This is a genomic window from Pseudazoarcus sp. NS36, assembly GCF_059703705.1.
The window spans coordinates 164,647-387,302 of record NZ_BAAKJA010000002.1 but is presented as its reverse complement, the minus strand read 5'-3'; the positions used below and the strand labels follow the sequence as shown (position 1 = coordinate 387,302).

The following is a 222,656-nucleotide window of genomic DNA, read 5'->3' as shown; positions in this document are numbered from 1 at the left end:
CTGCATCGCCAGCCTTTTCCCGCTAGCCGCCTCGGCCGCCGACCTGCTCGGTACCTACCAGCAGGCGCTGGCCAACGATGCCCAGTTTGCCGCCGCCCGGGCCGAACTGCTGGCCGGGCAGGAGCGTGTGGTGCAGGGGCGCGCGGGGCTGTTGCCCGACATCGCGCTGACGGCCAATGCCGCGCGCAACGTGGTCGACCCCTCCGGCGGGCCGTCCGACAGTTTCAGCAGCAACTCCTGGCGTGTGCAGCTCACGCAGCCGCTGTTCCGCATGCAGAACTTCATCGCGGCCAAACAGGGCGCATTGCAGACCGATCTGGCCAACGTGCGCTTCGGTCAGGCCCGGCAGGATCTGATCCTGCGCGTGGCGCAAGACTATTTCGGCGTGCTCAACGCTCTCGACGCACTCGATGCGGTCACGCAACTGCGCACCGCGGCTGAGGAACAACTCGAAATTGCCAAGACCAGCTTCGAGGTCGGCACCGTCACCATCACCGACGTGTACGAGGCGCAGTCGCGCTTCGATCTGGCGCAGGCGCAGGTGATTGCCGCCGAGGCCGCGCTTGACGTGGCGCGTGACACGCTGGCACGCACTGTCGGTGGTGAGCCGGGTGAGCTCGCCCGGCTGCGTTCCGGGGTGTCCTTTGCCGCGCCCGAGCCGGCCGACCCGATGAGCTGGGCGGGCGCCGCATCGGACGCCAGCCTGGAGGTGCAGGTGCAATTGCTGTTGCAGGAGATCGCCTCCCGCGAGGTGGCTCGCGCCCGCGCCGGGCATCTGCCCACACTCGATCTGGTGGCCAGCCACGGTGTCGGCACGCGCCAGAACAACGGCCTGTCGCCGCGCACCGAGAGCACCACCATCGGCCTGCAGTTCAACATGCCGCTGTATGCCGGCGGTCGCATCTCGTCGGTGTCGCGTGAGACGGCGGCGCTGAAGGTGCGTGCCGACGCGGATCTGGAGTTCGCCCGCCGAGGTTCGGCGCTGGCTGCGCGTGAAGCCTATCTCGGCGTGTCGAGCGGGCTGGCGCGTATCCGCGCGCTGGAAGCGGCCGAGGTTTCGTCGCTGTCCGCACTGGAGGCCAATCGCCTCGGGTACGAAGTGGGTGTGCGCATCAACATCGACGTGCTGAACTCACTGACCCAATTGGCCCAGACGCGTCAGGACTTGGCCCAGGCGCGCTACGACACGCTGATTGCGCAGCTGCGGCTGAAGGCTGCGTCCGGCATGCTGGCTGAAACCGATCTGGAAACCATCAACGCGCTGCTCGCGCGTTGAATTCAGTGGCGTAGGGCGCAATAAGCGCAGCGCATTGCGCCGCATGGAGTGTTCGCGAGGCGTGCGTTGCCGGAGCTTGGCGAATACGGCGAAATGCCTTTCAGTTATTGCGCCCTACGATCCGCACCTCGATCAGCCGCAGGGTGTGTTCCGTCGCCCCGCGATGGGCGGCGGTGAAGGCCCGTCCGGCCTGTGACGAGCGTTCGCGGGCCGTCGGGTCTGCGATGAGGGTCAGCGCGGCCTGCATGCCGGCTGCCACATCGGCCGCACGTAGCGCTGCGCCGCATTCCACCGCCTGTTCGGCCACCTGCAGGAAGTTGTAGGTGTGCGGGCCGACCAGCGCGGGGGTGCCCACCGCGCTGGCCTCGATCAGGTTCTGTCCGCCGAAGGGCAGCCAGCTGCCGCCGATCAGCGCGGCATCGGCCGCCGCGTAGTACGCAAACATCTCGCCCATTGAATCGCCCAGCCATACGCGCGTATCGGCCGTGATGATCTCGTCACGGCTGCGGCGCGCCAGCTTCAGGCCGCGCGCTTCGACCAGCGCGGCCACTTCGTCAAAGCGCTGCGGGTGACGCGGCACGATGACCAGCAGCGTGTCGGCCGGCGCCTGCCGGGTGAAGGCGTCGAGGATCAGCGCTTCCTCGCCATCGCGCGTGCTGGCGGCGAGCACGGCAGGGCGGTCATTGAATCCCGCCCGGAAGGCCTCGCCCAGGGCGAGTTGTGTGGCCGGCGGGGCGATGTCGAACTTCACGTTGCCGGTGATTTCCACGGCCTGTGCGCCGATGCGGCGCAGACGTTCGGCGTCACCCGCGGTTTGCGCGCCGATGGCATCCAGTGCGCCGACCGTGAGCGCGGCCAGCGTTGGCCAGCGTGCATAGCGTCGCGCAGAGCGCTCGGACAGGCGCGCATTCGCAAGCAGCACCGGCACGCCAGCGCTGCGCGCTGCGAGCAGGGTGTTGGGCCACAGCTCGGTTTCCATGACGATGCCGATGTGCGGTCTGAAATGCGCGAAGAAGCGCTTTGCCAGCATCGGCAGGTCGTAGGGCAGCCACACGATGCGCACGCCGTCGTCACTGCCGAACAGCGCCTGCGCGGTTTCGCGACCGGTCGGCGTCATCTGCGTCAGCACCACGGTGTGGTCGGGCCAGCGTGCGCGCAGCGCACGCACCAGCGGTTCGGCTGCGCGCGTTTCGCCGACGGATACGGCATGCAGCCAGATCGCGCGCTGCGGCGCGGGGCTGTCGAAGCACGCAAAACGCTGACCGATGTCCTGCACATAGCCCGGTTGCCGGCGTGCGCGCCACAGCAGGCGCAGCAGCACGAAGGGCAAGGCGAGAAGCCACAGCAGGGAGTAGGCGAGGCGGGCGGGCATGCAGGGCGGGTGATTGGCGACGGGCGCCCAGTATAGCGAACGGGCCATGCGATAATCGGCCACACCTTATTCATGGATTCATCGCGCATGAAAGTTCTCGTCACCGGCGCCGCCGGCTTCATCGGCATGCATGTGAGCCTGGTCTTGCTTGCGCGGGGCGATGAGGTGGTCGGTCTCGACAATCTCAACGATTACTACGACCCCACGCTGAAAGAAGCGCGGCTGGCTCGCCTCACGCCACACGCAGCTTTCCGTTTCGTGCGCATGGACGTGGCGGACCGCGACGGCATGGCACGCTTGTTTGCTGACGAGCGTTTCGACCGCGTGGTGCATCTGGCCGCCCAGGCTGGCGTGCGCTATTCGCTGGAGAACCCGCACGCCTACGTCGACAGCAACCTTGTCGGTTTCATGAACATCCTCGAAGGTTGCCGCCACGGCGGTGTGCAGCATCTGGTGTATGCCAGCAGCTCCAGCGTGTATGGCGGTAACGAGAAGATGCCGTTCTCCGAGCACGACAGCGTGGATCACCCGGTGAGTATTTACGCCGCCACCAAGAAGGCCAACGAGCTGATGGCCCACACCTACAGCCATCTCTACGGTCTGCCCACCACCGGCCTGCGCTTTTTCACGGTGTATGGCCCGTGGGGCCGGCCCGACATGGCGCTGTTCCTGTTCGCATCAGCCATGCTCGAAGGGCGGCCCATCGACGTCTTCAACCATGGCCGCATGCGGCGCGACTTCACCTACATCGACGACATCGTCGAAGGCGTGGTGCGCACGCTTGATCGCGTGCCGCAGTCCGATCCGGACTACGACGCGGTAGCCGCCGACCCCGCCCGTTCGCGTGCCCCGTATCGAGTGTTCAACATCGGCAACAACGACCCGGTGCCGCTGATGGATTTCATTTCCGCCATCGAGGCCTCGCTGGGTCTTGAGGCGCAGAAGAACTTCCTGCCGCTGCAGGCCGGCGACGTGCCGGCCACTGCTGCCGACACCGCCGAACTGGCCGAGTGGGTGGGCTTTGCGCCGGCCACACCGGTGCGGGACGGCGTGGCGCGCTTTGTTTCCTGGTACCGCGACTACTACGGGCGCTGATGGCTACTTACGCAATCGGAGACATCCAGGGCTGCTACACGCCGTTCTCGCGCCTGCTCGAACGCATCCGCTTCGACCCGTCGGCGGACCGGCTGTGGATTGCCGGCGATCTGGTCAACCGCGGCCCGCATTCGGCCGAGGTCATGCGTGTGGTGCGTGGGTTGGGCAATGCGGCCATCACCGTGCTCGGCAACCATGATCTCTACCTCTTGATGGTGGCCGCCAAGGCCGCGCCGCGGACGCGCGACGACACGCTCGACAACGTGCTCAAGGCCGTTGACCGCGATGAGCTGCTTGACTGGCTGGCGCGGCGGCCGATGGTGCATGTGGAGGGCGATCACCTGCTGGTGCATGCCGGTCTGGTGCCGCAATGGAGCGCCCGTCAGGCGTTGCAACTGGGCGGTGAGGTCGAGGCTGCGTTGCGTGGCACAGACGCGAAGGATTTCCTCAAGCACCTGTTTGGCGACAAGCCCGCCAAGTGGAGCTCCGATCTGAAAGGCTGGGACCGCCTGCGTTTCATCGTCAACACCATGACCCGCATGCGCTTCTGCTCGCCCGAGGGGCGTCTTGCGCTCGATGGCAAGGGGCCGCCGTCCAAGGGGCCGTCCGGCAGCGTGCCGTGGTTCCGCGCAGACAAACCGGCCTGGAAGACGCACACCGTGGTGTGTGGCCATTGGTCAGCGCTGGGCTTTCACCGCGAGCCTGGGTTGATCGCGCTGGACTCGGGTTGCGTGTGGGGCGGCAAGCTCACCGCCGTGCGGCTGGAAGACGGGCAGGTGTTTCAGGAAGACGGCTGAGCCGGCTGCCTCAGGCGGCCGTGACGCGCTCCGCAATGCGCGCTTGCAGCGCGTTGGCGAGCGGGCGACGGTCCAGCTCCGGCGCGTGGGTTTCGGCCGGCATCACCTCCACCTCGGCCACGATGGCCGGTTCCGACACGATGTTGCTGATGCATTCGATCAGCGACATCTCTCCGTAGTAGGCCGCAGCGAGCGTGAACTCACCCTGCGCGTTGCGGTAGCGCAGCGCCAGCGGCTGGATCGGGCTGCTGGTGTCGAGCGCCGGTTGCAGCAGCGCGGCGTGGAAGTGCAGCACGTGGCTGCCGTCGGTGGTCGTGCCTTCGGGAAAGAGCGCCACCGTCGAGCCGGCCTGCAGCGCACGGCCGATCTCGCCGCCGATGATGCGGGCGTGACCGCGGCTGCCGCGCTGCAGGAACACCGTTTCGTTCTTGGCCGCGAGCCAGCCGATGGCCGGCCACTTGCGCACCTCGGCCTTGGAGATGAAGGCCGCCGGTGCCACCGCGTTGATCACGAAGATGTCGATCCACGACACGTGGTTGGCCACCAGCATGGTGCCCGGCGCAATTGCCGCGCCGCCGGTGCGCAATTCGATACCGAGAATGTTCAGAAGCCGCAGCGACCAGCGCTGGCGCAGCTTGCGCCGCGTGGCCAGACTCACGAACGGAAAGACGGTGATGACGGTGGCGAGCCCGGCGAACAGGTGCAGCGTGAGGCGCGTCTTGCGCCAGAAGCGCTTCAGTCCGGACGGCCGGTGTAGTGACGGGCGTAGCGGTCCTGCAACCGGTTCATCGGCAGCAGGATCGGCAGGTCGGCGGTGTTGAAGTCCGGATCCCATGCAGGGTCCCCACAAATCCACGCTCCGGCGCGCAGGTAACCCTTGATCAGCGGCGGGGTGTGCGTTTCGAGATCGCCGCGCAGTCGTTCCAGCGGCAGCGGGTGGCGCGGGAAGACGTGATACTCCAGCGGCGCCAGGTGCTCATTTTTGAGCTGATTGTACAGGCTGGCCGCATTGTGCCCGCCGTCGGCCATGCTCACCGAGGCGCAGCCCATCAGGTACTCGTACTTGTTCTCCAGCATGTAGCGCGCCAGCCCCGACCATAGCAGCGTGATCACCGCGCCGCTGCGGTATTCCGGGTCGATGCACGAGCGGCCGATCTCGACGATGCGCTCGCGCAGGTGCTGCAGGCGGGTGATGTCGAACTCGTTCTCGGAGTAGTAACCGCCCACCTTGCGCGCCGCCGACGGCGACAGGATGCGGTAGGTGCCGACGATGCGGCCGAGGTTCTCGTCGCGCACGATCAGGTGCTCGCAGAACGGGTCATACACGTCGCGATCCACGCCCGGCGTGCGGCTGGAGAGGCGTGCGCCCATCTCGTCGTGGAACACCCGGTAGCGCAGCTTCTGCGCTTCGAGCACTTCGGTCTCGCAGTTGGCCAGGGTCACGTGAAGGCTGCGAGGTTCGCGCAGGAAGGCACGGCGGTCGGTCTGCAACATCGTCATCGTCTTTGTCCTCGTCTGTTTTGCGGCCATTGTGGGAAGGCCGCGTTGCAGTCGAATGACGAGAGAGTTACGCCGCGGTTACGCCGGGGCGCGAGCCGGGACGCCTATAATCAGCGTTTTCGCAAGGAGCGGGACGATGACGATTCTGGTGTGCGGTTCGATGGCCTACGACACGATCATGGTGTTCCATGATCGTTTCAGGAATCACATCCTGCCGGACAAGATCCACGTCCTGAACGTCGCCTTTCTGGTGCCCGACATGCGCCGCGAGTTCGGCGGCTGCGCCGGCAACATTGCCTACAACCTCAAGCTGCTCGGCGCCGACGCCCGCATCATGGCCACCGTCGGGGACGACGCCGCGCCGTACATCAGCCGCCTCGACACGCTCGGCCTGTCGCGCGCCAACCTGCGCCAGGTGCCCGGCACCTTCACCGCCCAGGCCTTCATCACCACTGATCTGGACGACAACCAGATCACCGCCTTCCACCCCGGTGCGATGAGCTTTGCGCACGAGAACGCCGTCACCGACGCCCCCGGCGTGAAGCTCGGCATCGTCGCCCCGGACGGCCGCGACGGCATGGTGCAGCACGCCGAACAGTTCGCCGCCGCCGGCATCCCCTTCATCTTCGATCCGGGTCAGGGGCTGCCGATGTTCAATGGTGAGGAATTGTTGCGCTTCCTGAACCTCGCCACCTGGTGTGCCGTCAACGACTACGAGGGGCAGATGCTGTGCGAGCGCACCGGTCTGTCGCTGGAAGAGGTCGCCACGCGGGTGGAAGCGCTGGTCGTCACGCGCGGTGCCGAAGGCTCGCACATCTACACCGGCGGCGAGCGCATCGACATCCCCTGCGTGGCCGCGGCGTCCATCGAAGACCCCACCGGCTGCGGCGACGCCTACCGCGCCGGCCTGCTGTACGGTCTTGCCAACAATCTCGGCTGGGAGCGCACCGGCCGGCTGGCCTCGGTCATGGGGGCCGTCAAGATTGCCCGGCGCGGCGGGCAGAACCACTGCCCGTCGCGCGACGACATCGCGCGCATCTATCGTGAAGCGTTTGAAGAGGAACTGTGGTCATGAACATCAGCAAACAGTATTCCGGCTGGATCGTCATCGCCCTTGCCGCGTTGCTGCTCGGCGGTTGCGCCTCCGGCCTGGGCGGCGGCACCTATGAGCGCGGCGAAGCCCGTCGCGCCATGGACATCGAAATGGGCACCATCGAATCCGTGCGCGCCGTGCGTCTCGAAGGCACCAAGACCCCCGTCGGCACCATCGCCGGCGGCGCCATAGGCGGTATTGCCGGCAGCAGCGTAGGCGGCGGCAGCGGCCGCAGCATCGCCATGGTGCTCGGCGCCGTCGCCGGCGGCCTCGCCGGCTCCGCAGTCGAAGAAGGCGTCACCCGCAGCAATGGCGTGGAAGTCACCGTCCAGCTCGATAGCGGCCGCCTGATCGCCGTCGTGCAGGAAGACCAAGGTGAGAACTTCGCACCGGGGCAGAGGGTGAGGTTGGTGAAAGATGGGCGGACAACGCGCGTAACGCGCTGAGCTAGACAAGGCGGCCTTCGGGCCGCTTCTGTTTTGTGTGTGGTGTTTCTGTGTGATATCCGTTTATGCTGAAGACGTAGTTGTTATGTTCGGGAGCCATGGGAAGAACGGCGGTTTGGTAGTGGTGCTTTTGCTTTTGTTCTGTCGTTGATTCTGTGGGTTTGTGGGCCTGATGTCAGACAGTTTGCGGCCTAAGCCAAAGTTAGAGGAGGCGGGTAGGTATGGATGCGTCAGGAGTCGAACTTGGTGACGCGGAGCTCCGCGACATTGAGTTAAAAAATTTCTTTCAGGCCGTGGGTGAAGAGGGTGACGCGACGATGCTGATTCTCAGAGGGCACCTGTTTACTGAGAATCTTCTTGAGCGACTAATTCGGCTCTCCCTTCCTCGCGGCGATAAGGTCATCGAGGCGGCCTCTCTGTCTTATGCTCAAAAGTTGGTATTGGTTGAGGCGGTTCAGCACCTTGCTGATTCCGTTGCCTCAAGTCTGCGTGGCCTCAACAAAATAAGAAACCAGTGCGCACATGAACTTGGTAGAGCGATCGCTGACGCCGATGTTGTACGCATCGGTAGCCCTCTCGGGAAAAATTTCACAGAGCTTCATAGGGCGGCTAAGTACGACCCGGTTGAAACTCTAAAGAGCGTTATCAGCTACCTTGCTGGCTACATGACCAGCGCCTGTCATCTGTTGGAAGAAAAGGCGGTTGGCTCGAAAGAGGAGGGGGCTGACGGCACTAGTACAACCACTGCCTATGCATTCCAACGCAGCGTCTAGCCCGCGTAGGGCGCAATAACCGAAGGGCATTGCGCCGCATGAAAGGTCCAATCGTCGCGAAGGTCGCTACAGTGATCCGTGCCTGCATGCTGGCGCTTCTGTGTTTGGCAAGCACCATCGCCGCCTCGCAGCAAGCCGCTGTCCGCTCCTTCAGCGTCGACATGCCACACGGTGGATGCCGGCTGATGGTTCATCAGAATCGTCCTGCGACCATCAGCTACGGTGCTCTGCCGCGCTTGGTGCGCGTGTCGGACGGGGTGTTTGAGTTCGAGCGCTTGCGTGAAGCCTTGATGGTCAGGGCGTTTCCGCAGAGCGAACGTAACGGCAGGCCCGAGGGGCTGCCGATGGGGAGTCTCTGGTTGTCCGACGGGGGTGAGCTGTTGCTGATCGATGACGCGGACTTTGTGCGTGCGCTGCTGGAGCGTGGCTGGGCGGCAAGGCAGCGCCCGGTGAGTGCAGCCGAAGTCGAGGCGCATGGCTGGATTTCGAGTCTGTGTGAGCTGAATCCCTAGCCTTGGGTGTTGCGCTCAGGGATAGAACGCCACCACCCTGAACCCCGTAACCCCTTTCAGCTCACGCGCCGCGAATGGCAGTGTGAATTCCACGCGTGCGCCGGCCGCAATTCCGTCCTCCTGCACGAAACCCTTGGGCAGCCACTCCGCCGGCGTGAGGGCGCGGCGCATCAGCGGTTGGTCGGCGGTGTCGGTGAGGGTGAGTTCGATGTGCGGCACTTGTTGCGGGTGAGCGGCGCGGTTGTGCACGACGGCTTGCAGCTCGTAGTAGGGGCTGCCGGGGGCGTTGAATTCGAGGTTGGAGCGCACGATGGCCAGGTCGCCGATGACGCGCGGCAGCGGCAGGGTGCAGCCGAGGCGGGCGCAGGCTTCGAGGTAGAGCGGGCGCAGTTGCGGGAATTCGCGGGTGATGGGTTCGCGCCAGATGTAGCTGGCCTGTGCGGCAAGGCTGCCCAGCAGGGTGCCGATGCAGAGCGCCCACAGCCAGCGGTGGCGCACGGGTTTGGCGGGCGGGGCGTAGACCTTGGTGCGCCAGTGGTCGACGTCGTCCTCGATGGCCTGGGCGCGCGCTTCGACCGAGGCGGGGGCGGGCGGCGGCAGGCCGTCGTCGGAATCGTCCAGTGCGGGCTCGATGCGGGTTTCGGTGCTGTGCCAGGGGTGACCCATGGCTTCGAGCGTGGTGGCGCGCTCTTCGACCGGCTTCCATTTGAGTTCGGTGCGCGGGTCGATGTCGATCCAGGTGTCCGGCTCGTCCACGTACGGCAGCTCCGGGAGCTGGAAGTCGAGGTCCGGGAGCTCGGACAGCGGGGCGGGTTCTGGCTCACGTTCAGCTTGCGCGGCGGGTGCTGCAGGCGCAGGCGCCGCTGCTTGCGCAGGGGGCGCAGGGGGCGGCGCTGCGGGTGCCGTCGGCGGTGTGACGGGAGAAGGCGGGCGGGCCGGTGTGGGGGTGGCCGCCGGTGTGTGAGCGGATACCCGGCGCGGCTGGATGACCGGCGGAATCTGCGAGGGCGGTTCCGGGGCAGCAAGCGGCTCGTCGGGAATGCGATGCGCCAGCGCGTCGAAGGGGCGGTAGCAGTGGCCGCAGCGCACGCGACCGTTGCGCAGCGCAAGCTGCTCGGGGCTGACCCGGAACGCGGTCGAGCAGGCCGGGCAGCGTGTGATGGTCATGGTGCGGGCGGTTTGTGGCCTTGCAGCCGTGCCCAGCCTTCGTGGGTGGCGCCGACTTCGAGTGCGAGGAAGGGGGCGTAGGCGGCGATAACGTCGTCGGCCTGCTCACTCAGCACGCCGGACAGCGCAATGCGCCCGCCGGGCGCGACACGGGCGGCCAGCAGCGGTGCGAGCACCTTGAGCGGGTTGGTCAGGATGTTGGCTACGACGATGTCGAACTGCTCACCCAGCGGCTGGCCGGAGTGTTGCAGGCGCATTGCCACATGGTTGCGCTGGGCGTTGTCGCGGGCGGCCTCGACGGCTTTCTCGTCGATGTCGATGCCGAGCACGTCACCGGCGCCAAGGCGCACCGCGGCGATGCCGAGAATGCCGGAGCCGCAACCATAGTCGAGCACCGTCGCACCCGGCGTGACGGCCTCGCACAGCCACTCCAGGCACAGCCGGGTGGTGGGGTGCGAGCCGGTGCCGAAGGCCATGCCGGGGTCGAGCTCAATGTTGATCGCGTTGTTGTCAGGCGCGTCGTGCCACGACGGCACGATCCACATGCGGTCGGTGATGCGGATGGGGTCGAACTGGCTCTGCGTGAGCTGCACCCAGTTCTGCTCCGCCACTTCCTCGCAGGTGAAGGGCGGCACCGCAGCGAGGCCCGCGGCGGTGGCGGCCTCGACCAGTGCGCGTTCCAGCGGGGTGGTGGTGTCGAACAGGGCGACGACGCGGCTGTGATCCCACAGCGCGGTGGGCAGGTGCCCCGGTTCGCCGAACTGGGGGGTTTCCGCGTCGGTGCCGGCGTCGGCGTCCTCGATGGACACCGACAGGGCGCCGGCCTCCATCAATGTTTCGGACAGGGTTTCGGCCTGATTCGCCTCAGCCTGCAGCGTGACCGAAATCCACATCCGTGCCTCCGTGGCGTTCAGCCGTGCTTCAGATCGCCGCGTTCAGCGAGACGATGTTCGAGGTAATGGATGCTGGTGCCGCCTTCGACGAAGCGGTTGTCGAACATCAGCTCCTGGTGCAGCGGCACGTTGGTCTTGATGCCTTCGACCACCATCTCGGACAGTGCGATGCGCATGCGGCGGATGGCCTGCTCGCGCGTGTCGCCGTAGCTGATGAGCTTGCCGATCATCGAGTCGTAATGCGGCGGGATGGTGTAGCCGCTGTACACGTGAGAATCCACACGGATGCCGGGGCCGCCCGGCATGTGCCAGTTGGTGACCTTACCGGGGCTGGGCGTGAACTTGAACGGGTCTTCGGCGTTGATGCGGCATTCCACGGCGTGACCACGGAACTCGATATCGTTCTGGCCGAACCACAGCTTCTCGCCGGCAGCGACGCGGATCTGCGCCTGCACGATGTCGATGCCGGTGATCATCTCGGTCACCGGATGTTCGACCTGCACGCGGGTGTTCATCTCGATGAAGTAGAACTCACCGTTTTCGTAAAGGAATTCGAAGGTGCCGGCGCCGCGGTAGCCGATGCGGCGGCAGGCTTCGGCGCAGCGCTCGCCGACCTTGGCGATCAGCTCACGCGGGATGCCGGGGGCCGGCGCTTCTTCGATGACCTTCTGGTGGCGGCGCTGCATGGAGCAGTCGCGCTCGCCCAGATGCACGGCGTTGCCGTGCTGGTCGGCCAGCACCTGGAACTCGACGTGACGCGGGTTCTCGAGGAACTTCTCCATGTACACGGTCGGGTTGCCAAAGGCTGAGCCGGCTTCGGTCTGCGTCATGGTGACGGCGCTGAGCAGTGCGGCTTCGGTATGCACCACGCGCATGCCGCGCCCGCCACCGCCGCCGGCCGCCTTAATGATGACCGGGTAGCCGACATCGCGCCCGATGCGGATGATCTCGGCCGGGTCGTCCGGCAGCGCGCCGTCGGAGCCGGGTACGCAGGGTACGGCAGCGATCTTCATGGCGTCTTTGGCGGAAACCTTGTCGCCCATCAGACGGATGGTTTCGGCGCGCGGGCCGATGAAGGTGAAGCCGGACTGTTCCACTCGTTCGGCAAAGTCGGCGTTTTCCGACAGGAAGCCGTAACCGGGGTGGATGGCTTCGGCGTCGGTCACTTCGGCCGCAGCGATGATGCTCGGAATGTGCAGGTAGCTCTGGCCGGACGGCGCCGGGCCGATGCAAACGGATTCGTCGGCGAGCTTGACGTACTTGGCCTCGGTGTCGGCCTCGGAATGCACGGCGACGGTGCGGATGTCGAGCTCGCGGCAGGCGCGCAGCACGCGGAGGGCAATTTCCCCCCGGTTGGCGATCAGGATCTTTTCAAACATGCGCGCGCTCAGCCGATGATGAACAGCGGCTGGCCGTATTCGACCGGCTGGCCGTTCTCGACAAGGATGGCCTTGACCACGCCGTCGGCGTCGCATTCGATTTCGTTCATCAGCTTCATGGCTTCGATCAGGCACAGACGGGCGCCGGTCGTGACGTTGTCACCCACCTCGACGAAGGCCTTGGCGCCCGGCGACGGTGCGCGATAGAAGGTGCCGACCATCGGCGATTTGACGACATGGCCGCTCGGCAGCGCATCGGGTGCAACGTCGGCAACCGCTGCCGGTCCGGCTGCAACGGCGGCCGGCGCCGGTGCGGCGGTAACGTAGCTGACGGCTTGGGAGGCCGGCAGATGCTTGGCAATGCGGACCTTCTCTTCGCCTTCGGTGACCTCCAGCTCGGAAATGCCCGATTCCTGAACGAGGTCGATGAGTTTCTTCAGCTTGCGCAAATCCATTCTTGTCTCCGTGAGCGGCGGACGCTGCGAGGCGTTGCCAGAGGTGGTTTCAGTCTTGTCCGAGTCGCGCCAGAGCGTAGTCCAGCGCGGCCATGTAGCCGTCTGCACCCAATCCGCAGATCACGCCGACGGCGCGGTCCGAGAAGTACGAATGATGGCGGAAGGCTTCGCGCGCATGGACATTCGACAGGTGCACTTCAATATAGGGAATGCTCACCGCCGCCAGCGCGTCACGCAGGGCGACGCTGGTGTGGGTGTAGGCAGCGGGGTTGATGATGATGAAATCAATGCCCTCGGCAGCGGCGGCCTGCACGCGGTCGACGAGCTGGCCTTCGTGGTTGCTCTGGAACGATTCGACGACCACCCCCTGCGCCTGCGCGCGTGCTTCCATCGCGGCGTGGATGTCGGCGAGCGTAGTGCGACCGTAAACCTCGGGTTCGCGCGTGCCGAGCAGGTTCAGGTTGGGGCCGTGCAGGGCAAGAATGCGGCCGCGAGGAGGCGGTGCTTCCGAGGATTTCTTGCGTTTTGATTGCATCATGTCGGCGAGTTTGCCGTAGATCGATGCATTTTGTCCAGCGCCGGGCGCTACGCAGGATGCATCACGAGCGCAGAAGGGACTCGATTTTGCTCTTGAGTTGGGCCTCGCTCAAGGTGCCCAGTGTGACATCGTGTACTTGTCCGTCAAGGCCGAGAATGACCGTGAAGGGCAGCGCGCGGGCCGTATTGCCGAATTCGGCGGCGAGTCGGAGCGTGTCGGTCGTGCCGACGAGCAGCGGGTAGGGTACGTCGAAACGCTCACGGAAGTCGCGCACATTGTCGGCAGAATCAATCGACAGGCCGACGAACTGTACCGGCTGATCGGCATAGTGGCGGCTCACAGCCGAGAACTCGGGGATTTCCTTGACGCAGGGCGGGCACCAGGTGGCCCAGAAATTGACCACCAGCACCTTGCCTTGCCAGTCCGACAGGGTGTGCGTCACGCCGTCGGCGTCGGGCAGGGCCGTTGCCATGAGGGCCGGTAGTGCGGCCGCGGTGACGCCTTCGGGTGCGCGCGGCTTGTTGACGATCTGCCCGGCGTAGATGCCGGCGGCACCCGCTGCGAGGGCCGCGACGACGATCAACAGGCTGCGCAGGCTTTTCTTCATTCTTCTCCCGATTCCTCTTCTTGCAGCAGCGCCTCGATGGCGGCTACGCGGGCGCGCTCGGCGCCGCGCCGCGGCGCACGTTCGGCGACCTGCTCATGCACGGTCAGTCGCACCGGCACTTCAGCCCATTCAAAGCTGAGGATGACTTCCGGCATGTGGTTGGTCACGCGCCGCGATTCCCGGTGCTCGTAGTGCACGTCCTGGTTGAGCAGGAAGATCTCGACGTCCTTGGCGCTCTCGGGGTAGAGCTCGATCTCGACCTCCGAGTAACGTCCGGCCGTGCCTTCGAGTACGCCGCCGGTGAGGTAGGGGCGGAACTCGTCGAGCAGGTGCATGATTTCGACGGCCGTCTCGCGCATGGCGCGAATGCGGTCTTCCTGCTCGTCGTCCTGGTAGATGGCGTGCCAGGCGCGCAGTTCCGCTTCGATCTCGGCATTGTTGGGAAGTGCTTCGGTTTCGGATACGCCAAGCTGCTTTGCGGCCTTGCGCTTGGCAAATCCGAAGTCGTTGATGCCGTCCTCGGCCATCAGACGGGCAGCCAGCGCGGCGATCTCGCGCCGGATGTAGCTGCCTCGCGGCGGGTTGGGATGGTGGCGCATGCTGGCGGCTCGGGGCTCGTCGGCGTGGATGTAGAATGCCCCGATTCTACACGGCCCTCCTGACTCGGGGCCGCTTCCGGGAGCACGAATGCACATCCACATCCTTGGCATCTGCGGCACCTTCATGGGCGGTGTTGCGCTGCTGGCGCGCGCGGCAGGCCATACCGTGACGGGCTGCGACGCCAACGTCTATCCGCCGATGAGCACGCAGCTCGAAGAGCAGGGCATCCGTCTGGTCGAGGGCTATGACGCGGCGCAGGCCGGCATCGGCGCTGATCTGTTCGTGGTCGGCAACGCGGTGTCGCGCGGCAATCCGCTGCTGGAGGAGATTCTGGACCGCGGTCTGCCGTATGTGTCCGGCCCGCAGTGGCTGGCCGAGCATGTGCTGGCCGGGCGCTGGGTGCTGGCGGTGGCGGGCACTCACGGCAAGACCACGACCAGTTCGATGCTGGCCTGGATGCTCGAATACGGCGGGCTGAAGCCGGGCTTCCTGATTGGCGGTGTGCCGGGCAATTTCGGCATTTCGGCGCGGCTCGGCGAAACGCCGTTCTTCGTGATCGAAGCCGACGAGTACGACACGGCCTTTTGCGACAAGCGTTCGAAGTTCGTGCACTACCGTCCGCGCACGGCGATCCTGAACAACCTCGAGTTCGACCACGCCGACATCTTTGCCGATCTGGCCGCCATCGAGACGCAGTTCCATCACCTGGTGCGCACCGTGCCGCGCAGCGGACGCATCATCGCAAATGCCGCCGAAGCCAGCCTTGATCGTGTGCTGGAGCGCGGCTGCTGGTCGGAGGTGGAGCGCTTTGGCGATGGAGCGGAGTGGAGTGTGTCGGCCCCGGACGAACGGACGGCGGTGTTCGAGCACGCCGGTCGCGAGGCCGGTCGCGCGCTGATGCCGATGTCGGGTAGCCACAACCGCAGCAATGCGCTGGCAGCCGTTGCGGCTGCGCGCCATGTCGGCGTGCCGGCAGCAGTGGCCATCGAGGCGCTGGAGAGCTTCTCCGGCATTCGCCGCCGCATGGAGGTGCGCGGTGTCGAGCGTGGCGTGACCGTGTATGACGACTTCGCCCACCACCCGACCGCCATCGCGCTCACCGTCGAGGGGCTGCGCAAGCGCGAGACCGGCGGGCGCATTCTGGCCGTGCTGGAACCGCGCTCCAACACCATGAAACTCGGCACGATGAAGTCACGCCTTGCCGACAGCCTGTTGCTGGCGGATGAGGTGTATTGCTACGGCAAGGGGCTGGGCTGGGATGCCGCCGAGGCGCTGGCGCCGCTGGGCGGGCGTCTGGGCGGGGTGTTCGAGGAGCTGGACGCACTGGTCGCCGCCGTGGTGCGCGAAGCGCGGGACGGCGACCATGTGCTGGTGATGAGCAACGGCGGATTCGGCGGCGTGCATGGCAAGCTGCTGACCGCTCTGGCGCGCTAGCGCGCGCCGTTGTTCAGTTGCCGTTTTCGGCTTTCTTGCCGGCGTCGAACTTGGCGGCTTGTTCCGCGCTGACGATCTCGAATACACGTACGACCTTCGTCACGCCACGGGTCGTGCGAGCGACTTCGGTGGCGGCCTCGGCTTCAGGCTGGGTCACGATGCCCATCAGGTACACCGTGGCGCCTTCGGTCACGACCTTGATGTGGTTGGCGGCGAGCCGCTTGTCGTCAACCAGGCGGGCCTTGACCATCGAGGTCAGCATGGCGTCGTTGCTGCGCTCGGACAGCGTGCTCAGGCCGGAAACCTGCAGCTCGTTGACCATGCCCTGCACGTTCTCGACCTGCGCGGCGATCTGCTGGGCTTCGTCGCGCATGGTGGCGTAGGGCACCTGGCCGGTCAGCAGCACGGTGCGGTTGTAGGACGTGACGCTGATGTTCACGGCGTTGCCGAAGCGGTCGCGCAGGCGGCGGCGGGTGCGCCACTCGATGCCTTCGTCCTCGACCATGGCGCCGGAGGTGCGGCGGTCGTTGTAGGCCACGACTGCGCCGGCAGCGCCGCCGCCGACGAGCAGCGGGGCGCAGCCCTGAACCAGCGGCAGGCTTGCGCCGGCGGCAAGTCCGAGCAGGATCCGGCGGCGGTTGAGAGCGGGGGTGTGATTCATTCTTCGACTCCTAGCAGAAGACAATCGATTCCGTCGCACAGGCAATGCAGCACCACGAGGTGTACTTCCTGAATGCGGGCCGTGCGATCGGACGGGACACAGATGTGGATGTCGTTCGGGCCGAGCAGTTCGGTCATCTTGCCGCCGCCCTTGCCAGTCAGTGCGACCACACGCACTTCACGTTCGTGTGCAGCATGGATGGCGTCGATGACATTGGGCGAGTTGCCGCTGGTCGAGATCGCCAGCAGCACGTCGCCGGGTTGCCCCAGCGCACGCAGTTGCTTGGAGAAGACCTGCACATAGTCGTAATCGTTCGCGATCGAGGTCAGCGTCGAGCTGTCCGTGGTCAGCGCGATGGCCGCCAGCGGCGGGCGCTCCATCTCGAAACGGTTGAGCAGTTCGGCGGCGAAATGCTGCGCATCGGCGGCCGATCCGCCGTTGCCGCAGGCCATGATCTTGCCGTTGGCGAGCAGGCTCTGGGTCATCGCCTCGACGGCACCGGCAATCGGCGCGGCGAGTTGTGACTGGGCCCGCAGCTTGACGGCGGCACTGTCTTCGAACTGGCGGGATATACGCTTGATGAGATCCATGATGGCGGGGCAGAAAACGCCGTGATCCGGCGGGAGCCGCAGTCTAGCATGCGTGCTGCGGCGCAGAATCGACGGGCAAAGTATGCCCCTCGATGTTCTGCGCATGCGGCGCGTCTTACACGAAGTTACCAAGCGCTCATGTCGAAGGCGCCGCGCAGCCAGCGCGCCGAGTCGGCCTCGAGTTGTCCGAACAGCACCGCGTCAAAACGCATCGGTCGGCGCGCGTGGGCTTGCCCCACACCGGCCAGCCACCACTGGGCTGCGTGGATGATGCGCTGCTGCTTGGTCTGGGTGATGCTGTCTCCGGCGTCACCGAAGCGCCCGGGCGCGCGCAGACGCACTTCGACAAATACCAGCGTGCGGCCATCCAGGCAGATCAGGTCGATCTCGCCACCGCGACAACGCAGGCGTCGTTCGAGGATTTGCAGGCCTTGTCGCGAGAGGAGTTGCTCGGCCAACGCCTCGGCCTGCAGCCCGCGCGCTTGCGCGCGGACGCCGCCGGAGCCGACAATGCCTGCCTTTCCCGATTCGGACTGTCCGCCCATGCGCGACTCCGCGAGTTTTCTTTCCAGTACGCCGTCATTGTATGTGGTGGCCACGCCGATCGGACACCTGTCCGACCTCAGTGCGCGTGCGCTCGGGGTGCTGGGCGAGGTCGATGTGGTGGCGGCCGAGGACACGCGCCACAGTCAGCGATTGCTCGACGCCCATGGCGTGCGTGCCCATCTGCTGGCGCTGCACGAACACAATGAACAGACGGCGGCCACCAAGCTGATCGCGCTGCTTGGTGACGGCAAGCACGTCGCACTGATCAGCGACGCCGGAACGCCCGGCGTGTCGGACCCCGGAGCGCGCGCCGTGGCGCGGGTGCTGGAGGCCGGTTTTCCGGTGGTACCGGTGCCGGGTGCGTGTGCGGCGATTGCAGCCTTGTCGGCCTCAGGCATGGGCGAAGCGGGCTTCCAGTTTGTTGGTTTCCTGCCGCCGAAGTCGGGGGCGCGCCGCACGGCGCTGCAGGCCTTGGCGGACTCGTCGGTGCCGCTGGTGCTGTATGAGTCGCCGCACCGTATCGCCGAGTGTCTGGCCGATCTGGCCGAGGTGCTTGGGACGGAGCGTGAGATCGTGGTTGCACGTGAGCTGACCAAGCGCTTCGAGCAGATCGTGCGCATGCCGCTGGCCGAAGCATCGGCGTGGCTGGCAGCCGATTCGGACCGCGGGCGCGGAGAGTTCGTGCTGGTGGTTTCGGGGTGCCCTCCGGTTGAAGGCATGTCGCCGGAGGTCGAGCGGGTGTTGGGTGTTTTGTTGCGCGAACTGCCGCTGAAATCGGCCGCGCAGCTGGCTGCAGAGATCACCGGAGCGCCGCGCAAGCTGCTGTATGCCCGCGCGCTCGAACTGAAACAGGGATTAGAATGACGTCATCAAGCAAGGCTCAGGAAAACATGCAATCGATCACCCTCGTGCGGCCCGATGACTGGCATCTGCACGTACGCGACGGCGACGCGCTGGCGGCCGTCGTACCTCATACCGCAGAGCGTTTCGGGCGTGCCATCATCATGCCCAACCTGCGTCCGCCGGTGACCACCGCCGAGCAGGCGCTGGCCTACCGCGAGCGCATCCTCGCGGCGGTGCCGGCCGGCTTGAAGTTCGACCCGCTGATGACGCTGTACCTGACCGACAACATGTCGCCCGACGAGATCGACCGCGCCAAGGATTCCGGTGTGGTGGTGGCGCTCAAGCTGTATCCGGCCGGGGCGACGACCAACTCGGATTCCGGTGTGACCGACATCACCAAGGTCTATCCGGTGCTCGAGCGCATGGAGCAGCGTGGCCTGGTGCTGTGCGTACATGGTGAGGTGACGGATGCTGAAATCGACGTGTTCGACCGCGAGCACGTCTTCATCGAACGCATCCTGACGCCGCTCGTCGAGCGCTTCCCCGGCTTGCGCGTGGTGTTCGAGCACATCACCACTTCGGCGGCGGTGGACTTCGTGCGTTCGCGTGAGCGTAACGTCGGCGCCACCATCACCCCGCATCACCTGTTGATGAACCGCAATGCGATCTTCGCGGGCGGTATCCGGCCGCATCACTACTGCCTGCCTGTGCTCAAGCGCGAGCAGCATCGCCGTGCGCTGGTCGAGGCGGCGACCTCCGGTGATGCGCGCTTCTTTCTCGGCACCGATTCGGCCCCGCACGCCAAGGGTGATAAGGAATCGGCCTGCGGTTGCGCGGGTTGCTATGTTGCAAACGCGGGCATCGAACTCTATGCAGAAGTATTCGAGCGTGCGGGCGCGCTCGACAAGCTGGAGGCGTTTGCCAGCCTGAATGGCCCCGCGTTCTACGGACTCGCGCCCAATCGTGAGTCCATCACGCTGGTGAGGGAATCATGGACCGTTCCGCAATCGTATCCGTGGATCAACGGACAAGTCGTGGTGCCGCTGCGCGCAGGCGAGAGCGTAGGCTGGCGTCTGGTCGGGGCATGAAGCGCAGCCTGCGTCTGGCGCTATTGGCGCTGTGTGCGCTGCTGCTGGCGGCGTGCGAGAACAGTGCGACCGCCTACACCCTGGAGAGCAGCCAGCATGCGGTAATCCTGGTGCGTGAGCAGCCGTATTTCTGGGACAAGGAAGTCAATCAGTACATCGTCGTGTCGCGTCTGCCTTCCTGCCAGCGCAAGGTCGCCATCCACGGCGACGCCAAGACCATGACGCCGATTGATGTCTATGAAGCCGGGTATCTGATGTGGGCCATGCAACAGGGCGATCGCTGGTATCTCGCCAGTACCGAGCGCTGTCTGGTACAGGACTGGGCGAATCCCACCGGCGCCCAGCCCGGTCCGGCCGTCGGTCAGTTCCGTGCAGGCTCTGACAAGCCCGTATTCGTCCCGACCCCCGGCTGAGGCCGGCGTATAATCCGCCCCGGAAGTTCGCCAGGCAATCGCTGCGCGCCTTGTCGCGTGTGGAGGAAAGTCCGGGCCCCGTAGAGCAGGATGCCGGCTAACGGCCGGGCGCCGTGAGGCGACGGAAAGTGCAACAGAGAGCAGACCGCCGATGGCTCGGACTTCGCCGCCGCAAGGCGGCAAAGTCCTTTTTGAAGAGTGAACCGCAAGGTTCGCGCTTCGAAATGAAGAGTGGGCCGAAGGGCCCGCTGTTCAGGGCACAGGTAAGGGTGAAACGGTGCGGGGTCGAGCGTGAGCGAGGCCCCGGGCGGTGCGAAAGCGCCGCCAGGTAAGAGCTCACCGCGGGACTGGTAACAGGACCGGCACGGTAAACCCCATCCGGGGCAAGGCCAAATAGGGGAGTAATGGCGTGGCTCGCGTCGCTCCCGGGTAGGCTGCTAGAGGGTCGTGGCAACGCGGCTCCCAGAGGAATGATTGCCCGGGTTCGCCGCTCACGCGGCGGGCCTCGACAGAACCCGGCTTACCGGCGAACTTCCACTTCCTTTCAGCGCCACCGTCGCAATGCGCGACGGTGGCGCTTTTCATTGCGTCGCAGTGTTTCGTCATTTCCTTCGAGATGTTTCCGCGCTCTTCGGGTGCGATCTCAAGACCTGTGTCCGGAGCATTGATTTGTCGGGAAATCCGGGTGTTTTGGCGATCCCGGTAAGTCCTTGTGATGCAAAGAAAATCCCCTTGACGGCGGCTTGACCGTGGAAATTCTTTACTCTAGAGTGGCAACAAGTGGAAAAAAGTGGGGTTCGGTGGTGATTTAAGCCGAATCCGGATCAAAACTCAGGGGGTGCGATGTTCCAGGGTGCAGCCGCGCTCAGTGTCGATGCCAAGGGTCGCCTTGCGGTCCCGGCGCGCCATCGCGACGCACTTGTGCCGGACGGTGCACCGCTGGTCATCACCGCGCACCCCCACCGCTGTCTAGTCGTTTATCCGCAGCACGCCTGGGAGCCGATCAGTCGTCAGATCGCCGCAATGCCCGGGCTGGATCCCCGTACCGCCACCCTCAAACGTCTGTTCATCGGTTACGCCCAGTGTGAAACGCTGGACGGCGCCGGCCGCACGCTGATTGCGCCGTCACTGCGCCAGTGGGCGGGCCTGGACAAGCAGGTCTGGCTGGTCGGGCAGGGTTCGCATTTCGAGCTGTGGTCGGACGCCGGCTGGCAGGCGCAGCAGGAGGCGATGCAGTCGCTCGACGGCGACGGTTTGCCGCCGGGGTTCGAGAGTCTGGCGCTATGAGTGCAGAGCGGACGCATGTCACGGTCCTGCTCGCGGAGGCGGTCGATGCACTGGAGGTCAAACCCGATGGCCTTTACGTCGACGGCACCTTCGGGCGTGGCGGGCATAGCCGGGCGATTCTCGCGCGGCTCGGCGCGCAGGGGCGGCTGGTGGCCTTTGATCGAGATCCCCGTGCCATCGCGGCCGGACGCGAGATCGACGACGCACGTCTGACGCTGGTGCATGCGCCGTTCAGCGATTTGAGCGCATGTCTTGACGAGCTGGGTGTGGAACACGTTGACGGTGTGTTGCTCGATCTGGGGGTTTCGTCCCCGCAACTCGACGAAGCCGAGCGCGGCATGAGTTTCCGTTTTGATGCGCCGCTCGACATGCGCATGGATACGACTCGCGGGCCCACGGTGGCGGACTGGCTGGCGACCGCCAGCGTCGCCGAAATCACGGAGGTGTTGAGGGACTATGGAGAAGAACGGTTTGCTCATGCGATTGCAAAGGCGATTGCAACTGCTCGGACAGGGGGGGCTGTTGCGACCACTGGACAACTTGCCGCGCTCGTGGAAAAGGCGGTCCGCACACGCGAGCCGGGGCAGCACCCGGCGACGCGCAGCTTTCAGGCTTTACGGATTTTCATCAATCAGGAGCTCGAGGAGCTGAGTCACGTGCTGCCCGCTGCAATGGCGCGTCTGGTGCCGGGCGGGCGTCTCGTGGTGATCAGCTTCCACAGCCTCGAGGATCGCATCGTGAAACGCTTCATGCGTGATGAGGCACGTCCCGACAGCGGGCCTGCGCGATTGCCGCTGCGGGCCAGCGAACTGCCGCAGCCGCGGATGCGTCTGGTGGGCAAGGCGGTCAAGCCGTCAGCCGACGAGGTGCGTGCGAATCCGCGTTCGCGCAGCGCGGTCATGCGTGTGGCCGAGCGCACCGAGGTGGCAGCGTGATGCGCCTCGAAATCCCCTTGGTGGCGCTGGTCGTGGCCAGCTCCTTGGGCGTGGTGGCGGCGCAGCACCAGTCGCGCAAGCTGTACTCCGAATATGAACGCGAGCAGGCGCGCGCTCACCAGCTCGAGGTCGAGTGGGGGCAGCTGCAACTGGAAGTGAGTACGGTGGCTGCGCTGAGTCGTATCGAGCCGATCGCGCGCGAACGCCTCGGCTTGTCCGAGCCGGCCGCGGGTCGGGTCATCGTGGTCGGAGAAGGAAGATGAGCAAGCGTCGCACGGCGCGTCCGCACAACCCCTTGCTTGAGAGCAGCTTGCAGACCTGGCGCGCGCGTCTGGTGCTGGTGCTGCTGCTCACGGGTTCGGTTGTGCTGATGGCGCGCGCGGCGTGGCTGCAGGGCTTCAATCACGAGGCCCTGCAGGCCCGTGGTGAGCAGCGCTTTGCTCGAGTGGTGCCGATTCCGGCCTCGCGCGGGCGCATCACCGACCGTCACGGCGACATTCTGGCAGTGAGCACGCCGGTGCGGGCCATCTGGGCCGCGCCGCGTGAGGCGCAGTTCGAACCGGCCGAGGCGCGCAAGCTGGCGGGCCTGCTCGGCATGGATGTCGAGGCGCTGAACCGCCTTCTGAGCACCACGCGCGACCGCATCTACCTGCACCGTCAGGTCGCGCCGGACGTGGCGCGCCGCATTGCCGAACTGCGTCTGCCAGGCATTGGCCAGGATCAGGCCTACAAGCGCTTCTATCCGGGTGGTGAGGTGTGGGCGCATGTGCTGGGCTTCACCAATATCGATGATCGTGGTCAGGAAGGCATGGAGCTAGCCTTCGACAACCGCCTGCGCGGTGAGCCCGGCGCACGTCGCGTGATCCGCGACCGGCGCGGCGAGATCATCGAGGAGGTTGGTTCGATCCGTGCGCCGCGCGACGGCGAGGATGTTGCGCTGTCGATCGACAAGCAGATCCAGTTCATCGCCCATACCGCCCTGCGTCAGGCCATGACCGAGCATCAGGCTGCGGCCGGTGCCGTGGCCGTCCTCGACGTACGCACCGGCGAGCTGTTGGCGCTGGTCAATGCGCCAACCTTCAATCCGAACAACCGCAGCACGCTGTCCGGCGCCCAGTTGCGCAACCGTGCCGTGACCGATCTGTACGAGCCGGGCTCGACGATGAAGCCCTTCATCGGCGCGCTGGCCATGGAAATGCGCCGCGTCACGCCGGATACGCTGATCGACACCGAGGGCGGGCGCATGACCATCGGTCGCGCCACCATCAGCGACGTGCGCAATCACGGACAGCTGACGGTTTCGCAGGTGATCGAGAAGTCGTCCAACATCGGCACCGCCCGCATCGCACTCGACATGGATCCGCAGGACATGTGGAACATGTTCTCCGCGCTGGGGCTGGGCGTGCCGCTGGAACTGGGTTTCCCCGGTGCGGCGGGTGGTCTGCTGCGGCCTGCGAGCAGCTGGCGACCGATCGAGCAGGCCACCATGTCCTACGGCCACGGCTTGTCGACGACCTTGTTGCACATGGCGAGGGCCTACCTCGTCTTCGCGCGCGACGGCGATCTTCTGCCGTTGTCGCTGGTGCGCACGGATACGCCGCCCGAGGGGCGGCGTGTGTTCTCTGTTGCGACCGCGCAAACCATGCGTGCCGTGCTCGAAAAAGCAGCCGGCCCGGGCGGCACGGCACCGCGCGCGCGCGTCACCGGTTACCGCGTGGCCGGCAAGACCGGCACCGCGCACAAGGTCGAAGCCGGTCGCTACACGGACAAATATGTGTCGTCCTTCGTCGGTTTCGCGCCGGCCTCCGATCCGCGCATCGTGGTGGCGGTGATGATTGACGAGCCCACGGCCGGTCAGCACTTCGGTGGAGCGGTTGCCGCGCCGGTGTTCTCGCGCGTGACCGAGGCCAGCCTGCGCGCACTCGGCGTGGCGCCGGATGCGCCGCTGGTGCCGCTGCATCTGGCCGAGAATGAAGTCGCACCGCGGGGAAAGATGTGAGCGCCGCACAACAGGCCCGCGAACTGATCGAGCGTCTGCGCGCAGGCGGCGTGAAGCCGTCCGGCCTGCAGTCGGACTCGCGTCGCGTTGAATCGGGCGACCTGTTCCTGGCTATGCCCGGCGCCCGGGCCGACGGGCGTGACCATATCGCTGCAGCAGTGGCCGGTGGCGCTGTCGCCGTCTTGTGCGAGAGCGCAGACGGCCGCGTTCCGGCCGTTTCTGCCGTGCCGTGCATCGGCGTCAGCGATCTGCGTGCGCTGTCAGGGCATCTCGCGCACGAGTTCCACGGCGCGCCGTCAGAGGACATCTGGGTGGCCGGCGTCACCGGCACCAATGGCAAGACCACGTCCAGTCAGTGGCTGGCGCAGGCGCTTGACGCCATCGGCACACACTGCGGCGTGATCGGCACCCTCGGCTGGGGCGTGCAGGGGCAGCTCGAGCCGCTGGCCAACACCACGCCCGACGCGCTCGCCGTGCACAGCATGCTTGCGCAGTTTCGCGACCAGGGCGTGCGTGCGGTGGCGATGGAAGTGTCCTCCATCGGGCTCGATCAGGGGCGGGTCAACGGTGTGCGCTTCGCGGTGGCCATGTTCACCAACCTGACCCGCGACCACCTCGAATACCACGGCACCATGGAAGCCTACGCCGAGGCCAAGGCCAGGTTGTTCGAGCAGTGCGATGTCGGGCATGCGGTCATCAATATCGACGATGTGTTCGGGCTCGCGCTGGCGCAAGGCCTTGCCGCGCGAGGCGTGCCCGTCATCGCCTGCACGCGCGTCGGCACCGCTGCAAGCTTTGATTCGGTGCTCGAAGCCAGCGCCATCACCAACACCCCGACCGGCTTGCGCTTCAGCGTGCACTGGCAGGGCGCGCGGGCTGATGTGACGCTGGGTATGGTCGGTGAATTCAATGTTTCCAATGCACTTGGCGTGATCGGCGCCTTGCTGACGCGCGGAATCGCTTTTGACGATGCAGTGCGCGCCGTCAGCCGACTGGTGCCGCCCGCGGGCCGCATGCAGCTCTTCGGCGGTGTCGGCGAGCCGCTGGTGCTGGTCGATTACGCGCACACGCCGGATGCCCTTAGCAAGGTGCTTGAAGCTGCGCGCGACACGGCACGTGGACGTGGCGGGCGCGTGGTGTGCGTGTTCGGTTGCGGCGGTGATCGCGATCCGGGCAAGCGCCCGCTCATGGGCGAGGTGGCCGCCCAGTTGGCCGATCACGTGCTGGTGACCAGCGACAACCCGCGCAGTGAAGACCCGACAGCCATTGCCGCCATGGTGCTGGCCGGATGCGGTGCGGCGGCCGAATGCGAGATGGACCGCGCCCGCGCAATCTCCCGCGCAGTGGCCTCAGCCGCTGCCAACGACGTGGTGGTGGTCGCCGGCAAGGGACACGAGCCCTATCAGGAAGTGCGCGGGGAGCGCCTGCCGTTTTCCGATGCTGAACAGGTGGTTGCTGCGCTGCGCGCACGCAACGCAGCAGGAGGCGCGGCGACATGATGCGAGTGGACGAACTGCGTGACGTGCTCGGCGCTGAACTGCGCGGTAGCGGCGACGTGCGCTTCGACGCGGTTGGCAGCGACAGCCGCGCGGTCACCTCGGGCATGTTGTTCGTAGCCTTGCGCGGCGAGCGTTTCGATGCCCACGATTTTGTTGCCGATGCGTTTGCGTCAGGCGCCGCCGCGGCGCTTGTCGAGCGAGCTGCTGCCGAACGTCTGGCCGGTCTGTCCGGCGCCTTGCTGCTGGTCGAGGACACGCGTGAAGCACTCGGTCGCATGGCCGCGCACTGGCGCGCGCGCTTCGACATTCCGTTGATCGGCGTGACCGGCAGCAACGGCAAGACCACCGTCAAGGACATGTGCACGTCCATCCTGCGCGCGGCCTTCGGCGACGATGCGGTGCTGTCCACCCAGGGCAATCTGAACAACGACATCGGTTTGCCGCTGACGCTGTTGCGGCTGCGTGCCGGACACCGCGCAGCCGTGATCGAGATGGGCATGAACCACCCCGGTGAAATCGCCACGCTGGCGGCCATTGCGCGCCCCACCGTGGCCATCGTCACCAATGCGCAGCGCGCGCATCTGCAGGGCATGGGGTCGCTCGACGAAGTGGCGCGCGAGAAGGGCAGCATCTATGTCGCCGGCAGCACCGAGACGGTGGCCGTGATCAATGCCGACGACGCGCATGCCGACTACTGGCGCGGCATCGTGGCCGGGCGCCGCATGCTGGCCTTCGGGCTGGAGCGCGATGCCGACGTGCGCGGGCGTGCCGTGCTGCACGGTCTGGGCGCCCGCCTGGAACTTGAATCCTTCGCCGGGCGCGCCAGCGTGGCGCTTGGCGTACCCGGCGAGCACAACGTGCGCAACGCGCTCGGCGCAGCCGCGGCCTGCCTTGCGGCGGGCGTGGCGCTGCCGGCGGTGGTGGCCGGGCTGGAGGCTTACGGTGGCACCCGCGGGCGTCTGCAGCGCAAGGCAGGCCCGCGCGGCGCCTTGCTCATTGATGACAGCTACAACGCCAACCCGGATTCCGTGCGCGCCGCCATCGACGTGCTGGCCGCCCTGCCGGGCCGGCGCACGCTGGTGTTGGGCGACATGGGCGAAGTCGGCGAAATCAGCGCGCAGGTGCACGACGAGGTCGGTGGTTACGCCAAGAGCAAGGGGGTCGAGTCCCTGTATGCCCTCGGTGAAATGAGTGTGCTGGCGGCGCGCAACTTCGGTGAGGGCGCGCAGCACTTTGCAACGCCGGAGGCGCTGCTTGCGGCCTTGCTGCCCCGTCTGGATGCCGACAGCGTGGTGCTCGTGAAGGGATCGCGCTTCATGCGCATGGAACGTGTGGTCGACGGCGTGCTGGCCGCCGCCAAGGGAGAAGACGATGTTGCTTGAACTCGCGCTGTGGCTCGGGCAGGACATCCGGGCATTCAACGTATTCGGCTACATCACGCTGCGCACGGTGATGGCGGCGATGACCGCACTGGGTATCTCGTTCATCTTCGGGCCGCCGGTGATTCGCTGGCTGGCAGCCAAGAAGATTGGTCAGGCGGTGCGCGACGACGGACCGAAATCCCACCTCACCAAGGCCGGCACGCCGACCATGGGCGGCGCGTTGATCCTGATCGCCATTGCGGTCACGACGCTGCTGTGGGGCGATCTGTCGAATCAGTACGTGTGGGTCACCCTGTTCGTCACGCTGGGCTTCGGTGCAGTCGGCTGGGTGGATGACTGGCGCAAGGTGGTGCACCGCGATCCGCGCGGCCTGCCCAGCCGCTGGAAGTATCTGTGGACTTCGCTGATCGCGCTGGCCGCTGCGCTGTATCTGGGTCTGACTGCCACCGAGCCGGCACAGACCGAACTGATCGTGCCCTTCTTCAAGTCGGTGGCGCTGCCACTGGGTCTGTTCGGCTTCGTGGCTCTGTCCTATTTCGTCATCAACGGCACCAGCCACGCGGTGAACCTCACCGACGGTCTGGATGGCCTGGCCATCATGCCCACCGTGATGGTGGCCGGTGCGCTGGCAATCTTCGCCTATGTGGCGGGTCATGCCGGCTTCTCGAAATACCTTGGCGTGCCGTACATCCCCGGCGCCGGCGAACTGGCCGTGGTGTGTGGCGCGATCTGCGGCGCGGGCCTGGGCTTTCTGTGGTTCAACGCCTATCCGGCCGAAGTGTTCATGGGCGACGTCGGCGCGCTGGCGCTGGGTGCGGCGCTCGGCGTGATTGCCGTGATCGTGCGTCAGGAAATCGTGCTGTTCATCATGGGTGGCCTGTTTGTGGCCGAGACCCTGTCGGTGATGCTGCAGGTGGCCTACTTCCGGATGAGCGGCGGCAAACGCATCTTCCGCATGGCGCCCCTGCACCACCACTACGAACTCAGCGGCTGGAAGGAGACGCAGGTCGTCGTGCGCTTCTGGATCATCACCATCATGCTCGTGCTGTTCGGGCTGTCGACCTTGAAACTCCGATGACAACATTGCGCGACGCTCTCGTGCTGGTTCTGGGGATCGGCGAGTCCGGTCTGGCGATGGCGCGCTGGTGCGCCCGCGCCGGTGCACGCCTGCGCGTGGCCGACAGCCGTGCCGAGCCGCCGATGCGTCGTGCTCTGAGCGAAGCAGTCCCGGCAGCGAAAGTACGTGTCGGTGGCTTCCCGCTGGACCTGCTCGATGGCGTCGATGTGCTTGCGCTGAGCCCGGGCATCGACCTGCGCGACCCGATCGTGCTGGCCGCACGCGAACGCGGCATCGAGGTGGTTGGCGAAATGGCCTTGTTTGCCGATGCGCTCGATGCCCTTGGCGAACGTGGCGCGACGCGCATCGTGGCCATCACCGGCACTAACGGCAAGACCACCACCACGGCGCTGACGGCACATCTGCTGCAGGGCGCCGGGCTGGATGCGGTCGCTGCGGGCAACATCAGTCCGGCCGCGTTGGCAGTGCTGGTCGACCGCCTCGAAGCGCAGCAGGCGCTGCCGCAGTGCTGGGTGATCGAACTGTCGAGCTTCCAGCTCGAAACGGCCGGCGCCTTTGCGGCCGATGCTGCGGTCGTGCTCAACGTGACGGACGATCATCTCGACCGCCATGGCAGCCTTGAGGCCTACGCTGAAATCAAGGCCCGGATCTACGCTGGCGGTGGCGTGCAAGTCATCAATCATGACGACCCGCAGGTGGCCGCCATGGCCAAGGCCGGGCGCCGCTGCACCGGCTTTGGCGCAGGCGCGCCGCGCATCGGCGGATTCGGTCTGGTCGATTACGACGGTGAGACGTGGCTCGCGTATGGCAGCGAACGTCTGCTGCGTCAGTCCGAACTGCCGATGGCCGGCCGTCACAACGCACTCAATGCGATGGCGGCGCTGGCACTGGGCAGTGCAATCGGGGTGCCGATGGCTGCCATGTTGGCGGCCCTGCGCACCTTTCGCGGTCTGCCGCATCGTGTCGAGCCGGTGGCGCGCCGGGCCGACGGCGTCGTGTTCTATGACGATTCCAAAGGCACCAACGTCGGTTCGACGGTGGCCGCACTGGAAGGTCTGGGTTGCCCGGTGGTGTTGATTGCCGGCGGCGACGGCAAGGGCCAGGATTTTCGTCCGCTGGCAGAAGTGGTGGCGCGCCACGCCCGCGCGGTGGTGCTGATCGGGCGTGATGCGCCGCGTATCGAGGCGGCGCTGCAGGCGGCTGGCGCCAGCAGCGAGCGCGCGGCTACGCTGGAATCGGCCGTCGGTCGCGCCAATGCGCTGGCGCAGACGGGCGACGCGGTGCTGTTGTCACCCGCATGTGCCAGTCTCGACATGTTCCGCAACTACGTGCATCGCGCCGAGGTCTTCGTCGCAGCGGTGCGCGCCCTGCCGGAAGTGGAGGCCGCATGAGCATCCTGTCCGGACTCTTCGGTAGCGGTCACAGCGACGCCGGTCGCATTCAGGCCATGCACGCGGTGCGCCGCGTGACGCCGGGCGAGCGGCAGGTCGGTGAATTCGACCCGCTCGTGGTGTGGTCTGCCGCGGCCCTGATCCTGATCGGGCTGATCATGGTCTATTCGGCCTCCATCGCGGTGGCCGAAGGCAGCAGTTTCACCGGCAACCGCGCGCACTTCTTCCTGCAGCGCCATGCCATCTTCCTGTTCATCGGCGTGACCGTTGCCGCCCTTGCTTTCCGCATCCCGATGCGGCGCTGGCAGCAGCTCGCGCCGTGGCTGTTCTTTGGCGGTGTCGTCCTGCTGGTGGTGGTGCTGCTGCCGGGCATCGGCAAGTCGGTCAATGGTGCCCAGCGCTGGATCGGCTTCGGCCCGATCAACCTGCAACCTTCTGAACTGATGAAGGTTTTCGTGGCGCTGTATGCCGCCGACTACACCGTGCGCAAGTTGCCGGTTATGGGCACCGTGCGTCAGGGCTTCCTGCCGATGGCGACCGTGATTCTGCTGGTCGGCAGCCTGCTGCTGCTCGAACCGGACTTCGGCGCCTTCGTAGTGATCTGCGCGGTGGCTTTCGGCGTGCTGTTCCTCGGCGGCATGAACGTGCGCTTCTTTGCACTGCTGCTGGTGGTGGCGCTGGTTGGCTTCATCGTGCTGATCTGGATGTCGCCGTATCGGCGCGACCGCGTGTTCGGCTTCATGGACCCGTGGGAAGACCCGTTCGGTCGTGGCTATCAGTTGTCACACGCGCTGATCGCCTTCGGCCGTGGCGAGTGGTTTGGCGTCGGTCTGGGGGGCAGCGTCGAAAAGCTGTTCTACCTGCCCGAGGCGCATACCGACTTCCTGCTCGCGGTGATTGCCGAGGAGCTCGGCTTCATCGGTGTGCTGACGGTGGTCGTGCTGTTCGCCATCCTGATCCAGCGCGCTTTCGCCATCGGCCGCGAGGCAATCAACCTTGAGCGCTACTTTGCCGGCCTGGTGGCCATGGGTATCGGGCTGTGGCTGGGCGTGCAGTCCTTCATCAACATGGGCGTGAACATGGGCCTGTTGCCGACCAAGGGGCTGACCCTGCCGCTGATGAGTTTCGGCGGCTCGGCCATTGTCGGTGGCCTGCTGTTCGTTGCCATCCTGCTGCGCGTGGATTGGGAGAACCGCCAGATGCGCAAGGGGGTGAGCCCGTGAGCCAGCAACCGACCATCCTGATCATGGCCGGCGGCACCGGCGGGCACATCTACCCGGGTATCGCGGTGGCTGAGGTGCTGCGCGCACGCGGCTGGCGCATCGTGTGGCTGGGCAACCCGGACGGCATGGAAGCGCGCATCGTGCCGGAGCGTGGTTACGAGACCGCATGGATCCGTTTCGGCGCACTGCGCGGCAAGGGAATCGTGCGCAAACTGCTGTTGCCCCTGAATCTGCTCTCCGGCTTCTGGCAGGCGCTGGGCGCACTGCGCCGCGTCAAGCCTGACGTGGTGCTGGGCATGGGCGGCTACATCAGTTTTCCGGCCGGCATGATGGCCGCGCTGATCGGGCGACCGCTGGTGCTGCATGAACAGAACTCCGTGTCCGGGCTGGCCAACAAGGTGCTGGCCGGCGTCGCCGACCGCGTGCTGACCGGTTTCCCGAACGTATTGAAGAAGGGCACTTGGGTGGGCAATCCGGTGCGTGCCGAGATTGCCGCTGTCGAGTCGCCGGCCACCCGGCTGGCCGGTCGCGAAGGCCGTCTGCGCGTGTTGGTGGTCGGTGGCAGCCTGGGCGCGACGGCGCTCAACTCCATCGTGCCGCAGGCGCTGGCGCGCATTCCGGCGGAGGAGCGGCCGGTGGTGACGCATCAGGCCGGTCGCAAGCAGTTCGAGGCCTTGCAGCAGTCCTACGCCAACGCCGGTGTGGAGGGCGAACTGCTGGATTTCATCGAGGACATGGATGTGCGCTACGCCGCCGCCGATCTGGTGATCTGCCGGGCCGGCGCGACCACCGTGGCCGAGCTCGCCGCGGCCGGTGCAGCCAGCCTGCTGGTGCCGTTCCCGCATGCGGTGGACGACCACCAGACCGGCAATGCCCGTTTCCTCGCCGATCGCGGCGCGGCGATGTTGCTGCCGCAAACCGAACTCGAACCCATCAGCCTCGCCGGCATCCTGCGCGGGCTGGAGCGCGACCGCCTCGCCGATATGGCGCAGCGCGCGCGTGAGCTGGCCCGGGCCGATGCGGCCGAGGTCGTCGCAGACGAGTGTGAAGCCCTCGTCAAAGGACGCAAACAATGAAACACAAGGTCAAACGCATTCACTTCGTCGGCGTCGGTGGTGCCGGCATGAGCGGCATTGCCGAGGTGCTGGCCAACCTCGGTTTCGGCGTGACGGGCTCGGACCTGCATGACAGCGCGACGACGCGACGTCTGCGCACGCTGGGGGTCACCGTGCTGATCGGGCACGACGCAGCCAACGTCGAGGGCGCCGATGCGGTGGTGATCTCCACCGCGGTTGCGGCTGACAACCCGGAAGTGATCGCCGCACGTTCGCGCGACATTCCGGTGGTGCCACGCGCACAGATGCTGGCCGAGCTGATGCGCCTGAAGCAGGGCATCGCCATTGCGGGCACGCACGGCAAGACCACGACTACCTCGCTGGTCGCGAGCATCCTGGCCGAAGGCGCGATGGACCCGACCTTCGTCATCGGCGGGCGTCTGACCGCGGCCGGTGCCAACGCACGGCTGGGCAAGGGCGACTTCCTGGTGGCCGAGGCGGACGAATCCGACGCCTCCTTCCTGTTGCTGAATCCGGTCATCTCGGTGGTCACCAACATCGACGCCGACCACATGGAAACCTACGGCCACGACTTCGCGCGGCTCAAGCAGGCCTTCGTGGATTTCCTGCAGCGCCTGCCGTTCTACGGCGTGGCGGTGCTGTGCGAGGACGACCCCAACGTGCGCGAGATCGCGCCGCTGGTATCCAAGCAGATCATGCGTTTCGGCTTCTCCGAAACGGCCAACATCCGCGCCGAGAACGTGCGCGCCGACGGCCGTCGCATGCTCTTTGACGTGGTGCGAGTGAATGGCACGACCACGCGTCTGGCCATCGAGCTGAACCTGCCGGGCCGTCACAACGTGCTCAACGCGCTGGCCGCGATCGCCGTGGCCACCGAGGTGCAGGTGTCGGACGAGGCCATCGTCAAGGCGCTGGCCGAGTTCCGCGGTGTGGGGCGTCGCTTCCAGGATTACGGGGAAATCGCCCTGCCGGCGGGGGGCACTTTCACGTTGATCGACGACTACGGCCATCACCCGGTCGAAATGGCGGCAACCATCGCCGCCGCGCGCGGCGCCTACCCGGATCGCCGGCTGGTGCTGGCCTTTCAGCCGCATCGCTACACCCGCACGCGGGATTGTTTCGAGGATTTCGTGAAAGTGCTGTCGGCGGTCGACGGGCTGGTGCTGGCTGAGGTCTATGCCGCCGGCGAGCCGCCCATCGTGGCGGCTGATGGGCGCAGTCTGGCGCGCGCGCTGCGCGTGGCCGGCAAGGTCGAGCCGGTCTTCGTCGAGGCCATCGACGATCTGCCGGATGCCATTCTGAGCACGGTGCAGGATGGCGATGTGGTGATCACCATGGGTGCGGGCTCGGTCGGCGCGGTGCCGGGCAAGCTCGCCGAATCGAATGGAGTGAAGTCGTGAGTCAGGCGTTCGGCAAGGTCGCAGTGTTGTTCGGTGGCAGCTCGGCAGAGCGCGAGGTCTCGCTGATGTCGGGCCAGGCCGTGCTCGAAGCGCTGCTGCGCTGCGGGGTCGACGCGCATGCCTTCGATCCGGCCGAGCGCGACGTGTGGACGCTGCGCGACGAGGGCTTCGAGCGCGCCTTCATTGCCTTGCATGGCCGTGGCGGCGAGGACGGCACCCTGCAGGGGGCACTCGAGACACTGAACGTTCCCTACACCGGTAGCGGCGTGATGGCTTCCGCGCTGTCGATGGACAAGTGGCGGACCAAGATGGTGTGGGCGGCCTGTGGCCTGCCGACGCCGCGCTATGCGCTGCTTGAAGAGCACACCGATTTCGACGCCGTGGCGCGCGAGCTGGGTCTGCCGATCTTCGTCAAGCCGGCGCATGAAGGCTCCAGCATGGGCGCCACCAAGGTCATGCGCGCCGAAGACCTGCGCGCCGCCTGGGCGCTGGCCGCGCGTTACGACAACCTCGTGCTGGCCGAAGAGTTCATCGACGGTGCCGAGCTGACCGTGCCTTTCCTTGGCGAGCGAGCGCTGCCGGTGATCCGCATCGAAGCGCCGGGCGGCAACTACGACTACCAGAACAAGTATTTCAGCGACGACACGCGCTACCTGTGCCCGGCCGGGCTGGCCGACGCGCAGGAGGCGGAGCTGCGCGCACTGGCGCTGAAGAGCGCTGCCGTGCTGGGCTGCCGTGGCTGGGGCCGCGTCGACATCATGCTCGATCGCAACGGCCGCCCGTGGCTGCTGGAAATGAACACCTCACCGGGCATGACCGGGCATTCGCTGGTGCCGATGTCGGCGCGAGCCCAAGGCGTTGAGTTTGACGAGCTGTGCATGAGCATCCTGGAGGGCGCGCGCCTTGGCTGAACAGCGGACCGTGTCGAAGCATGGCAGACAGAGCGAGGGCGGGCTGTGGCATCGCCCGGTCGCGCTCAATCTGCTGTCCGACATGCTGCTGCTGTTTGCGGCGGCCGCTTTCGGCTGGGCGCTGGTGGCGTGGTTTCTGAGTCGTCCGTTCTTTCCGCTGCGCGAGGTCGTGGTGGTGACGCAGCCGGGGCAGGTGACGCCGGCACAGATCGAGTACGCCGCCCGTTCGGCAATCCGCGGCAACTTCTTCACCGTCGGTCTGGGTGAGGTGCGCGAGAACTTCGAGAAGCTGCCTTGGGTGCGTCGTGCCGAAGTGCGCCGGCGCTGGCCCGACAAGCTTGAGTTGCGCCTGGAAGAGCATCAGCCGGTGGCGTACTGGAATCCGCTCGGCAGCGACGAGGTGCATCTGGTCAATCTGCAGGGCGAGGTCTTTGTGGCCGCGAGCAATGCGCGACTGCCGTCCTACTCCGGCCCGCAGGGCGCTGCCGGTTATCTGCACGCGCGCTATGCCGAGTTCTCGAAAGTGCTCGAGCCGCTGGGCGTGCGCATGACGCGGCTGTGGCTGTCGGCGCGCGAGGCCTGGGCGATCGAGCTGGACAACGGCATGGTCGTGCTGCTCGGACGTGACCGCGAGCGCGCACCGGTGGCCGAACGACTGGCCGGCTTCGTGGCCTCGTGGCCGGCCGCGCAGGCCCAGGTCGGAATCGATATTGCGGTGGCGGACGTGCGCTACCAACGAGGATTTGCATTGACACCGGCGGCCAGGCCGCGGGATGGGAAACAGGCGCGATGAGCAAGGAATACAAGGATCTTGTAGTCGGACTGGATATCGGCACCTCCAAGGTCACCTGCCTGGTGGTCGAGGCGCTGCCGGACGGTCAGTTCGAGGTGATCGGGATCGGCACGCAGCCGATGAGCGGGCTCAAGCGCGGTGTGGTGGTGAACATCGAGGCCACCGTGGATGCGATCTCGCGCGTCGTGCAGGAAGTCGAGCTGATGGCCGAGTGCAAGGTGCACGACGTCTTCACCGGCATCGCGGGCAGCCATATCAAGAGCTTCAACTCCAGCGGCACGGTGGCCATCAAGGACAAGGAAGTCACCGCGATGGACGTCGAGCGCGTCATCGAAGTCGCGCGCGCCATGCCGATTCCGGCCGAGCAGCAGGTGCTCGACATCCTGACGCAGGAATTCATCATCGACGGCCAGGGCGGCGTGCGCGTGCCGGTGGGCATGAGCGGCGTGCGCCTGGAAGTGAAGGTGCATATCGCCACCGGCGCCGTGTCGGCGGCGCAGAACGTCATCAAGTGTGTGCGTCGCTGCGGGCTGGAGGTCGTCGGTCTGATCCTGCAGCCGCTGGCATCCAGCCACGCCGTGCTGACCGAGGACGAGAAGGAACTCGGTGTGTGCCTGATCGACATCGGTGGCGGCACCACTGACATCGCCGTGTTCACGCAAGGTGCGATCCGTCATACGGCGGTACTGCCGGTGGCCGGTGACCAGATCACCAACGACATCGCCATGGCCTTGCGCACGCCGACTTCGGAGGCCGAGGACCTGAAGCGCCAGTACGGCATTGCCATGCACGCCATGGCCGACCCGGAACAGATGATCGAGGTGCCGGGGGTGGGTGATCGTTCGCCGCGTCCGCTGTCGCGCCAGCGTCTGGCCGACGTCATCGAGCCGCGCGTGTCCGAACTGTTCGAGCTGGTGCAGGCCGAATTGCGCCGCAGCGGCTACGAGGAATTGCTGTCTTCCGGCGTGGTGCTGACCGGCGGGGCCTCGGTGATGCCGGGCATGGTCGAGCTGGCTGAGGAAGTCTTCAATCTGCCCGCGCGTGTCGGGGCGCCGCAGTACGACGGTGCTCTCTCGGACGTGGTGTGCAAGCCGCATTTTGCCACCGCAATGGGCTTGGTCATGGAGGGCATGACGCAGCGTCGAAAGGGCATGCTCGGACGCGATGCACGCAATCTGCGGCAGTGGTTCGGGCGGGTGAAATCGTGGTTGGAGCGCAATTTCTGAGCGACCCTCGGAAAACGCGTATTTTTTCGGAAAATTGCCTGTAAAAACAGGCTATTTAGTTATAGACTGCAAAAGGCTTACTAAATGGCGGGGTACGTCATCTGTAAGCGGGTTAAAGGAGGCTGGCAATGACGTTCGAAATCGTTGAGAAGGACCAGGCCAATACCGTGATCAAGGTCATCGGTGTCGGCGGCGCGGGCGGTAACGCGGTGGATCACATGATCCGGGAAGGGGTGCAGGGCGTGGAGTTCGTGGCCGCGAACACCGACGCTCAGGCCCTCAAGCGTTGCTTGGCTCCGCACAAGGTGCAACTCGGCACGACCGGTCTCGGCGCCGGTTCCAAGCCGGAAGCCGGCCGCGTGGCTGCGCAGGAATCGCGCGACGCCATCGCAGCTGCACTCGAAGGCGCCCACATGTGCTTCATCACCGGCGGCATGGGTGGCGGCACCGGTACTGGCGCCGCTCCGGTGGTCGCCGAGATCGCCAAGGAAATGGGCATTCTGTGCGTAGGCGTGGTGACCAAGCCCTTCGACTTCGAGAACCGCCTGCGTGTGGCCGAGAGCGGTGTCGACGAGCTGTCGCGTCATGTCGATTCGCTGATCGTCGTGCTCAACGACAAGCTGCTCGACGTGTTCGGTGACGATGCCGGCTTCGAAGACTGCTTCCGTTCGGCCGACAACGTGCTGAAGAACGCCGTCGGCGGCATTGCCGAGATCATCAACGTGCCGGGTCTGGTCAACGTCGATTTCCAGGACGTGCGCACCGCCATGGGCGAGATGGGCCGCGCGATGATGGGTTCGGCCGAGTCCTCCGGTCTGGATCGCGCCCGCATCGCGGCCGAGCAGGCCGCCGTCAGCCCGCTGCTGGAAGGCACCGAGCTGTCCGGCGCACGCTGCGTGCTGATCAACATCACGGCTGCGCGTGGTTCGCTGAAGATGGCTGAAGTACGCGATGCAGTGAAGACCGTGCAGGCCTTCGCTGCGCCGGAAGCCTTCGTCAAGTACGGCACGGTGTTTGACGATGCGATGGAAGACCGCGTGCGCGTCACCGTCGTCGCGACGGGGCTGGGTTCGCAGGGTGTCGCGCGTCAGCCGGTGATGGAAGTGGTACGCGGTACCGGCACCTACGGCGACGGCGGCTATGCGCAGGATTCCGATGTGCCGGCCGTGATGCGTACCAACCGCCGTACCACGGTTGAGGCCATGAGCACCAACGGCATGGGCACCTACGACATTCCGGCCTTCCTGCGCCGTCAGGCCGACTGAGCCTTCTCGCGCCACAAGGGCGCACGTTGTGCAGACCTCCGCCTCCGGTCTGCGCAACGTGCGCTTTTTCCTTTCGGAACATTGCACTTGCGTGACGTGTCTGAGCACGAAAGGTAAAATCAAGCCATTCCCGAGGAAAGCCCGATGATCCGACAGCGCACGCTCAAATCCATTGTTACCGCCACCGGCGTCGGCCTGCACGGCGGCCGCAAGGTCACGATGACGCTGCGTCCGGCTGCGCCCGATACGGGGATCGCCTTTCACCGCGTAGACCTTGATCCGGTCGTCACGCTGCCGGCTGACCCGTATTCCGTGTGCGACACGCGCATGTGCTCCGGTCTGCAGCAGGGCGAAGCCAAGGTCGGTACGGTGGAGCACTTGATGTCGGCGCTGGCAGGGTTGGGCGTGGACAACGTACACGTCGACATCGACGCGCCCGAGATCCCCATTCTGGATGGCAGCTCCAGCCCCTTCGTTTTCCTGCTGCGCTCGGCCGGTATCGAGGAGCAGGCTGCGGCCAAGCGCTTCATCCGCGTCAAGAAGCCGGTGGAGTTCCGTGACGGCGACAAGTGGGTCAAGCTCGAGCCGCATGACGGCTTCCGGCTGGATTTCTCCATCGTCTTCAATCATCCGGCCATTGACGGCACGGCCACCCAGGTCACCGTCGACTTCGCCGAGCATTCCTACGAGCGTGACGTAGCGCGTGCGCGCACTTTCGGTTTCATGCAGGACGTGGAGTTCATGCGTTCGAACGGTTTGGCGCTGGGCGGCAGTCTGGCCAACGCCATCGTGCTCGACGAGTATCGCGTGCTCAACTCCGAGGGCTTGCGCTACGCAGACGAGTTCGTGAAGCACAAGGTGCTTGACGCCATCGGCGATCTTTACCTTTGCGGTCATCCGCTGCTTGCGGGCTACTCGGCGCACAAGTCCGGCCACGCCATGAACAACGAGGTGCTGCGTGCGCTGCTCGAAGACGAGACGGCGTGGGAGTACGTCAGTTTCGACGCGGCCGAGCGGGCCCCTCAATCGGTGAGCCGCCAGTTCGGCGCCGAGCCGGTCCTCGCCTGAAGTCCGCGTGTTCGCAATCCGACTGATCGCTCTGGCTGCGCTGCTGGCAATCGGTGGCGCCATGCTGGCTTGGTTTCTGACAGGCAATCCACGCTACAAGCGTGTTGCCTGGAATATCACCCTCGGTGGTTTGCTGGCCTTGCTGGCAGTGATGCTGATCTTTGTCGCGGAACGCTTGGCCTGAGTCTTACTCCGGCCGGCTGCGGTCAAGCAGTCGTTGCAGCGATTCGCGCAGTGGTGCGCCTTCAGGGAGGTCCGCAATCAGGCTGGCGAGGCTGTCCCGCCCGCCTTGCCCGAGCACGCGGGCTTCGCGCGGCGGCGGCGCTTCGGCATCGACCACAATGCCGACCTTGACCTGAATGGCGTTGACGATCTGGCCGCGGGCGGCAAAACCGTTGATCAGGCTCGGAACCATCTGGCGCAATCGCGAGGCAACGCTGCCATTGCGCGCAAACACCACCATGCTGCCGTCCCGGATGTTGGCGACCGAACAGGCCTGTCCCAGCGGCTGAGGCAGCATGCCGCGCAAGGATTCCTGCGCGCGCAGAAGAATGCGTGCGTGGTCCTGAAGGCGAGACAGGGACTCGCCAGCGCCTAGAAAGCGGTGAAGTGGATTGCTCATGCTGTGGGCATGGTTGCTGCAGGCCTTCGCGGCAACACGGGAGGGGGATGGCTGCATGCTACACTAGCGCCCTTGCCGAATCGACCCATCACACACTCATGATCTCCGGCCTCATCAAGAAGATTTTCGGTAGTCGCAACGACCGCCTGATCCGCCAGTATTCCAACAAAGTCCGCGCCATCAATGCCCTGGAGCCCGAGATTTCGGCCCTCTCCGACGAGGCTTTGCGTGCCAAGACCGCGGAATTTCGCGATCGCCTGGCTAACGGGGCCAAGCTCGACGATCTGCTCGTCGAGGCTTTTGCCGTCGTGCGCGAGGCGGGCAAGCGTGTGCATGGCATGCGGCACTTCGATACGCAGCTGATCGGCGGCATGGTCCTGCACGACGGGCGCATCGCCGAGATGAAGACCGGTGAGGGCAAGACCCTGGTCGCGACCCTGGCGGCGTATCTGAACGCGCTGGCTGGAAAGGGCGTGCATGTGGTGACGGTAAACGACTACCTCGCCAGCCGTGACGCCGACTGGATGGGCCGCATCTACGGTTTCCTGGGGCTGAGCACCGGCTGCAACCTGTCGCGTATGGCGCATGCCGAGAAGCAGGCGGCCTATAACGCCGATATCACCTACGGCACCAACAACGAATTCGGTTTCGACTACCTGCGTGACAACATGGTGTATTCGACGGCCGAGCGCGTGCAGCGTCCGTTGTCGTTTGCCATCGTCGACGAGGTCGACTCCATCCTGATCGACGAGGCGCGTACGCCACTGATCATCTCCGGTCAGGCCGAGGATCACACCGAGCTGTACCTGCGCCTGAACGACCTGCCGCGCCAGCTCAGCGAGCAGAAGGGCGAGGGCGACGACATCACCCAGCCGGGCGACTACACGCTGGATCTGAAGGCGCGCCAGGTGTTGCTGACCGAGCAGGGCCATGAGAACGCCGAGAACATTCTGGTGAACATGGGGCTGCTCAAGGAGGGTGCGAGCCTCTACGACCCGGCCAACATCATGCTGGTGCATCACCTGTACGCCGCGCTGCGCGCACACACGATGTTCCACAAGGATCAGCACTACGTGGTGCAGGACGGCGAGGTCATCATCGTCGACGAATTCACCGGCCGCCTGATGCCGGGTCGTCGCTGGTCCGATGGCCTGCACCAGGCCGTCGAAGCTAAGGAAGGCGCAAAGATCCAGGCCGAGAACCAGACACTGGCCTCGATCACCTTCCAGAACTACTTCCGCATGTACGGCAAGCTCGCCGGCATGACCGGTACGGCTGACACCGAAGCCTACGAGTTTCACCAGATCTACAGTCTGGAAACCGTGCTGGTGCCGACCAACCGTCCGATGCAGCGCAAGGACGAGAACGACAAGGTCTATCGCACCGCCAAGGAAAAATGGGATGCGGTGATCGCCGACATCCGAGATTGCGTCCAGCGCGGCCAGCCGGTGCTGGTCGGCACCACGTCCATCGAGGTCAACGAGTTCCTGTCGGACGTGCTAAAGCGCGAGAAAGTCCCCCACCAGGTACTCAACGCCAAGCAGCACGACAGCGAAGCCAGCATCGTGGCGCAGGCCGGCCGTCCGGGCGTCGTGACGATTGCCACCAACATGGCCGGCCGCGGTACCGACATCGTGCTTGGGGGCAACATCGAACGCGAACTGGAAGCGGTGCGTACCGACGAAGCCCTGGATGACGCAGCGAAAGAGGCGAAGCTGGCCGCGATGCGCGCCGACTGGCAGCAGGTGCACGACGCCGTGATCGCGGCCGGTGGCCTGCACATCATCGGCACCGAGCGGCATGAATCGCGCCGCATCGACAACCAGCTGCGCGGCCGTTCGGGGCGTCAGGGTGATCCGGGTTCGAGCCGCTTCTACCTGTCGCTCGAAGACCCGCTGATGAAGATCTTCGCTGGTGACCGCCTGAATACCATCATGGTCCGCCTGAAGATGCCCGAAGGTGAGGCTATCGAGCACGGCATGGTCACGCGCTCGCTCGAATCCGCCCAGCGCAAGGTCGAGCAACGCAACTTCGACATCCGCAAGCAACTGCTTGAGTACGACGACGTTGCCAACGACCAGCGCAAGGTGATCTACGAGCAGCGCAACGAACTGCTCGCCAACGAAGACATCTCCGAGACCATTACCGCCATGCGTCACGGTGTGATGGCTGACACGCTGCGCGTTTACGTGCCGGATGAAAGTGTCGAGGAACAGTGGGACATCCCGGCGCTGGAAACGGCGCTGGTTGGCGAGTTCCAGCTCAAGCTGCCGGTTGGCGAGTGGCTCAAGGCCGAGCCCGAGTTGGACGACGAAACCATGCTGTCGCGCATTGTCGAGGCTGCAGACAAGGCTTACGCCGACAAGATCGCCATCGTCGATCCGGCCGCCTGGCATCAGTTCGAGCGTAATGTGATGCTGCAGAGTCTCGATAATCACTGGCGGGATCACCTGTCGGCGCTGGATCAGCTGCGCCAGGGCATTCATCTGCGCGGCTATGCACAGAAGAACCCCAAGCAGGAATACAAGCGCGAGTCCTTCGAGCTGTTCGAGGCGCTGCTCGACACCGTGCGTCTGGATGTCACCAAGATCCTGATGACGGTGCAGGTGCGTACCCGCGAAGCGCTGGAAGAGGCGGAAAAGCCCGCCGAAGTCGAGAATGTGCAGTACCGCCACCCGGGCTCCGATGAGCCTGCTGCCGAGGCAGCTGCAGAGCAGGGCGGTCCGCGCGTCGGTCGCAATGAACCGTGCCCTTGCGGTTCGGGCAAGAAGTACAAGCATTGCCACGGCAAGCTTGCCTGACCGTACACAGCCGTCCGGAAAGAGCCCGCGTCAGCGGGCTTTTTCGTTTGTATCGGCGGCAGCGTGTGGACGCCTTGAAGTAAACTGTGGCGGTCCGCGGCGCCTTGCGCCGTCTTGCTGAATCCCAGGAGTTGCGCTGATGCCCGTGAATCTCGTCCCCATCTCGTCTGACACCCTCAAGCCGATTGCCGGTGTGCAACTCGGTATCGCGCAGGCCGGCATCCGCAAGGCCGGCCGGCGTGACCTTACGCTGATCGAACTGGCCGAGGGTAGCCGCGTTGCCGGCGTATTCACGAAGAACCGTTTCTGCGCTGCGCCGGTACAGTTGTGCCGCGAACATCTGCGCAGTCCCAACGTGCGCGCACTGGTCATCAACACCGGCATCGCCAACGCCGGCACCGGCGAGCAGGGCATGCAGGCCGCCCGCGCCACCTGCGAGGCGGTGGCCCAGGTGCTCGAGATTGCCCCGAGTCAGGTGCTGCCGTTCTCGACCGGCGTGATTCTGGAACAACTGCCGGTCGAGCGTCTGGTCGCCGGTCTGCCGGCAGCACGAGCTGACCTGCGGGCCGACGCCTGGTTTGATGCGGCACACGCCATCATGACCACCGATACGATGGCCAAGGCTGCCTCGCGCACGGTCGATATCGACGGCCGCACGGTCACGCTGACCGGCATGAGCAAAGGCGCCGGCATGATCAAGCCGAACATGGCGACCATGCTTGGCTATGTCGCGACCGACGCCAATGTGTCGCAAGCCCTGCTCGAACAGTTGGTGACCGAGGCGGCCGACGAGTCGTTCAACAGCATCACGATCGACGGCGACACCTCGACCAACGATTCCTTCATCCTGATCGCGACGGGCAAGGCCGAGAATCCGGAAATCACCGATGCGGCATCGCCGGCCTATGCGGCGTTGCGAGAAGCGGTGGTCGGCATTTCGGTCGAGCTGGCGCAGGCCATCGTGCGGGACGGTGAAGGCGCAACCAAGTTCATCGCAGTGGTGGTCGAGGGCGGGCAGGATCGCGACGAGTGCCGCAAGATCGCGTATGCCGTCGGGCATTCGCCGCTGGTCAAGACGGCCTTCTTTGCTTCCGATCCCAACCTGGGCCGTATCCTGGCCGCCATCGGTTATGCCGGCGTCGATGACCTCGACGTGGAGACGCTCAGCGTGCGGCTGGAGAGCGGTGGGGAATCGGTATTGGTCGCCGAGCGCGGTGGCCGCGCTGCGGGCTATCGCGAAGAGGACGGTGCCCGCGTGATGAAGCGCGAGGAGATCACGGTGCGCATTGCGCTTGCGCGAGGCGAGGCCGCCGCAACGGTATGGACCTGCGATTTCTCCTACGACTACGTCAAGATCAACGCCGAATATCGCAGCTGATGCGCTGTTGAAATGAGAACCGCCCGCCAGGTCAGGCGGGCCGTTTTGCGTTGTGCGGCGGGCAGTCTTCAGCGTTCGATCTTGGTCATCTTCGAGCCCTCGAAGGTCAGGTTGTACATCAGCCCCTTGTTCGAGAAGATGAAGCCGATGATCGGCTGTTGTGCGGTTTCGGTGTCGATGGCGCCGCCTGCTCCCAGTGTTGCCAATGCAACGCTGCCGTCCACTCCCGCCTTCCAGCCCTCGCTGTTGCGGAATCCGTCCAGCGCGGCCTGCGTCATGAACAGCACGATCTGCGCACGCTTCTGGGCGCCTAGCTGGAAGCCGATGGAGGCGGACGCCAGGCTGTAATAGTCCACCGTCTGGCCGTTGATCATCAGCGCGCCTTCGCCATACTCGCCGCCGATACCCATGCCGGCCTTGATCACGCTGGGGAAGACCAGCACGCCGACAGCCTTCTGCGACAGTTCGTGTCCGGCACTGGTGGTCTCGCGGAATTCGGTCAGTGCTTCGCGCACTTCCGCGTCGATCTGTTCCTTTGATGCGGCGCCGGCGGTTGCAGTGGCCAGCGCGAGCAGGGTCGCAAGCAGCAGTTTCATGTTGGTGCTCTCCGGTTAGGTCGACTCACAAGTGGATACTAGACCACTGCTCCGAGTTCCGACGTAAGGAAAAACGGCGCCCGTGGGCGCCGTTGGAGAGTGTGCTGCCTGCCTGAGGGTCAGGCGTCGATGCGCTTGTCGCGTTCGATGATGGCGTAGGCCGAATGGTTGTGGATGGACTCGAAGTTCTCCGCTTCCAGTGCATAGGCCACGATGCGCGGTTCGGCATTGAGCTGGCCGGCGACGTCACGCACGAGGTCTTCGACGAACTTGGGATTGTCGTAGGCGCGCTCGGTGACGTACTTCTCGTCCGGGCGCTTGAGCAGCGCATAGACCTCGCACGAGGCCTGTTTCTCGACCAGGTCGACGACTTCCTCGATCCACACGTGGTCGCCCAGCGTAGCGGTGACGGTAATGTGCGAGCGCTGGTTGTGCGCGCCGTAGTCGGAGATCTTCTTTGAGCACGGGCACAGGCTGGTGGCGGCGACCACCACCTTCATCGTGAATTCATACACGCCGCCCTGACGGATCTCGCCGATGAAGGTCACTTCGTAGTCCATCAGGCTCTGCACGCCCGACACCGGTGCGGTCTTGTTGATGAAATACGGGAAGGTCATTTCTACGTGACCGGTCTCCGCCTCCAGGCGCGTCACCATCTCGCGCAGCATGGGCTCGAAGGATTCGACCGAGATCTCGCGTTCGGAGCCGTTAAGCAGCTCGACGAAGCGCGACATGTGGGTGCCCTTGAAGTTGTGCGGCAGCCCCACGTACATGTTGAACATCGCCACCGTGTGCTGCACGCCGCCGCTCCGGTCGCTGACCTTGATCGGGTGGCGGATCGACTTGATGCCGACCTTGTTGATGGCGATCTGCCGGCTGTCCTGCGAACTCTGGACGTCCGGAATGGTTTGGAGATCGTTGGGGTTCATCATGAAACTCTGGTGGGGAGCGAGGCGCGGATCGTAGCAAATCCGACCAAATCGCTCAACTATTGGCTCGATTCGCTTTGTCAATCGCCGCAACGATGCCGGCGGCGTCCAGACCCAGCGGCGCGAGCAGCTGGCCTTGTTCGCCATGGTCCTCGAAACGGTCGGGCAGCCCCAGACGCAGCATGCGCGGACGCTGTGCGAGCGCGTCGAGCACGCGCGAGACTTCGCTGCCGGCACCGCCGATCACGGCGTTCTCCTCGACACTGACGATCAGCTCGTGACTGGCGGCCAGTTCGCGGATGCAGTCTTCGTCGAGCGGCTTGGCAAAGCGCATGTTCACTACCGTGGCGTCGATCTCTTCGCCCGCGGCCAGAGCCGGTGCGAGCATCGAGCCGAATGCCAGGATCGCGACCTTGCTGCCGCTGCGGCGTACTTCGGCCTTGCCGAGCGGGATGGCGGTCATCTGTTCCTGCAGCGGCACGTTCATGCCGCCGCCACGCGGGTAACGCACGGCGCTGGGGCCGTCGTGACAGTAGGCGGTGTACAGCATCTGGCGGCACTCGTTCTCGTCGGCCGGCGTCATCACCACCATGTTGGGGATGCACAGCAGGTAGGACAGATCGAAGGCGCCGTGGTGGGTGGCACCGTCGGCGCCGACCAAGCCGGCACGGTCGATGGCAAACACCACCGGCAGGTTCTGCAGCGCAACGTCGTGGATGAGCTGGTCGTAGGCGCGCTGCAGGAAGGTCGAGTAGATCGCCACGACCGGCTTGAGCCCTTCACAGGCCAGCCCTGCCGCGAAGGTCACGGCGTGTTGTTCGGCGATGCCTACGTCGTGGTAGCGCGACGGATACTCCTGGGCGAAGCGCACCAGGCCGGAGCCTTCGCGCATGGCCGGGGTGATGGCCACCAGCCGCTCGTCCTGCGCGGCCATGTCGCACAGCCAGTCGCCGAAGACCTTGGTGTAGGTCAGCTTGCCGCCGCCCTTGCCGGTGGCGATACCGGCCGAAGGCTCGAACTGCGAAACGCCGTGGTACAGGATGGGGTCGGCCTCAGCGAGCTTGTAGCCCTGGCCCTTGCGGGTGACCACGTGCAGGAACTGCAGGCCCGGCAGCTTCTTGAGGTTCTGCAGCATCGGGATCAGCGCGTTCAGGTCGTGACCGTCGATGGGGCCGTAGTAGTGAAAGCCGAATTCCTCGAACAGCGTGCCCGGCGTCACCAGACCGATCACGTGCTCTTCGACCTTGCGCGCGAATTCCAGCACCGGCGGGGCGATCGACAGCACCTTCTCGCCGGCCTTGCGGGCCGCGTTGTAGGTACGCCCCGACAGCATGCGCGCGAGGATGCGCGTCATCGCGCCGACCGGCGGCGAGATCGACATCTCGTTGTCGTTGAGGATCACCAGCAGGTTGATGCCGTCGAGCTCGCCGGCATTGTTCAGCGCTTCGAAAGCCATGCCGGCGCTCATCGCGCCGTCGCCGATGACGGCGATGCTCTGACGTGACTCACCCTTGTCGCGGGCCGCTACGGCCATGCCCATGGCGGCCGAAATGGAGGTCGACGAGTGCGCGGTGCCGAAGGTGTCGTACTCGCTCTCGCAGCGCCGCGGAAAGCCCGAGATGCCGCCGTAACGGCGCAGGCCGTCCATCTTGCCGCGCCGACCGGTGAGGATCTTGTGACCGTAGGTCTGGTGGCCCACATCCCAAACGATGCGGTCTTCGGGCGTGTCGTAGATGTAGTGCAGGGCGATGGAGAGTTCGACCGTGCCGAGGTTGGACGACAGGTGGCCGCCGGTCTTCGATACCGATTCGATCAGGAAGGCGCGCAGTTCGTCGGCGAGCGCCGGCAGCTCGCTGCGGTCGAGCTTGCGCAGTTCGGCCGGAGAGTCGATGCGTTCAAGCAGGGGATGGTTGGACATGGTGTCGGCCGTGAATCAGGTCAGAACTTGCGATGAACGATGAAGTCGGCGAGCTCGCGCAAACGGCGCGCCGCGTCGCCGAGGGGCGTCAGCGCCTCGTGCGCCTCGTGCAGCAGGCTGTCGGCCAGCGCGCGCGCTTCGGTCATGCCAAGCAGCGAGACATAGGTGGGCTTGTCGTGCTCGGCATCCTTGCCGGCCGTCTTGCCCAGCGTGGCGGTGTCGGATTCCGCGTCGAGGAGGTCATCCACCACCTGGAACAACAAACCGATCAGCTTGCCATAGCGGTCGAGACGATCAAGTGCGTCGGGCGTGGAGGTGCCGCACATCGCGCCAAGCATGACCGAGGCCCGAATCAGTGCCCCGGTCTTGTGGATGTGCATGTATTCGAGCTCTTCGCGCGTCAGCTCCTTGCCCACCGCTGCGAGGTCAATGGCCTGCCCGCCGGCCATGCCGCGCGAGCCTGAGGCACAGGCGAGTTGGGCCAGCATGTCGATGCGGGTGGTGGCGTCCACGCCCGGCAGCGCTTCGGTCAGGCACTGGAAGGCCAGCGTCTGCAGCGCATCGCCGGTAAGCAGCGCGGTGGCTTCGCCGAATTCGACGTGCACGGTGGGTTTGCCGCGGCGCAGTACGTCGTTGTCCATGCACGGCAGATCGTCATGTACGAGCGAATAGGCGTGGATCAGCTCCACCGCACAGGCGGCTGCGTCGGCCGCTTCGGCCTGGGCGCCGGCCAACTCGCCAGCAGCGTGGGCTAGCAGCGCACGCACGCGCTTGCCGCCACCGAGTACCGCGTAGCGCATGGCGGCATGCAACTCGCCGGGTGCCAGTTCGGCCGCCGGCAACCGGGCATCCAGTGCGTGCTCAGTGCGGCACTGGATGTCCGCCATCCAGTTGGCGAAATCGTGCGTGTTCAAGCCTTGCTCTCCGGCGCGATGTCGGTCAGTTGTTCGCCTTCCAGCTGCCGCACACGCTGTTCGGCATCGCGAAGCGTGCCCTGACAGTAGCGCAGCAGGCCCACGCCGCGCTGATAGTGATTGAGTGCCTGTTCGAGGCTGATCTGCCCGGTTTCCATGGCGCGCACGATGTCCTCCAGCTCGGTGACGGCGGATTCGAAGGACTTGGGGGCGGCGGCGGTTTTGGTCATGGGTGCGCAGATGGGGAAAAGTCCCTGAAAATAACCGATGGCACAACTGGCGGTCAAACGCCTTTTTGCCTAGAATTGCCGGTCCTTTTCCGCCGAATTTCTTTGGTTCTCGCTTTGGGGGGTTCGGGCATGTCCGACATCGCTTCCAGGACGCTGCTGGCGCCGGGAGTTTCGCAACTTCCGGTTTCGACGTATTTCGATGAGCAGGTTTTCGAGCAGGAGTTGAAGCTTCTCTTCGATGCCGGACCGGGCTATGTCGGCCACGAGTTGATGGTACCCGAAGTCGGAAACTACCGTTCCCTCGAATGGCTGGATCACTCCGCCTTGCTGTTCAATACGGCAGACGGCATCCATCGCATGTCCAACGTGTGCCGCCACCGCCAGGCCATCATGCTCGAAGGCAGCGGCTCGGCCGAGCGCGTGGTGTGTCCGGTGCATCGCTGGACCTACGACAACACCGGCGTGCTGCAGGGCGCACCGCATTTCCCCGAGAATCCGTGCCTGAACCTGCGTCGTGATCCGCTGGAGCGCTGGAACGGCCTGTTGTTCAAGGGACCGCGTTCCGTCTCGGCCGATCTGGCCGGCATGAAGGTGGCACCGGAGTTCGATTTCTCCGGTTACAAGCTCGACCGGGTCGAGATTCACGAGTGCAATTACAACTGGAAAACCTTCATCGAGGTCTATCTCGAGGATTACCACGTTGCGCCCTTCCATCCAGGGCTGGGCAACTTCGTTTCCTGCGATGACCTGACGTGGCAGTTCGGCGACTGGTATTCGGTGCAGCGCGTGGGCATCACCTCGCTGGCCAAGCCGGGCTCGGCCACCTATGCGCGCTGGCACGAAGCCGTGCAGATGATCTACGGTGACCAGCAACCTCCGCATGGCGCGCTGTGGCTGACCTACTTCCCGAGCGTGATGGTCGAGTGGTATCCGCACGTGCTGGTGGTCAGTTCGCTGATTCCGCGGGACGTGAACAAGACCACCAACGTGGTCGAGTTCTACTACCCGGAAGAGATCATGGAGTTCGAGCGCGACTTCGTCGAAGCCGAGCAGGCGGCTTACATGGAGACCGCCATCGAGGACGACGAGATCGCCGAGCGCATGGATCGCGGTCGTCTGGCGCTGTACCGCGAGGGGCGCAACGAGGTCGGCCCCTATCAATCGCCGATGGAAGACGGCATGCAGCACTTCCATGAGTTCTATCGACGCGTGATGGGAATGCAGGGCTGAAGCGCGTCAGTCGGAATAAAAAAGGGCCGCAATTCGCGGCCCTTTTCGTTTTGGTGCGCTTCTTTCAGGGCGTCTGCTGCAATTCCTTGGGCAGCGCGAACACCACCTTTTCCTGTACGCCGTCGAGCGTGCGTACGGTTGCAGCGCCCAGTGCGCGCACGCGCTCGATGACCGACTTGACCAGCACTTCCGGCGCCGAGGCGCCAGCCGTGATGCCGATGCGGCGCTTGCCTTCGAGCCAGCTCGGGTCGATGGCCTCGGCGTTCTCCACCAGCCAGGCCGGCACGCCGCGCAGTGCGGCGACCTCACGCAGACGGTTGGAGTTGGAACTGTTCGGCGAACCGACGACCAGCACCGCATCGACCTGCGGTGTCATGAACTTCACCGCGTCCTGGCGGTTCTGCGTGGCGTAGCAGATGTCGTCCTTGCGTGGCCCCTGGATGGCCGGGAAGCGCGCGCGCAGGGCGTCCACGATGCTGGCTGCGTCGTCCATTGACAGCGTGGTCTGGGTGACGAAGGCGAGCTGCGCGGGGTCGGCTACCTGCAGCGTGGCGACGTCCTCGGCCGATTCCACGAGGTGGATGCCGCCGGCGATCTGGCCCATCGTGCCTTCCACCTCGGGATGTCCGCGGTGACCGATCATGATGATCTCGCGCCCCAAGCCGTGCATGCGCATGACCTCGTTGTGCACTTTGGTGACCAGCGGGCAGGTGGCGTCGAACACCTTCAGTCCGCGGCGTTCGGCCTCGTCGCGTACGGCCTGGGGTACGCCGTGTGCACTGAAGATCACCGTGTTGCCCGCCGGGACCTCGTCGAGCTCTTCGACGAAGATCGCGCCCTTGGCGCGCAGGTCATCGACGACGAACTTGTTGTGCACCACTTCATGGCGCACGTAGATCGGTGCGCCGAGTTGCTCGAGCGCGCGCTCGACGATCTCGATGGCGCGCTCGACTCCGGCACAGAAGCCGCGTGGGCTGGCGAGGAGGATTTCGCGGTCGTTCATGAGCAGGCTCGCAATGCGTTAGAGCACACCGACAATGCGCACATCCACACGGATCTGCTTGCCGGCGAGCGGGTGGTTGAAGTCGATCAGGATCGCGTCGTCGTCGACCTGGGTGATCAGGCCCGAGTAACGCGAACCGTCCGGTGCGCTGAACTCCATGATGCTCATGGCTTCGACCACTTCGGTCGCCGGAAGGTGCTCGCGTTTGACGCGCTCGATCAGGTCGTCGCGGCGTACGCCGAAGGCCTGCTCCGGCTCAAGATCGAAGCTGTGCTCGGAGCCGGATTCCAGCCCGTCGAGCAGGCGCTCGATCTGCGGCAGCAGTTCGCCCGCGCCCAGCTGCAGGGTGGCCGGGTTGCCGTCGAAGGTGCTGATCAACGGCTGGCCGCCGGGCAGGGCGATGCGGTAGTGGAGGGTGACGAGGCTGTCAGGCGAGACTTGCTGGTTCATTTTGCAGTTTCCTTGGTGGAGCGGTGAGGCCGGAACTGCGACCACAGCATGAGCACGACACCGATGGTGATGGCCGAATCGGCCAGATTGAACGCCGGCCAGCCGTACTTGCCAACGTGAAAGTAGAGGAAGTCTACGACTGCGCCGTGCGCAATTCGATCGTAGATGTTGCCGACCGCGCCGCCAATGATGAGGCTGAAGGCCAGCGGCAGGGCGCGTTCGGCGCGGTGCTGCCACATCAGTGCGAGCAGCCAGCCGCAGATCACGACGCCGAGCACGACAAAGAACCAGCGCTGCCAGCCGGACTGGTCGGCCAGGAAGCTGAAGGCGGCGCCGGGGTTGTGCACCAGGATGAGCTTGAAGAAGTCGGTCACGGTGACCATCGAGCCCGAGCCCAGCCACTGCGTCATGGTCCACTTGGAGGCCTGGTCGGCGATGGCGACGAGCACGGCGAGCGCCATCCAGGCGGCAAAGCGGAGCTTCAAGCGCTGGCCGTCAGGCATGCGTGCGCACCTCGGGGGTGTCGGTCAGGTTGCCGTGGCAGCGGCCGCACAGCTCCGGGTGGTCGGCGATGGAGCCCACGTCTTCGCGATAGTGCCAGCAGCGTTCGCACTTGGTGTGGGCTGACGGCGTTGCGACGATGGACTGTTCGGCCTCGGCAGCCACACGTTCCAGCGTGGCGCCGGAGGTGATCATGACAAAGCGCAGGTCGTCGCCAAGGCCGTGCAGCGCATCGAAGCGCTCGCCGGCTGCGCGGATGTGAATGGTGGCCTGCAGCGAGGCACCGATGCTGCCGGCGGTACGCAGGTCTTCCAGCACCTTCTGCGCTTCGGCGCGCGCCTCGCGGATCAGTGTCCAGCGTGCGGTCAGGGCCTCGGCGTCGTCGATGGCAGGGATGTCGTGCCAGGTGTGGAACATCACGCTGTCGTCCGGGCCGTCACCGATCAGGGCGTGAATCTCTTCCGCCGTGAAGGACAGGATCGGTGCCATCAGGCGCGTCACGGCCTGCGTGATGTGCCACAGGGCGGTCTGTGCCGAGCGGCGCGCCAACGAATCGGGCTGCGTGGTGTACAGCCGGTCCTTGAGCACGTCGAGGTAGAAGGCGCCAAGGTCTTCGGATGCGTAGTTCTGCAGCGCCTGCACGATGCGGTGGAACTCGTAGCGCGCGTAGTCGCCGGTGATCTGCTGCTGCAGGCCCGCGAGATGGGCCAGCGCGTAGCGGTCGATGTCGAGCAGCTGATCCGGCGCCACGCCGTCTTTCGCAAAGTCGAAGTCCGAGGTGTTGGCGAGCAGGAAGCGCAGCGTGTTGCGCAGACGGCGGTAGGTCTCGACCACGCGGTCGAGGATTTCCTTGGAGATCGACAGTTCGCCCGAATAGTCCGTTGCGGCCAGCCACAGGCGCAGGATCTCGATGCCCAGCTTGTTGCCGATTTCCTGCGGCTCGATGCCGTTGCCGAGCGACTTGGACATCTTGCGGCCCTGCGCGTCGACAGTGAAGCCGTGCGTCAGCAGCGCGCGGTAGGGCGCTTGGCCGTCGATGGCGCAGCCGGTCAGTAGCGAGGAATGGAACCAGCCGCGATGCTGGTCCGAGCCTTCCAGGTACAGATCGGCCACCGGGCCGCCGTCGGTGCGGGCGAGTTCGGCGTGCGAGCCGCGCAGCACGTGCCAGTGCGTGGTGCCCGAGTCGAACCACACGTCCAGCGTGTCGCTGATCTTCTCGTACTGCGCTGCGTCCGCGCCGAGCAACTCGGCGGCGTCGAGATCGAACCAGGCGTCGATGCCCGATTGCTCGACGCGTTTGGCGACTTCCTCGATCAGCTCGACCGTGCGCGGGTGCAGTTCGCCGGTGGCGCGATGGATGAAGAACGGAATCGGCACGCCCCAGTTGCGCTGGCGCGAGATGCACCAGTCCGGGCGGTTGGCGATCATCGACGCCAGGCGAGCCTTGCCCCAGTCCGGGTAGAAGTCGGTGTTCTCGATGGCGGCCAGCGCGGACTCGCGCAGGCTCGGGCTACCGTCGGGCTTCAGATCCATGCCGACGAACCACTGCGCGGTGGCGCGGTAGATCACCGGGGTCTTGTGGCGCCAGCAGTGCATGTAGCTGTGCTGCACCTTGGCGTGCGAGAACAGTGCGCCGGCCTCATCAAGTTTTTCAGTGATGACCGGATTGGCCTTCCAGATGTGCAGGCCGCCGAACAATGGAAGGTCTTCGGCATATACCCCGTTGCTCTGAACCGGGTTGAGCACGTCTTCGACGGAGAAGCCGTTCTTCATGCAGGTCTGGAAGTCATCCACGCCATAGGCCGGCGCGCAATGCACGATGCCGGTGCCCGCATCGATGCCGACATACTCGGCTAACAGCACCGGGGAGGAGCGCTCATACAGCGGGTGGCGGAAGGCGATGCCGGCCAGGGCTGCACCAGCGCAGCTATGGTCGAAGTTACTGGTCGAGTCTTTGCGTGCGATTCCGAAGCGTTGCAGGCATTCTTCCTTCAGTTCGCTTGCAACCAGCACGCAGCCGCGGTCACGGGTTTCGACCAGCGAGTACAGATGTTCCGGGTGGACGTTCAGCGCTTGGTTGGCGGGGATGGTCCACGGCGTCGTGGTCCAGATGATCGCGTGAATCGGGCCGTCGGGCAGGTTCTCCATCCCCAGCGCAAGACGCAGGTTCTCGCGCTCGGAGTCGGGCAGTGGGAAACCGACGTCCACCGTCGGGCTGGTGCGATCCTGATATTCAACTTCCGCCTCGGCCAGTGCCGAGCCGCAGTCGAAACACCAGTTCACCGGCTTGAGGCCGCGATACACCCAGCCCTTCTTGACCATCTCGGCCAGCGCGCGGATTTCGCCGGCCTCGTTGCCGAAGTCCATGGTGCGGTAGGGACGGTTCCAGTCGCCGAGCACGCCGAGACGGATGAAACCCTGCTTCTGCGTTTCGACCTGGGTGGCGGCGAAGGCGCGCGAGAGCTTGCGCACTTCGGGGGCGGGCAGGTTCTTGCCGTGCTTTTTCTCGATCTGATGTTCGATCGGCAGGCCGTGGCAGTCCCAGCCCGGCACGTAGGGCGCGTCGAAGCCGGCCAGCGTCTTGGAGCGGACGATGATGTCCTTGAGGATCTTGTTCACCGCGTGGCCTAGGTGGATGTCACCGTTGGCATACGGCGGGCCGTCGTGCAGGACGAACTTGGGCCGGCCCTGTGCTTTCTCGCGGATGCGCTGATACAGGCGACGCGCCTGCCAGTCGGCGATCCACGCGGGCTCGCGCTGCGCGAGGTTGCCGCGCATCGGGAAGGGCGTATCCGTGAGGTTGAGCGTCTTGCGGTAGTCGGCCATGTTCTTTTTGCTGTGTCAGTCTTGAATGGGGTTGCGCGTAAACCATGTACGCGCGGCGTCTTCGTCGCGCCGGATCTGTTGTGTCAGTGCTTCGAGCGAATCGTAGCGTGCCTCATCGCGCAGCTTGTGCAGAAACTGCACGCGCAGATGAGCGCCGTAGCAGTCGCCCTGCCAGTCGAGCAGATGCACCTCGAGATTGGGCCTGTCGCCGCCCACCGTCGGCCGCGAACCGAGGTTGGCAATGCCGGCAGTACAGCCGGCACCCAGCCCTTCTACCCGTACTGCAAACACGCCCGACAGCGCAGGCTTGCTCATGCGCAACACGATGTTGGCGGTCGGGTAACCGATGCTGCGACCCAGCCGGCGACCCGAAACCACACGCCCGGAAATGCTGTAGGGCCTGCCGAGCAGTTCGGTCGCACGCTTCATCGCGCCACTGGCGAGTGCTTCGCGTACCGCCGAGCTCGATACGCGCACGGGCCCGTCGGCCAGCGTAGGCATGGCTTCGACCGCGAAGCCGAGCCGCGCGCCTTCGCGCTGCAGCAGCGCGAAATCGCCCTGGCGTTTTGCCCCGAAGCGGAAGTCGTCGCCGATGATCAGGTGGCGCACGCCCAGGCCACGTACCAGCACGTCCTCAATGAAGCGATCGGCATGCAGCGCGGCGAAACCGGCATTGAAACGGCACACATGCACGCGGTCGACGCCGTTTTGCGAGAGTTGCAGCAGCTTGTCGCGCAAGGAGGCCAGGCGAGCAGGGGCGGTCTGCGGCGAGAAGTACTCGCGCGGGTGCGGCTCGAAGGTCAGCACGGTAGCCGCAGCGCCGCATGCACGGGCGCTCGCGACGAGCATTTCGAGCAGGGCCTGGTGTCCGCGGTGAACGCCGTCGAAGTTGCCGATGGTGAGCACCGAGGGTTGCGCGGCGCGCTCCGGAATCCCTCGAAGAACCTGCATAAGCGCCTGAAAAAAGCCGCAATTATACGGCATCGGGGCGGCTTGCGCGCCCCGTCGGCGGGCTTACTCTGCGCGCGCTACGGTGGTGCGGCGGACTGGCGGATTGCTGGCGAAGTACTGGCGGATGCCGGACACGATGGCGTCGGCCATCTTGTCCTGATAGGCCTTGTCGTTGAGGCGGCGCTCTTCGTCCGGATTGCTGATGAAGGCGGTCTCCACCAGAATGGACGGCACGTCCGGCGAGCGCAGCACGGCAAAGCCGGCTTGTTCGACCTGAGGTTTGTGCAGACGGTTGATGCCGCCGATCTGCGACAGCACGGCCGAGGCCAGTTTGAGGCTGTCGTTGATCGTGGCGGTCTGCGACAGGTCGAGCAGGGTGCGTGCGAGATGGCCTTCCTGGCGTGCGATGTTCACGCCACCGATCAGGTCGGCCTCGTTTTCCTTCTGCGCGAGCCAGCGGGCGGCGGTGCTGCTGGCGCCGCGTTCGGACAGCACATACACCGAGCTGCCGTTGGCCTCCGGACGCGTGAAAGCGTCGGCATGCACCGAGACGAACAGATCGGCCTGCGCGCGCCGCGCGATGGATACGCGCTTGTACAACGGCACGAAGTAGTCGCCGTTGCGCGTCAGTACGGCCTGCATGTTGGGTTCTGCGTCGATCTTGCTCTTGAGGCGACGTGCGATCGACAGCGTCACGTTCTTCTCGTGCGAGCCGCGCCGGCCGATGGCGCCCGGGTCCTCGCCGCCATGGCCGGGATCGATGACGATGGTGAGGATGCGGTTTTCCACGGCGGCAGCGGTCTGTCCGCCATCGCCCGCCGTGACCGCTTCACCACCGCTCTCGCCGGAAGCGGCAGCGAGCGGAGAGCGCTTGTGGATCAGTGCAAGAATCGGGTCGACCGGCGATTCCGGGTACAGATCGACCACCAGGCGATGGCCGTAGCTCGCGATGGGGTTGAGCGCAAAGATCTGTGGCTTGATGCCGGTCTTGAGTTCGACCACCACGCGGACCACGCCCGGCCGGTTGACCGCGGCGCGGATGCGCGAGATCAGCGGGTCGGATTCGAGGACTTTCTCTGGCAGTGACTGCAGCACGCTGTTGAATTCGACGCCCTGGAGGTCGATCACCAGGCGCGCCGGATCGCTCAGCATCATCTGGCTGAACTCGATGCCGGCGGGGCCTTCAAGCGTGATGCGGGTGTATTCGGTGCCGGGCCATACGCGCACCGCGACGAGGCTGGAGGCGGCGGCAAAGCCGACCGGGCTGACCAGCAACGCCAGCGATGCGCCGGCGAAGCGCAGCAGCTCGCGCCGGCTGATGCCGGCCGGTGCCGTTACGGCAGGCGGGCTTGCAGGCTCGATAGCATGGTCTGGGCGCATCGTTGTCCGTTTTCCGTCAGTGCTACGACTTCAATGTCGCGGCCGGTATCGCGGACCGCGAGGCGCACTTCGATGTCTGCGCCGGCGACATGGGGGGCGGCCTTGTCGGGCCACTCCACGAGACAGGCACCCTGTCCCGCAAAATACTCGTCCAGCCCCGCTTCGAGAAATTCATCTGGCGTGCTGAAGCGATAAAAATCAAAGTGATATAAGTTTAATCTAGAAACAGTATAAGGTTCAATCAAGGTGTATGTAGGACTTTTTACCTTTCCGGCATGTCCCAGCGCCCGCAGGCAGCCGCGCACCAGGGTGGTCTTGCCTGCGCCGAGGTCGCCGATCAGGTACACCGCCAGTCCGGCCACGAGTCCTGTCGCCAATGCCGCGCCGGCTTGCTCGGTGTCCGCTTCGTCGCCCAGATGTGCGGCAAAGCGCGCGCCGCTATCATTCAGGACGTGAATATTTCCGATCATTCTGAAGCCTCCATGGAGTCTGGCGCTGCCGCAAATGCTGCGCTGGTGAAGCGCATCCGTGCGTGGGGCGGTGAGCTGGGTTTCGATTCCGTCGCCGTGACCGGCGTCGATCTGTCGGACGCCGAGCCGGGATTGGCCGCGTGGTTGGCCGCCGGTTTTCACGGCGAGATGGATTATATGGTCCGCCATGGCATGAAGCGGGCGCGGCCGGCCGAACTGCATCCGGGCACCGTTCGCGTGATCAGCGTGCGCATGAACTACTGGCCCGACGCGGCGGAGGCCGAGACGGCCCTTGCGGACCCGCAGCGTGCCTACGTTTCGCGGTACGCCCTGGGGCGGGACTACCACAAGCTGATGCGCGCACGTTTGCAGAAGCTGGCAGACCGTATTTCCGAAGCCGTGCCCCACGGATATCGGGTTTTCGTTGATTCGGCTCCGGTGCTGGAAGTCGAGCTGGCCACTCGCGCAGGGCTTGGCTGGCGCGGCAAGCACACGCTGCTGCTGAACCGCGAGGCGGGCTCCGCCTTCTTTCTCGGCGAGATCTTCACCGATCTTGCGTTGCCGGTCGATACGCCACAAACCGGTCACTGCGGCGACTGCACGGCCTGTATCACGGCCTGTCCGACCGGTGCCATCGTGGCGCCGTATCAGGTGGATGCACGGCGCTGCATTTCCTATCTGACCATCGAGTTGAAAGGGGCGATTCCCGAGCCGCTCAGGCCGATGATCGGCAATCGCATCTATGGCTGTGACGACTGCCAGCTGGTGTGTCCGTGGAACCGCTTCGCGCGCATCACCGATGAAGCCGATTTCGCGCCGCGCAACCGTCTTGACGAGGCCTCGCTGGTTGAACTGTTTGCGTGGTCGGAGGCGGATTTTCGTGAGCGCACGGCCGGCAGTGCCATCCACCGTATCGGCTTCGAGCGCTGGTCGCGCAATCTTGCCGTCGGTCTGGGCAATGCGCCGACCACGCCAGAGGTGCTGGCGGCCCTGCAGTCTCGCGCCGGAGACGCTTCGGCGCTGGTGCGCGAGCACGTCGCCTGGGCGCTGGCCTGTCACGCCGCCTGAATCAGTCGGCCAGGTCCAGCCCCATCTGCCAGAAATCCGCTTCCAGCCGGGTGGCCTCGCGGAAGATCGTTACCAGCTCTTCGAAGCGGCGCGCATCAATGCCGGCAAGACGTTCGTCCAGCCATTCGAGCTCGGCTTGCGCCGCCTGCTGGAATTCCGCGCCGGCATACATCTCGATCCATGATGCATAGGGGTTGCCGTTAACCACGGTGAAAGGCTGGGCTTTCAGCCAGGTGGCGATTTCAGCGTAGCCCAGCATGCACGGCGCGAGCGCGACATGCAGGTCGAGCACGTCGCCGCGGCTGCCGGCGTCCAGCACATACCGCGTGTAGGCCATGGTCGCACGGGCTTCCGGCAGGTCTGCCAGCGCACTTTCGGAAATGCCCCATTCGCGGCAATACGCAATGTGCAGGTCCAATTCGACATCAAGGATGGCCTTGAGCCCGTCTGCGCCGCGCCGCAGGTCGGCCAGGTCGCGGCTCTTGTAGGCGGCCAGCGCAAAGGCGCGGGCGAAGTGCAGCAGGAACAGGTAGTCCTGTTGCAGATAGTGACGGAAGGCGGGCGCCGGCAGTGTGCCGTCACCGAGACCGAGCACGAAGTCATGCTGGCAATAGGCGCGCCATTCTTCCGCGCAGCGTTTTCTAAGATCGTCGAATCCGAACGCCATGACCATTTCCTCCGCCACAAAGAAAAAAACCGCCGGGTAGGCGGTTTTCATAAAAGGGAATTTCGGGCATTCCCTCGGATGTAGTGGTCGGGGAAAGAGGATTCGAACCTCCGGCCCCTGCGTCCCGAACGCAGTGCTCTACCAGGCTGAGCTATTCCCCGACGTATCCGGCTTGCAGTCAATAATTTCGCTGAACTGCAAAGGAGGGCAATTCTAGCAGCGCTTTTGTGAAAACGGAAGCCGGTAGAGTGCGGATATTTTCGACGGCCAATTGTGCTTCCACACGCGCTGCTTCGCGCGCCGCATCGAGCGCTCCACAGGCGGTGATTGCGGTGAGCACATCCCCGAAGGCGTCGCGATTTCCGTGCTCGATGGCGTTGCGAACCAGGGCGGCCTGCTCGGGCGTGCCGCGCTCCATGGCGAGGATCAGCGGCAGCGTGGGTTTGCCTTCGGCCAGATCGTCGCCCAGATGCTTGCCGGTGGTGGCTTCCTCGGAAGAGTAGTCGAGCACGTCGTCGATGATCTGGAAGGCCGTGCCCAGATGCATGCCGTAGTCGCCAAGCGCGCGCTCGGTGGCTTCGTCTGCGCCGCCCAGAATGGCACCGAGTCGGGCCGAGGCTTCGAACAGCTTGGCGGTCTTGTAGCGGATGACCTTGAGGTAGGCGGCAACATCGACGTCGGCGTTGCCGCAGTTCATCAGTTGCAGGACCTCGCCTTCGGCAATGATGTTGGTGGCTTCCGACAGCACTTCCATCACATGCATGTTGCCGACGCCGACCATCATCTGGAAGGCGCGTGAGTAGAGAAAGTCGCCTACCAGCACCGAAGCGGCGTTGCCGAATTCGGCGTTGGCGGTGTTGCGCCCGCGACGCAGCTCGGACTCGTCCACGACGTCGTCGTGCAGCAGCGTGGCGGTGTGGATGAACTCGACCACCGCCGCGAGTTCGTGGTGGGCGGTGCCGCGGTAGCCGAAGGCGCCCGCCACCATCAACACCAGGGCTGGACGCAGCCGCTTGCCGCCGCTGCCGATGATGTATTCCGCGACCTGGCGCACGAGCACGACTTCCGAATGCAGGCGCTGGCGAATGACCTCGTCCACAGCGCGCATGTCAGCAGCGATCGGGTCGAGGAGTTGCTGGATGCTCACGGTGGCGGCCTGCGCGGAGAAAGGATGCGATGGTATTGGGCGGCGTCGTATGGCGTCAAGAACGCCCGCCGGGGGCTTGAATCAGGTCCGGGCGGTCCGTCACGACGGCGTTGGCGCCCCAGGCAAACAGTTGTGCAGCGCGTTGTGGATCGTTTTCGGTGTACAACACCAGCCACAGCCCGGCGCGGCGTACATTGGCCGCCTCGGTCTGCGAGATGTGGCGAGCGTTGGCGTGCAGTGATACGGCACCCAGGCGTGCGCAGCGTTGCTGCCAGTCGGCCGGTATGGCGTCGACCAGCAGGCCACGCGGCAGCTCGGGGGCAACGTCGCGCGCGGCGGCGAGGGCGAGCTCGGAAAACGATGAAATCAGCGGCGGCGGGTTTGTGCCCTGCCAGCAGTGCCGGGCTATTGCTGCAACGCGTGCGCCGCTGTGGCTGTCGCAGCCTCGCGGAGCCTTGATCTCGAGGTTGGCGGCCAGCCCCAGCGCGCGACATCGTTGCGCTGCGTCGAGCAGGCGGGGAATTCTGGCGTGGCGGAAGTGTTCGAAGCCCATTGAGGCGTCCAGCGTCGCCAGGCGTGCGTCGCTGATTTTGGCCATGCGGCCGCGGCCGTTGGTCGTGCGCTCAAGGGTTTCGTCATGCAGGAGGTGTGGCGTGTCGTCACCACTGAGCATCACGTCGAATTCGACTCCTGTGCCGAAGCGGACGGCGATTTCCAATGCCTCCAGCGTGTTCTCCGGGGCCAGACTGCCGCCGCAGCGGTGTGCGAACACCTGCGGCCAGGGCCACTTTGCCGTGCTCATGTGAGCAGCCTGCACAAGAATGTGCAAACTGGCTTCAAGATTGCGCAGCCGCGGCCGTAAATGCCTTCAGGAGCCAAGACGATTTTCCCCATGTCACTGCGAACCCGACTGATCCTGTTGCTGTGCATGCCGCTACTTTCAAGTTGCGACATGCTTTATGACGTTCTAGACATCCCCGATCCGCAGGCGCGTGCTGCCGCGGCGGAGGCCGAAGGGCGCGCGATCGGCGGCGGTTGCCGTCATTCGGGGCGTTCACTCGAAGACTGCTACGCCATGAACCCGCAGATGTCCAAGTCTGCCGTGTTTGCCGGCTGGCGCGAGATGAACGACTACATGATCGCAAACAACCTCCCCGAAGTGCCGTCCCAGATCGTGCCGCCGGGCATGCGCGCGATGCCCACGTTGCCGCAGGCGACCCTGCCGCAGACGCCTCCGCCCTGATTCTCAGGGTGCCGGGTTGGGGTGGTGGCGGTGAATGGCGTCGATCGCGGCCTGCAGGTCCGGATCGGGACAGTATTTCCACGCCGCCAGGTTTTCCTCCAGCTGTCGCAGCGAAGTGGCACCGATGACGGTGCTGGTCACGCACCAGCGGTGATACACGAAGGACAGCGCCAGCGTTGCCGGCGAGATGCCGCGGCTGCGCGCCAGTTCGGCATACGCTTCGACCGCCGGTCGAACGCCCTCGCCCGCATAGCGCCGGCCGAAGCTCGGAAAGCGCGCTATACGCGAACCGGCCGGCGGCAGATTCAGATATTTGCCCGAAAGATGCCCGAACCCCAAGGGTGAGTAGGCCAGCAGGCCGACATGCTCACGGTGGCACAGCTCGGCCAGACCGTAGTCGTACACGCGGCTGATCAGGTTGTAGACGTTCTGCACCGATGCAATGCGCGGCAGGCCGTGCATTTCGGCCAGGCGCAGGAACTGCATGACGCCCCAGGGGTGTTCGTTGGAGAGCCCGATGTGACGCACGAGGCCTTCCTCGACCAGCGCGGCGAGCGCGTCAAGCTGTTCACGAATCGGCGTGGCGTCGTGTTCGGCCATCGGGTCGTACTGCCAGCCACCGAACATCGGCTGGTTGCGCGCAGGCCAATGGAGTTGATAGAGGTCGATGTAGTCGGTGCCGAGGCGTTCCAGGCTGCCCTCGACGGCGGCGCGGATGTTCTCGCCATCGAGCGATAGCGGCCCACCACGAATCCAGCCCAGACCCCGGTTGGGGCCGGCCGCCTTGGTCGAGATCACCAGCAGCTCGCGTTTCTGGCGCGCCAGCCACTGGCCGAGAATGCGTTCGGACTGTCCGCTGGTTTCGCGGCGTGACGGCACCGGATACATCTCCGCCGTATCGAAGAAGTTGATGCCGGCGGCCAGCGCGCGGTCGAGCTGGTCGTGGGCTTCGGCAGCGCTGTTCTGTTCGCCGAAGGTCATCGTGCCGAGGCACAGGGCCGACACTTCAAGCGGGCTGTCGCCGAGGCGGCGATACTCCATGCGGGGCTCCTTTCAAACGGCGGCGGATCAACGCCGATTTGGCCGGGCTTCGGCCGCAACGTATCATCCGCGAACTTCGGGTGTGTTCTCGAAACACGCCCCCGGATCATACACATCACCCCGAGCCCCTCCGATGAAGCAAGACGATCAGCCCGATAGCCCGCAGCAAGCCCTCGCCTGGGGGCTGATCGCGCTGTGCCGCGCCGGCTTCGAGAAGGAGCTGGCTGCCGAGCTGGACGCCTTTGCGCGCGAGCTGGGCATGGATGGCTTCGTCCGGGCGAAGGATGGCGCGGGTTTCGTTGTCTTCGAGAATCACGAAGGTGTGCCGCTCGAAGATCTGCTGCCGCACTGTGAATGGCAGTCGCTGGTGTTTGCGCGCAATCTCATGCCGTGGCTCGCGCGTGTCGATGATCTGCCCGAATCAGACCGTGCGACGCCCATCGTCGACGCCGTGAAGCAGGCCGGCCAGCGCTTTTCGACGGTACTGCTGGAGCATCCGGACAGCGACGAGGCGCGTCCGCTATCGGGCTTCTGTCGCCGTTTTGCCGAGCCGCTGATCAAGCGCCTGTCCACCAAGGGGGCGATCCGCAGCAGCCGCAAGCACCTGCCCGAACTGCATGTGCTGTTCACCGACGCCACCACCGCCTGGGTCGGCGCGTCTGCGCCGGGCAAGGCTGCGCCGTGGCCGATGGGGATTGCCCGCCTGCGCATGCCGCACGAGGCCGGCAGCCGCTCGACGCTGAAACTGGCCGAAGCCATCCTCGGCATGCTCACCGAAGAAGAGCGCACGGTCGCCATGCGCGCCGGCATGCGTGCCGTCGACCTCGGTGCGGCGCCCGGCGGCTGGACCTGGCAACTGGCCTATCGTGGCTTGCGCGTGACGGCCATCGACAACGGTGCGATGGCGCCGTCGGTAATGGCCACCGAGATGGTCGAGCATCTGCGCGCCGACGGCTTTACCTGGCGTCCGCAGCGTGCGGTCGACTGGCTGGTGTGCGACATGGTTGAGCAGCCCTCACGCATTGCCTCGCTGATGGCCGAGTGGATCGCCATGGGGCGTGCACGCCACGCCATCTTCAACCTCAAATTGCCGATGAAACGGCGTCTGGATGCGGTCGAGCAGTGCCGCACGCTGATCCATAAACGCCTGGCCACCGTGGGTTCCTACGACCTGCGCATCAAGCACCTGTATCACGATCGCGAAGAGGTTACGGCCTACCTGACGCTGGTGCGCTGAGCCGCTTCGCACCGTTCGGAAGGGCTTGAGGCGAAAAGGAAAGCGCTTGTCCGAGCGTGTATAATCGCGCTTTTGTTGCGCATTCGCGCTCACGCGGCTTTCGCCGACAGGACAACCACCAACCATGAGCTTCGCCGATCTCGGGCTTTCGCCCGAGCTGCAACGCGCCGTCGCCGAAACCGGCTACACCGAACCCACGCCGATCCAGCAACAGGCCATTCCCATCGTCCTGCAGGGCTTGGACGTCATGGGCGCGGCCCAGACCGGTACCGGCAAGACCGCCGGCTTCACGCTGCCGCTGATCCAGCGCTTGTCCCGCCACGCCAGCACTTCGACCAGCCCCGCACGCCACCCCGTGCGTGCGCTGGTCCTCGCGCCGACGCGCGAACTGGCCGTGCAGGTGCACGAGTCGGTGCAGACCTACGGCAAGTACATTGCGCTGCGTTCCATCTGCATTTACGGCGGCGTGGACATGCGCGCCCAGGTCGAAGAGCTGCGCAAGGGCGTCGAGATTGTCGTCGCCACGCCGGGCCGCCTGCTGGATCACGTGCAGCAGAAAACCATCCAGCTCGGTCAGGTCGAGATGCTGGTGCTCGACGAAGCTGACCGCATGCTCGACATGGGCTTCATTCCCGACATCCGGCGCATTCTCGATCTGCTGCCCGAGGCGCGGCAGAGCCTGCTGTTCTCCGCGACCTTCTCGGACGAGATCAAGAAGCTCGCCGACCGCATGCTGAAAAACCCGCAGCTGGTCGAAGTGGCACGCCGCAACATGGTGTCCGACACAATCACCCACCGTGTGCATCCGGTGTCGTCCGGGCTCAAGCGCAACCTGTTGGCTCACCTGCTGCGCCATGCGCCGGATGAGCAGGCGCTGATCTTCGTCGACACCAAGATGCTGTGCGGCCGTCTGGCCCACTATCTGGCGCGCCAGGGCATCTCGGCCGATGCCATTCACGGCGACAAGAGCCAGGGTCAGCGCACCGAGACGCTGGAAGCCTTCAAGGCCGGCACGCTGCGTGTACTGGTGGCCACTGACGTCGCCGCGCGCGGGCTGGATGTCGATGACCTGCCGCTGGTCATCAACTTCGAACTGCCGCATACCGCCGAAGACTACGTGCACCGCATCGGCCGTACCGGCCGCGCCGGCCGCCAGGGCAACGCCATTTCGCTGGTGTGTGCCGAAGAGAAGGGGCGTCTGGCCGAGATTCAGAAGCTGATCAAGCTCGATATTCCACAAGAAGTCGTGGCGGGCTTTGATCCCGAGCCGGATTACGACGAAGCCGGCACCCACCGACGCAAGCACCGTGAAACCGCGGGTGACAAGCGCCCGGCCGCGCCAGCCCCCGTAGCTCAGGCAGCCCCTGCGGCCGCGCAGGCGCCGAAGCGCGAGAACAACGAGAAGCGCTCGAGCGGCAATCGTCGCGGTGGCAGCAAGATTGCCGCGGACGGTTTTGATTTCAGCAAGCCCTACGCAGCTCCTGCGTCGGCTGCCGACGGCAGCGCGGCGAACAAGGCGGGTGAGTCGCCGCGTCGCGACAAGCGCCCGGTAGCGGTGCTGTTGGGCGGTCTCGGCCGCAAATAAGGCCTCTTTCGGCGCTTTTTCGGCCGAAGGGCTGCGCTGGCGGCGCGTATTCTGGGCATCTTGAGCGGCATCCGCCGCAGCCCGGAGAACACGGCTACCGCCATGCCACCGATTGCTCCCCAGCCCCCGCGGCCCGATGTGCCGCGCGAGCCCTTCGTTGCTGATTTTTCCGAGGGGCTTGAAACCGGTCTGTATCTGGCCCTGCTCGAACTCATCGACGAGGGCCTGATCATTACCGGCGATGAAACCATGATCGACGCCAACAGCGCCGCCTGCCGGCTGCTGGAGCGTGATTATCGGCAGATCGTCGGCAAGCCCCTGTCCGAACTCTTTCCGAACGAACGCGCCTTTCTGGAGGCGCGCGACCGTCTGCTCATCCAGGGCGAGATGCGCGGCAGCATCCAGGTTGCGCTGCCGGGCGGGCGTCGTCGTGACATGCGCTTCATTGCCGCAGCGCGTCTGCGCCCGGGCATGCATGCGCTGATCCTGAGTCCCGATATCGTTGCCGAAGCCTATGGCCGGGAGCATGCCGGCGGCGAAGACCGCGTATGGCCGCGTCTGGCTGCCGCGATCTCGCAGGTGCTGGTGGTGGTCGACGAGGGAGATCGCATTCAGGCCTTGAACGCGCTGGCCCGCAGCGAACTGGGCACCGGCGGCGGTGACGTTGTTGGCCGTCGCATCGACGAAGTCATCGAGGTGCACTGGCCCGAGTCACATGAGGCGCCGGTCGCGCTGCTTGCCGGCCGGCGCGCGCGCGTGCTGCCCGGGCCGCGCAGCGGCTGGAAGCTGTTGCTGGTCGAGGTGGATCAGGCAGGGGAGGCGGTGGCGTCCGTAACGGCGCCCGCAGTCATCGAGCCGGCCTACGAGTCCGTGGTGGACGTGCGCAGCGGAGAGCGGCTGGCCACCGCGCTCGTGCTGCCTTCGGTCGAGCGGCGGCTGGATGCCGAGGCGGCCGTATCGCTGGATGGGCGGGTTCTGCAAAGCGCGCTCGAACAGCTCGCCCAGGCGCGCGCCGCGCGCGCGTGCGTAACCATGCGGAGTGCGCCGGATGCCGCCATGGTGGCGCGGGTGCGCGCCGAGTTGATGCGCAGTGCAGTGCCGGCCACGGCGCTGGAACTGGGCTTTGACGCGGTCTCTCTCGCGCTGGCAGGCGAAGAGGGTGATGTCGCACTCGATGCCTTGCGCGCGCTGGGTGTGCGCATCGCGCTGGATGACGTCGGCGCCGGGCCGTTGGCGCTCGCGCAACTGGCGGCGGGGCGCATCGATGTTGTGAGGATCTCATCGGAACTGGTACGCGCGCTCGCGCATGACGAGCACGCCGAAACGCTGATCGAGACGGTTGCCGGTCTGGCAGCCGGTTTTCGTGCAGACGTTCGGGTGTGTGGCATCCGCAGTGCCGCCGAGAGTGATTTTCTCGCCGCGCTGGGCTGCTCGCTGCAACAAGGCCCGCTGTTCGATCAGTAGTCCAGCAGTGTCCTGCAGTCTTCCGGGCGGCCGGTCTGGCGGCTGAACAGAGCCAGTCGCTCGTTCACGAACTGGTCCGGAATCTTCTCGTCGGCACAGTATTCGCGCAGCAGCATGGCCTGCGTTGCGTACTGCACTTCGCGCACCGTCTGGGCAATGGCCGGCATCGGGTAGCTATAGGGTTTGCCGCCGGCCTTGCGGGCATCTGGCAGTGGTTCGTCTGGCGCGGCCGGATCCGGCGTCTGTGCCCCGAGGGCGGTCGCGAAGAACGCAAGCGCGAGCAGCAGGATGGTGCGTGGGGTGTTCATGCAGGGATTAACGGCAGCATTGGGCATGTCCTGAATCATCGACCACGCTGCCCCCAAAAACAAACGGCGCACCCTCGGGTGCGCCGTTTGGCGTTTCAGGCAAAGGCTGCTATCAGCCCAGGGCCTTGATCTGCGTCGTGATCTCGGCCACGGCTTCCTGCGCGCTGCCGTAGAGCATGTTGCAGTTCTCCTTGAAGAACAGCGCGTTCTCGATGCCCGAGTAGCCTGCGCCGCGACCACGCTTGATGACGATCACGTCGCGCGCCATGTCGGCGTTGAGGATCGGCATGCCGTAGATCGGGCTGGTCTTGTCGGTGCGCGCGACGGGGTTGACCACGTCGTTGGCGCCGATCACCAGGGCCACGTCGGCTTGGGCGAACTCATCGTTGATCTCGTCCAGATCGAAGATCTTGTCGTACGGCACACCGGCCTCGGCCAGCAGCACGTTCATGTGGCCCGGCATGCGGCCCGCCACCGGGTGGATGGCGAACTTCACTTCGATGCCGGCTTCTTCGAGCAGCTTGGACATCTCCCAGACCTTGTGCTGCGCGCCGGCCACGGCCATGCCGTAACCCGGCACGATGATGACCTTGTTGCCGTAGCGCATCAGCGAGGCAGCGTCCATGGCGGACACTTCGCGCATCGTGCCCTGCGGGCCTTCCGCGCCCTCGGCGGCAGCGCCGGTGATCGGGGAGAAGATGATGTTGCGGATCGGGCGGTTCATGGCCTTGGCCATCAGCTGCGTCAGCAGCATGCCCGAGGCGCCCACCACGATACCCGCGACGATCAGCGCCGGAATGCCCAGCACGAAGCCCTTGAAGCCCACGGCCAGACCGGTGAAGGCGTTCAGCAGCGAGATCACCACCGGCATGTCGGCGCCGCCGATCGGCAGCACCAGCACCACGCCCAGCGCTAGCGCCAGCACGAAGAACAGGAACACGCCGAACAGCGAGGGCTCTTCCGAGTAGCCCACCGTCAGGCCGAGGCCGAAGGTGAACAGCGTCAGGAAGAAGTTGATGGTGTTCTGCTGCGGCAGGCGGATGGCCTTGTTCATCAGACCCTGCAGCTTGGCAAACGCCACGCAGGAACCGGAGAAGGCTACCGAGCCGATGATGGCGCCGAGCACCATCAGCGTGGACACCATGGCCGTGTGGTCGGCGCCGCGGATCAGTTCGATGGCCGCGATGCCGGCGGCTGCGCCGCCGCCCATGCCGTTGTAGATGGCAACCATCTGCGGCATGTCGGTCATCTTGACGATCTTGCCCGACCACCAGGCCGCGCTACCGCCGATGACGATGGCGAGCACCATCAGGCCGATGTTCTGCAGGCCCGGGACGAAGAAGGTGACGACGGTGGCCGCGATCATCGCGAAGCCGGCCCAGACGATGCCACGGCGCGCCGTGACCGGCGAACTCATGGCCTTCAGGCCGATGATGAAGACCACCGCGACGACGAAGTAGGCAGTGCTGACAAGCCAGTTGGAAGTCATTTGGCGCCCCCTTCTTTCTTCTTCTCGCCGACCTTGAACATGGCAAGCATGCGCTCGGTGACGATGTAGCCGCCGGCCGCGTTGGCCGCACCGAGCAGCACCGCGAAGAAGCCGATGGCCAGTTGCAGCGGGTCGCTGGGGTCAGCATGGCCGAGCGCGATCATCGCGCCGACCAGCACCACGCCGTGCACGAAGTTCGAGCCCGACATCAGGGGGGTGTGCAGGATCACCGGCACACGCGAGATCACCTCGTAGCCCGTGAAGGCCGCGAGCATGAAGACATACAGAGCGGTAAAGCCGTCCATTCCGTTGCTTCCTTATTCTGCGTTCTGGATGCCGAGCGCGTCGCGCACGCCGGCATGGCGGACCGCGCCCTCATGGACGAGGCAGGCGCCGCTCATGACTTCGTCTTCCCAGTCGAGCGACAGCACGCCGTCCTTGATGAACGGGCTGATGAAGTTGAAGAGGTTCTTGGCGAACATCTCCGACGCATGCACCGGCATGCGGCTGGTGATGTTGGTCGGGCCGACGATGAGCACGCCGCCGACTTTCACTTCCTTGCCGGCTTCGGTGCCCTCGACGTTGCCGCCGCCTTCGGCAGCCAGGTCGACCACGACTGCGCCTTCCTTCATGGCCGCAACCATGGCCTTGGTCACGATCACTGGGGCCTTGCGGCCCGGTACGGCAGCGGTGGTGATCAGCACGTCGCACTGGGCGATGGCGCGGCCGAGTTTCTCGGCTTGCTGCGCCTTTTCCTCGGCGGTCAGTTCGCGCGCGTAGCCGCCTTCACCAACGGCATTGACGCCGGTGTCGACGAACTTGGCACCGAGCGATTCGATCTGCTCACGCGTTTCGGGGCGCACGTCATAGCCTTCGACCATGGCACCCAGACGGCGCGCCGTGGCGATGGCCTGCAGGCCGGCCACCCCGGCACCGATGACGAGCACGCGCGACGGACGGATCGAACCGGCCGCGTAGGTCAGCATCGGGAAGAACTTGGGGCTGTGGTTGGCCGCGATCAGCGCGCATGCGTAGCCGGCCACGGCGGCCTGCGAGGACAGGATGTCCATGCTCTGCGCCCGCGAGATGCGCGGAAGCAGTTCGAGCGCGAAAGCCGTGCCGCCATGCTTGGCATAGGCCTGAACGCGCTTGACGTCCGCCCACGGCGACAGCATGCCGAGCAAGACCGCGCCGGCCTTCATCTTGTTTACCAGCTTGGTGGCCGGCGGTTGTACGCACAGCACCACGTCGGCTTGTGCATAGACTTCTTCCGCGCTGTCGACGAAGTCGACATCGCCCAGGGCTTCATCGGGGTAGTGCGCCTGCACGCCCGCGCCACGCTGGACGAGGACGCGCGCGCCGAGGCCCGCGTATTTTTTGACCACATCAGGCACCACCGGGAGGCGTCGCTCCCCGGAAACTGCCTCTGCAGCCACGCCGATTACCAGTGGCATCCGAGATTCTCCATCAGGTCATTCGTTCGAATTGTGTATCCCGCCGCCGCAAAGCTTGGTGTGGCGGGGCGCCGGACCGAGCCGGGCGGCCGCTGTTGGCGGTGCGCGGGCGAATTCCGGGCAAGACAGGACCCGGCATGATACCGATTACACCCCCGTCGTCACAAGTCGGCAGGTGTCCAGATCGGCGGTTTCACGCGCTCAGTCGTTCGTCCACGTACTCGATCCAGTGGCGCACCGGCACGCTGCTGGCCGGGTCCAGATGCGTCAGACAGCCGATGTTGGCCGAGGCGATGGCGGTGGCGCCATGCTCGGTCAGCGCAGCGAGCTTGTTGTCCCGCAGGCGATGCGACAACTCCGGCTGCAGCAGCGAGTAGGTGCCGGCCGAGCCGCAGCACAGATGGCCGTCGCGCACCGGCACCAGCTCGAAGCCGGCGGCGGTCAGGATGGATTCGATCACGCCGCGGATCTGCTGACCATGCTGCAGTGTGCACGGCGCATGGAAAGCCAGCTTGCCCGCGTTGCTGCGCTTGCCGAGCACCTGCCGCAGCAAATCGTGCTCGGCTGCCACGATTTCACCGATGTCGCGCGTCAGTTCGGAGATGCGGGCTGCCTTGTCGGCATAAGCCGCATCGTCGGCCAGCAGATGGCCGTAATCACGCACCTGCACGCCGCAACCGGAGGCCGTCATCACGATGGCTTCGATCTCGCCGCGCGCCACCGCCGGCCACCAGGCGTCGATGTTGCGGCGCGCATCCGTTTTCGCGCCATCGTGGTCGTCGAGGTGCTGGCGCAGCGCGCCGCAGCAACCCGCGCCGGCCTGTTCGACCATCGAGATGCCGAGCGCGTCGAGCACGCGCGCGGCGGCGGCATTGATGGACGGCGCCATTGCGGGCTGTACGCAGCCCGCCAGCGCGATGACGCGGCGGGTGTGGCGCGGCGCCGGCCAGGCGCCGGCCGGGCGTGCTTCCGGGACTTTCTCCTTGAGCGCAGCCGGCAGCATCCCGCGCACCATGCGTCCGGCTTTCATCGCGGTGCCGAACAGCGCCGTGCGCGGCACAAAGGATTTCAGCGCCCAGCGCAGCAGTCGGTCGCGGCCCGTGCGCGGTACGCGCTGCGACACCACGTGACGGCCGATGTCGACCAGGCGACCGTATTCCACGCCCGAAGGGCAGGTGGTTTCGCAGGCGCGGCAGGTCAGGCAGCGATCCAGATGCAGCTGCGTGCGCGTGGTCGGCTCGGCACCTTCGAGCACCTGCTTGATCAGGTAGATGCGCCCGCGCGGTCCGTCCAGCTCGTCGCCGAGCAGCTGGTAGGTCGGACAGGTTGCGGTACAGAAGCCGCAGTGCACGCATTTGCGCAGGATGGCGTCGGCCTCCTGGCCCTCGCGCGTGTCGCGGATGAAATCGGCAAGCTGGGTCTGCATGGTCAGATTCCGTCGTAGAGGCGGCCGGGGTTGAAGATGCCGGCCGGGTCGAAGCCGGCCTTCAGGCGGCGGTGGATGTCCATCAGCGCGGTGGCGGGCGGTTGGAATACGTCACCGCTACGGTCGCCGCCGCGGAATAGTGTGGCGTGGCCACCCAGCGCGGAGGCTACGGCGCGCAGTGCGGCGGGCTGGGCATCCGAGCGCAGCCAGCGCTGACCGCCGCCCCATTCGATCAGTTGTTCACCGTCCAGCGCCAGCGGCGGCGTGGTGGTCGGTAGCGCGAAGCGCCACAGCGGCACATCGCTGCTGGCGAAGAAGGCGTGATCTTGCTCGCGCAGGGTCTCCCAGAACGGCGTGGCCTCGTTGTCGCTCACGCGCGTGCCGCCCAGGCGTTTGACGGCGGCGCCGACCGCAGCGCGAGCGCCCGAAAGCCGCACATGCAAGGTGTTGTGGTGCCATGCGGTGGCGGACACCGGCAGCGGTTCGGCGCCCCATTCGTTCATCTTCGCCAAGGCCGTGGCCTGATCGCAGTCCATGCGCAGCGTGGTTTCCATCGTTGAGCGGGGCAGGACCTTGAGCGAGACCTCGAGGATCAGCCCAAGCGTGCCAAGACTGCCGGTAACCAGACGCGATGCGTCGTAGCCCGCGACGTTCTTCATGACCTGGCCACCGAAACTCAAGACGTCGCCGCGTCCGTCCATGACCTTCATGCCCAGCACGAAGTCGCGCAAGCTCCCGACGGCCAGCCTGCGTGGGCCTGACAGGCCGCAGGCCACCGCGCCGCCGACGGTTGCGCCTTCGCCGAAGTGCGGAGGCTCGAAAGCCAGCCACTGGTTCTTTTCGGCCAGCGCTGCTTCCAGCTCCGCCAGCTTTGTTCCGGCGCGCACGGTGACTACCAGTTCGGTCGGCTCGTAGCTGACGATGCCGCGGTGGTAGCGCGTGTCGAAGATCTCGCCCTCTGGCGGTCTGCCGTAAAAATCCTTGGTTCCGCCGCCGCGTAGTTGCAGCGGCCGGCGGGCGGTGGTGGCTGCGCGGATGGTGTCGCGCCACTGTTCGATGATGTCGCTCATGGTTTCTTCCTGTCGTTCGGCCGTTTCTTGACGAGGCGCAGCGTGGCCCAGGCGCCGATCAGCGCGAGTACCGGTGCGCCGACCAGCAATAGTTGGAGCAGGCCCTTGTCCATCAGAAGCGGGGGATGTCCGGGTGCGGCAACTGGCCGTTCTGGACGTGCAACTTGCCGTACTCGGCGCAGCGGTTCAGCGTCGGGATGGCCTTGCCGGGGTTGAGCAGGCCGGCCGGGTCAAAGGCTGCCTTGACGCGGAAGAAGGCGTCCAGCGTGGGCCGGTCGAACTGGCTGCACATCTGGTTGATCTTTTCCACGCCGACGCCGTGTTCGCCGGTAACGGTGCCGCCCAGCGCAATCGACAGTTCGAGGATCTCGACGCCGAATTCCTCTGCGCGATGCAGTTCGCCTTCGGTGTTGGCGTCGAACATGATCAGCGGGTGCAGGTTGCCGTCGCCGGCATGGAACACGTTCAGGCACCCCAGACCGTACTTCTTCTCCATCTCCGCAATGGCTTCGAGCATTTCGCCGAGGCGCTTGCGCGGAATGGTGCCGTCCATGCAGTAGTAGTCCGGCGACAGCCGGCCGGCAGCGGGGAAGGCGGCCTTGCGGCCGGCCCAGAAGCGCAGGCGCTCGGCCTCGTCGCGTGACACGCGGATCTCGGTGGCGCCGGCGGCCTGCAGCACCTCGCGCATGCGCTCGATCTCCTCGGCCACTTCTTCCGGCGTGCCGTCGGATTCGCACAGCAGGATGCCCTTGGCGTCGAGGGGATAGTCGGCGTGCACGAAGGCCTCGACGGCGATGGTGGTGGCTTGGTCCATCATCTCCAGCCCGGCCGGGATGATGCCGGCGGCGATGACGGCAGCCACCGCGTCGCCGGCTTTCTTTACGTCATCGAAGGCGGCCAGCACGCACTGCGCAAGCTGCGGCTTGGGCGTGAGCTTGACGGTGACTTCGGTGACCACTGCCAGCATGCCCTCCGAGCCGATCATCGCGGCCAGCAGGTCGTAGCCGGGGGTATCGGGCGCACAGGAGCCGAATTCCACCACCTCGCCGTCCATCGTCACGCCGCGCACGCGCAGCACGTTATGCACCGTCAGGCCGTACTTCAGGCAATGCACGCCCCCGGAGTTCTCGGCCACGTTGCCGCCGATGGAGCAGGCGATTTGCGACGACGGATCGGGCGCGTAATACAGGCCGAATGGTGCCGTGGCTTCGGAGATGGCGAGGTTGCGCACGCCCGGCTGCACCACGGCCGTGCGGGCGAGGCGGTCGATGGCCACGATGCGGTTGAACTTGGCCAGCGACAGCAGCACCCCATGTGCGTGCGGCAAGGCGCCGCCGGACAGCCCCGTGCCGGCGCCACGCGCCACCACCGGCACGCCCAGCGCCTTGCAGCAGCGCAGGATGGCCACGATCTGTTCCTCGGTCGAGGGCAGGGCGACGGCCAGCGGCAGCTGACGGTAGGCCGACAGGCCATCGCATTCGTAGGGGCGGACGTCCTCCGTTTCATACATCAGCGCGTCGCGAGGCAGCACGGCGCTCAGTGCGTCAATCACGCGCGAGCGGTCGATGCCGGAAAAGTCTTGTTCGGCTACCGCCATCGACGGCGCATCCAGCGTGGTGTTCATGTTCTCTCCCCTTCATCAACCGCGCGCCAGCGCGCGGGGTCCAGCCCGAGACGGCGTGCGGCGCCGGTCAGGTGCGCCGCGGCCGCCTGTCTGGCGGCCGCCGGATCTCCAGCGGCAATCGCCAGAAAAATGCGTTCGTGGTCGTCCTGGGCCTCTTTTGCACGCCCCGTGACATGTCCCGCCTCGCTCCAGGTCGGCTTGCGCGAGTGCGAGAACTGTTGCCCCATGAACTGTGCGAAGCGTGCCAGGGCGCGGTTGTGTGTGGCCTCGGCGATGGCAACGTGAAAGGCGTCATCGTCACACGCGGCTTCGGCCTGTGTTTGCAGCGCGCCACGCATGCGTAAAAGTGCCGACTCGATGCGTTGCAGGTCGTGTTCGTTGCGCCGCTCGGCGGCCAGTGCCGCGGCCCCGGTTTCGATCAGATAACGCAGTTCAAACACTTCGTCTGCATCCTGCGCCAGTCCGTCAGGCGGCGGCAGGCGGAACACCTCGGGGCGTTCGGCCACGAAGGCGCCGGAACCTTGGCGCGTGCGCACGCAGCCCTCGGCCTTGAGCCGCGCAATGGCCTCGCGAATGACCGGGCGGCTGACGCCGAAGCGTTGGCACAGAGCCTTTTCGGTCGGTAACTGCGCACCGGGCGGGAGCTGCTGTTCGCGGATCCATGCGTCCAGTCGTCCGGCGATTTCGTCGCCGAGGCGGGCAGGGTGCAGGCCGGAGTCGGGAGCGTTCATGAGTGGGTTGAATTTGTCAGACAACTTGCATCCTAGCAAAGGCCGTCGGCTGCTGTCATCTACCGGTGATCGAGGGATTTGCTACCATCGCCCACCATGCAACGCACCTTTCCCCTGAGCGCCCGCGAATGATGCGTCCTGTCGAGCGCTATCTGCCGTTCCTGGCCTGGCCTGCCCAGTGGCGTGCGCTCGGTCTGCGGGGAGACATCATTGCCGGCATCACCGTCGGTCTGGTGCTGGTGCCTCAGGCGCTGGCCTACGCCCAATTGGCGCAGCTGCCCCCCTACATTGGTCTGTATGCAGCCTTGCTGCCGGCCATCATCGGAGCAATGTTCGGCTCCTGTGGTGCGATTGCCACCGGCCCGGTAGCGCTGACTTCATTGCTGACAGGTGCCAGTGTGATCGCGGTGGCACGCCCCGGAACAGAGGCGTTCATCGAGGCGGCCATTGTGTTGGCGCTGCTCTCCGGCCTGATCCAGCTCGCACTGGGCGGTTTGCGGCTGGGCTGGCTGCTGAAGCTGTTGTCGAGGCCGGTGATGGTCGGCTTCATCAACGCCTCCGCGCTGCTCATTGCGCTGTCGCAGGTGCCGGCACTGCTTGGCCTGCGCATGCCGCGCTCGGATCATTTTCTGGTCGACTTTCTCGCAATGCTCGGCAATCTGGGCAACTTGCACCTGCCGGCGTTGCTGTTCGGTCTGGCGACATTGCTGGCGCTGGTGGTGTTGCGCCGCGCCGCGCCGCGCCTGCCGGGGGTGTTGCTGGTTACGGCGGTGGCCATCGTGGTGGCAGCCATGTCCGGGTACGAAGACGGCGGTGGTCGCGTGGTCGGCCACATTCCACAGGGGCTGCCGGCCTTCGTGTTGCCGACGTTCGACTGGAATCTGATCGTCGTCCTGTTTCCGGCGGCCTTCGTGATTGCGCTGGTGAGCTTCATGGAGGTCACTGCCAGCGCCAGCGTCATCTCGGCGCGTACCGGTGAGCGCTGGCGGCAGAATCGTGAGCTGGTCGGTCAGGGGCTGGCCAAGATTGCGTCCGCACTCCAGGGTGGCATGCCGGTCAGCGGTTCGTTCTCGCGCTCGGCGCTGAACTTCGCCAGTGGCGCACGCACCGGCTTGTCATCGCTGGTGGCGGCGGTGTTCGTGATTGCAACGCTGTTGTATCTGACGCCGCTGCTGTGGCATCTGCCCATTGCGGTGCTGGCGGCGGTGATCGTGCTGGTGGTCTTTAATCTGTTCGATCTCGCCGCGTTCCGACGCTCCTGGCAGGCCGGCCGCGACGACGGTATCGCCGCCACGGCGACTTTCGTTTCGACGCTGGCTTTTGCGCCCAACATCCAGAACGGCATTCTGGTCGGGTTGCTGATCTCGCTGTCCTTGATGCTGTACCGCGACATGCAGCCGCGCGTGGCGCAGCTCGGGCTGCACGAGGATGGCACCTACCGTGATCGCGAGCGCTTCGGTCTGCCGCACCCGCATCCCAATCTGGTGGTCATGCGGTTTGACAGCGCGCTGACCTTCGTTACGTCCGAGCTGTTCGAGGACGCCGCATCGGACGCGCTCAAGGCTCAGTCCGATGTAAGGGTGCTGCTGGTCTCCGCGGCCGGCATCAATGGCATCGACTCGACCGGGCTGGATGCCATCGCCACCGTGCATGGCCGCCTTGTTGCCGAAGGACGCACGCTGGCTTTCTGCGGACTCAAGAAACAGGTCATCGACGCGATGGAACGTACCGGCCTGTGGGAGCGTCTGCAGCCGCATGCGCACTACCGGACGGAGCAGCATGCGCTGGAGGGCTTGCTGGCGGAGTTGCCCGCCGTTGAGGGTGCCTAGCGTCTGACGCCGCAGCCCGGGCGGCGCAGGTCAATCGCGGGCAGTGAGCGTGCGGGGTGTCGAGCGGCGGGTCTGTGGCAGGGCGGGAATCCCCTTGACTATCCGCTACTTGGACGGCAGAATGCGCGATTCTTCGCAACACCCATCCATCTATTGGAGCTTCACCATGTACGCGGTCATAAAAACCGGCGGCAAGCAGTACCGTGTCGTCGTCGGTGAAAAACTTAAAGTAGAACAGATACCGGCTGACGTGGGTTCCGAAATCACTATCGACCAGGTTCTCATGGTCGGCGAGGGCGAGTCCGTGAAAATCGGCACGCCTCTGGTTTCGAGCGCCGCAGTCACGGCCACCGTGGTTTCCCACGGCCGTCACGACAAGATCCGTATCTTCAAGATGCGCCGTCGCAAGCACTACCAGAAGCGTCAGGGCCATCGCCAGAACTACACCGAGCTTCGTATCGAAGCCATCTCGGCCTGAGTCAGGAGGTAATTCGACATGGCACACAAGAAAGCCGGCGGCAGTTCCCGTAACGGTCGCGACTCACATTCCAAGCGCCTCGGTGTGAAGCGCTACGGTGGCCAGGCAGTCATTGCCGGCAACATCCTCATCCGTCAGCGTGGCACCGAGTACCACGCCGGCGACAACGTCGGCATGGGCAAGGATCACACCCTGTTCGCGCTGACCGATGGCACCGTGGAGTTTTCGGTCAAGGGCGCCCAGAAGCGTCGCGTCGTGACGATCGTCCCGACCGCAGCCTGAGCATCCCTGTTGGTTCGAAAAGCCCTATCCTTGCGATAGGGCTTTTTTGTTTTTGCACTGCGGAAAGCAGACATGAAATTCTTTGATGAAGCGCGTATCGAGGTGGTCGCCGGTGACGGTGGCAACGGGTCCGCATCCTTTCGGCGCGAAAAATTCGTGCCGCGCGGTGGTCCCGACGGCGGCGACGGCGGACGCGGGGGCAGCGTGTATGCGCAGGCCGACCGCAACCTCAACACGCTCATCGACTTCCGCTTCACGCGCCACTTCCGCGCCGAACGCGGTGAGAACGGTCGCGGTGCCGACTGCTACGGCAAGGGCGGCGACGACATCGTGCTGCGCATGCCGGTCGGTACTGTGATCACGGATTACGAGACCGGTGACCTGATCGCTGACCTCGACGAAGACGGCAAGCAGGTCATGATTGCCCGCGGCGGCAAGGGTGGCCTGGGCAACATCCACTTCAAGTCGAGCGTGAACCGAGCGCCGCGCAAGCGCACCATGGGCGAAGAGGGCGAGCAGCGCATGCTGCGCCTGGAGCTCAAGGTGCTGGCGGACGTCGGTCTGCTCGGCATGCCGAACGCCGGCAAGTCCACGTTCATCCGCTCGGTCTCCGCGGCCAAGCCCAAGGTGGCGGACTATCCCTTCACGACGCTGCATCCCAATCTGGGCGTGGTGCGCACCGCCAACGAACGCAGCTTCGTCATCGCCGACATTCCCGGCCTGATCGAAGGCGCGGCCGACGGCGCCGGTCTGGGCCACCAGTTCCTGCGCCATCTGCAGCGCACGCGCGTGCTGTTGCATCTGGTCGATCTGGCACCCTTCGATCCCGATGCGGATCCGGTGCACGACGCCAAGGCCATCGTCGAGGAGCTGCGCCGCTACGATCAGGAGCTGTTCGACAAGCCGCGCTGGCTGGTGCTGAACAAGCTCGATCTGATCGCCGAGGAAGAGCGCGCCGAACGCGTCGCCGCTTTTCTCGAAGCCTATGGCCCGGTCGAGCGTCATTTCGAGATCGCGGCGATCAACGGAGAAGGCTGTCGTGGCCTGATCTTTGCGTTGCAGGATTTCCTCGATGCCGAGCGTGCGCGTCTGGAAGCAGAGCGCGTTGCGAATGCGCCGGCCGAGGTGCCGCTGGAAGAGTCCGACACGTCGGCTGTCGCGGATGACCCGGAAGAATCCGGCCCCCAACACTGACTTTCGACGACCGTCATTGTCATGAGAGAAAAAATCCGCTCCTCGCGCCGCTTGATCGTCAAGGTCGGCAGCGCGCTGGTGACCCGCAACGGCGCCGGTCTGGACAAGGCCGCGATGGCCGATTGGGCGCGTCAGATTGCGGCCCTGCGTGCGGCCGGCAAGCAGATCGTGCTGGTGTCTTCAGGCGCCATTGCGGCCGGCATGCAGCGGCTTGGCTGGCATAAGCGTCCGCACGAAATGCACCGTCTGCAGGCTGCGGCAGCAGTCGGTCAGATGGGCTTGGTTGAAGCCTACGAAGAGGCCTTCTCTGCCCACGGCGTGCACACCGCACAGATCCTGCTCACGCACGAGGATCTGGCCGATCGCAAGCGCTACCTCAACGCGCGTTCGACGCTGGCTACGCTGCTTGAGCTCGGCGTGGTGCCGATCATCAACGAGAACGACACCATCGTCACCGACGAGATCAAGTTCGGCGACAACGACACGCTCGGTGCGCTGGTCGCCAACCTCATCGAGGCCGAGGCGCTGATCATCCTGACCGATCAGCAGGGCCTGTACACCGCCGATCCGCGCAAGGATCCGGCCGCCACCCTGATCAGCGAAGGCCGTGCCGAAGACCGCGCCTATGAGGCCATGGCCGGTGGCGCCGGCACCGGCATCAGCAAGGGCGGCATGATCACCAAGATCCGCGCCGCGCAGCGCGCCGCGCGCAGCGGCGCACACACCTGCATCGCCAGCGGCGGGGAGCCTGATGTGCTGATCCGGCTGGCGGCGGCCGAGCCGCTTGGCACCTTGCTGTACGCCACCAGCACACCGCTGGCCGCGCGCAAGCAGTGGATGGCAGATCACCTGCAGCTGGCCGGCAGCCTGGTCGTCGATGACGGCGCTGCCAAGGCCCTTAAAAGCGGGCGCAGCCTGTTGCCGGTTGGTGTGGTGCAGGTCGTTGGCGAGTTCGAGCGCGGCGGCATTGTTGCCTGCCGTACGGCCGGTGGCGAGGAGATCGCACGCGGGCTGGTGAACTACAGCAGCTCGGAATGCCGGCGCATCGCGCGCCAGCCCAGCGACCGCATCGAGGCGCTGCTCGGCTACATCGACGAGCCCGAACTGATCCACCGCGACAACATGATCGCGCGCTGATACAGGGCGGTACACACGCGGCGCCCGGCTTGCGCGATGCTTCGTACATGCATGACCAGGACGGGAACACGATGAGCGCCACAGCCGACCACATTCTTATCGTCGACGACGATCGCGACATCCGCGAGCTGCTCGCCGATTACCTCACCAAACAGGGCCTGCGTTGCACCACGGCCGGCAACGGCCGCGAGATGCGCATGGTGCTCGATCACCACCGCATCGACCTCATCGTGCTCGACATCATGATGCCGGGCGAGGATGGCCTGAGCCTGTGCCGTGGCTTGCGCGCTGGCGGGCCGCATGTCTCGATCCCCGTGCTGATGCTGACCGCGCGCGGCGAAGAGATGGACCGCATCGTCGGCCTGGAAATGGGCGCCGACGACTACCTCCCCAAACCCTTCGTGCCGCGCGAGCTGTACGCCCGCATCCGCGCCATCCTGCGCCGTGCTCGGGCTTTGCCGCCCAATCTTGACGAAGCGGAGACGCCCCGTACGCTGCACTTCGCTGGCTGGTCGCTCGACACCGTTGCGCGCCATCTGGTCGATGGCGAGGGTGTGGTGGTGCCGTTGTCGGGCTCGGAATTCCGGTTGCTCGGCGTCTTCGCGGCGCACCCACAGCGCGTGCTCTCGCGCGACCAGCTGATGGAACTGACGCGCGGGCGGGACGCCGAGGTGTTCGACCGCTCCATCGATCTGGCGGTGAGCCGTCTGCGTCAGCGTCTGCGCGACAACGCGCGCGATCCGGTCATCATCAAGACCGTGCGCAACGGGGGTTATGTGCTCGCCGCCAACGTAGAGGCTGAGGCATGATGATGCCTCGCACCCTGTTTGCCCGCCTGATGTGGATCTGGCTGGTCGGGCTGGCGGTGGTGCTCGGAACCAGTTTCTGGCTGTTCCTTGGCGAGCGCGAGCGCTTCGACCGCGATGTGCTGATCGAAGGCGTCGCCCGCGAGGTTGCTGCAGTGGTGGACGTCATCGACCGCCTGACGCCTGCCGAACGCTCGGCGCAACTCGAATCCATGCGTCACCGTCGCTTGCGCTTCTCACTCGATGGCCCGCCACCGGATGCCATGCCGGCCGCCTGGCGCGGGTCGCTTACCGACGCGCTGGAGCGTGCGCAGCCCGACCGCTCCGTGCGTCTGTACTTCCAGCCGCCGCCACCGCAGGCGCGTGACGGAAAGGGGCCGCCACGCGTGCTTGCGGTCATTGGTTTGTCTGACGGAGCCGAACTGACCGTGCGCCTGCCGAGTATCCAGCAGGGGCCGGACCGGCGCGCGGCTTCGCCCGAGCGCATGCTGGCGGCACTGGCCGCGCTGATTGCCGGTATCGGCTTGCTGTCGTGGCTTGCCGTCCGTGTGGCCACGCGCCCGCTCTCCGAATTGGCGGAAGCTGCGCGCGTGCTGGGTGAGGATCCCGAGCGCGGTGAAGTCACCGCCACCGGCCCGGCAGAGGTTACCCAGGCCGCAGGCGCTTTCCGTCTGATGCAGCAGCGCATTCGCGAACACATCCACGAGCGCACGCGGATTCTGGCGGCGATCTCCCATGATCTGCAGACTCCGATCACTCGCCTGCGCCTGCGCGCCGAGCAGATCGATGACGAGGCGCTGCGTGGCCGCATCCAGTCTGACCTGGGCGACATGCAGGCGCTGGTGCGTGAGGGCTTGGCCTATGCACGCAGCCTGGAAGACCGCGAGCCGGTGCAGCGTATCGATTTGCGAGCGCTGCTTGAAACCATCGCTGAAGACGCGCAGGAACTGGGCTGGCGTGTGACGCTCGCGCCCGGTGAATCCGCGGTATGCACCGCGCGCCCGATGGGGCTGCGGCGTTCGCTGTGGAATCTGATCGAGAACGGTGTGAAGTTCGGCGAGCGCGTGGATATTGCGATCAGCCCGGACTCGGTCGTGGTGATTCGTGACTACGGTCCGGGTCTGCCAGATGAAGAGCTGCAACGTGTATTCGAGCCCTTCTACCGCACCGAATCTTCGCGCAACCGCGACACCGGCGGCACCGGCCTGGGGCTTGCCATCGCGCGAAACCTGCTGCGTGCGCAGGGTGGTGAAGTGTCACTGGCCAACGCGCCCGATGGCGGGCTGATCGCGCGAGTTGAGCTCACTACCGCCCCATAGCTCAGAGTCGGGGCGCGCACTGCGTCAGTCTTCTGCCCACCCGCGGGATCGTTCCACGGCCCGATGCCAACGCTCCAGTATCGTAGTGCGCTCAGCGGATTTCATGCGCGGCTGGAAGCGCGCGGCTTCCTGCCAATGCGCAGCGACTTCGTCTGTCCCCGACCAGACGCCTGCGCCGATGCCGGCCATGTAGGCCGCGCCCAGTGCGGTGGTTTCAAGCATCTGCGGCCGCACGACCGGGACGTCGAGCAGGTCGGCCTGCAACTGCATCAGCAGGTTGTTGGAGGCTGCGCCACCGTCTACGCGCAACTCGTGCAAGGGTGCTGCGCCGTCGCGCTTCATGGCCTCGACCAGGTCGACGGTTTGCAGCGCAATGGCCTCCAGCGCCGCGCGTGCGATGTGGGCGCGTGTCGTGCCACGCGTAAGGCCGATCAGCGTGCCGCGCGCGTAGGCGTCCCACCAGGGGGCGCCGAGCCCGGTAAAGGCGGGCACCAGCACTACGCCGCCGCTGTCCGGCACCGAGGCGGCCAGCGACTCGATCTCGGCTGATGAACGAATGAGGCCGAGCCCGTCGCGCAACCACTGCACCAGCGCGCCGCCGATGAAGATGCTCCCCTCCAGCGCATAGCTCACGTTGTTTTCGTGCCGCCAGGCAATGGTGGTGAGCAGGCGGTTGTGCGATTCGACTGCCTCGCCGCCGGTGTTCATCAGCAGAAAACAACCCGTGCCATAGGTCTGCTTGGCCATGCCCGGTTCAAAGCACGCCTGACCGAAGGTGGCAGCCTGCTGGTCTCCCGCAATGCCGGCAATGGGGATGGCTGCGCCGAGCACGTCGGCGCGGGTATGGCCGCATACGCCGACGCTGTCGACGACCTCGGGCAGCAGCGAGCGCGGGATGTCGAACAGGGCGAGCAGTTCGTCGCTCCACTCGCCGCGACGAATGTCGTACAGCATCGTGCGTGAAGCGTTGCCGGGGTCGGTGGCGTGCAGCGTGCCGCCGCTCAAATGCCAGATCAACCAGGTGTCGATGGTGCCGAAGGCCAGTTCGCCGCGCATCGCGCGCTTGCGTGCGCCCGCCGTCCTGTCCAGCAGCCAGGCGATCTTGGTGGCCGAAAAGTAGGCGTCCAGTTCCAGTCCGGTCAGGCTGCGGATCAGGTCGGTGTGGCCGGCTTCGCGCAGACGGTCGCAATCCGCGGCGGTGCGTCGGTCCTGCCACACGATGGCGGGCGCAATCGCCTGGCCGGTCTTGCGATCCCACAGCACTGTGGTTTCGCGCTGGTTGGTGATGCCCAGGGCTGCGATGGAGGAGGGCGCGATGCCAGCCTCGGCGATGGCTGCGCGGGCGCAATCGAGCTGAGTGGTGAGGATCTCGTGCGCGTCGTGCTCGACCCATCCGGGTTGCGGGTAGTGCTGGACGAACTCGCGCTGCGATGATCCGATCAAGCGGCCATGGGCGTCGAAGATCATCGCGCGCGAACTGGTTGTGCCCTGATCGAGCGCAAGCAGGAAAGTCATGGCATCCCCCGTGGCGGTATCCGCCCTCAGGCTACATCAAGTCGGCATGCTCGACGGGCTTGCGATCCGGCCCTATAGTGGTTTGCACGACAATGCGTGGAGGAGCGCCATGATCACCATCGACCACAGTCCGCAGCGTATTTCGATTGCCGTGTTTGGCGAGTTCACGCTGGCCGACTTCAAGGAATTCGAGGAGCTGTTCACGTACAAGTCGCGCTTTGAGGGGCCGGTGAATCTGTTGGTCGACCTGCGCGAGATGCTCAATTTCACGCTCGACGTGGCCTGGGAAGACCTCCGCTTCTCGCGCGAGCATCGTCACGACTTTCAGCGTGTCGCCGTGCTTACCCAGAATCAGTGGTTTGGCTGGAGCGCATGGATGACGCAGTGGTTTGTTGACGGCGAAGTGCGTGTGTTCGACGAAGAAGGTGATGCCCTGATGTGGCTGGATGAGGCGGCGGAGTCGGCGCAATGAACGACTTCCGCACGCTGATGGCAGCGCCCGTGCTGGCCGGCATGCTGGGTCAGCCGGGGCTGCGTGTCGTCGATTGTCGCCATGATCTGGCGGACGTCGAGGCCGGGCGCCGTTCGTACGCTGAGGGCCATATTCCGGGCGCGATCTTCATGCATCTGGACGAAGACCTGTCCTGCGCGACTACTGGCCGCAATGGCCGGCACCCCCTGCCTGACCCGTCCGCGTTTGCCGCCCGTCTGGGGGCCCTCGGCATTGGCCCGGACGATCAGGTGGTTGCCTGCGATGATGCTGGAGGGGCTATTGCGGCGCGGCTGTGGTGGTTGCTGCGCTGGATCGGTCACGCACGCGCGGCCGTGCTGGACGGCGGCTATCGCGCCTGGCGCAAGGCCGGCTTGCCGCTGGAGGCCACCGTGCCTGCCCCTGCGCCGGTGGAACACCCGGTCGGCGCAGCGGTGGCCGGCTGCATCGACGCTGCCGGCTTGCAGAGGGCGCTCGATGGCGCAGAGGTCTGTCTGATCGACGCGCGCAGCCCGGATCGTTTCGCCGGCGAAAGCGAGACCATCGATCCCGTGGCCGGCCACATTCCAGGCGCGCTTAACCGGTTCTTCCGGAGCAATCTCGCTGACGGTTGCTTCCGCTCCGCAGACGAATTGCGTGCCGAGTTCGAGCGGCTGCTCGAAGGGCGCTTGCCGCAGGACGTCGTGCATCAATGTGGCTCGGGTGTGACGGCCTGCCACAACCTGCTGGCGATGGAAGTCGCCGGTTTACACGGCTCACGCCTGTATGCAGGATCGTGGAGCGAATGGTGCGCCGATCCAGTGCGGCCGATTGCGACGGGCGCTACCTAGCTCGCGTTGAACCGTCGGACGGAATGCGACATCGGCCCTGGGTTGCGGTACGCATGTCGCAACGCGGCGTGCGCATCGCGACTCACTCCCAGCCCACCCTTTCGACCAAACCCAGCGCCCGCCCCAGAAAGCGCTCACCGATGGTCTGGAATCGCAAGGGCACGTCTGTGACATAAAAGCGGTGCGTCGGGGTGCCGCTGCTGCGCGCCAGGCCGAGCGCCTGCAGACGTTGTGCGGCAAGATCGGCTGTGGTGCTGGCCGAGTCGATCAGGCGAACGTTCTTGCCGGCCACCCTTTTCAGCAAGGGCTTGAGCAGTGGGTAGTGCGTGCAGCCCAGTACCAGGCTGTCCACTTCCTCCGCCAGCACCGGTTTCAGGTATTCCCGCGCGGTCATGCGCGTTACCGCATGATCCAGCCAGCCTTCCTCCACTAGCGGCACGAACAGCGGGCAGGCCGACGAATACACCTGCACGCTTGGGTCTAGCGCATGCATGCGTTGCGCGTAGGCGTTGCTGTTGATGGTGGTTGGCGTGCCGATCACGCCGATGCGCCGCGCCAGCGAGTGCGCCAGCGCTGCCTGTGAGCCGGCTTCAATCACATCCAGTACCGGTACGTCCAGCGCCAGCTCGCGCACCACGTCCGTCGCCACGGCCGCCATGGTGTTGCACGCAACGATCAGCATCTTGACGTCGCGCTGCAGCAGAAAGCACGTGATCTCTGCTGTAAAGCGACGAATGGTGGTGACCGACTTGATGCCATAGGGTACGCGGGCCGTGTCGCCGAAGTAGGCGATGTCCTCAAAGGGGAGCCGGTCCATCAGTGCGCGCACCACCGTCAAGCCACCGATGCCCGAGTCGAATACCCCGATGGGGCCGTCGCGCCGCTCCATGAAACCCCCTTCAATCAAAAAATGCAGCCGATTCTAGCTTGTTGCGCAGTGGCCGCTGCCGCCACTGTCACGCGATGTGCGCTAGCCGTGAACGCAAAAAAGCCCGGTTGCCCGGGCTTTTTCGTAGCGGCGAAAGACGATTAGTCGTCGATGCGCTGGATGTTCGCTGCCTGCTTGCCTTTCGGGCCGCTGACGATGTCGAACGAAACTTTCTGGTTTTCGGCCAGCGACTTGAAGCCGTTGCCCTGAATGGCGGAGAAGTGAGCGAAGACGTCTTCGCCACCGTCAGCCGGGGTGATAAAGCCGAAGCCTTTGGCGTCGTTGAACCACTTAACAGTACCTTGTGCCATGAAATGCATTCCTTGCAATGATTGAGATGATGCATGGGCGTGAGCCCGGTAGTACGAGAATCAAGGCGAGGAGCACAAACCGTATACCGCGAGGTACTGCGTAAGAGCTGTCGTACTTTGAAAACCCGCGGACGCAGTATGGGGGTGTGCTTTGGGGAATACAAGCGGTTTTTTCAGGCGGTATGCAGGGAGGTGAGGGCGTGGAGGGTTGACGTAGCGGCCAGCGCAACGAGCGGTGCGGCGCCGCTGTAGTCAGATTGCAACATCAAGCGGGCTTCCAAGGGGGGCTTTTGACGCGCCTGTAGCATTCCATCCGAGTTCTTTGCAAAATGTAAGCACTGCTGCAAGCAAGTATCACAGCGGCACTCGGGGCGGCAATGGGGCCGTCCGATGCCCCCTACAAACGGAAAAACCATGCAAAAGAAACTCATCGCCCTGGCGCTCGCCGGGTTCGCGTCCGCGCCGGTCGCGGCGCAATCCAACGTGCAGATCTACGGCGTCATGGACTTGGGCTTCAGCCGTCTCAGTGGCAGTGAGACGAGCTTGATTGGCGACACGTTCAAGTCACGCAACGCGATCGACTCCGGCAATCAGGCGCCCAGTCGTATCGGTTTTCGCGGAACCGAGGAGCTCGGCAATGGCCTGAAGGCGTTTTTCACCATCGAGCAGGGACTGTCGGCCGATACGTCGGCCAGTGCCACCAGCTCGCGGGCGATCTTCGTCGGCTTGTCCGGTGATTTCGGTAAGGTGTCGCTGGGTCGTCACATGAACAGCGTGCGCGCAGCCGTTGCCGACCTCGATCCGTTCGGTGCGGCTGGCGCGGGTAACATGGAGAACATCCATCGCTCGACGGTCTGGCTCGACAACTCCATCCAGTTCACGTCGCAGAACTACGGTGGTTTTACCTTTGGCGCGAACTACTCCACCAACGTCGGCTTCGAGTTCTTGGGCATCGACGTGGGTCTGTCCGGCGACGAAATCGCCATTCCCAAAGGCGAGCGGAGCATCAATACGCGCTTGTGGAACGTGATGGGCGCCTATGTGGCCGGGCCGTTGCAGGTTGGCCTGTCATATGAGCGTCTGGACAACGATTTCCTCAGTTACCAGGAAAAGCGTTGGAACCTTTTTGGCGCATACGACTTCGGCGCACTCAAGGTCAGCGCAACCTACGGTACCGTCAAGAACGAGTACTTCAGTGTGGGCCCCTTCTCCGGCATTCTCGGTACCAAGGGCAAGCAGTGGATGCTCGCGGCGACCGTCCCGGTATCCGCGGCCGGAACCGTGCTGATGTCGTATAACCGCAGCAAGCGCGACGTGGACATCTTCTCGTTTGATATCGGTAGCCTCAAGGGCAGCCAGTGGGCTGTGGGTTACAACCACGCCCTGTCCAAGCGCACCAACGTGTACGCCACCTACGCCCAGTCCAGCGCCAACGACTTTGCTGAGTTGATTGGTTACTACGACGTGGGCCCGGGCACTAACGGCATCGAGTCGGGCAACTACAGCAAGGGCTTCAACGTGGGTATTCGCCACAATTTCTGAGCACGATTTCCGTGCTTTTATGGCGGGCGCTTCGGCGCCCGTTTTTCGTTTATGGCGGCGCCGCGCAAGGCTGGGGGCGCTCCACGTTGCGCCAGCGCAACATGATTGGCGCGGCAGACACGCAAAAGCCACCGCAAGCTTGCGGCGGGTGGGCCGCCTTCCGCAGAATGCAATCCAGCTTCTCGCACGAGAGGTAAGTGGGGCCGGCAAGCGCTGTCGGTTTTAACTTGAACCTAGAGGGGAATTTCAATGCAAAAGAAACTCATCGCACTGGCAGTCGCCGGTCTGGTGTCGGCTCCGGCCTTCGCTCAGTCGAACGTGCAAATCTACGGCATCATGGACTTGGGTTTTCGTCACCTGAGCGGTGGCGAAGTTGACACGATCGGTGCTCCGAAGCCCAGCAGCAAGAGCGCTATTGACAACGACGGTCAGTCGTCCAGCCGTCTTGGTTTCCGCGGTACTGAAGACCTGGGCAACGGCTTGAAGGCTTTCTTCACCATTGAGCAAGGCCTGAACTCTGACATCTCCGCTGCTAGCGGCAACCGTCAGGTTTTTGTCGGTCTGCAGGGTGATTTCGGTAAGGTGTGGCTGGGTCGTGACTTCAACCCGTCGCGTCAGCTGATCTCCGGTCTGGACCCGTTCGGTGCCACCGGTATCGGTAGCGTGCAGGACATCTTCACGCAGACCTCGCGTTATGATAACGCAGTGATGTACACCACCCCGAACATGAGTGGTTTCACGGTTTCCCTGGCCTACAGCACCAACATCTCGGGTGAAGATGGAGACAACTTCAGCGGCGAGCCAGGCGACGTCGATACGAAGGGCTGGAGCATCACCCCGATGTACAAGAACGGCCCGCTGAAGGTCGGTTTCGGCTACGAGAAGTACTCGGACGTCAGCGGCTCGGTTGATGATCGCAAGCGCTGGAACCTTGGTGGTAGCTACGACTTCGGTATTGTTGATCTGCGTCTGGCTTACGGCCAAACCAAGAATGACTTCATCGGCGGCGGCGACGACAAGCAGAAATCGTGGATGATCGGTGCAGTTGCTCCGGTGAGCGAGCGTGGCCAAGTTCTCGCCCTCTACACCCGCACCAAGGTTGAAGAAAGCGGCTCGTCTGACGCCAAAGCCTCCAAGTTCGCTCTGGGCTACGTCCACAGCCTGTCCAAGCGTACGTCGGTTTATGCTACTTACGCCAAGGTCAGCACCAACGACGAGGCTGAAGGTTCGTTCGGTATCGGCGGTGGTGATACCCGTGAAGATTCCAGTGGTAATTCGTTGTACGATTTCGCCTATACCTCGGGCTTCAACGTTGGCATCACCCACAAGTTCTGATCGTCTCCTGACGGTTTGAGCAAAGAAACGGGCGCTTCGGCGCCCGTTTTTCGTTCACGCCACGGTATTTATGACCGTATCGGGGCAACCGTAAAACGCTCTTGAACTGTGTCCGCTCTGCCAGTTGGCAAAGAGTTCTGCACGGTCTAGTCCAATCGATGCCTGCGCCAGTTCAGACGACGGAAAGCCAGATTGCCGGACAGTGCTTGATCGATGCCACATCCATGCAGGCATGCTGTTCCTGTTAGCGTGCCAACACGATGGGCTTGCCATACTGTCGCCATACTGCCGACTCAGGTTCATGGCAAACGTGATCACGATGCCGTGGAAAGCTGAGATCAAGCTGCTTGCCACGATTCTTGGGGGCGTGAGGGGGTGCCCTTGTAGAGATGATGCGAATCCAGCTCGGGATCAAACCGGTGGATGGCGTCAAACAGGGATTCAAGTGAGTATTGATCGTTGCTGTGCTTGCGTCCAGCGCCTGGTGCAGTGTGTCCAGTCAGGGCGTCATGCACGGCTTTCATCTTGACCTGCCCAGCCGTGCCATTCTTACGCATTTCTGATTCGCGTATGGGCAGTTCAGGCATGCGGTGGATGGTCGCTTCAGATTCAATTCCGAAAATTCGGCGAACTCCTTCACATTCACCCCGTCAAGTGTGTTGGCGCAAAGCTCCTTCCGCGTTCAGCATTGAAATCAAGGGTTTGAGTTGAGCTTCGTAGTTACGCCAGATGCCGATATGCCGGTGCGAAAATCGGGTTGAAAAATCCTCACTGCCGACAGGCCGGCTAAGACCAATGTAATCCGATAGAAGATCACGCATCTCGTTCGGACGGTTGACCATATCCTCGTAGTGGATTTCGAGCATGGGTATTTTGACTGCATCCCGCCAGTGACTGATGAGGCGTTGCTGGTGCAGGTAATAGAACCCAAGATCATCTATCCGATCCGAGTAGCTATGAGATTCGCTGGCGTAGTCTTTGAAAAAGCATGCCAGGCAGTTGTCAAGCGGGTCTCGAACAACGTGGATGATGGGTGCGCTGGGGAACATGCGATGGATGAGGGCGAGATTCCATGTATTTCCCGGCGTGGCTGAAATGAGATGAGTGATCCCACGGCTGATGGAAAGGCCCTCGTCTTCGAGGTACTCCGCGGCAATATCCATGTAGTCTCTGGCTAGCGCAACGAGTTGATCGGGGTTGAGTTTCGCCATTGTCGCATCCCGAGAGTCTCGTTCGGGGCCCAGAGATATGCTGTTTCTCAGTTGGGCAACCGAGTGTTGCTCATCGAGGCCGTAGCAAGCTGGATGAGATTTCAAAAGAGTTTCTGCAATTGATTTCCCGGCTCGAGACATGCCGAAGATGAAGACTGGAGTTGGCGATATTTGACTCACGGTAGTGTGTCGGCTTGTGCCTGCGGTTTGAGGGTAAAGTTCTAACAAACGTTCTACGCGATTCTTCAGTTGGTCGCGATCAAATGGCCTTACGACAATTCGATGCGCCCGTTCCAGAAGATCGAATGCGCCAGAGTAGTTGCCATTGGCGTCCATGATCTCGGCTTTACGCACATATATTCTTCGCAGATGCTTCTCGTCGCCGGTGTGCCTTGCTTCCAGCGTGCAATAGCGCTGGATCGCCTCTTCGAGCTGATGCGTGGCATACGCGAATTCAGCCTCCAGGCGTTCGACTTCTTGTGGTGGTGCCAGAGGAGACTTCTTCAACGCGTCGATGATCTGAAGGGCTTCCTCTGTTTCGCTGTTTTTCAGTAGCGCGTCGGTCAGTCCGATTTGCGCATACAGTGGATTCGGCATAAATTTCGATGCCTTTCTGAAGTGCATGATCGCATTATCTATTTGACCGGCTGCCATAAGATGAACCGCCAAGTTGAAGTAAGCGGTGCCGAGCGTGGGTTTTAATTTGATCGCTTGTCTGAAGGCGGTGCAGGCCATCATGTTTTTACCCAGTCTTGCGAGCACCCGGCCGACACTATCGTGCAGTTCGGCAATGTCTGGCCGGAGCGTTAGCGCAGTCTGAAAGTGTCGGAGAGCCCGGTCCGGATCAGTCTCTTCCAATAAGTTGGCATAGTTGGCGTGTGCTTGAAAGAAATCGGAGCGCAATTCTATGGCTCGAGCATAGTTAGCGATCGCCTCCCTTGTGTTGCCTATGGCGTCTTGGGTGTCCGCTAAGGCTTTGAATGCATCGGCGGTAATGGAAATTTCAGTGGCGCGCAGGAGGTTGCGCTCCGAATCAGGGAGCGAGCCGGCTAGTCTTTGTGAAACTCCCAGCTCAACTAGAATTTTTGCATTATTTGGGTGCGTCTGATTCAGAGATGACAATAGATCCAGTGCGTCCGAGAGCCTCCCCGACCGGGAAAGTGTCTCCGCGCTTTTCAGTGCCTGTTCAATATTCATATCCATTCGCTTCCGCAATGCTGATCCGTGCTCGGAGCCGCTTGCTTCTCCAGCAACAAAGTTTATTTCGCCGCGGTCTGTAATCCGTTGCTGCGTGTTGCGGCTGCAGGTGGGGCACGATACTACACCCGGCTGTCAATTAGCTCAGGCTCAATATGGCGACATATTGAATGGCTTGCCGCCGGTTTCGTTGCTGCTTTTTAAGGTATTGGCCGAGGCAGGAGTGGCAGATGAAGACAAGAAGGCAGTACAGCCGGGAGTTCAAGCAGGAGTTGGTGAGGCTTGTCGTTTCCGGCGGCGTATCGATCCGTTAGGCAGCACGTGGTCTGGATGCTCATGAGAACGTCTTGCGAAAATGAGTTCGCTTGCAACGATAGGGTGGTGCCGAGGGGGCTGGGTCAGTGGCAGATGAAGTCCGCTGACGCTGAAATTGGTCGGCTGCGCAAAGGCAGTGGCTAAGCTCAAGCTGGCACGCGACATTCTGAAAAATGCCCCGGTCTACTTTGCGAAGGAGTCGATGTGAGATTTGGTTTCGTGCCGAAACACCGAGGGGTCTGGGCAGGTGAATCTGATGTGCGAGGCGCTCGTTGTCTCACGTGGTGGCCTTTACGGGCGGCTAATCCGCCCGCGCAGCGAGCGCGGCCGACGCGATGAGCCGCTTGGCGGCCGGACCTGTCAAAGCTTTGTGTTGAGCGACCGTGCCTATGGTGCTCGAGGCGTCTGACACGACGTTCTGGAGCAGGGTCAATCACGTATCGAACGACTCATGCGAGCGTTCGGGCTGCGTTCCCGCCCGCGCAGGCGCGGCCTCTGCCCAAGAACCGTGGGGAGCGCACCGCAGTGGCCGCCAACGTGCTCGACCGTCAGTTCCTGGCGGACGGCCCGACTCAGAAGTGGGTGGCAGACTTCACCAGTATCTTGACCGCTCAGCGCTGGCTATACACTTCGGCCATGCTTGATCTGTACTCGGGGCGGATTGTGGGCTGGTCAATGCGGGCGAGCATGAGCTCGCAGGGGGGCGTCGATGCGACGATGATGGCCGTCTGACGACGGGCAAGCCGGCATTGCTGCTGCATCACGCGGATCAGGGCAGTCAATACACCCGCGCGCACTTCAAGGGTTGCTCAGCGAACGGGGCATCACCTGCAGCATACGCCGAGCGTGCGAGGTCTGGGGCCGCTCCGCGATGGAGAGCTTCTTCAGTTCATTGAAGACCGAGCGGATTGCGCGCAAATGTGTATCGGACCGGCGATGAAGCGCGTACTTACGTGTTCTATTACATTGAGCGTTTCTGCAATCCGTTCAGACGTCACTCAACCCTCGATTACCTCAGCCCGGTACGGTTCGAGATGGCTAAAAAAACTTTGGTGTTCGTGTCAGCCGAACCGGCAGCAGGCCACTTGGAGAGGAGTATTGGTTTCGACGATGCTGGATTCCGCGTTTCCGGTATAGAGACCTTCCTAAGCTGTTGTTGAGGGCGTAACGTGGTCGGCCAATCGCCAAACTGCTAGACTCGTCGCCTGCCCTAACATTGCAAGAGCGTCCCTGACGGCGCTGCCTCCCGATTCCCATGCGCATTCTGATTAGCAACGACGACGGCTATTTCGCTCCTGGACTGGCCGCGCTGGCCGAGGCGCTGGAGGAGCTGGGCGACATCACCGTGGTGGCGCCGGAGCGGGATCGCAGTGGCGCGAGCAATTCGCTGACGCTGGATCGGCCGCTGTCGCTGCGCACCGCGGCCAATGGCTTTCATTTCGTCAATGGCACGCCAACCGACTGCGTGCATCTGGCGGTCACCGGCATGTTCGACCACCTGCCCGACATGGTGGTGTCGGGCATCAATCACGGCGCCAACATGGGCGACGACACCATTTACTCCGGCACCGTGGCGGCGGCGACCGAAGGTTTTTTGCTGGGCGTGCCGGCCATCGCGTTTTCGCTGGCAAGTAAATCGGCCAGCGATTTTCGTGGCGCCGCGCGGGTCGCGCGCGACTTCGTTGCGCGCTTCATCGAGCAGCCGTTCCGGGAGCCGGTGCTGCTGAACGTGAATATTCCGGACATCCCCTTTGAGTCCATCCGCGGTACGCGCGTTACGCGTCTGGGCAAGCGCCACAAGGCCGAGCCGGTGATCCGCGGCAACAATCCGCGGGGAGAGACCGTGTACTGGATCGGGCCTGCCGGCAAGGCGGCCGATGCCGGCGCCGGCACGGATTTCAATGCTGTGGAGGAGGGCTTCGTCTCGGTGACCCCGTTGCGTATGGACCTGACCCACAACGGCCAGATTCCGGCCGTGACCGAATGGTTGGAATCCTGAGTATGGGCATGCAAGGGCATCCGGCCGGCAATCGTGCGCTGGCTCGTATGATCGAACGTCTTCGGCAGCAGGGAATTCGTGACGAGAAGGTGCTGGACGCCATGTTGCGCGTGCCGCGAGCAGCTTTTGTCGACAAAGGGTTGGCGTTCAGTGTGTATGACGATACCCCGCTGCCGATCGGTTATCAGCAGACCATCTCCCAGCCCTATGTGGTTGCGCGAATGATCGAGATGCTGCGCGCAGGTGGCCGCGAACTCGGGCGTACGCTTGAGGTCGGAGCCGGTTGTGGCTATCAGGCGGCCGTGTTGTCCTTCGTTGCGTCCGAGGTGTTTTCGGTAGAGCGCATCCGGCCTCTGCTGGAACGTGCGAAGGAGAATCTTCGACCTCTTCGGCGCGCAAACCTGCGTCTGAAACATGCGGATGGTGTCATGGGCTTGCCAGAGGTTGCGCCGTTCGACACCATCATCGTTGCTGCGGCGGGACGGGACGTGCCGGCAGCACTCAAGGAGCAGCTCGCGCCGGGTGGCCGTCTGTTGGTGCCGGTGGGTACGGGCGCTGAACAGTCACTTGTGATGGTCGAGCGCGGCCGTGACGGATTCAAGCTCAGCCGGCATGAGGCAGTTCGCTTCGTGCCATTGCTGGAAGGACTGGAATGAATATTTTGTGCAAATCGCGTCGTATGACTCGCATGCTGGGGGTGGTGGCTTCGGTCATTCTGTTGACGGGCTGCCTGTCACAGTTGCCGGCGCCGGTGCGTGGAGGCGCCTCCGGGCAGCCCACGCGCGTTATCGCCCAGGATGGCAAGATTCATGAAGTGCGTCCAGGGGATACCTTGCTGGGCATCAGTCGGACGTATAACCGGACGCTGGCGGAGCTGGTGAGCTGGAACGGGCTGACCAATCCTGATCAGATCAAGGTCGGACAACGTCTGCGCGTAGTGGCGCCGGATGGGTTCGTTGCGCCCGCCGACGGCGTGATCATTCAGCCGATCGACCTGAGCGGGGATTCGGTCGGCACCACGCCGGCCTTGCCGCAGTTGCTTGAAGAGCCTGTCGGCGGGGTTGTTCCCTATACCGATCAGGCCTGGGCCGCGGTCAATCCACGGCCACAGTTGATCCCCATGCCATCTCCAGGAGCGCCGTCGACGCCGAGCCCGACACCCGCAGCGCCGCCTGCCCAAGCGCCGCTGGCGAAGCCGGTGCCGTGGCTGTGGCCCGCGAACGGGCCCGTGATCGAGAAGTTCGACGAGAGTGCGAACAAGGGCGTGGATATTGCCGGCAAGCCCGGAGATCCTGTCCTGGCTTCGGCTGCGGGCAGTGTGGCCTACTCCGGCAGCGGCTTGCGCGGGTATGGAAAACTGGTCATCATCAACCACGACGGCGACTACTACACCGCCTACGCGCACAACCAGACGCTACTCGTCAAAGAGGGCGACAAGGTGACGCAAGGGCAGAAGATCGCAGAGATGGGCAGTACCGATACCGATCGCCCGAAGCTTCATTTCGAGATTCGGCGACAGGGGCGGCCGGTGGATCCGATGCAGTATTTGCCGGCGCGCTGACACGACGGAGGGGGCATGTACGATCCGGCCGAGAACGACGAGGAAGACGTTGCGAACGAGCCGGATTTGCCGCCCGAGGTCGAAGCGCTGGGCGAGCCTGCGGCAACGCCGGCGGTTTCATCCGAGAGTGATTTCCTCAGCGACGTCACGCAGATCTATCTCAACGAGATCGGCGCCAATCCGCTGCTGACCGCGCAAGAGGAAGGGGTGCTCACCCGCCGCGTCAAGACGGGTGATTTCGAAGCCCGGCAGACCATGATCGAGCGCAATCTGCGCCTGGTCGTAAACATCGCCAAGCACTATCTCAATCGCGGTATTCCGCTGCTCGATCTGGTCGAGGAAGGCAATCTCGGCCTGATGCACGCACTCGACAAGTTCGATCCCGAGCGCGGTTTCCGTTTTTCGACCTACGCCACCTGGTGGATCCGCCAGAACATCGAGCGCGCGATCATGAACCAGTCGCGCACCATCCGCCTGCCCGTACATGTCGTCAAGGAATTGAATCAGGTCCTGCGGGCGCAGCGCAAGCTGGCGGCGTTGGGCAACGGCGAGTACACGCTCGAGGATGTCTCGGCGGCCACCGGTAAAAGCCTCGACGAGGTGCGTGGCTTGCTGACGCTGGGCGAGCACACCGCCTCGCTCGATGCGCCGCTGGATATCGATCCGAATCTCTCTATTGGCGAGTCACTCGCCGACGATCAAGCCTGTCCGGTGGATATGACCATCCAGAGCCATGAGGTCGAGGACCTCGTGCGCGACTGGATCAGCAAGCTCACCGAGAAGCAGCGCACCGTGATCCGTCACCGCTACGGCATCGACGAGTGCGAAATCATGACGCTCGAAGAGCTGGCTGTGCAGCTTGGCCTGACGCGTGAACGCGTGCGCCAGATCCAGCTTGAAGCGCTGGGCCAGTTGCGTCAGTCGATCAAGCGCCGCGGGATTCCGCCCGAAGTGCTGCTGTAGGTCGCGATGAGCGCAGCGGATTGCGATGCTGCGCTTGATGTTGCCCGAGGGCGCTTTCGCCTTTGGCGCAACGCGACCTGCGTGTCAGCGCAAAGCCACCGGACGCAAATTGCGGTTGAGCGTGGCGCCCTTGCGCGCACGGCGGAAGCGCAGGCCTTCTATCTGAGCCGGCTTGATTTCCAGTTCGGTAGTCTTGCCGCCGCGCCCGGTGCCGGTCACGGTGAGCGAAGCCTCTGGCGCTGGTACGGCGATTGCCGCCAGCGATTCGCCTTCGTCCAGCCCCATCACGATCACCCCGCGCCCGCCCGCCTGTACCTTCATCTCGCTGCGCCCGAACACCAGGATGCGGCCGTTCTCTGACACCGACGCAATCCAGTCGCCCAGCACTGGCGCAGGCTCGAGCACCTTCTCGCCTTTCTCCAGCGTCATGAAGGCTTTGCCAGCGCGTTGGCGGCTGCTGGCGTCGCCAATCGTGCAGATGAAACCGTAGCCGCCCGAGTTGGCAAAGAACCAACTTGTGTCGGGGGCTGCCGAGACTAGGCGCGCCAGCTTGGCGCCGTCCTGGAATTCGACCAGCGTGGTGATGGGCGAGCCGTCGCCACGTCCGCCCGGCAGGTCGGAGACCTTGATGGTGTAGGCGCGGCCCTTGGTGTCGATGACGATCAGCGGCCATACGGTGCGCGTCTCGATGACCGCGAAGGCATGGTCGCCGGCTTTGTACGAGATGCTGTTCGGGTCGATGCCGTGGCCCTGGCGCGAGCGTACCCAGCCGTTGTGCGAAACCACCACGGTGACCGGTTCGTCGGGCACGCTGATCTCGGCCGGTGCGACTGAGGCTACGGCTTCTATGGTCGTGCGGCGGTCGTCGCCGTACTTCTTGGCGTCTTCGCGGATTTCCTTGAGGATCAGCCTGGTCATCGCACTGCGGCTGTCGAGCAGGGTCTGCAGGCCCTCGCGCTCCTCGCGAAGTTCGGCCAGTTCCTTCTCGATACGGATACCTTCGAGCCGTGCGAGCTGACGCAGGCGGATTTCGAGAATGTCCTCGGCCTGCACCTCGGTCAGGCCAAAGGCCTCGATCAGTGCCGGCTTGGGTTCGTCCGACTCGCGGATGACGCGGATCACTTCCTCGATGTTGAGGTAGGCGATCATCCGGCCCTCGAGGATGTGGATGCGGCGGTCGACCTCGCTGAGGCGATGTCGCGTGCGGCGCTCGACCGTGACGTAGCGGAAGTCGATCCACTCACGCAGCACCTGAACCAGATTCTTCTGCTGCGGCCGGCCGTCGCGGCCGATCATGGTCATGTTGATCGACGACGAGGTTTCCAGCGCCGTGTGCGCGAGCAGGATGGCCATGAACTCGTCCCGGCTCTGGCGGCTGGAGCGTGGCTCCAGCACCAGCCGCACCGGCGCCTTGTCGCTGGATTCGTCGCGCACGGATTCGACCGCGCCGAGCACCAGTTGCTTGAGGTTCTTCTGCTCCTGCGAAACGTCCTTCTTGCCCGTGCGCGGTTGCGGATTGGTCAGCGTTTCGATTTCGGACAGCACTTGCGCGGTGGATACCCCTTGCGGCAGCTCGTCGACGATCACGCGCCACTGCCCGCGAGCCAGCTCTTCGAAGTGCCAGCGTGCGCGCAGGCGCAGGCTGCCGCGACCCGAGGCATAGGCTTCTCGGATGGTCTCGGGCGACGAGATGATCTGCCCGCCGCCGGGGTAGTCCGGCCCCGGCAGCAACGGCAGGATGTCGTCCAGCCCGGCGTTCGGGTTGCGGATCAGCTCGCAGGTGGCCTCGGCGACTTCAGTCAGGTTGTGCGGCGGAATCTCCGTGGCCATGCCGACCGCGATACCGGAGGCGCCGTTGAGCAGCGCGAAGGGCAGGCGCGCGGGCAGGAACTGCGGTTCGTGAAAGGCGCCGTCGTAGTTGGGCAGAAAATCCACCGTGCCGCGATCGATTTCGGACAGCAGCAGGTCAGCGATCGGCGTGAGGCGACATTCCGTGTAGCGCATGGCCGCCGCCGAGTCGCCGTCGCGCGAACCGAAGTTGCCCTGGCCGTCGACCAGCGGATAGCGCAGCGAGAAATCCTGCGCCACGCGCACCATGGCGTCGTACACCGAAGAGTCGCCGTGCGGGTGGTACTTGCCGATCACGTCACCCACCACGCGCGCGGACTTCACGTGTTTCGAGGTGGCCGACAGACGCATCTCGTTCATCGCGTACAGGATGCGACGCTGCACGGGCTTCAAGCCGTCCTCCACCTGCGGCAGCGCGCGCGAGCGCACCACGCTCATGGCGTAGGCGAGGTAGGCCTGCTCGGCAAAGCGGTCGAGCGGCAGCGCGTCGTCGCCCAATTCCTGCACAGGCGGCTCAGCGGGTGGGGCGGGGGGTGTCAGGTCGAGGATGTCGTCGGTGTGGTCGGTCATCGAATGTCAGTGTCGGGTTTCGGTTGTCACACGTCGGCTTCGACGCTGTCGCCTTTCTCTTCCATCCACGCGCGGCGGCCGGAGGCTTCGCCCTTGCCCATCAGCAGCGTGAACATCTTCAGCGTGTCGTCGAAGGCGCCTGGGCGCACGTGCACCGGCAGCACGCGGCGGGTGGCCGGATCCATGGTGGTTTCGCGCAACTGCTCGGGGTTCATTTCGCCCAGGCCCTTGAAGCGGCCGACTTCCAGCGCTTCGGGCTTGAAGCCCTCCTGCGTGGCGCGGTCGCGGATGGCCGTGAGTTCGCCGTCGTCGAGCGCGTACAGGCGTCGTGCCGGGCGCTTCTTGCCTTGCGCCGGTACATCTACGCGGTACAGCGGCGGTTGAGCCACATACACGTGGCCGCGTTCGATGAGCTTGGGGAAGTGGCGGAAGAACAGCGTCAGCAGCAAGGTCTGGATGTGAGCGCCGTCGACGTCGGCATCCGACATGATGACGATCTTGCCGTAGCGCAGGCCGGAAAGGTCCGGCGCGCTGTCGGCCGTGTGGGCATCCACGCCGAGCGCCACTGCGATGTCGTGGATCTCGTTGTTGGCGAGCAGGCGGTCGGGGTCGATTTCCCAGGAATTCTGCACCTTGCCGCGCAGCGGCAGGATGGCCTGGGTTTCCTTGTTGCGCGCCATCTTGGCCGAACCGCCGGCCGAGTCGCCCTCTACGAGGAAAAGTTCGTTTTCGGTGATGTCTTCGGATTCGCAGTCAGACAGCTTGCCGGGCAGCACAGCCACGCCGGAGGTCTTCTTTTTCTCGACCTTCTGCGCGTTTTTCTGGCGAGCGAGCGCCTGCTTGATCGACAGCTCGGCAATCGCGCGACCAGCCTCGACGTGGTTGTTGAGCCAGATCTCGAAGGGGTCGCGGATCTGGCTGGAAACCAGCTTCACCGCTTCGCGCGAGTTGAGCTTTTCCTTCACCTGGCCCTGGAACTGGGGGTCGAGCAGGCGGGCGGAGAGCACGAAGCTCATGCGCGAACACACATCTTCCTGCTGCAGCTTGACGCCGCGGGGCAGCAGGGCGTGGTGCTCGATGAAGGTCTTGACCGCCTCGAACACGCCGGCGCGCAGGCCGGATTCATGGGTGCCGCCGGCCACCGTCGGAATCAGGTTTACGTAGGATTCGCTCGGCACGGCGTACTCGAACCAGGCAATCGCCCAGGCCGCGCCTTCACCGGCTGCGTAGCTGGCGTCATCGCGGCCGGCGTAGGACTCGGCGGTGTAGATCGGTGCGACCGGTTCCTGCTCACCGGCGACTTCGCGCATGTAGCCGGCCAGGCCTTCGGGGTAGCTCCAGGTCTTCGACAGCGCCGGTCCGTTGGCCTGTTCGGTGTCGAGGCGTACTGAAACGCCGGGCAGCAGCACCGCTTTGCTGCGCAGCAGACGTTCGAGTTCGTTGAGCGGTACACGCGGCGCTTCGAAGTATTTCGGGTCTGGCCACACGCGCACCCGTGTGCCGCTCTGGCGGCCGCACTCGCCTTCGACGCGGATCTGGCCGATGTGCTCGCCGCCGTCGGCGAAATCAATACGGTGGATCTTGCCCTCGCGCTTGACCTCAAGCTCTACGCGCGTCGACAGCGCATTGGTCACCGCCACACCGACGCCGTGCAGGCCGCCGGAGAAGGCATAGGCGCTGTTGCCCTCGCGCTTGTCGAACTTGCCGCCCGCGTGCAGCCGGGTATAGGCCAGCACCACCACCGGCACGCCTTCCTCGGGGTGCAGGCCGACCGGGATGCCGCGGCCGTCGTCGGCCACCGTAACCGAGCCGTCCAGATGCAGCGTGACGTGGATCTTCTTGGCGAAGCCGCCGAGCGCCTCGTCGGCGGCGTTGTCGATGACTTCCTGGATGATGTGGGCGGGCGAGTCGGTGCGGGTGTACATGCCCGGGCGTTCGCGCACCGGCTCCAGTCCCTTGAGGACGCGGAAGGAGGATTCGTCGTAGGTCTTGCCTGTCATGGATGCTTGCGAGGGTCCGTGGGATGGCGGCGCACAAGCATAACCGCTGCGGGGGCGGGGTGCCTACCGCAAGGCATGAAACGGGATGCGGGAATCAGGCGCTGCCGAGGTGGCGGCCGCGGCCGCTCGGGCGCGGGCTGCCGTCCGCGTCATACAGCGAAGGCTGATCGGCAACAGAGAGCAGGACGGACAGTGCCGCCTGGTTGTTCTGCATGCGCTCCTGGATGAGCTTGCCGTTGAGTTCGTTCAGCGACTTCACTTCGGCGCCGATGTCGAGAATGCTGTCCCAGCGCGTGAGTACGTCGGGCAGGCCTTCGCAGATCTGGCGGATGGATTCGGCGGACGGGGCGATGCCGTGCTGGCCGAGCAGCATGCTCAGCGCGTCGTGCTGGCGCTGCAGTTGCTGATGGAGGGCAGATTTCTTCGGGGTGAGCGAGATCAGCGCTTCGGTGTCGCCGGCGATGAGCAGGGCCTGCTCGCGCTGCAGCAGTTCGCGAAAGCGCTCCAGCGACGCGAGTTCGGCGTCGATGGCTTGAGCGAATCGTACGCGGGCGGTGGCGGGGATCATGCCTTGCCGGCGTTGCCCAGCATTTCGCGGACACTGTTGAGCAGGCCGTCGGCGATACGGTTGGCGTCCATCTTGAAGCGGCCTTCGCTGATGGCCTGACGGATTTCGTCAACGCGCGCCTGATCGACCGCCGGGGTTGCGGCGGCTGCGGCTTCGGCCTTGGCGAGGCTGGACGACAACGGTGACAGTTCAACCGTGCCCGACTGTCCGGCGCCACTGCCTTGCGGCGCGGGGCTGGCGGGTTTGGCGCGATTCTCACCCGCGAGCGGGGAGCTGACGCCTTTGCTGGTTCCTTCGATCTTCACGTGTGTACTCCAGTGAGGGCGGCCCGAATGGGTTCCTGATGTAGTGGACGGCAGCCCTGCAGAAAACTTTAGCGAATTAAATTTTTTGTTTTTTTGCGCATGCGTGGATGCCTTGCGTTCATCCGCGCTGCGACGCCGTCACAACGGCCCCAATGATCGCACACCGGCTTCAGAAACGCAGTTCCACCACGCCGCCTGCCCGTGCGACACCGTTGACGATGCTGCCGTTGGGCAGGCGTACGCGCACGCTTTCGCCGTCGGCGGCGCGGCCGAGGGCACGGCCTTCTCCGCCGATCTCAAAGCCGCTGCCGATACCGACGATCTTCACGGTCTGACCCGATTCCACCGCAGGCGGCAGCCGCAGGTGTTCTTCACGCAGGGGGCTGCCGGCGGCGATGCCGCGGCTGGTGCGTACCCCGATGGCGCGCGATGGATCACTCAGTACCTTGCCGGACTGGGCGGCCAGATCGCCACGCTCCAGGCGCAGATCCTGCGGGCCGATGGTCTGTCCCGGGCGCAGGCCATTGCGCGCCACCACGTAGTCCGCAATGACCTTCACGCGCGCCGGCAGATATACCGTCCAGTTCGCCGGCGAGGTACAGCGCACGCCCACGCTGAGCTGGCCCCAGGCGATTGCTCCGGACGGCAGAAACGCCTCTGGCGCAGCGCAGGGCGGCAGTTGGTTGGCCGGGGCGAGCACACCGACCTCCAGTTCGATCTCGCCGGGCAGGCCATGTGTTTCGCGTTCGAGCAGGGCACGCACGGCGGCTTCCACCGGGGCAGAGGCTTGTTGGGCCGGGGCGCCAACGGGCAGGGCGCAGGCACAGGCGAACAGGAGGCAGGCGAATCGATTCATGGCGGCATTGCATCACGTGGTCGGCACATCGGCAAGGCACGGAGCTTGCAAGTGGCGTGCCGTGCCGGCCCGTGCGGTCTGCGTGTCGGCAGTGGGTGACGACAACCGGCAAAGACTGCCGGCGGAGCGGCAAGGCAGCTGGCGAAAGCGGCGAAATTGGCCGGAAAAGCCGCCTCTTATCGGACGAAGAGCGAGCAGGGCACGGACATACGATGCTGGCACGAAAGCTGCAATAGGGCAGTTGTCCCTGACGGAAACATTTGACGGGACACCGAGATACGAGAGGTGAAGCATGAAAGCCATGCTCGATGACGCACTGCGGTTCCATCAGACCGCGCTGAATGTGCAAGCCCGCCGCCAGGAACTGCTGGCGTCGAACATCGCCAACGCTGACACGCCGAACTACAAGGCCAAGGACATTGATTTTCGCAGCGCACTGGCCGGCGCGATGGGTAAGCAGGGAGCGGCGCTGAACATGAAGACGACTTCTGCGGGACATTTGCCGGTGGCTGGTGCAACGCCCTTCGAGGGCCATATCGGCTTTCGTCAGGAGCTGCAGTCGGCGGTCGATGGCAACACCGTGAATATGGACGTCGAGCGCGCTGCCTATGCCGAGAACTCGCTGCACTACGAGGCCAGCGTGACCTTCATCAACGGCCTGCTGAACGGCATGCGTACCGCCATCACGGGCCAGTGAGCGAGGGAGGCTGAATCATGAGCATGTTCAACGTCTTCAATATCGCCGGCTCGGCGCTCAGTGCGCAGTCGCTGCGGCTGAACACGACGGCCTCCAACCTTGCCAACGCCGACAGCGTGGTCGGTGAGGATGGCCAGCCCTACCGCGCCAAACAGGTGGTTTTCCAGGCCGTGCCGGTTGCAGGGCCTGAGGCTCAGGGCGTGAAGGTGACCGGGGTGGTCGAAAGCGCCGCGCCGATGCGCCTGACGTATGACCCGACCAACCCCGCCGCCAACGGCGAGGGCTATGTCGAAATGCCCAACGTGAATGTGGTCGAGGAGATGGTCAACATGATCTCCGCGTCGCGTTCCTACCAGAACAACGTCGAAGTCATGAACACGGCCAAGACCCTTTTGCAGCGCACGCTGAGCATCGGCCAGTAATTGGCTGAGGCCTTCGGGAGATCGAGATGAGTACTGTCAACGCCACGGGTTACGACTATTCCGCGCTCAACACCGGAACAACGTCGACCGGCAAGAAGGAAGAGGACTCCCAGACCCGCTTCCTGACGCTGCTGACGACCCAGCTGAAGAACCAGGACCCGATGAATCCGATGGAAAACGCGGAGATGACCTCGCAGCTTGCTCAGATGAGCACCGTCGATGGCATCGAGCGTCTCAACACGATGTTCCAGCAGCTGCTGGCCGGGCAGGAATCGGCCGAGGCCATGCAGGCCGCGGCGCTGGTGGGACGCGGCGTGCTGGTCGAGGGCGATGGTCTGGTGCTGACCGAAGCCGGGGCTGTCGGTGGCTTTGAGCTGCCCAATGGTGCCGACAAGGTGACCTTGTCGATCCGCGACAGCTCAGGTCTTGAAGTGGCCAAGGTCGACTTCGAGGACTTCGAGGCCGGCAGCCACAACTACGTGTGGGACGGCACGACCATTGACGGTTCGGCTGCCGCAGGCGGTCTGTACTCGGTGAAGGTCACGGCGACCATCGGCGGCGAGGCGGTGGACGCCAGCGCGCTTGAGTTCGGTCAGGTCACCGGCGTGATCCGCGGGCCCAAGAGCACGGACCTGCAGGTCGGCAATCTCGGCATCTTCCAGTTCAACGACATCAAGCAGATTCTCTGACGGAGCGACACCATGGCATTCCAGCAAGCATTGAGCGGTCTGAGTGCGTCGGCCAAAGCCATTGACGTCACCAGCAACAACATCGCCAACGCCTCGACGGTGGGCTTCAAGGCCGGTAGTGCGCTGTTCTCCGACGTGTTCGCTTCGGCGCTCACGGGCGCTTCGTCCAGCGGTCAGGTCGGTATCGGCGCGGCGTCCAACGTGGTCCGTCAGGCCTTCACGCAGGGCGGTCTGACTTCCACCGGCAACCCGCTGGACATGGCCATCAACGGCAACGGCTTCTTCATCATCGCGCGCTCCGACGGCAGTCAGGCCTTCAGCCGCAATGGGCAGTTCGAGGTGGATGCCGACGGCTTCATCACGACGCCGGTGGGTGACCGGCTGCAGGGTGTGCAGGCGGTCAACGGCGTGGTCAACCCGAACGGAGCGCTGACTTCGCTGATCGTGCCGAGTGAGCCGATCGCAGCCCGCGCCACTGTCGACCTGCCCGGCGCCTTGGGTGTTCGTCTCGTCGCCAACCTGGACGCCGAGCAGGACCCGACGGTGCAGCCGCAGCCGGCATGGCCAGCCTTTGATCCCGCCGATAACACCACCTACGACGCGCAGCTCACCCAAGTCAGCTTCCTTGGCAACGACGGCAACACCAAGACCGTCGATGTGTACCTGCGTCGCCAGGCGACCGGCGGGGATGACTGGGAAGCCTTCTACGTCATCGACGCCGGTGACGGCGTAACGCCGCAGACCGTCAGCGCCGGCAACTTGCTGACCAACGGAACCAGCGCGACCCTGTCTGCGACTGTCACCAATACGTTGCCGGCCCTGGATCAGGCGCTGGACCTGAACTTCAACTGGGATGCCGTCGCCGGCTGGAGCCTCGACACCGATGTCGACGCCGCCAACGTTGCGACCGAAGCGCTGCCCGACGATACCGCAGTGGCATTTCTTGACCCGACCGTAGCCGTCAATCCGGCAGATACCGCCAGCTACAACTCGACCACCTCGCTGACGGTCTTCGACAGCCTGGGTCTGGAGCACACACTTTCGCTGTATTTCGCTCGCGAACCGGGTGGCGTCAATGATTGGCAAGTGTGGGCCTCGCTTGACGGCGGTACGGCCCAGCGTATCAGCAACGGCACGGACGGCACGCTGAGCTTTGATACCTCGGGTATTCCGATCGGAGGCACGGCCGGTACCAGCTTCACCTTCCCGGCCACCGACCTCGGACCGGCGGTTGATCCGCTCGGCTTCACGGTCGACCTGTCGCGCCTGACCCAGTTCGGCGACCCCTTCTCGGTCACCGAGACCGGTCAGAACGGTTTCACCCAAGGCAGTCTGGTCGGCATCTCGGTGGACCGTACCGGCACCATCCAGGGCCGCTACAGCAACAACCGCACCCAGGCCCTCGGTCAGGTGCAGTTGATGACCTTCACCAACCCGAACGGGCTGACCTCGCTGGGTAACAACCTGTGGGAAGCCACCCCGGCCGCCGGCGCCAACCAGCCGCAGCCGCCGGGCGCGGGTCTGAACGGCGTGATCTCGTCGGGCGTGGTGGAAGACTCCAACGTCGACCTCACGCGCGAACTGGTGCAGCTCATCATCATGCAGCGCAACTACCAGGCCAACGCCCAGTCGATCCGTACCCAGGATCAGCTGCTGCAGACGGTCGTCAACCTCAGGTAAGTACAACGCGGCCTGATGGCGGGACGCCGCCGCAGGTCGCCGGGAGAAGGGCATGGATCGCCTGATCTACACCGCCATGACAGGCGCCCGCAGCACGCTGGACCAGCAGGCTGCCGTGTCGAACAACCTCGCCAACGTCAATTCCACCGGCTTCCGTTCGGAAATACACCGGCTGCGTGCGGTCGAGGTACAGACCGATGCGCTGCGCACCCGCGCCTTCGCGGTGGACGCCAGCGTGGCGACCAACTTCACGCCGGGGCCGATGCAGTTCACGGGCCGCAATTTTGACGTCGCCATCAAGGGCAAGGGCTGGTTCGCCGTCTCCATGCCGGACGGCAGTGAGGCCTATACGCGCGACGGCAGCTTCGAGGTCAGCGCCAACGGCATCCTGCAGACCCGCGCCGGGCGTCCGGTGCTGGGGGTTGATGGCCCGGTGACGGTGCCGCCCGACAGCGAAGTCGTGATCGGCAAGGACGGTTCGATCTCGGTGGTGACCGGCGGCAATGCCTCGACCATCAACGTCGTTGCCGACATGAAGCTGGTCAATCCGCCCGAAGCCGGGCTGGAGCGCGGCGAGGACGGCCTGTTCCGCTACACCGGGGATGCCCTGGTGTTGCCCGATGAAAGCATCGAAGTCGCTTCCGGCTACGTCGAGGGCAGCAACGTCAACGTCGTCGACCAACTGGTTTCGATGATCTCGCTGGCGCGTCAGTTCGAGATGCAGACACGCATGCTGCAGACCGCCGAGACCAATGACCGCGCTGCGGCGCAACTGCTCTCCAACCGCTGACGCCTCAGGGAATAGGGGCGCTTTTCCGGCCTTAATCGCCGCATCACGTGGCGCCCGCCGGACGTAATCTGGCACCGTCGGCCCGCTGGCCTTTACGCCGCGGCGCCCCGCCAAAGGAGTACCGACATGATTCGCTCACTGTGGGCCGCGCGTACCGGCCTGGATGCCCAGCAGACTCAGCTGGATGTGATCTCCAACAACCTCGCCAACGTCTCGACCAATGGTTTCAAGCGTCAGCGCGCGGTGTTCGAGGATCTGCTGTATCAGACGCTGCGCCAGCCGGGCGCCCAACAGACCGCCGAGAGCCAGATCTCCAGCGGCCTGCAGGTCGGCACCGGCACGCGCGTGGTGGCCACCGAGCGCATCTTCACGCAGGGCAGCCTGCAGCAGACCGGCAATGCGCTCGACGTCGCCGTGCAGGGCAACGGTTTCATCCCCATCCAGCTGGAAGGCGGAGTCACCGGCTACACCCGTGACGGCTCCTTTCAGCTCGACAACGCGGGCCAGGTCGTGACGGCCAGCGGCTATCTGGTCGGTGGCGGCATCACCATTCCCGAAGACGCGCTGTCGATCACCATCGGCAAGGACGGCACCGTCAGCGTGCTGCAGCCGGGCAACACCATTCAGGAGGTCGGACAGCTGCTGCTGGCCACCTTCATCAACCCGGGCGGCCTGCAGAGCATCGGCGAGAACCTGTATCTGGAAACCGCGTCGAGCGGCGTGGCCAACGAACAGCCTCCCGGCACCAACGGGGTCGGCGTGTTCAACCAGAACTATGTCGAGACTTCCAACGTGAACGTCGCCGAGGAACTGGTGAGCATGATCATCACGCAGCGCGCCTACGAGATCAATTCGCGCGCCATCCAGACTTCCGACCAGATGCTCGGCCGTCTGACGCAGCTCTAAGAGGCACCGGGATGTTTTCGCCGCTCCGTTTCGCACCGCTGGCCTTGCTCTTCCTGGCGGCGTGTTCGCCGATCTACACGACGCCGAGCACGGCCGTGCATCAGCCGATGAGCGTGCGTCCCGAGATGCAGGGCCAGACGGTGCCGACCACCGGCTCGATCTACCAGAACGCCGCCGTGCGCCCGCTGTTCGAGGATCGTCGCGCGCGCCACGTCGGCGACACCATCACCATCAACCTGGTCGAGCGCACCTCGGCGCAGAAGAGCGCAAACGCCACGGCCGACCGTTCTTCGAACATCGCCGGCGGCATCAATGCGCTGGGCGGGGTGTCGATCGGCAAGCTCGGGCAGCTGAGCGTGGATGCCGGAACCGAATCGGCTTTTGCCGGGCAGGGTGCGGCCGGGGCCAACAATGCCTTCACCGGCACCATCACCGTTACCGTGATCGACGTGTACCCCAACGGCAACCTGCTGGTGTCGGGCGAAAAGCAGGTGGCGATCAATCAGGGCAACGAATTCATCCGATTCTCGGGCGTGGTCAATCCCAACAACGTGACCACCCAGAACACCGTGCAATCGACGCAGGTCGCCGATGCGCGCATCGAATACAAGGGCAGCGGATTCATCGACGAATCCACCCGCATGGGCTGGCTGCAACGTTTCTTCCTGGCCCTGTTGCCGTTCTGACGCGGAGCGCATCATGAATCATCGTTTTCTTCTCCGCCTTGCCCTCGCTGCAACGCTGGCGTTGTCGCTGACCGCGCAGGCGGCCGAGCGCATCAAGGATCTGGCCTCCATCGCCGGCGTGCGCAACAACCAGCTGGTCGGATATGGCCTGGTTGTGGGCCTGGACGGCAGCGGCGACCAGACCACGCAGACGCCATTCACGGTGCAGAGCATCATCAACATGCTCAGCAATATGGGCGTCACGCTGCCGCCGGGAACCAACCTGCAGCTCAAGAACGTGGCGGCCGTGATGGTCACCGCCAACCTGCCGCCGTTCTCGCGCCCCGGTCAGCAGATCGACATCACCGTGTCGTCCATGGGTAACGCCAAGAGCCTGCGCGGTGGCACGTTGGTGATGACGCCGCTCAAAGGCGTAGACGGGCAGGTCTATGCGATTGCCCAGGGCAACGTACTGGTCGGTGGCGCGGGGGCTTCGGCCGGCGGTGCTTCGCAAGTCGTCAATCACCTGTCGGCCGGTCGCATCCCCGGTGGCGCCACCGTCGAACGTGCGGTGGCAACCGCTCTGGGGCAGGGCGAGTTCGTCACCTTCGAACTGCATCATGCCGATTTCGGCACCATGCGCCGCCTGGTCGACGCCATCAACATGGTCACCGCGCCGGGTACAGCGCAGGCGCTTGACGGGCGTACCGTCAAGGTACTCGCGCCGCTCGACCCGACCGATCGCGTGGCCTTTCTGGGCCGTCTCGAAAACCTGATGATCACGCCCGAGCAGCAGGTGGCGAAGGTCATCGTCAACTCGCGCACCGGCTCCGTCGTGATGAACCAGCGCGTCACGCTGCAGAACGTGGCCGTGGCACATGGCAACCTCACGGTCACCATCGGTACCGATGTTGGCGTCTCGCAGCCGCCGCCGCTGTCGGGTGGCGATACCGTGGTGGTGCAGCGCGCCAATGTCGATATCGACCAGCAGGAAAGCATCCTGTTCAACGTGCCGGCTTCGGCCACGCTGTCGGACGTGGTCAATGCACTCAACGCAATCGGCGCTTCGCCGATGGACCTCATCAGCATCCTGCAGGCCATGAAGTCGGCTGGCGCGTTGCGGGCCGAGCTTGAAGTGATCTGACCATGAGCGCCATGGCCTCCCTCAACACCCTTGATCCGCGCTCTTTCGGCGACCTGCAGCGGCTCACCGCCAAGGGGGATTCGCCTGAGGCGCTTCGCGCTGCCGCGCAGCAGTTCGAGTCGGTGTTCATGCAGATGGTGCTCAAGGCCATGCGTGAGGCTTCGCCGCAAGGCGGGCTGTTCGATTCAGAGCACACGAAAATGTTCCAGTCCATGCACGATCAGCAGCTGGCGACCGATCTGGCCTCGCGCGGCAAGGGCATGGGGCTGGCCGACGCGATCTTCCGGCAGCTTGGTGGCGAGGCCATGCAGGCGCAGCACGAGAACGGTCATATAGGGCCGGACGGGCGGCGTTATTTCGATCTGTCGAACGTCACCCGCCCGCCGGCGATGCAGGTCATTCCGCGGCCGGCAAATCCTGCCGCTGTCGGGCCGGATGCGGAAAATGCAGCCGAATCAGCGGCGGAAGTTGCCGCCCCGCAGGCCTCCTCGCCCGCGGCATCGAATGTGCCCGAGCATGTCTCCGGGTTCGTGCGCAAACTGCGCGGCGAGGCCGAGCAGGCGGGCCGAGAACTCGGCGTGCCGGCGCACTTTCTGGTGGCCCAGGCCGCGCTGGAAACCGGCTGGGGCCGTGCGGAGCTGCGTCGCGGCGATGGCTCGACCAGCCACAATCTGTTCAACATCAAGGCCGGCGCCAGCTGGAAAGGCGACACCGTGGAGCTGCCGGTGACCGAATACGCCAACGGCCGCGCCTATACCGAGAACGCCCGCTTCCGCGCCTATGGCTCGTATGCCGAGGCCTTCCGCGACTACGTCTCGCTGTTGCGCGACAACCCGCGTTACGCCGAGGCGCTGGGCCAGCAACAGCCGGCCGGCTTCGCGCAGGGCCTGGCGCGTGGCGGTTATGCCACCGATCCGCAGTACGCAGACAAGCTCGTACGCATCATCGGCGGCGATACCCTGGGCCTTGCCTGGCAGGGCGCGACGCAGCTTGCGTCGGGCTTGCGCTGAAACTGGCAAGCTTCTTGCAGCATGGCTGACAGACGCCCCCAGGAGTAAATCATGTCCGGCATCTTCGGAATCGGTCTGTCCGGCCTGAACGTAGCCCAGTCACACCTCAATACGGTCTCGCACAACATCACCAATGCCGGTACCCCAGGGTACTCGCGGCAGTCCGTTGTGCAGGTAGCCATTGACGCCGAATACGGCGGCACCGGCTATTTCGGACGCGGTGTGCAGGTCGCCGACGTGACACGCGCCTACAACCAGTTTCTCGAGCAGCAGGTGCAGAGCTCCACTGCGCGCAAGTCGCAGTACGCCGCGTACAACGCGCAGATCTCGCAGATCAACAACATGCTGGCCGACCCCGAAGTGGGCTTGTCGCCGGTCATGAACGGATTCTTCGCCGCCGTGCAGGACGTGGTGGCCAACCCCACCAACGTGCCGGCGCGCCAGTCGCTGCTGTCCGCGGCTGAAAGCGCGGCAGCGCGCTTCCGTTCGATGGACGCGCGCCTGCAGGAGATCGGCAGCTCGACCAATGGCGAGATCGCCTACAACGTCGGACGCATCAACACGCTGGCTACGCAGATTGCCGAGCTGAACAACCGTATCTCGCTGGCCGAAGCTGCTGGCGGCGGTGCCACGGCCAACGACCTGCAGGACCAGCGCAACCAGGTCATGGTGGAACTCAACACCATCATCTCGGCGCGCGGCGTGCGAGCCGACGACGGTTCGATCAACGTGTTCATCGGCACCGGGCAGGCGCTGGTGCTGGGCACCAGCGTTTCGCGCGTTACCACCGCGGCCGACCCAGACAACCCCGAGCGCCTGCGCGTGGGGATCGAGACCCCGAGCGGGGCGACCGTGCTGGTCCCCGAGGAGACGCTGACGGCTGGCGCGCTCGGCGGCCTGCTCGACTTCCGCCGTGAAGCGCTGGACACCACTCAGCGTCAGATTGACCTGATCGCGCGCAACTTCATCGAGGCGGTCAACGAACTGCATCGCAACGGCGTGGACCTCGACGGCTTGCCGGGTGGCGACCTGTTCGGGGGGAGCATGGTGCGCGGTCTGAATGGCGCAGCCAATCCGCCGGAAGTCGGCATTGCCAACGACGGCCTGCTCACCTACGACAGCTATCGCCTGACCTATGGTGCTGGCGGCACCTACACGCTCACCCGTGAAGGCGATGGCGCGACCATTGCCGATCCGGCCTCAATCGGTCTGAGCATCAACGTGCCCGCCGACGCGCAGGACGGCGAGGAATACCTGATTCGCCCGCTCGCGGGCAGCGCGCGCGACATCTCGATGTTGATCACTGATCCCGCGCGCTTTGCGGCCGGTCTCCCGGAAACGGTCACGACCGTCAATACGGCAACCGTGAACGTGACGCCGCCGGCCGCTACGAGCACGGCGACCTTGTCCCTCGCCGCCTCGTCCTTCGAGTCGAACGGGCCGATGGCGTCCTTCGCCGTGCGCTTTGACGGCAACCTGAACGAGCTGGTCATTGACCCGGCGGCCGGCTACACCATCGCGCCGGATGCCGGCTATGACACCAGTGGTCCGGTGGATCCGCTGGTGGGCAAGACCTTCACGCTGACCACCCCGACCGGCGAGACCTTTGATTTCACGCTGGCGGGTGAGCCGGTCGATGGCGATGAGTTCGTGTTCGACTTTGCCGTGACCAGTCAGAACGTCGATTTCGCCACGCCGACGTCGGTTCCGACACTGGATCTGGCGAGTACAGCCAACCTGTCGTTGCCGGCCGATTTCGAGGCCAACGGGGCCGTGGCGCCGTTCGTGATCCGCTTTGACGGATTGCTGAACGAAGTCGTCATCGATCCGGCGGCGGGCTACACCATCGTGCCGGATGCGGGTTACGACACCAGTGGTCCGGTGGATCCGCTGGTGGGCAAGACCTTCACGCTGACCACCCCGACCGGCGAGACCTTTGATTTCTCACTGGACGGCGAACCGGTTGATGGCGATGAGTTCGCTCTGAGCTTTGTCGTGGCGCCTCAAACGGTCAATACGGCTACGCCCGGCGTGACACCGGACATCGACGGCCCGGGCACCGGGTCCATATCCTTGGCGGCCAGCGAGTTCGAGGCCAACGGGGCGATGGCGCCGTTTGCCGTGCGTTTCGACGGGGTGCTGAACGAGCTGGTTATCGACCCGGCGACGGGCTACACCATCGTGCCGGATGCGGGCTACGACACCAGTGGCCCGGTGGATCCGCTGGTGGGCAAGACCTTCACGCTGACCACGCCGACCGGCGAGACCTTTGACTTCACGCTGAGCGGTGAGCCGGAAGACGGTGATGAATTCGGCTTCGACTTCAGCATTGAAGTGACCGAGACCACCACGGGCACCGGCCCGGGCGACAACCGCAATGCCGTCGCGCTGGGCGCACTGCAGAACCAGCAGATCATGCTCGACAGCGGTTCCGGTACCCCGACGTCGACACTGCAGTCGGCCTATTCGCAGCTGGTGTCCTTCGTGGGCAACAAGACGCGCGAAGTGCAGACCGCCGAGAAGGCGCAGGCTTCGTTGCTGCAGCAGGCGACCGACGCACGCGAATCGTATTCCGGCGTCAATCTGGATGAAGAGGCTGCCAATCTCGTGCGCTACCAGCAGGCCTATCAGGCCGCCGGGCGCGTGCTGACGGTGGCGCAACGTCTGTTCGACGAAGTGCTGAGCTTCGGTCGCTGAGGAGACCCACCATGCGCGTATCGACTAGCATGATGTACAACAAGGGCCTGCAGCAGATGCAGGCCCAGAGTGCGCGGCTGCTGCAGACCCAGCAGCAGATCGCCAGCGGCCGCCGTATCCTGACTCCGGCCGACGATCCGGTGGCCGCGGCGCGGGCGCTGGAAATCCGCCAGTCGCAGTCGAGCAACGAACAGTTCCTGTCCAACCAGGCCGCTGCCAACGACCGCCTGCGCACCACCGAAAACCGTCTTTCCGGCATCGGCGACATCATGCAGTACATGCGTGAGCGCACCGTGCAGGCCGGCAATGCAGCGCTCGGGCCCGAGGAGTTGAGCTACATCGCCACCGACTTGCGTGGCCAGTACGAAGCCTTGCTGGGCCTGGCCAACAGCCGCGATGCTCAGGGTGACTACGTCTTCAGCGGCTATCAGACGCGGCAAGCCCCCTATACGGGGACTTTTGGCAACATCGCCTATCAGGGCGACGACAACCAGATTGCAGTGCAGGTGTCGTCCTCGCGCTACATGCCGGTCTCCTTCACCGGATCCGACGTATTCGGCAGCGGGCGTCTGCCCGATCCGGGCGTGCAGGTGCGCACGGTGCCTGCGGCGGATGATGCCGCGGCCTCTTTCAACGTGTCGTTGTCGACCACGTCGGTAACGCCCGAGGCCGGCATCAGCTACACCATCCGCTACGACGATACGGCCGGTGACTATCTGGTGACGCGCCGGGATGCCGACGGCACGCTGACCGACCTTGGCGCGGCCACACTTGATCTGGGCGCGCAGACCATCAGCTTTGACGGCGGCGTGGTGTTCAACCTCTCCGGCGCGGCTGAAGATGGTGATGCCCTGCAGGTCTTCGTTGGCGCCAACGGCATTTCGGTGGCCAACGGCAGCGGCCAGACCGGTGCCGGCTTTGATCTGGCGCTGTCGGATACGTCTGCCCAGCCCGATCCGGGCGTGCGCTACATCGTCGAGTGGGACGACACCGCGGGCGACTACCTGGTGACGCGCCGCGAGGCCGACGGGATCACCGAGACCGCGCTGGGCGCGGCCACCTATGACGCTGCGGCGGGTACGCTGGCCTTTGACGGCCTGGAGTTCAACCTCACCGGTGCGCCGCTGGAAGGCGACGTTGTGCAGATCGCCATCAGCCCGCTGAACATCACGGTCGATGCCACCGGCGTCGGCGGCACGGCAACCAGCCCGACCCTGGGGCTGGCCTCGGCCACGCCGGACGCCGGCATCAGCTATGTGCTCAGCTGGGACGATGTTGCGGGCGACTACGACGTAATCCGTCTTGAGGCGGATGGCATTACCCAGACGCCCGTCGGCGCCGCAAACTACGACCCGATCGGCGGTACGCTGAGCTTTGACGGTGTCGATTTCGACCTGCCGGGTACCCCGCAGGCCGGCGACGTGCTGCAGATCGACATCGCACCGCTGGACGTTTTCGTGTCCGGCACAGGCACCCCCACGGATGCGGCCAGTGCGCCGCTGACGCTGGCGCTGTCGGCCGATTCCGCCGAGCCCGATCCGGGCGTGCGCTACATCATCGGCTACAACATCGGCGCCGACGGTAGTGGCGAGTTCAGCGTCATCCGCCGTCAGCCCGGCATGGACGACACCGTCGTGGATGCCACCTTCGACCCCGACACCGGCACGCTGAATTTCGAGAACTCCGAGGGCGAGACCGTTTCCTTCGACGTCGGCGGTGTGCCGCGCGATGGGGATCAGGCCGAGATCTTCGTCACGTCGCGCGACATCTTCGCCAACATGGCGGTGCTGATCGACTCGCTCGAGCGCCCTGGTCCCAGCGTGATGGCCGACGGCCCCGTGGCCTTCGGTCTGGATGCCTTCGACATGGGTCTGGAGAGCGTGCTGCGCGTGCGTGCCCAGGTTGGCTCGCAGATGAGCGAGATCGAGAACCTCGGCACGGTCGGCACCGATCAGGGCCTGCAGTACGCCTCCGAGATTTCGCGACTGGAAGACCTTGATTACGCCGAGGCCATTTCCCGTCTGTCGCAACAGCAGGTCTTCCTGGAGGCCGCGCAGCAAACCTATCTGCGCGTCACCGGCCTGTCCCTGTTCAACTTCCTGAGCTGATCGTCATGCGCCTGATCGCCACTGCCTGTGCTGCGCTGTTGCTGACCGCCTGCCTGCATTCGCCCGAACAGCGTTCGAGTGGCGGATCGGACACTTTTGCCATGCCGGCGCAGACGGCCAAGTCGGACGAGACGGATGAAGCACCGCCGCCGGCCGGTAGCCGCAAACCGGTGTGGGCAGCCATTCCCGATCTGATGATTCCCGGTTGGGAGGTCAAGGTCGTGCAGGTGGACGAGCAGCGCTTCCGCCTGCACTTGCGCATGCGTCCGTTGATTACTGGCGGTGATGGTGAAGCGCGCACGGCCTTCCTGCGCAGTGCGCGCGAGATCGTCGATGCCGGTGGCTATGCCCGGTATGACGTGGTGCGTTACGAGGAGACCATCGATTCCGGGATGTTCTTTGCCCGTCGCGGCGCCATTGGCGAGATCCGCGTGGTGCAGTCGCAAAGCTGGGGAATGTAAGGGTGTAGGCAGTTTCCCTACACGCCCGCAAGGGCCCGCAACAGGGCATCCACCGCCTCGAAGCCGTACTCGAACAAGCGCTGCAACATTGGCGCCAGGATGCTCAGGCTGAGCATCAGCACAAAGAAGCCCACCGCCAGCGTCACCGGAAAGCCCACCGCGAAGAGGTTCAGCTGCGGTGCGGCACGCGTCAGGATGCCCAGCCCGATGTTGGCGATCAGCAGCGTGGCGACCATGGGCAGCGCCATCATCACGCCCGCTGCAAACATCACCGAGGCATGACGCACGATCACCAGCCAGCCCTGTGACGAAGTGGATTCGCCGACCGGCAGCCATTCAAAGGTGTGCACCAGCACCTGCACCAGCATCAGGTGGCCGTCCAGCGCGAGAAACACCAGCAGCGTGATGAGACCCAGGAATTCGGCGATGACCGAACTCTGACCGCCGGTGGTCGGGCTGAAGAACACCGCGAAGGACAGACCCATCTGCAGTCCGATCATCTCGCCGGCAAGGTCCACCGCGGCGAAGAACAGCCGCATCATGAAGCCCAGCGCGGCGCCGATGATGAACTGATGCACGAGGATGCCCAGCGCTTCCCAGGAGTCGGTCGGAACTGCCGGCATCGGCGGCAGCGCCGGCAGCACGGCCATGGCCATGGCCAGCCCGGCCGCCAGCCGGATGCGTACCGGAATGCCACGGTTACTCCACAGCGGCGCCGAGGCGAACAGACCAAGCAGCCGCACCAGCGGAAACATCATGGCGGCAAGCCAGGCATCGAGTTGAGCAGCGGTGACGGCGAGCATGGCGGGGCTTCAGCAGGAGCGACCGAGCGTGGGCAGGCGTCCGTCCCTTGTCATGGCGAGAGAAATCACCCGATCGAACTGGGGATGGACGTGAACAGCCGCGTGGCGAAATCGGTGATCAGCGTCATCATCCACGGCCCGGCCAGCACCACGGCGATAAAGATCGCAATCAGCTTCGGCACGAAGGACAGGGTCATTTCGTTGATCTGCGTCGCGGCCTGGAAGATGCTCACGGTCAGGCCGGTGACCAGTGCCGCGAGGAACAGCGGTGCGCTCATCAGCAACGTGATCTCTACGGCCTGGCGGCCGATGTCCATCACCATACCCGGGGTCATAGGTGCATCTCCTTAGACGGCAAAGCTCTGCACGAGCGAGCCGATGAGCAGGGTCCAGCCGTCGATCAGCACGAACAGCATGATCTTGAATGGCAGCGAAACGATGACCGGCGACATCATCATCATGCCCATCGACATCAGCACCGACGCCACCAGCATGTCGATGATGAGGAAGGGGATGAACACGATGAAGCCGATCTGGAAGGCGGTTTTCAGCTCGGACGTGACGAAGGCCGGCACCACCACGCGCATCGGCAGTTCTTCGGCGCTATCCACCGGCGGCGTCTTGGACAGGCGTGCGAACAACGCCAGGTCGTTCTCGCGAACCTGCTTGAGCATGAAGGCCTTGATCGGATCGGCCGCGCGCGTGACGGCTTCGTCGAACTGGATCTGGCCGGCGGTCAGCGGCTGATAGGCCTCGCCGTACACCTTCTCGGCCACGGGCGACATGATGAAAAAGGTCAGGAACAGCGCCAGACCGAGCAACACCTGGTTGGGGGGCGAAGTCTGCGTGCCCATGGCCGAGCGCAACAAGGCGAAGACGATGATGATGCGCGTGAAGCAGGTCATCATCAGCACCACGGCCGGAATGAAGGACAGCGCGGTGAGCAGCAGCAGCGTCTGGATGCTGAGGCTGTAGGTAGTCGAGCCGCCGGGGCCGTCCGAACTGGTGAAGGCCGGCAGGCCCTGGGCGGCGGCGAGCGCCGGCGCCAGCATCAGCAGGACGGCGAGCAGGCGCAGTGTCAGCCGCATCTCAGTTGTCTCCGCGGCGGCGTTCAAGCGCCTGCGAGAACCAGCTCTGGAAGCTGGCGGCGGGCGCTTGTGGCGGCGGGGCTGCATTCTTGCGGAAATCTTCGGCGTCGAGCGTGTGCAGGGTGTTGACGCTGCTCTGCGTGACGCCCAGCACCAGCACCTTGTCCGCCAGTTCGACCAGTACCACGCGTTCGCGCGTGCCGACCGATGCGGCGCCGAGTACCTTGAGCCCGCTGGCCGCGCCGCGCGGACCGGACAGGCGCTTGATCAGCCACAGGCTGCCAAGCAGCAGGGCGACGACGACAGCCAGGCCGCCGACGAGCTGAACCAGGCTGGAGCCCAGATCGGGCGGGGCAATGTCCGTCGCCTGCGCATGGGCCGTTGCGCTGGCGATGAAAAACAGGGGGAGGGCGGTGGTTCGCACGAGGGCAATCCGCAAGGCTTCGACGCCACAAGGATAGGCGCCGAGGCCCTGCGGCCTCGCGTGAAAAAAGCGGAGAAAGGCGCGTCTAATCCGCGCTTGGAACGGGGCGCCCCGTCCGTGCGAGGCACCGGCAGATCGTCAGCCGCGGATCTTCCGCATGCGTTCGGCGGGCGTGATGATGTCGGTCAGGCGGATGCCGAACTTGTCGTTCACCACCACGACTTCGCCTTGGGCGATCAGCGTGCCGTTGACCAGCACGTCCATGGGCTCGCCGGCCAGACCGTCGAGCTCGACTACCGAGCCGTGTGCGAGCTGCAGCAGGTTGCGGATCGACAGCTTGGTGCGACCCAGTTCCACGGTGAGCTGCACCGGGATGTCGAGGATCATGTCGAAGTCGTTCATCGAGCCGGCGCGGGCGCTGCCGGAGCCGAAGTCTTCGAACAGATGACTGGCGGGCTTGGCCTGGTAGGGCGATTCACCGGCCTCGGCGGCGGCAGCGAGTTCATCGGCGACGCGCTGTGCCTCGTCGTCACCGGTGCCGGCCTCGGCGGTGGCCTGTTCGGCCATGGCCGCGGCCCAGTCGTCTTCGCTGATCTGACCTTCTTCGGTTTCGTTCTCAGCCATGGTTCTCTCCGGCTTGCTGGGTGGGGTCGCCTTCGGCCTCTTCTTCGGCCACGAACTTTTCCACCCGGATTGCGTAGTGCCCGTTCTGCGTGCCGAAATGGCCGCGGATCACGGGGACGCCGTCGACTTCCATCGACAGCTGTTCCGGTACATCGACCGGGATGACATCGCCCACGCGCAGATTGACGATGTCACCCAGCGTCACCTGGGCTGAGCCGAAATGCGCCGTGAGCGGCACATCGGCGGTCTGCAGCTGTTTCGACAGCAGCTTGACCCAGCGGTTGTCCTGCGTCAGGTGGTCGCTCTGCATCGTCGAATACAGCACGTCGCGGATGGGCTCGACCATCGAGTACGGTTTGCACATATGCATTTCGGCCTGTGCACCGCCAAACTCAAGGGTAAATGTGGTCGCGATGACGATTTCCGACGGTGTGGCGATGTTCGCGAACTGCGAGTTCATCTCCGAGCGCACGTATTCCAGCTCGATCTTGTACACCGGCGCCCAGGCGCGGGCGTACTCGGTGAACACCACGTCGAGCATGCCCTGGATGATGCGTTGTTCGGTCGGCGTGAAGTCACGCCCTTCGACGCGGGTGTGAAAGCGCCCGTCGCCGCCGAACAGGTTGTCGACCACCAGAAACACCAGATTGGGGTCGAACACGATCAGCCCGGTGCCGCGCAGCGGCTTGACCTGAATCAGGTTCAGGTTGGTTGGTACCACCAGGTTGCGCACGAACTCGCTGTATTTCTGGACCTTGATCGGCCCTACCGAAATCTCGGCGCTGCGGTGCATGTAGTTGAACAGGCCAATGCGCAGGTAGCGGGCGAAGCGCTCGTTGATGAGCTCCATCGTCGGCATGCGGCCGCGGACGATGCGCTCCTGCGTGGCGATGTTGTAGGGGCGGACACCGCCTTCCTCGCCTTCGGCAGCCTCCTGCTCGTCCGGCTCCCCCGTGACGCCGCGGAGCAGGGCATCTACTTCATCCTGGGAGAGAAAGTCGGACATGCAGGGCGCTCCTTACTGGATGATGAAGGAGTTGAACAGCACGGAATGCACGGGGGCATTGGCCCCGCCCGGGAGCGCAGACCCGAGGACGCCATTGATGTCGGAAGCGATCTCGGTGGCCAGCACTTCCTGGCCCTGCGGCGTACTGATCTCGGAGGGCAGCTTGCCGGTCAGGCGCAGATTGATGCGGTGACGGATCTCGGGCATGAAGTTCTTCAGCGCGTCGCCCGTCTTGGCACTGTCGACCCGCACGGCCATGATCACCTGCAGATAGCGTTCGCCGCCTTCAGGCTGGAGATTCACCACGAAGGCATCCAGCGGCACGAAGACCGGCGGGCGGGAAAGATCAACGGTTTGGGCGGCCTGCACTGGTTCGGCTCCCTCTTCACCCGAGCTGAGCTCGTTTTTCTTCTGCAGCAGCAACCACACCACCACGCCACCGCCGATCAGCGCCAATACGACGACGATCAGGATCAGACGCTTGAGCTTGCTGCCCAGGCCTGAGGAGCGTGCAGCAGGCTCTTCGTTCTGCATGCTTTCCATTTCGGGCGGTTTTGCGGTGGCCATTCAGTTCTCCGGTCGATTCTCGATGATTATGCTCGATCCCGGATGGCTGAAACGCCCGAATAAAAGGTGTGGTCGGCTTCAATTCGCGCTTCAGGCAAAGGTGTCGATGACACCGTTGCCGCTCCTTACCCACGAACTCGTTGCCGGTGCAGCGGCTACCCCGGACGTGCCGGCTTCACCACCGGCATGCCGGCCCCAGCCGCCACGTTGCTCGTTGCCGCCGCCGTCATGCGCACGCTGGTCTCCCGAAGTGCTGACATTGGTCTGGCCGAGGTTGATGCCGGCCTGCTGCAAAACTTCACGCAGGCGGGGCATGGCCTGTTCGAGCGCGTCGCGGGCGGCTTGCGTGGCCGCGACGAAGTGGGCAGTGGTCTGTTCGCCATTCACCTGGATCGAAACACCGAGTTTACCGAGACTTGGCGGAGTCAGCACGAGTTCCGCCTTGCTCTCGTTTCGACCGAGCATCCACGACACCTGATTGCCGATCTCGGTGGCCCAGCCGCGCTGGTTCGCCGGGGTGGTGACCTGCAATTGGGTCAGTTGCTGAATCTGCTGGCTCGCTTCGCCGCGCGCGGCAAAGGGCAGGCCGGCGCCCTGTAGTCCGGGGCTGGCTTCACCGCGCAAGCCGGCCAGCACCTGATCGGCAAAACTGCGGCCCGGGGCGGACTGGGTGGCCAGGGTCACGGCTTGCTGAATGGTGTTGTCGCGGCTGGATACGGCAATCGGCAGTTCCCCGCTGTCCTTGCCGGAGGTGCCGGGCAGGCTGAACTGGGGTGTGTTGCCGTGTGCCGCGTTGCCGCCCTTGCCTTTGCCGGCGTCGGCCGTCAGCGGGCCGACCGTGACAGCAGGGGCGTCGCCGTCGATCCGCGCGGCGCTGCGGCCGGTGGCCACGGCAAGTGCGGCAAGGATGGCGGCAATCTCTGCCGGTACGGCGGCAGGGGTTTCCTCTTCGGTGGCCGCTTGCTTGCCGCCTTGTTCGGCCGGCGCATCGCTCTTTGCGGTAGCTTCGGCCTCGCGGTTCGGCGCGGTTTCGGCCGGACGCTCGGCCGTCGTTTCCTGCGGCTGCTCAGCGTTCTGCTGCCGGCCTTCCTGCGGTCGGGCCGACTCGCTGCTGCGCTCGTTCTGGCGTGGCTGCGCGGATCGGGCGGGTTCCTGGCGTTCCGGTTCGCGGACGCGGTCGAGCGTTGCCTCAAAACTGGCATTGCCCGAAGGCTCCGGATTCGGCGTGGCCTGGAATAGCGCCGCCGGGTTCAGATCGGGCCTGGTGGCCCCGGCATGAATGGAAGTGTGTGCCATGTGCTCTGCTTCCTGGTTGATTCGTTCAACCGGATAGAGCAATCGGCGTGCCAGTTCGGGAGTGTGTGCTGCGATCGCGCCTGCTGCGGGCGGATGCCCGCATTACGCGGTCATTGATCGTCGGACGGTTCGCGCCGTGCGTAGCGGTTGGTGGTGTGTTCATCCGAAGCGCGTTGTTCAAGCTTGTTGAACTGCTGCTGTTCGCGTTCGAGGTGACGCTCGTGCAGGGTGTCGAAGGCCTTCAGGCGGTTGCGCTGGTTGACCCAGGCCTCCTTGCCGGCCGTGGTGCGGCGTTGGGACTGGTCGAGCAGGCTGCGCTGGATGTCGATGGCTTCGTCGATGCGTGCCATGAAGGCGCCGTAGTTGCGCAGCGTTTCCACGCCGAGTCCGTCGCTGACGGCATTGCGGAAGCGTTCGATGTATTCGCTGCGGTACTCCTGCAGCAGCTCGAGCTTGCGCGAGCCCTCCTGTTCATGCGCGATCAGTTTCCCGAGCTCGCCGGTAGCGGTCTCGAGGTGGCTGCGCGATTGATCCAGCAGGGGTTGGAGTACGAAGGGTCGGGACATGAGGTGCAATCAGTGCGCCAGCGTTGAAAGTCGTCGGCTACGAGTCAGTCTAATCCGCGCGCTGGCAATGTGCCATCGCCGGTCCTTACACCCCGGCGAGTTCCGGGAACAGGGCGGTGAGGCGGTCGCCGGCGCTCTTGAAGCTGTCCTGCTCGTCGATACGTTGCTGCAGATAGGCTTCCAGTCCGGGGTACATCGCCACGGCCTGGTCCAGCGTCGGATCGGCGCCGGGCTGGTAGGCGCCGACCGCGATCAGGTCGTGCGAGCGCTGATAGCGCGCGAACAGCTGTTTGAAGCGGCGTACGCGTGCCATGTGCGAATCAGGCACGAGGTTATGCATCACGCGCGAGATGGATTGCTCGATATCGATGGCCGGGTAGTGGCCCTGATCGGCCAGCGAGCGCGACAGCACGATGTGACCGTCGAGAATCGCGCGTGCGGAGTCCGCAATCGGGTCCTGCTGATCGTCGCCTTCGGCTAGCACGGTGTAGAAGGCCGTGATCGAACCGCCGCCCTCCGAGCCGTTGCCGGCGCGCTCGACCAGCGCCGGCAGGCGTGCAAACACGCTTGGCGGGTAGCCGCGCGTGACCGGAGGCTCGCCTACTGCCAGCGCGATTTCGCGCTGGGCCATGGCGTAGCGCGTGAGTGAATCCATGATCAGCAGAACCTGCTTGCCCTGATCGCGGAAGTGTTCGGCAATCGAGGTGGCGTAGGCCGCACCCTGCAGCCGCATCAGCGGGCTCGTGTCGGCCGGGGCAGCAACCACCACCGAGCGCGCCAGCCCTTTCTTGCCGAGGTTTTCCTCGATGAATTCCTTGACCTCGCGGCCGCGTTCGCCGATCAGGCCGACCACGATCACGTCGGCCACCGTGTAGCGCGCCATCATGCCGATCAGTACCGACTTGCCGACGCCAGAGCCGGCGAACAGGCCGATACGCTGGCCGCGGCCGACGGTGAGCAGCGAGTTGATGGCGCGGATGCCGACATCCAGCACGTTGCGGATCGGCGCGCGCGACAGCGGGTTGTATGAGCGACCCTGCAGCGAACGGGTGGTGTCGGCAGCAATGGCGCCGAGGCCGTCCAGCGGCCGGCCGGCGCCGTCGACGACGCGGCCGAGCAAGCCGTTGCCCACCGGCAGCCGCTTGGCGCGATCTGCGTTGCGGCGATGCACCGGTGAATTGCCGGTCAGCGAAACCGGCGGTGGCCCGACCTCGACCGGCCGCACCGGGGCGCCCGGGGCCAGACCCTGCACGTCATCGGTCGGCATCATGTACAGCCGGTCACCGTGAAAGCCGACTACCTCGGCTTCAACGGTGCCGCCGCCGAGTGCCTCGATCTCGCAACTGGCGCCGAGCGGCAGCTTGATGCCGGCCGCTTCCATGACCAGACCGTTGATGCGCGTCAGGCGGCCCGAAACGCGGATCGGGTCGATGGCGCCGACGCGGTCGGTGTGTTGTGACAGGAACTTGCGCCAGACGGCGGTGTGGTCACGCATCGTCTTCTGCCGCGCTTTGTTCGCCTCGGCCGATGCCTGCGAGTACGCGCTCCCAGCGCGTCGGCAGGGTGGCGTCGATGTCGCAACCGGTGGCTTCCAGACGGCAGCCGCCGCGCGCCACGGCGGCGTCCTCGATGAGGTGGTGATGGCCGGTTTCGAGCTGGTCGTCGAGGTGCGTGCGCACCAGCTTCACGTCCTCGGGGTTGAGATGGATGCGCACCTTGCCCTGCGGCACCTGTTGCAGCGCTTCGCGAACCACCGCGACCACGGTCTCGGGTGTGGCTTCCAAGGTGTCACCGACCATCTGGCGCGCCAGCGCGATGGCCAGCGTGGCGATTTCCTCGGCGACGTCGCCGCCGAGCTGGTCGAGTGCCCCGTCCATGGCGCGTACCAGCCGCGTGAGCTGGGCGGCTTCCGTCTGGGCTTTCTTCATGCCCTCGTCGAAGCCGGCCTTTTGGCCGTCGCTGCGGGCCTGCTCGTACATGGTTTCGATTTCTTCCGCGGTCGGCAGCTTGACCGGGGGCTCCGTGGGCTCCGGGGGCGCTGGCGTTTCGGCCGCCTTGGCTGCTTCGGGCGGTGCCGCCGTGGCTTCTTCGGCGGGCGGCTCTTCCTCGTTGTCGAAGGAGGGCGGTGTCCAGCGCTGATAGGCGCCAACTGCCTGATGACGTGTCACGCTCATGCGCTTGCCCCGTTATACGAAGGCATCGTCGCTGCCTCGGCCACTCATTGCCAGCTGGCCTTCCTCGACAAGACGACGCACGGTCTTGAGGATTTCCTTCTGCTCGGCCTCGACCTCGGACAGCCGCACCGGGCCGCGTGCCTCGAGATCCTCGCGCATCATCTCGCCGGCGCGTTGCGACATGTTGGTGAAGAACTTCTCGCGCAGCTCCTCGGACGAACCCTTCAGCGCGATGACCAGCGAATCCGACTGCACTTCGCGCAGCAGGGTCTGGATGCCGCGGTTGTCCAGGTCGAGCAGGTTCTCGAAGACGAACATCTCGTCGAGGATCTTCTGGGCCAGCTCGGGATCGTATTCACGCACGTTGTCGAGCACCGCAGTCTCGGAGGCCGCGCCGACGAAGTTGAGGATTTCTGCCGCGTGGCGCACGCCGCCCATCGCCGCCTTCTTGATCGACGACGATGCGCCGGCCAGCAACTGCGTGAGCGCGTCGTTGAGCTCCTTGAGTGCGATCGGCTGCACGCCGTCGAGCGTGGCGATGCGCAGCACTACGTCGTTGCGCAGACGGTCGGTGAACTGCTTGAGAATCTCGCCGGCCTGGTCGTATTCGAGGTGCACCAGGATGGTGGCGATGATCTGCGGGTGTTCGTTGCGGATCAGGTCCGCGGCGGTGGCCGGGTCCATCCATTTGAGGCTTTCGATGCCGGCGGTGTCCGAGCCCTGCATGATGCGCGAGATGATGTGGCCGGCGCGTTCGTCGCCCAGCGCCTTGGTCAGCATGTCGCGGATGTGTTCTTCGTTGGCTTCGAGCGGTGCGCCGGCCTCGAAATGGTCTTCCAGTTCGTTGATGATGGCCTCGACCTTGGGGCGCGACTGCGCCGGCAGCGACGCCATGGCCATGCCGAGCTTCTGTACCTCGCGCGGGCCGAGGTGACGCAGCACCTCGGCGGCCTCGTCGGGGCCGAGGGTGAGCAGCAGCAGGGCACTCTTCTCGATGCCCGGGTCGACCGAACTCATTTCTTCTTCTCCTCGCCCGCGCCGCCGCTGGCCATCCAGCCGCGGATCAGGTTGGCCACTGCCTTGGGATCGCTCTTGGCCATTTCACGCGCGTTGGCGAGCCGGTGGTCGAAAGACTTGTGGGTTTGCTTGTTCGAGAGCTTGACCATGAAGTCCTCGTCTTCATCCTCGTCACTCGGCGGTGGAGGCGGTGGCATCGACGTGATGATCCAGCGCGTGAGCGGCTTGACCACTGCAAAATACGCGAAGGCCAGCGCCGCGACCAGCAGCAGGTACTTGAGTGCGATCATGGCCGGGCCGGTGATGTCCGGATCCTTCCAGAGCGGCAGCGGCACCATGGCCGGATCACCGCTTTCTGCGAACGGTGCGCTCGACACCTGCACGTTGTCGCCGCGTTCGGCGTCGAAACCGATGGCGCCCTGGATCAGGGCTGTCAGACGCGTGATCTCTTCGGGCGTCAGCACGACGTTGCGCTCCTGGCCGTTGGGCATGGTCTCGCTGCGCTGACGCACCACCACGGCGACCGACAGCTTGCGCACCTGGCCCGAGGCGTGGCGGATGTGCTGGATGTTGCGGTCAAGCTCGTAATTCAGTGTAGCCGAGCGATTGCGATTGACCGGTCGATTGTCGCCGGTTGCAGCGTTGCCATCGACACCCCCCGCTTCGCCGGTGACGATGGGGGCCGTAGCGGGGACCGGTGGCTGGTTGGAGAGTGCGCCGGGCACGCCGCCCGGGCCAGGCACGCCGCTGAACTGCTCGGAGGTCTGCTGGCTGCGGATGGCCTGATCCGGCGCCGGGTTCGGACGGTAGGTTTCGGCCGTTTCCTCGATGCGGCTGAAGTCGACATCGGCGGCAACCTGGGCGCGGAAGTTGCCGGGGCCGACGAGCGGCGTCAGCAGGGCTTCGAGGCGGCGCTGGTAGCCCGATTCGAGCTCGCGCACGTAACCGATCTGCGTGGCGTCCAGGCCCGCTTCGCGCATGGAGCCGGGTGCGCGGGTGAGCAGGTTGCCGGTCTGGTCGACGACGCTGACGCCATCGCTGGACATCTGCGGCACGCTCGACGAGACCAGGTGCACGATGCCGGCGATCTGCGCCTGATCCAGCACGCGGCCGGGATACAGGCTCACCATCACGGAGGCCGAAGGCTTCATCTCATCGCGCAGGAAGCCGCTCTGCTTCGGGATGGCCAGATGGACGCGCGCGGCCGCCACGGCCGAAATCGACTGCACGGTGCGCGACAGCTCGCCTTCGAGCGCACGCTGGTAATTCACCTGTTCGAGAAACTGCGACACGCCCAGGCGCTGGTTCTCCATCACCTCGAAGCCCACCAGCCCGCCCTTGGGCAGACCTTCCGCGGCCATGCGCAGACGCACTTCGTGCACCTGGCTGGACGGGATCATGATCGTGCCGCTGCCGGGTCCGACCTTGTAGGGCACGTTCTGCTGCTGCAGGGCGGCAATGATGGCACCGCCGTCGCGCTCTTCGAGATTGGCGAACAGCACGTCGTACTCCGGCGTGCGCGTCCATGACCAGGTGGCGACCAGAAAGGCCACCAGTATGGCGATGATCGCAGCGCCGGCCAGTTTCTGGCGCTGGCTCAGATTGCCCAGGTGCTGCATCACCTGCTGCGGAGAGGGCTGGGGAGCGGTGTCGGCTGTGGCCATGTTCGGATTCCTTCGCACGTCGCTTTGACGGATGGCGGCATTGTGGGCGCGGCATGGCAAGTGCGAAGCATGGATAAGCGGCATTTTTTGCCGCCTGTTTGCCGGTTACCATAGGTCACCCAGCAAGTACTCTGCCAGCCGTGAAAGAGCCCTCTGACCTCACCGTGCCGGAACCCGATCCCGGGCAGCGCCTTGATGCCGCGCAGCTCGCGGAGGCGTTTACGCTGTTCGCGCGCGCGTCCGAAGAGCTCTCCGGTGCCTACAACGCGCTGCAGGCCCAGGTCGCGCAGCTGACCGAACGCATGAACGTGCTGATGGGTGCGCTGCCCGCCGGCGTGGTGGTGCTCGACCGCGAACGTCGTGTCGTGCAGCTCAACCGCGCCGCGCATGACTTGCTTGGCGGGGGTTGCGAGGGTCTGGCCTGGAGCGCCATTGCGGCCTGCTTCCAGGCAACCGACACGCCGGGCGAGGTGGCCGCGGGCGACGGTGCGCGAGCGCGTCGCCTGGCGCTGTCCGAAGCGGCGGTGGAATCGGGTGACGAGCACATTGTCTTGCTGCACGACGTCACCGAAGCCCATCGCATGCGTCTGCATGCCGAACGCAACGAGCGCCTCGCCGCCATGGGCGAGATGGTGGCCGGGCTGGCGCATCAGCTGCGCACGCCGCTCTCCGCCGCCATGCTCTACACATCCAGCCTGCGCAAACCCGAACTGCCTGCAGCCGACCGCGAGCGCGTTGGCGAGCGCGCCATCGAGCGGCTGCGCTATCTCGAACGCCTGATCAGCGACATGCTGCGCTTTGCGCGTGGCGATCAGCTCGGGCGCCAGCGCTTTGCCGTATGCGAACTGGTGCGTGAGCTGGTGCATACGCTGGAACCGGTAGCCCGGGCCCGCCGTGTCGATTTCGGTGCCGAATGCGCCTGCGGCGACAGTGAGATCGTCGGCGACCGCAAGGCGCTGGCAGGCGCGCTCACCAATCTGATGGAAAATGCCATCCAGGCCTGCGGCGAAGACGGCCGCGTGCAGATCGAAGTCTTCGCCCACAAGGATCACATCGTGTTCAGCGTGGCGGACAATGGCCCGGGCATTGCGCCGGCTGAACAGGCACGCATCTTTGAGCCCTTTTTCACCACGCGCGCCGAAGGTACCGGTCTCGGACTGGCCATCGCGCGCGGTGTGGCGCGCGCCCACGGTGGCGAGATCGCGCTCGATTCCGCGGCCGGCAAGGGCGCCACCTTCACGCTGATCCTGCCGGCCACCGCCGCCAATGAACCCAATCAGGAAATCCCCGCGCATGAGTGAATCCGCCATCCGCCTGCTCGTCGTCGAAGACGATGCCGCCCTACGCGACGCCGTGTGCATGACACTGGAGCTTGCCGGTCATCACGTTGTCGGTGTCGATGGTGGCCCGGCTGCGCTGGTGGCCATCGAACGCGAGCCCTTCAACCTCGTCATCAGCGATCTGCGCATGCAGCCGATGGACGGCCTGGAACTGCTCGGCGCCATCCGCGCCCGCCTGCCGCAGATGCCGGTACTGCTGATGACCGCCTACGGTGATGTCGAAAAGGCCGTAGCCGCCATGCGTGGCGGTGCCTGCGATTTCCTGATGAAGCCCTTCGAGCCCGACGCCTTGCTCGGCCACGTCCGTCGGCACGCTGCGCAACCGGCGTCCGGGGATGATGTGGTCACCGGCGACGCGCGCACCCATCAGCTGCTGCAGATGGCCGCACGCGTCGCCGCGTCGGATGCCACGGTCTTGCTCAACGGTGAATCCGGTACCGGCAAGGAAGTGTTCGCGCATTACATCCACGCGCATTCGCCGCGCGCGGCCCAGTCCTTCGTCGCGATCAACTGTGCGGCGATTCCCGAGAACCTGCTCGAAGCCACGCTGTTCGGCTACGAGAAGGGCTCGTTCACCGGCGCGCAGGTTGCGCAGGCCGGCAAGTTCGAGCAGGCCCAGGGCGGCACGCTGCTGCTCGACGAAATTTCCGAGATGCCGCTGGCGTTGCAGGCCAAACTGCTGCGCGTACTGCAGGAGCGCGAGGTCGAGCGCGTCGGCGGCCGCAAGGCGATTGCGCTGGACATCCGCGTGCTCGCCACCAGCAACCGCGACATGGCTGCCGAGGTGGCCGCCGGCCGCTTCCGCGAAGACCTGTTCTACCGCCTCAACGTGTTTCCGCTGCAGATTCCGCCGCTGCGTGAGCGCCCCGGCGACATCCTGCCGCTGGCGCGTCATTTCCTTGCGCGGCATGCCGCCACCATCCGCCGTTCGGGGCGTCTGGATGCCGCGGCCGAAGCCCTGCTGCAGACTCACCCCTGGCCCGGCAACGTGCGTGAGCTGGAGAACACCATGCAGCGCGCCTTGATCCTCGCGCCGGGTGAGGTCATCGACGCCGCCACGTTGTCGCTGTGCCTGCCGGCCGGCGCAGCCGACAGCCTGCCGCCGCCATTGTCTGCCGCCATGCCGGCAAGCTTTGCCGCGACGCCGGCCGCGCGCCCCGACAACATGAAGGATCTCGAGCGCGAACACATTCTCTCGACGCTGCGTGAGGTCAATGGCTCACGCAAGCTGACGGTCGAAAGGCTGGGTATCTCGGAGCGGACCTTGCGCTACAAACTCCAGCAATACCGTGATGAAGGTCACGATGTTTAAGGAACGGGCACGTAGCGCCGTAAGTCATACAAATGCTTCAGGCGTGATCTAGCGCATGTTTTCCGGCCCATTTCGTCTTTTGGCACGCGGATTGCTCTGCTAGACTGTCTTTCGGAATCGTCCCGTTGAGAGGTACGGGCACATGGATACTCGCGGAATCGAACAGCTCATCGGCGAATTGCGCTCCACCGCCAAGACGGCGGGGTCGAATTCCGTCCAGCCGGCCGTCGGCGAGGGCGGCGTTGATTTTGCGCAGGTGCTGCAATCCACGCTGCAGGATGTGAGTTCTGCCCAACGGGAGGCACGTGCCATGGCGCAGGAATTCAGCGCCGGCAATCCTGAGGCCAACCTGCAGGACGTGATGGTCAACCTGCAGAAGGCCAGCCTGTCCTTCCAGCAGATGGTCCAGGTGCGTAACCGACTGGTGTCGGCCTACCAGGACATCATGAACATGCCGATGTAAGTGCATCGGTGGCCCAAACAAAAAAACCGCCTTCGGGCGGTTTTTTGTTGCCTGCCTCGGGCTCCCCGTGGGCGGCTTAGTCGGCCTCCATCAGCCGGCGTTCGCGTTCGACCTTGAAGATGTAGCGCTGGATCAGCTGCGTGAAGCGCGCCGGTACGTCAATCATCTGGCAACCCGCACGTACGCTCTGTCCGCCCTGCGGATTGGTGCTGTGGTGCAGGTTGCGTACCCGCAGGTGCACCTGCGTGCTCTCCGAGTCGGGCAGCGTGAGTTTGCAGTCGGTCAGATCCATGCCCACCGACAGGGGGAGTTCGTTCTCGCCGAGGAGCAGCGCAATGCCGTCCATGCTGATGTCGACCACCCGCGGCTTGGCGATGATCGGCTCGGGCGGGGGGGCGTCGGCAGGGGCGTCGTCGGGCCGTTTCGGGTGGTAGCGAACGACACAGCCGACCGGGCTGTGCAGCGGCACGGAGAGTCGGTAGGTGTCTCGCCGCTGCAGACGGATGAAGCCGCCTGGCAATTGCGCATGCAGTGCCGGCAGCTTCTCGAACAGCACGGCCTGGGCGCCGGGCAGATCGAACTGAACGCGCACGCCGTCGAGTTGCGCCGTGCAGGTGAGCAATTCGGACGCGGCGGCGTGCTTGTTCAGGCGTTCGTCGGCACTGGCGTCGAGTACGATGCCGCGCGGACCGGCATCCAGTACTGCACTGACGAAGCGATGCGGGCCACCGTCGATGAACACGTTGAGCAGCACCCGGCTGTCGCGCATGCGGCGCAGCATCAACATGACCTCGCTGCTGTTGCGAATCATGTAGTCGGCGTAGTGTTCAGCGTTCAGCAGGCCGACGTGGGCGCTGGCTTCGTTCTGTTCGGGCATCCGAGGTGGCTGTGGGCTGGTTCGGTTCAGGGCGCGATTCTATCAGCCCGCCCGCCCGGACTGTGGGCCGGGGGCTGGTGCTTTTGCACGAAGCGGTGTCGGTGTCGTGTTTGTGCCGCGTTCGAAGCTGTACAGCCAGGCCAGCAGTTCGGCTACCGCGACGTAGAGCTGCGGCGGAATGCGTTCATCGAGGTCGACCTGCATCAGCAAACCGACCAGCTCCGGCGATTCATGCACGTACACGCCAGCCTCGCGAGCGCGCTCGATGATCTCCTGGGCAATCAGCCCGCGCCCCTTGGCGACCACGCGCGGGGCGGATTCGCCTGTGGAGTAGGTCAGCGCAACGGCTTCGCCGCGGGGGTTGTCCATGTCTTAGCCCTCCTCCGGGGATAGTCGCTGTTTTTCCCCTTCGGGCAAAACCAGGTCTGTCTCGGCCTCTCGGGCTTCGCTGACGAAGCCGGTCAGCGGCACATCGGCCGCAGCCAGCGCGTTGTCGAGGCGCTCGCGTCCGTCCGAGAGCATGCGGGCGACGACTTCGTCTCCGGCAATCAGGCGGATGGCCACCCCGGACGGGGTCAGGTGCAGGCGCGCTTCCACTTCTCCGAGCTGCGGCATGCTCAGGCGCAGGGTCGAGTTCCAGGCCTCTTCGGGTTCGTCGTCCGGATTGCGTCCTTCTCCGCGTGGGTCGTCGATCTCCCACTCGAAACGCTGGCCCGGCCAGGCCTGGCCCAGCAACAGGTATTGCTGGGTTGCCATGGCGTCGAGCTGTTGGTGCACAACCGGCATCAGACGCTCGGCGACAACCGGCACGCGCACCTGAGCGGCTTCGGCCGCGCGCTCTGCGCGTGTTTCAGCGGTGGCAAGGGGGGAGCCGGTGGAGGCCATCGGGCTCGGGGCTACACGCGGCGCGGCCGCTGTCTCGCTGCCGCCGGCGGCCGTCGGGCGGGACGCCGGCGGATGCTGACCTTGCGGCTCGCGTTGCAAGGCCTCGGTGCTGACTTTGCCGGCCAGCCACTGCATTTGATGGCTTTCGTAGAACAGACCGCTTTGCGCCACGGCTTGACGCAACACGGGGACGAGCTGCGCGCCATTGGCGGGAGGGGCGTTGAGCAGCGGTTTGCCACCGGACAGCGTGGCGGGCTGTGGTGCGGGCTGGCCGGTGAGCAGAAAGCTGATCAGGCGGCCGGTCGGGCTGAGGTTGGAGCGGGCGGCATCGCTGGCTGCGCCGGTCGGTACTTCGCCCGCCAGGCGGGCGAAGACGGCGTTCGGGGCCTGGCGGGTGACGATGAGTTCCAGCGTGTCACCGGCCTTGGCCGCGTGGTTGAGCGACAGCGTGTATTCACGGCCCGCAACGATGGCCTGGAAGGTGTTGTCTGGCAGCGCGCGGGTGATGTGAGCGGTGAATTGCTGCCCGGGCAACAGCTGCGGCAGCCGCGCCTGGATTTCGCGGACGCGCGCAGTGCCCTGGACGGGCGGTTCGCTGTCGAAGAAGCTCGCCTCGGCGAGCATGCGCAGTCTTGAGGCGAGATCGCCGGGGATCACGATGGCGTCTCCGCCTCAGGCCGCGTGCGTGCCGCGTCAGCGCGGCGACACGCCGTAAGCGGCACGTACCGAGCGCTCGCGCTCGCCGCTCTTGAACAGTTTGCGCGCGCTCTGCATCCACGGCTCGACGTGACGGCGAACCTCTCGGTTGTTTTCGAGGATGGTGGTGATCAGGGCGGCGCGGCGCAGCAGCTCGCCATCGTCGAGTCCTGCAGCTTCAGGCTCGCGGGCGAGCGCTTCGCGCGTTGCGGTCATCTCGAGTTCGAGTTCGGCGAGGCGGTCCCAATCGTTGGCGCGTGCGGCTTCGACCATGGTGGCCGAGACCTGGCCGAGGGCTTCGTAGAGATCCTGCGTGGTACTCATTGCGCCTCCCTTAGACAGTGGTGGCCACTTCGGCCTTGTTGGGCGAAATGCTGAGCCAGGCTTCGCGCAGCCCGGTGAGCAGGCCACTTACTTCGTCGATGGCTGCCGGGTTGTCGTGCAGGTTGGCGTACAACAGACGCTCGCACATGTAGTCGTACAGCGCGGCCAGCCGCCCGGCCAGATCTCCGCCGGCGCTCTGGTCGAGACTGGCCTTGAGGCCGGCGTTGATGATCTCGATGGCCTTGGACAGCGAGTTGCCCTTGGCCTCGATGTGACCGGCTGCCATCTCGGCGCGTGCTTTCGACAGCGTGAGAATGGCGCCGTCGAAGAGCATGGTCACGAGCTTGTGCGGATCTGCCGCGCCGACGCCGGTCTCGACCTGCACTGAGGCGTAGGTGGCGGCACGGTTGCGTTGGGTTCCAAACATCGTGAAGTCCTCAGTTGCTGGCGCCTGGCAGGTTGGCCAGTTGCTGTTGCAGGTAGTTGCTGGTCTGCAGCATGTTCGAAAGCATCACGTCGAGCGCGGTGAACTGGGCGCGGTAGCGCTTTTCGACGGTTTCCAGTCGCAGGTTCAAGGCTTCGGAGCGCTGTTGCAGGGTCTTGACCGATTCCTTCAGGCCATCGGTGCGGCCGGTGATCAGCCCGTCGGTGCCGATCAGGCGGCCGAGGGAATCCGCCACCTGCTTGCCGAAGCCGGGCGTCTCGCCGTTGCCGGTGAAGAAGCCGGCAACATCCAGATCGGGGTTCTCGAAGGCCTTATTGAGCTTGGTGTTGTCCACCGACAGCGTACCGTCGAGCTGGAAGGTGATGCCGATGTCGGCCAGCCGGTCGGCACCGCCCAGCCCGCCGAAGGCACCGCCGACGATGCTGCGCAACTGGCTCTGCACTGCACGCGCGGTCGAGTCACCATTGAGCAGGGCGGCTTCGCCCGATTCGGGGTCGTACTTCAGACTGTCGGTGAGACCCTTGGCGAGGCCGTTGTAGGCCGTCACGAAGGCGTCAATGGCTGCGCGCGCGGTGCTGTTGTCAGCGGCGACCTTGAGCGTGTTGGTCGAATCGCTTTGCGCGGTCAGCGTCAGCGTGACACCGTCGATGACGTCGCTGATGGTGTTCGAGGCACGCGTCAGGTTCAGGCCGTCGACCGTGATCGAGGCGTCGCTGGCAGCTTCGAGCTGGTACGCGGCGTCTCCTTCGGCGCCCGGTGCGTCAGGGCCGAAGGCCACGCCGATGCCGTCGATGCTGAAGGCCTGTGCTGCACCGGTTTCGGCGCTGGAGATGATCAGCCGGTCGGTGGTGCCGTCATTGATGATGTTGGCGCTCAGGCCGAGGTCGGCGTCGTTGATCGCATCGCGCAGATCCTGCAGCGAGCCGCCGGCGAAGTCGAGGGTTTCGGACGACACCGGCTCGTCGGCGAGCAGGTTGTCGGCGGTGCCGAAGTTGAACGTGAGCGTGCCGGCGGCGATGTTCTCGCCGTCCTGCGTGAAAGCGTCGGCCGACAGGGCCACACGTTGCGATGCGGCCAGCGTGTTGACCTTGATCGCGTAGCTGCCTGTTGCGGCGCTGGTGGTAGAACTTGCCGTGAAACCGGCATTGCTGCCGCTGACGGTGGCCTTGGTGGCGGCAAACTTTGCCGTACTGTTCAGGCCGTTGGCAGCGGTCTGCAGGTTGGCGACCGCGCTTGCCATGCTGCCAAAAGCGGAAATCTTCGCCTGCACACCGGCTTCGCGAGTCGCCAGTTGGGTCAGCGGCTGGCGCTCGGCGGCCATGAGCTGGGTGACCAGCCCATCGACGTCGAGCCCCGAACCGCCGAGACCGGATACGGTGATGGCCATGATGCTGCCTCCTGTTTACGCCTCCTGCCGCAACAGGAGTCCTTGCAGTTTATCGATCGATCGCGAGATCGCCAGCATCTCTTCCGAAGGGAACTGCTTGATCACTTCGTTGGTGCTGCTGTCGATGATGCGGACCACGGTCTTGCCCGTGTCGTCATCGACCGAGAATTGCAAGTTGCGTGCCACCGGGGCGAGTGCTTCGCGCACACGCTCCAGTGCTTCGTTCAGCTCTGCGGCGCTGGTGGCCTGCCCGCCGCCCGAACCGGATGCGACGACGACCGGTGCCGACTGGCCGGAAGGCGCAGCAGCGGCACTGCTTTCGCTGCTACGCCCGCTTGCCTGCGGAACGATCGTGCCGGTGGCGCCGGCGGGAATTGATGGAATGCTCATGATGCATCTCCCTTATGGGCTTACGGCGCGAACCTCTTTTGGAGGATCGCGCCGCGCATGCAGTGGGGCTTTTAGGCCCTCATCTTAACGGAGCAGGCTCAGCACGTTCTGCGGCAGGGCGTTGGCCTGGGCGAGCATCGCCACGCCGGCCTGCTGCAGAATCTGGGCACGCGTCAGGTTGGCAGTCTCGGCCGCAAAGTCGGCGTCGAGGATGCGGCTGCGCGAGGCGCTGAGGTTTTCCACCGAGCTCGTCAGGTTGGCCGTCACCGATTCAAAGCGGTTCTGGATCGCGCCGAAGGTGCTGCGGAAGGTACTGACCGAGGTCAGCGCGGAGTCGATGCGCTGGATCATCTCATTTGCCGCGGACACCGTGGTGACGTTGCCGCCCGACAGCGAGCCCGAGTCCGCCTCGATCGAGGTGCTGGCGAAGCCCAGCGCACCGGTTGCATCGGCACCACCGAGGGTGATCGCCTGCGAGGAGCTCAGGCTCAGCGCGCCGTTGTTCACCGTGGCAAACACGCCGCTGACCGAGGTGTTGATCGCAGTCGCCAGATCGTCGGCCGAAGCGAAGGAGCCCGTCACGCTGACACCGTTGATCGAGAAGTCGCTCAACGTGACCGAACCCTCGCCGATACCGTCGGTGCCCGTGCTTTCGGTGATGCCCGCTGCCAGTGCATTGGCGTCGGCGTTGGAGATCACCACGCCGGAGGACCCCGGGGTGTTATTGACGATGCTGATCGTGCCGCTGTCGTTGGTAACGGTATAGCCGCTGCCGAGCTGCGTGCCGATGTCCGTGGCCATCGCGTCGTAGTCGGCGTAATCGGTGGCCAAGGTCACCGTAGTGTCATCGACATCGAACGAGGCGTTGGTGGTGACCACGCCCGTGCTTGCTCCGAAGCCCGCACCCGCTGCCCGGCCGTTGGCGCTGTTGATCTGCACCACGCCACCTGCATCACGGGCGATGCTGATCGAGCCGGCATTGTTGGTGACCGTGAAGGTGCCAGCTGCCGCAGCATCGAGTTGGGTCTGGATGGCATCCGCCAGTGCGTCGAAGTCGGCATAGTTCTCGTCGAGGGTGATGTCGATGTCCGTGACGCCGTTCTCGATCTGGAAGGTGCCTTCGGTGGCCGGGTTGGCTTCCGTGGTGCCGGTGGAGTTGACAATGCCCGCAGCGGCGGCGATGTCATTGGCGCCCGAGATCGTGACCGCAGCCGAGCCGGCGTTGTTGTTGCGGATCTCGATGTCGTTGCCGGACAGCTCGACCGTGTAGGTGCCCGGCGCTGCGGCGTTCAGCGCAGTCTGGATGCCGCCGGCGAACGTCGCCACGTCAGCGTCAAGGTCGGTGGTGAGGGAAACCGCGATGCCGTCGATCTGGAACTGGGCGCCGACTGCGCCGCCGGCCTGACCAGCATCATTCACGAAGCCTGCAGCGGTGGCGTTCGCATCGACTGCGGAAATTGCCACTGCTTCGGGGTTGCCGGCGTTCTCGAAGCGGATGTTGCCATCGCCGTCAACAGTGACGGTGGTGGTCGCAAGATCGCCCGCGCCTGCCTGCACTTGGGCCTCAATGGCCGCGGCGAGACCCGTTGCATCGGTGTAGTCCGCATTCAGGGTGATGCCGATGGTGTTGCCGTCGACCGTGACATCGAACTGAGCGAGGTCTGCGCCAGAGTAGTCAAAGTTGGTAACCGTCTGGATGTTGGTGCCGTCTTGCGTGGCGTTGGCGCCGGTCGCAAAGTCGGCATTCGCCGGAACCAGGGTGAGCGTGTCGCTGACGCCAGTGTCGCCGAACAGGCGGTTGGAGGCGGAAACGGTCAGGCTGCCATCGACCGAGCCGGCGGTGCCGAACGTCAGGGAGCTCGGCGCAACCGTGTTGCTGCCACCGGTCGAGGAGGCGCCGATCGCGCCGGCCGTGGTGGTGGTAGCAACCTGGCCGATCGCGGACAGACGGGTGCTGGCGCTGGCGCCGAGGTTCAGGCTGATCGACTGGCCGGCTTCGGCACCGATCTGGAAGGTGGCGCTGCCGAAGCTGCCGTCAAGCAGTTTGCGGCCGTTGAAGGCGGTCTGCGAAGCAACGCGGTCGATTTCGGCCAGGCGCTGTTGAACCTCGAGGTCCAGCGCGGCGCGGTCGGACTCGCTGTTGGTGGCGTTGGCCGACTGGACGGCGAGTTCGCGGATACGCTGCAGGTTGGTAGTGACTTCGGCCAGCGCGCTCTCACCGACCTGGGCCAGGGAGATACCGTCGTTGGCGTTGCGGATGGCCTGGTTGATACCGCGGATCTGGGTGGTGAAACGCTCCGAAATCGCGAGGCCGGCGGCGTCGTCTTTCGCGCTGTTGATGCGAAGACCCGAGGACAGGCGCTGCAGCGAGGTCGCGAGCGAGCTCTGCGACGACTGCAGGTTGCGTTGGGCGTTGAGCGAAGCGACGTTGGTGTTGATTACCTGAGACATTCTTCTTCTCCTTCGAGAAAGAGGGGTTGGTTATCCCGGCCGCTTGATCCGCTGAGGCTCGATCTGCCTGCCGATGATTCAATTAACGGCCGGCGGCGGAAAAACTTTAGGGTGTTGAGGCGGGAAATTTTGATGTTCGCCCTGCGCACCCCGACGGATTGCCGCCGCCGGCGGTCAGCCCGATGTTTCCGGTCTGGCCACGGATGAGTTAACGGCAATTGGCGGGAAGTCTTTAGGTATTCAAACCCCGAATCGCAGGGCGCAGTGGTGCAGTGCATCCGCCTTTGCAGCGGAGCAGGGGGTGAGGCAGGGGGCTAGATCGCGACGAGGACGCGGTTCTTGCCGGCGCGCTTGGCGGCGTACATGGCCTTGTCGGCGCGGTCGATGGCGTCGTGGGCGGTGCTGTCGGGGAGTACGCGGGCAATGCCGGCACTGAAGGTGATCAGGACGCGGCTGTTGTCGGCCAGAAAGATGTGAGTGGTCAGCGCGCGCTGCAGGCGCGTCATGATCTGGGTGGCCTGTTCTTCGTCTGCGTCGGGCAGCAGCACGAGGAACTCCTCGCCGCCGAGGCGGCCGATGATGTCTTCCTGGCGCAGGGCGCCGCGGGCAACGTCGGCGAGGTGGCGCAAGGCCTCGTCGCCGGTACGGTGGCCGAAGGTGTCGTTGAGCTGTTTGAAATTGTCGAGATCCAGCAGGCCGACGCACATCGTCAGGCTTTGGCGGCGCATGCGCGCGATCTCGCGCTCGAGTGCCTCGTCCAGTCCCTTGCGGTTGAGCACGCCGGTGAGCGGGTCGAAGCGCACCAGTTCGCTGGTCTCGTCGAGTTCGCGCTGCAGTCGGGTGATGAGGGAGTTGGCGGCGTCGACCTGTTCGCGCAGGGCGCCGATTTCGGCGCTGGAGCGCTCGGTGGTTTCCTTGACGGCCTGTGTTTCTGCCAGCAGGCGTTCGACGACATCGCTGAGCTGATTGACGTCGTCGGCGCTGCGGATGCGTTCGGCGCATTCGGTGAGGGTCTGCTGGTAGGCGCCGGTGGACTCGTTGAGCCCGGCCAGCCGGTCCACAAAGCCGACGAGCATGCTCTTGAGGCGTTCCTGCGCGTCGGTGAGCTGGCGCTTGAGGTGCTTCTGCTTGTCGATGACGTCACGCAGGCGACGTTCCAGGTCGTCGAGCGCGCGAATGTCGAGCGGCATGTCGAACATGCGGCCAAGCGCTGCGACCTGGCCATGCAGCCACTGGTCGTCGATGACCAGCTCGCCGATGTTGTCCACGATGAGGCGCAGCAGATTGAGCAGGGCCCCGCGGATGGCGCGCTGGTCCTCGCCGGCCCATTCGAGCTGCGCGGCGAAGGTGCGCAGGCGGGCGGCAATGCTCTCGTCGGGTTGGTCCTGTTGCGCGGCCGAGGCAATCGAGGTGGCGAGTTGCAGGGCTTCGGCAATCAGGGCTGCGTTGTCGGCCAGCAGCGGGACGACTCCGCGTTGCAACAGCACCACCAGCCATTGGGCGAACGGGGTGTCGCCCGCAGACGGCGCGGCCTCTTCGGTCGGACGGCTGGCGCGACGTTCGACGACCGGGGTCGGGGTGTCTTCCGTGCCGGCTTCGGCAAATTCTGTGCGCGAGTCGCCCAGTGGTTCTCGCTGCCAACCCTGCACCAGCCCGCGCAGACGAGCAAAGAGCAGGTCTGCGTTATTGGCGTTGGCGCTCAGCACGTGGTCGAGCGAGGCCAGCTTGCGTGCGCGGGTGAGGCGCTGGTGGGGCGTGTCGATCTGGCCCATCAGTTCGCGCAGCAGCGCGCTCCACGCGGGCGGGGCGTCAGGCAAGGCGGCCAGGCTGGCGTGCAGGGCGTTGCCGATGGCAGTCCAGTCAGTACTGTCGATGGCGTCGTCGAACTGGTTGGCCAGGCGCACGCGCTCCTGGGTGTCGCGCGGCAGTGCGGACGCGATGCGGCGCAGTTCCGGAGAGGGGAAGGGCGTATCAGCGAGCGTGCCGGAGATTTCGTGATAGAGCTCGCGAAAATTGTCCGGCGTGGGCGGAATGCGGCGCTGCGCCAGTTGCCTGAGCGTTTCGCGTGCGATGTCCAGAGGTTGTAGCGGGAGCTTGCTCATGTCATTCCATGTGCGTGCTGACGAGAGAAGTATAACCGGCGGCGATCCTGTCTGCGCTGGCGTCTCGGCTATGCTATGGGCTCGATTCAGCCGGATTTGATCTGCGTCATATGCTGCCCGATTCTCCTCTCTCCTTTGAAGCTCGCTGGTTGGCCGAGGCCGTGCGCCTGCACGAACGCGCGCAAGGCAGGGTCGTCGATGCTGCGGTAATGGTGGCGGCGCGCAGCGAGGCGGCGGGATTCGAGCCGCGCATTGTTGCGCGTGCGGTGCGGCTGGGCGGGCGCCTGGGCCTGGCGCAAGCGCTTGAAACGTGGTCGGGGCGCGTTCGCATGGTGGCATTGGTGCTGCTCATGCTTGCGCTGGTTGCCGGGGTGGGGGGCGGTCTGGCGGTGGCGGGCGATGGTTTGCGGCCGATCAACGTGGTGTGGGCGCTGGGCGGATTGCTGGGGCTGCATGTGCTGAGCCTGGTGATATGGCTGGTCGGGTTTGTGTTTGCCGGCGCTGCGCCGCTCGGGTTTGCCGCGGTTTGGAGCGGCCTGTCCGCACGCATGGCGTCGGGTGCTGCCGAGGTGCCGCGCGCATTCGTGTCGTTGCACCGTCACGCAGGGCTGATGAGATGGTGGCTGGGAGCGGCAACGCATGCGGTGTGGAGCATGGCGCTGACCGGCGCGCTGGCCGGTTTGACCGCATCCTTTCTGCTGCGCAGTCATGTCTTTGTGTGGGAGACGACCTTGCTGTCTCCGGCGTTCTTTGTCGATCTGGTTGCGGCGCTGGGTGGTTTGCCCGCCCTGCTCGGTTTTCCGGTGCCGGATGCGGCCACGGTCGTGGCCAGCGGAACGTCGGCCCTGACGGACGAGTCGGCCCGCCGCGCCTGGGCCTGGTGGCTGGTCGGTTGCGTGCTGGTGTATGGCTGGCTGCCGCGGGCGTTGCTGTGGGCGGCGTGCATGGCGCGAGTGCGGTCGGGGCGGGCACGGCTCAGGCTCGATGTCTCCTTGCCGGGATTTGCAGAGCTGGCGACGGAACTCGCGCCGGCCAGCGAGCGCATGGGCGTGACCGATGCCGCGCCGCCCTCGATTGCGCTTGCGCATGTCGGCGACCGCGCCGGGTTCGACGGCCCCCCCACACTGGCCGGTATCGAGCTGCGCGCCGATCGCCCCTGGCCGCCGGACTTGCCGCCGGGCGTGCGCAACATCGGCGTGGCGGACTCGCGGGAGCAGCGTGCGCGTCTGCGCGAGGCGCTGGCGTCCAGCCCGGCGCGGCGTCTGCTGGTGGCATGCGACGGGCGTCTGTCGCCGGATCGCGGCAGTCTCTCGCTGATCACCGACCTGTCACAGCATGCCGGGCGCTGCGCGGTGTGGCTGGTAGGCGCCTCGGGTGAGCGCGCGGAGCGCTGGCTTGAGGCGCTGGAAGGAGTGGGTTTGGGGGCCGATGCCGTCATCTCCGATGAAGCGGTGGCGCTGGGCTGGCTCGTGGGGGAGAGTGCATGACACACGTTGACGGCACCCGGCCGGTACGCCTTGCGGTGGTCGGTCATACCAACACCGGCAAGACTTCGCTGATGCGCACGTTGTCGCGCGACACCGGCTTCGGCGAGGTGTCGAGCCGGCCAAGCACGACGCGCCACGTCGAAGGCGTGCGCCTGATCGCTGACGGCGATGTGCTGGTCGAGTTGTACGACACGCCGGGCATGGAAGACCCGATCGCGCTGCTTGAACTGCTCGAAGGCATCGCAGCGGACGATGGCGGCCGCCTTGACGGCCCAGCGCGCATCGAGCGTTTCCTGCAGGGCGATGCGGCGCGTGCGCGCTTCGAGCAGGAGGCCAAGGTGCTGCGCCAGTTGCTGGCCAGCGACGCTGGATTCTATGTGGTCGATGCGCGTGATCCGGTGTTGGCCAAGCACCGCGACGAACTGGCCATTCTGGGCGCCTGCGCCGTGCCGCTGTTGCCGGTGCTCAACTTCGTACGTAGCGCAGAGGCGGACGAATCCGCCTGGCGTGAGGCGCTGTCGCGTCTCGGGCTGCATGCCGTGGTGCGCTTCGACAGTGTGGCCCCCGAGCGTGATGGCGAGCGCCGCCTGTATGAAAAGCTCGGCACCGTGCTCGATGTCTGGCAGCCGGCTTTGGAGCGACTCATCGCCTGCCGCGAGCGTGAGGCGCAGGAGCGCCACGTGGCCGCGCTGCGCCTGGTTGCCGGCTTGCTGATCGATGTTGCTGCGGCGCGGCTGCGCATTGACGCGGGGGATGAGGCGGCCGAGCGCGTCGCGGTGGAGGAGCTTTCGGGGCGAGTGCGTCGTCATGAACAGGCGTGCGTCGATGCCTTGCTCGCGCTGTATCGCTTCCGCGCCAACGATGTGGATGCCGATGCCTTGCCGCTGGCCGACGGGCGTTGGGAGCATGACCTGTTCCACCCCGAGACGGTGCGAGACATGGGCGTAAAGCTCGGCACCGGCGCGGCGGCTGGCGCGGCGGCTGGCGTCGGCGTGGATCTGATGTTCGGCGGCATGACGCTGGGCGCCGCGGCGGCCATCGGCGCGCTGGCTGGCGGCGGCGTGCAGGCCGTGCGGCATTTTGGTGAGCGGGTGTTTGGCGTTCTCAGCGGCAAGCGCGATCTGGCGGTGGACGATTCCATCCTGCGTTTGCTGGCGCTGCGTGAGTTGTCGCTGGTGGCTGCGCTGGAGGCGCGAGGGCACGCGGCCGTGGAGCCGCTGCGCCAGACGGTCGAGGGTGAGCGCTGGCGCGAGGATGCCCTGCTGCCGACGCTGTCGCGCGCGCGCGGCCATCCGGACTGGTCGGCGCTGCTGGGTGTGGCCGATGAGACTACACGTGAGCGTGCCGTGGAGACCTTGGTGGCGGAGATCGAGGGCCGGAAGGCTGGTGTCTAGCGCGCCACGTTCTTGCGGAAATCCCGCAGGCGGAAGCCCAGCACGAACAGCGTCGCGAAATAGGCCGCCATGCCCCCCGCCACCAGCGCGCTGAGGCGCCACAGGCGCTCGATGGCGGACCACTCTAGCCACGCTGTCTGTTCGCCCATGCTGAACCACAGCACCACACCGAGCACGATCAGGGCGGCCACAAGCTTGAGCACGAACGGCGTCCAGCCCGGCAGCGGCGCATACACACCGTTGAGGCGCAGGCGGCGATACAGCAGGCCGGCGTTCAGCAACGAAGCCAGGCCGATCGACAGCGCCAGGCCGGTGTGTTGCAGCGGCACGATGAAGATCAGGTTCATGACCTGTGTGGCGGCCAGCGTGATCAGGGCGAATTTCACCGGGGTGCGGATGTCCTGTCGCGCGTAGAAGCCGGGGGCGAGGATTTTTACCGCGATCAGGCCGGTCAGGCCGACGCTGTAGGCCACCAGCGCGGTGCGCGTGTGCAGCACGTCCTGCGGCGTGAAGGCGCCATGCTGGAACAGGGTGGAGATCAGCGGCACGGCCAGCACCGCCAGCGCCAGGGCGGCGGGCAGCGTCAGCAGCAGCGTCAGACGCAGGCCCCAGTCGAGCATGGACGAGAATTCCTCGGCCTTGCCGTCGGCGTTGAGTTTGGAAAGCCCCGGCAGCAGGATGGTGCCGAGCGCGGCGCCGAGCAGGCCGGCGGGGAATTCCATCAGTCGGTCGGCGTAATACAGCCACGACACACTGCCGCTTTGCAGAAAGGACGCGAAGATGGTGTTGATGAACAGCGAGATCTGCGCCGCTGACACCGCCAGCATGGCCGGCAGCATCAGCTTCATCACGCGCTGCACGCCGGGGTCGGACAGGTTCAGATCGAAGCGCGGCAGCATGCCGATCCTGGCCAGCGGGCGCAGTTGCAGTGCGAGCTGCAGCACGCCGCCGATGAACACCGCCCAGGCCAGGGCCAGGATCGGCGTGTCGAAATACGGTGCGGCGAACAGCGCCATGGCGATGAAGGACAGGTTCAACAGCACCGGCGTGATGGCCGGAATCGCGAAGCGGCTCCAGGTGTTCAGTACGCCGCCAGCCAGCGCCACCAGCGACATGAACAGGATGTAGGGTGCGGTGATGCGCGTCATTTCGACGGTGAGCGCGAACTTGCCGGGGTCGGCCGCGAATCCCGGTGCCGAGATGTAGACGATGATCGGCGCGGCGACGATGCCAAGCAGCGAGATGGCCGTGACGACCAGCCCGAGCAGGGTGGCGACCCGGTTGACCAGCGTGTGCGCTTCCTCCTCGCCGCGGCGGTTGCGGTACTCGGCGAGGATGGGGACGAAGGCCTGCGAGAAGGCGCCCTCGGCGAACATGCGGCGCAGGATGTTGGGCAGGCGGAAGGCGACAAAGAAGGCGTCGCTCGCCACGCCAGCGCCGAAGGTGCGCGCGATGACGAAGTCGCGCACGAAGCCGAGTACGCGCGAGATCAGCGTCATGCTGCTGACCGTGGCGAGGGCGCGAAGAAGGTTCATGCGGCGGGCTTTGGGGTGAAAGCCGCCATGATACCGGGGAAGAGTGGGCAGGTTTGCGTCGAGCCGCTGCCGCGCGCTGGATCGACAGGGCTCGTGTGGATTTCCGCGCTACCATGTGGCCTGCCTCAATGGCTGCGGCACTTGCCCGAACGAAACCGCGCCTTGCACATTTGCAGATCACCCGGTAGACTGCCGCGTTTCGTAGAACCTATTACCTCGGAAGAACAAACATGGCCAATTCGGCACAAGCCCGCAAGCGCGCCCGCCAGGCCGTCAAGGCCCGCGGTCACAACATCAGCCTCCGTTCGCGCCTGCGTACCGCCATCAAGGCCGTTCGCAAGGCTGTTGAAGGTGGTGACAAGGCTGCCGCGCAGACGGTGTTCAGCACGTCGATGAGCACCATCGACAGCATCGCTGACAAGAAGATCATCCACAAGAACAAGGCCGCTCGTCACAAGAGCCGCCTGTCGGCCGCCGTCAAGGCGATGGCTGCCTGATCCGTTCCGGATGAAGCGAATGCGGCGGCCAAGGCCGCCGTTTTCGTTTGTGCTGCAGGTACTTGTGCGGGCTTGAGCGCCCGCGTTTCCTGTACTTTCGCGGCGCTTTCGCTTAGTATCTTGCGCTTTCCGACCCACGGCGGCGCCTGCCGCCGTGTGCGTTTCTGGATTGATCCGACCGGGGATTACCGATGTCGCACCTGATGAATACCTACGCCAGGTTGCCGGTGGCGTTTACCCATGGCGAAGGTGTCTGGCTCTTCGATGAGACCGGCAAGCGTTATCTCGATGCGCTGTCCGGCATTGCGGTGTCAACGCTGGGCCACAATCACCCGCGTCTCGTGCGTGCGATCGCCCAGCAGGCGGCGTGCGTGCTGCACACCTCCAATCTCTATCGCATCCCGCTGCAGGAAGAGCTCGCCGATCGTCTGGCGGCGCTGTCCGGCATGGACGAGGTGTTTTTCTGCAATTCCGGCTGCGAGGCCAACGAGGCTGCGATCAAGCTCGCGCGCATGCACGGCCACAAGCGCGAGATCAGCAACCCGACCATCATCGTCATGGAGAGCGCCTTCCACGGCCGCACCCTGGCGACGCTGTCTGCCACCGGCAACCGCAAAGCGCAGGCCGGATTCGAGCCACTGGTTTCGGGTTTCCTGCGTGTGCCGTATCGCGACATCGAAGCCATCCGCAAGGTCGCCGAGCACAATTCGAACGTCGTCGCCGTGATGGTGGAAATGATTCAGGGCGAGGGCGGCGTTCACATTGCCGATGAGACCTTCCAGCGCGACCTGCGCCAGATCTGCGACGAGCGCGGCTGGCTGCTGATCTGCGACGAGGTGCAGTGCGGCATGGGCCGTACCGGCAAGTGGTTCGGCTTCCAGCATGCTGACGTCAAGCCCGATGTGATGACGCTGGCCAAAGGCCTTGGCTCGGGTGTGCCGATTGGCGCCTGCCTGACTTCAGGTCGGGCCAAGGGGCTGTTCGGCCCGGGCAACCACGGCTCGACCTTCGGCGGCAATCCGCTGGCCTGCGCCGCAGCGCTCGAGACCGTTGCGACCATTGAAGACGACGGCTTGATGGCCAGCGCGGTGAAGGTGGGTGACGCCATTCGTTCGGGCATTGCCAAGGCGCTCGACGGCGTTCCCGGGCTGGTCGACATCCGCGGCCGCGGTCTGATGGTCGGTATCGAGCTTGATCGGCCGTGTGGCGAGCTGGTTGGCAAGGCGCTCGACGCCGGCGTGCTGATCAACGTCACCTCCGAGCGCGTGGTGCGGCTGCTCCCTCCGCTGACCTTCAGCGAGCAGGACGCGGCGAAGCTGGTCGAGTTGCTGGCCCCCTTGCTCCGCGACTTTCTGGCGCAGTGATTACAGCCTATGACTGCGCCCCGACATTATCTTCAGTTCCGTGATTTCAGCCGCGAAGAGTACGACCACATCTTCGAACGCACTCGCTGGATCAAGGACAAGTTCAAACGCTACGAGCCGTATCACCCGCTGTTCGATCGCACGCTGGTGATGATCTTCGAGAAGGCCAGCACGCGTACGCGGCTGTCCTTCGAAGCGGGCATGCATCAGCTTGGCGGGTCGGCGATCTATCTGAATACGCGCGACTCGCAACTCGGCCGAGGTGAGCCGGTTGAAGACGCTGCGCAGGTCGTCTCGCGCATGTGTGATGCGGTGATGATCCGCACCTTTGAGCAGGAGATCATCGAGCGCTTTGCCGCGAATTCGCGCGTCCCGGTGATCAACGGCCTGACCAACGAATATCACCCGTGCCAGATCCTGGCCGACATCTTCACCTTCATCGAGCACCGCGGCCCCATTCAGGGCAAGACCGTGGCGTGGATCGGCGACTCGAACAACATGTGCAACACCTGGCTACAGGCGGCTGAGGTGCTGGGTTTCAACGTGCACGTGTCAACTCCGCCGGGCTACGAAGTCGAACCGGAACGTGCGGGCCTTTACGGCACCGACCATTTCGAGGAGTTTGCCGACCCGATGGACGCTTGCCGGGGCGCCGATCTGGTGACCACCGATGTGTGGACGTCGATGGGTTTCGAGGCCGAGAACGAAGAACGCATGAAGGCCTTTGCGGATTGGTGCGTGGATGCCGACATGATGGCGGTGGCCAGGTCGGAGGCGTTGTTCATGCACTGCCTTCCGGCGCACCGTGGCGAAGAAGTGACGGCCGACGTGATCGACGGATCGCATTCGGTGGTGTGGGACGAGGCGGAGAACCGCCTGCACGCACAGAAGGCGCTGATGGAGTTCCTGTTGCTCGGCAAGGTAGAAACCTAGCCGCCGCGCGGCTACAAGTGCAGCGCGTCGGACGGAAGTATCGCGCGGGTTCTCGACGTGGGCTGCGTTGAGCGGGAACGACGAATTCAATCACGGCGCCTTGCGCGCCAAACTGACTGGAAACACAGATGAGCGATGTGAACAAAGTCGTGCTCGCTTACTCGGGCGGGCTGGATACCTCGGTGATCCTGAAATGGCTGCAGGATACCTATGCCTGCGAAGTCGTGACCTTCACGGCCGACCTCGGCCAAGGCGAAGAGCTTGAGCCGGCGCGCACCAAGGCGCTGAAGTTCGGCATCAAGCCCGAGAACATCTTCATCGACGATCTGCGCGAAGAGTTCGTGCGCGACTTCGTGTTTCCGATGTTCCGCGCCAACACCGTCTACGAAGGCGAGTACCTGCTCGGTACCTCGATCGCGCGTCCGCTCATCGCCAAGCGCCAGATCGAGATTGCCAAGGCTAGCGGCGCCAATGCCGTGTCGCACGGCGCGACCGGCAAGGGCAACGACCAGGTGCGTTTCGAGCTCGGTTACTACGCGCTGATGCCCAACGTGAAGGTCATTGCGCCGTGGCGCGAGTGGGACCTGCTGTCGCGCGAGAAGCTGCTGGCCTACGCCGAGAAGCACGGCATTCCGATCGAGATGAAGCACAAACAGGGCGGCTCGCCCTACTCGATGGACGCCAACTTGTTGCACATCTCCTACGAAGGCCGTCACCTCGAGGACCCCGCTGCCGAGGCCGAGGAGTCGATGTGGCGCTGGACGGTGTCGCCGGAAGCAGCGCCGGATGCGGCTGAATACGTTGATCTGGAATTCGAGCGCGGCGATCTGGTGGCCATCAACGGCACGCGCATGAAGGCGCACGAACTGCTCGCCAAGCTCAACGAAATGGGCGGCAAGCACGGCATCGGCAGGCTGGATCTGGTCGAGAACCGCTACGTCGGCATGAAGAGCCGCGGCTGCTACGAGACGCCGGGCGGCACCATCCTGCTCAAGGCCCACCGCGCCATCGAGTCGATCACGCTCGACCGCGAAGTCGCGCATCTGAAGGACGACCTGATGCCACGCTACGCCAGCGTGATCTACAACGGCTACTGGTGGAGCCCCGAGCGCCAGGCGATACAGGCGTTGATCGACCAGACGCAGGGCGTGGTCAATGGCTGGGTGCGCCTGAAACTGTACAAGGGCAACGTCATCGTCACCGGCCGTGATTCGAAGAGCGATTCGCTGTTCGATCCGACCATTGCCACGTTTGAGGACGATGCCGGCGCCTACGATCAGCGTGACGCCCACGGCTTCATCCGCCTGAATGCGCTGCGCATGCGCATTGCCGCCAACGCCAAGACCCGGCGCGGCGGCTGACGGGATATGGGGCGGTAGCAAGGCATGCAGACCCCGCCGACCATCTTCGGCCTGACGGTCGCCGAGTTCGAGGCGATCTCGCTGAAGGTGCTGCTCACCGCCCTGATCCTGTACATGATCTTCATCATTGGCAACCTGGCCTGGAAGTCCAAGGCGGGCAAGTACGGCACGATGTGGATGTTCGTCGCGCTTGGCCTGGGTTTCCTCGGGTTCATCTCCAAGCCTCTCATCCAGCGTTATCTGGGCATCGAGTAAAGGGATCTTCATGAGCATCACCGAAAAATATTCCGGCGTTGAACTGCAGACCGCGGCCAACGTGTATTTCGACGGCAAATGCGTCAGCCACAACTTCATCACCGCGGACGGTAATCACAAGTCGGTCGGTGTCGTCCTGCCGGCCAAGCTGACTTTCGGTACCGGCAAGCCCGAAATCATGGAATGCGTGGCGGGTGGTTGCCGTTACCTGCTCAAGGGCGAGAGCGAGTGGAAGAGCTGCTCGGCGGGCGAGATGTTCAGCATTCCGGGCGACTCGAGCTTCGACATCGAAGTGGATGAGGCCTTTCACTACATCTGCCATTACGGCTGATTGCTGCCTGGGGAGAATGCGATGCCTTCGTTCGATATCACTTCCGAAGTCGACCTCGTCGCGCTGAAGAACGCCGTCGACGGCGCCAACCGCAAGATCACCAACCGCTACGACTTCAAGGGCACCAGCGCCACCATTGAGCAGGCCGACAAACTGCTGACGCTGATCGGCGACAGCGATTTCCAGCTTGAACAGATGATGGCCATCCTGCTGCCCGAGATGACCGGCAAGAAGATCGACGTGCGCTGCCTCGAACACGGCGACGTGCAAAAGGTCGGCGGCTTCAAGGTCAAACAGGAGCTCAAGGTGCGCGTCGGCATCGAGCAGGAAGCCTCGAAGAAGATCGTGCGCATCCTCAAGGACAGCAAGCTCAAGGTCCAGGCCGCCATTCAGGGCGAAGCCGTGCGCGTCTCCGGCGCCAAACGCGACGTCCTGCAGGACGCCATCGCACTGGTGAAGAAGGACGTCACCGACATCCCGCTGCAGTTCGGCAACTTTCGGGACTGAATCCGGAATCGGTATTTTTACGCGGCTCTATTGCCGCTAGGCTGGAGCTTCGGTAAAAAGTATCTAAATTGCATGAATGTGAATTCCTTTGGCATGTCCGGAGGTGTCCATGCATGCTTCGATTCGTTTCCGAGCTCGCGCCTTCAGCTTGATCGAGCTTCTGGTCGCTCTGGCAATATCCGCGATTCTCGTCGGACTTGCGGGGCCAGGTTTTGCCGGCATGGTGCGAGACCAGCGCACGTGGGCCGCCGCCAACGACTTGCATGCCGCTTTGATGCTGACCCGTGCCGAGGCAATTCGCAGCCGTGCGCGCGTGACCTTTTGTCCGTCTCCGGATGGCTTCCAGTGTGTTGTCGGTGGCGCTTGGGAAACCGGGTGGATGGTTTTCGAAGATGGCAATGAAAATGCCCAGAGGGACGCCGACGAACGCGTCATTCGTGTCGGGGGTGGCGCCCATACGGGGGTGATCGCCCGTAGTAACGGAACCATGAGCAATTACGTATCCTATCTTCCTACCGGCGCGGCGCGCTCGGTGGGCGGCGCGTTGCAGATCGGGACCTTCCGGGTTTGTGCCGGAGGTGTGCAAAGATCGTTGGTCATCAACATCGGCGGACGCGTACGCGCCTCGGGTAAGGCCGACTGTGAGCTCGTGTGAGCTTGCAGCTCCCGCCAAACCTCCTTTACGCGCCACTCATCCGCCGCGCTCCGCCGCCTGTCGTATGCTGACGGCCACTGGAAATGGCTTCGGATAGCATGCGCTCATGAGAAAACCGTCTGGCTTCACCCTTATCGAAACGATGGTTGCCATTGCGATCTTCGCAATCATTGCGGGCCTCGCGGCGCCTTCCTTCGTCGAGATGTTGCGCCGCAACCGTATTGCGGTGGCAAGCAACGAGCTTCTGGTCGCATTGCAGTTGGCGCGTTCCGAGGCCATCAAGCATCGCCGTCAATTGATTGTCTGCGCGCGGAATGCGGCTGGGACGGCATGCGTCAACAACGGCAATTGGGCGGGCGGTTGGCTGGTTGGTTCGGCGGTGGGGAACAACAACGCGCTTGACGTGAACGATGCAGTAGATGTCATTCGGGTTTGGGATGAGCCGCGTGGCGGCTTGGCTGTTGCGGGGCCCGCAGCCGGAATCGTATTCGAGCCCGATGGCCGCCGGGAGGCCGCCGCGGATGCGGCCATTGCGATCTCGGACGCCGGGGTTATACGCAATGTGACGGTTTCGCCGACAGGGCGGGCCCGTGCTGATAGCGGATATTGAAGTGCGGGAGAAGTGGATGTCAGCTCATACACGGAGCCATGCAGCGTCGGGACGAGTGGGTCGGCAAAAGGGCTCGACCCTGCTCGAAGTGCTTGTATCCATCGTCATCATTGCTTTTGGCCTGCTCGGCTTGGCTGGCTTGCAGACTACGTCGGTCAAGAGCAATCACAGTGCATATCAGCGATCGCAGGCCACTTTGCTGGCCTATGACCTCGCCGACCGCATGCGCGCCTCGCGTGACAACGCCCTGGGTGGAGATTACGACGACGGCAGCGCGGCGATCGAGCGCACTACTTGGGATCAGTCCATCGTCCGCGCGCTGGGCGGCGGAGCTGCCGGGTTGGTGGTGCGCAATGGTGCTTTTGTGACCATCACGATCAGCTGGAACGACAACCGCGGGCGCATCCGGCAGGGCAACGCCGCGGACATCGCCGCTCAGAATTTTGTTTACGAGACGGAGATCTGATGGTGGTCGCCCGTAAATCCTCCCAACTGGGTCTGACCATCATCGAGCTGATGGTGGGCCTTCTCCTCGGGTTGTTCCTGCTCGGGGGCGTGCTGCACATTTATATGGGCAGCAGCCAGACTTACCGCAGTACGGAAGCCTTGTCGCGAATTCAGGAAAGCGGCCGCTTCGCGCTCGACTTCCTGTCCGACGATCTTCGCCGTGCAGGGTCCCAAGGGGACTGTCTGAAGTCGGTCGAAGTCAAGAATCACCTCGATACGGGACACGCCTCCTACAGCGATGAACTGTTTGACTTGAGCGAAGGTTTGATCGGCTGGGAAGGCGTGAGCGGTGGTTTTGCTGGCAATACATACCGCCCGGGCACCGATGTGGTGTTGGTCAAGCATGCTGGCGTGGCTGCAGTTCTGAACGTAAGTGGTACGAGTCAGGCGCAGGCTGGCGCGATCACCGTGGTTGGGAATACAGGTATTCGTCAGGGGCAGATCATCCTGATTTCCGATCCGGAAGGCTGCGATCTGTTCCAGAACGCCGCGAACGAGAACGCCAGTGCTTTGAACCGTGGCAGTGCTGGGGCTTATGAGCCCGGCAACCTGTTGCCCTTCGAAGATCTCAGTCATGCGTACACAAATGATGTACGCATCACGGAAGTGCGCGCCAACGTGTATTACGTGGGCACGGGGGCCGGCGGTGCCCCTTCGCTGTTTCGGGCACCTTACGGCCGACCGGGCCAGCCTGAAGAGCTGGTGGAAGGCATCGTCGACATGCAGCTGTGTTACGGCGTCGACGCCAACATGGACGGCACGGCCGAAAACTACGTGCAGGCCAATGCTGTCGCCAGCTGGATGGAAGTCGTTGCGGTGCGCGTGACGCTGGTGGCGATGAGCCCGGAAGCCCGAGTGGCCACTGAAGTCCCGACCGTGCAGTACGCGGGCTGCGACGGCGCGCTCGTCAATCGCGGCGTCGCCGACTACCCCGAATTCGCACAGCGCCCGCTGACGCGGGTGTTCACCACCACCGTTGCCTTGCGGAACAAGCTGCTATGAAACGTCCGATTGCCCCCGCTCCCGCTCGTCAGACCGGCACCGTTCTGCTGGTCGCGCTGATCATGCTGCTGGTGATGAGCCTGCTCGGGGTGAACAGTTTGCGTGGAACCTCATTGGAAGAACGCATGGCCGGCAACTGGCGTGACCAGAACCTTGCCCTGCAGGCCGCCGAGGCCGCGCTGCGTGCTGGTGAGAATCTGATTGCGCCAGGCGTGGCGCTGCCCGAATTTGACGATTTCCCGTGCGCCATGGGTGAGACCTGCACGGTGTACCAGTTTGATGAGTCCAACCCTTCTGCCAGTTTGCTGACTTCGCGCGTCGCGGCCTCGATGGAGCAATGGGCCGACAACGCCCTGACCTACGATGACGATGTGGCGATCCAGGGGGTGAGCGAGCAGCCGCGGTTCCTTGTGGAGCACCGGCTGCACGTCCGTGACAGCCTCGTGGTGGGTACCGGGGCGGCCAATGAAACCGGCCGGCACGTGTATCTCGTCACCGCTCGTGGGGTTGGGCAGACGGCGGAAACTGTCCGCGTGCTGCAGACGCAGTACGCCAAGCGATACAACTGAGGTCCAGGACATGAACATGCACAAGCTTGCCCAGGGTATCCGGATAGGGTTCGCTGCGTCGGCGCTCGCGGCATCTGCCGCGCATGCCGGTCCGCTGGCGTTATCCGAAGCACCGCTTACGGTTTCTGCCACGATCGATCCCAACGTCATGCTGCTGGTCGACAACTCCGGGAGTATGGAGGCAATCATCTGGCACGATGATTTTGAGCCGGAAGGAAGTTACGGCGCCTGGCAGTATCGCAACGGCAACAACTGGAGCAATTTGGCTAACGCTACCAACTACACGCCCAGCAATCTGGGCCGGGATAGTTGCTCCACCAATTACAGCCGTTTCAGGCGCAATACCGGCGGCAATAATTATGAGTACAAGTGCTTGAGACTTCCCGCCCCCAACGGTACTGGCAGTACCCGGTATATCGGGCGGTATTTGCGTTTTCTGCTGGACCGTTTTGCCAATAACACCGACCTGCGCGGCGGGCAGATCCCGAACGACTACCGGATGAACGTAGCGCGGGAAGTTGCGAAGGATCTTGTGCTGAATACGCCGGGCATGCGCTTTGGGCTAAGCCACTTCAACAACAACGAAGGCGGGCGCATTGCGGCGGTGTGTGGCACCGACAGTGCGACGATCACGAGCTCCATCGATGCGCTGACGGCGGAGACGTGGACGCCGCTGGGCGAGAGCCTGTACGAGATCACGCGGTATTTCCGCGGCATGCAAAGTTATTTCAACAGCGGTACCTACACCAGCCCGATCCAGTACCGCTGCCAGAAGAATTTTACGGTCGTCATCACCGACGGTCTGCCCACCTATGACGGCACTTACCCGAACAATGATCCGGACGATCCGAACGGCTTGTTGCCGAACTGGGACGGCGTCGCCAACGACGGCCCCGGAGGCAATAGCCAAACCGAAGGGGATGCGCTCTATCTGGACGATATTGCCAAATTCGGGTACGACATCGACATGCGCAAGGGCGGCAATGATCTGGCCGGTGAGAGTTTCGATGACCCGCGGCACGCCAAGCAGAACATGTTCACCTACACCATCGGCTTTACGGTGCAGAACGAGATGCTTGAGGATGCGGCGGAGTACGGCGACGGCCTGTATCTGACCGCGAACAACGCCGAAGAACTGAAGGAAAAGCTCGGTGAGGCGCTGGCCAGCATTCAAGCGCGCCTTGGGGCGTCGTCTTCGGCGGCGACCTCTGGCGGTTCTGTTCAGGTTGGCGCCAGCGTCTACCAGGCCCGTCTGAACAGCGGGAATTGGACCGGGCAGTTGCTGTCGTTCGAGGTGGACACTGACCGCAACAGTCCGTCGTTCGGCGATGTGCTGCGTGATGGCACGGGACCGGACGGCTCGAAATGGGACGCCGGCAGCAAGATCCCGAGTTGGAGTTCGCGCTCCATCATCACCAACACCACCGGAGGTGTCGGACGGCCGTTCCGCTGGGCAAACATGACCACAGCAGAACGCACCAGCCACTTCGATTCGACCGAAGCGCTGCTCGAATACCTGCGCGGTCGCTCGGTCACGGGGTATCGCAGCCGTCCCAGTATGCTCGGCGATATCGTCAATTCCGCGCCGCAGTTTGTCGGTCCGCCCAGCGCGCTGTATCCGCCGTCGCTGGAATCGGCCTCTTACCTCGACTTCAAGAAGAACAACGCCAGTCGGACATCGATGGTTTATGTCGGCGCCAACGATGGCATGTTGCACGGCTTCGATGCCCAGACCGGGGTGGAGCGTCTGGCCTACGTTCCGGGCAGTCTTCTCGGCCGGCTGAAGGTGTTGGCTGACCCGGACTACAACGACACCCACCGTTTCTTCGTGGACGGCAGTCCGACGGTGGTCGACGCCTTTATCAACGGCAGTTGGCGCAGCATCCTGGTCGGAGGCTTGAACCGCGGAGGTCAGGCGGTTTATGCGCTGGATGTGACCAATCCGGCTGCGTTCTCGGAGGCCAATGCCTCGTCGGTCTTCCTGTGGGAGTTCACGGACGCAAACGACGCTGACCTCGGCTACACCTACAGTCAGCCGGCCATCGTAAAACTGCAAAATGGCACCTGGGCGGCGGTGTTCGGCAACGGTTACAACAACACCATTAACGACGGTAACGTTAGCTCCTCCGGCAACGCGGTGTTGTACATCGTGAACTTGCAGACCGGGGCCTTGATCAAGAAAATCAGTACCGGCGTTGGCATGGCTCAGGATCCGACCGGGCAAAACCGGCCGAACGGCCTGGCCTCGGTGGCGCCGGTGGATGTTGATGGCGATTACATGGTCGACCACATCTACGCCGGCGATCTCTTCGGCAACATGTGGCGGTTCGATCTTTCCGGTAACAGCATCGGATCGTGGAGCCTGCATTACAAGTTGTTCGAGGCCTGCGCCGGCAACACCTGCACCGCGTCGAACCGTCAGCCCATCACTAGCCGACCGACGGTGATCCGCCATCCGAGCAAATCTGGCGAGATTGTGCTGTTCGGCACTGGCAAGTATCTGGAGCAGACGGACAACATTTCGCTCAATGGTGGCGTGCAGTCCTTCTACGCGATCTGGGATGACGGAAGGAGTACGGGGGGCAGTTCCAAGCCGGTGTCACGCAACACGCTGCAGCAGCAGACCATCGTCTTCCAGGGGCCGGTCAACTTCCAGACGCCCGGGGGCACTGTTACCGAAGAATTGCGTGTGACGAGCACGCAGGCGGTGAACTGGGAGACCCAGGGGGGGTGGTTCCTGAATCTTTTGCCACCGCAGGGATTCGAGGGAGAGCGCCAGATCACCAACCCCCTCGTACGTAACGGCAAGGTCATTTTCACGACAATGATTCCGTCGAACTCCAGCGACCCTTGCGCGCCAGCCGGCACTAGCTGGCTGATGGAGCTGGATGCGGCCAGGGGGGCGCGCCTCGAGTACGCGCCCTTTGATCTGACGGGTGACGGCAAATTCACCACCGATGACTTCGTGACGATCATCGTGGACGGCCAGCCGGTGCGTGTGCCGCCCAGTGGTCGCAAGTTTGAGGGCGGCAATGCCCAGACTCCCGCCGTGATGGGGGATCCGCGTGGTACGACGGAGTTCAAGTACGTGTCGACGTCCGAAGGACTCGAAGTGATTGTCGAGAACCAGGGACGCTTTGCGACCGGTCGCCAGAGCTGGATCGAGCTCTACTGATGGACGGAGGACGGAGCATGAAGAAGTACATCCGCGGAGTGTTGGCGGTCCTGTGTTGTGCCTTAACTCTGGGTTCTGGGACTGCGCTGGGGCAGACGAGCGAGGCTCGTGCGCGTGTCGCGGTGACGGACATGCCTGTTGTTATCGGACAGGTCGATCCGGTGCTGCGGGAGGTGATCATAGACGGCCATCGCTTCAGGATGTCCGCCGGTGTGGCCGTGCGTTACCCGCTCGGGGAGGTTCGCTATGGCCCCGAGGCGCTGCAATCCGGTATGCAGGTACGGCTCAATGGCGTGCTGCCGGTGTCTGCTCGGGATGTGGGTGAAATCCGCGGTTTGACGGTTGTTCCCCACTGAGCAGAGAGGATGCACGAGATGATGAACAGTCTGTGCAGTGCGCGTATTGTGAAACAGTGGGGTTTTACGCTGGTCGAGTTGATGATCGTGGTAGTTATCGTCGGCATCCTGGCGGGTATTGCCTACCCTTCCTACTTAGAGCACATCCGCAACAGTCGCCGTGCCGACGCACAATCGGTTTTGATGGAGTTGGCGCAGTTCATGGAGCGTCGTTTCACCACCACCGGCAGCTACAGTGCGGCCGCTTGCGGCGATGTTGTGCTGCCTTTCACTCAAGCGCCACGGGACGGTGCAGAGGTGTTCTACAACGTCAACGTGGTATGCACTCCGACGACTTTCACGTTGACGGCCGTCCCTGCGGGCGCGATGCTCGGAGATGGCTGCGGCAACTTCACGCTGACAAGTACCGGGGCTCGGGCACGCACCGGTACCTTGCCGGTCGATCGTTGCTGGCGGCGCTGAAGGTGTCGTAACAGCTTCTCAGGCTGGGTGTCTTCATGCGCCCGGCTTTTGTCTGATGATTTTTGGTCATGAAAGCGTATCGGAGGGCGTCATGACTGACGTGAAGGCTTTTCGCGCGATGCGTCGGTGCATGTGGAGCGTGTTGGTCGCTCTGATGCTAGCGCTACCTGTTTGCGCAGCCGATGTCGCTCTCGCGGGGGTTATTGGCAAGAAGGCGATTCTGGTGGTCAACGGCGGTCAGCCGCAGATGCTGGCGCTCGGGCAGACGTCCCGTGACGGCGTGCGCCTGCTAGAGATCGAACCCACGAGAGATGTGGCCATCGTCGAAATCGATGGTGTCCGGCAGCGTCTGGAACTGGGGCGAGGAGCCGTTCGGGTGGCCGGAACGACGCCCAGTCAGGTCGTACTGACGCTGTTTTCTGACAGCAAGGGGCATTATTTCTCCGAGGGCAGCATCAATGGTGCCGGCGTGCGCTTCCTCGTCGATACCGGAGCAACCTCCATTGCTATCGGTATGGCGGATGCGCGGCGTGCGCGGATCGATTTTGCCAAGGCTCCGCGCATCACGGTACAGACCGCCAGCGGGTCAAGCGTGGCCTGGCGTGTGCGCTTAGATGAGGTCAAGGTCGGCCCGCTCGTGATGTACGGCGTAGACGGGTTGGTAATGGCGAATGATTTGCCGGTTGCCTTGCTCGGCATGAGTTTTCTATCGCGCACTGAGCTGCAGCGTGATGGTGACCGCATGTTGTTGCGCAAGCGATACTGAGCGTAGCTCTGATTGTCGCCCGCACTATACTGTTTGGCGTCTCAGTTCTGCATTGAGTTTTCGGATGAAAGTTGTAGTTGGTGAGCGCGACCACGTCTTAAGACGCTTGCGCGAGGGCTTCGGTCGTTCGTATGTGACTGAGTCCATCGTCGAGCTCGGCGCTGAGCCGTCCCCTTCCCACATTGCTGCAGCCGTACTCGTTCCTCTGATCGTGCGTGAAGAAGGGCTGTCGGTGTTGCTGACGCGGCGTTCTGAGCGACTCCATCATCATCCCGGCCAGGTCTGCTTTCCGGGCGGGCGCATTGAGGCGAGCGACGCGTCGCCGACGATGGCGGCAATCCGCGAGACGGAGGAGGAGGTCGGGCTGGGCGCCGACCGGCTGGAGATTCTGGGGCAGCTGCCCGAGTATTTCTCGCGTACCGGTTTCCGGGTGACGCCGGTGGTGGCGCTGGTGCATCCGCCGTTCGAGCTCACACTGGATGCCTTCGAGGTGGCTGAGTCCTTTGAGGTGCCGTTCGGGTTTCTGATGGATGAGTCGAATCATCTTGAGATGGATACCGAATATCAGGGGCGTCCACGTCGCGTGGTTGCAATGCCATATGGCGACTACAACATCTGGGGCACGACGGCGGCGATCCTCGTTTCGTTGCACCGCTTCCTGCGCCAGACGTGACGGAGCGCGCGGGCTAGTGTAGTGCTTTTGTGTTATGTTGCCTGCCGTAGCTGCACTGCAACAATGGCACTGCAATGACCCTTTTTGCGCTGATCCTGGCCCTGATTCTCGAGCAGGTGCGACCGCTGCAGCAGCATGCGGCGGTAGACGACTTGCTGGGGCGCGTGTGTGTCCGCGCCGGGGAGTTGTACGACGATGGTAGCTATGCCAACGGTCGTCTTGCGTGGTTGCTGGTGGTTGTTCTGAGTGGTGTGTTCACGCTGCTTGCGCATTTCCTTTTGCTTGCCCTCCATCCGGTTCTGGCCTTCGTGTTTGGCGCGGGCTTGCTGTACCTCGCGTTGGGATTTCGGCGCGAGGAGGGCATGTTTACCGATATTCAACGTGCGCTCGTCGATGACGACCTCTCGACGGCGGTACGCCGTCTGGGCGACTGGACCGGGCGAGACCATTCCGGCGCAGGCCCCGAGGAGCTCGCCCGTGTTGCGTCGGAGCACGCGTTGCTCACGGCCCATCAGGGCCTCTACGGTGTGCTGTTCTGGTTTGTCGTGCTGCCCGGGCCTGCCGGTGTGGTGGTGTACCGACTTGCACGCCTTTTCCGGGAGCGCTGCAACGGACGGCAGCATGAAACGGATTCGGCCTTCGGTGCTTTCGGCCGACAGGCCTGGGAGGTGCTGGATGCGGTCCCGGCGCGCATCACGGCGGTGGCTTTTTCAGTGATCGGAAATTTCGAGGATGCGCTGTTTTGCTGGCGCACTCAGGCGGGGCTGTGGACGGATCGTGCTGCCGGCATCGTGCTGTCCGCAGGGGGCGGAGCATTGGGGCTGCGTTTGGGAATGCCGGCCAATGAGGACGGGCGCGTGGTGGATCGGCCTGAACTGGGGCTCGGGGTTGCGGTCGATGTTGACCAGATGCCGCGGGTGGCACGCATGGTCTGGCGGGTGCTGGTGCTGTATGTGTTGGTTCTGGCCTTGCTGGCAATCGCCGGCTGGGTTGGGCATTGAACGAACTGGGGGTGTGAGATGGCGATTCGCGATGTAGTGGTACTGAGTGCCGTGCGGTCTGCAATCGGAACGTTCGGCGGGGGTTTGAGTTCAATCGAGCCGGCGGAGCTGGCCGGGATGGTGATGAAGGAGGCGATCGCCCGTTCCGGGGCTGATCCGCAGCTGATCAACTACGTCACGGTCGGCAACTGCATCCCCACTGAAACGCGCTATGCCTACGTGGCGCGCGTGGCCGCGATCCAGGCCGGCCTGCCGGCGGATTCGGTGGCGATGGCGGTCAATCGCTTGTGTTCGTCGGGGCTGCAGGGCATCGTGTCGACATCCCAGGCGATCATGCTTGGAGATTGTGATTACGGCGTGGGTGGTGGCGTCGAGGTGATGTCGCGCGGCGCCTATCTGGCCCCGGCGATGCGCAGTGGCGCACGCATGGGCGACACCAGCATGGTGGACGCCATGGTGTCGGTGCTGACCGATCCGTTCGGGGTCGGTCACATGGGCATCACGGCCGAGAATCTGGCCGAGAAGTGGGGCATTGCGCGCGAAGAGCAGGATGCCTTTGCAGCCGAGTCGCACCGTCGCGCCGGTCAGGCGATTGCCGAGGGGCGCTTCAAGGACCAGATCGTGCCGATCGTGCTCAAGTCGCGCAAGGGCGAAACGGTGTTCGACTCCGACGAGCACTGCAAGCCCGAAACGACCGTCGATACCCTTGCCAGAATGCGCCCGGCCTTCAAGAAGGATGGCACGGTCACCGCCGGTAACGCCTCCGGCATCAATGATGGCGCAGCCTTTCTGGTGCTGGCCGCGGCCGATGCCGCGGCGAAAGCGGGCTACAAGCCCATGGCGCGCGTAGTGGCCTATGCCGTGGCCGGCGTGCCGAACGAGATCATGGGTGAGGGGCCGATTCCGGCGACCAAAATCGTGTTGCAGCGAGCGGGTCTGTCACTCGATCAGATAGATGTCATCGAATCCAACGAGGCTTTTGCGGTGCAGGCACTGACCGTGATCAAGGGGCTGGGCCTCGATCCGGCCAAGACCAACCCCAATGGTGGCGCTGTGGCGCTGGGTCATCCGGTTGGCGCCACCGGCGCGGCCATTGCCACCAAGGCCATTCACGAACTGCATCGCGTCCAGGGTCGCTATGCGCTGGTTACGCTGTGCATCGGTGGTGGTCAGGGTCTGTCGGTGATTTTCGAGCGGATGTAATACGGACGAAGCACCAGATAGGGCCCGCAGATGCGGGCCTTTTTACGTTTACCAGCCGCGCGCCTGACGCCCGGCGCTTTCGATTTCGGCGCGGATGGTATGGAAGTGCTCGAAGCGCAGGCGGTCGATATGGCCGCGCTCCACCGCTGCGATCAGGGCACAGCCGGGTTCCTGGTCGTGCCGGCAGTCGCGGAAGCGGCAGTTACCCAGATGCGGCCGGAACTCGACGAAGGCTTCGAGCAACTCCTCTGCGCCGACGTGGGCCAGCCCGAAGGCCTGCATGCCCGGGCTGTCGATCAGCCAGCCGCCTTCGAACGGGTAGGCGCGCGCGAAGGTCGTGGTGTGCTTGCCCGAGTCGAGCACGGTGGATATTTCAGCCGTTGCAGCCTGCGCCTCGGGAATCAATGCGTTGGTGATGGTGGATTTGCCCATGCCGGACTGTCCGACGAGGATGCTGCGCTGGTCCGCAAGATGCGCTGCCAGCGGGGCAACGCCTGACAGGGCATTGAGTTCTACGATCGGATAGCCCAGGCGAGCGAACGGCGACAGCATGTCGCGTGCCGGTGCCAGCTTATCGGTCAGGTCGCACTTGTTGAGCACGATCAGCGTGCCCATGCCCTGGGTTTCCGCCGCGACGATACAGCGCGACACCAGCAGCGGCGAGAAGCCCGGTTCGGTGGCCACCACCACGGCGATCTGCGTGAGGTTGGCGGCGATGAGCTTTTCGCGAAAAGCGTCCGAACGCCACAGCAGGTTGTGGCGCTCATGCAGCTCGGCAATCACGCCCTGGCCGGGTGAGGTCTGTTCGATATCGACTTCGTCGCCGCAAGCATAGACGCTCTTCTTGCCGCGCGGCACGCACTTGAAGGTGGCGCCATCCTCACCCAAAACCTCGTAGTTACGTCCAAAGGACGCGACCACCATGCCCGCGAATCGGGCGCCGTCGCCGCGACTCACTCGAACCTGTAGTAAAGCTTGTTGAGGTAGGCGGCGATGTCGCGCTCGTCCTCCGGGAACAGGCCAAGATTCAGCATCGTGGTACAGGCGGTGAGTTGTTGCAGCAGGCTGTCGGGGCTGGTGACGCGGCGGTCGGCGCGGGTGTAGATGTCCGAGCCATCCTTTCCGCCGAACTTGCTGGCGTGACAGGCGACGCACTGGTCGGCATGGATTTCCGAGCCGGCTTCGATGTTGGCGCCCTGAAACGGATCGGCAAGGGCAGGGCCGGCGGCAAACAGGCCGGCGAAGACGAGATTGCGGATGTTCATGTGACCTCCCGAGGGCGGTGGACGGGCCGCGATGTGTGACACAATCCGGGCCTCGTCATTGCGGATGGAGCGCGTCGATTATGGCACAGGACAACAATCGCCTGATCTGGCTGGATATGGAAATGACCGGTCTGGAGCCGGATCGCGACCGCATCCTTGAAATTGCCGTGGTGATTACCGATGCCAACCTCGAAACCGTGGTCGAGGCGCCGGTGATGGTGGTGCATCAGCCCGATGCCGTGCTGGATGGAATGGACGAGTGGAACACTCGCACGCACGGGCAATCAGGGCTCACCGCGCGAGTGCGCGCTGCGACTGGAAGTGAGGCCGAGGTCGAGGCGCGCATGCTCGATTTCATCCGTCAGCACGTGCCGGAGCGCGCCTCACCGATGTGCGGCAACTCGATCTGCCAGGATCGCCGCTTCATGGCACGCTACATGCCGACGCTCGAAGCGTGGTTTCACTACCGCAACCTCGATGTGTCCACGCTCAAGGAGCTGGCACGCCGCTGGCGGCCGGACGTCATCGAGAGCTTCACCAAGAGTGGCAAGCACGAAGCGCTGTCAGACATCTACGAGTCGATTGCCGAGCTGCGTCACTACCGCGAGCACTTCCTGCGCATGCAGGCCTGAAAACGCTCAATCCGCGTCGCGCATGCCTGCGATCACCGCCAGCAGCGAGGCGGTGGACGGGTGTGCTACACCGCCGTCGGGCGCCGAAAGCTTGCGCGCCATCTCCTTGCCCAGCTCCACGCCGTACTGGTCGAAGCTGTTGATACCCCAGATCCAGCCCTGCACGAAAGTCTTGTGCTCATACAGCGCCAGCAACTGGCCCAGGCTGTGCGGCGTGAGCCCCGGCAGCAGCAAGGTGGTCGAGGGCTGATTGCCAGGACAGAAAAGGTGCGGGGCGAGCCGATCTGCCTCGGCCGGGGTGTGGCCGCTGGCGAGCAGATGCGCCCGCGCCGTGGGTATGTCACGCCCGGCCATGAGCGCTTCGGACTGCGCCAGCGCGTTTTCGTACAGGGCGCGTGAGCGCTCGTCATGCGCCATGATCGGGACGATGAAATCAGCTGCGACCGGCCGCGTGCCCTGGTATAGCAACTGATGGAAGGCGTGCTGGCCCACGGTGCCGGCATGCCCGAACACGACAGCCGAAGTCTGAATGTCCGTGGTCGTGCCGTCACAGCGGCATTGCTTGCCGTTGCTCTCCATTTCCAGTTGCTGCAGCCACGCAGGGAAACTGCGCAGGCCGTGTGCGTAGGGCAGCGCCGCAAAATCTCCCGTAGCGAGGAAGTTGCTGTTCCAGATGCCGGTCAGCCCGAGCATGACCGGCAGATTGTGCGCCAGGGGGGCGTTGTGGAAATGCTCGTCGATCGAGCGTGCGCCGGCCAGCATGGCGTCAAAACCAGCCTCGCCGATGGCGATCAATACCGGCAGGCCGACGGCCGACCACACCGAGAAGCGACCACCGACCCAGGCCGGCACCGAGAATACGCGCTCAGCCGCAATGCCAAATTCGGTGGCAAGGTCTGCGCGGTTGCTGACCGCGGCAAAGTGCGGAACGGTATCCGTGTCGGCACCGAGGCCGGCGCGTAGCCAGGCCCTCGCTGCGCGCGCATTGGCCAGTGTTTCGAGTGTCGAGAAGCTCTTCGACGAGACGATGAACAGCGTCGTGGCCGGATCGGCGTCGCACAGCGCGGCATCAAGTTCCAGCGGGTCGATGTTGGCGACGAAGCTGACCCGGAGAGATGCGCTGCCGGCCTGGGCAAGCGCCTCGCAGACCATGCGCGGGCCCAGGTCTGAGCCGCCGATGCCGAGGTTGATGACGTGGCGTATGCGCTCTCCGCTGCTGCCGCGTGCGTGGCCTTCGCGGATGGCGTTGGCGAAGGCGCGCAGACGCTGATTGCTCTCCTGCAGCGCAGGCAGGTCCGCTTCCGGTGTGCGGGCGCCGCCGCGCAAGGCCATGTGCAGGGCGGCACGATCTTCCGTGAAATTCACGTGCTCGCCACCGAACAGGGCGGCGATGCCGCGCGGCAGCGAGGCCTGTTCGGCCAGTTCAAGCAGGCTGCGGAGGGCGGCCGCATCGATGCGTTGTTTCGAGAGATCGACGAACAGACCGTCGTGCTCGAGACTGAACACTTCGGGGCGTTGCGGGTCGGCCTCGAACAGCGTGGCGATGCGCGCTCCGGCCAGGCGGCCCGCATGCGATTGCAGCGTGGCCCAGGCGGGCAGGGTAGACGGAGTGGCGTGGCGTTCAGTCACGGCGATAGAGGGTAAAGACTTCGAGTCGTTTGCCGCCAGCGTGACGATGACGCCAGACCGGCAGCCATTCCGGTGATGGAGCGGCAATCACCTCGTCGTCGTGCACAAGCAGATAGCGGCAGCTGGTTTCATTGTCACGCGTCTTGGCCGGACGCAGGCCCAGATAGTAGTCCAGCACTGCACGCTGAGTGGTTCCGAGATGTGTCGTCGCGACGCACGACGGCTGTTCCTGTGTCAGCGCCAGACGCAAGGATTCGGCCATTGGCCGGTAGTTGCGGGTGTTGTCGACCCACGGCAGCAGCAGCGTGACCATCAGGCACCACAGCATGGTCATGCCCAGCGCCCAGTTGGTCGAGGCACGGTCGGCCGTGCGCGGCAGCCGCCACACCAGCAATACCCATAGCAGCATGATCACGATGCCGAGCGTGGCTTGCAGGGCGGTCCCGCTCGGCATGAATTCCGGTGCCATGCGCTCCAGGCTGCGCGCGAGCCCGGGAGGCCATTCGAAGATCTGTGCCGTCCAGGCCAGCCAGACGAGCAGCGCAAAGATTCCGAAGGTCATCAGCGCAAACCAGTCGAAGGCATTTGCCGCGCCGCGACGCATGGTCGGTACGCCACCGGCGGCGAGCAAGACGAGCGCCGGAACGATTGGCAGCATGGCTTCTGCGCTGAGACTGCCGCCGAGGATGACCCACAGCAGCGCGACGGCGGTTGCCACCAGCGGCAGCAGCCACGGCAGGCGTCTGGCCTGTCGGCGCGCGCGCCACAGTGCCCATAGTGCGATCGGCCACAGTGGCCAGGTGAACCAACCGAGCATTTCCGCAAGGCGCGGCAGATCGGCACGCGCCAGCGGATCGCCGGACAGGTCGACCCAGGCGCGCGTCCACCACAGATCCAGCAGTTCCGGTTGTGTCGCGCCAAGTGCAATGGGCCACAGGGCGCAGCCGCCTACGGCAATGCTCAGCCCGGCGATCAAGGCACCGCTGGAGCGCGGTGTGCGCAGTTCCGCGACGGCCACTGCAACCAGGGCCAGCAGCGGAAGGGTCAGCAGTACGCCGGCAAAGCCGGCCGTAAGGAAGGCCAGGGCAACGCCGAGGCCGGCTTGCACGCTGCCTTTGAGGGGCTGGGTCGGAATCAGGGCAAGTCCGGCCAAGGTCATGGCCTGTAGCGCCATCAGCGTGATCATTGGCTGGTTTTCGTGCACATGCACGGCCAGGCCAAGCGTGCCAATGGTGAGCAGGGCTGCTGCTGCACGGGTGTGTCGACCGTACAGTCTGGACGCCGTGCGGGTGATCCACAGCGTCGCCAGCGCGGCGGCGAACGGCGTGGCCATGCGTGCCGCATCGTGCAGCGGCAACAGCCAGCCCAGCGCGGTGGCAAACAGCGCGGACAACCAGTAGTGGAAGGGGCCGAAGCCGGGCAGCGGTTCGCCGGCAACGGTCGGGAGCAGCCACCATTCGCCCTGCAGCAGTGCATGGACTGCTGCGAAATGCTCGACGTCCGATCCGCGCCAGGGTTCGTGCCCGATGGCGCCCGGAAGCAGATAGACCAGAACCAGCAAGGTCAGACCGGTGGCGCCGTAGAGATGGCGTTCGAGCGCGGAGCGTGGCAGGGACCGGTCGTGCATTGATGGGTGCTGTGGCGTGTTCGGTGAAACCCTGATTCTAGCGGTGTTGGGCGGTCAAATGCCGAATGCAAAAGAAAAGGGGCAGCCTGAGCTGCCCCTTTTTCGGATATCCGGCGCTGCGATCAGCCGAGGCGCTGGACGTTGCCGTATTTCTGACGGAAGCGCTCGACGCGACCGGCGGTGTCGACGATTTTCTGTTTGCCGGTGTAGAACGGGTGGCAAGCGGAGCAGACTTCCACCTGGATCGTCGGCTTGGCGCTCGTCGAACGCGTGGTGAAGTTGTTACCGCAGGAACAATTCACCTGCACATCGGCGTATTTCGGGTGGATGTCGGCTTTCATCGTGAAATCCTTGGGGTCGAGCGGCAGGCGGATGTGGCCGGCCTGATTGCGAGAAGTCGCGCATTATCGGCCAACTCGGAAGGCAAAGCAAGAGATAATGCCGGCTACCGCATGAGAATACGCTCCGGATGTCCTACGCCAATTCCCGTATCCCGCTCAGTGCCCAGCAGGGCGTGCACGAAAACCTTGCCGCGCGCGTCGAGCGCTATCTGCGTGAGCCGTTCCGCAAGCCGGTAGCGTCGTACAACCGCGAGGCCTTTGAGCGCAGTCTTGAAGCCTGGGACACGCGCGCGCCGCTCATCCTGGACGCCGGTTGTGGCGTGGGTCACAGCACCATCGAGCTGGCCCGCCGTCATCCCGGGCATTTCGTGATTGGTGTGGATCAGTCGGAAGATCGGCTGTCGCGCCGCAAGCCCTATCCGCAATCCATGTGGCCGCAGAACATGGTCTTTGCGCGTGCAGACTTGGTGGATTACTGGCGTCTGCTGTTCGATGCAGGCTTGCGTCTGGCGCAACATTACGTGCTGTATCCCAATCCATGGCCGAAGATCGGCCATGTGGGCCGACGCTGGCATGGTCATCCGGTGTTTCCGTGGGTTCTGGCCCTGGGCGGTACGCTGGAATGCCGCACGAACTGGCTGGTGTACGCCGAGGAGTTTGCCTGGGCGGCAGGTCATGCACTGGAGCGCGTGGTTCCGGTGGAAAGCTTTGTGGCCGACGTGCCGTTGACGCCGTTCGAGCGCAAGTATCGTGATTCCGGCCAGCCGCTGTACCGCGTTGCGACGACGCTTGATGAGCTTGAAGCGCCCGCCCGGCTTGCGCTTTGGGCCTCGATGGCGCAGTCTCGGGCCAACCACGGAGAACGCCGATGACAGACGAGACCCCGAATCCGCACGAACTGAGCGACGACGAGTTCGATGCCCTCGAGGAAATCCTGACCTCGGATGCAGTCCCCGAAGACTGCATGAATCTGGAAATGCTCGACGGCTATCTCGCGGCGGTTGTCATCTCGCCCGTGCCGCTCGAAGCGGCTGACTGGATGCCGGCGGTGTGGAGTGCGCACGCGGACGCCTCGTTTGCCTTCGGCGGCGGCATGCAGCAGGCCATCCGGCTGGTGCTGCGCTATTACAACGAACTGCTCACCACCATAGGTGCCCCCGAAGGCTGGGAGCCATTCTGCTACGCCGGCTCTAGCGCCGATGATCTGGCGGTGGGTGAGGAGTGGATCGAGGGATTCCTGCAGGGGCTGGAGCTGTGGCCTGCGGATTGGGCGGGCCTGGTCCCGCATCAGGACGCAGAGATCGTCACCGAGACGCTGCAGTCGGTCATCCGGCCGTGGGAGTCTGCCGACGAAGAGGTGCCCGACAGTACCCGACTCGAATGGCTGACGGACGCCTGCGACGCGGTGATGGAAATCCGGTCGCGCTGGTTCGAGCTTGCGTTGCCGCAGCCCGAGCCGGTGGCCACCGACATGTCCGTGGTGACCGCGACGGGGCCTGGTCGCAACGAGGTGTGTCCTTGCGGCAGCGGCAAAAAGTTCAAGAAGTGCTGCGGCGCTGCTGCGTGACATGATCGACCATTGCAGCGCCTGTGGTGCCTGCTGCGCGGCTTTGCGCGTTGACTTCCATGTGTCCGAACTGGCCAGCCACGCCGAGGGTGGTGTGCCGGATGCGTTGGCCGTCCCTGTCACCGAGCGGATCTGGCGCATGCGTGGTACGGATACCGCAATGCCGCGTTGCTGCGCGCTCGAAGGCGAAGTGGGTGTGGCGGTGCGTTGCACCATTTACGCCTCCCGCCCCGGGCCGTGCCGCGACTTCGCGCCCTATGCCACCTTGGGTATTGGCGAGGCGGGCTGCGACGACGCCCGTCGTCGGCATGGGCTGGCGCCGCTTGCACGCTGAATGTATTTGTCCGCAACTATCTGATCCGGCTTCAAAAACTTCTTGCTGTGGGCGGCCGAAACGCTAGAATTCGCGCGCCGCATCCAGGCCGCTCCGGCCGAGGTCATCATTGCGGTGGTTCCACCCGTCCGGGGGGGCCGGCGCGACCTGTGCATTCGGCGGACATGAGCGACTACAACCCCTGCATGACCTGTGGCATCTGCTGCACGCATTTCCGCATCTCGTTCTACTGGGCCGAGGGGGATGACGCGCCGGGTGGTTGCGTGCCGACCGACATGACCGAAAAGCTCAACGAGCACATGCGCTGCATGAAAGGCAGCAACAGCGTGCCGCGTCGCTGCAGTGCGCTGGCGGGCGAGGTGGGCAGCAGCGTGATGTGCACGATCTATGAGAACCGCCCCACGCCGTGTCGCGAGTTTCCGGTGTATTTCGAGGACGGTACGCCGAATCCCAAGTGCGACGAACTGCGCGCCACCATCGGCCTGCCGCCGCTGCCGGTATTTGATCTGCCGCACGCGGCGTAGGCCGGGCGTCGCGCCCGCCCGGATCAGCTAGCTACTGCCGACAGCATCGCCAGTGGCCCGACCGCACGCACCTGGTCGATGTCTTCGCGTTTTCGCACGAACATCGAGCCTGCAAATCCCAGGGCGTTGATCGAGATGCCGTTGCAGCGTTCCGTGCGGCGCGGCACGACCAGCATCCATTCGTCGTTGGCCAGCAGGTTGTAGGGCGGCATGTGGCCATTGCGGGGGCGCAGTCCACACAGCTCAGCGCCCCGCGCAAAGGCTTCGTTCAGTTCGTTCCCGCGGGTGCCGGGGCTGAGCCGGATGAAAGCGTGGCACCAGTTGAGCAGCGGGTGACGCACCACGGTCAGCGGCGGCATGCCGACGGCCAGAGCCGCCGTCATGCTGCGCAGGCAGTCGCTCTGAGGAGATTCCGGAATCCACTGCAGATGCTTGTGGCGCTGGCTGGCGCCGGCCTCTTCGCCGCCGTTGTAGAAGCCCAGGCCACCCAGCGCCTGCATGACGGCTGCGAGTGCGTCGAAGTCGGCGCGGCTCAGCGGGGTGGTCTGGTCTTCGTATGCGCGCGTGACGATCAGCAGATGCCGTTCGATGACCGGAAATTTGTTCAGCACCAGAAGGTGCTGTGCGCCTGCCGCACCAATGGTCAGCGCCGGCTCTGGCGGCAGGAACGGGTTGGTCGGCGTGGCGCTGGCAACCGGCTTGCGCGCGGCATCCTTGGTCGCGAGGGTCGAGGCCCAGCGCACCAGAAAGCGGATGCCGCAGTCGTCGATGAAGGTCTGCTCGGTGCGGATCGTGTGAAGGGCGCCGGACGTTCCGGCCTGCGCGATGGCAGCGTCAATCGTCGCGAGGTCGGGCAAGGTGTCCGCTTGGTGTAGGCTCATGCACGGAATTCTAAAGGGGACCACAAGGTGAGCGCGACATTCGCTGTAAAGGGTGATCACATCCAGCTCGATCAGTTGCTCAAGGCCGTTGGCTGGGTGAGCAGTGGCGGGGAAGCGCATGCTGCGGTCGAGGCGGGGCGTGTGCGGGTCGACGGCAAGGTCGAGTCGCGCAAGCGGGCCAAGCTGCGCGTCGGCCAGAAAGTGGCCTTGGGCGGCGACACGCTGGAACTGGTGGCGGAGTAAGCGCGCTGTTTGCCGCCTACACCAGCCCGCGCTCGGCAAACGACACCGGGTCGGCGTGGGCGGTCACCACGAAGTGGTCAAGCACGCGCACGTCGACCAGATCCAGCGCGTGCTTGAGCGTGCGTGTCAGCGTTTCGTCGGCGGTGCTCGGCTCGCGTGCGCCGGACGGATGGTTGTGGGCAAAGATCACCGCCGCGGCGTTGTGCGCCAGCGCCAGCTTGACGACTTCGCGCGGGTAGACGCTGGTCTGCGTGAGCGTGCCCCGAAACAGTTCGACCGCCGCGATCAGGCTGTTGCGCGCGTCGAGCAGCAGCACCATGAACACTTCATGCGGCAGGGCGCCGATCTTCAGGCGCAGCCAGTCGCGCACGGCGCGCGGCGAATCGAACAGGTCACGATCGTTCATCTGCTCGGCCAGCGCCCGGCGCGCCAGTTCCATCACGGCTTGCAGTTGGGCATACTTGGCCGTTCCCATGCCCGGGACGGCCGAAAACTCGGCTGCAGAGGCGGCGCATAGCCGGGTCAGCGAGCCGAAGCGCGTGATCAGATCGCGCGCCAGATCGACTGCGCTCATGCCGCGCATGCCGACGCGCAGAAAGACCGCCAACAGTTCGGCGTCGGACAGCGCAGCTGCACCGCGTGCGAGCAGCTTCTCGCGTGGACGTTCGTCTTCGGGCCAGTCGGTGATCGCCATGGTGCGACTCCGTTTTGATGACGTTTGAATGGTAATGCATCTGACATGAGCGAGCTCGCGGGACGCAAGATTGTGGTAGGCGTGACCGGTGGCGTGGCCGCCTACAAGTCGGCCGAACTGGTACGCCTGCTGGTCAAGGCCGGCGCCGACGTGCATGTGGTGCTGACAGAGGGCGGCGCGCGCTTCGTCACCGCGGTGACCTTCCAGGCGCTGTCGGGCAATCCGGTGTGGACCGATCTGTGGGATCCGCGCATGGCCAACAACATGGCGCACATTGACCTGTCGCGCGACGCCGACGCCATTCTCGTCGCGCCGGCCACGGCCGACGTGATCGCCAAGCTGGTGCAGGGGCGGGCCGATGACCTGCTCACCACGCTGTGCCTCGCGCGCGACTGCCCGCTGCTGGTTGCGCCAGCCATGAACCGCCAGATGTGGGAGCACCCGGCCACGCGCCGCAACGTCGCGCAGTTGCGCGAGGACGGCGCCGTGGTGCTCGGCCCCGCCGCCGGAGAGCAGGCCTGTGGGGAAGTCGGCCTCGGGCGCATGCTCGAAGCCGAAGAACTGTTCGAGCACCTGTGGGCCTTCTTCAGCCCCAAACAGCTCGCCGGGCGCAAGGTGGTGCTCACCGCCGGGCCGACCTTCGAGGCCATCGATCCGGTGCGCGGCATCACCAATTCCAGTTCCGGCAAGATGGGTTTCGCGTTGGCGCAGGCCTGCCAGCGGGCCGGTGCCGAGGTGGTGCTGGTGGCCGGACCGACTGCGCTGACCACGCCACTCGGCGTACATCGCGTGAATGTGCGCAGTGCGCTGGAAATGCGCGAGGCGGTCGCCGGTGCCTTGTCGGGCGCGAGCGTGTTCATTGGCGTTGCCGCGGTGGCCGACTACCGGCCGGAGAATGCCGCAGAGCACAAGATCAAGAAATCGGGAGAGGTACGCAGCATCACGCTGGTGCCGAACCCGGATATCCTCGCCGAAGTCGCCGCGCGTCCCGATGCGCCGTTGTGCGTGGGCTTTGCCGCCGAGAGCCGCGAGCTGGACCGCTACGCCGAAGGCAAGCGTGTGGCCAAGAAGCTCGATCTCGTGGTCGGTAACCTCGTGCAGGACGGGCTGGGTGCCGACGACAACGTGGTCACGCTGTACGACGCGACCGGTGCGCACCCGTTGCCGCGCGCCCCGAAAGACACCATTGCCCGCCAGATCATCGACCACCTTGCGCCCATGCTTGCGGCGCGCCGCTGAACGGAATCCGCCATGCCCCAGATCGACGTCCGCATCCTTGATGAGCGCCTGCGCGCCAGCCCTCCCGCCTATGCCACGGCCGGCTCGGCCGGTCTCGACCTGCGCGCCTGCATTGACGCGCCGATCGAACTGCATCCGGGCGAGACTTCACTGGTACCCAGCGGCATTGCCATCCATCTGGCCGACGCCGGCACGGCGGCCATGGTGTTGCCGCGCTCGGGGCTGGGGCACAAGCACGGCATCGTGCTGGGCAATCTGGTGGGGCTGATCGATTCGGACTACCAGGGCCAGATCTTCGTGTCGGTGTGGAACCGCGGACACGCCAGCTTCACCATCCAGCCCATGGAGCGCATTGCCCAGCTGGTGGTCGTGCCGGTGCTGCAGGTGGGTTTCAATTTTGTTGAAAGCTTCGATGCCAGCGAGCGCGGCGAGGGTGGATTCGGCAGTACCGGAAAGGCCTGATGGCGGGGCATGCCGGCATCCCGACCGGGGTGCATGTACTGCTTGAGCGCGACGGCCGGGTGTTGCTGATGCGGCGCGCCGGAACCGGCTTCTTTGACGGCCTGTGGTGCTTGCCCGGCGGGCACGTCGAAGACGGTGAATCGTTGCGCAGCGCGGCCTGTCGCGAGGTGGCCGAGGAGCTGGGTATCGTGCTGGCGGACGAAGCGCTGCACATGTTAGGCGTCGTGCACCGCAAGTCCGACACCAATCGTATCGACTTCTTCCTGCGCGCTTCGCACTGGCACGGCGAGCCTGTCATCGCCGAGCCGGAGAAATGCGACGCGCTGGCCTGGCATGCGCGCGATGCGCTGCCCGAGGCCACCGTGCCTTATGTCCGTGCAGCCCTGATGCAACGGACGCCTCCGTGGATCATCGAGCACGGTTGGTGAACAGGCGTTCTTGCTGCATCAGAATTGTCTGATATTCTTCGCGCTGTTCTGCTACGCAGGCCGCCGCAGAGTGGTCGGGCCGTGTTCAGGCGTGAAGAGGAGGGGCGATGGGCAGCAAGCAGATGCGTATGGCTGTGATGGCGTTTGCGTCGGCGGGCGCGGTATATGCGGCCGAACCGCCCGCAGTGGATCTGGCGCGTGCCGAGAGCATTCACACGGGCAGCTGTTTCATGTGCCATGGTCCGAACGGTGAGAGTTCGACCAAGCTGTTTCCGCGACTGGCCGGCCAGCACTATCAGTACATCGTGCGGCAACTCGAGGCGTTCAAGAGCGGCACGCGCAAGAGCAGCATGATGCAGGGCGCCGTGGCCGAGCTGAACGAACAGGACATGCTCGCGCTGGGAGTCTTCTTCGAGAAGAAGCCGACCACCGGAAACGTCACCGACGACCCGGGCCTGCTTGAAGTCGGGCGCTTCATCTACACCCGTGGCAACGAATATTCCGGTGTGCCGTCCTGCGCCAGCTGCCATGGCCTGGACGGCCACGGCAGCGCCCAGATGCCGAGGCTGGCCAGCCAGATTCCGCGCTACATCGAGAATCGCCTGAAGGCCTTCGCGGCAGGGGGCGATCCCGTCATGGCAAGCATTGCCGGCAAGCTGACCGCGCTGGAAATCAAGGCCGTGGCGGTGTACGTCAGTTCGCTCGACTGAGCAGGCAAGCAATGAAAAAGGGGCGCCTTGCGGCGCCCCTTTGCGTTGCCGGGTGCGGAATGATCAGGCCAGCATGTCGGCCCAGATGTTTTGCGCCCAGGACATGGCGTGGCGGCCTTCGAGCTTGCTTGCCGCCGCCGACACCCCGCCCGAGCCCGGCACCGCCAGCAGGGTGCCCTTCTCGGCGTTCCACTGGTGCACCGAGGCGACGTGCACTACGTTTTCGCTGTCGACGAAGCTGTAGCAGGTGTTCATCACCACCGGCGACGGATTGGGCTCGCGGCCGGCCAGCATTTCGATGATTGCAGCGGCCGCAACCTTGGCGTGCTGGTTGGCCATGTGGCCGGATTTGGGCATGGCCGGGGCCGACAGCGTGGCGTCACCGAGCACATGCACACCCGGCAGGCCTTTGACTTCCAGGGTGCGGAAATCGACATCCACCCAGCGGTCGTTGGCCAGGTCGACGCCGAGGAAGTCGGCGAGCCGTCCGGCGCGCATCGGCGGGATGACGTTGAGCACATCCGCCTTGACGTTGCCGAACTCCAGCTCCGCGGTGCGGGCGGCGGCGTTGACCGACATCAGGCGGCTGTTCGGCTGGTAGTCGATCATGCCCTTGTAGTGGTCTTCCCAGGCCTTCATGAACAGGCCTTTCTTGGAGGTGATGTCCGGGTTGGCGTCGAGCACCAGCACCTTGGACTTGGGTTTGTGCTGCTTGAAGTAGTTGGCGACCATGCAGGCCCGCTCGTACGGTCCCGGCGGGCAGCGGTAGGGTGCCTGCGGGATGTGCATGGCGTACACCCCGCCGTCGGGCATGGCTTCGAGCTGACGGCGCAGCAGCACTGTCTGCGGCCCGGCCTTCCAGGCGTGCGGCACGAGGTGTTCGTTGCCGGTCAGGCCGGCAACGCGGTCGGGCATGAAATCCACGCCCGGTGACAGCACGAGCCTGTCGTAGCCTAGCGTCGCGCCACGGCCCAGGCGAACCTGGCGGCGGGCAACGTCGATGCCGATGACTTCGTCGGTGATCACTTCCACGCCCCACTTGCTGCGCAGGTTGTCATAGCTGACCGTGATGTCTTCGAGCTGCTTGATGCCGCCGATGACCAGGTTGGAGATCGGGCACGACGTGAACTGCGTGTTGCGCTCGACCAGCGTGACCTTGACTGTCTCGTTGCTCCACATGCGGATGTACTTGGCTGCCGTGGCGCCGCCATAGCCGCCGCCGACGATGACGACATGGCCGCCGGCCTTGACCGGGGCCGGTGCAGCAGCGGGCGCAGCGGCCGGTTTGGGCTCGTCCTTCTTGCCCAGATCGCGCAGCAGGTTGCGACCGGCCTCAAGCAGGTCGTTGGCCTGTGCCGTGCCGAAGGCCGCGGTGCCGGCAGTGAAGGCTCCGGCCGTTTTCAGGAACTTGCGTCGATTGACCATGTTCGTGTCCCCCGCTTACTTCTGCGCCGCGAAATAGTCCGCGACCAGCTTGAGTTGATCTTCGGTGTAGCCCTTGGCGATCTGATGCATGATCGTCGCCGGGCGGTCGCCGTCGCGGAATTCCTGCAGCTTCTGCAGGATGTTGGCGGCCGGCACGCCCGCCAGCGCGTCGGAACCGCCGACGCTGTGGCCGTTGGTGCCGTGGCAGTTGGCACAGGTCGCGGCCAGGTCGCGTGCCGAGTTCGGATACTCGGCGGATGCCATGCCGGACATGCCGACCAGGCAGCTTGCCGCAATGATGAGTCGGGCTTTCATGGGGGTGTCTCCTCCTTGCTACGTGGCTCAAAGCGGTCGATCCCGCGCTGGCGTTTGCGTTTGGCGGGGTGGCCTAGTGTTGCACCTTGAAACTTACACCGCACGGTCGGAAAAAAGAACGTCCCGAGTGGAACTTTTCCGTTGACCATATGAGTGCATGCTCATATAGTCGTATAAACATGCTGCATGTAAGGATAAACAGAATGGATGAGCTCTCAAAAGTCTTTGAAAGCGTGGCTGATTATTTCGGCCTGCTGTCCGAGCCGGCGCGGCTGCGCATCCTCCACGCCTTGTGCGATGCCGAGTTGCCGGTCAACGACATTGTCGAGCGCACCGAGCTGACGCAGGCCAATACCTCGCGCCACCTGAACATGCTTTACCGCGCGCGCATTGTGGATCGGCGGCGCGAAGGCAGTCAGGTCTTCTACTGGATCTGCGACGCCAACTTCAAGGACATGTGCCGCACGGTGTGCGTGACCATCGCGGCGCGCAGCGACGTTGATCAGCCGCGTCGTGCAACGCTGCGGCGTCTGGAAGAAGAATTGGCCGGCAAGGCCGAATGAACTGTCCGTACCACTGGAGATGCAAGGAATGACACACCCAGAGTTCCGGCCCGGCCGTATTCGCCCGGCTCCGGAGAATTTTCTGAGCGGGGAGCAGATCAAGGAGGTTGCGGCCGGGCGTCGTGACTTCCTGCGCAATGCCTTTCTCGCCGCCGGTGCCGCCATGGCTGCGCCGGTCGCCATGGCAACCGCCAGCAAGAGCGCCGGTGACCCGGCGATCCTGAATCTGCCGGAGTGGTCCACCACACTGGGTCAGCCGGTGGCTACCAACCCGTACGGCATGCCTTCGAAGTACGAGGCGGGTCTGGTACGCCGCGAAAGCCCCGGTCTGACGCGCGTACCGGGTTCCTCGGTGAGCTTTGCGCCGCTGCAGGGGCTGTTCGGCATCATCACGCCGTCCGGCCTGCACTTTGAGCGCCACCACCAGGGCTGGCATGACGTTGACCCCAACCGTCACCGTCTGATGATCAACGGCATGGTCAAGACCGAGGCGGTCTACACCATGGACGACCTGATGCGTCTGCCGTCGGTGTCGCGCATCCACTTCATCGAGTGCGGCGCCAACACCGGCATGGAATGGGGCAACGTGGCCGTGCCGACGGTGCAGTACAGCCACGGCATGCTGTCCTGTTCGGAATTCACCGGCGTGCCGCTCAAGCTGATCCTCGACATGTGCGGCGCGGACTACAAGAAGGGCCGATACATCCTCGCCGAGGGGGCCGACGGTTCGTCGATGACGCGCACCATCCCGATGGAGATGGTCGAGTCCGGCGAGGTGCTGGTGGCCTACGGCATGAACGGCGAGATGATGCGCCCCGAGAACGGCTACCCGCTGCGACTCGTGGTGCCGGGCGTGCAGGGCGTGAGCTGGGTCAAGTGGCTGCGCCGCATCGAAGTAGGCGACATGCCGTGGGGCGCCAAGGACGAGGCGGTGCACTACATTGACATGATGCCGGGTGGTCTGCACCGCCAATACACGTCGGTGCAGGAGTGCAAGTCGGTGATCACCAGCCCCTCGGGGGGCCAGATCCTGCTGGACAAGGGTTTCCACAACATCACCGGTCTGGCGTGGTCCGGCCGCGGTAAGGTCACGCGCGTCGATGTGTCGGTCGACGGCGGCATCAACTGGATGCCGGCGCGCATCGAGGGCCCGGTGCAGAGCAAGGCGCTGACGCGCTTCAACTGCGACTGGGTGTGGGACGGCAAGCCCTACATCCTGCAATCGCGCGCGGTCGACGAAACCGGCTACGTGCAACCGAGCTACGGCCAGTTGCGCAAGGTGCGTGGCTCGTCGTCGATCTATCACAACAACGCCATCCAGTCGTGGAAGGTTTCGGAATCGGGCGAGGTGGGCAATGTCCAGGTACTTTAAGACGCTCATCGCGCTGTCGCTGGCCGCAGGGGTGAGCTCGGCGGTGGCTTTCGAGGGCTATCCCGGTATCGGTCGTACGGCCACGCCGGCAGAGGTGCAGGCCTGGGACATCGACGTGCGTCCCGACTTCAAGGGACTGCCTGCCGGCAAAGGCACGGCGGCCGATGGTGAGGTGCTGTGGGAGGCCCAGTGCGCCTCGTGTCACGGCATTTTCGGTGAGTCCAACGAGGTGTTCACGCCGCTGGTCGGCGGCACCACGCAGGACGATATCAAGACCGGGCGTGTGCGAGCGTTGGCCGAAGGCGGCTTCCCGCAGCGCACGACGATGATGAAAGTGCCGACCATCACGACCCTGTTCGACTATATTCGTCGCGCCATGCCATGGACCGCGCCGAAGTCGCTGTCCGACGACGACGTGTATGCGCTGCTGGCCTACATGCTGAACTTGGCCGAAGTGATTCCCTTCGACTACGAGTTGAATGAACAGACCATCCGTGAAGTGCAGCAGCGCATGCCCAACCGCAACGGCATGACCACCGACCACGGCATGTGGCCGGGGGCGTCTGCGGCGCAGGGTGGCCTCGGCAACGGGGGAATCCCTGATGTACAGAACGTCGCGTGCATGACTAACTGCAAGAACAAGGTCGAGCTGGTGTCGGCGCTGCCCGAGCATGCGCGCGATGCGCACGGTAACCTTGCGGATCAGAATCGTGTGGTCGGTCCGGTGCGCGGTCAGCAGACGATGGAGCCGGCGGCCAAGCCCGCAGCGGCCGCGCCGGCGGACGACGGTCAGGGCTATGCTGCAGCCAAGGCCAAGGGTTGCCTCGCCTGTCACGGTGTGGACAAGCGTATCGTCGGGCCGAGCCTCAAGGATGTGGTCGCAAAGCATCGCGACCGGGCCGACGCGGCGGCGTATCTTGCAGACAAGATTCGGAAAGGTGGAATGGGCGTATGGGGACCCGTCCCCATGCCGCCGCAGGGCCACGTGACGGACGAGGAAGTCGAGGCGATCGTCAAGTGGTTGTTGTCAGGCGCCAAGGCGCAGTAAATCAAGCTTCACTCAGAGGAGAGACGGGATGAATCATCAACGCAGGGATGCCCTCAAGACCGGGGGTGGACTGGGAATCTTCGGCATGCTGGTGGCCGCGGGTCTGGTCAAGCCGGGTAGCGCGCTGGCGCGCGACCAGAAGGTGTTCGACGCCAAGTCCATCGACGAGGCTTTTGCCGCGCTCGGCGCAGGCAAGCCGGAAGCGAGCGACCAGGTGCAGATCGTGGCGCCGGACATCGCCGAGAACGGCGCGGTGGTACCGGTGGGCGTGAGCAGCGCGCTGCCGGGCACCGAGTCGGTTTCGATCATGGTCGAGAAGAACCCGAACATGGTTGCGGCCAACTTCATGCTGCCCGAAGGCACGATGGGCGAGGTGCAGACGCGCATCAAGATGGGTCAGACCTCGGACGTGTATGCCGTCGTGAAAGCGAACGGCAAGTACTACATGGCCAAGAAGGAAATCAAGGTCACCCTCGGCGGCTGCGGCGGCTAAGCGTTTCACGAACACAAGGAGATCAACATGGCAGGACCCATGCGTATTCGCGCCGCCACTGCGGACGGCGTCACCGAAGTTCGAGTGCTGATGTCGCACCCGATGGAAACCGGTCAGCGTCGCGGTGGCGACGGACAGCCGATTCCGGCCCACTACATCACCGAGCTGACCGCCAAGCACAACGACAAGGTCGTGCTCAATGCGGAGATGGGCCCGTCGGTGTCGACCAACCCCTATCTGTCGTTCAAGTTCAAGGGCGGCGCTTCGGGCGATACCGTCGAAGTGAGCTGGAAGGACAACAAGGGTGAGTCGCGTACCGACAAGGTGCAGATTCGCTGATGCCGGTCGGCGCCGGGCAGATGGAGGCTGGCGAACCTGTTTCGCCGTCAAAGCAGCCCGGTCACCGCAAGGCATTGCAATGCACTACCAGCATTAACCCGGAGGAGAGACGATGAATAAAAGCATAGTCACAGCGGCCGTTGCCGCCGCGATCGCAGGGGGGTCGTCCGGAGCATTTGCGGACAATACCGCCGCAGCGCTTGAGCAGTATCGCCAGATGATCCAGGACAGCAACCCGGCCGAGTTGTATGAAATGGCCGGCGAAGAGCTGTGGGTTACGCCGCGTGGCCCCAAGAACGCCACGCTCGAGCAGTGTGACCTGGGCCTTGGTCCCGGCGTGGTGGCAGGTGCCTACGCCCAGATGCCGCGCTATTTCCAGGATACCGGTCGCGTGCAGGATCTGGAGTCGCGCCTGATGACCTGTATCGAGACGCTGCAGGGCATTCCGTCAGCGGAAATCATCAATGGCAAGTTCCGTCAGGGCGAGCGTGGCAAGGTGGCCGAGCTGGTGGCCTACGTGGTCGGCCAGTCGCGCGGTGACACCATCAAGGTGGATCTCGATCATCCCAAGATGAAGGAGATGTTCGAGCTGGGCCAGCAGACCTTCTGGTATCGCTCGGGCCCGATGGATTTCGCCTGCGCGACGTGCCACTCGAGCGACGGTGAGCGGATCCGCATGCAGGATCTGCCCAACCTGACCAAGCACGAAGGTGCTGCGGCAGGCTGGGGTTCGTGGCCGGCGTATCGTGTGTCCAACTCGCAGTTCTGGACCATGCAGCACCGCCTGAATGACTGCTACCGTCAGCAGCGCACGGCCGAGCCGATCTACGGTTCGGACGTCACCATCGCGCTGTCCGTCTACATGGCCGGCACGGCCAACGGCGGCAAGATGAACGCACCCGCCGCCAAGCGCTGAGGAGGAACGGCCATGAAGAAAATGCTGATGATTGCGCCTCTGGCGCTGTGCGCCGGACTGGTGTTCGCCGACAACCACGGCGGCGACAAGATGCAGAAGATGATCCAGGAGTCGTTCAAGGCCACCGGCCAGGCGACCATGGATCGCATGAAGCAGGACGAGGTCCAGAAAGCCTGCTCCGACCCGGATGCGCTCAGCGACGCGCGTGCGCGTGAGCTGGAAGCGGCCGAGATGAAGACCATCAAATGGCCTTCTGACGGTAACTACTGGCAAGGCGGCAACTGGAAGGAAGGGTACAAGATCGCGTTCAGCGGTCGCGGCCTGACCTGGTCGGACAAGCCGGATTCCGCGGTTGGTGGCGGTTGCTACAACTGCCATGGTCTGGACCCGGCCGAGATGTCCTACGGCACGATCGGTCCCAATCTGCAGGGCTACGCCAAGGTTCGCGGTCGTTCCGACGAGATCGTGAAGTACACCTGGGGCAAGCTGTACAACTCGAAGGCCTACAACGCGTGCAGCGACATGCCGCGTAATGGTTACGGCGGCATCCTCACCGAAGAGCAGATCCGCCACGTGATGGCGTATCTCTTCGATCCGGAGTCTCCGGTCAACAAGTAAGCCCAGCACCATGGCCCGCGGCGCAGGCCGCGGGCTTTTTTTGCCTTGATGCTTCGAGCTGGTCTGTTCAAGGCATTGATATAAAACGAAAAGGTTACGCCATGTCGATGAACCGTCGTGAATTCATGCAGCTCCTTGCGGTCGCTGCAGCGGGCGGAATGACGCTCTCCAGCGACTTCGCGCGCGCCGCGAAGTCCGCCGAGGCGCTGTACGATCTGCCGCCCTTCGGCAATGTCAGTCTGCTTCATATCACCGACTGCCATGCCCAGTTGATGCCGATCTACTTCCGCGAACCCAGCGTCAACCTCGGCGTTGCCGACATGCTTGGCCAGCCGCCGCACATGGTCGGTGACGCGCTGCTCAAACACTATGGTTACCAGCCCGGCAGCATCGAGGCGCACGCCTTTACCTATCTGAACTTTACCGAGGCTGCCCGCAACTACGGCAAGGTTGGCGGCTTCGCGCATCTGGCCACGCTGGTCAAACGCATCAAGGCTAGCCGCCCCGGCTCATTGCTGCTCGACGGCGGCGACACCTGGCAGGGGTCCGGCACCGCGCTGTGGACCAATGGCCAGGACATGGTCGACGCCTGCAAGCTGCTTGGCGTGGATGTCATGACCCTGCATTGGGAGAGCACGCTGGGCGCCGATCGCGTCAAGGAAATCGAGGAGAAGGATTTCGCCGGACACATCGACATCGTCGCGCAGAACGTCAAGACCACCGATTTCGAAGACCCCGTTTTCAAGCCCTACGTCATCAAGAACATCAACGGCATTCCGGTCGCCATTGTCGGCCAGGCCTTCCCGTACACGCCGGTGGCCAACCCGCGCTGGCTGACGCCGGACTGGACTTTCGGCATTCGTGACAACGAGATGCAGGAGGCGGTCAACGCCGCTGGCGCAGAGGGCGCGCAGGTCGTCGTCGTGCTGTCGCATAACGGCATGGATGTGGACATCAAGATGGCCAGCCGCGTGACCGGCATCGACGCCATCTTCGGCGGTCACACGCACGATGGCGTGCCGGCGCCAACCGTGGTCGAGAATGCCGGCGGCAAGACGCTGGTGACCAACGCCGGCTCCAACAGCAAGTTTCTCGGCGTCATGGATTTCGACGTGCGCGACGGCAAGGTGCGCGACTTCCGCTACAAGCTGCTGCCAGTGTTCTCCGAGCTGCTGCCGGCCGATCCCGAGATGCAGGCGCTGATCGACAAGGTGCGTGCGCCGTACATGGACACGCTGTCCGAAAAGCTCGCCGTCACCGAAGGCCTGCTGTATCGGCGCGGCAACTTCAATGGTTCATGGGACCAGTTGCTGGTCGATGCGCTGATGGCCGAGATGGATGCCGAGATCGCGTTTTCGCCAGGCTTCCGCTGGGGTACTTCGCTGCTGCCGGGTGACACCATCACGATGGAGCACCTGCTCGATCAGACGGCCATTACCTATCCCTGGACTACGGTCACGAACATGAGCGGCGAAATGATCAAGACCGTGCTCGAAGACGTTTGCGACAACCTCTTCAACCCTGATCCGTATTACCAGCAGGGTGGCGACATGGTGCGCGTCGGCGGTTTGCAGTACGCCTGTGATCCGACCGCCGGCATGGGCAAGCGCATCAGCGACATGATGCTGAACGGCAAACCCATTGACCCCGCCAGAACGTACAAGGTCGCCGGCTGGGCGCCGGTGTCGGAAGCGGCGCGTGATTCCGGCCCCCCGGTGTGGGACGTTGTCAGCCGCTACCTGCGTGACCGCAAGGTCATCCGTCAGGTCGATATCAACATGCCGAAACTCAAGGGCATGGACGGTAACCCCGGTCTGGCCTGATCTCCCGCCGGCCTCTGGTCGGCATGTTCTCTCCGGGCGGGCTGCTGCACTTCAGAGTGCGGCGGCCCGTTTTTCATTAACGCTCAAGCGTCGGGCGCAGGGCGCTTCCGGAAGTAGGGATGAAAGTCGCCGATGCGTTCGCGTGGATCCTCGCTTCGCCGGCCCTCACGTGCAGCTGGAAACGGAGTCATTTGAAGGTCTATGGCCGAAGCCATCCCGCGGCCTCGAGTCAAGTCTTATATCTTTTATATGCTATAATTTTTCATATCGTGAAAGCCGGTTTTACTGCTGGCGTTCAGATGGAGTCGCGGCGCTATAATGCGAGCCTCGGAAAGTCGCTTGGGAGTCGTGAGGCGCCGCGGAGGCAGACTGGCCGCGGGCGTGCCGGAAGTGGCTGCGCACAGGGCGGGAGACAGTCGCGACTAAGCTGGCTCTCCATGCCGGGCCCGCGTTCTCCATGTCTTTCGGCGCGATGGCGCCCACGGGCTGTCCCCGTTCGCGCCATCGTTCGATCCGCGCACCCAGACCATGAGGGAGAAACAAGCAATGTCGCAGCAGCCGACCATCTTCTACACCATCACCGACGAAGCCCCGATGCTGGCGACCGCCGCCTTTCTGCCGGTGGTCCGTGCCTTTACTGCGCCCGCCGGCATCAAGGTCGAGGAGGCCGACATCTCGTTGGCCGGCCGTATCCTGGCCGAGTTCCCCGAGTTCCTGACTGACGACCAGAAAGTGCCCAACACGTTGGCGGAGCTGGGCGCGCTGACGCTGCAGCCGGACGCCAACATCATCAAGCTGCCCAACATCTCTGCTTCGGTGGGTCAGTTGAAGGCTGCGGTGAGGGAGCTGCAGGGCAAGGGCTACAAGGTGCCGGATTTCCCGGAAGACCCGAAAAGCGAAGAAGACAAGGCCATCAAGGCGCGCTACTCCAAGTGTCTGGGGTCTGCGGTGAATCCGGTGCTGCGCGAAGGCAACTCTGACCGCCGCGCGCCGCTGGCGGTGAAGAACTACGCGAGGAAGCATCCGCACTCGATGGGCGAGTGGAAGCAGTGGTCGCGCACTCACGTTTCGCACATGCATCACGGCGACTTCTATCACGGCGAGAAGTCGATGACGCTGGACCGCGCGCGCGACGTGAAGATGGAGCTGATCACCGCGTCCGGCAAGACCATTGTGCTCAAGCCCAAGGTTGCGCTGCAGGACGGCGAGATCATCGATTCGATGTTCATGAGCAAGACGGCGCTGTGCGAGTTCTACGAGAAGGAGCTCGAGGACTGCCGCGAGGCCGGCATCCTGTTCTCGCTGCACGTGAAGGCGACGATGATGAAGGTCTCGCACCCCATTGTCTTCGGTCACTGCGTCAAGATCTACTACCGGGATGCTTTCGAGAAGCACGGCAAGCTGTTCGACGAGCTGGGCATCAACGTCAACAACGGCATGGTCGACCTCTACGATAAGATCAAAACCCTGCCGGAGTCCCAGCGCGACGAGATCATCCGCGACCTGCACGCCTGCCAGGAGCACCGCCCCGAGCTGGCCATGGTGGATTCCGCCAAGGGCATCACCAACTTCCATTCGCCCAATGACGTCATCGTCGATGCTTCGATGCCGGCCATGATCCGCCAGGGCGGCAAGATGTGGGGCGCCGACGGCAAGCCACATGACTGCAAGGCGGTCATGCCGGAGTCGACCTTCGCCCGCATCTACCAGGAGATGATCAACTTCTGCAAATGGCACGGCAACTTCGACCCGAAGACCATGGGCACCGTGCCCAACGTGGGCCTGATGGCGCAGAAGGCAGAAGAGTACGGCTCCCACGACAAGACCTACGAGATTCCGGAGGCCGGTGTCGCCAACATCACCGACCTCGCGACCGGCGAAGTGCTGCTGTCGCAGAACGTGGAAGCCGGCGACATCTGGCGCATGTGCCAGGTCAAGGACGCGCCGATCCGTGACTGGGTCAAGCTGGCCGTGACCCGCGCACGCAACTCCGGCATGCCGGCGATCTTCTGGCTCGACCCCTATCGCCCGCATGAAAACGAAGTGATCAAGAAGGTCAGGACCTATCTCAAGGATCACGACACCAGCGGGCTGGACATCCAGATCATGTCGCAGGTGCGCGCCATGCGCTACACGCTGGAGCGCGTCGCCCGCGGGCTCGATACCATCTCGGTCACCGGCAACATCCTGCGCGATTACCTCACCGACCTGTTCCCCATCATGGAGTTGGGCACCTCGGCGAAGATGCTCTCCATCGTGCCGCTGATGAACGGCGGCGGCCTGTACGAGACCGGTGCCGGCGGTTCTGCGCCCAAGCATGTGCAGCAGCTGGTGGAAGAGAATCACCTACGCTGGGATTCCCTGGGCGAGTTCCTGGCGCTGGCCGTGTCACTGGAAGAGCTCGGCATCAAGAACGACAATGCCAAGGCCAAGATTCTCGCCAAGACGCTGGATGACGCCACAGGCAAGCTGCTGGAACTCGACAAGTCCCCGTCGCGCCGCACCGGCGAGCTGGACAACCGCGGCAGCCAGTTCTACCTGACCCTGTATTGGGCCCAGGCGCTGGCCGCGCAGAGTGAGGATGCCGATCTGGCCGCCTTCTTTGCGCCATTGGTGAAGTCGCTGGAAAAGGGCGAGCAAAACATCATCGCTGAACTCAAGGAGGTGCAGGGCAGGGCGGTGGACGTCGGCGGTTACTTCCACGTGGATGCAGCCAAGTGCAAGGCGGTGATGTGCCCCAGTGCCACCTTCAATGCCGCGCTGGCCGAGGTGAGTGCCTGAGCGCCATGCCGTGAGGTGGTGGCGCTCCTGATGTGAGGGGCTGTCGCAAGAAACGCCGGGCGAGTCCCGGCGTTTTTCTTTGTTGTTTGCGTGGGCCTTGCCTGACCTTCGGTAGCGGTGTCATCACGCGCACCGGATGCCCGAGGTGCGGGAGGGCTTGCAGCGTGATGGACGAAAAAAAAGCCACGGCATGCCGTGGCTTTTTGGTTGCTGCGGGGTGCGCCGATCAGGCGGCTGCAGTACGCGGGATATGGTGTTGTTGCGCAAACACGCGTTGGGCGGCAGTGATGGCAGCGCCCTGTTCGACGGCGACGCCGTTCGCGTCCAGCACCATTTCCATGGCCGACAGCGCACCGAGCACGTTCTCTTCGCGCGCCGAGTAGCCCATCAGGCCGAAGCGCCAGATCTTGCCGGCGAGCGGGCCGAGGCCGGCACCGATTTCGACCGAGTACTCGTCGAGCAGAGTGCGGCGCACCAGCTTGTCGTCCACGCCTTCCGGCACCCACACCGCGTTCATCTGCGGCAGGCGGGCCCCCTCGGCCACGACGAACTTCAGGCCCAGCGTGTCGAGACCGGCCTTGAGTGCTTCGTGATGACGCTGGTGGCGCGCCCAGGCGTGCTCCAGGCCTTCAGCGGCGAGCAGGCGCAGGGCTTCGTGCAGGCCGTAGAGGCTGTTGCCCGGTGCGGTGTGGTGGTAGGTGCGCTGACCGGCACTCCAGTAGTCGAGCACCAGGTTCAGGTCCATGAACCAGCTCTGCACGCGCGTCTTGCGCGCCTTGAGCTTGGCGATGGCGCGGTCGGAGAAGCTGACCGGCGACAGGCCCGGGGTGCACGACAGGCACTTCTGTGTGGCCGAATACACGGCATCGACACCCCAGGCGTCGATCAGCACCGGGGTGCCGCCGAGCGAGGTGACGGTGTCGACGATGGTCAGTGCGTCGTACTTGCGCGCGATATCGCACAAGGTTTGCGCATCGGACTGCGCGCCGGTCGAGGTCTCGGCGTGCACGAAGGCCACCACCGAAACCCCCGGGTTGGCTTTCAACGCATCTTCGAGCTTCTGCGGGTCAACCGGCTTGCCCCAGTCTTCTTCGACCACGATGGCGGTACCGCCACAGCGCTCGACGTTCTCGATCATGCGGCCGCCGAATACGCCGTTGCGGCAGACGATGACCTTGTCACCCGGCTCGACGAGGTTTACGAAGCACGCTTCCATGCCGACCGAGCCGGGGCCGGACATCGGGAAGGTCAGGGCGTTCTTGGTCTGGAAGGCGTAACGCATCAGCGTTTTGAGCTCTTCCATCATGGTGACGAAGATCGGATCCAGGTAGCCGATGACATCCTGTGCCAGCGCCGACTTGACCTGCGGATGCAGGTCGGACGGGCCCGGGCCGAGCAGGATGCGATGCGGCGGGTGGAAGGTATCGATGTCGAGCGTGGGCTGGACGGCGAGGGACAAGGCGGCACCTCGATGGTGGGTCGGAAAAGGCGCAGATTATAGCACTTGACGCATTGATTCGTTCGTGCGGTGCGAGGGTTTTGCAGTGCAATCGTTCAAGTCGTGTTACCCGGCTGCGCCAGCGCCAGTGCCAGGAAGTCGTCGGCCGGGCGTGGCTTGCTGAAGAAGTAGCCCTGTAGCTCGTCGCAGCCCCGCGACAGCAGGAAGGACAGCTGTTCGGGGGTTTCCACGCCTTCGGCGATGGCCGTCATGCCGAGGCTGTGCGCCATCTGGATGATGGCGGTGACGATGGCTTGATCGTTGCGGTCCGCCGCCAGGTCGCGCACGAAGGACTGGTCGATCTTCAGCTTGTGCACGGCAAAGCGCTTGAGGTAGCTCATCGACGAGTAGCCGGTGCCGAAGTCGTCGATGGCCAGCAGAAAACCGGCCGAGCGCAGGGCGTGCATGGTCTGCATTGCGGTTTCCGGGTGTTTCAGCGCGATTGCCTCGGTGAGTTCGAGTTCGATCTCGCTCGGCTCGGCGCCGCTCTGTTCCACGGCCTGCGTGATCGAGCTGACCAGATCGCTGCGCGAGAACTGAGCCGCCGACAGATTCACCGCCACCGTCATGTTCTTCAGCCCGGCTTCGCGCCAGTGACGTGCCTGTGCCGCAGCCGTACGCAGCACCCAGTCGCTGATGCCCACGATCAACCCGCCGGATTCAGCGATGGGTATGAACTCTGCCGGTGAGACCTCACCCCATTCCGGGCTGCTCCAGCGCAGCAGGGCTTCGGCGCCAACGATGCGGTTGCTGCGCAGGCAAAGCTGAGGTTGGTACACCAGCCGCAGTTCGGCGCGTTCGATCGCGCCATGCAGGGCTGACGCCAGTGAAAGTGCACGCGCAGTGTATTGCTGCATCTCTGGCGAGAAGAAACGGAAAGCGTTGCGACCGTCCTGCTTGACGCGATACATCGCTGATTCGGCATTGGCGAGAAGTTCTTCGAGGCTGTCGCCATCGGCTGGGTAGGCCGCCAAACCCACCGAGCCGCTCACGGTGAGGTTGCCCTCGGGCAGCGGAATGGGCTGCTGCAGCGTGGCGAGCAGCTCGGTCGCGATATGTACTGCCTGCTCCTGACGAACGCCGGGCAGGATCAGCAGGAAATCGTCGCCGGACTGGCGCGACAGCGTGGCATCGTCACCTAGGGCGGCGCGCAGCCGGTTGGCTACCTCGCGCAGCAGTGCATCGCCTACAGCGTGGCCGAGCGAATCATTGACGTTCTTGAAGTTGTCCAAGTCGAGCCAAGCCACGGAGATGGTCTGGCCGGTCTGCCCGACGGCCTCGGCGAAGCGGCGTTCGAGTAGGCTGCGGTTGGGCAGGCCCGTCAGCTGGTCGTAATCGGACAATTGCTCGATGCGTTCCAGCGTTTCCTTGCGCGCAGTGATGTCTTCCTTGTGGGCGATGTAGTGCATCAGGGTGCCATCTGCGCTGCGCAGGGAGTAGACGGTGGCCGCCTCGATGAACTCTGTGCCGTCCTTGCGGCGGTTGATGAACTCGCCTTGCCAAGCTTCGCCGCGAGCGAGCTGCGCCCACATCTCGGCATAGGTGCTGGCCGGCGTGCGGCCAGATGCGAGGAACTTCGGTGTCTGCCCGACAGCTTCTTCAGAGCTGTAGCCGGTCATTCTGCAGAAGGCTGGGTTGACGTATTCGATGCGCTTGTCTGGGTCGGTGATGATCACCGGAAAGGGGCTCTCCGACACGGCTGAGGACAGCCTCAGGATCGTGTGGCGCTGGCGTCGGCGCTGGATGTTCTGCCACAGCGCATCGCCAAGCACCTCGAGCGTACGCAGGTCGCGCGGCCTGTACGGCTGGGCCCGGTCAAGCACGCACAGCAGCATGCGCGGGCGGTGATCGTCCCAGACCGGTACCAGTACAGCGCGCTCGCGTGCAGTGTAGAAGGCGGCCATGCAGGGCGGCAGCTGGCGCAATTCGTCGGCGCGCAGCACACGCGGTTGGCGGTTCATCAGCGCCTCGCCGCTCAGTCCGGCCTCGGCCAGCAGGCATGGTGGCGGCAGGCGACCGCTGTGGGAAAGTGCGCCCAACTGCAGGCTGCGCCCGTCCTCGCTGACCAAGAAGACTGCGGCGAAGCGACTGTCGGTCAAGAGCATGGCGTGCTGAGCGCCGTGTTCGAGCAAGGCCTCCTCGTCGCTGCGGTTGGCTTCATCCGAGATGCGTAGCAGCGCGTCGTTCAGACGCGCCTCGTGCTCCAGCGCCTGCTCCTGTTCGACCATACGGGTGATGTCACGCGACAGCACGAGGAAGCGCGTGAGTTCATGCTCCACAGGGTCCAGACGTGACACCGACAGCTCGAAATGCCTCAGCCCGCCGTCCTGCGGCAAGCAAATACGCACGCCATGGGCGTGGCCGACCAGTGCGGCATTTTTGATGGCGCTCAGTGTCTTGCTGGCAGCGTCCGGTGGTAGGAGTTCCGTGACGCTGTGGCCTATCAGCGCGGAGGGTGTGCCGACCAGCTGTTGAGGGTCGCTGGCATGGATCGACAGGTAGCGGCCGGTTTCATCCATCTCGATCAACAGGTCTGGCAGGGCTTCGATGGTGGCCTGCAGCTGCTGACGGGAAAGCGCAAGCTCGACGAAGGGGCGCTGCACGTTCTCGACGAACATCGCGCGGTACAGAAAGGCGTAGGCCACCACCTTGTAGAGATGGCCGAGCAGGTTGTAGAGGTCGCCGACATCGGCATACAGAGTGAACAGAAATTCGCTCATTGCCATCGCCGCGGTAGCGGCGAAGAGTCCACTGGCATGCCCCTGACGAGGGTGTAGCGTCTGTAGCGCGAAGCGCGCTGATGCTGTCAGGTAAAGCGCGATTAGTGCGTATTCGAATCCAATCTTGAGGGGCGTAAGGCCGAGGCCCTCAATGAAGGTGCGCGGCATGTGTTCCGGGAACAGCAGGAAGGGCACATGCAGAGCCAGCACCGCAGCCAGCACGGCTGCGAGCGCCGCGCTGCGCGATGGGCCGTGCCGTTCGGCCGGAGTGAAAGCAAGGATCAGCAGTGCAATGGCGGCCAGGGTGCGTGCAGCCAGCCAGAAGTTGATCGACTTCTCTGCGCCGCCGGGCGTAACGAAGTCCGGCATGCCCCTGAATGAAAGGGTGTGTGACAGATCCAGGAGTGCGACTCCGAGAAACAGGCAGGACAGCCACAGCATCCCGGACGAGCCAATGTGGCGATGGGTGTTCCAGCCAATGGCGAAGACCAGCACCGCGACGGCGATGGCGCCGACCTCCAGTGCCGTGTGCAGTGGCAGGTAGTTGGCGAGGCCGCGGACGATCTCCGGTTTCGGTAGCAGCGGGACCAGCATGAGCACGATCACCAGCAGCCCGGTGGCGCGTAGGGCGGAACGTACTTCGTCGATATGGCTCGGGTGGATCATGGTGCTGACCGCGCATTAGGTGCTTTTGAAAACTATATCCGAGACCATTTCACGGGCGCAGTCTTTGCGGTGGAAATCCGCCTGTTTGCTGAGATGAATCAAAAAAAACCCCCGGTATGTCTACCGGGGGTGCAAGCACGCGGGCAAAAGTCCGCAGTGGAAGTGGTTGGTGACTCTTCGGCATGCGTGGAATCCGGTTTCGCGTTGTGGCGCGGGGTGTTCTCGGAGAACCACGACTGAAGCATCGTGGTTCAGAGTATGTTTGTCGAAACTTACAAGAGCCTTAAGCCGCGAAAGATTTTCAGGCGGCGTCGTGTTGCTGCGCGCGAGCATGGCGGCGATCAAGGCGATTCATCAGTCGGGCATGAATGCCGATGATGAGCAGGAACAGGATGGGGGCACCCTGGGCAAAGATGTAGAACGCCAACGGGACGCCGAACAGGGTGTATTCGTTGATCTCGCGTGCGAACAGGGCTGTGCCCAGTACGAGCGTGAGCCACAGCAGCAGCAGTGCGCCGGTGAGCCGGCAATTGCGTCGCCAGTGACTGCGCAGGGCTTCGGTGTCCGTACTTTTGTGCATGGCGGCAGTTTCCTTCGGTGTGCGCCGGGCTGCAACTGCTTTGTCGGAAATGAAAAACGGCGCCTTGATGGGCGCCGTCTGCCGTGTGGCAAATCTGGGCAAGTCCGGATCAGTGCGCGCCTTTGGCGACCAGGCGCCAGCGGTGCAGCAGCGGCTCGGTATAGCCGTTGGGCTGGACGCAGCCTTTGAAGATCAGCTCGGACGCGGCACGGAAGGCAATCGAGTGGTCGAAGTCATCGCTCATCGGACGGTAGGCCGGGTCGTTGGCGTTCTGCCCGTCTACCACAGCGGCCATGCGGCGCAACACATCGCGCACTTCCTGCTCGGTGCACACGCCGTGTCGCAGCCAGTTGGCGATGTGCTGGCTGGAGATGCGCAGCGTGGCGCGGTCTTCCATCAGGCCGACGTCGTTGATGTCGGGCACCTTGGAGCAGCCCACGCCCTGATCGATCCAGCGCACGACATAGCCGAGGATGCCCTGGGCGTTGTTCTCCAGCTCCTGACGGATCTCGGCGGCACTCCACTCGGGCTTTTCCGCCACCGGAACGGTGAGGATGTCATTGAGCAGTGCGTCACGCTCGGCGGCGTAGTCGCACTCGTCCTCCATCTGCTCCTGCAGCGAGGCGACGTCGACCTCGTGATAGTGCCATGCGTGCAGTGTGGCCGCGGTGGGTGAGGGTACCCAGGCAGTGTTGGCGCCGGCCTTGGGGTGCACGATCTTCTGTTCCAGCATGGCGGCCATCTTGTCCGGCATGGCCCACATGCCCTTGCCGATCTGGGCCTTGCCGCGCAGACCGCAGGCCAGGCCGGCGATGACGTTGTGGCGCTCATAGGCGGCGATCCAGGGCGTGCCCTTCATGGCCGTCTTGCGGATCATCGGGCCGGCTTCCATGGCGGTGTGGATTTCGTCGCCGGTGCGGTCGAGGAAGCCGGTGTTGATGAAGGCCACGCGTGACTTTGCCGCGGCAATGCAGGCAGCGAGGTTGATCGAGGTGCGGCGCTCCTCGTCCATGATGCCCAGCTTGATGGTGTCCTGCGGCAGGCCGAGCATGCGCTCGACGTGGCTGAACAGCTCGCCGGCAAAAGCCACTTCGGCCGGGCCGTGCATCTTGGGTTTGACGATGTAGATGCTGCCGGCGCGCGAGTTGCGGCGCGATTTCAGATCGTGCAGCGAGATCAGGCTGCCGACCACGGCATCCAGGATTTCTTCCGGAATCTCGCTGCCGTCTTCGAGCCGCACGGCCGGGCAGGTCAGCAGCGAACCGACATTGCGCAGGAACATCAGCGAGCGGCCATGCAGCGTCAGCGTGCTGCCGTCCGGTGCGACGTAGTCGCGGTCGGCGGCCAGCGTGCGACGCACCGATTGGCCGTCCTTGTCGAAACTCGCCGTCAGCGTGCCCTGCATCAGACCCAGCCAGTTTCGGTAGGCCAGTACCTTGTCTTCGGCGTCGACCGCGGCAATCGAATCCTCAAGGTCAACAATGGTGGTCAGCGCGGCCTCGACGATCACGTCGCTGATGCCGGCCGGGTCGCTGCGCCCGGTCTGGGTGTCGCGGTCGATACAGATCTCGATGTGCAGGCCGTTGTGACGCAGCAGTACCGCGCTCGGCGCGTCAGCTTCGCCCTGGTGGCCGGCGAACTGAGCATTGTCGGTCAGACTGGTTTCCGAGCCGTCGGTCAGGCGTGCGATCAGGCGGCCGTCGCGCACCCGCAGCGACTGGATCAGTGCGTAGGTGCCGCTGGCCAGCGGCGCGGCGCGGTCGAGCATCTCGCGCACGCGCGCCACCACTTTCTTGCCGCGCACCGGGTTATAGCTCGCGCCGCGTTCGGCGCCATCGGTGTCCGGGATGGCGTCGGTGCCGTACAGCGCGTCGTACAGGCTGCCCCAGCGCGCATTGGCGGCATTGAGTGCGTAGCGCGCATTGGTCACCGGTACGACCAGCTGCGGGCCAGCGAGACGGCTGATTTCGTTGTCGACGTTCTGCGTGCTGACCTTGAACGGCGCGGGCGCCGGGGCGAGGTAGCCGATGGATTGCAGAAAACTGCGGTAGGCCGCCATGTCGCGAATCGGGCCGGGATGGGCGCGATGCCACTGGTCGAGCTCGGCCTGCAGCCGGTCACGTTCGGCAAGCAGCGCACGCACGCGCGGCGCAAGCTCGTGCGTGAGCGTGCTGAAATCCTTCCAGAACTGCTGCGCATCGATGCCGCTACCCGGCAGGGCTTCGGTTTCAATGAAGCGGTGCAGGCGCGCGTCGACGGCCAGTTGTTGGCATTGGATGGAGGAAGTCATGGTGGCCTCCGTGTTCTGGAAGTGGTTGGAGGTCGGGTCGGGTGTAGGTGCCGCTTCGGCGGCTTGTTCGGGCTGTCGGTCGAGAATCATTGAGCGCTCCAGTCGATTGCGAAAACGATGAAATCGACGGGGATGCGGGTCGGCCCGGGTGTGACGGCCGACCTTCCCCGTATCGTTCGCGGCGCGCTGCTTGCGAAGGTCGTCCGCAATTCCGCACTGCAGATGCCGGGGCGTACCCTTTCAGGGTCGACCAGGTCTTGTAAAAGATACAACACCCAGGGTGGTGGGAAATGTCTTTTTAGGGGAATGTTTGGTGCGCTGCAATATAGTATTTATACGTACACCATGCGTGAGTGCGCACATTCTGTGAGGATGGCTGCAATCATTGATTCAGCAATAACAGTGTTTTGGGTTCTGATTTCGGCCTTGAGGTGGTCTGCTTCGCGAGATTTGACTCATCTATAAGAGTTCTTGTGCTGCGATGCGCAAAATTCGTAAGGCAGTTGTCAGTTTGCGCGGGCGACTGTGTTTTTGCGCACAATGCGGAACCAGTGCGAATGGGGATTGCTGTTCGCACGACCGGAATGACTTGCGCTGAAGGAGTGCAGCATGGGCGACGACACCGACTACGTTTTCCCGCCGTGCAAACGGCCCGACCTGCCTGTGCGAGGTGATTCGAAGCGTTTCCCCGTCCACCGCATCTACTGCATCGGGCGCAATTACGCTGCCCATGCGCGGGAGATGGGGCATGACCCTGATCGGGAACCGCCGTTCTTCTTTCAGAAAAGCCCCGACAACATCCTGTCCGGAGCCGATTTTCCTTACCCGGCAATGAGTACGGACGTGCAGTTCGAGTTTGAATTGGTGGTCGCGCTGGGCGCAGGCGGCCGCGACGTCCCGGTCGATCGGGCCCTGGAGCTGGTCTTTGCTTACGGCGTAGGTCTCGACATGACCCGCCGCGACCTGCAGGGCGAAGCCAAGAAGCTTGGCCGGCCGTGGGATGCGGGCAAGGCCTTCGAGCACTCTGCGCCGTGCTCCGAGCTGATCCCGGTGTCCGAGATCGGCCACCCCGATCAGGGCAGGATGGTGTTCAAGGTCAATGGTGAAGTGCGTCAGAGCGGCGACCTCAGGCAGATGATCTGGAAGACGGCCGAGCAGATCTCGATCCTGTCGCGTTTCTTCACGCTGCAAGCGGGCGATCTCATCATGACCGGTACCCCGGCAGGCGTAGGTGCCATCGTGCGTGGCGACGTGCTGGAAGGCGAAGTCGAAGGGGTGTGCGGCATCCAGCTGAAAGTCGTCTGATGCGTGGTTGATGCGGCAGGCCGGGTCGGGTATATTTGCGACCCTTCGCTGCTGTAGCTCAGTCGGTAGAGCAACTGATTCGTAATCAGTAGGTCACCAGTTCGATTCCGGTCAGCAGCACCAGAACAAACGCGGCACCCGTTTCGGGTGCCGCGTTTTTCATTTCCGGTCATCTCCAGCTTACGCGGTGCTGACATGGCAGATGCGTGAAGCAGCATCCGGCCTTTCCGTACAGTCCGCGATATCCACAATTGCCGTCCTCCGTAGCGCAGGAATACCCTGCATCAGGCCCTTGTATACAGGCATAAGGCGTGCTTATGCGGTTGCCGGGTCGGGCAGTCGGAGGACGCGATCCGCGTGCTTTCCCGGGATGGCTTTGGGTGGCAGTGCGGAGGTTTCCTCGGTACGTAATGCGGACAGAAAAACAAAGCAGGATCAAGCGTTTCGTCCGTATTGCGGTCGGAGCAATTGATGACAGCAGCACCCTTTCGCAGTACATAAAAGGAGGAGATGTAAATGGAGACCGAAGTCAAAACTACCCAGGCCGAGCCGGTGAAGCAGCCCTCGCGCCGCAAGTTCCTGACCACCGCATCGGTCGGTGCCGCGGGTGCCGCGATCACCGGGTTCCCGATGATTGCCGTTGCTCAGTCGCCGGTCGTGCTGAAGATGCAGGGCGCGTGGGGCGCCAAGGACGTCTTCAACGACATGGCCGAAGAGTACGTCAAGCGTGTCAATGAAATGGCCGAAGGCCGGATGCGCATCGACTATCTGGTCGGTGGTTCCGTCGTCAAGCCGTTTGAGGTCATGGATGCGACGTCCAAGGGCGTCATCGATGCCGGTCACCAGGTGGCTGTGTACTGGTACGGCAAGAGCAAGGTCGCGTCCCTGTTCGGTTCCGGCCCGGTGAGCGGTTGTGATGCCGCGCAGACGCTGGCGTGGATCCACAAGGAAGGTCAGGTCTTCTATGACGAGCTGGTCAAGAAGCTCAACCTGAATGTGGTCGGCTTCTTCGCGATGCCGATGCCGACGCAGCCGCTGGGTTGGTTCAAGAACCCGATCAAGTCGGCCGCCGAGCTCAAGGGCTTCAAGTACCGCACCGTGGGTCTGGCTGCGGATCTGATGCAGGAAATGGGCATGCGCGTAACCCAGCTGCCGGGCGGCGAGATCGTTCCGGCAATGGAGCGTGGCGTGATTGATGCCTTCGAGTTCAACAACCCGACCTCGGACCGTCGTTTCGGCGCCCAGGACGTGGCCAAGAACTACATGATGGGCAGCTATCACCAGTCCATGGAGTTCTTCGAGATCGTCTTCAACAAGAAGAAGTACGACGCGCTCCCGAATGACCTCAAGGCCATCCTGAAGTACGGCGCCGAGGCGGCTTCCACCGCCAACTACGCGCTGGCGATGGATCTCTACTCGTCCGATCTGCAGGCGCTCAAGGAGAAGGACAAGGTCAACATCATCCGTACGCCGCAGGACATCTTCGACGCGCAGATCAAGGCGTGGGACGTGGTGACCGAGCGTCTGATCAAGGAAGACCCGTTCTTTGCCAAGGTCTGGGCGTCGCAGAAGGATTGGGCCAAGCGCGTTGGCTACTACCACTTCTTCAACAACGCCGACTACAAGGCCGCTTACGAGCACGTCTTCGGCAAGCTCGGTTTCTGATCGAGTACTCGCATCAACACGGCGGCGGCCTTCGGGCTGTCGCCGTGTCTCGCGGAGTGGCACTGCATGTTGATCCAAACCCTGTTGCATGGCATTGACCAGATTTCCAAATCGGTTGGCCATGCCTTTGCCTGGTGCATCGTCGTCCTGACGCTGGGCACCTCTTATGAAGTTTTCGTCCGTTACGCGCTCAACGACCCGACAAGCTGGTCGTACGACATGAGCTACATCCTCTACGGGGGATTGTTCCTGATGTCGGGTGCCTATGCACTGTCGCGCGGGGCGCACGTGCGTGGTGACGTGTTCTACCGGCTGATGCCGCCGCGCGTGCAGGGCAGTCTGGAACTGTTCCTGTACATCATCTTCTTTTTTCCCGGCGTGATCGCGCTGTGCTACTCGGGCTGGTCCTACGGCATGGAGTCCTTCCGCATCGGCGAGCGCAGCGTCAACAGTCCGGTCGGCGTGCCGATCTGGCAGCTCAAGCTGATCATTCCGGCTGCGGGCGGCCTGCTGGTGTTGCAGGGCATCGCCGAGGTTCTGCGCTGCATCATCTGCATCCGTACCGGCATGTGGCCTGAACGGCTGCATGACGTGGAAGAAATGGAAGCAACCGTGCTCAAGAACGCCAAAGAGCATGGACATGAAATCGAAGCCGGCGGGACCGCCCGGCTGAATGAAGGCACGGGAGCCAGCAAATGACCGATCCGCAAATTGCCCTCCTGATGCTGGGTGGGTTCATCTTTGTCATCCTGTTGGGCTTCCCGATTGCCTTCACGCTGATCGCGATGGGCGTGGGCTTTGGCTACTACGCCTACTTCACCCCGGATCAGGCGTTCTTTGATAACCGGGTGTTCTACCTGCTGACCCAGAACACCTTCAGCGTCATGAACAATGACGTGCTCACGGCGATACCCCTGTTCCTCTTCATGGGGTACATGGTCGAGCGATCAAACATCCTCGACCGCCTGTTCTTGAGCCTGCAGCTGGCCTTCCGCTTCGTGCCGGGCTCGATGGCGATTGCTGCGCTGGTGACGTGCTCCCTGTTTGCCACGGCCACCGGCATTGTCGGGGCGGTGGTGACGCTGATGGGTCTGCTGGCTTTCCCGGCCATGATGAAAGCCGGTTACGACCGCAGGCTGTCGGCCGGGGTGATCGCGGCCGGTGGCACGCTCGGTATCCTGATCCCGCCCTCGATCATGCTCATCGTCTACAGCGCAACCGCGGGCGTTTCGGTGGTCAAGCTGTACGCCGCGGCGCTGATTCCGGGCATGTTGCTGGCCAGCCTGTATGGCGTGTATATCGTCACCCGCGTGTTGATCAACCCCTCGCTCGCGCCCAAGCTGCCGCCCGAGCAAACCGAAGGGGTGTCCGTGCTGCGCATCTTCCTGCTGATGCTGCAGGCGGTCGTGCCGCTCGCGACGCTGATCCTGGCAGTGCTCGGCTCCATCCTGTTCGGTCTGGCCACCCCGACCGAGGCGGCCGCCATCGGCGCGTCCGGTGCCATCCTGCTGGCCGCGGCGTATCGCGCGCTGAGCTGGGATCGGCTCAAGGAGGCGGTGTTCCTGACTGCGCGCACCACGGCCATGGTGTGCTGGCTGTTCGTGGGTTCGTGGACCTTCTCGTCGGTGTTCTCCTACCTCGGCGGCGAGCACGTGATCGAGACCTTCGTGCTCGGGCTGGACCTGAACACCATCACCTTCCTGCTGCTGGCTCAGTTGATCATCTTCATCCTCGGCTGGCCGCTGGAATGGAGCGAGATCATCATCATCTTCGTGCCGATCTTCCTGCCGCTGCTGCCGCACTTCGGCGTTGATCCGCTGTTCTTCGGTATCCTGATCGCCCTCAACCTGCAGACGTCCTTCCTGACACCACCCATGGCGATGGCGGCGTACTACCTCAAGGGGGTCGTGCCCAAGGGAAGCATCGAACTGGTCGAGATCTTCAAGGGGTGCATGCCGTTCCTGATGCTGGTGTTCGTGGCGATGGCCCTGGTCTACATCTTTCCGCAGCTGGTGTACTGGCTGCCGGACCTGTTCTACGGAAATTGAGGCATAACGAAGCATATGGAAGGACTTAACTGGTTGTCCGCCCGTCAGCTTGCACAGGGTATTCGTGACGGTGCGTTCAGTTCGGAGGACGTGGTGCGTGCGTGTCTGGCCCAGATCGAGGCCCGCGAGCCAGAAGTGCAGGCCTGGGCTTACCTCGACACCGAACATGCGCTGACCATTGCGCGAAAGGCCGACAAGTGGCGTAGCGAAGGCAAGCCGCTGGGGCCGTTGCACGGCGTGCCGGTGGGGGTGAAGGACATCATCGACACCGCTGACATGCCGACCGAGGACGGCACCGCGCTGCACTCGGGCCGCAGCCCGCACATCGACGCCAAGATCGTCGACGTGCTGCGCGCTGCCGGCGCGGTGATCCTGGGCAAGACGGTGACCACCGAGATGGCGACCATGTCGCCGGGCAAGACGCGCAATCCGCACAACCCGGAGCACACACCGGGTGGGTCGTCGAGCGGTTCGGCGGCGGCGGTTGCGGCCGGCATGGTGCCGCTTGCGCTGGGCACGCAGACCAATGGTTCGGTGATCCGGCCGGCGGCCTTCTGCGGGGTGTTCGGTTTCAAGCCGACCCGCGGGCTGGTTTCGTGCCGCGGCATCCTGCAGCAGTCTCCGCCGCTCGATCAGGCCGGTTGCTTTGCCCGTTCGGTCGAAGACATCGCGCTGATCGGTGAGGTCATCGCGGCCTACGACGAGTACGAGCCCGCCATGCGCCCTCGCGCGGCCATCCCGATGCTCAAGGTGTGCGAGGAAGAGCCGCCGCTGACGCCCACGCTGGCCCTGATCCGCACGCCGTGGTGGGATCAGCTCGACGAGGACGTGCGCGAGGGCTTTGGCGAGCTGGTCGCTCACCTGGGCAATCAGGTCGGCGAGTTCATCCTGCCGGAGTCGTCCGCCCAGGTACTGGACTGGCACAAGACCATCATGGAAGCCGACATCGCGGCCAGCTACGAGACCGACTACGAGCGCGGCAAGGACAAGATGTCCGACACCCTGCGTGCGCAGATCGAACGTGGCCGTGCGACCACGGTGGTGGACTATCGCCGTGCCGAAGCGCGCATCGAGCCGATCACTGAATCGCTCGACGAAGTCTTCGACCGCTTCGACGCCATCATCACACCCGCCGCGCACGGCCCCGCGCCGCACGGGCTGGAGTCCACCGGCAACCCGCAGTTCTGCACGCTATGGACCTTCTGCGGCATGCCGGCCATCAACCTGCCCTTGCTCAGCGCCGGCAACGGCCTGCCGGTGGGGGTGCAACTGGTCGGGCGTGTCGGTGACGACGCACGGCTGTTGCGTACCGCGCGTTGGCTTATGGCCTCACTGGCGTCAGCCGAATAAAGGAGAACCTCAAATGGCCTTCAAACTTTTCGCGGGTTTGCTCGGATTGGTCGCACTCTCGGCCTTCCTGCTGCCGCCGCTGTTCAAGATCAAGGAGATCGCGATGATCGTCGTGGTCGCGATCGGCATCGGCATGGCCGCCTATGAGTTCTATGAATCCATGCGCAGCAAGGAGGACTGACCATCAAACCGAAGATCCTCGTCGCGCGCCAGGTGTTCCCCGAAGTCATCGAGCACCTCGCGCCGCATTTCGACATCGACTACAACGACCGCGACGCCGCGTTACCGGCCGATGAACTCAAGGCGCGGCTGGCCGACAAGGCCGGCGCCATCACCATGCTGTCGGACCGTATCGACGCCGCGGTACTGGCCGCCGCGCCCGGCGTGAAGGCCGTGTGCAACGTCGCCGTCGGCTACAACAACTTCGACCTGCCGGCCATTACCGCGGCGGGTGTGATGGCTACCAACACCCCCGGTGTGCTCAACGACACCACCGCCGACACGGCCTGGGCGCTGATCCTGTCGGCCGGCCGCCGCATCGTCGGCGCAGACCGCTGGGTGCGCGAAGGGCAGTGGAAGGGCTGGAAGTTCCGTGACGACTGGCTCGGTTCGGACATCCACCACGCCACGCTCGGCATTCTCGGCATGGGCCGCATCGGCCAGGCCGTGGCGCGTCGCGCGCTGGGCTTTGACATGCGGGTGATCTATCACAACCGCTCGCGACTCACGTCCGAGCAGGAAGCGGCCTGCAAGGCGAGCTGGGTGGAGCGCGACACGCTGCTGGCTGAAGCCGACTTCCTGGTGCTGTTGCTGCCGTATTCGCCGGCCACCCACCACGTCATTGGTGCCGCCGAGATCGCACAGATGAAGCCCTCCGCGCATCTCATCAACATCGCGCGCGGCGGCATCGTCGATGATTCGGCATTGATCGCTGCCCTGCAGAGCAAGACCATCGCCGGGGCCGGGCTGGATGTCTTCGAGAACGAGCCGGCGCTCGACGAGCGCTACTTCGCGCTCGACAACGTCGTGCTCACGCCGCACATCGGGTCCTCCACCCGCGCAACGCGCTTGGCCATGGCCATGCTGGCGGCGGACAACCTGATTGCCGCGTTGTCGGGCAAGCAGCCGCCGACGCTGCTGAATCCGGAAGTGGTGCAGCGCTAACCTGCCTGCATGCTGAGGGCTCTGTGCCGATCGCGCGGAGCCCTCAGTAACTTCCGCGCTTGACCAGCAAGCCGGCCGCCTGCCATTCCACCACGCCGTCACTGATTTTGAGTTGGCCGCGCGCTGCGCGCATCTGGACGCCTGCATCCGGGCGCGAGCAGTTTTCGAGCACTTCCAGGCGTTTCGGGCTGGACACGGGGCTTGCTGATGCGGGCGGCTTGCTCGACGATCAGCGCTTTGCTCCCGCGTGGGTTCATCAGGCGTCTTTCGGAATGCCTGTGGAGGAGGCCGCGCGTGGTGCAAGCGGCCCACCCAGCCACAGTGCGGCCGCTGCGACCAATGCGATCAGCGGCAGCATCGACAGGTTCAGTGTGGCCCAGCCAGCCGAGTGTAAAAGCTTGCCGGCGAGCAGCGAGCCAATGCTGACCAGCGAGAAAATCAGTAGATCGTTGGTGCCCTGCACCTTGCCGCGTTCGGCTTCGGAGTGAGCGGAGGTGAGCAGGGCGCTGCCGCCGATGAAGAGAAAATTCCATCCGACGCCGAGCAGCACCAGCGCCGTCCAGAACAGCAACAGCGTGTTGCCCAACGTCGGCGTAAGCGCTGCTAGCGTGAGTAACGCGCAGCCCGCGAGCAGCACGCGAGCGTGGCCGAAACGCGCAATCAGACTGCCGGTGAAGAAAGACGGTGCGAACATGCCCAGCACATGCCACTGCATGATGAACGCGATGTCACTCATCTCGAAGCCGGCGCTGCGCATGGCCAGCGGCGTGGCTGTCATCACTACGATCATGATCGCGTAGCCGGCAGCCGCGGCCAGCGCCGCGACGATGAAGCGCCGGCTCCGCGCGATTTCGGCCATCGGGCGTTGTGGGTCACCCGGCCGCGGCTCACCCGTGGGCGGCACGCGCAGGAAGGCGAGCAAGCCGATGGAAGCCAGCGCGAGCAGCGCAATCACCAGATACGGGCCGCCGGACGGCACGGCCGAAACCCAGCCCGAAGCCAGATTGGCGTTCCATGGCCCGAGAAAGGCCGCGACCACGCCGCCCGCCATCACAAAGGAAATTGCGCGCGGGCGGAAGGCCGCGCTGGCGACGTCGGCTGCGGCAAAGCGGTAATACATGGCGAAGCTCTGGTACAGGCCAAGCAGCAGATTGCCCAGGCAGAACAGCCAGAACGATTCCAGCGCCACGGCGCCAAACGCCAGTAGCCCACCTCCAAGGCCGCCGATGCTTGCGCCGGTGATGAAGCCTGCTCGGCGCCCGACGCGCTTCATGTAGAGGGAGGCCGGCAGCGTGGAGATCACCGTGCCAAGCATCATCATCGCGATCGGCAGGGTCGCCAGGCTTGGGTCTGGCCCAAGCGCACGGCCGACGAGGCCGCTCAGCGTCATCACGGTTATCGAGGCCACCATGAACAGCGTCTGGCTGATCACCAGAATGGCTACATTGAGGCGCTCGCTGAGAGTGGTGGTCATGCGGGGTTGTCCGGTGCTGAGTTGATTGGGTGATACTCCATCAACTGTTGGAGTGTAGTTGGCTCAACGCCCCTCAAGGAGAGGTGCTCATCTGGGGCAGTGCGATTATATTAGTATTTCCTTACGTACGGATTCCAACAAACATGGAGTGAAACCGTGGCGTCGCGAGAACGCGGTGATCGCGCTTTCAGGAGAAGGGTCGGATGAATCTGGAACAGTTGATCCTCGACAGCGAGCCGGCGATCCGCCTGGGGTTTTTCATCGGCGTGTTTGCGGTCGTCGCGCTGTGGGAAGTGTTCGCGCCGCGTCGCGCACTCACGCTCGGGCGGGCCATTCGCTGGGGGGCGAATCTGGGCATCGTCGCGCTCAACACCTTGCTCGTGCGTTTGCTGTTTCCGGCCGCTGCGGTGGGTGTGGCGGCCTTCTGCACAGCCGAGGGCTGGGGCCTGCTCAACCATTTTGCGGTGTCCCCGTGGTTGGCCGTGCCGCTGGCGGTGGTTGCGATGGATTTCGTGATCTGGCTGCAACACGTCATGGTGCACGCGGTGCCTGCCCTATGGCGCTTGCACCGCGTGCATCACGCTGATCTCGATTACGACGTGACGACCGGTGCCCGCTTTCACCCGATCGAGATCGTGCTGTCGATGCTCATCAAGTTCGCCGCCATCGCGGTGCTCGGTGCGCCGGTGGTGGCGGTGGTGATCTTCGAGGTGCTGCTCAACGCCACCTCGATGTTCAACCACGGCAACATGCGCCTGCCGGCAAGCCTGGATCGCGTGCTGCGTCGTGTCGTCGTCACGCCCGACATGCACCGGGTGCACCACTCGGTACACCCGGACGAAACCAATTCCAACTACGGCTTCAACCTGCCGTGGTGGGACCGGCTCTTCGGCACCTATCGCGCCCAACCGCGCGATGGCCATGAAGGCATGCGTATCGGTCTGGCGGAGTACCGCGACCCCCGGGTGGCCGACCGTCTTCCGGGCATGCTGATGATTCCGTTTCGTGACGCTTCCGACGCCGATGCCGCCGCGTCTCGCCCGGACCGCAACGGCACGCTCTGAGCGCGCGGCTTGCCTGAGTTCATCCACAGCGAGTGTGGATAAGCCTGTGGATAGACGCTGAGTTGGCGGGGCAAGTCATTGGCCGGGATGGATTGCCGACGATTGCGCACCGATCAGGCAGGCGGCCGGGCGATACATCCTTGGCCTGCTCAGGAACCCCAGCGAGTTGCGACACTCCATTGACGGGGCCAGACGCTTCATGCCCTGTCCGTCCGTCTTCCGGAGTTCGCATGATTCGCCGCATCGCCCTGCTTGCCGCCCTGATCCCTGCCTGCCTGCTGACATCGGCTCATGCGGCATTGCAAGGGCCACAGGTGGATACCCCGCATGTCTCGGCACGTCTGGTGGCCTCGGCCGAGGCCGTGGCACCGGGCGATACACTGACGCTGGGCGTGGCCAAGACCATCATTCCGAAGTGGCACACCTACTGGCAGAACCCCGGCGATTCGGGGTTGGCGACCACCATTGCTTGGGAGGTTCCGGACGGCGTCCAGGTCGGCGATATCCAGTGGCCGGCGCCCGAGCGGCACGCGCTCGGCCCGGTGACCAACTACGGCTACGAGGGCGAGGTCACGCTGCTGTCGCCGCTCACCGTGCCGACCGATGCCGAACCCGGCTCCATCATGACCGTGCGTGCGGCGGTGTCCTGGCTGGTCTGCGCCGACATCTGCATTCCCGAGGACGTCGAGCTGACGCTGGATCTGCCGGTGGCCGCGCAGACGGCTGGCGCCGGGCACCCCGCGATTGCCGCGGCGCGCGCACGGCTGCCGCAGCCCTCGCCTTGGGGGGCGCGCCACGCGGTGGGAGAGGCTGAGGTGCGTATCGCGGTCGACACCGGCGTGCTGCCGGATGGCGCCACCGACATCTGGTTCTATCCGCTGGACTGGGGGCGCATTGATCACTCCGCGCCGCAGAGGCTGTCGCGTACGGCCGACGGTATCGTGCTGGAGGCGCCGCGCGGGCAGGCCCCCGCGCGCGATGCGCCGCTGACCGGCGTGCTGGTGATCCGCGAGAACGCTGCAGACGGCCCGCTGACGAGTGCCTTCGAGCTTGCTGCACCGCGCGTCGAGACCGTTGCAGAGGGGCAGCCGGTTGCTGCGGCTTCCGGTTCAGGTGCGCCGTCTATCGGCCTCGGCCTGGCGCTGCTGTTCGCGCTGGCCGGCGGCCTGACCCTTAACCTGATGCCTTGTGTCTTCCCGGTGCTGGCCATGAAGGTGCTGGCGCTGGTGCGCACCGGCGGCGACGCGGCCAGCGTACGCGGCCACGGGCTGGCCTATCTGGCTGGCGTGTTGACCAGCTTCGCTCTCCTGGCCGTGGTGGTGCTGGCGCTGCAGCAGGGCGGCGCACGGCTGGGCTGGGGCTTCCAGTTCCAGTCGCCTGTGTTCGTGGTGATGGTGGCGTGGCTGTTGTTCGCGGTGGGGCTCAACCTCTCCGGGGTGTTCACGATTGGCGGTGGTCTGGTGGGCTTCGGCCACGCACTGACCACGCGCGGCGGGCATTCCGGCAGCTTTTTCACCGGCGTGCTGGCGGCCGTGGTCGCCACGCCCTGCACGGCACCCTTCATGGGCGCGGCCATCGGCTTTGCGATGACGCAGCCGCCGCTCTCCCTGCTGGCGATCTTCCTTGCGCTTGGTCTGGGCCTGGCGATTCCCTTCGTGGTGCTGGCCTTCCGCCCGGCATTGATCGCACGCATGCCCCGGCCGGGCCCGTGGATGGAGCGTTTCAAGCAATTCCTGGCCTTCCCGATGTACGGCGCGGCGGTGTGGCTGCTGTGGGTGCTGGCGCTGCAGGCCGGCGCCAGCGGTGTGCTGGTGGCAGCCGGCGGCATGCTGGCGATTGCGCTGGCAGCCTGGCTGTACGACGCCACCTGGCATGCCGGCGCGCGTCTGCGCCGCAGCGCTCAGCTGGTCGCAGCGGCGCTGGTGGTGGCTGCCGTAGCGGTCGGTACCGGGCTCGCGACGCAGCAAGCGCGTACCACGCAGGCTCAGGGTGCGCTGCTCAAGCACGAAGCGTGGACCCCTCAGCGCTTCGATGCGCTGCGCGCCGAAGGGCGGGCGGTCTTCGTCAACATGACCGCGGCGTGGTGCATCACCTGCATCGTCAATGAGCAGGTCGCGCTGGAACGCAGCGAGGTCGCAGCGGCTTTTGCCGAGCGCGACGTCGCCTACCTCAAGGGCGACTGGACCAACCAGGATGCCGCCATCGGCGAAGTGCTGGCGCGCTTCGGCCGCAGCGGTGTGCCGCTGTACCTGTACTACCCGCCGCAGCGCGATGCGCAAGCCGTGGTGCTGCCGCAGATTCTCACCCCCGACATCGTGCTGAACGCGCTGAATGGCGTTTAGGCGATGGCGATTTTTCCCGCAAACCAAGGAGTGTTCCGATGATGATTCGCCCCCTGATAGCCGCCGCGCTGGCGGCCGGTTTCCTCGCCCCGCTGGCGGCCGTGGCCGCTCCCGAAGTCGGCAAGCCGGCACCGGATTTCAAGGCCGTCGCGGCCGATGGCAGCACCGTGGAACTGTCGGCGCTGCGCGGCAAGACCGTGGTGCTGGAATGGACCAACCACGACTGCCCCTTCGTGCGGAAGCACTACAACAGCGGCAACATGCAGACCACCCAGGCCAAGGCGGCTGAACATGGCGCCGTGTGGCTGCAGGTGATTTCGTCCGAACCCGGCTCGCAGGGCCACGTCAGCGGCGAGCAGGCGCGCAAGCTCAATACCGAGCGCAAGGTCACGGCGGTGGCCAGCACGCTGCTCGACGAGCAGGGCACGGTCGGTCGCGCCTACGCCGCGCAGGTCACGCCGCACATGTACGTCATCGACGCGCAGGGTGTGCTGCAGTACATGGGTGGCATCGACTCCATCGCCACCGCGCGTGAAGCCGATATCCCCAAGGCCACCAACTACGTGGTCGAGGCTCTCGACGCCATGAAGGCCGGCCAACCCGTGCCGAACCCGGTGACGCGCGCCTACGGCTGCACCATCAAGTACGCCTCGTGAGATGAATGACCGCAGGGCAGGCGCCGTCAGGCGTCCGGCCCGTGCGGGAACTGCAGCGCCCGGCGCACTGCGCCGAAGCGCCTGCGGTATTGCGCCGGCGTGAGCCGTACCTGCCGTCGGAACAGGCGGCTGAAGAAGCCGGGGTCTTCATAGCCGACTTCGGCGGCCACGTCCTCCACCGGCGCGTCGCCGGTTTCGAGCATGTGCTTGGCTTCCTCGATGCGCAGGGTGTGCACGTATTCGAGCGGCGACATGCCGGTGGCCTCGCGGAAGCGGCGCTTGAACGAGCGTTCCGGCAGGCCGGACAACTGCACCATGGCGGCCACCGGCGCGTGGTCGCCGTAGTGTTCGGCGATCCATGTCTGGCAGCGCGCGATGGCCGCGTCGTCCACCTGTCGTGAGCGTGCCAGTCGTGCAAACGGTTGCTGACCGATGCTGTGCCAGTCAATCAGGTGGATGCGCGCCACGCGCATTGCGGTTTCCACATCCACCGTGCGGGCGATCAGATACAGCGCCACATCCAGCCACGAGGTGCCGCCGCCGGCCATGATCAGACGGTGGCCGTCGCCCGACACCACCAGCGTGCGCTGTGGGTGCACTCGCACCGCCGGGTGACGTTCGCGCAGCACGTCGCACCAGGCCCAGTGGGTGGTGGCGTCGTGACCGTCGAGTAGGCCGGCCTCAGCCAGCAGCATGGCGCCGGAGCAGGAGTTGGCAATGATCGACCCGGCCTGGTAGCAGAGCCGGATCCACTCGATTTCCTCGTCGAAGCGTCCGGTCAGGATCTCGCCCGGTACGACATTGACCTCCGGCACGCACACGATGTCGGGCGGCGGGGTGTCGGCCATGGCGGCGTGCGCTGTGATCTGGATGCCGTTGCACACCGTGACCGGTGCGGTGCCCCGCGCAACGATCTTCGGGCGCATGGCGTGCTCGCCCGGTTGGCCATCGACGATTACGCCCCAGTCGTGCCCGGCGGACATGAACAGGTCGTACATCGAGTACACCACCGAGGCCGAGGTTTCGGGAAAGGCGAGGATGGCGACGGATACCGGAGTGCTCATGGCCGAATCGTCCACTTTGTTGCCGGATTGGCCCTCGAATGCGTTGTGCGTGCGGCCTACGCTCTGTCATGCCCCGGAAAGGCACGACAACGGAGACCCATGATGAGCCGCTACCGCAAGAACCTGCCGCAACTGTACGACACCTTCATTGCCGATGGCGGGCTGGAGACCACGCTGGTCTTCCATGAAGGCCTTGATTTGCCGGCTTTTGCCGCCTTCGACCTGCTCAAGGACGAGGCGGGCTGCGACACCCTGCGCCGTTACTATGCGCGCTATGCGGCGCTGGCGCGCGCGCATGGCGTCGGCATCGTGCTCGAAACTGCTACCTGGCGCGCCAATTCCGACTGGGGCGCGCGCCTGGGCTACGGGCCGGCGGCGCTGGCCGAAGCCAACCGCAAGGCGGTGGCGCTGCTCGAAGAGATTCGCGCCGAGCATGAGAGCGCATGCACGCGCGTAGTCATCAGCGGCAATCTCGGCCCGCGCGGCGATGGCTATGTGCCGGGGCTGCGCATGACGGCAGCCGAAGCGCACGACTACCACGCTGCGCAGGTGGCCGGTTTTGCGGCCTCTGCGGCGGACATGGTGGCCGCTTTCACGATGAACTATGTCGAGGAGGCGGTCGGCATTGTCGAAGCCGCGCGTGAGCATGCCATGCCGGTCGCGATCTCCTTCACCGTCGAGACCGACGGCCGTCTGCCCTCGGGTGAGACGCTGGCTGATGCGATCCGCCACTGTGATGACGCGACCGGTGCCCATGCCGCCTATTACATGCTCAACTGCGCGCACCCGGAACACTTTGCCCATGTGCTCGACGCGCCGCTTCTGACGGAGCGGGTGCGCGGCATCCGGGCCAATGCCTCGCGCCAGAGCCATGCCGAACTCGATGCATGCACGGTGCTGGATGACGGCAACCCCGAAGAGCTGGGTCGGCAATACCGCGCGCTGCGCCGCAGCCTGCCGCGGCTGGCGGTCGTCGGCGGGTGCTGCGGCACGGACCACCGCCATATCGACGCAATCTGTCGTTCGCTCGCGCACGCAGCCTGAGCGGGTTGGGCCATGCGCGGCGAAATCCGTTATCGTCGGTTCTGTTTACACCCGGCAGAACCGACGAGGAGTGCATGGCGGATCAACTCATCATCAGCACGATGTCGCGCGAAGAGCTCGACATCGCCATCGACTGGGCTGCGCAGGAGGGCTGGAACCCCGGCCTGCACGACGGCGACAGCTATTTCACGGCCGACTCGCAGGGCTTCCTGATCGGACGTGTCGACGGCGTGCCGGTGGCCACGATTTCGGTCGTGCGCTATGGCAACTTCGGTTTCCTCGGCTTCTACATCGTGCATCCGGACTGGCGCGGGCGGGGCCATGGCTGGACGCTCTGGCAGGCCGGCATGGCGCGGCTGCAGGGCTGCAACGTGGCGCTTGATGGTGTCGTGGCGCAGCAGGACAACTATCGCAAATCAGGCTTCCGGCTGGCCTGGCGCAACATGCGTTTCGAGGGTTTCAGTGACGGCGCAGCCGCAGCGCCGGATGCACGCATCGTGCCGCTGTCGGCGCTGCCGTTTGACGACTACGCCGCCTGGGATCGTGCCTTCTTTCCGGCCGAGCGCCCGGCCTTCCAGCGTCGCTGGATCGAACAGCCTGGCGCGACTGCGCTGGGTCTGGTCGAACAGGGCCGGCTGGCCGGCCACGGCGTGATCCGCCCCTGCCGCAAGGGCTGGAAGATTGCGCCGCTGTGTGCCGAGCGACCGGAACTGGCCGAAGCCTTGTTTGCTGCGCTGATCGCGCAGGTGCCGGCAGGCGACGCCTACTACCTCGATGTGCCGGAAACCAATCCAGCTGCAGTGGCGCTGGCCGAGCGGCATGACATGAAGCTGAGCTTCGAAACCGCCCGCATGTACACCGGCCCGGCGCCCGAGTTGCCCATCGAGCGCATCTTCGGCATCACATCGTTCGAGATCGGCTAGAGTTTCCGCACACTGGACCACGCAGGAGCGCAGCATGAGCGAGGCTTACATGATCGGCCACATCACCATCAAGCACCCGCAAAAGTGGGCCGAGTACAAGTCGCTGGTGCCAGCTACGCTGGCGCCGCATGGCGGCGAGGTGGTGTTTCGCGGCACGGTGGATACGGTGCTGGCGGGCGCACACCCGCACACCGATGTGGTGGTGCTGCGCTTTCCGGATCAGGCGGCGGTGCATGCCTGGCACGATTCCCCGGCGTACCAGGCCCTGCTGCCGCTGCGTGCAGAGGCTTCCGATGGCGTACTGATCGCTTACAACACCTGAGGTGATGACGATGAGCAATGGCAAGCGCAGCGACAAGTTCGAGGCCGACGATTCCGCCCTGCGTCTGGCGGTGCTGATCGACGCCGACAACGCGCAGGCGGCCGTGATCGAGGGTCTGCTGGCCGAGATCGCGCGCTTCGGTGAGGCCACGGTGAAGCGCATTTACGGCGACTTCACCTCGTCGAACAGCGCCGGCTGGAAGAAGGTGCTCAACCGCCACGCCATCAAGCCGGTGCAGCAGTTTGCCTACACCACCGGCAAGAACGCCACCGACAGCACGCTCATCATCGACGCCATGGATCTGCTGTACACGCGGCGTTTCGACGGTTTCTGCCTGGTGTCGAGTGACAGCGATTTCACCGGGCTTGCGCTGCGCATCCGGGAGGAAGGGCTGATGGTGTTCGGCTTCGGCGAGAAGAAGACGCCGGAGGCCTTCCGCAACGCCTGTCATCGCTTCTTGTTCACCGAGGTGCTGCGCCCGGTCAGCGCCAAACCGGCCGAGCCTGCAGCGCCTGCCAAACCGGCGAAGAAGCCGGCCGGCAAGGCCACGCCGAAAACCGTGCCGGCACCGGCTCCGGTGGAGGAGCCGGCCGCGCAGGATTTCCCGCGCGCTTTCGTGTTGGAAGCGCTGGACAAGGCCGGTGACGATTCCGGCTGGGCCGGGCTGGGCGCCTTCGGCAGCTATCTCAACAAGCTGCAGCCGGACTTCGATTCACGCCTGTACGGCTTTCGCAAACTGAGTGATCTGGTGCGCGCGCGCACCGACATTTTCCAGTGCGAGGATCGTGGCGGGACGCTGTATGTGCGTGCCCGCCCCGCCTGAGCGCGCTCAGCCTTTCTTCTTTTTCTTGCTGCCGCCCTTGCTGACCTTGGGCAGGCCGTCGAGCGTAGCGGCAATTTCGGCGATCGGACGGGTCGCCAGCAGTGCCAGCCCGGCGCGCAGCACTTCTGACTTGCTGGCTTTGCGGCCGGCTTTCTCCAGTGCCTGACGCAGGGCCTTCAGGCCCTTTTGCTCCTGCACCGGAATCGAGAACGAGTCGCGCACGATCTTGCCGGCCTTCACTGGCTCGGCTTTCGGTATGGCCACCGCTGTGTTGTTGCCGGGCTGGGCTCGCGCGCCGGAGGTCGGGCGGCTGCGCGTCGCCGGCGCGGCGGGCTTGGCGGGCGCGGGTTTCTTTGCCGCAGTCGGGCGCGGGGCGGCTGCGGGCTTCGTCGCGGGTTTGGCTGGCGGCTTGGTTGCCGGTTTTGCAGGTGTTTTTGCCGCGGCCGGTTTCGCTGCGGGGGCCTTGACGCCGGCCGGGCGGGAAGCGGCGGGCTTGCGCGCCGGACTTGCGGTGGTCTTGCTCGCCACCGGGCGGGCGGCGGGCTTGGCCGGGGCCGGTTTGGCTGCAGGTTTCGCCGGGGTCTTTGAGGCGCTTGTCCGGGGTGTTGCGGGCTTCGCGGGCGGTTTCGCGGCGGGCTTGGCTGCAGGCGTGGCCGCGGGCTTTGCAGTGGCGCGGCGGGGGTTGCGGCTGGCGGGCAGGCGCTGTTCCAGTGCGGCGTCTTCCTGCTTGAGGCTGGCGCGCAGTGCGTTGCGGTTCGTGCTGCGGGACGTGGCCATGCTTATTTCTCCAGATGGGTAAGAACAGCGGCGACGAGTCGCTCGACTTCCTCGCGGGCGGCGAGGGCCGAGCGGCCGAGGGCAAACACGGAACTGCCGCGTACCGCCGACAGCGCATAGGCGCTGCGCTGCGACAGGGCGGCATCGAGCACGGGGAGTTCGAAGTCCTGCATGACGGCGAGTACATCGTCGCACAGCGCGGTGCGTGTGACGCGGTTGGGCAGCAGGGCGCCCGAGAGCTTGCCGTGACGCTCGAGGATCAGCCGCTCGATGGCGCGGGTGGACCACAGATCGGTCGGGCTGGGCACCACCGGCACGATGGCGAAACGGGCGAGGTCGAGCGCAGCGAGCGTGAAGGGGTTCTCGATCGACGGCGGGCAGTCGAGGATCAGCACGTCGCTGGCTTTGGCTTGCGGGCGCAGTTCGCGCTTGAGCTCATTGGCCTCACCCTGCGGACGCATCACCGCTGCGGGGAAGGGGGCGTCGGCGCTGGCCGACTCGCTCCAGCGCGAGGCGCTTTCCTGCGGATCGAGGTCGGCCACGCTGACGCGCAGGCCGCGCCGGGCCAGCCCGGCGGCCAGTTGCATGGCCACCGTGGTCTTGCCCGATCCGCCCTTCTGGGAGCTCAGTGCAATGATCCGGCAGTCCTTCATGTGCGGCGTCCTTGTGTGCTGGTTCAGCGGTTCATTGCAAACCACGGCAGCGTGCCGGTGGATTGCATGGTGCGTCCATCGACACGGCCTTCGAAGACCTCGTCGCCGATGCGGAAGCGGATGTCGCGTCCGTTCAGTGTCAGCTCGTCGAGTTGCACGGCCTTGCCGTCGAGGCTGGCGCTGCCTTCGAGGTGCTGGAACTCCTGCCGCAGGGTCAGCACGATGGGCGGACCTTCGCGGTTGAGTTCGACCTCCCAGGTGCCGGCTACCTGCGCCGGGACAACCCACATGAACACCGGCTTCTTGTACATCTCCGCTCTGAGGTCCGGCTGCCATTCGCCCATGTCGAAGCTGTGCGACACGATACGCGTACCAGGTGACAGTCGTGTGAGCATGTAGGGACGCAGACGCAGATTGAGTTGCGGCAGCAGGTACATGGTGACGACGTCGGCGTTGGCGAAGTCGGTCTCGAAGAGGTCGGCCTGCACGAACTTCACGCGGTCCGAGACGCCGGCTTCCATGGCTTCGGCGCGGGCGTACTCGACCAGCCACGGGTCGAGTTCGATGCCCAGCGCGCTGCGCACGCCGAACTTGCGTGCGGCGGTGACGAGGATGCGGCCGTCGCCCGAACCAAGGTCGACGAGGTGGTCTTCCGGTCCGGCGCCTGCCATTTCAAGCATCTTGCGCACCGTCGGCATCGGGGTCGGGACGTAGTCGACGTCGAGCGCGGGGGTGGTGTCGATGTAGATCGGGGCGGCCTCCTGCGTCGGTGGCGCCGACGCATGCAGGCTACAGGAGGTGAGCAGCAACAGGGCCGCGAGGCGGTAGCGGGTGAGTGCGGGCGTGGGCATTACGGATTCCTGTGTGAGATCGAACCCGCTCAGGCAACTTCCGGCGCCGCAAGTTCGCGCGCCGGATGTGCGGGGGCGCACAAGACTAGCCGCGCCCCGGTGGCAAGTCGAGCCCCGGCAGTGCGGCGGCTTCGTAAAGCTCCGAAAACTCTTCTTCCGGCACGACGGTGACGGAGATCTCGGGCGCGTGCGAACCACCGCCGAGAATCACGCCGCGCAGCGGCGAGATGTCGCTGAAGTCGCGCCCCCAGCCGATGGTGATGTGCTCGAGATCAGCCCACACGGCATTGGTCGGATCGAAATCGAACCAGCCCATGTCCGGTACGAAGACCGACACCCAGGCGTGCGTGGCATCCGCCCCGATCAGGCGTTTGCGTCCCGGTGGCGGGCGTGTCAGCAGATAGCCCGAGACGTAGCGCGCGGCCAGCCCCAGCGAGCGCAGGCAGGAGATCATGAAGTGCGCGAAATCCTGGCACACGCCGCGGCGTGTCTCGAACACCTCGATTACCGGCGTACTGACGTCGGTGGCCTCGGGGTCGAAGGTGAATTCGTCGAAGATGCGCCGCATCAGGTCGTCGCAGGCGGCCAGCAGCGGGCGACCGGGCGGAAAGCTGGGCGCGGCATATTCGGCGAAGCTGCGCTTGAGGCGCACGTCGGCGGACTCGAAGAGGAAGGCCGAGGCCTCCAGCAAGACGGCGGGCATGCGCGCGCCGGCCTTGTAGCGCAGGGATTCGCGTGCGAGGTCCCAGGCGGGGGAGTTCTCCAGCAGCGGCATGATGCGTGGCTGCAGTTCGATCCACGATTCGCTGCGCACGCTCAGTGCGTCGTGAGCGCCTTCGAAATGCATGGCCAGGATGCGGTTGCCGAAGCTGTCCTGGAAGGCCTGGCTGCGCGTGGGCTCGGGGTCGATACGCAGCCGGTGGGCGGCGCAGTGCTGCCAGGGCAGTTCGCGCGGTTGCATGCGCAGCAACTGGTGCGACTCGCGCACCGGCTGTTCGTAGCCGTAACGCGTGTCGTGCAGCACGTGGTAGCGCGCGCTGCTCATGTCGCGCTCCTGAGCCGGGAGCGATGTACGGTGTGGATGAAGAAGCGGTTGTGCACGTCGTCACTCAGTGCTTGCGCAGTGTCCCAGGCGTCGCCGAGCAGGGTGGCCAGGCGTGCGCAGGCCGGGTCGCATTCCTCGGCCTCGAAGGCGGTTAGGTCGAAACGCGCGAGGCGGCGTTCGAGCTCGCCGATGTGCGGCGGCACGGTATGCCCCAGCTCCTGCGAGGCGAGCGTCAGGTAACGCATCAGCGCCTGCGCCTGGAACACCACGGAGTGCGGGTTGGTGGGGTCGAACACCAGCAGGTGCACCACCGGCAGCAGCTCGGGCACGCGGCGATAGCGTGCGCGGTAGGTGACGATGGAGTTGCAGGCTTCGAGCAGCCAGTCGAGCATGCGCTCGCGATCCTGGGCCGGCGTCAGCAACACCGACCTGACCAGCTTGGACAGCGCGGCCAGGCGCTCGATGCGACGGCCCAGGATGAGGAAGCGCCAGCCTTCGTCGCGCGTCATGTCGTCCATGGCGAAGCCGGCCAGCGAGATGCTGTCGAGCATCACCTGGTCGAGTGCGCCGAGCGCCCGGTCGAGCGTGGCCGGACGCGGGTGCAGGGCGTTTTCGAGGCGGTTCAGGACGTGCCAGTTGTCCGACGAGAGCCGCTCGCGCACGTGGTTGGTGTTGAGGCCCAGCGCGCGCAGGTTGGCGGCGATGGAGCCGGGCTGATCGTAGTTGGAGACGGCCGAGAGCAGGCGCTCCTCGAGATCGGTATCCGGTTCGGTGGTGATGGCCAGTACGCCGAGATCCTCGGCGGCGGCGAGCAGGCCGGCGGTCTCTTCGTCGATCTCGTCGGTGCCGGTGGCCACGCGTGTGAGCACCGTGCGCAGCACACGTGCGGAGGCCTCGCTGCGTTCGGAGTGGCGGCCCATCCAGAACAGGTTTTCGCCGACGCGCGAGGGCACTTCGGTGCCGGTCACCATCAGGTCGATCATGCCCAGCCGCTTCTTGAGCAGGCTGCCGCGCGGCACCGGACCTTCGGACTGCACCCAGGTGTCTTTCGACATGCCGCCGCGCTGCATCGAGATCACTTCCACGCCGGCTTCGGGGGCCACGCGCGTGAGCGCACCGGGCATCACTACGTAGCCGTCCGGCGTGGCCGCGGCGAACATGCGCAGACCGACCGAGCGTGACAGCAGCCGGTCACCCTGTGCGTCGGACGACCATACCGGCGCCTGTGACAGACGCACCCATTCCTGTGCAACGTAGGCGTGCGGCTGGGCCACGATGCTGTCGACCATGTCCTGCAGCGCCTGTCCCTTGAGGGTGTGGCCGAACACTGGCTCGCGCCCCATGTCGGGGTAGGCCGGCTTGATCACGAGGTCGTCCAGCTTGGACAGCACGTGCTCCATGGCCGGCGTCTCGCCGCACCACCAACTGGCGACCGACGGAATGGCCAGCTTCTCGCCCAGCAGGCGCTCGGCAATGCCCGGCAGGAAGCCGAACAGCGCCGCGCTTTCGAGCACGCCGCTGCCCAGCGCATTGGCCACCAGCACGCGTCCGGCGCGCACGGCGCCGAGCAGGCCGGGCACGCCCAGCGCAGAGTCGGCGCGCAGTTCGAGTGGGTCGCAGAAATCGTCGTCCAGCCGGCGCAGTACCGCGTGCACACGGCGCAGGCCACGCAGCGTCTTGAGGTACACGGTGTCGTCGCGCACCGTCAGGTCTTGGCCTTCAACCAGCGGGAAGCCGAGGTAGCGCGCGAGGAAGGCGTGCTCGAAATAGGTTTCGTTGTAGGGGCCGGGCGTCAGCAGTACGCACAGTGGTGCTTCGCCGTCGGTCGGGGCCATGCGCGCCATGCCGTCCTGCATGGCGCGGAAGAAGGCGGCAAGCTTGTGCACGCGCAGCTTGCGGAAGGCGTCCGGGAAGGCTTGCGACACCACGATGCGGTTCTGCAGCGCGTAACCGGCGCCGGATGGGCCTTGGGTGCGGTCGGCGATCACCCACCAGCCGCCGTCGGGCGCGCGCGTGAGATCCACCGCGTAGAAGTGCAGATAGTGACCGCCGACCGGCTTGATGCCGTGGCAGGGCCATTTGTAGCCGTGCTGACCGAACACCAGCGCAGGCGGCAGCAGACCTTCGGAGAGCAGCGTCTGCGGGCCGTAGAGGTCGGCCAGTACGCGGTCGAGCAATTGGGCGCGCTGCGCCACCGCCGCCGACAGGTTGCGCCATTCGGCGGCGCTGATGACCAGCGGCAGCATGTCCAGCTCCCACGGGCGGCGGGTGCCTTCCGGATCGGCATAGACGTTGTAGGTGACGCCGTCCGCGGCGATGGCGTCGGCGACGAAGGCCGCGCGCTGACGCATGGCCTGCGAGGGCAGGCCCTCGATGCGACGCGCGAAGGCGTCCCAGTGCGGGCGCGGTGCTCCCGCAGCGGCGAGCATCTCGTCGTAGCGGTCGGTGGCGAAAGGGTAGGTGTCGATCAGGCCGGTTGGCATGGGGCTCAGCGGGTCATGCCGTGTCGCGCGGGAACCAGCAGCTGGCGACGGATTCGTGCAGCTCGCCGACCTCCAGCTGCACGCGGTCCATGAAGCCGTGCAGGGCGTTGTCGGCGATCAGTTTGGGCACGTCGGCGTCCAGTGCATGGCGCCGTGCCTCGATGGCCATGCGCAGCGGCAGTTCGTTGTTGGGCAGGCGGCCCAGCGCGTTCTCGCAGCGCGACAGCGCATGCGCGACCGAGCGCGGGAAATCCGCGTCCTGCAGCAGATAGCGCACCACGTCTCCACCATTGACGCGCCGTTTGACGTGCTGGCGGTACATCTGGAATGCGCTTTGCGACCGCAGGATGCTGGTCCACAGCAGGCCCTCGTAGGGTTCGGCCTCGTCGCTTTCGCGAGCCAGCAGCCGCAACGCGCCGACGTCGATCTGGCGCGTGGCCATGTCGGCGCGCTCGACGTTGTAGCCCAGGCGGATGAAGTCGTAGGCCGCATCGTGACTCATGCAGCCGGCCATCAGACCGTTGAGCGTCTGGCAGCGCTGCACGATGTCCGACAGGAATTCGTGCCGGCCGCGCTTGCTCACGCCCTGGTCGGCGTTGTCACGCGCGAACAGGTAGAGCTCGTTGACGATCTCCCAGCCTTCGGTCGGCACCAGGTCGCGCGTGGTACGGACGTTCTCGCGGGCGCTGCGCAGCGTGCTCAGGATGGAGCCGGGGTTCCATGCGTCGGCGATCAGGAATTTAACGCAGTTGCGGTCGTCCTCGCGCTGGTAGCGCTCTTCGAACAGCGCGTCCATGCCGGTCACGGCGACCAGTTCCTTCCACGACAGCTCGACTGATTTGGGCATGTCCAGCGACAGCGTGTTGAAGGCCATGACCATGCGCGAGGTGTTCTCGGCGCGCTCGATGTAGCGCGCCATCCAGTAGAGACGTTCTGCAACCCTTGAAAGCATTTCAGTTGTCCTCGTCCACGATCCAGGTGTCCTTGCTGCCGCCGCCCTGGGAGGAGTTAACCACCAGCGAGCCGCGCTTCATCGCCACACGCGTCAGTCCGCCCGGCGTCACGTCCGTACGCACGCCCTGCAGGATGAAGGGGCGCAGGTCGATGTGGCGCGGCGCCAGGCCCTCGTCGCACAGCGTCGGCGCCACCGACAGCGCCAGCGTGGGCTGGGCGATGTAGTTGCGCGGATCCTTGCGGATCAGACGGGCAAATTCGGTACGCTGTTTCTTGGTCGAGTGCGGCCCGACCAGCATGCCGTAGCCGCCCGACTCGTTGGCCGGCTTGACCACCAGATGTTCGAGGTTGGCGATGACATGCTCGCGGTCCTTCTTGTCCACGCACAGATAGGTCGGCACGTTGGGAATGATCGGATCCTGGTCGAGGTAGTACTTGATCATCGCTGGCACGAAGGCGTACATCACCTTGTCGTCGGCCACGCCAGCGCCAGGCGCATTCGCAATGGCCACATTGCCGGCCCGCCAGGCGCGCATCAGCCCGCGCACACCGAGCATGGAATCTGGCTTGAAGGCTTCGGGGTCGATGAACTCATCGTCGATGCGGCGGTAGATCACGTCCACCCGCTCCAGCCCGCCGATGGTGCGCATGTACACACAGTCATCGTCACCGACTTCGAGGTCGGCCCCTTCGACCAGCTGCGCGCCCATGCGCTGGGCCAGATACGAGTGCTCGAAATAGGCCGAGTTGAAGATGCCCGGCGTCAGCACCGCCACGTTGGGGTAGTCCTGCGGGCGCGGCGAGAGCGCGGCGAGCATGTCGAAGAGCTGCGCCGGGTACTCGTCCACCGGCAGGATGGACGTGTTCTCGAACAGTTCCGGGAACACGCGCTTGGTGACGTGGCGGTTCTCGATCATGTAGGACACGCCCGACGGCACACGCAGGTTGTCTTCCAGCACATATACCGTGCCGTCACCGTCGCGCACCAGGTCCGAGCCGCAGATGTGCGCCCACACGCCCAGCGGAGGTGTGAAGCCGCGGCACTGTTCGCGGAAATTCTTGGACTGCGCCAGCACGTACTCCGGCAGCACCTTGTCGCGCACGATGCGCTGTTCGTTGTACAGATCCTGGATGAACAGGTTCAGCGCCGTCAGACGTTGCGTCAGCCCGGCCTCGATCTGGCGCCATTCCTTGCGCGGAATCACCCGCGGAATGATGTCGAAGGGCCAGGCGCGGTCGATGTTCTCGCCCTCGCTATACACCGTGAAGCTGATGCCCATCTCGATGATGGCCAGCTCTGCGGCCCGCTTGCGTGCCTGGATTTCTTCCGCGCCAAGTCCGGCGAGGTAGTCGGTCAGCATCTTGCCTGCGGCTCGCGGCTTGCCCCGCCCGGCAATCAGCTCGTCGTAGAACGGTGAAGGGTCGTAGCTTTTCCAGTCGATCGACATGCAGCACTCTCCAGAAGTCCGCCCCGGGCCGTTTTGCAGCCGGGAGCCCGCCTTTGTGAGGATACGCTGCGGTGCACGATTCGTGAAACTGTTGAGCGTGACTACCCGGGTGTTCAAGCCCAAAAAAACGGCCCGGTGCGTCCGGGCCGTCATCCGTGCATACGCCGTGGTCGGTCCTACTTGTACACGCCGCAGCCAAAGATGAAGTTATCCACACGCCGGATGAAGGACGTCTTGGCTTCGATCTCGTCGGTTTCGGGGTTCTTGAACATGTAGTCCTGCCAGCCGCTGCCGGCGGTCTGCGCGATGCGGATGCGGTCCTGGATGAAGGCGGCGCCCTTGGCGTCCTTGGCTTCGCGCATGTTGTTGCCGATCAGCGTGGGGTTGCCACCGTGGGCGCGCACCACGCCGTCCATGTCGTACACGAAGATGTAGAGGTCGCGCTGCACGAACTCGCCATGTGGGTCGCAGAAGGCCTCAAAGGCCGCCTGCTGGCCGCGGTTGGTGTAGAGCGCGGCGGCGCGCTCGACGAGTTGCGACGCCTCGTTGGCGGTGCCGCCGGAGAAGCGGCTGATGGCGTCCTTGAGGCTGGCGGCGACGGTGTCGAGGTGGTCGGCCTCGCCGGACATGTGATCAACCGCCACGCTGCCGCTTTGCAGCATGCTGGAGATGCGCTCCACGCTCTCCGAGATGTCGCTGGAGACGGTGCTCTGTTCCTTCACCGCAGCGGCGATGTCGCGCACCATGCGCAGGGTCTCATGCGCGCCCTTGTTGATGTGCGACAGGGAGTCGCCGGCCTTCGAGGCCAGTTCGACGCCATGCGAGACCTGGCTGACGCCGGTTTCCATGCCCGACACCACCGACTGCGTGCTGCCCTGGATGACACCGATCATCTCGCCGATTTCGGCGGTGGCGTTGCCGGTGCGCTCGGCCAGCTTGCGCACCTCGTCGGCTACCACGGCGAAGCCACGGCCCTGTTCGCCGGCGCGCGCAGCCTCGATGGCGGCGTTGAGCGCGAGCAGGTTGGTCTGGTCGGCAATGTCCCGGATGACCTGCACGATCTTGCTGATCTCGTCGGTGCGACCGCCCAGTTCCCTGATCTGTTCAGCGGAGCGACTGAAGGCCTCGGCGATGTGCTCCATTTCGGTGGAGGCCTCGCGCACCACGCGTTCGCCTTCTTCGGACAGGCGACAGGCGGTTTCCGAGGCGGCCTCGGTGTCGCCGGCGTGGCCGGAAACCTGCGCGACGCTTTGCGTCATCTCCTGCATGGCGGCGGCCACGCTGGTCGTGGCGTCACTCTGCTGATGGCTGCCGGAGCGCACTTCGGCGCTGCGGTGAGAGAGCTTGCTGGCGGCCTCGGCCACTTCTTCGGCGTGGCCGGAGACGCGCGCGATCATGCGCTTGATCTCCTTGCCCATGTCGTTGAACGACTTGGCCACGCGCGCCATTTCGTCGCGTCCTTCGAGCTTGACGCGGGCCGACAGGTCGCCCTTGGCGAAGCGGGCGATGGCGGTCGAGAACGCCTGCGCGGTCTCGCCTTGCGTGTGCGCCAGTGCGGCGAGCAGATAGAGCGCGATCAGCGTGGTGGCCAGCGCTGCGACATTGAGCCAGAGCGTGCCGTTGTCCTGCACGATCTCGTAGCCAAGGATGGCAATCGGGAGCAGTAGCAGCGCTGAAATCAGTCCGTACTTCTGACCGTGACCCAGTTGGTTGCACAGCGCAATTCCGGGGGCGAGCAGCATTTTCATCATGAGACTCCAACGATGGCTGGAATGGGCACCGGCCTGCTGGCCGGCGCACTCCTTGACTGACTTAACGGCCGCCTGCTGAATATCTTCAGTCTACGCTCCGAAATGGGGCGTGCGAGGTGCAGAAGTCACGCCGTGATCACCATTGCACCGCTGTAGCTGCGAGCCTCGGCGGCGTGATGGGCGGCAACGATGTCGTCGAGCGTGAAGCGGGCACCGATGGGCGCCGACACGGTGCCGGAGACGATGGCGTCCATCAGCTCACGTGCGTTCTCGCGGAAGATCTGCGGATTGGCGTTGTGCGGGAACACTGACGGGCGCGTGAGGAACAGGCAGCCCTTCTTGTTGAGGATTTCGGGGTGGATGTCCGGGGCCGGGCCGGAGGCCGCGCCATACAGCACCACCAGCCCGAAAGGCGCGGCGCAGTCGAGCGAGCCGAGGAAGGTGGTCTTGGCCACCGAGTCATACACCACGCGTGCCTTCTTGCCACCGGTGGCGTCGATGACCTGCTGTACCCAGTCCGGTTGGGAGTAGTCGATGGCTGCGTCGCAACCGGCTGCCAGTGCGGCCTGGCACTTGGCCGGTGAGCCGGCGGTGCCGATCACGGTGGCGCCCAGTGCCTTGGCCCAGCGCGACAGGATCTGGCCCACGCCGCCGGCGGCGGCATGCACCAGCACGATGTCGCCGGGCTGCACCTTGTGCGTGCGGCGCACCAGGTACTGTGCGGTCATGCCCTTGAAGATCAGCGTGGCCGCCTGCTCGTCCGACACCTCATCCGGCAGTTTCACCAGCTTGTCGGCGGCGACGTTGCGGTGGCTGGCGTAGGCGCCCAGGCCGGCGTTCATGTAGGCCACGCGGTCGCCGACCTGGAGGTCCTTAACGTCGGCTCCGACGGCTTCGATCACGCCGGCAGCTTCGTGCCCCAGTCCGCCCGGCATCGGCACAGGGTAGTAGCCGCTGCGCTGGTAAGTGTCGATGAAGTTGAAGCCGATGGCGGTCTGGCGCAGCAGCACCTCGTTGGCCGCCGGGGCGGGCAAGTCGACGGTGACGAGCTTCATCACTTCCGGTGCGCCGGCTTCGGTGATCTGGACGATTCTTGCCTGGGTCATGGTGTGTCTCCGGGTTGCCGGGCGGTTGCGCCGCCCGTGTTCATCGTGTGGCGCGGGCCAGCCAGGCGGCCGCTCCGCGCAGCGTGGCGAATTCGGACAGCGCGCGCGCCTCGAGGTCCGGATGGTGCTCGCGCACCATGCGGGTCAGGCTGTCGCCCGGTCCGAGTTCGAAGAAAACCGTGGCGCCGAGTTCGCGCGTGACATCGAGCACGCGCGCCCAGTCCAGCGGCTCGGCAAGCTGGCGGGACAGGGCTTCGACGGCCGTGCGGCCCGAACTCACGGCACGCCCGTCGATGCAGCTTGGCACGGGCGCATCATGAAGGTGCCAGGTGGCGGCTTGCAGGGCCGCGCGAAATGGCGCTACAGCGGCTTCGAGCCAGTGCGAATGCGCCGGCACGTGCACGGCCAGCGGCACGACATGCGCGCCACTGGCGGTCAATCGGGCGGCCAGAGCATCGAGTACGCTGCGCGGCCCGGCCAGCACGGCGTGGTCGGCGGAGTTGGTGATCGACAGGCGGGCGCCGGCGGCTTCAGCCTGCTGGCGCAGCGATTCGAGTGCGACGCCGCGTACTGCGAGCAGGCCGTGCTCGGGCGGGGTGGCCGCATCCATGCAGGCGGCGCGCTGGCGTGCCAGCGCCAGCGTGTCCGGCGCGGTGAGTCCGTGTGCGGCGCCGTGGGCGGTCAGTTCGCCGACGCTGTAGCCGGCCACCACGCCCGGCGTGATGCCGGCTGCCCGCAGGGTTTCGGCCACGCTCAAGCCATACAGCACGATCAGCGGCTGGGCGTGGCGGTTGTCGAAGCAGTGTTCGGGGTCTTGTGCGAGCGAGAGCGTATCGGGTGCGACATGGCGCGACAGTCTGGCCAGCACCGGCGCGGCGAGATCGTCATCCGCCAGTTGCGCCAGCATGTCGGGCGTCTGGCTTCCCTGTCCGGGGCATAGCCAGCACAGACTCATGCAGTGATTGCCTCGCTGCGCTGCGCAAGCGGGCAGCCCGCCGAAATGCCGTCGACGAACAGGGCTGCGGCCAGCAGGTCGGCGCTGCCGCCGGGGCTCAGCCAGCGGCGCTCGAATGCGCCGCACAGGACCTGGAGGCGGCGTTGTCCGCTGGCATTGAAGACGCTGCCGCGGGTGATGAAATCGGCGGCGGCGTACTGTGCCCACTCCAGCCCGCTGCGCCCGCCGCGGTGGGCGAGATTGGTGTCGGGCAGCACAGCCATGGTGGCGATCAGGGCGTGCAGCAGTGCGCGCGGATCCTTGCCGAGGCGTCGGCGCGCTCCGCGCAGCGCCGGCAGGGTGGTTTCGAACAGCACCGGAAAGCCGTTCGCGGCCTGTTCGCGGGCGCCGGGCAGGCCCAGATTGCGGCGCACATGCACGCCGTGGGTGTCGGCCGGCGCGTGGTCGGCTGCGTCGAGCAGGGCGTTGCCCCATTCTTCGGCCACGACGTTGCCGAGCTGGTCGGGCAGCAGTTCACCGCGGGCCTGCTGTACGCCGGCCGCGGCAGCCAGCAGGCCGAGCGTGAACACCGCGCCTTTGTGCGTGTTGACGCCCCGGGTGGCGCTGAACATCGCGCTCTCGGCCTGCCTGCCGCGCAACTGCAACGTGAACAGGTCGGCGCCGGCTGCGGCAAGGCGTGCGCAGTCGCCGAAAAAGCCGGACAGCGCTTCGATGCTGGCGCTGAAGTGGCGGTGATCCATGTCGGCATGGCTGCCGTTCGAGAACGGCGTGACCAGGCCGGGCTTGGGTGCCAGTGTCAGCTCGAAGATCAGCGCATTCCACGCGGCGTTGTCGATCTGCTGTGCGAAGTTCATGCGCCTTCCGCCTCGCAGCCGGCGAGAAAGTCCTCGCGCGTGGTCATGCCGACATGGTCAAGGTGCTTGAACAGGATCTGGCGGGTGCCGACCAGCAGCTCGCGCCAGCTGGCGGCGCGGCCGCGACGGTCGATCATTTCGCCATCCAGCGCAGGGCAGGTGCCACGGGCGACGAGGCCGCCAAGCGCGTCGAGTGCGCGCTCAGCTGCGGCGCGGCTGGTTGGCGTCAGCAGCAGGTCAAGATCGGAATCCTCCCCCAGGCAGGGGATGCCGGTGACGGCCTGCATGGCGGCCGAGCCATAGGCGCGCGGGCTGGTGGCAGCAATGTCCACGTGGCCGTTGAGCGCCTGCAGCGTTGACTGCCAATGCGTTGGCAGCAGGGAAGTAATGGCGCGCAGCGGTGGTGGTGGCGCACGACGTGCGATGCGCGAATTCGGCACCTCGAAGGCGATGCGGTGCTTGCCGGCCGAAGGGGGCAGCGGCAGCCCGAGCAGGGTGCGGCCGGGGGGCAGTTCGCGCGGCTGGCGCGACAGCACCAAGGGCCGGCCGGCGGCGGTCCATTCCGACAGGCGCGCGCCGGCATCGGTCAGCGCCGCGGCGCAGCCGGGCATGGCACGGGCATGCGCAGGCGCGTCGGCTTCGAGCCAGATCAGATCGTGCCGGGCAGGCGCTAGGTCAGCCATGGGCGACGCGGTTGGCCAATGGCGCTGCGGCGAGTCGCCCGCCGCGCTCCAGCCCGAGCTGCATGCGGGGGTCGTTGAAGTCGGGTGCGGCGCGCAGGTCGGCCAGCGCTTCGGCCAGGCGGGCAGCGTAGTCGCTGCTCCACACGGCGCGCAGGTGGCCCATGCGCAGGTAGTTGTCGACGCCAGGCGAGAACACCGGAGAATCCTTGGCGAGCGACTGCAGCTTTTCCAGCGGCACCTTGGTGATGCGCGCCATGGCGGGC

General features: G+C 64.8%; 220 protein-coding genes, 2 tRNA genes, 1 other RNA gene and 1 pseudogene (2 of these 224 only partly in view). 123 read left to right on the top strand and 101 right to left on the bottom strand.

All coding sequences use genetic code 11. From position 1 onward, the window contains the following. Positions 1-1,276, top strand: partial view of a TolC family outer membrane protein gene (locus AC6H0R_RS04990; protein ID WP_497580230.1) — the 3' portion only. 20 nt of this gene lie to the left of the window's left edge; the window shows 1,276 of its 1,296 coding nt (coding positions 21-1,296); the start codon falls outside the window, past its left edge; its stop codon occupies positions 1,274-1,276. 100 nt (positions 1,277-1,376) lie between these two features. Here AC6H0R_RS04990 and waaA read toward each other — a convergent pair whose 3' ends face one another. After that, positions 1,377-2,648, bottom strand: coding sequence for a lipid IV(A) 3-deoxy-D-manno-octulosonic acid transferase (gene waaA, locus AC6H0R_RS04985; RefSeq protein WP_497580229.1), 1,272 nt, complete (start codon positions 2,646-2,648; stop codon positions 1,377-1,379). Positions 2,649-2,735: 87 nt separating this feature from the next. Between waaA and AC6H0R_RS04980 the strand changes: the two genes are divergently transcribed. Both AC6H0R_RS04980 and AC6H0R_RS04975 read left to right on the top strand, forming a co-directional pair. Next, positions 2,736-3,743 (top strand): NAD-dependent epimerase, encoded by a 1,008-nt coding sequence (locus AC6H0R_RS04980; RefSeq protein WP_497580228.1) that lies wholly within the window; start codon positions 2,736-2,738, stop codon positions 3,741-3,743. Continuing rightward, on the top strand, positions 3,743-4,540 hold the full coding sequence (locus AC6H0R_RS04975; RefSeq protein WP_497580227.1) for a symmetrical bis(5'-nucleosyl)-tetraphosphatase: 798 nt from the start codon (positions 3,743-3,745) through the stop codon (positions 4,538-4,540). Before AC6H0R_RS04980 ends, AC6H0R_RS04975 begins: the two co-directional genes overlap by 1 nt. A 10-nt stretch (positions 4,541-4,550) precedes the next feature. On the opposite strand, the gene AC6H0R_RS04970 is transcribed toward AC6H0R_RS04975, so the two are convergent. After that, entirely contained in the window at positions 4,551-5,375 is an 825-nt protein-coding gene (locus AC6H0R_RS04970) for a lysophospholipid acyltransferase family protein (protein WP_497580226.1), read from the bottom strand. Continuing rightward, positions 5,276-6,034 carry a GNAT family N-acetyltransferase gene (locus AC6H0R_RS04965; protein ID WP_497580283.1) on the bottom strand — a complete coding sequence of 253 codons (759 nt, stop codon included), beginning with the start codon at positions 6,032-6,034 and terminating at the stop codon, positions 5,276-5,278. Before AC6H0R_RS04965 ends, AC6H0R_RS04970 begins: the two co-directional genes overlap by 100 nt. Before the next feature lie 142 nt (positions 6,035-6,176). Here AC6H0R_RS04965 and AC6H0R_RS04960 point away from each other — a divergent pair, with 142 nt between their 5' ends. From AC6H0R_RS04960 to AC6H0R_RS04945, 4 genes are all read left to right on the top strand, one after another. After that, a complete protein-coding gene (locus tag AC6H0R_RS04960) occupies positions 6,177-7,115 on the top strand; it encodes a carbohydrate kinase family protein (RefSeq protein ID WP_497580225.1) in 939 nt (312 codons plus the stop codon). After that, positions 7,112-7,579 carry an outer membrane lipoprotein gene (locus AC6H0R_RS04955; RefSeq protein WP_497580224.1) on the top strand — a complete coding sequence of 156 codons (468 nt, stop codon included), beginning with the start codon at positions 7,112-7,114 and terminating at the stop codon, positions 7,577-7,579. Before AC6H0R_RS04960 ends, AC6H0R_RS04955 begins: the two co-directional genes overlap by 4 nt. Before the next feature lie 221 nt (positions 7,580-7,800). After that, on the top strand, positions 7,801-8,352 hold the full coding sequence (locus AC6H0R_RS04950; protein WP_497580223.1) for a hypothetical protein: 552 nt from the start codon (positions 7,801-7,803) through the stop codon (positions 8,350-8,352). A gap of 185 nt (positions 8,353-8,537) precedes the next feature. Continuing rightward, positions 8,538-8,864, top strand: coding sequence for a hypothetical protein (locus AC6H0R_RS04945; protein WP_497580222.1), 327 nt, complete (start codon positions 8,538-8,540; stop codon positions 8,862-8,864). A gap of 15 nt (positions 8,865-8,879) precedes the next feature. Here AC6H0R_RS04945 and AC6H0R_RS04940 read toward each other — a convergent pair whose 3' ends face one another. The 7 genes from AC6H0R_RS04940 to AC6H0R_RS04910 form a co-directional block, all read right to left on the bottom strand. After that, positions 8,880-10,031 carry a zinc-ribbon and DUF3426 domain-containing protein gene (locus tag AC6H0R_RS04940; protein WP_497580221.1) on the bottom strand — a complete coding sequence of 384 codons (1,152 nt, stop codon included), beginning with the start codon at positions 10,029-10,031 and terminating at the stop codon, positions 8,880-8,882. After that, on the bottom strand, positions 10,028-10,924 hold the full coding sequence (gene prmA / locus AC6H0R_RS04935) for a 50S ribosomal protein L11 methyltransferase (RefSeq protein WP_497580220.1): 897 nt from the start codon (positions 10,922-10,924) through the stop codon (positions 10,028-10,030). Before prmA ends, AC6H0R_RS04940 begins: the two co-directional genes overlap by 4 nt. Before the next feature lie 17 nt (positions 10,925-10,941). Continuing rightward, positions 10,942-12,303: an acetyl-CoA carboxylase biotin carboxylase subunit gene (gene accC / locus AC6H0R_RS04930; protein ID WP_497580219.1), complete on the bottom strand. Its 1,362-nt coding sequence runs from the start codon at positions 12,301-12,303 to the stop codon at positions 10,942-10,944. A gap of 8 nt (positions 12,304-12,311) precedes the next feature. Further along, entirely contained in the window at positions 12,312-12,758 is a 447-nt protein-coding gene (gene accB, locus AC6H0R_RS04925) for an acetyl-CoA carboxylase biotin carboxyl carrier protein (RefSeq protein WP_497580218.1), read from the bottom strand. 49 nt (positions 12,759-12,807) lie between these two features. After that, entirely contained in the window at positions 12,808-13,296 is a 489-nt protein-coding gene (gene aroQ / locus AC6H0R_RS04920) for a type II 3-dehydroquinate dehydratase (RefSeq protein ID WP_497580217.1), read from the bottom strand. A gap of 61 nt (positions 13,297-13,357) precedes the next feature. Further along, the gene (locus AC6H0R_RS04915; protein WP_497580216.1) at positions 13,358-13,903 is read right to left on the bottom strand and encodes a TlpA family protein disulfide reductase; all 546 of its coding nucleotides are present in this window, start codon (positions 13,901-13,903) and stop codon (positions 13,358-13,360) included. After that, the gene (locus AC6H0R_RS04910; protein ID WP_497580215.1) at positions 13,900-14,502 is read right to left on the bottom strand and encodes a hypothetical protein; all 603 of its coding nucleotides are present in this window, start codon (positions 14,500-14,502) and stop codon (positions 13,900-13,902) included. The genes AC6H0R_RS04915 and AC6H0R_RS04910 overlap by 4 nt, the downstream gene beginning before the upstream one ends. An 88-nt stretch (positions 14,503-14,590) precedes the next feature. On the opposite strand from AC6H0R_RS04910, the gene mpl reads away from it, so the two are divergent. Next, positions 14,591-15,937: a UDP-N-acetylmuramate:L-alanyl-gamma-D-glutamyl-meso-diaminopimelate ligase gene (gene mpl / locus AC6H0R_RS04905; RefSeq protein ID WP_497580214.1), complete on the top strand. Its 1,347-nt coding sequence runs from the start codon at positions 14,591-14,593 to the stop codon at positions 15,935-15,937. 13 nt (positions 15,938-15,950) lie between these two features. Here mpl and AC6H0R_RS04900 read toward each other — a convergent pair whose 3' ends face one another. The 3 genes from AC6H0R_RS04900 to AC6H0R_RS04890 all read right to left on the bottom strand — a co-directional run bounded on the left by AC6H0R_RS04900 (position 15,951) and on the right by AC6H0R_RS04890 (position 17,733). Then, positions 15,951-16,598, bottom strand: coding sequence for a BON domain-containing protein (locus AC6H0R_RS04900; protein WP_497580213.1), 648 nt, complete (start codon positions 16,596-16,598; stop codon positions 15,951-15,953). After that, positions 16,595-17,188, bottom strand: a complete 594-nt coding sequence (locus AC6H0R_RS04895) for a phosphoheptose isomerase (RefSeq protein ID WP_497580212.1) — start codon at positions 17,186-17,188, stop codon at positions 16,595-16,597. Before AC6H0R_RS04895 ends, AC6H0R_RS04900 begins: the two co-directional genes overlap by 4 nt. Positions 17,189-17,313: 125 nt before the next feature. Continuing rightward, entirely contained in the window at positions 17,314-17,733 is a 420-nt protein-coding gene (locus AC6H0R_RS04890; RefSeq protein ID WP_497580211.1) for a YraN family protein, read from the bottom strand. On the opposite strand from AC6H0R_RS04890, the gene rsmI reads away from it, so the two are divergent. The 21 genes from rsmI to AC6H0R_RS04785 all read left to right on the top strand — a co-directional run bounded on the left by rsmI (position 17,732) and on the right by AC6H0R_RS04785 (position 38,795). After that, a complete protein-coding gene (gene rsmI, locus AC6H0R_RS04885; protein WP_497580210.1) occupies positions 17,732-18,598 on the top strand; it encodes a 16S rRNA (cytidine(1402)-2'-O)-methyltransferase in 867 nt (288 codons plus the stop codon). The two genes, AC6H0R_RS04890 and rsmI, sit on opposite strands and share 2 nt — an antisense overlap. A gap of 26 nt (positions 18,599-18,624) precedes the next feature. Then, positions 18,625-19,665, top strand: coding sequence for a dihydroorotase (gene pyrC / locus AC6H0R_RS04880; RefSeq protein WP_497580209.1), 1,041 nt, complete (start codon positions 18,625-18,627; stop codon positions 19,663-19,665). Next, positions 19,662-20,078, top strand: coding sequence for a hypothetical protein (locus AC6H0R_RS04875; protein WP_497580208.1), 417 nt, complete (start codon positions 19,662-19,664; stop codon positions 20,076-20,078). The genes pyrC and AC6H0R_RS04875 overlap by 4 nt, the downstream gene beginning before the upstream one ends. 22 nt (positions 20,079-20,100) lie before the next feature. Then, positions 20,101-20,617, top strand: an RNA gene (gene rnpB / locus AC6H0R_RS04870) — RNase P RNA component class A. A gap of 304 nt (positions 20,618-20,921) precedes the next feature. After that, on the top strand, positions 20,922-21,365 hold the full coding sequence (mraZ, locus tag AC6H0R_RS04865; RefSeq protein ID WP_497580207.1) for a division/cell wall cluster transcriptional repressor MraZ: 444 nt from the start codon (positions 20,922-20,924) through the stop codon (positions 21,363-21,365). Continuing rightward, positions 21,362-22,300: a 16S rRNA (cytosine(1402)-N(4))-methyltransferase RsmH gene (gene rsmH, locus AC6H0R_RS04860; RefSeq protein ID WP_497580206.1), complete on the top strand. Its 939-nt coding sequence runs from the start codon at positions 21,362-21,364 to the stop codon at positions 22,298-22,300. The genes mraZ and rsmH overlap by 4 nt, the downstream gene beginning before the upstream one ends. Further along, positions 22,300-22,563 (top strand): cell division protein FtsL, encoded by a 264-nt coding sequence (ftsL, locus tag AC6H0R_RS04855; RefSeq protein WP_497580282.1) that lies wholly within the window; start codon positions 22,300-22,302, stop codon positions 22,561-22,563. Before rsmH ends, ftsL begins: the two co-directional genes overlap by 1 nt. Next, the gene (locus AC6H0R_RS04850) at positions 22,560-24,299 is read left to right on the top strand and encodes a peptidoglycan D,D-transpeptidase FtsI family protein (protein ID WP_497580205.1); all 1,740 of its coding nucleotides are present in this window, start codon (positions 22,560-22,562) and stop codon (positions 24,297-24,299) included. Before ftsL ends, AC6H0R_RS04850 begins: the two co-directional genes overlap by 4 nt. Continuing rightward, positions 24,296-25,798, top strand: coding sequence for a UDP-N-acetylmuramoyl-L-alanyl-D-glutamate--2,6-diaminopimelate ligase (locus AC6H0R_RS04845; RefSeq protein ID WP_497580204.1), 1,503 nt, complete (start codon positions 24,296-24,298; stop codon positions 25,796-25,798). Before AC6H0R_RS04850 ends, AC6H0R_RS04845 begins: the two co-directional genes overlap by 4 nt. Beyond that, complete coding sequence (locus tag AC6H0R_RS04840; protein WP_497580203.1) at positions 25,795-27,180, top strand: UDP-N-acetylmuramoyl-tripeptide--D-alanyl-D-alanine ligase; 1,386 nt, start codon at positions 25,795-25,797, stop codon at positions 27,178-27,180. The genes AC6H0R_RS04845 and AC6H0R_RS04840 overlap by 4 nt, the downstream gene beginning before the upstream one ends. After that, complete coding sequence (mraY, locus tag AC6H0R_RS04835) at positions 27,170-28,258, top strand: phospho-N-acetylmuramoyl-pentapeptide-transferase (RefSeq protein ID WP_497572332.1); 1,089 nt, start codon at positions 27,170-27,172, stop codon at positions 28,256-28,258. The genes AC6H0R_RS04840 and mraY overlap by 11 nt, the downstream gene beginning before the upstream one ends. After that, positions 28,255-29,649 carry a UDP-N-acetylmuramoyl-L-alanine--D-glutamate ligase gene (gene murD, locus AC6H0R_RS04830; protein WP_497580202.1) on the top strand — a complete coding sequence of 465 codons (1,395 nt, stop codon included), beginning with the start codon at positions 28,255-28,257 and terminating at the stop codon, positions 29,647-29,649. Before mraY ends, murD begins: the two co-directional genes overlap by 4 nt. 56 nt (positions 29,650-29,705) lie before the next feature. Continuing rightward, positions 29,706-30,872 carry a putative lipid II flippase FtsW gene (gene ftsW / locus AC6H0R_RS04825; RefSeq protein WP_497580281.1) on the top strand — a complete coding sequence of 389 codons (1,167 nt, stop codon included), beginning with the start codon at positions 29,706-29,708 and terminating at the stop codon, positions 30,870-30,872. 23 nt (positions 30,873-30,895) lie between these two features. After that, complete coding sequence (gene murG, locus AC6H0R_RS04820; RefSeq protein ID WP_497580280.1) at positions 30,896-31,948, top strand: undecaprenyldiphospho-muramoylpentapeptide beta-N-acetylglucosaminyltransferase; 1,053 nt, start codon at positions 30,896-30,898, stop codon at positions 31,946-31,948. Then, positions 31,945-33,348: a UDP-N-acetylmuramate--L-alanine ligase gene (gene murC / locus AC6H0R_RS04815; protein ID WP_497580201.1), complete on the top strand. Its 1,404-nt coding sequence runs from the start codon at positions 31,945-31,947 to the stop codon at positions 33,346-33,348. Before murG ends, murC begins: the two co-directional genes overlap by 4 nt. Further along, on the top strand, positions 33,345-34,259 hold the full coding sequence (locus AC6H0R_RS04810; RefSeq protein WP_497580200.1) for a D-alanine--D-alanine ligase: 915 nt from the start codon (positions 33,345-33,347) through the stop codon (positions 34,257-34,259). Before murC ends, AC6H0R_RS04810 begins: the two co-directional genes overlap by 4 nt. Then, positions 34,252-35,052: a cell division protein FtsQ/DivIB gene (locus AC6H0R_RS04805; protein ID WP_497580199.1), complete on the top strand. Its 801-nt coding sequence runs from the start codon at positions 34,252-34,254 to the stop codon at positions 35,050-35,052. Before AC6H0R_RS04810 ends, AC6H0R_RS04805 begins: the two co-directional genes overlap by 8 nt. Then, on the top strand, positions 35,049-36,278 hold the full coding sequence (gene ftsA, locus AC6H0R_RS04800; protein WP_497580198.1) for a cell division protein FtsA: 1,230 nt from the start codon (positions 35,049-35,051) through the stop codon (positions 36,276-36,278). Before AC6H0R_RS04805 ends, ftsA begins: the two co-directional genes overlap by 4 nt. A gap of 128 nt (positions 36,279-36,406) precedes the next feature. Next, positions 36,407-37,543 (top strand): cell division protein FtsZ, encoded by a 1,137-nt coding sequence (gene ftsZ, locus AC6H0R_RS04795; RefSeq protein WP_497580197.1) that lies wholly within the window; start codon positions 36,407-36,409, stop codon positions 37,541-37,543. Positions 37,544-37,687: 144 nt separating this feature from the next. After that, positions 37,688-38,611: a UDP-3-O-acyl-N-acetylglucosamine deacetylase gene (lpxC, locus tag AC6H0R_RS04790; RefSeq protein ID WP_497580196.1), complete on the top strand. Its 924-nt coding sequence runs from the start codon at positions 37,688-37,690 to the stop codon at positions 38,609-38,611. A 7-nt stretch (positions 38,612-38,618) separates the two neighbouring features. After that, positions 38,619-38,795, top strand: coding sequence for a hypothetical protein (locus tag AC6H0R_RS04785; RefSeq protein WP_497580195.1), 177 nt, complete (start codon positions 38,619-38,621; stop codon positions 38,793-38,795). A gap of 3 nt (positions 38,796-38,798) precedes the next feature. Here AC6H0R_RS04785 and AC6H0R_RS04780 read toward each other — a convergent pair whose 3' ends face one another. After that, complete coding sequence (locus tag AC6H0R_RS04780) at positions 38,799-39,233, bottom strand: DciA family protein (protein WP_497580194.1); 435 nt, start codon at positions 39,231-39,233, stop codon at positions 38,799-38,801. Between the two features lie 98 nt (positions 39,234-39,331). On the opposite strand from AC6H0R_RS04780, the gene secA reads away from it, so the two are divergent. Next, entirely contained in the window at positions 39,332-42,034 is a 2,703-nt protein-coding gene (gene secA, locus AC6H0R_RS04775; protein ID WP_497580193.1) for a preprotein translocase subunit SecA, read from the top strand. A 139-nt stretch (positions 42,035-42,173) separates the two neighbouring features. Continuing rightward, positions 42,174-43,412 carry a bifunctional glutamate N-acetyltransferase/amino-acid acetyltransferase ArgJ gene (gene argJ / locus AC6H0R_RS04770; protein ID WP_497580192.1) on the top strand — a complete coding sequence of 413 codons (1,239 nt, stop codon included), beginning with the start codon at positions 42,174-42,176 and terminating at the stop codon, positions 43,410-43,412. A gap of 68 nt (positions 43,413-43,480) precedes the next feature. On the opposite strand, the gene AC6H0R_RS04765 is transcribed toward argJ, so the two are convergent. From AC6H0R_RS04765 to AC6H0R_RS04745, 5 genes are all read right to left on the bottom strand, one after another. Next, positions 43,481-44,008 (bottom strand): BPSL1445 family SYLF domain-containing lipoprotein, encoded by a 528-nt coding sequence (locus tag AC6H0R_RS04765; protein ID WP_497580191.1) that lies wholly within the window; start codon positions 44,006-44,008, stop codon positions 43,481-43,483. Positions 44,009-44,127: 119 nt separating this feature from the next. Next, positions 44,128-44,940, bottom strand: coding sequence for a GTP cyclohydrolase FolE2 (folE2, locus tag AC6H0R_RS04760; RefSeq protein ID WP_497580190.1), 813 nt, complete (start codon positions 44,938-44,940; stop codon positions 44,128-44,130). 52 nt (positions 44,941-44,992) lie between these two features. After that, on the bottom strand, positions 44,993-46,855 hold the full coding sequence (dxs, locus tag AC6H0R_RS04755; RefSeq protein ID WP_497580189.1) for a 1-deoxy-D-xylulose-5-phosphate synthase: 1,863 nt from the start codon (positions 46,853-46,855) through the stop codon (positions 44,993-44,995). Between the two features lie 20 nt (positions 46,856-46,875). Continuing rightward, positions 46,876-47,742 carry a polyprenyl synthetase family protein gene (locus tag AC6H0R_RS04750; protein ID WP_497580279.1) on the bottom strand — a complete coding sequence of 289 codons (867 nt, stop codon included), beginning with the start codon at positions 47,740-47,742 and terminating at the stop codon, positions 46,876-46,878. 23 nt (positions 47,743-47,765) lie between these two features. Continuing rightward, positions 47,766-47,999, bottom strand: coding sequence for an exodeoxyribonuclease VII small subunit (locus AC6H0R_RS04745; protein WP_497580188.1), 234 nt, complete (start codon positions 47,997-47,999; stop codon positions 47,766-47,768). Between the two features lie 129 nt (positions 48,000-48,128). On the opposite strand from AC6H0R_RS04745, the gene AC6H0R_RS04740 reads away from it, so the two are divergent. Continuing rightward, the gene (locus AC6H0R_RS04740) at positions 48,129-49,229 is read left to right on the top strand and encodes an aromatic ring-hydroxylating oxygenase subunit alpha (RefSeq protein WP_497580187.1); all 1,101 of its coding nucleotides are present in this window, start codon (positions 48,129-48,131) and stop codon (positions 49,227-49,229) included. Between the two features lie 64 nt (positions 49,230-49,293). On the opposite strand, the gene ispH is transcribed toward AC6H0R_RS04740, so the two are convergent. The 7 genes from ispH to tsaE form a co-directional block, all read right to left on the bottom strand. Next, positions 49,294-50,232 carry a 4-hydroxy-3-methylbut-2-enyl diphosphate reductase gene (ispH, locus tag AC6H0R_RS04735; RefSeq protein WP_497580186.1) on the bottom strand — a complete coding sequence of 313 codons (939 nt, stop codon included), beginning with the start codon at positions 50,230-50,232 and terminating at the stop codon, positions 49,294-49,296. Between the two features lie 18 nt (positions 50,233-50,250). Beyond that, a complete protein-coding gene (locus tag AC6H0R_RS04730; RefSeq protein ID WP_497580185.1) occupies positions 50,251-50,682 on the bottom strand; it encodes an FKBP-type peptidyl-prolyl cis-trans isomerase in 432 nt (143 codons plus the stop codon). Next, positions 50,679-51,185 carry a signal peptidase II gene (gene lspA, locus AC6H0R_RS04725; protein WP_497580184.1) on the bottom strand — a complete coding sequence of 169 codons (507 nt, stop codon included), beginning with the start codon at positions 51,183-51,185 and terminating at the stop codon, positions 50,679-50,681. Before lspA ends, AC6H0R_RS04730 begins: the two co-directional genes overlap by 4 nt. Then, positions 51,178-54,009 carry an isoleucine--tRNA ligase gene (gene ileS / locus AC6H0R_RS04720; RefSeq protein ID WP_497580183.1) on the bottom strand — a complete coding sequence of 944 codons (2,832 nt, stop codon included), beginning with the start codon at positions 54,007-54,009 and terminating at the stop codon, positions 51,178-51,180. Before ileS ends, lspA begins: the two co-directional genes overlap by 8 nt. Before the next feature lie 15 nt (positions 54,010-54,024). Next, entirely contained in the window at positions 54,025-54,960 is a 936-nt protein-coding gene (locus AC6H0R_RS04715; RefSeq protein WP_497580182.1) for a bifunctional riboflavin kinase/FAD synthetase, read from the bottom strand. A gap of 63 nt (positions 54,961-55,023) precedes the next feature. Next, the gene (locus tag AC6H0R_RS04710) at positions 55,024-56,340 is read right to left on the bottom strand and encodes an N-acetylmuramoyl-L-alanine amidase (protein WP_497580181.1); all 1,317 of its coding nucleotides are present in this window, start codon (positions 56,338-56,340) and stop codon (positions 55,024-55,026) included. Further along, positions 56,295-56,810 carry a tRNA (adenosine(37)-N6)-threonylcarbamoyltransferase complex ATPase subunit type 1 TsaE gene (gene tsaE / locus AC6H0R_RS04705; protein ID WP_497580180.1) on the bottom strand — a complete coding sequence of 172 codons (516 nt, stop codon included), beginning with the start codon at positions 56,808-56,810 and terminating at the stop codon, positions 56,295-56,297. Before tsaE ends, AC6H0R_RS04710 begins: the two co-directional genes overlap by 46 nt. A gap of 12 nt (positions 56,811-56,822) precedes the next feature. On the opposite strand from tsaE, the gene queG reads away from it, so the two are divergent. Beyond that, positions 56,823-57,878 (top strand): tRNA epoxyqueuosine(34) reductase QueG, encoded by a 1,056-nt coding sequence (queG, locus tag AC6H0R_RS04700; RefSeq protein ID WP_497580179.1) that lies wholly within the window; start codon positions 56,823-56,825, stop codon positions 57,876-57,878. Between the two features lies 1 nt (position 57,879). On the opposite strand, the gene tenA is transcribed toward queG, so the two are convergent. The 4 genes from tenA to ugpQ all read right to left on the bottom strand — a co-directional run bounded on the left by tenA (position 57,880) and on the right by ugpQ (position 60,494). After that, positions 57,880-58,545, bottom strand: a complete 666-nt coding sequence (gene tenA / locus AC6H0R_RS04695; protein WP_497580178.1) for a thiaminase II — start codon at positions 58,543-58,545, stop codon at positions 57,880-57,882. An 84-nt stretch (positions 58,546-58,629) separates the two neighbouring features. Then, positions 58,630-58,706, bottom strand: a tRNA-Pro gene (locus tag AC6H0R_RS04690). 17 nt (positions 58,707-58,723) lie between these two features. Next, positions 58,724-59,692: a polyprenyl synthetase family protein gene (locus tag AC6H0R_RS04685; protein WP_497580177.1), complete on the bottom strand. Its 969-nt coding sequence runs from the start codon at positions 59,690-59,692 to the stop codon at positions 58,724-58,726. 55 nt (positions 59,693-59,747) lie between these two features. Continuing rightward, positions 59,748-60,494, bottom strand: a complete 747-nt coding sequence (gene ugpQ, locus AC6H0R_RS04680) for a glycerophosphodiester phosphodiesterase (protein ID WP_497580176.1) — start codon at positions 60,492-60,494, stop codon at positions 59,748-59,750. Positions 60,495-60,584: 90 nt separating this feature from the next. Between ugpQ and AC6H0R_RS04675 the strand changes: the two genes are divergently transcribed. Next, on the top strand, positions 60,585-60,935 hold the full coding sequence (locus tag AC6H0R_RS04675; protein ID WP_497580175.1) for a hypothetical protein: 351 nt from the start codon (positions 60,585-60,587) through the stop codon (positions 60,933-60,935). A 3-nt stretch (positions 60,936-60,938) separates the two neighbouring features. Here AC6H0R_RS04675 and AC6H0R_RS04670 read toward each other — a convergent pair whose 3' ends face one another. Then, entirely contained in the window at positions 60,939-61,976 is a 1,038-nt protein-coding gene (locus AC6H0R_RS04670; protein WP_497580174.1) for an aldo/keto reductase, read from the bottom strand. Positions 61,977-62,109: 133 nt separating this feature from the next. Between AC6H0R_RS04670 and rlmM the strand changes: the two genes are divergently transcribed. The 3 genes from rlmM to AC6H0R_RS04655 all read left to right on the top strand — a co-directional run bounded on the left by rlmM (position 62,110) and on the right by AC6H0R_RS04655 (position 66,262). Continuing rightward, the gene (rlmM, locus tag AC6H0R_RS04665; protein WP_497580173.1) at positions 62,110-63,213 is read left to right on the top strand and encodes a 23S rRNA (cytidine(2498)-2'-O)-methyltransferase RlmM; all 1,104 of its coding nucleotides are present in this window, start codon (positions 62,110-62,112) and stop codon (positions 63,211-63,213) included. A 124-nt stretch (positions 63,214-63,337) separates the two neighbouring features. Further along, on the top strand, positions 63,338-64,798 hold the full coding sequence (locus tag AC6H0R_RS04660; RefSeq protein ID WP_497580172.1) for a DEAD/DEAH box helicase: 1,461 nt from the start codon (positions 63,338-63,340) through the stop codon (positions 64,796-64,798). Between the two features lie 102 nt (positions 64,799-64,900). Then, positions 64,901-66,262 (top strand): EAL domain-containing protein, encoded by a 1,362-nt coding sequence (locus tag AC6H0R_RS04655; protein ID WP_497580171.1) that lies wholly within the window; start codon positions 64,901-64,903, stop codon positions 66,260-66,262. Here AC6H0R_RS04655 and AC6H0R_RS04650 read toward each other — a convergent pair. From AC6H0R_RS04650 to AC6H0R_RS04615, 8 genes are all read right to left on the bottom strand, one after another. Further along, positions 66,256-66,570, bottom strand: a complete 315-nt coding sequence (locus AC6H0R_RS04650; protein ID WP_497580170.1) for a hypothetical protein — start codon at positions 66,568-66,570, stop codon at positions 66,256-66,258. The two genes, AC6H0R_RS04655 and AC6H0R_RS04650, sit on opposite strands and share 7 nt — an antisense overlap. Before the next feature lie 112 nt (positions 66,571-66,682). After that, positions 66,683-68,059, bottom strand: coding sequence for an NAD(P)(+) transhydrogenase (Re/Si-specific) subunit beta (locus AC6H0R_RS04645; RefSeq protein ID WP_497580169.1), 1,377 nt, complete (start codon positions 68,057-68,059; stop codon positions 66,683-66,685). Then, entirely contained in the window at positions 68,056-68,364 is a 309-nt protein-coding gene (locus AC6H0R_RS04640; protein ID WP_497580168.1) for an NAD(P) transhydrogenase subunit alpha part 2, read from the bottom strand. Before AC6H0R_RS04640 ends, AC6H0R_RS04645 begins: the two co-directional genes overlap by 4 nt. Positions 68,365-68,376: 12 nt before the next feature. Continuing rightward, positions 68,377-69,513, bottom strand: coding sequence for an NAD(P) transhydrogenase subunit alpha (locus tag AC6H0R_RS04635; RefSeq protein ID WP_497580167.1), 1,137 nt, complete (start codon positions 69,511-69,513; stop codon positions 68,377-68,379). Positions 69,514-69,706: 193 nt separating this feature from the next. After that, positions 69,707-70,939: a glycolate oxidase subunit GlcF gene (glcF, locus tag AC6H0R_RS04630; RefSeq protein ID WP_497580166.1), complete on the bottom strand. Its 1,233-nt coding sequence runs from the start codon at positions 70,937-70,939 to the stop codon at positions 69,707-69,709. A gap of 2 nt (positions 70,940-70,941) precedes the next feature. Then, on the bottom strand, positions 70,942-72,009 hold the full coding sequence (gene glcE / locus AC6H0R_RS04625; RefSeq protein ID WP_497580165.1) for a glycolate oxidase subunit GlcE: 1,068 nt from the start codon (positions 72,007-72,009) through the stop codon (positions 70,942-70,944). A 112-nt stretch (positions 72,010-72,121) separates the two neighbouring features. Beyond that, entirely contained in the window at positions 72,122-73,633 is a 1,512-nt protein-coding gene (locus tag AC6H0R_RS04620) for an FAD-linked oxidase C-terminal domain-containing protein (RefSeq protein ID WP_497580164.1), read from the bottom strand. Further along, entirely contained in the window at positions 73,630-74,364 is a 735-nt protein-coding gene (locus AC6H0R_RS04615; protein ID WP_497580163.1) for a FadR/GntR family transcriptional regulator, read from the bottom strand. Before AC6H0R_RS04615 ends, AC6H0R_RS04620 begins: the two co-directional genes overlap by 4 nt. 128 nt (positions 74,365-74,492) lie before the next feature. Between AC6H0R_RS04615 and AC6H0R_RS04610 the strand changes: the two genes are divergently transcribed. The 7 genes from AC6H0R_RS04610 (at position 74,493) to AC6H0R_RS04580 (ending at position 81,409) form a co-directional block, all read left to right on the top strand. Then, the gene (locus AC6H0R_RS04610) at positions 74,493-76,193 is read left to right on the top strand and encodes a SulP family inorganic anion transporter (RefSeq protein WP_497580162.1); all 1,701 of its coding nucleotides are present in this window, start codon (positions 74,493-74,495) and stop codon (positions 76,191-76,193) included. 166 nt (positions 76,194-76,359) lie between these two features. Further along, positions 76,360-76,671 carry a 50S ribosomal protein L21 gene (rplU, locus tag AC6H0R_RS04605; protein ID WP_497572282.1) on the top strand — a complete coding sequence of 104 codons (312 nt, stop codon included), beginning with the start codon at positions 76,360-76,362 and terminating at the stop codon, positions 76,669-76,671. A gap of 18 nt (positions 76,672-76,689) precedes the next feature. Continuing rightward, positions 76,690-76,953, top strand: coding sequence for a 50S ribosomal protein L27 (gene rpmA, locus AC6H0R_RS04600; protein ID WP_497580161.1), 264 nt, complete (start codon positions 76,690-76,692; stop codon positions 76,951-76,953). Positions 76,954-77,025: 72 nt separating this feature from the next. After that, positions 77,026-78,147: an Obg family GTPase CgtA gene (gene cgtA / locus AC6H0R_RS04595; protein ID WP_497580160.1), complete on the top strand. Its 1,122-nt coding sequence runs from the start codon at positions 77,026-77,028 to the stop codon at positions 78,145-78,147. 21 nt (positions 78,148-78,168) lie between these two features. Continuing rightward, positions 78,169-79,284, top strand: a complete 1,116-nt coding sequence (gene proB, locus AC6H0R_RS04590; protein ID WP_497580159.1) for a glutamate 5-kinase — start codon at positions 78,169-78,171, stop codon at positions 79,282-79,284. A gap of 71 nt (positions 79,285-79,355) precedes the next feature. Beyond that, positions 79,356-80,093: a response regulator gene (locus tag AC6H0R_RS04585; protein ID WP_497580158.1), complete on the top strand. Its 738-nt coding sequence runs from the start codon at positions 79,356-79,358 to the stop codon at positions 80,091-80,093. Further along, positions 80,093-81,409 carry an ATP-binding protein gene (locus AC6H0R_RS04580; RefSeq protein ID WP_497580157.1) on the top strand — a complete coding sequence of 439 codons (1,317 nt, stop codon included), beginning with the start codon at positions 80,093-80,095 and terminating at the stop codon, positions 81,407-81,409. The genes AC6H0R_RS04585 and AC6H0R_RS04580 overlap by 1 nt, the downstream gene beginning before the upstream one ends. A 24-nt stretch (positions 81,410-81,433) precedes the next feature. Here AC6H0R_RS04580 and glpK read toward each other — a convergent pair whose 3' ends face one another. Further along, positions 81,434-82,924: a glycerol kinase GlpK gene (gene glpK, locus AC6H0R_RS04575; protein WP_497580156.1), complete on the bottom strand. Its 1,491-nt coding sequence runs from the start codon at positions 82,922-82,924 to the stop codon at positions 81,434-81,436. A 109-nt stretch (positions 82,925-83,033) separates the two neighbouring features. Here glpK and AC6H0R_RS04570 point away from each other — a divergent pair, with 109 nt between their 5' ends. Both AC6H0R_RS04570 and AC6H0R_RS04565 read left to right on the top strand, forming a co-directional pair. Continuing rightward, positions 83,034-83,396, top strand: coding sequence for a SpoIIAA family protein (locus AC6H0R_RS04570; protein WP_497580155.1), 363 nt, complete (start codon positions 83,034-83,036; stop codon positions 83,394-83,396). Continuing rightward, the gene (locus AC6H0R_RS04565; protein ID WP_497580154.1) at positions 83,393-84,244 is read left to right on the top strand and encodes a sulfurtransferase; all 852 of its coding nucleotides are present in this window, start codon (positions 83,393-83,395) and stop codon (positions 84,242-84,244) included. Before AC6H0R_RS04570 ends, AC6H0R_RS04565 begins: the two co-directional genes overlap by 4 nt. 82 nt (positions 84,245-84,326) lie before the next feature. Here AC6H0R_RS04565 and murI read toward each other — a convergent pair whose 3' ends face one another. Continuing rightward, positions 84,327-85,133 (bottom strand): glutamate racemase, encoded by an 807-nt coding sequence (gene murI / locus AC6H0R_RS04560; RefSeq protein ID WP_497580153.1) that lies wholly within the window; start codon positions 85,131-85,133, stop codon positions 84,327-84,329. Between the two features lie 140 nt (positions 85,134-85,273). After that, positions 85,274-85,483 carry a cold-shock protein gene (locus AC6H0R_RS04555; protein ID WP_497572272.1) on the bottom strand — a complete coding sequence of 70 codons (210 nt, stop codon included), beginning with the start codon at positions 85,481-85,483 and terminating at the stop codon, positions 85,274-85,276. A gap of 414 nt (positions 85,484-85,897) precedes the next feature. Here AC6H0R_RS04555 and AC6H0R_RS04550 point away from each other — a divergent pair, with 414 nt between their 5' ends. Both AC6H0R_RS04550 and AC6H0R_RS04545 read left to right on the top strand, forming a co-directional pair. After that, entirely contained in the window at positions 85,898-87,025 is a 1,128-nt protein-coding gene (locus AC6H0R_RS04550) for a porin (protein ID WP_497580152.1), read from the top strand. A gap of 249 nt (positions 87,026-87,274) precedes the next feature. Then, positions 87,275-88,360 (top strand): porin, encoded by a 1,086-nt coding sequence (locus tag AC6H0R_RS04545; protein ID WP_497580151.1) that lies wholly within the window; start codon positions 87,275-87,277, stop codon positions 88,358-88,360. A 338-nt stretch (positions 88,361-88,698) separates the two neighbouring features. Here the strand turns inward: AC6H0R_RS04545 and AC6H0R_RS04540 are convergent, their stop codons facing one another. Then, the gene (locus AC6H0R_RS04540) at positions 88,699-88,947 is read right to left on the bottom strand and encodes a hypothetical protein (protein ID WP_497580150.1); all 249 of its coding nucleotides are present in this window, start codon (positions 88,945-88,947) and stop codon (positions 88,699-88,701) included. Positions 88,948-89,010: 63 nt separating this feature from the next. Beyond that, complete coding sequence (locus AC6H0R_RS04535) at positions 89,011-90,768, bottom strand: tetratricopeptide repeat-containing sulfotransferase family protein (RefSeq protein ID WP_497580149.1); 1,758 nt, start codon at positions 90,766-90,768, stop codon at positions 89,011-89,013. 230 nt (positions 90,769-90,998) lie between these two features. On the opposite strand from AC6H0R_RS04535, the pseudogene AC6H0R_RS04530 reads away from it, so the two are divergent. From AC6H0R_RS04530 to rpoS, 5 genes and pseudogenes are all read left to right on the top strand, one after another. Further along, positions 90,999-92,117: pseudogene (locus AC6H0R_RS04530) on the top strand (IS3 family transposase); the annotation flags it as partial. A 221-nt stretch (positions 92,118-92,338) separates the two neighbouring features. Beyond that, positions 92,339-93,082, top strand: coding sequence for a 5'/3'-nucleotidase SurE (surE, locus tag AC6H0R_RS04525; protein ID WP_497580148.1), 744 nt, complete (start codon positions 92,339-92,341; stop codon positions 93,080-93,082). A gap of 8 nt (positions 93,083-93,090) precedes the next feature. Next, complete coding sequence (locus AC6H0R_RS04520; protein WP_497580147.1) at positions 93,091-93,738, top strand: protein-L-isoaspartate(D-aspartate) O-methyltransferase; 648 nt, start codon at positions 93,091-93,093, stop codon at positions 93,736-93,738. Next, positions 93,735-94,643, top strand: a complete 909-nt coding sequence (locus tag AC6H0R_RS04515; protein ID WP_497580146.1) for a peptidoglycan DD-metalloendopeptidase family protein — start codon at positions 93,735-93,737, stop codon at positions 94,641-94,643. Before AC6H0R_RS04520 ends, AC6H0R_RS04515 begins: the two co-directional genes overlap by 4 nt. Positions 94,644-94,658: 15 nt before the next feature. Further along, on the top strand, positions 94,659-95,606 hold the full coding sequence (gene rpoS / locus AC6H0R_RS04510; protein WP_497580145.1) for an RNA polymerase sigma factor RpoS: 948 nt from the start codon (positions 94,659-94,661) through the stop codon (positions 95,604-95,606). 84 nt (positions 95,607-95,690) lie between these two features. Here rpoS and parC read toward each other — a convergent pair whose 3' ends face one another. From parC to flgA, 5 genes are all read right to left on the bottom strand, one after another. Then, positions 95,691-98,024: a DNA topoisomerase IV subunit A gene (gene parC, locus AC6H0R_RS04505; protein ID WP_497580144.1), complete on the bottom strand. Its 2,334-nt coding sequence runs from the start codon at positions 98,022-98,024 to the stop codon at positions 95,691-95,693. A 26-nt stretch (positions 98,025-98,050) separates the two neighbouring features. Next, positions 98,051-100,024: a DNA topoisomerase IV subunit B gene (locus tag AC6H0R_RS04500; protein ID WP_497580143.1), complete on the bottom strand. Its 1,974-nt coding sequence runs from the start codon at positions 100,022-100,024 to the stop codon at positions 98,051-98,053. Between the two features lie 94 nt (positions 100,025-100,118). Continuing rightward, positions 100,119-100,592 carry a flagella synthesis protein FlgN gene (locus tag AC6H0R_RS04495; protein ID WP_497580142.1) on the bottom strand — a complete coding sequence of 158 codons (474 nt, stop codon included), beginning with the start codon at positions 100,590-100,592 and terminating at the stop codon, positions 100,119-100,121. Further along, positions 100,589-100,897, bottom strand: a complete 309-nt coding sequence (flgM, locus tag AC6H0R_RS04490) for a flagellar biosynthesis anti-sigma factor FlgM (protein ID WP_497580141.1) — start codon at positions 100,895-100,897, stop codon at positions 100,589-100,591. Before flgM ends, AC6H0R_RS04495 begins: the two co-directional genes overlap by 4 nt. A gap of 169 nt (positions 100,898-101,066) precedes the next feature. After that, positions 101,067-101,753, bottom strand: coding sequence for a flagellar basal body P-ring formation chaperone FlgA (gene flgA / locus AC6H0R_RS04485; RefSeq protein WP_497580140.1), 687 nt, complete (start codon positions 101,751-101,753; stop codon positions 101,067-101,069). A gap of 292 nt (positions 101,754-102,045) precedes the next feature. On the opposite strand from flgA, the gene flgB reads away from it, so the two are divergent. From flgB to AC6H0R_RS04425, 12 genes are all read left to right on the top strand, one after another. Further along, on the top strand, positions 102,046-102,450 hold the full coding sequence (gene flgB / locus AC6H0R_RS04480; protein WP_497580139.1) for a flagellar basal body rod protein FlgB: 405 nt from the start codon (positions 102,046-102,048) through the stop codon (positions 102,448-102,450). A 17-nt stretch (positions 102,451-102,467) separates the two neighbouring features. Next, a complete protein-coding gene (gene flgC / locus AC6H0R_RS04475; RefSeq protein ID WP_497580138.1) occupies positions 102,468-102,872 on the top strand; it encodes a flagellar basal body rod protein FlgC in 405 nt (134 codons plus the stop codon). Between the two features lie 26 nt (positions 102,873-102,898). Continuing rightward, positions 102,899-103,561, top strand: coding sequence for a flagellar hook assembly protein FlgD (locus AC6H0R_RS04470; RefSeq protein ID WP_497580137.1), 663 nt, complete (start codon positions 102,899-102,901; stop codon positions 103,559-103,561). 12 nt (positions 103,562-103,573) lie between these two features. After that, on the top strand, positions 103,574-105,241 hold the full coding sequence (locus AC6H0R_RS04465; protein WP_497580136.1) for a flagellar hook protein FlgE: 1,668 nt from the start codon (positions 103,574-103,576) through the stop codon (positions 105,239-105,241). A 52-nt stretch (positions 105,242-105,293) separates the two neighbouring features. Then, positions 105,294-106,031, top strand: a complete 738-nt coding sequence (flgF, locus tag AC6H0R_RS04460; protein ID WP_497580135.1) for a flagellar basal-body rod protein FlgF — start codon at positions 105,294-105,296, stop codon at positions 106,029-106,031. A gap of 126 nt (positions 106,032-106,157) precedes the next feature. After that, on the top strand, positions 106,158-106,937 hold the full coding sequence (gene flgG, locus AC6H0R_RS04455; protein WP_497580134.1) for a flagellar basal-body rod protein FlgG: 780 nt from the start codon (positions 106,158-106,160) through the stop codon (positions 106,935-106,937). Between the two features lie 11 nt (positions 106,938-106,948). After that, positions 106,949-107,623 carry a flagellar basal body L-ring protein FlgH gene (locus AC6H0R_RS04450; RefSeq protein WP_497580133.1) on the top strand — a complete coding sequence of 225 codons (675 nt, stop codon included), beginning with the start codon at positions 106,949-106,951 and terminating at the stop codon, positions 107,621-107,623. 13 nt (positions 107,624-107,636) lie between these two features. Next, the gene (locus AC6H0R_RS04445; protein ID WP_497580132.1) at positions 107,637-108,746 is read left to right on the top strand and encodes a flagellar basal body P-ring protein FlgI; all 1,110 of its coding nucleotides are present in this window, start codon (positions 107,637-107,639) and stop codon (positions 108,744-108,746) included. A 2-nt stretch (positions 108,747-108,748) separates the two neighbouring features. Next, positions 108,749-109,756 (top strand): flagellar assembly peptidoglycan hydrolase FlgJ, encoded by a 1,008-nt coding sequence (gene flgJ, locus AC6H0R_RS04440; RefSeq protein WP_497580131.1) that lies wholly within the window; start codon positions 108,749-108,751, stop codon positions 109,754-109,756. Between the two features lie 51 nt (positions 109,757-109,807). Continuing rightward, complete coding sequence (gene flgK / locus AC6H0R_RS04435) at positions 109,808-112,453, top strand: flagellar hook-associated protein FlgK (protein ID WP_497580130.1); 2,646 nt, start codon at positions 109,808-109,810, stop codon at positions 112,451-112,453. An 11-nt stretch (positions 112,454-112,464) separates the two neighbouring features. Further along, entirely contained in the window at positions 112,465-114,561 is a 2,097-nt protein-coding gene (gene flgL / locus AC6H0R_RS04430; protein WP_497580129.1) for a flagellar hook-associated protein FlgL, read from the top strand. 5 nt (positions 114,562-114,566) lie between these two features. Further along, on the top strand, positions 114,567-115,022 hold the full coding sequence (locus tag AC6H0R_RS04425; protein ID WP_497580128.1) for a hypothetical protein: 456 nt from the start codon (positions 114,567-114,569) through the stop codon (positions 115,020-115,022). A 17-nt stretch (positions 115,023-115,039) separates the two neighbouring features. On the opposite strand, the gene fliR is transcribed toward AC6H0R_RS04425, so the two are convergent. The 13 genes from fliR to fliF form a co-directional block, all read right to left on the bottom strand. Further along, entirely contained in the window at positions 115,040-115,825 is a 786-nt protein-coding gene (fliR, locus tag AC6H0R_RS04420; protein ID WP_497580127.1) for a flagellar biosynthetic protein FliR, read from the bottom strand. A gap of 65 nt (positions 115,826-115,890) precedes the next feature. After that, positions 115,891-116,160 (bottom strand): flagellar biosynthesis protein FliQ, encoded by a 270-nt coding sequence (gene fliQ / locus AC6H0R_RS04415; protein WP_497580126.1) that lies wholly within the window; start codon positions 116,158-116,160, stop codon positions 115,891-115,893. Between the two features lie 12 nt (positions 116,161-116,172). Further along, positions 116,173-116,913, bottom strand: a complete 741-nt coding sequence (gene fliP, locus AC6H0R_RS04410) for a flagellar type III secretion system pore protein FliP (protein WP_497580125.1) — start codon at positions 116,911-116,913, stop codon at positions 116,173-116,175. Between the two features lies 1 nt (position 116,914). Continuing rightward, entirely contained in the window at positions 116,915-117,337 is a 423-nt protein-coding gene (gene fliO / locus AC6H0R_RS04405) for a flagellar biosynthetic protein FliO (RefSeq protein WP_497580124.1), read from the bottom strand. Positions 117,338-117,475: 138 nt separating this feature from the next. After that, on the bottom strand, positions 117,476-117,961 hold the full coding sequence (gene fliN / locus AC6H0R_RS04400; protein WP_497580123.1) for a flagellar motor switch protein FliN: 486 nt from the start codon (positions 117,959-117,961) through the stop codon (positions 117,476-117,478). Then, positions 117,954-118,967, bottom strand: a complete 1,014-nt coding sequence (gene fliM / locus AC6H0R_RS04395) for a flagellar motor switch protein FliM (RefSeq protein ID WP_497580122.1) — start codon at positions 118,965-118,967, stop codon at positions 117,954-117,956. Before fliM ends, fliN begins: the two co-directional genes overlap by 8 nt. 12 nt (positions 118,968-118,979) lie before the next feature. After that, positions 118,980-119,534, bottom strand: coding sequence for a flagellar basal body-associated FliL family protein (locus tag AC6H0R_RS04390; RefSeq protein WP_497580121.1), 555 nt, complete (start codon positions 119,532-119,534; stop codon positions 118,980-118,982). Between the two features lie 90 nt (positions 119,535-119,624). Next, positions 119,625-120,830, bottom strand: coding sequence for a flagellar hook-length control protein FliK (locus AC6H0R_RS04385; protein WP_497580120.1), 1,206 nt, complete (start codon positions 120,828-120,830; stop codon positions 119,625-119,627). Between the two features lie 110 nt (positions 120,831-120,940). Beyond that, the gene (gene fliJ, locus AC6H0R_RS04380; RefSeq protein WP_497580119.1) at positions 120,941-121,396 is read right to left on the bottom strand and encodes a flagellar export protein FliJ; all 456 of its coding nucleotides are present in this window, start codon (positions 121,394-121,396) and stop codon (positions 120,941-120,943) included. Positions 121,397-121,481: 85 nt separating this feature from the next. Further along, positions 121,482-122,891 (bottom strand): flagellar protein export ATPase FliI, encoded by a 1,410-nt coding sequence (fliI, locus tag AC6H0R_RS04375; protein WP_497580118.1) that lies wholly within the window; start codon positions 122,889-122,891, stop codon positions 121,482-121,484. Continuing rightward, positions 122,884-123,570: a flagellar assembly protein FliH gene (locus AC6H0R_RS04370; RefSeq protein WP_497580117.1), complete on the bottom strand. Its 687-nt coding sequence runs from the start codon at positions 123,568-123,570 to the stop codon at positions 122,884-122,886. Before AC6H0R_RS04370 ends, fliI begins: the two co-directional genes overlap by 8 nt. 12 nt (positions 123,571-123,582) lie before the next feature. Next, positions 123,583-124,587: a flagellar motor switch protein FliG gene (gene fliG / locus AC6H0R_RS04365; protein ID WP_497580116.1), complete on the bottom strand. Its 1,005-nt coding sequence runs from the start codon at positions 124,585-124,587 to the stop codon at positions 123,583-123,585. Continuing rightward, entirely contained in the window at positions 124,584-126,251 is a 1,668-nt protein-coding gene (fliF, locus tag AC6H0R_RS04360; RefSeq protein ID WP_497580115.1) for a flagellar basal-body MS-ring/collar protein FliF, read from the bottom strand. The genes fliG and fliF overlap by 4 nt, the downstream gene beginning before the upstream one ends. Before the next feature lie 140 nt (positions 126,252-126,391). On the opposite strand from fliF, the gene AC6H0R_RS04355 reads away from it, so the two are divergent. From AC6H0R_RS04355 to fliE, 3 genes are all read left to right on the top strand, one after another. After that, positions 126,392-127,552: a sensor histidine kinase gene (locus AC6H0R_RS04355; protein WP_497580114.1), complete on the top strand. Its 1,161-nt coding sequence runs from the start codon at positions 126,392-126,394 to the stop codon at positions 127,550-127,552. Further along, the gene (locus AC6H0R_RS04350) at positions 127,545-128,903 is read left to right on the top strand and encodes a sigma-54-dependent transcriptional regulator (protein WP_497580113.1); all 1,359 of its coding nucleotides are present in this window, start codon (positions 127,545-127,547) and stop codon (positions 128,901-128,903) included. The genes AC6H0R_RS04355 and AC6H0R_RS04350 overlap by 8 nt, the downstream gene beginning before the upstream one ends. Positions 128,904-129,045: 142 nt before the next feature. Beyond that, positions 129,046-129,366: a flagellar hook-basal body complex protein FliE gene (gene fliE, locus AC6H0R_RS04345; RefSeq protein ID WP_497580112.1), complete on the top strand. Its 321-nt coding sequence runs from the start codon at positions 129,046-129,048 to the stop codon at positions 129,364-129,366. Between the two features lie 76 nt (positions 129,367-129,442). Here fliE and AC6H0R_RS04340 read toward each other — a convergent pair whose 3' ends face one another. The 9 genes from AC6H0R_RS04340 to AC6H0R_RS04300 all read right to left on the bottom strand — a co-directional run bounded on the left by AC6H0R_RS04340 (position 129,443) and on the right by AC6H0R_RS04300 (position 138,923). After that, on the bottom strand, positions 129,443-130,243 hold the full coding sequence (locus AC6H0R_RS04340) for a flagellar brake protein (protein ID WP_497580111.1): 801 nt from the start codon (positions 130,241-130,243) through the stop codon (positions 129,443-129,445). Positions 130,244-130,285: 42 nt separating this feature from the next. Continuing rightward, positions 130,286-130,612, bottom strand: coding sequence for an EscU/YscU/HrcU family type III secretion system export apparatus switch protein (locus tag AC6H0R_RS04335; RefSeq protein ID WP_497580110.1), 327 nt, complete (start codon positions 130,610-130,612; stop codon positions 130,286-130,288). Between the two features lie 3 nt (positions 130,613-130,615). Continuing rightward, a complete protein-coding gene (gene fliK / locus AC6H0R_RS04330) occupies positions 130,616-131,785 on the bottom strand; it encodes a flagellar hook-length control protein FliK (RefSeq protein WP_497580109.1) in 1,170 nt (389 codons plus the stop codon). A gap of 36 nt (positions 131,786-131,821) precedes the next feature. Beyond that, positions 131,822-132,148, bottom strand: coding sequence for a flagellar protein FliT (locus tag AC6H0R_RS04325; protein ID WP_497580108.1), 327 nt, complete (start codon positions 132,146-132,148; stop codon positions 131,822-131,824). A gap of 10 nt (positions 132,149-132,158) precedes the next feature. Continuing rightward, positions 132,159-132,575 carry a flagellar export chaperone FliS gene (gene fliS, locus AC6H0R_RS04320; protein ID WP_497580107.1) on the bottom strand — a complete coding sequence of 139 codons (417 nt, stop codon included), beginning with the start codon at positions 132,573-132,575 and terminating at the stop codon, positions 132,159-132,161. Between the two features lie 10 nt (positions 132,576-132,585). Continuing rightward, positions 132,586-133,980 (bottom strand): flagellar filament capping protein FliD, encoded by a 1,395-nt coding sequence (gene fliD, locus AC6H0R_RS04315; protein ID WP_497580106.1) that lies wholly within the window; start codon positions 133,978-133,980, stop codon positions 132,586-132,588. A 15-nt stretch (positions 133,981-133,995) separates the two neighbouring features. Further along, a complete protein-coding gene (locus AC6H0R_RS04310; RefSeq protein ID WP_497580105.1) occupies positions 133,996-134,370 on the bottom strand; it encodes a flagellar protein FlaG in 375 nt (124 codons plus the stop codon). An 84-nt stretch (positions 134,371-134,454) separates the two neighbouring features. Further along, entirely contained in the window at positions 134,455-136,821 is a 2,367-nt protein-coding gene (locus AC6H0R_RS04305; protein WP_497580104.1) for a flagellin N-terminal helical domain-containing protein, read from the bottom strand. 314 nt (positions 136,822-137,135) lie between these two features. Then, on the bottom strand, positions 137,136-138,923 hold the full coding sequence (locus AC6H0R_RS04300; protein WP_497580103.1) for a GGDEF domain-containing protein: 1,788 nt from the start codon (positions 138,921-138,923) through the stop codon (positions 137,136-137,138). Between the two features lie 110 nt (positions 138,924-139,033). On the opposite strand from AC6H0R_RS04300, the gene AC6H0R_RS04295 reads away from it, so the two are divergent. Together AC6H0R_RS04295 and AC6H0R_RS04290 are read left to right on the top strand one after the other, a co-directional pair. Continuing rightward, positions 139,034-140,410, top strand: coding sequence for a DUF2868 domain-containing protein (locus AC6H0R_RS04295; RefSeq protein WP_497580102.1), 1,377 nt, complete (start codon positions 139,034-139,036; stop codon positions 140,408-140,410). After that, entirely contained in the window at positions 140,407-141,804 is a 1,398-nt protein-coding gene (locus tag AC6H0R_RS04290; RefSeq protein WP_497580101.1) for a DUF3482 domain-containing protein, read from the top strand. The genes AC6H0R_RS04295 and AC6H0R_RS04290 overlap by 4 nt, the downstream gene beginning before the upstream one ends. Here AC6H0R_RS04290 and murJ read toward each other — a convergent pair. After that, a complete protein-coding gene (gene murJ, locus AC6H0R_RS04285) occupies positions 141,801-143,339 on the bottom strand; it encodes a murein biosynthesis integral membrane protein MurJ (protein ID WP_497580100.1) in 1,539 nt (512 codons plus the stop codon). The two genes, AC6H0R_RS04290 and murJ, sit on opposite strands and share 4 nt — an antisense overlap. A gap of 230 nt (positions 143,340-143,569) precedes the next feature. Here murJ and rpsT point away from each other — a divergent pair, with 230 nt between their 5' ends. The 19 genes from rpsT (at position 143,570) to AC6H0R_RS04190 (ending at position 159,566) form a co-directional block, all read left to right on the top strand. Beyond that, complete coding sequence (rpsT, locus tag AC6H0R_RS04280; protein WP_497572220.1) at positions 143,570-143,836, top strand: 30S ribosomal protein S20; 267 nt, start codon at positions 143,570-143,572, stop codon at positions 143,834-143,836. A gap of 191 nt (positions 143,837-144,027) precedes the next feature. After that, positions 144,028-145,200 (top strand): aspartate aminotransferase family protein, encoded by a 1,173-nt coding sequence (locus tag AC6H0R_RS04275; protein WP_497580099.1) that lies wholly within the window; start codon positions 144,028-144,030, stop codon positions 145,198-145,200. A gap of 9 nt (positions 145,201-145,209) precedes the next feature. Beyond that, a complete protein-coding gene (argF, locus tag AC6H0R_RS04270; RefSeq protein WP_497580098.1) occupies positions 145,210-146,133 on the top strand; it encodes an ornithine carbamoyltransferase in 924 nt (307 codons plus the stop codon). Positions 146,134-146,261: 128 nt separating this feature from the next. Continuing rightward, positions 146,262-147,494 carry an argininosuccinate synthase gene (locus tag AC6H0R_RS04265; protein ID WP_497580097.1) on the top strand — a complete coding sequence of 411 codons (1,233 nt, stop codon included), beginning with the start codon at positions 146,262-146,264 and terminating at the stop codon, positions 147,492-147,494. A gap of 24 nt (positions 147,495-147,518) precedes the next feature. After that, the gene (locus tag AC6H0R_RS04260; protein ID WP_497572216.1) at positions 147,519-147,749 is read left to right on the top strand and encodes a DUF2788 domain-containing protein; all 231 of its coding nucleotides are present in this window, start codon (positions 147,519-147,521) and stop codon (positions 147,747-147,749) included. Positions 147,750-147,759: 10 nt separating this feature from the next. Then, complete coding sequence (ppnP, locus tag AC6H0R_RS04255; protein WP_497580096.1) at positions 147,760-148,080, top strand: pyrimidine/purine nucleoside phosphorylase; 321 nt, start codon at positions 147,760-147,762, stop codon at positions 148,078-148,080. A gap of 21 nt (positions 148,081-148,101) precedes the next feature. Further along, positions 148,102-148,587 carry a YajQ family cyclic di-GMP-binding protein gene (locus AC6H0R_RS04250; RefSeq protein WP_497580095.1) on the top strand — a complete coding sequence of 162 codons (486 nt, stop codon included), beginning with the start codon at positions 148,102-148,104 and terminating at the stop codon, positions 148,585-148,587. Between the two features lie 109 nt (positions 148,588-148,696). After that, a complete protein-coding gene (locus AC6H0R_RS04245; protein WP_497580094.1) occupies positions 148,697-149,242 on the top strand; it encodes a GspH/FimT family pseudopilin in 546 nt (181 codons plus the stop codon). Positions 149,243-149,348: 106 nt separating this feature from the next. Beyond that, positions 149,349-149,852: a GspH/FimT family pseudopilin gene (locus tag AC6H0R_RS04240; protein WP_497580093.1), complete on the top strand. Its 504-nt coding sequence runs from the start codon at positions 149,349-149,351 to the stop codon at positions 149,850-149,852. After that, entirely contained in the window at positions 149,833-150,318 is a 486-nt protein-coding gene (gene pilV, locus AC6H0R_RS04235; protein ID WP_497580092.1) for a type IV pilus modification protein PilV, read from the top strand. Before AC6H0R_RS04240 ends, pilV begins: the two co-directional genes overlap by 20 nt. Beyond that, positions 150,318-151,361, top strand: a complete 1,044-nt coding sequence (locus AC6H0R_RS04230; protein ID WP_497580091.1) for a PilW family protein — start codon at positions 150,318-150,320, stop codon at positions 151,359-151,361. Before pilV ends, AC6H0R_RS04230 begins: the two co-directional genes overlap by 1 nt. Beyond that, positions 151,358-151,930: a pilus assembly PilX family protein gene (locus AC6H0R_RS04225; protein WP_497580090.1), complete on the top strand. Its 573-nt coding sequence runs from the start codon at positions 151,358-151,360 to the stop codon at positions 151,928-151,930. The genes AC6H0R_RS04230 and AC6H0R_RS04225 overlap by 4 nt, the downstream gene beginning before the upstream one ends. A gap of 16 nt (positions 151,931-151,946) precedes the next feature. Next, positions 151,947-155,105 (top strand): pilus assembly protein, encoded by a 3,159-nt coding sequence (locus AC6H0R_RS04220; protein WP_497580089.1) that lies wholly within the window; start codon positions 151,947-151,949, stop codon positions 155,103-155,105. 17 nt (positions 155,106-155,122) lie between these two features. Next, positions 155,123-155,461, top strand: a complete 339-nt coding sequence (locus tag AC6H0R_RS04215) for a hypothetical protein (RefSeq protein WP_497580088.1) — start codon at positions 155,123-155,125, stop codon at positions 155,459-155,461. 18 nt (positions 155,462-155,479) lie between these two features. Then, positions 155,480-155,923 carry a type IV pilin protein gene (locus AC6H0R_RS04210; RefSeq protein ID WP_497580087.1) on the top strand — a complete coding sequence of 148 codons (444 nt, stop codon included), beginning with the start codon at positions 155,480-155,482 and terminating at the stop codon, positions 155,921-155,923. A 91-nt stretch (positions 155,924-156,014) separates the two neighbouring features. Then, positions 156,015-156,689, top strand: coding sequence for a retropepsin-like aspartic protease family protein (locus AC6H0R_RS04205; RefSeq protein ID WP_497580086.1), 675 nt, complete (start codon positions 156,015-156,017; stop codon positions 156,687-156,689). 64 nt (positions 156,690-156,753) lie between these two features. Further along, entirely contained in the window at positions 156,754-157,362 is a 609-nt protein-coding gene (locus tag AC6H0R_RS04200; RefSeq protein WP_497580085.1) for a CoA pyrophosphatase, read from the top strand. A 74-nt stretch (positions 157,363-157,436) separates the two neighbouring features. Beyond that, complete coding sequence (locus tag AC6H0R_RS04195; protein ID WP_497580084.1) at positions 157,437-158,363, top strand: CobD/CbiB family protein; 927 nt, start codon at positions 157,437-157,439, stop codon at positions 158,361-158,363. 18 nt (positions 158,364-158,381) lie between these two features. After that, positions 158,382-159,566: an acetyl-CoA C-acyltransferase family protein gene (locus AC6H0R_RS04190; RefSeq protein WP_497580083.1), complete on the top strand. Its 1,185-nt coding sequence runs from the start codon at positions 158,382-158,384 to the stop codon at positions 159,564-159,566. A 48-nt stretch (positions 159,567-159,614) separates the two neighbouring features. Here the strand turns inward: AC6H0R_RS04190 and rsgA are convergent, their stop codons facing one another. Both rsgA and AC6H0R_RS04180 read right to left on the bottom strand, forming a co-directional pair. Beyond that, entirely contained in the window at positions 159,615-160,490 is an 876-nt protein-coding gene (rsgA, locus tag AC6H0R_RS04185; protein ID WP_497580278.1) for a ribosome small subunit-dependent GTPase A, read from the bottom strand. Positions 160,491-160,519: 29 nt separating this feature from the next. Continuing rightward, entirely contained in the window at positions 160,520-160,831 is a 312-nt protein-coding gene (locus AC6H0R_RS04180; RefSeq protein ID WP_497580082.1) for a c-type cytochrome, read from the bottom strand. Positions 160,832-160,911: 80 nt separating this feature from the next. Here AC6H0R_RS04180 and orn point away from each other — a divergent pair, with 80 nt between their 5' ends. Continuing rightward, positions 160,912-161,463 (top strand): oligoribonuclease, encoded by a 552-nt coding sequence (gene orn / locus AC6H0R_RS04175; RefSeq protein WP_497580081.1) that lies wholly within the window; start codon positions 160,912-160,914, stop codon positions 161,461-161,463. Between the two features lie 6 nt (positions 161,464-161,469). On the opposite strand, the gene pgi is transcribed toward orn, so the two are convergent. The 3 genes from pgi to rpmE form a co-directional block, all read right to left on the bottom strand. Continuing rightward, positions 161,470-163,092, bottom strand: coding sequence for a glucose-6-phosphate isomerase (pgi, locus tag AC6H0R_RS04170; RefSeq protein ID WP_497580080.1), 1,623 nt, complete (start codon positions 163,090-163,092; stop codon positions 161,470-161,472). Continuing rightward, positions 163,085-164,719: an ArnT family glycosyltransferase gene (locus AC6H0R_RS04165; RefSeq protein WP_497580079.1), complete on the bottom strand. Its 1,635-nt coding sequence runs from the start codon at positions 164,717-164,719 to the stop codon at positions 163,085-163,087. The genes pgi and AC6H0R_RS04165 overlap by 8 nt, the downstream gene beginning before the upstream one ends. Before the next feature lie 122 nt (positions 164,720-164,841). Then, positions 164,842-165,060, bottom strand: a complete 219-nt coding sequence (gene rpmE / locus AC6H0R_RS04160) for a 50S ribosomal protein L31 (RefSeq protein ID WP_497580078.1) — start codon at positions 165,058-165,060, stop codon at positions 164,842-164,844. Positions 165,061-165,188: 128 nt separating this feature from the next. Between rpmE and trmB the strand changes: the two genes are divergently transcribed. The 4 genes from trmB to AC6H0R_RS04140 all read left to right on the top strand — a co-directional run bounded on the left by trmB (position 165,189) and on the right by AC6H0R_RS04140 (position 167,485). Then, positions 165,189-165,932 carry a tRNA (guanine(46)-N(7))-methyltransferase TrmB gene (trmB, locus tag AC6H0R_RS04155; RefSeq protein ID WP_497580077.1) on the top strand — a complete coding sequence of 248 codons (744 nt, stop codon included), beginning with the start codon at positions 165,189-165,191 and terminating at the stop codon, positions 165,930-165,932. Further along, the gene (locus AC6H0R_RS04150; RefSeq protein WP_497580076.1) at positions 165,929-166,627 is read left to right on the top strand and encodes a UPF0149 family protein; all 699 of its coding nucleotides are present in this window, start codon (positions 165,929-165,931) and stop codon (positions 166,625-166,627) included. The genes trmB and AC6H0R_RS04150 overlap by 4 nt, the downstream gene beginning before the upstream one ends. A 1-nt stretch (position 166,628) precedes the next feature. Further along, the gene (locus tag AC6H0R_RS04145; protein WP_497580075.1) at positions 166,629-166,961 is read left to right on the top strand and encodes a YkgJ family cysteine cluster protein; all 333 of its coding nucleotides are present in this window, start codon (positions 166,629-166,631) and stop codon (positions 166,959-166,961) included. Between the two features lie 164 nt (positions 166,962-167,125). Next, positions 167,126-167,485, top strand: a complete 360-nt coding sequence (locus AC6H0R_RS04140; protein WP_497580074.1) for a YkgJ family cysteine cluster protein — start codon at positions 167,126-167,128, stop codon at positions 167,483-167,485. Positions 167,486-167,508: 23 nt separating this feature from the next. Here the strand turns inward: AC6H0R_RS04140 and AC6H0R_RS04135 are convergent, their stop codons facing one another. After that, complete coding sequence (locus AC6H0R_RS04135) at positions 167,509-168,366, bottom strand: ATP adenylyltransferase family protein (protein WP_497580073.1); 858 nt, start codon at positions 168,364-168,366, stop codon at positions 167,509-167,511. Positions 168,367-168,393: 27 nt separating this feature from the next. Here AC6H0R_RS04135 and AC6H0R_RS04130 point away from each other — a divergent pair, with 27 nt between their 5' ends. Next, positions 168,394-168,609: an RNA-binding S4 domain-containing protein gene (locus AC6H0R_RS04130; protein ID WP_497580072.1), complete on the top strand. Its 216-nt coding sequence runs from the start codon at positions 168,394-168,396 to the stop codon at positions 168,607-168,609. A gap of 16 nt (positions 168,610-168,625) precedes the next feature. On the opposite strand, the gene radC is transcribed toward AC6H0R_RS04130, so the two are convergent. Beyond that, positions 168,626-169,303, bottom strand: coding sequence for a RadC family protein (gene radC / locus AC6H0R_RS04125; protein WP_497580071.1), 678 nt, complete (start codon positions 169,301-169,303; stop codon positions 168,626-168,628). A 45-nt stretch (positions 169,304-169,348) separates the two neighbouring features. Between radC and coaBC the strand changes: the two genes are divergently transcribed. The 4 genes from coaBC (at position 169,349) to AC6H0R_RS04105 (ending at position 172,142) form a co-directional block, all read left to right on the top strand. Next, positions 169,349-170,542 (top strand): bifunctional phosphopantothenoylcysteine decarboxylase/phosphopantothenate--cysteine ligase CoaBC, encoded by a 1,194-nt coding sequence (coaBC, locus tag AC6H0R_RS04120; protein ID WP_497580070.1) that lies wholly within the window; start codon positions 169,349-169,351, stop codon positions 170,540-170,542. Positions 170,543-170,554: 12 nt separating this feature from the next. After that, complete coding sequence (gene dut / locus AC6H0R_RS04115; RefSeq protein WP_497580069.1) at positions 170,555-171,004, top strand: dUTP diphosphatase; 450 nt, start codon at positions 170,555-170,557, stop codon at positions 171,002-171,004. Continuing rightward, positions 171,004-171,432 (top strand): NUDIX hydrolase, encoded by a 429-nt coding sequence (locus tag AC6H0R_RS04110; protein ID WP_497580068.1) that lies wholly within the window; start codon positions 171,004-171,006, stop codon positions 171,430-171,432. Before dut ends, AC6H0R_RS04110 begins: the two co-directional genes overlap by 1 nt. Before the next feature lie 107 nt (positions 171,433-171,539). Then, positions 171,540-172,142: a c-type cytochrome gene (locus AC6H0R_RS04105; protein ID WP_497580067.1), complete on the top strand. Its 603-nt coding sequence runs from the start codon at positions 171,540-171,542 to the stop codon at positions 172,140-172,142. Between the two features lie 63 nt (positions 172,143-172,205). Here AC6H0R_RS04105 and AC6H0R_RS04100 read toward each other — a convergent pair whose 3' ends face one another. Continuing rightward, a complete protein-coding gene (locus AC6H0R_RS04100; protein ID WP_497580066.1) occupies positions 172,206-173,567 on the bottom strand; it encodes an FCSD flavin-binding domain-containing protein in 1,362 nt (453 codons plus the stop codon). Positions 173,568-173,582: 15 nt separating this feature from the next. Further along, positions 173,583-173,882 (bottom strand): c-type cytochrome, encoded by a 300-nt coding sequence (locus AC6H0R_RS04095; RefSeq protein WP_497580065.1) that lies wholly within the window; start codon positions 173,880-173,882, stop codon positions 173,583-173,585. 203 nt (positions 173,883-174,085) lie between these two features. On the opposite strand from AC6H0R_RS04095, the gene AC6H0R_RS04090 reads away from it, so the two are divergent. From AC6H0R_RS04090 to AC6H0R_RS04050, 9 genes are all read left to right on the top strand, one after another. Beyond that, the gene (locus AC6H0R_RS04090) at positions 174,086-174,445 is read left to right on the top strand and encodes an ArsR/SmtB family transcription factor (protein ID WP_497572184.1); all 360 of its coding nucleotides are present in this window, start codon (positions 174,086-174,088) and stop codon (positions 174,443-174,445) included. Between the two features lie 28 nt (positions 174,446-174,473). Further along, a complete protein-coding gene (gene soxC / locus AC6H0R_RS04085) occupies positions 174,474-175,817 on the top strand; it encodes a sulfite dehydrogenase (protein WP_497580064.1) in 1,344 nt (447 codons plus the stop codon). Next, complete coding sequence (locus tag AC6H0R_RS04080) at positions 175,801-176,865, top strand: c-type cytochrome (RefSeq protein ID WP_497580063.1); 1,065 nt, start codon at positions 175,801-175,803, stop codon at positions 176,863-176,865. Before soxC ends, AC6H0R_RS04080 begins: the two co-directional genes overlap by 17 nt. 28 nt (positions 176,866-176,893) lie before the next feature. Next, entirely contained in the window at positions 176,894-177,358 is a 465-nt protein-coding gene (gene soxY / locus AC6H0R_RS04075) for a thiosulfate oxidation carrier protein SoxY (protein WP_497580062.1), read from the top strand. 27 nt (positions 177,359-177,385) lie between these two features. After that, complete coding sequence (soxZ, locus tag AC6H0R_RS04070; protein WP_497580061.1) at positions 177,386-177,697, top strand: thiosulfate oxidation carrier complex protein SoxZ; 312 nt, start codon at positions 177,386-177,388, stop codon at positions 177,695-177,697. A 112-nt stretch (positions 177,698-177,809) separates the two neighbouring features. Beyond that, the gene (gene soxA, locus AC6H0R_RS04065) at positions 177,810-178,613 is read left to right on the top strand and encodes a sulfur oxidation c-type cytochrome SoxA (RefSeq protein WP_497580060.1); all 804 of its coding nucleotides are present in this window, start codon (positions 177,810-177,812) and stop codon (positions 178,611-178,613) included. Between the two features lie 12 nt (positions 178,614-178,625). Further along, a complete protein-coding gene (gene soxX / locus AC6H0R_RS04060; protein ID WP_497580059.1) occupies positions 178,626-179,231 on the top strand; it encodes a sulfur oxidation c-type cytochrome SoxX in 606 nt (201 codons plus the stop codon). A 101-nt stretch (positions 179,232-179,332) separates the two neighbouring features. Continuing rightward, positions 179,333-181,054, top strand: coding sequence for a thiosulfohydrolase SoxB (soxB, locus tag AC6H0R_RS04055; protein ID WP_497580058.1), 1,722 nt, complete (start codon positions 179,333-179,335; stop codon positions 181,052-181,054). Between the two features lie 546 nt (positions 181,055-181,600). Next, complete coding sequence (locus AC6H0R_RS04050) at positions 181,601-183,835, top strand: NADP-dependent isocitrate dehydrogenase (protein WP_497580057.1); 2,235 nt, start codon at positions 181,601-181,603, stop codon at positions 183,833-183,835. Between the two features lie 226 nt (positions 183,836-184,061). On the opposite strand, the gene AC6H0R_RS04045 is transcribed toward AC6H0R_RS04050, so the two are convergent. The 4 genes from AC6H0R_RS04045 to AC6H0R_RS04030 form a co-directional block, all read right to left on the bottom strand. Then, positions 184,062-185,294 carry a pyridoxal-phosphate-dependent aminotransferase family protein gene (locus AC6H0R_RS04045; protein ID WP_497580056.1) on the bottom strand — a complete coding sequence of 411 codons (1,233 nt, stop codon included), beginning with the start codon at positions 185,292-185,294 and terminating at the stop codon, positions 184,062-184,064. A gap of 95 nt (positions 185,295-185,389) precedes the next feature. Further along, positions 185,390-188,719: a bifunctional diguanylate cyclase/phosphodiesterase gene (locus tag AC6H0R_RS04040; RefSeq protein WP_497580055.1), complete on the bottom strand. Its 3,330-nt coding sequence runs from the start codon at positions 188,717-188,719 to the stop codon at positions 185,390-185,392. Between the two features lie 301 nt (positions 188,720-189,020). Continuing rightward, entirely contained in the window at positions 189,021-189,299 is a 279-nt protein-coding gene (locus AC6H0R_RS04035; protein WP_497580054.1) for a DUF4212 domain-containing protein, read from the bottom strand. A gap of 109 nt (positions 189,300-189,408) precedes the next feature. Then, on the bottom strand, positions 189,409-191,589 hold the full coding sequence (locus AC6H0R_RS04030; protein WP_497580277.1) for a malate synthase G: 2,181 nt from the start codon (positions 191,587-191,589) through the stop codon (positions 189,409-189,411). Positions 191,590-192,198: 609 nt separating this feature from the next. On the opposite strand from AC6H0R_RS04030, the gene AC6H0R_RS04025 reads away from it, so the two are divergent. The 8 genes from AC6H0R_RS04025 to AC6H0R_RS03990 all read left to right on the top strand — a co-directional run bounded on the left by AC6H0R_RS04025 (position 192,199) and on the right by AC6H0R_RS03990 (position 199,121). Further along, complete coding sequence (locus AC6H0R_RS04025; RefSeq protein WP_497580053.1) at positions 192,199-192,894, top strand: fumarylacetoacetate hydrolase family protein; 696 nt, start codon at positions 192,199-192,201, stop codon at positions 192,892-192,894. Between the two features lie 47 nt (positions 192,895-192,941). Continuing rightward, positions 192,942-193,017 (top strand) — tRNA-Thr (locus AC6H0R_RS04020). A gap of 393 nt (positions 193,018-193,410) precedes the next feature. Next, complete coding sequence (locus AC6H0R_RS04015; protein WP_497580052.1) at positions 193,411-194,559, top strand: TRAP transporter substrate-binding protein; 1,149 nt, start codon at positions 193,411-193,413, stop codon at positions 194,557-194,559. Positions 194,560-194,625: 66 nt separating this feature from the next. Next, complete coding sequence (locus tag AC6H0R_RS04010; RefSeq protein ID WP_497580051.1) at positions 194,626-195,258, top strand: TRAP transporter small permease subunit; 633 nt, start codon at positions 194,626-194,628, stop codon at positions 195,256-195,258. Further along, positions 195,255-196,607 (top strand): TRAP transporter large permease, encoded by a 1,353-nt coding sequence (locus AC6H0R_RS04005; protein WP_497580050.1) that lies wholly within the window; start codon positions 195,255-195,257, stop codon positions 196,605-196,607. The genes AC6H0R_RS04010 and AC6H0R_RS04005 overlap by 4 nt, the downstream gene beginning before the upstream one ends. A 15-nt stretch (positions 196,608-196,622) precedes the next feature. Next, the gene (locus AC6H0R_RS04000) at positions 196,623-197,957 is read left to right on the top strand and encodes an amidase (protein WP_497580049.1); all 1,335 of its coding nucleotides are present in this window, start codon (positions 196,623-196,625) and stop codon (positions 197,955-197,957) included. A 13-nt stretch (positions 197,958-197,970) separates the two neighbouring features. After that, positions 197,971-198,138, top strand: coding sequence for a hypothetical protein (locus AC6H0R_RS03995; protein WP_497580048.1), 168 nt, complete (start codon positions 197,971-197,973; stop codon positions 198,136-198,138). Then, positions 198,114-199,121 (top strand): 2-hydroxyacid dehydrogenase, encoded by a 1,008-nt coding sequence (locus tag AC6H0R_RS03990; protein WP_497580276.1) that lies wholly within the window; start codon positions 198,114-198,116, stop codon positions 199,119-199,121. The genes AC6H0R_RS03995 and AC6H0R_RS03990 overlap by 25 nt, the downstream gene beginning before the upstream one ends. A gap of 43 nt (positions 199,122-199,164) precedes the next feature. On the opposite strand, the gene AC6H0R_RS03985 is transcribed toward AC6H0R_RS03990, so the two are convergent. Continuing rightward, positions 199,165-199,317 (bottom strand): hypothetical protein, encoded by a 153-nt coding sequence (locus AC6H0R_RS03985; protein ID WP_497580047.1) that lies wholly within the window; start codon positions 199,315-199,317, stop codon positions 199,165-199,167. Positions 199,318-199,377: 60 nt separating this feature from the next. Further along, on the bottom strand, positions 199,378-200,595 hold the full coding sequence (locus AC6H0R_RS03980) for an MFS transporter (protein ID WP_497580046.1): 1,218 nt from the start codon (positions 200,593-200,595) through the stop codon (positions 199,378-199,380). 203 nt (positions 200,596-200,798) lie between these two features. Between AC6H0R_RS03980 and AC6H0R_RS03975 the strand changes: the two genes are divergently transcribed. From AC6H0R_RS03975 to AC6H0R_RS03965, 3 genes are all read left to right on the top strand, one after another. Next, positions 200,799-201,659 carry a sterol desaturase family protein gene (locus tag AC6H0R_RS03975; protein ID WP_497580045.1) on the top strand — a complete coding sequence of 287 codons (861 nt, stop codon included), beginning with the start codon at positions 200,799-200,801 and terminating at the stop codon, positions 201,657-201,659. A 230-nt stretch (positions 201,660-201,889) separates the two neighbouring features. Beyond that, positions 201,890-204,001, top strand: a complete 2,112-nt coding sequence (locus tag AC6H0R_RS03970) for a protein-disulfide reductase DsbD family protein (protein WP_497580044.1) — start codon at positions 201,890-201,892, stop codon at positions 203,999-204,001. 38 nt (positions 204,002-204,039) lie between these two features. Further along, positions 204,040-204,657, top strand: coding sequence for a redoxin domain-containing protein (locus AC6H0R_RS03965; protein WP_497580043.1), 618 nt, complete (start codon positions 204,040-204,042; stop codon positions 204,655-204,657). 26 nt (positions 204,658-204,683) lie between these two features. Here AC6H0R_RS03965 and AC6H0R_RS03960 read toward each other — a convergent pair whose 3' ends face one another. Beyond that, complete coding sequence (locus AC6H0R_RS03960) at positions 204,684-205,721, bottom strand: GlxA family transcriptional regulator (RefSeq protein ID WP_497580042.1); 1,038 nt, start codon at positions 205,719-205,721, stop codon at positions 204,684-204,686. 102 nt (positions 205,722-205,823) lie between these two features. Here AC6H0R_RS03960 and AC6H0R_RS03955 point away from each other — a divergent pair, with 102 nt between their 5' ends. The 4 genes from AC6H0R_RS03955 (at position 205,824) to AC6H0R_RS03940 (ending at position 208,833) form a co-directional block, all read left to right on the top strand. Then, positions 205,824-206,765, top strand: coding sequence for a homocysteine S-methyltransferase family protein (locus AC6H0R_RS03955; protein WP_497580041.1), 942 nt, complete (start codon positions 205,824-205,826; stop codon positions 206,763-206,765). 74 nt (positions 206,766-206,839) lie between these two features. Further along, a complete protein-coding gene (locus AC6H0R_RS03950) occupies positions 206,840-207,688 on the top strand; it encodes a GNAT family N-acetyltransferase (protein WP_497580040.1) in 849 nt (282 codons plus the stop codon). 34 nt (positions 207,689-207,722) lie between these two features. Next, positions 207,723-208,010 carry a DUF1330 domain-containing protein gene (locus tag AC6H0R_RS03945; RefSeq protein ID WP_497580039.1) on the top strand — a complete coding sequence of 96 codons (288 nt, stop codon included), beginning with the start codon at positions 207,723-207,725 and terminating at the stop codon, positions 208,008-208,010. Positions 208,011-208,020: 10 nt separating this feature from the next. Then, a complete protein-coding gene (locus AC6H0R_RS03940; protein ID WP_497580038.1) occupies positions 208,021-208,833 on the top strand; it encodes an NYN domain-containing protein in 813 nt (270 codons plus the stop codon). A 6-nt stretch (positions 208,834-208,839) separates the two neighbouring features. Here the strand turns inward: AC6H0R_RS03940 and AC6H0R_RS03935 are convergent, their stop codons facing one another. The 13 genes from AC6H0R_RS03935 to AC6H0R_RS03875 form a co-directional block, all read right to left on the bottom strand. Further along, the gene (locus AC6H0R_RS03935; protein WP_497580037.1) at positions 208,840-209,610 is read right to left on the bottom strand and encodes a hypothetical protein; all 771 of its coding nucleotides are present in this window, start codon (positions 209,608-209,610) and stop codon (positions 208,840-208,842) included. 2 nt (positions 209,611-209,612) lie between these two features. Beyond that, complete coding sequence (locus tag AC6H0R_RS03930) at positions 209,613-210,263, bottom strand: AAA family ATPase (RefSeq protein WP_497580036.1); 651 nt, start codon at positions 210,261-210,263, stop codon at positions 209,613-209,615. Positions 210,264-210,286: 23 nt separating this feature from the next. Beyond that, positions 210,287-211,114: an SAM-dependent methyltransferase gene (locus AC6H0R_RS03925; RefSeq protein ID WP_497580035.1), complete on the bottom strand. Its 828-nt coding sequence runs from the start codon at positions 211,112-211,114 to the stop codon at positions 210,287-210,289. An 85-nt stretch (positions 211,115-211,199) separates the two neighbouring features. Further along, entirely contained in the window at positions 211,200-212,159 is a 960-nt protein-coding gene (locus tag AC6H0R_RS03920; RefSeq protein ID WP_497580034.1) for a transglutaminase family protein, read from the bottom strand. Next, positions 212,156-214,642, bottom strand: coding sequence for a circularly permuted type 2 ATP-grasp protein (locus AC6H0R_RS03915; RefSeq protein ID WP_497580033.1), 2,487 nt, complete (start codon positions 214,640-214,642; stop codon positions 212,156-212,158). Before AC6H0R_RS03915 ends, AC6H0R_RS03920 begins: the two co-directional genes overlap by 4 nt. A gap of 13 nt (positions 214,643-214,655) precedes the next feature. Beyond that, the gene (locus tag AC6H0R_RS03910) at positions 214,656-215,594 is read right to left on the bottom strand and encodes an alpha-E domain-containing protein (protein WP_497580032.1); all 939 of its coding nucleotides are present in this window, start codon (positions 215,592-215,594) and stop codon (positions 214,656-214,658) included. 1 nt (position 215,595) lies between these two features. Further along, positions 215,596-217,044 carry a circularly permuted type 2 ATP-grasp protein gene (locus tag AC6H0R_RS03905; RefSeq protein WP_497580031.1) on the bottom strand — a complete coding sequence of 483 codons (1,449 nt, stop codon included), beginning with the start codon at positions 217,042-217,044 and terminating at the stop codon, positions 215,596-215,598. Positions 217,045-217,220: 176 nt separating this feature from the next. Next, positions 217,221-218,792 (bottom strand): methyl-accepting chemotaxis protein, encoded by a 1,572-nt coding sequence (locus AC6H0R_RS03900; RefSeq protein ID WP_497580030.1) that lies wholly within the window; start codon positions 218,790-218,792, stop codon positions 217,221-217,223. A gap of 128 nt (positions 218,793-218,920) precedes the next feature. Beyond that, the gene (locus AC6H0R_RS03895) at positions 218,921-219,901 is read right to left on the bottom strand and encodes a quinone oxidoreductase family protein (protein WP_497580029.1); all 981 of its coding nucleotides are present in this window, start codon (positions 219,899-219,901) and stop codon (positions 218,921-218,923) included. 40 nt (positions 219,902-219,941) lie between these two features. After that, complete coding sequence (locus AC6H0R_RS03890) at positions 219,942-220,856, bottom strand: ACP S-malonyltransferase (RefSeq protein WP_497580028.1); 915 nt, start codon at positions 220,854-220,856, stop codon at positions 219,942-219,944. Further along, positions 220,853-221,710 carry a triphosphoribosyl-dephospho-CoA synthase gene (locus tag AC6H0R_RS03885; protein ID WP_497580027.1) on the bottom strand — a complete coding sequence of 286 codons (858 nt, stop codon included), beginning with the start codon at positions 221,708-221,710 and terminating at the stop codon, positions 220,853-220,855. The genes AC6H0R_RS03890 and AC6H0R_RS03885 overlap by 4 nt, the downstream gene beginning before the upstream one ends. Continuing rightward, complete coding sequence (mdcG, locus tag AC6H0R_RS03880; RefSeq protein WP_497580026.1) at positions 221,707-222,393, bottom strand: malonate decarboxylase holo-[acyl-carrier-protein] synthase; 687 nt, start codon at positions 222,391-222,393, stop codon at positions 221,707-221,709. The genes AC6H0R_RS03885 and mdcG overlap by 4 nt, the downstream gene beginning before the upstream one ends. Beyond that, positions 222,386-222,656 carry the 3' portion of a biotin-independent malonate decarboxylase subunit gamma gene (locus tag AC6H0R_RS03875; RefSeq protein WP_497580025.1) on the bottom strand. Its footprint extends 446 nt past the window's final position, so only the last 271 of its 717 coding nucleotides appear in the window; its start codon lies beyond the right edge, outside the window; the stop codon is at positions 222,386-222,388. The genes mdcG and AC6H0R_RS03875 overlap by 8 nt, the downstream gene beginning before the upstream one ends.

Bases quoted from the DNA above. Each gene is read 5' to 3' on its own strand.
- waaA (WP_497580229.1), bottom strand. From the start codon at position 2,648: ATGCCCGCCCGCCTCGCCTACTCCCTGCTGTGGCTTCTCGCCTTGCCC.
- AC6H0R_RS04980 (WP_497580228.1), top strand. From the start codon at position 2,736: ATGAAAGTTCTCGTCACCGGCGCCGCCGGCTTCATCGGCATGCATGTG.
- AC6H0R_RS04975 (WP_497580227.1), top strand. From the start codon at position 3,743: ATGGCTACTTACGCAATCGGAGACATCCAGGGCTGCTACACGCCGTTC.
- AC6H0R_RS04970 (WP_497580226.1), bottom strand. From the start codon at position 5,375: ATGGGATCCGGACTTCAACACCGCCGACCTGCCGATCCTGCTGCCGAT.
- AC6H0R_RS04965 (WP_497580283.1), bottom strand. From the start codon at position 6,034: ATGTTGCAGACCGACCGCCGTGCCTTCCTGCGCGAACCTCGCAGCCTT.
- AC6H0R_RS04960 (WP_497580225.1), top strand. From the start codon at position 6,177: ATGACGATTCTGGTGTGCGGTTCGATGGCCTACGACACGATCATGGTG.
- AC6H0R_RS04955 (WP_497580224.1), top strand. From the start codon at position 7,112: ATGAACATCAGCAAACAGTATTCCGGCTGGATCGTCATCGCCCTTGCC.
- AC6H0R_RS04950 (WP_497580223.1), top strand. From the start codon at position 7,801: ATGGATGCGTCAGGAGTCGAACTTGGTGACGCGGAGCTCCGCGACATT.
- AC6H0R_RS04945 (WP_497580222.1), top strand. From the start codon at position 8,538: ATGGTTCATCAGAATCGTCCTGCGACCATCAGCTACGGTGCTCTGCCG.
- AC6H0R_RS04940 (WP_497580221.1), bottom strand. From the start codon at position 10,031: ATGACCATCACACGCTGCCCGGCCTGCTCGACCGCGTTCCGGGTCAGC.
- prmA (WP_497580220.1), bottom strand. From the start codon at position 10,924: ATGTGGATTTCGGTCACGCTGCAGGCTGAGGCGAATCAGGCCGAAACC.
- accC (WP_497580219.1), bottom strand. From the start codon at position 12,303: ATGTTTGAAAAGATCCTGATCGCCAACCGGGGGGAAATTGCCCTCCGC.
- accB (WP_497580218.1), bottom strand. From the start codon at position 12,758: ATGGATTTGCGCAAGCTGAAGAAACTCATCGACCTCGTTCAGGAATCG.
- aroQ (WP_497580217.1), bottom strand. From the start codon at position 13,296: ATGATGCAATCAAAACGCAAGAAATCCTCGGAAGCACCGCCTCCTCGC.
- AC6H0R_RS04915 (WP_497580216.1), bottom strand. From the start codon at position 13,903: ATGAAGAAAAGCCTGCGCAGCCTGTTGATCGTCGTCGCGGCCCTCGCA.
- AC6H0R_RS04910 (WP_497580215.1), bottom strand. From the start codon at position 14,502: ATGCGCCACCATCCCAACCCGCCGCGAGGCAGCTACATCCGGCGCGAG.
- mpl (WP_497580214.1), top strand. From the start codon at position 14,591: ATGCACATCCACATCCTTGGCATCTGCGGCACCTTCATGGGCGGTGTT.
- AC6H0R_RS04900 (WP_497580213.1), bottom strand. From the start codon at position 16,598: ATGAATCACACCCCCGCTCTCAACCGCCGCCGGATCCTGCTCGGACTT.
- AC6H0R_RS04895 (WP_497580212.1), bottom strand. From the start codon at position 17,188: ATGGATCTCATCAAGCGTATATCCCGCCAGTTCGAAGACAGTGCCGCC.
- rsmI (WP_497580210.1), top strand. From the start codon at position 17,732: ATGCGCGACTCCGCGAGTTTTCTTTCCAGTACGCCGTCATTGTATGTG.
- AC6H0R_RS04890 (WP_497580211.1), bottom strand. From the start codon at position 17,733: ATGGGCGGACAGTCCGAATCGGGAAAGGCAGGCATTGTCGGCTCCGGC.
- pyrC (WP_497580209.1), top strand. From the start codon at position 18,625: ATGCAATCGATCACCCTCGTGCGGCCCGATGACTGGCATCTGCACGTA.
- AC6H0R_RS04875 (WP_497580208.1), top strand. From the start codon at position 19,662: ATGAAGCGCAGCCTGCGTCTGGCGCTATTGGCGCTGTGTGCGCTGCTG.
- mraZ (WP_497580207.1), top strand. From the start codon at position 20,922: ATGTTCCAGGGTGCAGCCGCGCTCAGTGTCGATGCCAAGGGTCGCCTT.
- rsmH (WP_497580206.1), top strand. From the start codon at position 21,362: ATGAGTGCAGAGCGGACGCATGTCACGGTCCTGCTCGCGGAGGCGGTC.
- ftsL (WP_497580282.1), top strand. From the start codon at position 22,300: ATGCGCCTCGAAATCCCCTTGGTGGCGCTGGTCGTGGCCAGCTCCTTG.
- AC6H0R_RS04850 (WP_497580205.1), top strand. From the start codon at position 22,560: ATGAGCAAGCGTCGCACGGCGCGTCCGCACAACCCCTTGCTTGAGAGC.
- AC6H0R_RS04840 (WP_497580203.1), top strand. From the start codon at position 25,795: ATGATGCGAGTGGACGAACTGCGTGACGTGCTCGGCGCTGAACTGCGC.
- mraY (WP_497572332.1), top strand. From the start codon at position 27,170: ATGTTGCTTGAACTCGCGCTGTGGCTCGGGCAGGACATCCGGGCATTC.
- murD (WP_497580202.1), top strand. From the start codon at position 28,255: ATGACAACATTGCGCGACGCTCTCGTGCTGGTTCTGGGGATCGGCGAG.
- ftsW (WP_497580281.1), top strand. From the start codon at position 29,706: ATGCACGCGGTGCGCCGCGTGACGCCGGGCGAGCGGCAGGTCGGTGAA.
- murG (WP_497580280.1), top strand. From the start codon at position 30,896: ATGGCCGGCGGCACCGGCGGGCACATCTACCCGGGTATCGCGGTGGCT.
- murC (WP_497580201.1), top strand. From the start codon at position 31,945: ATGAAACACAAGGTCAAACGCATTCACTTCGTCGGCGTCGGTGGTGCC.
- ftsA (WP_497580198.1), top strand. From the start codon at position 35,049: ATGAGCAAGGAATACAAGGATCTTGTAGTCGGACTGGATATCGGCACC.
- ftsZ (WP_497580197.1), top strand. From the start codon at position 36,407: ATGACGTTCGAAATCGTTGAGAAGGACCAGGCCAATACCGTGATCAAG.
- lpxC (WP_497580196.1), top strand. From the start codon at position 37,688: ATGATCCGACAGCGCACGCTCAAATCCATTGTTACCGCCACCGGCGTC.
- AC6H0R_RS04780 (WP_497580194.1), bottom strand. From the start codon at position 39,233: ATGAGCAATCCACTTCACCGCTTTCTAGGCGCTGGCGAGTCCCTGTCT.
- secA (WP_497580193.1), top strand. From the start codon at position 39,332: ATGATCTCCGGCCTCATCAAGAAGATTTTCGGTAGTCGCAACGACCGC.
- argJ (WP_497580192.1), top strand. From the start codon at position 42,174: ATGCCCGTGAATCTCGTCCCCATCTCGTCTGACACCCTCAAGCCGATT.
- AC6H0R_RS04765 (WP_497580191.1), bottom strand. From the start codon at position 44,008: ATGAAACTGCTGCTTGCGACCCTGCTCGCGCTGGCCACTGCAACCGCC.
- folE2 (WP_497580190.1), bottom strand. From the start codon at position 44,940: ATGATGAACCCCAACGATCTCCAAACCATTCCGGACGTCCAGAGTTCG.
- dxs (WP_497580189.1), bottom strand. From the start codon at position 46,855: ATGTCCAACCATCCCCTGCTTGAACGCATCGACTCTCCGGCCGAACTG.
- AC6H0R_RS04750 (WP_497580279.1), bottom strand. From the start codon at position 47,742: ATGGCGGACATCCAGTGCCGCACTGAGCACGCACTGGATGCCCGGTTG.
- AC6H0R_RS04745 (WP_497580188.1), bottom strand. From the start codon at position 47,999: ATGACCAAAACCGCCGCCGCCCCCAAGTCCTTCGAATCCGCCGTCACC.
- AC6H0R_RS04740 (WP_497580187.1), top strand. From the start codon at position 48,129: ATGTCCGACATCGCTTCCAGGACGCTGCTGGCGCCGGGAGTTTCGCAA.
- ispH (WP_497580186.1), bottom strand. From the start codon at position 50,232: ATGAACGACCGCGAAATCCTCCTCGCCAGCCCACGCGGCTTCTGTGCC.
- AC6H0R_RS04730 (WP_497580185.1), bottom strand. From the start codon at position 50,682: ATGAACCAGCAAGTCTCGCCTGACAGCCTCGTCACCCTCCACTACCGC.
- lspA (WP_497580184.1), bottom strand. From the start codon at position 51,185: ATGCCTGACGGCCAGCGCTTGAAGCTCCGCTTTGCCGCCTGGATGGCG.
- ileS (WP_497580183.1), bottom strand. From the start codon at position 54,009: ATGGCCGACTACCGCAAGACGCTCAACCTCACGGATACGCCCTTCCCG.
- AC6H0R_RS04715 (WP_497580182.1), bottom strand. From the start codon at position 54,960: ATGCAGGTTCTTCGAGGGATTCCGGAGCGCGCCGCGCAACCCTCGGTG.
- AC6H0R_RS04710 (WP_497580181.1), bottom strand. From the start codon at position 56,340: ATGCGCCCAGACCATGCTATCGAGCCTGCAAGCCCGCCTGCCGTAACG.
- tsaE (WP_497580180.1), bottom strand. From the start codon at position 56,810: ATGATCGGAAATATTCACGTCCTGAATGATAGCGGCGCGCGCTTTGCC.
- queG (WP_497580179.1), top strand. From the start codon at position 56,823: ATGGAGTCTGGCGCTGCCGCAAATGCTGCGCTGGTGAAGCGCATCCGT.
- tenA (WP_497580178.1), bottom strand. From the start codon at position 58,545: ATGGCGTTCGGATTCGACGATCTTAGAAAACGCTGCGCGGAAGAATGG.
- ugpQ (WP_497580176.1), bottom strand. From the start codon at position 60,494: ATGAGCACGGCAAAGTGGCCCTGGCCGCAGGTGTTCGCACACCGCTGC.
- AC6H0R_RS04675 (WP_497580175.1), top strand. From the start codon at position 60,585: ATGTCACTGCGAACCCGACTGATCCTGTTGCTGTGCATGCCGCTACTT.
- AC6H0R_RS04670 (WP_497580174.1), bottom strand. From the start codon at position 61,976: ATGGAGTATCGCCGCCTCGGCGACAGCCCGCTTGAAGTGTCGGCCCTG.
- rlmM (WP_497580173.1), top strand. From the start codon at position 62,110: ATGAAGCAAGACGATCAGCCCGATAGCCCGCAGCAAGCCCTCGCCTGG.
- AC6H0R_RS04660 (WP_497580172.1), top strand. From the start codon at position 63,338: ATGAGCTTCGCCGATCTCGGGCTTTCGCCCGAGCTGCAACGCGCCGTC.
- AC6H0R_RS04655 (WP_497580171.1), top strand. From the start codon at position 64,901: ATGCCACCGATTGCTCCCCAGCCCCCGCGGCCCGATGTGCCGCGCGAG.
- AC6H0R_RS04650 (WP_497580170.1), bottom strand. From the start codon at position 66,570: ATGAACACCCCACGCACCATCCTGCTGCTCGCGCTTGCGTTCTTCGCG.
- AC6H0R_RS04645 (WP_497580169.1), bottom strand. From the start codon at position 68,059: ATGACTTCCAACTGGCTTGTCAGCACTGCCTACTTCGTCGTCGCGGTG.
- AC6H0R_RS04640 (WP_497580168.1), bottom strand. From the start codon at position 68,364: ATGGACGGCTTTACCGCTCTGTATGTCTTCATGCTCGCGGCCTTCACG.
- AC6H0R_RS04635 (WP_497580167.1), bottom strand. From the start codon at position 69,513: ATGCCACTGGTAATCGGCGTGGCTGCAGAGGCAGTTTCCGGGGAGCGA.
- glcF (WP_497580166.1), bottom strand. From the start codon at position 70,939: ATGCAGACCCAGCTTGCCGATTTCATCCGCGACACGCGCGAGGGCCAG.
- glcE (WP_497580165.1), bottom strand. From the start codon at position 72,009: ATGAGCGACATCATCGAACAGTGGCGCGACACCATCCGCGCAGCCACC.
- AC6H0R_RS04620 (WP_497580164.1), bottom strand. From the start codon at position 73,633: ATGAACACCACGCTGGATGCGCCGTCGATGGCGGTAGCCGAACAAGAC.
- AC6H0R_RS04615 (WP_497580163.1), bottom strand. From the start codon at position 74,364: ATGAACGCTCCCGACTCCGGCCTGCACCCTGCCCGCCTCGGCGACGAA.
- AC6H0R_RS04610 (WP_497580162.1), top strand. From the start codon at position 74,493: ATGATGCGTCCTGTCGAGCGCTATCTGCCGTTCCTGGCCTGGCCTGCC.
- rplU (WP_497572282.1), top strand. From the start codon at position 76,360: ATGTACGCGGTCATAAAAACCGGCGGCAAGCAGTACCGTGTCGTCGTC.
- rpmA (WP_497580161.1), top strand. From the start codon at position 76,690: ATGGCACACAAGAAAGCCGGCGGCAGTTCCCGTAACGGTCGCGACTCA.
- cgtA (WP_497580160.1), top strand. From the start codon at position 77,026: ATGAAATTCTTTGATGAAGCGCGTATCGAGGTGGTCGCCGGTGACGGT.
- proB (WP_497580159.1), top strand. From the start codon at position 78,169: ATGAGAGAAAAAATCCGCTCCTCGCGCCGCTTGATCGTCAAGGTCGGC.
- AC6H0R_RS04585 (WP_497580158.1), top strand. From the start codon at position 79,356: ATGAGCGCCACAGCCGACCACATTCTTATCGTCGACGACGATCGCGAC.
- AC6H0R_RS04580 (WP_497580157.1), top strand. From the start codon at position 80,093: ATGATGCCTCGCACCCTGTTTGCCCGCCTGATGTGGATCTGGCTGGTC.
- glpK (WP_497580156.1), bottom strand. From the start codon at position 82,924: ATGACTTTCCTGCTTGCGCTCGATCAGGGCACAACCAGTTCGCGCGCG.
- AC6H0R_RS04570 (WP_497580155.1), top strand. From the start codon at position 83,034: ATGATCACCATCGACCACAGTCCGCAGCGTATTTCGATTGCCGTGTTT.
- AC6H0R_RS04565 (WP_497580154.1), top strand. From the start codon at position 83,393: ATGAACGACTTCCGCACGCTGATGGCAGCGCCCGTGCTGGCCGGCATG.
- murI (WP_497580153.1), bottom strand. From the start codon at position 85,133: ATGGAGCGGCGCGACGGCCCCATCGGGGTATTCGACTCGGGCATCGGT.
- AC6H0R_RS04555 (WP_497572272.1), bottom strand. From the start codon at position 85,483: ATGGCACAAGGTACTGTTAAGTGGTTCAACGACGCCAAAGGCTTCGGC.
- AC6H0R_RS04550 (WP_497580152.1), top strand. From the start codon at position 85,898: ATGCAAAAGAAACTCATCGCCCTGGCGCTCGCCGGGTTCGCGTCCGCG.
- AC6H0R_RS04545 (WP_497580151.1), top strand. From the start codon at position 87,275: ATGCAAAAGAAACTCATCGCACTGGCAGTCGCCGGTCTGGTGTCGGCT.
- AC6H0R_RS04540 (WP_497580150.1), bottom strand. From the start codon at position 88,947: ATGCCTGAACTGCCCATACGCGAATCAGAAATGCGTAAGAATGGCACG.
- AC6H0R_RS04535 (WP_497580149.1), bottom strand. From the start codon at position 90,768: ATGAATATTGAACAGGCACTGAAAAGCGCGGAGACACTTTCCCGGTCG.
- surE (WP_497580148.1), top strand. From the start codon at position 92,339: ATGCGCATTCTGATTAGCAACGACGACGGCTATTTCGCTCCTGGACTG.
- AC6H0R_RS04520 (WP_497580147.1), top strand. From the start codon at position 93,091: ATGCAAGGGCATCCGGCCGGCAATCGTGCGCTGGCTCGTATGATCGAA.
- AC6H0R_RS04515 (WP_497580146.1), top strand. From the start codon at position 93,735: ATGAATATTTTGTGCAAATCGCGTCGTATGACTCGCATGCTGGGGGTG.
- rpoS (WP_497580145.1), top strand. From the start codon at position 94,659: ATGTACGATCCGGCCGAGAACGACGAGGAAGACGTTGCGAACGAGCCG.
- parC (WP_497580144.1), bottom strand. From the start codon at position 98,024: ATGACCGACCACACCGACGACATCCTCGACCTGACACCCCCCGCCCCA.
- AC6H0R_RS04500 (WP_497580143.1), bottom strand. From the start codon at position 100,024: ATGACAGGCAAGACCTACGACGAATCCTCCTTCCGCGTCCTCAAGGGA.
- AC6H0R_RS04495 (WP_497580142.1), bottom strand. From the start codon at position 100,592: ATGATCCCCGCCACCGCCCGCGTACGATTCGCTCAAGCCATCGACGCC.
- flgA (WP_497580140.1), bottom strand. From the start codon at position 101,753: ATGAATCGATTCGCCTGCCTCCTGTTCGCCTGTGCCTGCGCCCTGCCC.
- flgB (WP_497580139.1), top strand. From the start codon at position 102,046: ATGAAAGCCATGCTCGATGACGCACTGCGGTTCCATCAGACCGCGCTG.
- flgC (WP_497580138.1), top strand. From the start codon at position 102,468: ATGAGCATGTTCAACGTCTTCAATATCGCCGGCTCGGCGCTCAGTGCG.
- AC6H0R_RS04470 (WP_497580137.1), top strand. From the start codon at position 102,899: ATGAGTACTGTCAACGCCACGGGTTACGACTATTCCGCGCTCAACACC.
- AC6H0R_RS04465 (WP_497580136.1), top strand. From the start codon at position 103,574: ATGGCATTCCAGCAAGCATTGAGCGGTCTGAGTGCGTCGGCCAAAGCC.
- flgF (WP_497580135.1), top strand. From the start codon at position 105,294: ATGGATCGCCTGATCTACACCGCCATGACAGGCGCCCGCAGCACGCTG.
- flgG (WP_497580134.1), top strand. From the start codon at position 106,158: ATGATTCGCTCACTGTGGGCCGCGCGTACCGGCCTGGATGCCCAGCAG.
- AC6H0R_RS04450 (WP_497580133.1), top strand. From the start codon at position 106,949: ATGTTTTCGCCGCTCCGTTTCGCACCGCTGGCCTTGCTCTTCCTGGCG.
- AC6H0R_RS04445 (WP_497580132.1), top strand. From the start codon at position 107,637: ATGAATCATCGTTTTCTTCTCCGCCTTGCCCTCGCTGCAACGCTGGCG.
- flgJ (WP_497580131.1), top strand. From the start codon at position 108,749: ATGAGCGCCATGGCCTCCCTCAACACCCTTGATCCGCGCTCTTTCGGC.
- flgK (WP_497580130.1), top strand. From the start codon at position 109,808: ATGTCCGGCATCTTCGGAATCGGTCTGTCCGGCCTGAACGTAGCCCAG.
- flgL (WP_497580129.1), top strand. From the start codon at position 112,465: ATGCGCGTATCGACTAGCATGATGTACAACAAGGGCCTGCAGCAGATG.
- AC6H0R_RS04425 (WP_497580128.1), top strand. From the start codon at position 114,567: ATGCGCCTGATCGCCACTGCCTGTGCTGCGCTGTTGCTGACCGCCTGC.
- fliR (WP_497580127.1), bottom strand. From the start codon at position 115,825: ATGCTCGCCGTCACCGCTGCTCAACTCGATGCCTGGCTTGCCGCCATG.
- fliQ (WP_497580126.1), bottom strand. From the start codon at position 116,160: ATGACCCCGGGTATGGTGATGGACATCGGCCGCCAGGCCGTAGAGATC.
- fliP (WP_497580125.1), bottom strand. From the start codon at position 116,913: ATGCGGCTGACACTGCGCCTGCTCGCCGTCCTGCTGATGCTGGCGCCG.
- fliN (WP_497580123.1), bottom strand. From the start codon at position 117,961: ATGGCTGAGAACGAAACCGAAGAAGGTCAGATCAGCGAAGACGACTGG.
- fliM (WP_497580122.1), bottom strand. From the start codon at position 118,967: ATGTCCGACTTTCTCTCCCAGGATGAAGTAGATGCCCTGCTCCGCGGC.
- AC6H0R_RS04390 (WP_497580121.1), bottom strand. From the start codon at position 119,534: ATGGCCACCGCAAAACCGCCCGAAATGGAAAGCATGCAGAACGAAGAG.
- AC6H0R_RS04385 (WP_497580120.1), bottom strand. From the start codon at position 120,830: ATGGCACACACTTCCATTCATGCCGGGGCCACCAGGCCCGATCTGAAC.
- fliJ (WP_497580119.1), bottom strand. From the start codon at position 121,396: ATGTCCCGACCCTTCGTACTCCAACCCCTGCTGGATCAATCGCGCAGC.
- fliI (WP_497580118.1), bottom strand. From the start codon at position 122,891: ATGCGTGACCACACCGCCGTCTGGCGCAAGTTCCTGTCACAACACACC.
- AC6H0R_RS04370 (WP_497580117.1), bottom strand. From the start codon at position 123,570: ATGAGCGTGACACGTCATCAGGCAGTTGGCGCCTATCAGCGCTGGACA.
- fliG (WP_497580116.1), bottom strand. From the start codon at position 124,587: ATGAGTTCGGTCGACCCGGGCATCGAGAAGAGTGCCCTGCTGCTGCTC.
- fliF (WP_497580115.1), bottom strand. From the start codon at position 126,251: ATGGCCACAGCCGACACCGCTCCCCAGCCCTCTCCGCAGCAGGTGATG.
- AC6H0R_RS04350 (WP_497580113.1), top strand. From the start codon at position 127,545: ATGAGTGAATCCGCCATCCGCCTGCTCGTCGTCGAAGACGATGCCGCC.
- fliE (WP_497580112.1), top strand. From the start codon at position 129,046: ATGGATACTCGCGGAATCGAACAGCTCATCGGCGAATTGCGCTCCACC.
- AC6H0R_RS04340 (WP_497580111.1), bottom strand. From the start codon at position 130,243: ATGCCCGAACAGAACGAAGCCAGCGCCCACGTCGGCCTGCTGAACGCT.
- AC6H0R_RS04335 (WP_497580110.1), bottom strand. From the start codon at position 130,612: ATGGACAACCCCCGCGGCGAAGCCGTTGCGCTGACCTACTCCACAGGC.
- AC6H0R_RS04325 (WP_497580108.1), bottom strand. From the start codon at position 132,148: ATGAGTACCACGCAGGATCTCTACGAAGCCCTCGGCCAGGTCTCGGCC.
- fliS (WP_497580107.1), bottom strand. From the start codon at position 132,575: ATGTTTGGAACCCAACGCAACCGTGCCGCCACCTACGCCTCAGTGCAG.
- fliD (WP_497580106.1), bottom strand. From the start codon at position 133,980: ATGGCCATCACCGTATCCGGTCTCGGCGGTTCGGGGCTCGACGTCGAT.
- AC6H0R_RS04310 (WP_497580105.1), bottom strand. From the start codon at position 134,370: ATGAGCATTCCATCAATTCCCGCCGGCGCCACCGGCACGATCGTTCCG.
- AC6H0R_RS04305 (WP_497580104.1), bottom strand. From the start codon at position 136,821: ATGTCTCAGGTAATCAACACCAACGTCGCTTCGCTCAACGCCCAACGC.
- AC6H0R_RS04300 (WP_497580103.1), bottom strand. From the start codon at position 138,923: ATGAGCAAGCTCCCGCTACAACCTCTGGACATCGCACGCGAAACGCTC.
- AC6H0R_RS04295 (WP_497580102.1), top strand. From the start codon at position 139,034: ATGCTGCCCGATTCTCCTCTCTCCTTTGAAGCTCGCTGGTTGGCCGAG.
- AC6H0R_RS04290 (WP_497580101.1), top strand. From the start codon at position 140,407: ATGACACACGTTGACGGCACCCGGCCGGTACGCCTTGCGGTGGTCGGT.
- murJ (WP_497580100.1), bottom strand. From the start codon at position 143,339: ATGAACCTTCTTCGCGCCCTCGCCACGGTCAGCAGCATGACGCTGATC.
- rpsT (WP_497572220.1), top strand. From the start codon at position 143,570: ATGGCCAATTCGGCACAAGCCCGCAAGCGCGCCCGCCAGGCCGTCAAG.
- AC6H0R_RS04275 (WP_497580099.1), top strand. From the start codon at position 144,028: ATGTCGCACCTGATGAATACCTACGCCAGGTTGCCGGTGGCGTTTACC.
- argF (WP_497580098.1), top strand. From the start codon at position 145,210: ATGACTGCGCCCCGACATTATCTTCAGTTCCGTGATTTCAGCCGCGAA.
- AC6H0R_RS04265 (WP_497580097.1), top strand. From the start codon at position 146,262: ATGAGCGATGTGAACAAAGTCGTGCTCGCTTACTCGGGCGGGCTGGAT.
- AC6H0R_RS04260 (WP_497572216.1), top strand. From the start codon at position 147,519: ATGCAGACCCCGCCGACCATCTTCGGCCTGACGGTCGCCGAGTTCGAG.
- ppnP (WP_497580096.1), top strand. From the start codon at position 147,760: ATGAGCATCACCGAAAAATATTCCGGCGTTGAACTGCAGACCGCGGCC.
- AC6H0R_RS04250 (WP_497580095.1), top strand. From the start codon at position 148,102: ATGCCTTCGTTCGATATCACTTCCGAAGTCGACCTCGTCGCGCTGAAG.
- AC6H0R_RS04245 (WP_497580094.1), top strand. From the start codon at position 148,697: ATGCATGCTTCGATTCGTTTCCGAGCTCGCGCCTTCAGCTTGATCGAG.
- AC6H0R_RS04240 (WP_497580093.1), top strand. From the start codon at position 149,349: ATGAGAAAACCGTCTGGCTTCACCCTTATCGAAACGATGGTTGCCATT.
- AC6H0R_RS04230 (WP_497580091.1), top strand. From the start codon at position 150,318: ATGGTGGTCGCCCGTAAATCCTCCCAACTGGGTCTGACCATCATCGAG.
- AC6H0R_RS04225 (WP_497580090.1), top strand. From the start codon at position 151,358: ATGAAACGTCCGATTGCCCCCGCTCCCGCTCGTCAGACCGGCACCGTT.
- AC6H0R_RS04220 (WP_497580089.1), top strand. From the start codon at position 151,947: ATGCACAAGCTTGCCCAGGGTATCCGGATAGGGTTCGCTGCGTCGGCG.
- AC6H0R_RS04215 (WP_497580088.1), top strand. From the start codon at position 155,123: ATGAAGAAGTACATCCGCGGAGTGTTGGCGGTCCTGTGTTGTGCCTTA.
- AC6H0R_RS04210 (WP_497580087.1), top strand. From the start codon at position 155,480: ATGATGAACAGTCTGTGCAGTGCGCGTATTGTGAAACAGTGGGGTTTT.
- AC6H0R_RS04205 (WP_497580086.1), top strand. From the start codon at position 156,015: ATGACTGACGTGAAGGCTTTTCGCGCGATGCGTCGGTGCATGTGGAGC.
- AC6H0R_RS04200 (WP_497580085.1), top strand. From the start codon at position 156,754: ATGAAAGTTGTAGTTGGTGAGCGCGACCACGTCTTAAGACGCTTGCGC.
- AC6H0R_RS04195 (WP_497580084.1), top strand. From the start codon at position 157,437: ATGACCCTTTTTGCGCTGATCCTGGCCCTGATTCTCGAGCAGGTGCGA.
- AC6H0R_RS04190 (WP_497580083.1), top strand. From the start codon at position 158,382: ATGGCGATTCGCGATGTAGTGGTACTGAGTGCCGTGCGGTCTGCAATC.
- rsgA (WP_497580278.1), bottom strand. From the start codon at position 160,490: ATGGTGGTCGCGTCCTTTGGACGTAACTACGAGGTTTTGGGTGAGGAT.
- AC6H0R_RS04180 (WP_497580082.1), bottom strand. From the start codon at position 160,831: ATGAACATCCGCAATCTCGTCTTCGCCGGCCTGTTTGCCGCCGGCCCT.
- orn (WP_497580081.1), top strand. From the start codon at position 160,912: ATGGCACAGGACAACAATCGCCTGATCTGGCTGGATATGGAAATGACC.
- AC6H0R_RS04165 (WP_497580079.1), bottom strand. From the start codon at position 164,719: ATGCACGACCGGTCCCTGCCACGCTCCGCGCTCGAACGCCATCTCTAC.
- rpmE (WP_497580078.1), bottom strand. From the start codon at position 165,060: ATGAAAGCCGACATCCACCCGAAATACGCCGATGTGCAGGTGAATTGT.
- trmB (WP_497580077.1), top strand. From the start codon at position 165,189: ATGTCCTACGCCAATTCCCGTATCCCGCTCAGTGCCCAGCAGGGCGTG.
- AC6H0R_RS04150 (WP_497580076.1), top strand. From the start codon at position 165,929: ATGACAGACGAGACCCCGAATCCGCACGAACTGAGCGACGACGAGTTC.
- AC6H0R_RS04145 (WP_497580075.1), top strand. From the start codon at position 166,629: ATGATCGACCATTGCAGCGCCTGTGGTGCCTGCTGCGCGGCTTTGCGC.
- AC6H0R_RS04140 (WP_497580074.1), top strand. From the start codon at position 167,126: ATGAGCGACTACAACCCCTGCATGACCTGTGGCATCTGCTGCACGCAT.
- AC6H0R_RS04135 (WP_497580073.1), bottom strand. From the start codon at position 168,366: ATGAGCCTACACCAAGCGGACACCTTGCCCGACCTCGCGACGATTGAC.
- radC (WP_497580071.1), bottom strand. From the start codon at position 169,303: ATGGCGATCACCGACTGGCCCGAAGACGAACGTCCACGCGAGAAGCTG.
- coaBC (WP_497580070.1), top strand. From the start codon at position 169,349: ATGAGCGAGCTCGCGGGACGCAAGATTGTGGTAGGCGTGACCGGTGGC.
- dut (WP_497580069.1), top strand. From the start codon at position 170,555: ATGCCCCAGATCGACGTCCGCATCCTTGATGAGCGCCTGCGCGCCAGC.
- AC6H0R_RS04110 (WP_497580068.1), top strand. From the start codon at position 171,004: ATGGCGGGGCATGCCGGCATCCCGACCGGGGTGCATGTACTGCTTGAG.
- AC6H0R_RS04105 (WP_497580067.1), top strand. From the start codon at position 171,540: ATGGGCAGCAAGCAGATGCGTATGGCTGTGATGGCGTTTGCGTCGGCG.
- AC6H0R_RS04100 (WP_497580066.1), bottom strand. From the start codon at position 173,567: ATGGTCAATCGACGCAAGTTCCTGAAAACGGCCGGAGCCTTCACTGCC.
- AC6H0R_RS04095 (WP_497580065.1), bottom strand. From the start codon at position 173,882: ATGAAAGCCCGACTCATCATTGCGGCAAGCTGCCTGGTCGGCATGTCC.
- AC6H0R_RS04090 (WP_497572184.1), top strand. From the start codon at position 174,086: ATGGATGAGCTCTCAAAAGTCTTTGAAAGCGTGGCTGATTATTTCGGC.
- soxC (WP_497580064.1), top strand. From the start codon at position 174,474: ATGACACACCCAGAGTTCCGGCCCGGCCGTATTCGCCCGGCTCCGGAG.
- AC6H0R_RS04080 (WP_497580063.1), top strand. From the start codon at position 175,801: ATGTCCAGGTACTTTAAGACGCTCATCGCGCTGTCGCTGGCCGCAGGG.
- soxY (WP_497580062.1), top strand. From the start codon at position 176,894: ATGAATCATCAACGCAGGGATGCCCTCAAGACCGGGGGTGGACTGGGA.
- soxZ (WP_497580061.1), top strand. From the start codon at position 177,386: ATGGCAGGACCCATGCGTATTCGCGCCGCCACTGCGGACGGCGTCACC.
- soxA (WP_497580060.1), top strand. From the start codon at position 177,810: ATGAATAAAAGCATAGTCACAGCGGCCGTTGCCGCCGCGATCGCAGGG.
- soxX (WP_497580059.1), top strand. From the start codon at position 178,626: ATGAAGAAAATGCTGATGATTGCGCCTCTGGCGCTGTGCGCCGGACTG.
- soxB (WP_497580058.1), top strand. From the start codon at position 179,333: ATGTCGATGAACCGTCGTGAATTCATGCAGCTCCTTGCGGTCGCTGCA.
- AC6H0R_RS04050 (WP_497580057.1), top strand. From the start codon at position 181,601: ATGTCGCAGCAGCCGACCATCTTCTACACCATCACCGACGAAGCCCCG.
- AC6H0R_RS04040 (WP_497580055.1), bottom strand. From the start codon at position 188,719: ATGATCCACCCGAGCCATATCGACGAAGTACGTTCCGCCCTACGCGCC.
- AC6H0R_RS04035 (WP_497580054.1), bottom strand. From the start codon at position 189,299: ATGCACAAAAGTACGGACACCGAAGCCCTGCGCAGTCACTGGCGACGC.
- AC6H0R_RS04030 (WP_497580277.1), bottom strand. From the start codon at position 191,589: ATGACTTCCTCCATCCAATGCCAACAACTGGCCGTCGACGCGCGCCTG.
- AC6H0R_RS04025 (WP_497580053.1), top strand. From the start codon at position 192,199: ATGGGCGACGACACCGACTACGTTTTCCCGCCGTGCAAACGGCCCGAC.
- AC6H0R_RS04015 (WP_497580052.1), top strand. From the start codon at position 193,411: ATGGAGACCGAAGTCAAAACTACCCAGGCCGAGCCGGTGAAGCAGCCC.
- AC6H0R_RS04010 (WP_497580051.1), top strand. From the start codon at position 194,626: ATGTTGATCCAAACCCTGTTGCATGGCATTGACCAGATTTCCAAATCG.
- AC6H0R_RS04005 (WP_497580050.1), top strand. From the start codon at position 195,255: ATGACCGATCCGCAAATTGCCCTCCTGATGCTGGGTGGGTTCATCTTT.
- AC6H0R_RS04000 (WP_497580049.1), top strand. From the start codon at position 196,623: ATGGAAGGACTTAACTGGTTGTCCGCCCGTCAGCTTGCACAGGGTATT.
- AC6H0R_RS03995 (WP_497580048.1), top strand. From the start codon at position 197,971: ATGGCCTTCAAACTTTTCGCGGGTTTGCTCGGATTGGTCGCACTCTCG.
- AC6H0R_RS03980 (WP_497580046.1), bottom strand. From the start codon at position 200,595: ATGACCACCACTCTCAGCGAGCGCCTCAATGTAGCCATTCTGGTGATC.
- AC6H0R_RS03975 (WP_497580045.1), top strand. From the start codon at position 200,799: ATGAATCTGGAACAGTTGATCCTCGACAGCGAGCCGGCGATCCGCCTG.
- AC6H0R_RS03970 (WP_497580044.1), top strand. From the start codon at position 201,890: ATGATTCGCCGCATCGCCCTGCTTGCCGCCCTGATCCCTGCCTGCCTG.
- AC6H0R_RS03965 (WP_497580043.1), top strand. From the start codon at position 204,040: ATGATGATTCGCCCCCTGATAGCCGCCGCGCTGGCGGCCGGTTTCCTC.
- AC6H0R_RS03960 (WP_497580042.1), bottom strand. From the start codon at position 205,721: ATGAGCACTCCGGTATCCGTCGCCATCCTCGCCTTTCCCGAAACCTCG.
- AC6H0R_RS03955 (WP_497580041.1), top strand. From the start codon at position 205,824: ATGAGCCGCTACCGCAAGAACCTGCCGCAACTGTACGACACCTTCATT.
- AC6H0R_RS03950 (WP_497580040.1), top strand. From the start codon at position 206,840: ATGGCGGATCAACTCATCATCAGCACGATGTCGCGCGAAGAGCTCGAC.
- AC6H0R_RS03945 (WP_497580039.1), top strand. From the start codon at position 207,723: ATGAGCGAGGCTTACATGATCGGCCACATCACCATCAAGCACCCGCAA.
- AC6H0R_RS03940 (WP_497580038.1), top strand. From the start codon at position 208,021: ATGAGCAATGGCAAGCGCAGCGACAAGTTCGAGGCCGACGATTCCGCC.
- AC6H0R_RS03935 (WP_497580037.1), bottom strand. From the start codon at position 209,610: ATGGCCACGTCCCGCAGCACGAACCGCAACGCACTGCGCGCCAGCCTC.
- AC6H0R_RS03930 (WP_497580036.1), bottom strand. From the start codon at position 210,263: ATGAAGGACTGCCGGATCATTGCACTGAGCTCCCAGAAGGGCGGATCG.
- AC6H0R_RS03925 (WP_497580035.1), bottom strand. From the start codon at position 211,114: ATGCCCACGCCCGCACTCACCCGCTACCGCCTCGCGGCCCTGTTGCTG.
- AC6H0R_RS03920 (WP_497580034.1), bottom strand. From the start codon at position 212,159: ATGAGCAGCGCGCGCTACCACGTGCTGCACGACACGCGTTACGGCTAC.
- AC6H0R_RS03915 (WP_497580033.1), bottom strand. From the start codon at position 214,642: ATGCCAACCGGCCTGATCGACACCTACCCTTTCGCCACCGACCGCTAC.
- AC6H0R_RS03910 (WP_497580032.1), bottom strand. From the start codon at position 215,594: ATGCTTTCAAGGGTTGCAGAACGTCTCTACTGGATGGCGCGCTACATC.
- AC6H0R_RS03905 (WP_497580031.1), bottom strand. From the start codon at position 217,044: ATGTCGATCGACTGGAAAAGCTACGACCCTTCACCGTTCTACGACGAG.
- AC6H0R_RS03900 (WP_497580030.1), bottom strand. From the start codon at position 218,792: ATGAAAATGCTGCTCGCCCCCGGAATTGCGCTGTGCAACCAACTGGGT.
- AC6H0R_RS03895 (WP_497580029.1), bottom strand. From the start codon at position 219,901: ATGACCCAGGCAAGAATCGTCCAGATCACCGAAGCCGGCGCACCGGAA.
- AC6H0R_RS03890 (WP_497580028.1), bottom strand. From the start codon at position 220,856: ATGAGTCTGTGCTGGCTATGCCCCGGACAGGGAAGCCAGACGCCCGAC.
- AC6H0R_RS03885 (WP_497580027.1), bottom strand. From the start codon at position 221,710: ATGAACTTCGCACAGCAGATCGACAACGCCGCGTGGAATGCGCTGATC.
- mdcG (WP_497580026.1), bottom strand. From the start codon at position 222,393: ATGGCTGACCTAGCGCCTGCCCGGCACGATCTGATCTGGCTCGAAGCC.